This is a genomic window from Aurantiacibacter luteus, assembly GCF_001010945.1.
Lineage (GTDB): Bacteria > Pseudomonadota > Alphaproteobacteria > Sphingomonadales > Sphingomonadaceae > Alteraurantiacibacter > Alteraurantiacibacter luteus.
Genome location: NZ_LBHB01000002.1, coordinates 111,191 through 331,072 on the forward strand (window position 1 = coordinate 111,191; position 219,882 = coordinate 331,072).

Below are 219,882 nucleotides of genomic sequence, written 5' to 3' on the forward strand. Positions count from 1 at the left end.
GGTCCCAGTCGATCGAGGGGATGCAGTAGCCCTCGACCCCGCGCATGTGATCGGCGAGTTCGCTTGCCGAGGCCGCCTCGCGCCGCAGGTCCAGTTCGCGGTTGGTCCAGCGCTTGAAGTTGGCGATGGTGAGCGCGGGCCTGAGGCGCGCCGCCTCGCCGCCCATCGCCTCGACATGGGCGGCGGCCCATTCGTAGGTGGCGATGTCGGCGGCGAACTTCTCGCGGATGCCGGGGCGCTGCACCTTGATCGCGACCTCGCGGCCATCGGTGGTGACGCCCCGGTGCACCTGCGCGATGCTGGCAGCACCCACGGGCACGGGATCGACGCTGGCGAAGAGCTGGCCGACGGGTCGCTCGAAGCTGCGCTCGATTTGCTCCTCGATCGCCGCGAAGGGCACGGGCGGCAGGTTGTCCTGCAGGCTGAGCAGATTGCGCGCCGCATCCTCGCCGACGAGGTCGGGCCGCGTGGCGAGCGTCTGGCCGAGCTTGATCGCGGCGGGTCCGATGGCGCGGAAGGCACCGGCATAGTCGGGCTCGGCAGGGGGAAAGGTGCCGAAACGCGCCAGCCGCGCGATGCGCTTGACCGGCGGCGGGGTGTTGGGATCGCGCTCGACCCCCCTGAGCGCGCCGTGCCGCGCCAGCGTCCGGCCCCAGCTGAGGAGCCGCCAGATATGGGTCGCGGGGCGCGTCACCCTATATCTTCCATCCCGAGTGAATCGCGACGAGACCGCCCATTATCGGGTCCACCCTGGTGCGCGCGAAGCCCGCGTCGCGAATCATCGCCTCGAACTCGGGCATCGGCGGAAAGCGGCGTATGCTCTCGATCAGGTAGCGGTAACTGTCCTCGTCGCCCGCCACCGCCTTGCCGATCTTGGGCACCAGCTTGTGGCTGTAGAAATCGTAGGCCTCCTTCATGCCGGGAAAGGTCATGGTGGAGAACTCGAGGCAGAAGAAGCGCCCGCCGTATTTCAGCACGCGGTGCGCTTCTCGCAGCGCCCTGGGAATGTCGGTGACGTTTCGGATGCCGAAGGCGATGGTGTAGGCGTCGAACTGGCGGTCGGGATAGGTCAGGTCTTCCGCGTTCTGGCACGACCAGCTGAGACCATCGATCCCTCGTGCCATGGCCCGTTCAATGCCGACGTCGAGCATGTCCTGGTTGATGTCGGCGACAACCACCTCGGCCCCGCGCGCGGCCATGCGGAAGGCGATGTCGCCGGTGCCGCCCGCCATGTCGAGCACGGCCTCGCCCGGCTGCGTCTTCACCCGGCGCACGAACTGGTCCTTCCACAGCCGGTGCATGCCGCCCGACATGGCATCGTTCATCACGTCGTATTTCGACGCCACGCTGGAGAACACGCCGCCCACGCGCCGCGTCTTTTCCTCGGGCGCGACATCCTCGTAGCCGAAGCTGACCGTTTCGCTCATGCCTTGTCCCCTAGCGGCGCGCCGCCGGGTGCGCCACCGGCTTGTTGCCGCCTGAGGGCCAGCAATCCCAGCGCGATACCGGTGCCGATCAGCGCCATGCCCAACGCATGGAACCAGTGCAGCGCCTCGCCCAGCAGCAGGGCGGAAAGGAACGCGCCGAAGATCGGCAGCAAGGTGATCGACTGCCCGGCCCGCGCCGCACCCAGCCGCGCGGCGGCGGCGTTGTAGATGAAGTAGCTGACGAGCGAGGGGAAGACAGAGACGTAGGCGAGCGCCAGCACCGTGCCCGTGCTCCACACGATCCGCATCCCTTGCGCGAATTCCCTCGCCGCAAGCGGTGCCATCGAGACGACGCCCACGGCAAAGGTCGCGGCGACGAAGCTGACCGGCGAGACCTTGGGGCGCAGCGGCAGCAGCACGGTGTAAAGCGCCCAGACCACGACCGAGGCCAGGATCAGCGTGTCGCCCGCGCCAAGGTGCAGCGCCGCGAGCCGCGCCGGGTCGGCTTGGAACACCACCACCAGCACACCGAGCGTGGAGGCGATCGTGCCCGCGACCTGCCAGCCGCCGGGTCGCACGCCGTTCAGCGCCCGGTCGAAGACGAGCACCAGCGCCGGCACCGCCGCCTGCAACAGCAGCGCGTTGGTCGCCGTGGTGAATTGCAGCCCGCTGTAGAGCAGCGCGTTGAAGGCACCGATGCCGAGCAGGCCGAGCAGCAGCACCGGCCTCCAGCTCGCCCGGAGGGCCGGCAGGTCGCGGCGCAGGGGCCGCCAGGCGAAGGGCAGCAGCAACAGCGAGGCCCCGGTCCAGCGCACGAAGGCCAGCGTGAGTGGCGGAATGCTTCCCGCCACGGCGCGCCCGACGATGGAGTTCCCGGCCCAGAACACCATGACGAGGCCGAGGAGGGCGAGCGCGCGTGTGTCTGGCCGGATGGTCATGTCGGGTGCGCCCTATCCAACAGCCGCACGCTTGGCGATGACAGATTGCACGCGGCCCCCTACATGGCGGCCATGCCGGAGCTGCCCGAAGTCGAAACCACCGTGCGCGGCCTCGCGCGCTTCCTCGAGGGGCAGCGGATCGAGCGCGTCGTGCTGGGGCGGCCGGACATGCGCTTTCCCTTCCCCGCGAACCTGGTGCAGGCCCTGACCGGCGCGCGCGTCAGCGGGCTCGGACGGCGAGCCAAGTACGGCCTCGTCCACACCGACCGCGACACCACCATGATCTTCCACCTCGGTATGAGCGGGCGCTGGCGCATCGATCCCGAGGCCGAGGACAGGCACGATCATCTGCTGATCGAGACGGCCGCCAACCGCTTCGCGCTGAACGACCCGCGCCGCTTCGGCTACGTCGATCTCGTCGATACCCCCGCGCTGCCCGCATGGCCCGCCTTTGCCGCGATGGGGCCCGAGCCGCTGGGCGAGGAGCTGAGCGTGGCGCACCTGCGCGCCGCGATCCGCGGGCGGCGGCAGGCGATAAAGCTGCTGCTGCTCGACCAGCACGTAGTGGCGGGGCTCGGCAACATCTACGTGTGCGAGGCGCTGTTTCGCGCGGGGATTTATCCCAGGAAGCGCGGCGACAAGGTCTACCGTCCTGCGCTGGGGCGGCTCGTGCCCGCCATTCGCGAGGTCCTGCTGCAGTCGATCGAGGACGGCGGATCGACCTTGCGCGACTACGCCCGGCCCGACGGCGAGCTCGGCTATTTCGCCACCCGCTTCCAGGTCTACGGGCGCGAGGGCCAGCCGTGCCTGCGCGGGGATGGCGGGGTCATCCGGCGCATCGTGCAGGGCGGACGGAGCACCTGGTTCTGCCCCGTCTGCCAGACCTGAGTGCTTATCGCCCCACCTTAGCGGCTTCGCCCTCGCCAGACCCACTCCGCTCCGCTGCGGGCGGCCTTTCAACGGGCCGATGATGAGCTCGACCGTTCACTCTTGCTTTTTCGGCCAAGGACACCTAACTGGCGCGCTTTCCGGCGCTTCGGCGTCGTTTCATCGATTCTGACAGACTGCAAGGACCGGCCGTCACGGGCGGCCGAGACACGAGGAAAACATGGCCAACACGCCGCAAGCCAAGAAGCGCATTATCCGCAACGCCAACCGCGCCCGCATCAACGGCGCGCGCAAGAGCCGTATCCGCGGCTTCATCAAGAAGGTGGAGACCGCCGTCACCGCCGGCGACAAGCAGGCTGCGGCCGATGCGCTGAAGGTGGCCCAGCCGGAAATCGCCCGCGGCGTTGCCAAGGGCGTGCTCCACAAGAACACCGCCGCGCGCAAGATGAGCCGGCTGACCAAGCGCGTCGCCGCGCTCTGATTCGCTCTCCGCGCGCCGGCGATTCGGTGCGCGACCGGCCGTCGGGGCCGAGCGAGACCGGAACGAAATTCGAACGGGGGCCGGGGTCATCCTCGGCCCCCGTTTTCGCGTTCGTCATCCACCGGCCCTCGGACGCGCAACGCTTCCGCGAAAAGCCCGCTTTTTCCACGATTCGCGGGACTGTCATAAAACTCGTATCGGTTTTTCAACGAGTTAAATGAATTCCCGCGGGTTAGGACGAGTCAAGGCCGTATATTTTTTTAAATTTGATATCCCCCACTTGGCTTCGCCGCCGAGACGTTCATAACGATGCCAGATCGCCAAGCGGGAGCGAGGCGGTCGTTCACAAGCGAGCGCACACCAGCCACCTCCGGTGCCCGTTCAAGGGCAACGGAAGAGGAAGCCGTGTGTGCGGTAGACATCGCCGCGTGAATGTTTGGGATGGGGACACGAACGGGGTCGATAATGATTAGAATGACACCGCACGGCGGCCGCCTTGGCGGGGCTGCGCGCGTAACGACAGGCCAGCTCAACGGCCAGACCACAGGGGATTGCATGGAAGATACCGAAGCTGTCGATCTGGCCGCCGACTGGGCCGACATCAGCCAGGGTCTGCGCAAGGACCTGGGCCACCAGTTGTTCACGCAATGGATCAAGCCGATCCAGCTCGGCAAGATGTGCAAGGAAACCGGCACGCTCGAGCTATTCCTGCCGACCGAATTCTCCGCCAACTGGGTGCAGGACCGTTATCACGACCGGCTGTCGCTGGCGTGGAAGATCGCGCGCGGCGAAGTGCGCCAGGTGAAGATCGCCGTGCACCCCGGCCGCCGCAAGATCGCCGACTTCGATCTCGGCGGAACCCGGCGCGGGCACGACGGCTTCGGCCACCGCGCCGCCAACGATTCGACGATGGCGATGGAATCGATCGGCGACGACGGGTTCACCGCCTCGGTCGGCCTCGACCCCAGCCAGACCTTTGCCGCCTTCGTGACCGGTAGCACCAACGTGCTCGCCAAGAACGCCGCGGAACGCATGAGCAAGGCGGAAAAGCCGCAGTTCTCGCCGCTCTATCTCAAGGCCGCGACGGGCCAGGGCAAGACGCACCTGCTGCACGCCATCGGCCATTCGTATCTACAGACGCACCCGCGTGCCCGCATTTTCTACTGCAGCGCCGAGCGCTTCATGGTCGAGTTCGTGCAGGCGCTGAAGTCGAACGAGATGATCGAGTTCAAGGCGCGCCTGCGCGGTTTCGACCTGCTGCTGGTGGACGACATCCAGTTCATCATCGGCAAGGCCAGCGCGCAGGAAGAACTGCTCTACACGATTGACGCGCTGCTGGCCGAGGGCAAGCGGCTGGTCTTCGCCGCCGACCGCGCGCCGCAGGCACTGGACGGCGTGGAGCCGCGCCTGCTCAGCCGCCTGTCGATGGGTCTCGTCGCCGACATCCAGCCCGCCGACATCGAGCTGCGCCGGCAGATCCTGGAAAGCAAGCTCACTCGCTTCGCCCCGCTGGAAGTGCCCGCCGACGTCATCGAGTTCCTGGCGCGCACCATCAACCGCAACGTGCGCGAGCTGGTGGGAGGGCTGAACAAGCTGATCGCCTATGCCCAGCTCACCGGACAGGAAGTCTCGCTCCAGCTCGCTGAAGAGCAGCTGACCGACATCCTCTCGGCCAACCGCAAGCGCATCACCATCGACGAGATCCAGCGCACGGTCTGCCAGTTCTACCGCATCGACCGCGCCGAGATGTCGAGCAAGCGCCGTGCGCGCGCAGTGGTCCGCCCGCGGCAGGTGGCCATGTACCTGGCCAAGGTGCTGACCCCGCGCAGCTATCCTGAGATCGGTCGCAAGTTCGGTGGGCGCGATCATTCCACTGTGATCCACGCGGTGCGGCTGATCGAGGACCTGCGCCAGCGCGACGCCGACATGGATGGCGACGTGCGCAGCCTGCTCAGGCAGCTCGAGAGTTAGGGCAATCCCACCCCCGAGCCCTCCCGCCTGCGGGAGGGGAGCGAGACCTGCCGAGCAGTAGGCGAGGCATGGTCGCAGCGGGGTGGGCCATGCGCACTATCGACAGCCCGCCCACAGGCTGCCAACAGCCTTGCCCACATGGACGATCCGCCGCATCCGCTGACCGATGAGCGTCTCGAGCGCTTCGCACGGCATATCGTCCTGCCCGAGATCGGCGGCGCGGGACAGGTTCGGCTGGCGCGCAGCCATGTCGCGATCGCCGGGCTCGGCGGTATCGGCGCGCCGGTGCTGCAGTATCTCGCGGGCGCGGGAGTGGGGCGCTTCACGCTGGTCGACGACGGCGACGTTGAACTGTCGAACCTGCAGCGCCAGACGATCTACGCCGCGCGCGACGTGGGCCACGGCAAGGCCGTTTCCGCGCGGCGCTGGATGGCCAATTTCGATGCGGCGCTGGCCGTCGACATTTCCGACACCCGGATCATTCCCGCCAACGCATCCGACCTTGTGACGGGCGCGGACCTGGTGATCGACGGGACCGACAACTTCGCCACGCGTCTTGCCGTATCCGATGCCTGCGTGGCGGCGGGCGTGCCGCTGCTCTCCGCCGCCGTGGGCCGCTTCCAGGGGCAGGTCGGGGCCTTCTCCGGGCACCGCGCCCACCAGCCCTGCTACCGTTGCTTCGTGGGCGATGCCTTCGATGCCGAGGACTGCGACACCTGTGCCGAGGACGGGGTGCTCGGGGCCATGGTCGGTTGGGTCGGCACATTCGCCGCCATGCAGGCTGTGCGCGTGCTGGTGGCGCAGGGCGACCTTGGACCGATGGGCGAACCGCAATGGGGCGTCCTGCACCTGATGGACGGCCTCGAGCCCGGCATGCGGTCGATGCGGATAGCGCGCGATCCGCAGTGCTCCGCCTGCCACGGGCACGATTGATACCGAAAAGGCACAAGGGTTAATTTCCATTAGGAAAAGCGGGAACTTGCGCATCCGCAGGCGATTTTTCCCTGGCACACCATTGAGGACCGAGCCTGAAATGCGCGCACTGATTGTAGAGGACGAGTTGCTGACCGCGCTCCACCTCGAGGCCGAATTGCAGACGCTCGCCGTCCAGTCGGTGGGCATTGCCTGCGACCGGCGCGAGGCCTTGGCGCTCGCCACCAGCGCGCCGGACGTGGCCTTCGTCGACGTCAACCTGCGCGACGGGCCGACCGGCCCGGCGATCGCCCAGGCCCTTGCCGCGCTAAACGTGGAAGTCTTCTACGTCACCGCCAACCCCTCGCAGATTCCCGAGGAAGATCGCGCGCCGGGCCGCGTGGTGCCCAAGCCGTTTTCCGTAAGCGATCTCGTGGCGGCGCTGCGACAGGTCGAGGATCTGCGCGGAAGGGCCATGGCCAGTCTTCACTGACACCTTGCGCAAGGCGCCGCGTCAGGTCGACGAGCGGCCTTCGCGGTGGAGGTGGGCATCGGGCACGATAATCGAGACGGCTAGCCCTTCGGCCTTCCATTCGCGCCGCAATTCTCCGCCGAGCTGGCGATTGATGCTGAGGTCAGCGAGCTGGGTGCCGAAGCCGACGTGCCCGGGCTCCCCCTCCACCCGCGGTCCGCCGCTTTCCTGCCAGTCGACCCGCACGGTCCCCTCGTCCAGCCGGGTGACGATGGTCACCCGTCCCTCGTCGCGCGAGAGCGAGCCGTACTTGGCCGCGTTGGTGGCCAGTTCGTGGATCACTAGTGCCATAGGCGTCGCGCCGCGGTCGTCGATGGCTATGTCGTCGCCGGTGATCGTCACCCGCTCACCCGCGCCATCCTGGTAGGGCACCATGATCTGGGCGATCAGGCCCTTGAGGTCCCCGCCCCCCAGTTCGCCGCCGGAAATCTCGCTGTGCGGGCGAGCGAAGTTGTGCGCGCGGCCGAGCGCCGAAATGCGTCCCATCAACTCGCCCATGATCGGCCGCAATTCGGGCGTATCGCGCGCGGTGAGGTTCAGCAGCCCGCCGATGACGGCGAAGATGTTCTTGATGCGGTGGCTTAGCTCGCGGTTGAGCAGGTCGGCCTGCTCGGCATGGCGCTTGGCCTCGTGGATCTCGGTGCAGGTGCCGATCCAGCGCACGATCTCTCCCGCCTCGTCGCGTGCCGGCAGCGCGCGGCCCAGCACCCAGCGATATTCGCCGTCGTGGCGACGCAGGCGATATTCGACCTCGTAGGGCTCGCCGGTGGCAAGGCTATGGCGCCAGCGCTCCCATGCGGCGGGCTGGTCCTCGGGATGAAACATGCCCGCCCAGCCCTCGCCGTCGGTCGATCCGGCGGGCACGCCGGTGAAGCGATACCACTGCTCGTTATAATAGTCGTGAAAGCCGTCGGGCCGGGTCGACCAGACCATCTGCGGCATCGCGTCGGTCAGCACGGCGTATTTCGCCTCGCTCACCTCCAGCGCGCGTTCTGCCTTCTTCTGCTCGGTGATCTCGGTATTGGTGCCGAACCACCGCACGATCGTGCCCGAGGCATCTCGCACGGGCACGATGCGGGTGAGGAAAGGCCGATACTTCCCGTCCGCCCCGCGCAGGGGGAAGGTCATCTCGAACGGCTCGCCGCTCTCGATGCTGGCGGTCCAGTTCGCGATCACCTCGGGCAGGACTTCGGGATCGTGGACCGATTGCCAGCCCCATCCCTCCATGTCCTCCGGCGTGGTGCCGCAGTAGTCGTGCCAGCGCTTGTTGTACCATACGATGTAGCCGTCGCTGAGCGCGATCCACGCGAGCGTGGGCAGCAGATCGGCGAAATCGCGCCACTGGTCGAGCGACGACTCGTCGAAGGTGTCGGCCAGATCGGCGGGCCGGGTCCATTGCCAGTATTGCGATGCGTGCATGGAGGAGTCGGACCAGTCGGGAAGGTTCGCGGGGCAACTTACACGAGTTTGCTGCATTGCACGCAATTAATTGCGCTCAGGGCGCGCGCAGCAGGTCCACCACGAACGCCGGCACCAGCTCGCTGGCGGGGCCGAGCCGGGTCTCGTCGAACATCATGCTGCCGAGACTGCGCTCAAGGTTGAGTTCGAGCGTGCGCGCGCCGCTGCGCCGCGCCTGCTCGACGAAACCAGCCGCCGGATAGACCGCGCCGCTGGTGCCGATGGACACGAACAGGTCCGCCGCGGCGATGGCTGTGTAGATGCGCTCCATCTGGTAAGGCATTTCCCCGAACCAGACGATATCGGGGCGCAGCGCCTTCTCGCAGCAGGCCGGGCAGGCGGGGCCGTCGCGCAGCGTGCCCTCCCAGCGATGGCGCATGTCGCAGGCGGTGCACCAGGCGGAAAGCCCCTCTCCGTGCATGTGCAACACCCTCCGCGCGTGCCCACGCTCGTGCAGGTCGTCGATGTTCTGGGTGACGATCAACAGGTTGCCGCCCCACGCCTCGTCGAGCCGCCCCAGCGCCAGGTGCGCGGCATTGGGCCGCGCGGCGCGGATGTCGGCGCGGCGCTGGTCGTAGAAGCGCTGGACGAGGCCTGGATCGCGGGCGAACCCCTCGGGCGTGGCGACCTGTTCGACCGGATGATCTTCCCACAGGCCGTCGTCGGCGCGAAAGGTCCGGATGCCGCTCTCGGCGGAAATCCCCGCGCCGGTGAGGATGACGATGTTGCGGATGGCGCTCATGCGGGCCATGAAGCACGCGGGGCTCAGGAGCGCAAATGGCACGCATCGGCATCATCGGCAGCGAAGGGCGCATGGGGCAGGCGATCGCCGCCTTGCTGGACGGCGGCGAGCACGCCTGCGCGGGCGGAGTCGACCGGGGGCACGACCCTGCCGACCTTGCCGGGCACGCCGATGCGCTGGTCGATTTCTCCGCACCGGGCGCCCTGTCCGTCAACCTCGCCGCGGCGCGCGCGGCGGGCGTGCCTATCCTGATCGGCACCACGGGCCTCGGCGACGAACACCACGCGATGATCGACGAGGCGGCGCGCGACATACCCGTGCTCCAGACCGGCAACACCTCATTGGGCGTCACGCTGCTGGCGCACCTGGTGGAGGAGGCGGCCGCGCGGCTGGGCCCGGACTGGGACATCGAGGTGCTCGAGATGCACCACCGGATGAAGGTCGATGCGCCTTCGGGCACCGCGCTGCTGCTGGGCGAGGCGGCGGCAAGGGGCCGCGGCGTGGCGCTCGCCGACAACCGCGAGAGCGGACGCGGCCATGAGTTTGGGGGGCACACCGGCGCGCGGGCGACGGGCGCCATCGGCTTTGCCGCTCTTCGCGGCGGGACCGTGGCGGGCGAGCATTCGGTGATCTTCGCGGGCGAGGAGGAGCGCATCGTCCTCGCCCACTCGGCGGAGAACCGCGCCATCTTCGCGCGCGGGGCGATCAGGGGCGCGGCCTGGCTGATCGGCAGGCCGCCGGGCCGCTACACCATGCGCGACGTGCTCGGCCTGTGACCCCTGCCAGCGCAGAGCGATGCACCTGGCGTAGCGAGGGCGGCGGTGCGGAGACGGGTGCCCGATGCCTGGCTTTTCTCGCCGAGGCAGGTGTGTCCGTTCATCTTTGCGAAGATGGGGATGTGCAGGCGATCGAGGGGCTGTCCATCAGGCAAGGCGCAGTGCTGATCGATCCCGAAAAGGCGATCTGGCCAGGCGACCTGCTGCACGAGGCGGGGCATGTTGCGGTCACCGCTCCGGAGCGCCGTGCCGACCTGAACGAAGTCCCGCGTGTGCTGGCCGAGGAGATGATGGCTATCGCCTGGTCCTATGCCGCAGCGCGCCAATGCGGCGTGCCCTTGCGAGAGCTGTTCCACAGCGAGGGCTACAAAGGCCGCAGCGAATTCGCCGCGCAATGTTATGCCATGGGCGGATATGTTGGCGCCGACCTGCTCGCCGCGGAAGGCATGACCGAAATCGATCTCGGCCGGGCGTTGCGGCTGGGCCATCCCACCTATCCCAACATGCTTCGCTGGCTGCGATGACCCGTGACCAGATCTTCGAATTCTTCCGACGCCTCGCGGAGGACAACCCCGATCCGCAAACCGAACTGGAGTACGGCAACGCCTACCAGCTGGTCGTGGCCGTGGCCCTCTCCGCGCAGGCAACCGACGTGGGCGTGAACAAGGCGACCCGCGCCCTGTTCGCCAGGGTCGAGACGCCGCGGCAGATGCTCGACCTGGGCGAGGAAGGTCTGAAGGAACACATCAAGACCATCGGCCTGTTCAATTCCAAGGCGAAGAACGTCATCGCGCTCTCGCAGTTGCTGGTCGACGAATACGGCGGCGAGGTGCCCGACACGCGCGAGGATCTCGTCCGCCTGCCCGGCGTGGGCCGCAAGACGGCCAACGTGGTGCTCAACTGCTGGTTCGGGCAGGAGGCATTCGCGGTCGACACGCACATTTTTCGCGTCGGCAATCGCACCGGCCTCGCCAAGGGCAAGACCCCCGATCAGGTCGAAGCGAAGCTGGAAAAGCGCGTCCCCGCCCCGTTCCGCCTCGGCGCGCATCACTGGCTGATCCTGCACGGCCGATACGTGTGCAAGGCGCGCACGCCCGAATGCTGGCGCTGCCCGGTCGCGGACCTGTGCAGTTATCGCAAGAAGGTACTGGAGCCGCCCAACGGGCGCAAAGCCGGGGTCAGCTGAAGGCGCATCGCGCGGTGGAGGTGGTGACGACGGCCAGCGCCTCGAGGTCGTTCCATTCGCGCGCATGGGCGATAAGGCTGCGCGCCGTCAGCCGCCGCCCTTCCGCCCGCACTGCCTTGGCGAAGCGGGAGATGCCCTGGATCTGGGCGATCGAGAGATCGTCGGCCCAGATGTCGCCCATACACTCCGCCATGCCGGAAGGGACCCCGGCGTCGATCAGCGAATCCTCCACCCGCTCGCTAACCACCGTCTGACAACCGGTGAGCAACACGGCGCTGGCGATGATGGCAATTGCTTTCATCACACGTCGTCCGCCGAGATCATTTCCGCCCGGTCGATCTCGCCCGTGGTCGCGGCCACGCAGGTTGCAACCGCGGCGTCGCCGGAAACGTTGGTAGTGGTGCGCATCATGTCCATGATTCGGTCCACGCCGGCGACGAAGGCGATCGTTTCGAGCGGCACACCGACCGCGCCGAAGACCAGTGCCATCATGATCAGGCCCGCGCCCGGAATACCCGCCGCGCCGACCGCGCCGAGCGTGCCGAGTAGCGCGATCATGAAATAGTCGCCCCACGACAGGTCCACGCCGAATATCTGCGCGCCGAACAGCGTGGCGAGGCCGAGATACATCGCCGTACCGTTCATGTTCACGGTCGCGCCCAGGCTGATGACGAAGCTCGAGACCGAGTTGCTGATGCCCAGGTTGCGCTGGGCGCAGCGCAGGGTGACGGGCAGCGTAGCATTGGAGCTGGCGGTGGAATAACTGACCGCGATCGCGTCCACGATGCCGCGGAAGAAGTCGATCACCGGCAGGCGGGCGATGAACTTGATCATGGCCGAATACATGACGCCGATGATCAGCAGGCAACCGAGGTAGTTGAGGAAGACCAATTTCGACAGCGCGATCAGCGCCGGAATGCCGAGCGATCCCGCCACCCAGGCCATCAGCGCGAAGACGCCGAAGGGGGTGAGTTCCATCACCACCATCGTCACCTTCTGCATCACCACGCTGCCCGAATCGAAGATCTTGAGCACCGGCTGGCCGTCCTCGGCCGCCATCAGAATGCCGATGCCGAGCAGCAGGCTGAACACGATCAGCGGCAGCACGTTGACGTCGGCCATCACCTGCACCGGGCTTTGGGGCACCATGCCGAGCAGCATCTCGCGCCATGTGGTGGGGTTGGGTTCGGGCACCGCGCCCATGTCGATCATCGAGGTGTCGACGCCGATGCCGGGCTGCACCAGTGCGCCCAGCAGCAGGCCGAGCCAGACCGCGATCTGCCCCGTCACCACGAAAAGCAGCAGCGCTCGCCAGCCTACGCTGCCCAGTTTCCTGAGGTCGCCGATGCTGGCGACGCCGGAAACGAGGCTGAAGAAGATGAGCGGCACCACCAGCATCTTGATGAAGGCGACGAAGATATCGCCGATGATCTTGATGCTTTCCGCCTCCGGCCCCCAGAAATAGCCGACCACGATGCCCAGGATGAGCGCCGCGACAACGCGCTGCCACAGCGGAATGGCGAACCAGGTCTTCATGCTATTCCCCTCTCGGCGGCGAGTGCCGCCAGTGCGATCCGGCGATAGATTGCGGCAAGCGCATCGAGGTCGTCAAGCGCAACCGCCTCGTCGGTCTTGTGCATGGTGGCATTGACCAGGCCGAACTCGATCACCGGGGCGAGGTCCTTCAGGAACCGCGCGTCGCTGGTGCCGCCCGTGGTGGAGAGTTCGGGCGCGATGCCTGTCTCGATCTCGATGGCCTCGGCAACCATGGACGAGAACGCGCCGGGGGGCGTGAGGAAGCTCTCGCCGGAGATTACCGGGCGCGCCGAGCCGCCGTGTTTCTCGGCGATTGCGGCGACCTTCCGGCCCAGCTCGGCGCCCGTGTGCAAGTCGTTGAAGCGGATCGATAGACGGGCGCTCGCCCGGCCGGGAATGACGTTGTGCGCCCGGTTGGGCACGTCGATCTCGGTGATCTCGAGGTTCGAGGGCTGGAACCAGTCGTTGCCGTTGTCGAGATGGAGGGCATCCAGCTCGGCGAGGATCTTCACCAGCCGCGGCAGGGGATTGTCGGCGAGATGCGGATAGGCGACGTGGCCCTGGCTGCCCGCGACATCAATCCACACGTTGACCGACCCGCGCCGCCCGATCTTCATCATGTCGCCCAGCCGGTTCACGCTGGTCGGCTCGCCGACGAGGATGAGGTCGGGGATGTCGCCACGCTCGCGCATCAGGTCGATCAGCGCGCGGGTGCCGTGGAGCGCCGGGCCTTCCTCGTCGCCGGTGATGACGAAACTCAGCGTGCCGGCCTTGGCCGGAATGCGCTTCACCGCCGCCGCCATCGCCGCTACCGCGCCCTTCATGTCCACCGCCCCGCGGCCGTAGAGGAGTTCACCGCGCACCACCGGCTCGAACGCATCGGCGGACCAACCCTCGCCCGGCGGGACCACGTCGACGTGGCCAGCAAAGGCGAAATGGCGCGAACCCTCCGGCCCGCGGCGGATGGCGAAGAGGTTCTCGACCGCCTCCTCGTCGCTGCCCGGCGCGCCTTCACCGCGGGTGAAGCGGTGGATCTCGAAGCCCAGCGGCGCAAGGATCGCCTCGAGCACGTCGAACACCTCCCCGCGTGCGGGGGTGACGCTGGGCGCGGCCATCAGGCGCTTGGCGAAGTCTGCGGCTTGGCTCATCATGCGCCAGCTAGCAGGAGAGTGCGCCCATGCCCAAGCTCGATATCGAGGCCATCCCCCGGTCCAATGCCACGGGTTATCCCTCGCCTTTCGCCAAGGCGGTGGAGGGGCGCTGGTGGCGGCGGCTGGCACCGGCGGGCGGGCTGACGCAGATGGGCGCGAGCCACGTGGTGCTGAGGCCCGGCGCCTGGTCCTCGCAGCGCCATTTCCATCACGGCGTGGACGAGCTTGTCGTCATGCTGGCGGGCGAGGCGGTGCTGGTCGAGGACGCGGGCGAAACCTTGCTCCAAGCCGGCGACGTCGCCGCCTGGGCCCGGGGCGAGCGCAACGGCCATGTGCTGCAGAACCGCTCGGGCGAGGACTGCGTGTTCGTCGCCATCAGCGCCGGCGATGCCCACGGGGACAGCGGCGAATATCCCGACATCGATATGGTGTTCACCCCCGCGGGCTTTGCGCACAAGGACGGCACGCCCTGGTAGCTGCGCCCTGCTAGGCCTCCTGGCCGACCTCAAACTGCGAGATGGTCCACTCTTCGGCCAGCGCGCCGGCGATCCACGTCTGCATCCATTCGTGGTCCCAGATCGCCTCCATGTAGGCCTGCGCGAAACCGGGAACGCCGATACCGTAGGTGACGAAGCGGGCAACGACGGGGGCGTAGAAGATGTCCGCCGCGCTGAAGGTGCCGAACAGGTAGGGACCGCCCTTGCCGAAGCGCGCCCGCGCCTCCGCCCACAGGCCGAGAATGCGCACGATGTCGGCCTTCGTCGCGTCCTGCAACTCCACCGCGAGCCGGGCGCGGATGTTCATGGGGCAGTTGCGCCGCAACGGCAAAAACGAGGAATGCATTTCGGCCACCATGGCCCGGGCCATTCCGCGCGCCTCGTCGGCCTTGGGCCAGAACCGGTCGCGGCCCACCTTGTCGGCCAGGTATTCGAGCATGGCGAGGCTGTCCCACACCACTGTATCGCCATCCCACAGCACCGGCACCTTGCCCGCCGAGGGCTGGAATTCGCCCTGCTGCTGCTTCATCGCCTGCCAGTCGTCGCCGTCGATGTGGACCGTCAGCTCCTCGAACGAGAGCCCGCTCTGCTTGGCCGCCAGCCAGCCGCGCAGCGACCAGCTGGAATAGTTCTTGTTGCCGATGATCAGCTTCATGCGTGTGCCTGCCCCTGTTGGCGCGGGTGGGTAACGGTTCATGCTGGGCCTGTCGAGCCTGAACAAGAGGCAGCAAAGTCGCTGGTCGAACGGCGCGCGTTATCCTTCCGGTTTGTTAACCATCCTATGCGAAGACCCGATTTCTCGCACCGGGCGAGGGCGATATTTCGAGAAGGCGAGGCGTGGTCGACAGCGACCTTCAAACCCGCAGGAAAGGCATGCGCTACCAGCGCACCCGCCACGCATTGGCGGCGGGTGCGATCGCCTTGGTCGTATATCTACTGACGCTGATGCAGCCGGTCGACCAGCTGATTTGGATTGCCCAGTCGCGCGCTGGGCAGACCGCCGCTTCGGGAGACATTGTTTACGTCGGCTCCCGCCAGGACCTGGCCGATCCGCGCTATCCGGAGCGGCGGCGCGCGCTCGCAGAACTGGTAGGACGACTGGACAGTGCGGGCGCGAAAGCAATCTATGTCGATGCCGCTTTCGACCTGCCCTCGACCCCGGAAGCCGATGCTGCGCTCAATCGCGCCCTGCGGGCGGCACCGGGGCGCACCTTTCTCGTATCGAAAGTCGTTACTGCGCTCGACGGTACAGAGCAACTTGATCGCAGTATTCATGTCGTTGCCCAAGGGGTGCAAGAGGTCGGGACCAAGTCCCGGCAAAACTATCTCGGGTACGTTTGGTCGCAAACATTCTCGGTAACCGACGCGGGGATAAGGCTTCCCAGCACAAGTGCTTCGATGGCCGGAGTGCGCGGCAACTCGGCGGCCCAGTTCCCAATCAGTTACAATTTCGACCTGTCGACCATTCCCGCTCTCGAATTCGACGAGCTGGACTCGGGGAACGCCACCGATCTTGCCAGCTTGGCTGGAAAGACCGTGATCGTAGGCGACTTCGTGCAGAGCGGTGGGGCGAACATCCCGGGCCAGATCGCCATGCCCTGGTCCTATGTCGACATCTATGCCGCCGAGACCCTGATGGCCGGGCGGACGAAACTTGTCTACCCGCTGGTCTCGCTCGCCATCGTCCTGGTCGCGCTGCTGGGCGCGACCCTGCTTCCCCGCCGCCGCCGCACACTCGCCTACTTCGGTATCGTGGTCGCCATCCCCGTTGCCCTCAACATCGCGGCGCAGCTGGGCGTGCGGGTTTATGGGGCGGATGCGCTGGCGATGCTGGCGATCTTCGCCCTGTTCCGCCTGCGCGCCCGGTGGGCGGCCAAATTCCAGCTGGTCGATGCCGAGACCGGCCTGCCCACCCTGGCCGCGCTCGAGAACGACGGCGAGGTGGCCGAGACCGTCCCGGCCATCGTGGTGGCCCGTATCCATCGGTTCGAGGAAGTGCGCCGGTCGCTGCCGCGCGACCTGCACGCCGAATATCTGCTGCGCATCACCGGACGCCTGAAGGCCGCGACGCGGGATGCGCGCATCTACCTCGGCCAAGGGCACATGATGGTCTGGACGCTGGCGGAGAAGGACCCGGCCCTGCTGCGCGAACACCTCGAAGGTCTGCGCGCGCTGTTCTCCTCGCCGCTCATCGTCGGCGACCAGCAGGTGGATGTCGGCATTACCTTCGGTGTCGACATCAGCCCCAGCCCCAACGTCGCCCGGCGCGTGGCCTCGGCCGTGGCCGTGGCCGAAACCACCAACGAGACCTATGAGCCGATCGCGATTGCCGACACTGCGTCCGAAGAAGACCTGATCTGGAACATCTCGCTGCAGGCGCGTATCGACGCGGCTCTCGCGAGCAACGAAATCTACCTCGCCTTCCAGCCCAAGGTGCTGATCCAGTCGGGCGAGATCGTCGGCGTCGAGGCGCTGGTGCGCTGGAACGATCCGGAGCGCGGGCAGATACCTCCCGACAACTTCATCCGCCAGTGCGAGACCGCCGGCCGGATGAGCCAGCTGACCCGCTACGTCCTCGAGAAGGGGTGCCTGGCGGGCAATGCCTTCGACGAGGCCGGGCTGAGCATCCCCGTAGCGGTCAACATTTCGGCCACGCTTATCCACGAACGGCAGATCGTCGACATGGTGGCCGAGGTGCTCGACCAGACGGGCTTCGAGCCGCGCCACCTGACGCTGGAGATCACGGAGACCTATCGCATCTCCAATCTCGACCTCGCCGCCGGCGTGCTCCACGAACTCGCGGCGCTCGGCTGCAAGATATCGATGGACGATTTCGGCGTCGGGGCAGCCAGCCTCGAGGCGCTGCTGCGGCTGCCGTTCGACGAGCTCAAGATCGACCGGGCCTTCATCTCCCAGATGCTCGTCAACACCAAGGCCGAGGCGATCGTGAAATCGATCCTCGCCATGGGCAAAACGATGCGAATCGTGGTTATCGCCGAAGGTGTCGAGGACACGGGAACGTTAACGAAACTGCGCGAATCGGGCTGCATCGTGGCCCAAGGATTCGGGATCTCGCGCCCGGTGGACTTTGAAACAATTCTGAGAAATCATAACCTTGGCCACAGCGAAGCATTACGAAACATGGTTTAGGCTTTACAAACAAACCTGGTTAACGCACTCCTGTACCGTTGTAACAGGAGACTTGTTATGGGTGGCGGTAGCATTTGGGACTGGCTGTTCGGCGGCAAGAGCTGCTGATCGGGTCCGATCAGAAAACGGAAAAGGGCGCCATTGGCGCCCTTTTTTGTGCGTGCAACAGGCGAGCAGGTAGCTGGATCTAGGCGCGCACGTCCGCCAGAATCGCCGCACGCAGCTCTGAAATGCCCATGCCCTTCTCAGCGCTGGTGCGGTGAATTTCCGGATAGGCGGCGACGTGCTTGCGCGCCTCGGCCTCTACCTTGCCCGCAACCGCCTCCAGTTCGCTCGCCTTGATCTTGTCGGTCTTTGTCAGCACCACGCGGTAGCCGACTGCCGCCTCGTCGAGCATCTTCATCATCTCGCGGTCGCTGTCCTTCAGCCCGTGGCGGCTGTCGACCAGAACCAGCGTGCGCTTGAGCGGGGCACGTCCGCGCAGAAAGGTGCGCACCAGACCACGCCATTTCTCGACCACCTTGAGCGGCGCCTTGGCAAAGCCGTAGCCGGGCATGTCGACCAATCGGAACTGGGTCGGCTCACCGACCTCGAAGAAGTTTAGCTCTTGCGTGCGTCCCGGCGTCACCGATGCCCGCGCGATCGAGCGACGCCCCGTCACCGCGTTGATCAGCGAGCTCTTGCCCACGTTCGAGCGCCCGCAGAAGGCCACCTCCGGGAAATCGGGCTCGGGCAGGAATTTCAGCTGCGGGGCGGACAGCAGGAATTCGACCCTGCCCGAAAACAGGCGCGCGGCTTCCTCGGCCAGCTCGGCCTCCGTGGCGTCGTCGGCCTCGCTCATCCGGCTTCGGCCTTGGCGCGCTGCGCCTCACGCGCCTTTTCCTCTTTCTCCTTCAGCATCTGAGCCTTGAGCTGCGGATTGCGTGAATAGAGGAACCACTGCTGCGCCAACGTGAGGATGTTCGAGGTGATCCAGTAGATCAGCAGGCCGGCCGCGAACGGTGCCATCACGAACATCATCAGCCAAGGCATCAGCATGAAGATCTGCTGCTGCATCGGGTCCATCGCCGCCGGGTTCAGCTTGAACTGGAGCCACATGGTAACGCCCAGCAAGACGGCCAGGATGCCGATGCCGAGGAAGCCGGGAGGCGTAAAGTCGAGCAGGCCGAACAGGTTGAGGATATGCGCCGGGTCGGGTGCCGACAGGTCCTTGACGTATAGGAACGGCTGGTGCCGCATCTCGATGGCGAGGCGCAGCACTTTGTAGAGCGCGAAGAAGATCGGGATCTGCAGGAAGATCGGCAGGCAGCCCGCCAGCGGATTGACCTTTTCCTCCTTGTAGAGCTTGGCCATTTCCTGCTGCAACTGGACCCGGTCGTCCTTGTAGCGTTCCTGCAGTGCCTTCATCTTGGGCTGTACCGCGCGCATCTGCGCCATGCTGGTGAACTGCTTCTGCGCCACCGGGAACATCAGGAAGCGGATGATCAGCGTCAGGCAGATGATCGCCACGCCGAAGTTGCCGACGATGCCGAACAGGAAGATCAGGAGCTGCCACATCGGCCACACGATGATGCCGAACCAGCCCCAGTCGATGGCGTTGTTGAAGCCCGCGACCCCGGCATTCTGGTAATCCGACAGGACCGAGCTTTCCTTCGCCCCGGCAAACAGCCGCGTCGTGTTGCCGACGGTCGCACCGGCAGCCACGTTGACGGGATCGTAGAGCAGTTCGGCGCGGTAGAGCGAGGAGCCAAGGGGCCGCACCGAGCCCACGGCGTTCTCCCCGCCCCCGTCGATCATCGCGGACAGCCAGTAGATGTCGGTGAAGCCCACCCAGTCGGTGCCGTTACCGAAGCTGGCGCCACGCTCCTCGTCGACCTCGTCGTAATCCCAGTCGAAGTTCACGCCGTCGCCGTTCGCGGCGATGGGGCCGGAGTGGACGTTGAAGTTGCTGGGATCCGCGCTGAGGCTGGTGCGGGTGATGAAGCCGTAGGGCCGAAGGGCCACGGTGCCGTTGCCGCCGTTGTGCACGGCCTGCGCGACGGTGAGCATGTAGCGATCGTCGATGGAGAAGCGGGTGACGAAGCGCAGGCCCTGGCCGTTGTCCCATACCAGGGTGACGGGGGTATCCTGCGTCAGCCGCTCGCCTTCCAGCACGCGCCACACGGTCTGCGCGCCCGGCGTGGCAACCCCGTCTCCGGCCCATCCGAAGCGCGCGTAATGCTGTGCGGCGGTGCCGGCGGGCGAGAACAGGCGCACGGGGCCGCTGTCGCGCTCGACGCTCTGGCGATGGGTCTTGAGATCGATGTCGTCGATGCGCGCGCCCACGAGGTTGATCGAGCCGACGATTTCGGGCGCATCGATCGGCACGCGCTGGCCGCCGGCAAGCGCGGTCTCGACATCGACCAGCTCGGCCGGCGCGACCTCGTCGCCGGCGTCGATGGCATTCTCGGCGCGCTCTGCCGGGACGTCCTCGGCGCTCGCCGCCTCGGTAGGGGTCTCCACCTCGGGGTAGAAGGTGCGCATGGCGTAGTCCCAGCCGAACAGCAGGAGCGCGCTCAGCAGCACCGCGAGAATGAGGTTGCGATTGTTGTCCAAGGTATCGATCCGTCGAAATTATGCGGGGCGGGCAGCCGTCAGGGCACCGGGTCCGGCCCGTGTCCCCCCCAGGGATGGCAGCGCAGTATACGTTTGAGGGCCAGCCATCCACCCCTCATTGCGCCGTGCTTCTCCAGCGCCTCGATGGCGTAGGCGCTGCACGAGGGGCTGTAGCGGCACGATGGCGGCAGAACGCGGCTGGGCCCTAGTTGCCAGCCGCGCGCGACGAGGATGAGCACGCGCTTCACCGGCGCCTTCCGGGGCGCGGGCCGCGCCGGGGCGGATCGCCCTTGCCCGCCGCGGCGCGTTCGAGAGCGACACGCAGTTCCGCGCCCATCGCGGCGAAATCGCGCTCCACCCCGCCCTCGCGCCCGATCAGCACGTGATCGTGGTCGGCGAGACCCTGTTCGGGCAGCGCGGCGCGCAGCAGTTCGCGAAAGCGCCGCTTCATGCGGTTGCGGACGACCGCGTTGCCGATCTTCTTGGTGACCGTGACGCCGTAGCGCACGCCCTCGCCCCCGTTCGGCCGCGTCAACAGCACGAATCCCGGCCGCGCCACGCGCAGCCCCCGATTCGCCGACAGGAAATCGGCACGCCGGGTGAGGACGGAAATGGTCATACTGGCCATATAGACGCGAAAACGGGCTCCGGAAGGAGCCCGCAAGGCCGAACGGCCGCCCGCAGCGGGCGCAGCTTGCCTGCGCACCTAGCGAGGACGCTCACGCGGAGGCGTGAGCGCAATGCGAATCAGGCGCAGAGCTTCTTGCGACCGCGACGACGGCGGTTGGCAAGGACCTTGCGGCCACCCACGGTGGCCTTGCGGGCGAAGAAGCCGTGGCGGCGGGCACGCACGAGGTTGCTCGGCTGGAAAGTGCGCTTCATGTCGAATACCTTGGAATAGTCGAATAAAAAGGGCCGCCGAAGGGGGCGGCCGCAATGGTCTGGCGCGCGCTTACGCAAATGGGATTGACGAGTCAACCGCGCGCACTGGCCAATTGCGGGCGAAGCCGCGATAGTGAGCTCATGTCTCGCCTCTCAATCTCCGCCGCTACCTTGCTGCTCGCCGGCTGCAGTCAGCCCGAGGTCGAAGCACAGCTCATGCCTTCGTGCGGTCCGCTCGACGGCCCTGCGTTTGAAATTGCCGTGCCCGACGGCGAGCGCACGGTCCATCTCTACGGCCCGGGCTGGCCGGACGCGCAAAACGGGGCTTATGCTCTCGATGCGAGCGACCGATCGGAAGAGGTAACGATCGCACTGTGCGATGCCAGCCATCGCGATTGCGAGTGGGCGGACAGCGGCACCTTCGCCGTGGCGCAGCACGAGGACGGCGGCTTTGGCGGCACGCTGACAGCGACTTTCCCGAAGGCCGGATCGCGCCGAATAGCCTTCGTGGCGAACGAGGAAGAGGGGTTTGAACCGCCGATGTGCGGCTAAAGCGAGAGCACCGCGTAGGCCAGCGACGGCGCGCGTTCCGGCTCTGCCCCGCCGATCCATCCTTGCATCTCGCGCCCGGTCAGCCACAGCGCCTGCTCGAACGGCACCGAGTTGGTCATCGCGTAGAATGCACGTGCTTCCTCCTCCGCCATGCCCATCTCGACATAGTATTCGAGGTAGGCGCGGTGTTCGGGCGAGCCTGGCGCAAAGTCCTCCGCGCCGCGGCCCAGGTCGTCGAGCCAGCCGTGGACGGCGAACTCGCTGCCCTCGTCGATCTCGCGGGTGACGCCGGCGAGGAACAGCTCGACCGCGCCCGAGCGCACCGAGCCTCCGTCGGGCGCGCGCGTCACCAGCCCTTGTGCCCTAACCATCCGGCCAAGCGCCAGGTTGGCGCGGTCGTCGTGGGTGCCCGGCGCCTCGACGAAATCGAGCGTGTCGACCTCGGGATAGCGGGCGAGCAGCGCGGCAAACTCGGCGGGCGAGCGCTCGTCCGTCACGTCGACGATGGCGACGGTGTGTGCGTCCACCACGCGGAACGGGCCGAAGGCGGCGATGGCCGCGCGCTCGACCGCGGCCTGCTGCGGCGAGACGTAGCGCGAGGCAGAAACCTCGTCCTGCGCCGTCACGGGAACGGCGAACAGGGCCAGCAGGGGCGCGAGGGCGAGGATCGTGCGGCGCATCGTGACCTGATGCGCGCGCGCCTCCTGCCGAAATACCAAGGCAAAAGGTTGGCACCGGGTTAACGCCACCTTCGCGCTCGACAGGCGGGGCGAGGCCGCTATCACGGGCTTTCGCAAAGGGGGTTCAATCGTGGTCGCACTGGTGGGCACCGTCGCCTATCTCGGGCTGGAGGCGCGCAGGGTGGAGGTGCAGTGCCACCTCGCCGCGGGCCTGCCCAAGTTCCTCGTCGTCGGCCTGCCCGACAAGGCCGTCGGCGAGAGCCGCGAGCGGGTGCAGGCGGCCCTGTCGGCCATGGGCCTCTCCTTGCCGCCCAAGCGCATCACGGTGAACCTCTCGCCCGCGGACCTGCCCAAGGAAGGCTCGCACTACGACCTGCCGATCGCGCTGGCGCTGCTCGCGGCGATGGGGGTGGTCGATGCCGAGGCGACGGGCGAATGGCTGGCGGTGGGAGAGCTGGCGCTGGACGGCCGCATCGTCGCCTCGCCCGGCGTGCTGCTGGCCGCGCTCCACGCCAGCGAGAGCGGCGTGGGGCTGATCTGTCCCGCCGCGCAGGGCCCCGAGGCGCGCTGGGCTAGCGAGGTCAACGTCTGCGCCGCGCCCGACCTCACCAGCCTGCTCAACCACCTGCGCGGCGTCCAGCGCCTGCCCGAGCCCGCCGCGGGCGCGGTGGAGGAGGCGGGCCACGGGCCGGACCTCAGGCAGGTGAAAGGGCAGGAGACGGCGAAGCGCGCGCTGGAGATCGCTGCCGCCGGCGGGCACAACCTGCTGATGAACGGGCCGCCCGGCGCGGGCAAGTCGATGCTCGCGGCCTGCCTGCCGGGCATCCTGCCGCCGCTCTCGCCCGCCGAGGCGCTGGAGGTGAGCATGGTCGCCTCGGTCGCCGGGCTGCTCGAGGGCGGGCGGATCAGCCGCACCCGCCCCTTTCGCGCACCGCACCACTCGGCCAGCATGGCGGCGCTGACGGGCGGCGGGCTGCGCGTGAAGCCGGGCGAGGTCAGCCTCGCGCACCTAGGCGTCCTGTTCCTCGACGAGCTGCCCGAATTCCAGCGCACCGTGCTCGATTCGCTGCGCCAGCCGCTGGAAACCGGCAAGGTCGATGTCGCGCGCGCCAATGCCCACGTACAGTACCCGGCGCGGGTGCAGCTCGTGGCGGCGATGAACCCGTGCCGCTGCGGGCACCTGGGCGATCCGGCGCTCGCCTGCAGCCGCGCCCCGCGCTGCGCCGCCGACTACCAGAGCAAGATTTCCGGCCCCATGCTCGACCGCATCGACCTGCACGTGGAGGTCGAGGCCGTCAGCGCCGCCGACCTGCACCTGCCGCCCGCGGGTGAAGGCAGCGCAGAGGTCGCCGCACGGGTGACAGCGGCCCGGGCGCGGCAGGTGGCGCGCGGCGTGCGCTCCAATGCCGAGCTCGACGGCGAGGTGCTCGAACGCCACGCCACGCCCGACGAGCCGGGCCGCAAGCTGCTGATGCAGGCTGCCGAGGCCATGCGCCTGTCCGCGCGCGGCTACGTGCGGATGCTGCGCGTGGCGCGCACCATCGCCGATCTTGCCGGGGCCGAGCAAGTGGGCCGCATCCACGTGGCCGAGGCGCTCAGCTACCGGCGGCAGGCTCCGCGGGCATGATCGCCGTCATCGCCCTCGCGCTGGCACTGTCGGCGGATGCCTTTGCCGTCTCGCTGGTGCGCGGCGCGGCAGGCCCGCACCAGCTGCGACGGGCGCTGGAAACAGGAATCGCATTCGGCGTGGCGCAGGGGGCAATGGCACTGCTCGGCTGGGCGCTGGGCCGCGCGTTTTCCGGCTGGATCGAGTCGATCGATCACTGGATCGCCTTTGTCCTGCTCACCCTCCTCGGTGCACGCATGGTCTATCAGGGTATGGTCGGGGAGGAGGATGCGGCGGATGCGCCCGCACCTCCTTCCCGCAGCTACGCGGCACTGCTCGCCGCCGCGATCGCCACCTCGATCGACGCTGCGGCGGCGGGGCTGACGCTGGAGTTGTTCGATGTGCCGATCGGCCTCGCCTGTGCGATTATCGGGCTGGTCACGGCCATCGTGTGCGTGCCCGCCTATCTCTTTGCCGCGAGGATCGGCAAGGCCATCGGCGGCGCGGCGGAGATCGTGGGCGGGATCGTGCTGGTCGGGCTCGGCCTCAACATCCTCGTCGCGCACACCGGGATCGTGGCCTGACGGGCGGCGGGAGCGCACGTTGACTCGGCGGCTGGGAGGGTTCAGCCTGCCTGGCAGTTCTCGCGAAAAGGAGAAAGCCATGCGTCCCGTCCCCGCTTTTGCAGCCCTCGCCTGTCTCGCGCTCGCCGTTCCGGCCACCGCCCAGTCGCTGGCCGAGCCCGCAAATGCCGCGCGGCCCGTCAACGCCGCCGCATGGCAAGCCGCGATGGTACGCGAACTGCCCGCCGACCAGCGGTTTCGCGGCCTGCCTGAACTTCGCCTCGGGCTGATGGTCGATGCCGCGGGCGGCGTGCGGACCTGTCTCCCGCTCCCGGCAGACGCTCCCCAGCCGGTCTTCGCGCAGGATCTGTGCGACGCGCTCATCGCGACCGCCCGGTTCGAGCCCGCCACCGATGCTTCCGGCCAGCGGATCGACAGCGTCTTCGTGGCACAGTTCGCCGCGACGCGCCCGACGGTCGCCGCCGACTATGCGGGCGTGCCGATTCCTTAGGCGTGGGCAACCCGCCCGGCTGTCAGTCCGCCACCTTCGCCCACCACTGCGCATAGGGCGTATTCTTCGCCATGTGCCGATTGAGATCGGGCGCGCCGTCGGTCCACCAGACGGGGCCGCGTTCTCCCAAGCCCTCCTTGGCGGCCTGAACCCGCGCCCGCGCCTTGCGCATCGCCGCCTCGTCGCCCTTCGCATCGCGCACCGCGCGGCGGGCGTGCATCAGTTCGTCGACGAGGTGCTGGCGTTCGGTTTCGGGCAAAGCGGGATTGCTGGTGCGCCACAGTCGTCCGCGCACCACGATGTAGCGGCCGTCGGGCGTGCGCGGCGGCCCCCCGACGCTCACCCGCCGCGCTGGTCGGCCAGCTCCCCGGCGCGCTGCCACATGAGGTCGTCCCAACCGATCTCCCGCCCGTCGTGCGCGTGCATGGTGATGGGTGCGATGGGCAGGCCGTCCTGTTTGTCCACCAGCACGAGCTCGGGGCTCACGTTGTCGGTATAGCGCTCACCCCACTGGCGCAGCGCGAGCATGGCGGGCAGGAGCGCCGCGCCCTTTTCCGTCAGCCGGTATTCGACCTTGCGGCGGTCGTCCTCGCACGGAGTTCTCTCCATCACCCCGTGTTCGACCAGGTTGGCGAGGCGGCCGGAGAGGATGTTGCGGGCGATGCCGAGCTCGCTCGAGAATTCCTCGAAATGCACGAGACCGTTGAACGCGGCGCGCAGGATGAGGAACGACCATCGCTCGCCCATCACTTCGAGCGCGTGCGGCAGGCCGCAGCCCAGTTCGCGCAAGGGTTCTCGTATGCCCACGTCGATCTTTTATTCTAACCCACCAGGGGTTTTACAGACAACCGGCGCAATGCCCAGCGGTTTCGGAAAAACTGGTTGCAAATCAAAACTGGTGTAGATAGGTAGCGAATCAAGACCGGTCTCGTTTTGAAACCATTTTTGGAGTTGTCACGATGCGCAGTGCTTTTGCCGTAATAGCCGCCGTCTTGCCCTTGTCATCACTCGGCGCGCCCCTGCCCGCTGCTGCCGATGGCCCATACTTCCGCGCCGAACTCGCGGCTCCCACGCAACAGGCACGCGCGATCGCCGGCGGGGTGATGTTCCAGTGCCACGATACGACCTGCCTTGCGGGGCGCAGCGGACATCGACCCTTGCGCGTCTGTCGCCAGCTGGTGCGCGAGGTCGGTGCGGTGACCGCCTTTTCCGCCGATGGCGAGGCGTTTTCGGAAGACGAGATCGCACGCTGCAACGCCTGACGAGAGCTTGCCGCCCGCTCTCCATCCGGGTGGTATCGAAGTGCCCCGGCACCCGAGCGGTGCCGGGGCTTTTTTGTCAGATGGCCAGCAGTCCGCGCGCCGCGAGGTCCGTTTCCAGCCGGCCGGCATCGGTGAAGACATGGCCATGCCATCCGCGCGCCTCGGCAGCGGCGACATTCTCGGCCCGGTCGTCGACAAAGAGCAGCCGCTCCGGCGGCAGTCCGAAGCGCGCCTCGGCGATGGCGTAGATGCGCGGATCGGGCTTGGCGCATTTCTCCACGCCGGAGACCACGATATCCTCGAACAGGTCGAACAGCGGCTCGGTCGGACGGAACGCGTTCCAGAACTCGGCCCCGAAATTGGTCAGCGCGAACAGCGGTATGCCGCCCGCGTGGAGGCGGCGGACTAGCTCGTGCGAGCCGGGGACGGGGCCGGGGATTGTCTCGTTGAAGCGCGTGGCGTAGGCGGCGATCTGCCGCTCATAGGCGGGAAATTCGGCGATGCGTTCGGGCACCATCTCGGCGAGCGGGCGGCCCGCGTCGTGCTGGAAGTGCCATTCCTCGGTCACCACGTGGGTGACGAACCATTCGAGCTCGGCAGGGTCGTCGATCATCTTGGCGAAGAGGCAGCGCAGGTCCCACCGGATCAGCACCCGCCCGACGTCGAAAACGACCGCCATTTCCGCGCGGGCGTCAGACATGCAAAAAGCCCCCGTGGTGGCGGGGGCTTTTCGGAAGACCTGTGCCGCGACGCATGCGCGGCACGGCGCCTGTCATCAACCCTGGCGGGCCTTGAAGCGGCGGTTGGTCTTGTTGATCACGTAGGTGCGGCCGCGACGACGGATCACGCGGCAATCGCGGTGACGGTTCTTCAGCGACTTGAGGCTGTTGCGGACTTTCATCGGTCTTTCCCGTAAAAACAAGCGGCACCGGAGATGGCCTCCGATGCCGGAATTTCAAGCTGCGCCCCTAAGCACCGCGGGCAGCCAAGTCAACCGTTCCCGCGAATGTCCGAGAGCCTGCGCTCCCAGGCCAGCGCGTGTTGCACGATACGGTCGAGATCGGCGTGCTGCGGCTGCCACGGCAGCGTGGCCTTGATGCGCGAGGGATCGCTGATCAGCGAATCGGGGTCGCCCGGACGGCGTGGGCCGAACACGCGGTTTATCGTGCGGTTGGTCACGCGGTCGACGGCGTCGAGCACCTCGAGCACGCTGAAGCCCCCGCCGTAGCCGCAGTTCATCGTCATCGAAGCCTCCGGCGCGGCGATCAGCGCCTCCAGCGCCAGCACGTGCGCGGCGGCAAGGTCGCTCACGTGGATGTAGTCGCGCACGCCCGTGCCATCGGGCGTGGTGTAGTCGGTGCCGAACACGGCCACGCTCTCGCGCTTGCCCAGCGCCGCCTCCACCGCGACCTTGATGAGGTGCGTCGCGCCCGCCGTCGATTGCCCGCTGCGCGCCTGCGGATCGGCGCCCGCCACGTTGAAATACCTGAGCGCGCAGTAGTTCATCGCGTGCGCGGCGGCGGTGTCGGCCAGCATCTGCTCGGTCATCAGCTTGGACCAGCCGTAGGGATTGATCGGCGCTCTGGGCGTATCCTCGCGCACCGGCGATTCCTCCGGAATGCCGTAAGTCGCCGCAGTGCTGGAAAAGATGAAGTGCGGCACGCCGGCCCGCACCGCGGCATCGAGCAGCGCGCGGCTCTTGACCGTGTTGTTCTCGTAGTACTTGAGCGGGTTCTCCACGCTTTCGGGCACCACGATGCTGCCGGCGAAGTGCATGATCGCTCGCGTTCCCTGCTCGGCGAAAATGCGCGCCAGCAGGTCGGCATCGGCGATGTCGCCCTCGTAGAAAGCCACGCCCTCGGGCACGGCGAAGCGGAAGCCGGTGGTGAGGTTGTCGATCACCGCGACCGGCCAGCCGGCATCGATCAGCGCGAGGACGGCATGGCTGCCGATGTAGCCGGCCCCGCCGGTCACCAGAACGGGAAGTTTCGTCGTCATGGCCCGCCCCTAGCACGAGATGGTCAATCAAGCGCTAACCCTTGCGAGATGCGGAGCGCGGCACCGCTGGCCCGCTCGTGCGTTGACAACGCCATGAGAACCCGCATCCTCGCGCTCGCCCTTCCCGCCGCCGCCATCGCCCTGCTCGGTGGCTGCGCGACCCCTGCCTATGTCTCGCCGGTGGAGGTCACCCGCTTCGTCAGCCAGGCACCCACGATGCTGGGTCAGGGCACGATCCGGGTGACGGGCGCGCCGGGGATGGACACCGCCAGCGTGGAATATGGCATCTACGCCGATGCGGTGCGCGCCGAACTCGCGCAGCTGGGCTACCGCGTCACCACGCAGGAAGCCGACCAGGTCGCGCAGATCTCGCTCGAACAGATGGTCGCTGCCGCCGAGGGGCGGCGCGGTAGCGGCGTGGGCGTGGGCGGCGGTGCCTCCACCGGCACCTATGGCTCGGGCGTGGGCGTCGGCGTGGGCGTCGATCTCACGCGCCTCATCAACGGCCGCCCCGCCGAACGCATCGAGCGGCAGCTGGCCGTCTCCATCCGCTCCGCCACCGGCGTGCAGAACCTGTGGGAAGGCCGCGCGAGCATGACCGCGAGCGCCAACAGCGACTACGGCTCCTCGCCCGCCGCCGCCGCGCGCATGGCTGATGCGCTGTTTACGGGCTTCCCCGGAGAGTCGGGCGAGACTATCTCGGTCGAATGACCGCACCAGACATCAGCATCGACGCCGCTTTCGATAGCGGCAACATCCACGTCGTCTCCATCGACGGGGCAAGCGCCACCCTGCGCATCCCGAACGACCGCAACAGCGAGTTCGCGCAGTGGTTCCACTTCCGCGTCTCGGGCGTGGCGGGGCGCGAGCTGGTGCTCACGTTCGAAAACCTGAAGGCCACCGCCTACCCGCAGGGCTGGCCCGGCTACCGCGCCTGCGTTTCCGAAGACCGTGCCTACTGGGGCCGTGCCGATACGAGTTACGACGATGCCGCGGCGAACGGCACGATGACGGTGCGCTACACGCCCGCCTCCGACATGGCCTGGTTCGCCTATTTCGCGCCCTATTCGATGGAGCGGCACAACGATCTCGTTGCCGAGGCCGCCGCCGCCGAGGGCGTGACCTACCGCCGCCTCGGCCAGACGCTCGACGGGCGCACTATCGACTGCCTCGAGATGGGCGAAGGCGACAGGCAGGTGTGGTTCTACGCCCGCCAGCACCCCGGCGAGAGCATGGCGGAATGGTGGATGGAAGGCGCGCTTGAGGTGCTGACCGATCCCGCCGACCCGGTCGGCCGCGTCCTCCGCCAGAAGTGCCGCCTGCACGTGGTCTCCAACTGCAACCCCGACGGCAGCTTCCGCGGCCACCTGCGGACCAATGCCGATGGCGTGAACCTCAACCGCGAGTGGGAGAACCCCACGGCGGAGCGCAGCCCCGAGGTGCTCGCCATCCGCAACGCCATGGACGACAGCGGCGTGGACTTCGCCATGGACGTCCACGGCGACGAGGCCATCGCCGCCAACTTCATCGCCGGGTTCGAGGGCATCCCCTCGTGGAGCGACGAACACGGCGAGCGGATGTACGCCTACCAGCGCATCCTCGAGCGGCGCACGCCCGAATTCCAGACCGCCAAGGGCTATCCAAAGTCGAAGCCCGGCACCGCCAACATGACGATCAGTACCAACCAGGTGGCCGAACGCTACGGTGCGGTGGCGATGACGCTGGAGATGCCGTTCAAGGACAACGACGACCTGCCCGATACGGCGCAGGGCTGGAGCCCGGAACGCTGCAAGCTGCTGGCGCGCGACTGCCTTGCCGCGCTGGTCGAATGGCTGGAGGCGGACGGCAGCTGAACCGCGACGGCGTTCGTGGCCGGCGCACCGGCGGCGCCGGGCCACTCACGAATCGAGCAGGTTGATAACCCCGTCGTTGAACAGGCCCACGCCCACCTCGATGTCGTCGAGGCCCTGATCGCAATCGACGATGCGCGGCGTGGTCCAGGCCTGGCGCCCGGAACGATGAACGGTGTGCTCAGTGCAGGTATGCGTCATGATGACCCCCCATGTGACGCCTGCAATCTCGCGCAGCAGGGGGCTTCGTTCAATTCGTGTCGATGCCGGGGGTTAACGTTAACCCGGCGATAACGCGCCGGCCCGGTCGCGGCCCTAGTTCTGCACCACCACCCAGCGCATCGGCTGCCCGTTGGCGGGATTGATCGCGCGGCTGTTGGCCGTCCACAGCGTCCACGGCCGACCGGCATAGTCGGGTTCGACGAAATCGCTTTCCAGCCACAGGTTGCGCTCTATCCGCGTGGCGATGCGGGTGGCCTCCTCGAAGGCGGGCGAGACCTTCAGCACCACCGGTTGCCCGGCATGGCCCTCCACCTGGTTGATGAAGGTGGTGAGCTCGCTTTCCATCGCCGCCTCCAGCACCGGGTCGCCGCATTCGCTCGCCAGCTTGCCGAGCGCGATGGCAGGAGGCAGCAGGTCGGGATCGCGCGGCACGATGGTCACGAAGTTCGCCGCCTGGCGGTCGGCAGGGACGCAAGGATCGTAGACGTGCACCGCGCCGTGGCGGATGCCGCTTCCGGCCAGCGCGGCAAGGTTGCGCCCGAACACCGCGTCGCGCCCTTCCTCGCCCCGGCTCGCCTCGAGATAGACGAAGTCGGCGCGCGCGGTGCGCAGCGCGGACAGGTCGATTATCCCCTCTGCCTCGCCGGTCAGCACGCCCTGCACCGGGTATTCGGCGCGCGCGGGCTCCCACTGGCGCGATGCCCACCAAGCGTATGCCCCGGCGGCGATCACGCCCGCCAGCAGCAGCAGCGCGATCCAGACGCGAACCTTGCTTTTCGTCTTCCTGCCCATCCGTGTGTCCTGGACCGGTGCGACCCGCCCTTCGTGCTCCCTCGTCAGACCGTCACGCGCGGATATGCAGCACGCAAATCAGCGTGAACAGCCGCCTCGCGGTTTCGAAATCGGTTTCCACCTTGGCATCGAGCGCGTCGAGCAGCAGCCGTGTACCGCGATCGTGGATGGCCCGGCGCGCCATGTCGACCGTCTCCAGCTCCATCGTGGATGCCCGCCGCAGCGCCTTGTAGTAGCTGTCGCAGATGGCGAAATAGTCGCGCACCACGCGCCTCAGGCGAGCCAGGCCGAGGCCGATGGTGCCCGCCTGTTCGCCCGCGCCGTCCTTCAGGTGCAGCGCCAGCATCCCGTCGACGATGGCGAGGTGGACGTGCCAAGGCCCGCTGTGTCCCTCGCCGCCAGCGCGAACGGGGCGGAACAGGTTGTCCTCCACCAAGTCGCGCAGGGCGACCTCGCGTTCCTTCTCGATGTCCTCGCTGCGCGCGATGACGGTCGCCTCGTCGAGGGTGATCGTGTCGATCCGGTCGGTGGGGCTCGCGCTCATGGCCGCGCCGTCCTGCCCAGAGCAGGAGCCTTTTGCAATTGCGAAACGGCGCGCCGACCCTGTCGTCCCCGCTATCCACAGGGTGCGAAAAATATTTGCCCTTGCCGCCACCTTGCGATGGCCGCGCGCGCGCCGCATTAAGCGCATCGCCATGTCCGACGAAGCCCTGCTCACCCGCTCGCCCTCCGCCTTGGGCGCTCCCGACGCCGACGCCCCCGTCGGCGCGACCGGGCGCAGCCTGCCCACGAACCTGGAGGCCGAGGCCGCCTTCATCGGTGCGGTGCTGATCGACAACCGGGTGCTGGAGGAGCTGACCGTCCAGCTGCGGCCCGAGCATTTCTACGCTCCCGTCCACGCCCGCGTGTTCGAGCGGATCCTCGTCCTCATCGACCGGCAGATGGTCGTCACCCCCGTCACCCTGAAGCCCTATTTCGAGGGCGATGCGGCGCTGAAGGAGCTGGGCGGCACCGGCTATCTCGCGCAGCTGACCGCCGACGGGCAGGGCCTGCTCGCCCCGCGCGAACTGGCGCAGCAGATCTACGATCTCGCCTTGCTGCGCGAGCTCGTGACTGTGGGCCGCGACCTGGTCGAAAACGCGCTCGACACCTCGGAAGAGGTCGAGCCCATGCGGCAGATCGAGCTCGCCGAGGCGCGGCTCTACGAGGTGGCCGAGGGCGCGACCACCGGCAACGAGGCGCAGAGCTTCGGCAAGGCGGCGGCGGAAGCGCTGCACCTGGCGGAAATCGCCTTCAAGTCCGGCGGCCACGTATCCGGCAAGACCACCGGCCTCACCTCGATCAACGAGAAGTGCGGCGGCCTGCACAATTCCGACCTCATCATCCTCGCCGGGCGTCCGGGCATGGGCAAGAGCTCGCTCGCCATGAACATCGCCTTCAACGCCGCCGAGCGGCTGAAGAACGACCGGCGCGACGGGATCGAGGAATCGGTCGGCGCGGGCGTCGCGGTGTTCAGCCTGGAGATGAGCAAGGACCAGCTCGCCACCCGTATCCTGGCCGAACAGTCGGGCATCCCCAGCGAGCGGCTGCGCATGGGCAAGATCGGCAAGGGCGACCTGCAGGACCTGATGCTCGCCAGCCAGCGCCTGCACGACCTGCCGCTCTACATCGACGATACTCCCGCGCTGACGATCGGCGCGCTGCGCACCCGCGCGCGGCGGCTGAAGCGGCGGCACGATATCGGCCTGATCGTCGTCGACTACCTGCAGTTGCTGCAGGGATCGGGCCGCGCGACGGACAACCGCGTGAACGAGATTTCCGAGATCAGCCGCGGCCTGAAGACGCTGGCCAAGGAACTCAACGTCCCCGTCATCGCGCTCTCCCAGCTCAGCCGCGCGGTCGAGCAGCGCGACGACAAGCGCCCCATGCTCTCCGACCTGCGCGAATCGGGCTCGATCGAGCAGGACGCCGACATGGTCTGGTTCATCTTCCGCGAGGATTATTACATCGGCACGCGCGAGCCAAAGCGGCCCATCGAATCGGACGACGCCAAGGTCCACGATGCCCACGCCGCATGGGCCGCCGAGATGGAGCGCGTCTACGGCCTCGCCGAACTGATCGTCGCCAAGCAACGCCACGGCTCCACCGGCAAGGTGCGCCTGCGCTTCGAACCCAAGATCACCAAGTTCTCCGACCTCGCCGAGGGCGACTACGGCGGCGACTGGGACTGAGCTAGAGTCCCAGGTTGAGCTTGCGGCTGACGGTGTAGTCCACCACCGATACGAGGAACCAGCTCGCCCACCACTTCACGCGGCACCATGGCGTGGCGGCCTTCTCGTGCTCCTCGGCGGTGATCTCGTTGCTGGCATCGAGGTGCCTGTGGATGAAGGCGCGCATGGTTTCGGCCAGTGCGGCGTCCTCGACCTTCAGCACGATCTCCAGGTTCACGTAGAGCGAGCGCATGTCGAAGTTGGCGGACCCCATATAAACCGCGTCGTCGAGCACGATCAGCTTGGTGTGCAGCTTGCACGGCTGGAACTCGTAGATCTTCGCGCCCGCCTGCAACAGCCTGCGATAGAGCGCGCGGCTTGCCCCGATGGTGGCGTTGTTGTCGCTCTTGCCCGCCATCACCAGCGTCGTCCGCCCCTTCCTCGCTATCTTGCGGATACAATGGCGAAGGCGCTTGTTGGGGCTGAAGTAGGCCATCATCATGTCCAGTCGGTCGCCCTCGGCGAGGTCCTTCTTGATGCATTCGGCCCAGCTGGAAAGGCCCTTCGTGGGCCCGCCGATCAGCAGTTGCACCGGCGGCTCGCCCCCGTCCCACTGGCGCACGCGGCGGCGGATGTCCTTGAACTGCGCCTTGTCGTCGGCGGACCATTCCTTCAATTCGTCGAACCACTCGGAAACCCGGGCGACGACCGGCCCCTTCACGCTGAAGCCGATGTCGTTCCAGCCGTTGGCCTGTGGCGGGGCGAAGTAGTCGTCCTCCACGTTGAAGCCGCCGAGCATGGCAACCTCCTCGTCGGCGACCACGATCTTCTGGTGGTTGCGGATCAGCGCGCGGAAAGACCAGCGCGCCATGAACACGCAGAAGGTGCCGCCGGCCTCGGTCATCTCCTTGAAGAATGCGTCGTCGACATCTGAGCCGAAACCGTCGACGATAAGCGAGACGTCGACCCCGCGCTTGGCCGCCCGGCACAGCGCATCGCGCACGTCCTCCCCCACGCCTTCCTTGACGAAAATGTAAAAGGCGATCTTGAGGCTGGTCTGCGCCCCGTCGATGATCCGCAGCAGCTCCTCGCGGCGGTCCTTGCCCGCCGGAAAGAAGGCGAAGTCATGCCCCTGCGCCGAAATCTCGAAGGGCTCCGGGTCGTTATAACCGGCGGCGGCGGGCGAGGTCTTGGCTTGCGTCATGCGCCCCCCTTGTAGCACGCCTGCGCCGGTGGAAAACCTTGACTGTCGCGCCCTGCCCGACTATCTGGCGCGCTTCCCCGTCACACCGGACCAGTGGAGTGCCACATGGCGCGCGTTACCGTCGAAGATTGCGTAGACAAGATCCCCAACCGTTTCGACCTGGTGCTGCTTGCCGCCCAGCGTGCACGCGAGATCTCCGGCGGTGCCGAACTCACCATCGACCGCGACCGCGACAAGAACCCCGTCGTCGCCCTGCGCGAAGTGGCCGAGCAGACGGTGCGCCCCAAGGCTTTGCAGGAATCGCTCGTCCAGTCGCTGCAGACCATCCTCCCCGATGAAGAGGACGAGGCGGACGACATCGGCTCGCTGAGCCAGTCGGCCGAGGCCATGCGCCTTTCCGCTGCCGCACCTGCCCGTTCGACCTCGATCGGTGGCGACTACGACGGCTGACCAGCTGCGCTGGACGCGATGAAAAGGGGCTGCGCTGCGAGGCGCGGCCCTTTTTCGTTTCAGCGCCGGTGGAACGGGAAGCCGAGGCTCCAGCCGAGCTTGCGAGTGCTTTCGCCCCGCCACTCCTCCAGGCCGATCGGCATGGTGCGCGGCTCGTCCCGCGCTGCGCCGACGTAGGTGCCGAAGAGACGGTCCCAGGCCGACAGCACTGTGCCGTAGTTGCTGTTCGTCTCGCCGGGCCGGACCGAGTGGTGGATGCGGTGCATCCCGGGCGTCACTATGAGCGCGCGCACCAGCCGTTCCGCGCGCAGCGGCAGTTGCACGTTGGCGTGGGTCCACAGGGTGAACATGGCAAAGCCCGTCTCGAACACCGCCACCGCCAGCACCGGAGCACCGAGCGCGGCGAGGACGGCCATCTTCCACGCCATCGAAGCGACGATCTCCACCGGATGAAACCGCGCCGCCGTGGTCACGTCGAAATCGCGGTCAACATGGTGGACGCGGTGAAGCCGCCACAGCAGCGGAACGCGGTGGGTGGCGAGGTGCTGCAGCCACAGCGCGAGATCGAGCGCGAGCAGCGTTACGGCGAAAGCCAGCCAGCCGGGTACTGCGACCACGTTGAACAGCCCCCAGCCCCGCTCCGCCGCCAGGGCCGCGGTGCCGACCATGGCGAGCGGCAGCACAAGCCGCACGGCCAGCGTGTCGATGGCGAACAGCGCGAGGTTGGTCGCCCAGCGGTGCCCCCGCGTGCCCGCGGCGCGGCGGAACGGCACGGCCAGCTCGGCGAGCGCCAGCGCGGCGAACACGCCCGCCAGCATCGCCATGCCGATCCAGCCCTGCGATGCGCCCGCTTGGTCCATGGCCGGCCTTGTGCAGCGCGCCGGCCTTGCGGGCAAGGCGCGCTGGGCTCTCGACCCGTCCCCATGCCTCGCCTATGGCGACGGCGGGACAGCCGGACTAGCGAGGCGGGGGCATGAGCGACATATTCGATGGGCTGGGCACGGCGGCCGAGGGCGGTTTCTTCGCCCGCGCGCTCGAGCCGGATTCGGGCGCTCTTGCGCGCGGCGCGCATGATCCGGAGAACTGCCAGAACTGCGGCACCCCGCTCGTCGGCGCCTATTGCCATGCCTGCGGCCAGCGCGGGCACCTGCACAAGACCATCGGCGCTTTCATGCATGACCTGCTGCACGGCGCGCTGCATTTCGAAGGCAAGCTGTGGAACACGCTGCCCATGCTGGCGCTGCGCCCCGGCAAGCTGACCCGTCGCTACATCGACGGCGAGCGGGCGCGCTTCGTCAGCCCCATGGCGCTGTTCCTGTTTGGCGTCTTCGCCATGTTCGCGGCGTTCTCGGTCGCTGGGATAGCCGCGCCGAGTTCGTTCGACGGGGAGGACAACAGCTTCGTCGCGGGGGTGCGCGACGGGATGGAAGCGAACGACAGCGCGATCGGCGCTGCCGCAACGTCTCCTGCCGAAGGCCTTGCGGAGCTGCGAGACCAGCGCGGCAAACTGATCGATCGGCTGGAGGCGATGTCACCAGGCGACCCTGCGCGAGCCGGAGTGCAGGAGGAAATCGCCGGCATCGATCAGGCGATCGCCATCGTCGAGATCCCCGGACGTCTGAATGCGGGTGATGATGCCACGGCAAATGGCGAAGCGGTTGAAGAGCCCCGGCCGAACGACCTCGATCGCTTGGCGGACGCGGGCACCGGGATCGCGCTGGTCGACCGGCTGATGCACAAGTGGCAGGAAAACCCCGGCCTCATGCTCTACAAGCTGCAGTCGAGCGCCTACAAGTTCAGCTGGCTGCTGATCCCGATCTCCATCCCGTTCGTCTGGCTACTGTTCGCCTGGAGGCGGCGGTTCGGCGCATACGACCACGCGATCTTCGTGACCTACTCGCTGGGTTTCATGACGCTGATGTTCATCGTGCTGTCGCTGTTGGGCGTGGCGGGAATACCCGGCGGCGTGCTGGCGCTGGCGGCGATGATCGTCGCCCCCATTCACCTCTACAAGCAGCTGCGCGGTGCCTATGATTTGTCGCGCTTCAGCGCCTTCTGGCGGCTGCTTGTGCTGAGCGCGTTCATCTGGATCATCGTCGCGCTGTTCGCGCAGATCCTCTTGTTGCTCGGCGCATTCTGAGCGGTCAGTAACGCCGCAGCCAGCCTGTGATGGCGTAGCGGCGATAGGCGGCGGCGCGCGTGACTTCGGTCACCGAATGCAGGCGCGGCACGGCGAACAGGTTGAGCCGGTTGAACTGCGGCACCAGCGCGCGCGCCTCGGCCTCGCCGCTGCCGCCACCTTCGGGATGCAGCACCAGCAGCCCGCCCCATTCCAACCGCCACCCCGGCGTGAGGTTGAGTACGTAGGCCGCGAGGCGATTCTTGCCGTCGACGTCGTCGGTGTGCGCGGTGAGGAAATCGCCAGGCGCATAGGCAGTGGCCTGCGCGTCGGCGAAATCGAAGCCCGATATGCCCGTCAGTCTTGCCAGGAAGGCGCGCTGTTCGGGTGCTGACCACCAGCGGGCAAAGGCTGCCAGGGGATCGGCGCTCGCCTCGCGCTCCGCATCGGCATCGGGCACACGGATGGTCTCGTAACGGAACTGGAAGCCGGCCCGCGCCCCGGCATAAACGGCCTGGTCGAGCTGCGCCGCGGTCTCTGCGGGCATGGCCGCGCGGGTGGGACGATCGAATTCGACGATCCTGTCGCCGTTGGCGATCGATTGGCGCCAGTCCTGTCGCGAACGCAGCAAGGCGTGGAGACGGCGGGCGCATTCTTCCTCGAGCAGGTCCGGCACGGAGACGAACCCGTCGTAGGCGAACTGCTCCGCCAGCCGGTCCAGGTCCGGCCGCGGGGCAAGAGCAAAGGCGATGGGTTTGTCCGTCGAATTCAAGATATCCTCGCCTGCAGTGCCGCGTTCGCAAGCCCCGCTACCGCAAGACGTGTCGCAGCGCGAGGGGCGAGGTCAGGTGCCGCGCCCGGTTTCCTCCTGCAGCGCATCGATCGCCTTCGAGGCTTCGGCCTTGGTCAGCCCGGTATCGTAGGCCTCGGGCCTGTGCGCTTCCTCGCTCAGCGTCTTGAGATAGCTGGCCTGCGCGCCGGTCATCCGCTCGTCGCCGGTGGTCCAGTCGTCGGGATCCTTCTCAGCATTGGAAACGGGATCGGCTTTCGGGGCGTCGTTTGGCTGGGGGGCAGTCATGGGGCAAACTCCTTTGCCCAAACGACGCTGGAGTTCGCCTTTTGTTCCCATCGGACTCCCGCGCCGGGAGCCCGGCGCGGAGATCGCTTATTGCGGTGTCGGCTCGGGCGGAGGCGGCGGGCCGAGGTCGTCGCCGGTTATGGGCGCGGGACCGGCCTCCTCGTCGTCGCTGGCGCGGATATCGTCGCGCAAGTTCGCCGCGCCTTCGCTGATCTTGTCGGCCGCGACGACCGCGCCGTCCTGGATCATCTCGCCGGCGACATCGGCATTGGCGGCGGCATCGCGCGCGGCGCCCTCCGCGGCCAGCTCGGCACTGTCCTGCGTATCCTCGGAACAGGCGGCGAGTGCGAAGGAGGCGGTGCTGGCGAACAGCAAGGTCGATACGATGAGGCGTTTCATGGCGGGCTTCCCTGACGTGGCTTTCCCATTCAACCGCGCTTGACGCACCCGGGTTCCCGTCAGCGCCGGTCCGCCCACCAGATCCACTGGCGCAGGCCCACGGTGAGGAGCGACCAGAATAGGCACAGCGCAGCCCAAGCGAGCAGCCCCAGCGCAAGCTGGCGCGCGACCTCGCCGAGCCGCTCGGCATTCACGGCGAGAATCACGGGAGAGGCGAGGATAAGCAGCGCGCCAATCCAGCGCAGCAGCCGTCCGGTGGAGGCGAGGCCCGTGAGCAGGGTCGCGGCCAAGCGGCGTTGGCGGGGCGAGTGTTTGGGCGGCACAGCGCTGCCGTCGGCCGGGGGCTCAGGCCCCCTGGGGAGCCTCGCCGCCGCCGAAACGCTTGCCCGCCTGCGGGACGCCGGACCCCTGTGCCGGGCGCACCGGGATGGGACCGCTCGGCGCATCGGGCCTATCGATCTTGCCGGTTTCCAGCAGGGTCTTGATCTCCTCGCCGGTCAGCGTCTCATATTCGAGCATGGCCTGGGCGAGCAGGTGCAACTGGTCCTGGTGATCCGTCAGAAGCTGGGTGGCGCGAGCGTGTGCGCCCTCCACGAGGTTCTTGATCTCGGCATCGATCAGCTTGTTGGTTTCCGCGCCCGCCATCGTGCGCACGGTCTGGCCCATGCCGAGATAGCCTTCCTGGCTGCTCTCGTACTGCAACGGCCCGAGCTTGTCGCTCATGCCCCACTTGGTGACCATGTTGCGCGCCAGGTCGGTGGCGTACTGAATGTCGGACGAAGCGCCGCTCGACACCTTGTCGTGGCCGAAGATGATCTCCTCCGCCACGCGACCGCCCATGCTGACCGACAGGTTCGCGTGCATCTTGTCGCGGTGGTAGGAGTAGTTGTCGCGTTCCGGCAGGCGCATCACCATGCCCAGCGCACGGCCGCGCGGGATGATGGTTGCCTTGTGGATCGGATCGGACGCGGCCTCGTGCACCGAGACGATCGCGTGACCCGCCTCGTGATAGGCGGTCATCTTCTTCTCGTCGTCGGTCATCACCATCGAACGCCGTTCGGCACCCATCATGACCTTGTCCTTGGCGTCCTCGAATTCCTGCATGGCGACGAGGCGCTTGTTGCGCCGCGCGGCGAGCAGAGCCGCCTCGTTGACGAGGTTGGCGAGGTCCGCGCCCGAGAAACCGGGCGTACCACGGGCGATGGTGCGCGGGTTCACGTCGGGGGCGAGCGGCACCTTCTTCATGTGCACGGCGAGGATCTTCTCGCGGCCCTCGATGTCGGGGATCGGCACGACCACCTGACGGTCGAAGCGGCCCGGGCGCAGCAGCGCCGGATCGAGCACGTCGGGCCGGTTGGTCGCGGCGATGATGATGATGCCCTCGTTCGCCTCGAAGCCGTCCATCTCAACGAGCAGCTGGTTCAGCGTCTGCTCGCGCTCGTCGTTGGAATTGCCGATGCCGTTGCCACGGTGGCGGCCCACGGCATCGATCTCGTCGATGAAGACGATGCACGGCGCGTTCTTCTTGGCCTGTTCGAACATGTCGCGCACGCGGCTGGCGCCAACGCCCACGAACATCTCGACGAAGTCCGAACCGGAGATCGTGAAGAACGGCACGCGCGCCTCGCCCGCGATGGCGCGGGCCAGCAGCGTCTTGCCGGTGCCGGGCGAACCGACCAGCAGCGCGCCCTTGGGGATCTGGCCTCCGAGCTTGGAGAAGCGCGACGGGTCCTTCAGGAACTCGACGATTTCCTGCAATTCCTCGCGCGCCTCGTCGATGCCGGCGACGTCGTCGAAGGTGACGCGGCCCTGCTTCTCGGTCAGCAGCTTGGCCTTGGACTTGCCGAAGCCCATGGCCCCGCCGCCGCCGCCCTTCTGCACCTGGCGCAGCGCGAAGAACGCGATACCGAGGATCAGGATGAACGGCAACGCCTGCAGCAGCACGTAAAGCATGACGTTCATCTGCTCTGCCGGAGCGCCGGTCACCTCGACGTCGGCGGCCTCCAGCTGGGTCATAAGCTGCTCGTCGGGCACCACCCGGCGAGTGGCGAAGGTACCGCCGTTCTTGAGCGTGCCAGTGATCGTCTCGGGCGCGACGTGGACTTCGGCCACGTTGCCCTCGACCACGCGGTCCTTGAAGTCGGAATAGGAGATCGCGGTGCCGCTCTGCTGGCGGTCGCCGCCGAAGAGCGAGACGGCGAGCAGCAGGGCGAGGAAGATGCCGCCCCAGATGAAGAGGCTCTTCATCCACGGGTTGGGCTGCTGTTCGGGCTCCTGGTCGTCGTTCATGCTCTGGGGCATCCTTTCCGGGCCAATGTAGGCGGCGGGGGGTGAATGGCAAGATAACGCCTTTGGTCGGTGTGATCGCAAAGGTCGATGACAAGGTCGCTTGACATCGTGCAAATTTTGTCTAGGATCCTTTACATCAAAGCAAGGGAGCTTGACATGACAATCGACATTCCGTCCCTCGTCCTCGCCGGCGCGATCCTGGCCGTTTCCGCGCTCGCCAGCCTGGGCGGCATATCCGAAGAGGTCGCGCAGAACGCTTTCATACTCCTCCCGCTCGGCGCCTTCGTCTGGTCGCGCAGGCAGGTCTGCCGCGGCGAGTGCCGGGCATGAGCGTGACGGCAACTCCGCGCGCCCGCCCCGGCATCTGGGCCGGGCTGTTCGCGGCCAACATGGCGGTCATCGCCGTCTTTCATATCACCGGCGCGATCGAGCCGCCCGTGCCGTGGATCCTGCTGGCACTGAACTTCGTGCTGCTGATACCCTTCACCCGTGCCGCCCGCTTACGCCAGGAGCAGAAGGGCGCTATGAGCCCGGCGCTAGGCCGCTACAATCGCCGCGTGCTGATCGCGGGATTCGCCTACATGGTCGCCATGCTGGTCGCGGCGAACGTCGCCGACGCCATCGGCACCGGGGCGCCCATCCTCTGGGCGGTGGCCGTGCTGCCGATACTGCCCGTGCTCGCAATGATCGCGGCGATGGCGCGCTACCTCAAGGAAGAGGACGACGAGTACCTGCGGCTTCGCGCGGTCAACGGCGCGCTGGCGGGCCTCGCGCTGGTGCTGATCATCGGCACGGCCTGGGGCTTTCTCGAGATGTTCGGGTTGCTCCCGTCGATCTGGGCCTGGTGGGTCTTTCCCGCCTGGTCCATCGGGCTAGGCGCCGCCATGTGCTGGCCGCGCGGCGATGCCGGGCTGGAGGCGGGCGAGTGAACAACCGGCTGCGCGTGCTTCGCGCCGAGCGCAAGTGGAGCCAGCAGGACCTCGCCGACCGGCTCGAGGTCAGCCGCCAGAGCGTGAACGCCATCGAGACCGGCAAGTACGACCCCAGCCTGCCGCTCGCCTTTCGCATCGCCGACGTGTTCGGGATGCCGATCGAGGAGCTTTTCCAGCGCGACTAGAAAAGGTTTTGCGGCAGCGGCACAGCCAGGCCCGCCTGCCGGGCGATCATCTCGATCCACTGGCCGACCTGCTCGATCTCCTGCGCCAGCGCGGGCGAAGGCGCGGGCGGAGCTTCCATCGCGCCGCCAAGCTTGGCGTGACGGCGAAACAGCGGGCCGTCGACAACGGTCTCGATCTGGACCGGGTCGGAATCCAGCCCGGCCAGCGCCAGCACCGCCTCCACCGTGTCGGCGCGGTCGACGTCGAAGCGGTCGCCGTCGAGCGAGCGCAGCCGCGCGCCGTTCGGCCCAGCCAGCAAACCCGCGAAGTATCGTTGCGACAAAAACCACGCAAGACCTGCGGCCTGCAGGTCGGTCATCAGGAACTGCTCGCGCCCGTCCATTCCCAGATCCATCCCGGCATAGCCCATGGTCTCGAGATAGAGCTGCCGGCCCCAGCGCCGCCCCATCAGCGCGCGCCTCTCCACACTGGCGAGAAATGTCGGCAGGGGGTTGGTCATAAGCACCGCCGTCGCATGCGGTGCGGCGCCAAGCAGCGCGGGGATGAGCGCATTGGCATGGTTGGTCGGCTTGACGAAGACCGCCTCTCCCTCTCCCCACGGCCGCGAGAGCAGCGCGACCACCGGAGGCACCAGATCGCGCGCCGCCGCCCCCGCTCCGGCCAGCTGGGCGACGATGCCCGGCTCCGCCAGTCCGACCGAGACACGCGGCACGTTCAACGCACGCGCCAGCAGGGTCGAGCGGCAGAAGGCGGTGTGGAAGATGAAATGGATGGGCCCCGTCGCAGGCCGCATTGCGCGCACTCCGTCGAGCGACAGCCAGACCGCGCCCTCTGCCGCCTCCGGCTGCACGTCGGCCAGAAAGCCCGGCGAGGTCAGCACGTCGCGCCCGATGCGCACGAAGAGCATCCGCCCGCCCGCCATGTCCAGCGTGTGCGGCAGCCAGTGCGGATCGGCGGCAATTGTCGCGGCGTCGGTCATGCCTGCCGCCCTACCCGTTCGCCGCTCCGCGCAAAAGAGGCTGGAACCGCCCGCCGCCCCCGCGCATAGGCAGGGCATGATCCTTCCCATCCGCACCGTCGAGAAGCCTTGGGGCCGCGACATCCTGCCGCCCCCCTTCACCGCCCCTGACGGAAAGAGGATCGGCGAAATCTGGTTCGAGCCGCCCGAGGCATTGCCCGAGCTGCTGGTCAAATACCTCTTCACCTCAGAAAAGCTCTCGATCCAGAACCACCCCTCCGACGCGCAGACCGAGGCGCAGGGTCTCGGCAGGCAGGGCAAGGAGGAATGCTGGCTGGTCATCGAGGCCGAACCGGACGCGACGCTCGGAATCGGTTTTCGCGAGGCCGTCGACGCCGAGACCATGCGCGCCGCCGCGCTCGACGGGTCGATCGAGGACATGCTGGTCTGGCATCCGGTCGCGGCGGGCGATTTCTTCTACATTCCCGCCAACACCGTCCACGCCATCGGCCCGGGCTGCTCGATCGTGGAGATCCAGCAGAATTCCGACATCACCTATCGCCTCTACGACTACGGCCGCCCGCGCGAACTGCACCTCGACGAGGGTATCGCGGTCGCCGACGGGTCGCCCTACCCGGCGGACCTGCACCAGCGCCTGCCCTACCGCGGCCACGCGACGCTGGTGGAAGGACCATTCTTTCGCCTCGATTACGTCGACGGCGAAGCGCCGGACGGGCTCGACTATTGCTATCCCGACAAAGCCCTCGTCCTGCCGCTGGCGGGCGAGGTTCTGGTGGACGGCGAGCTTGTCGAGCCCGGCCAATGCGCGCTCGCGGCGGGCCTCGCCGACGTTACCTTCGCGCCCGAAGGCAAGGCGCTGGTGGCGGCGCCCGTCGCCGCTCAATAGTCGGTGATGATGGCCGAGAAATCCCGCGTGCCGTTGCCCGCCGCGTCGAAGGCCTCGTAGAGCTCGGCGGCCTTGGCGCCGATGCGCGGGGCCATGCCGGCGGTGCCCGCGGCCTCCATCGCCAGCTTCAGGTCCTTCAGCATGAGCGCCGTGGCGAAGCCGCCCTGGTAGTCGTTGTCTGCCGGGGTCTTCGGGCCGACGCGGGGCACCGGGCAGTAGCTCGTCATCGACCAGCACTGGCCGCTCGAAACGCTTGAGATATCGTAGAAGGTCTGCGGATCGAGACCCAGCTTCTGCGCCATCGCAAAGGCTTCCGCCGTGCCGATCATGTGGATGCCGAGCAGCATGTTGTTGCAGATCTTGGCCGCCTGCCCGTTGCCCGCATCGCCCGCATGGATCACCGCCTTGCCCATTGCGTGGAGAATCGGCTCGGCGCGGGCGAAGCCTTCCTCGCTACCGCCCACCATGAAGGTGAGCGTGCCCGCCTCCGCCGCGGCGATGCCGCCCGACACGGGCGCGTCGACCATGGCATAGCCCTCGCCATCGGCCAGCGCGGCGACCTCGCGCGCTGTCGCGACGTCGATGGTCGAACAATCGATCAGCACTGCGCCAGCGGGCGCATTGCCGAACACGCTGCCCTCGTACACAGCCTTCACGATGCCGCCGTTGGGCAACATGGAGACGACCGCGTCCACGCCTTCGCAGGCCTCGGCCGCGCTGCCGAACGTGGCGCTGCCCTTCTCGCGGGCCGCCGCGAGCGCGCCCTCGGACAGGTCGAAGGCGCGCACCTCGTGACCTGCCGCGACCAGGTTAGCGGCCATCCCGCCGCCCATGTTGCCGAGCCCGATGAATGCGATCTTCATGTCATTTCTCCTCGCCCGCCGACCTGTCAGCCTTGGCGCGGCGAGGCAAGAGGGCGCGCAAGGCAAAAGCATGCGTTCTGCGGTTCCTCGCTGCGGCACTGTATGAATAGCGCGGCAACCTGACTGGTCACCTCGTCGGCCACGATCAGGCTATTGGATCATCGGCAAGGTACTGGCGAGGCTAGAGTGCACGTCCTGGGCGAACGGATCTACATCGAAGCCGCCGCCCGCCGTTGCCGCAAGGTAGCGCTCGGCTATGCCCTTGGGACAGCTAGGCGGCTCCATCTCGAGGGGCAGGGCGGCGATCAAAAATTCTCGGGAAAGTAACCGCAACAGCCGCGAATACAAATTCCGGCAGAGTTCTGCGACTTTCGAGTCGCGCCACTCAAACCAAATCATAGCAGCAAATCGTTGCAAACACGTTGCGTAAACCGTCTATTTGACGATTTACTAAATGAGTTGGTGCCCAGAAGAGGAGAGCCGATGGCGCTGAGGTTCGAGTCCTCGATCTGATCGGCACTTTTCTGCTTATTCTCAGTGGAGGTCGGTTCGAGTCCAGAAGAGGACCATCATAAGGCTCACAAGTACCTGATTTATTTTATGAAATTGTGCACCCGTTTTTCCGGAGCCCCGCCAGTGGCCCCTTGGCCCTAAAGCCGAAACGGGTGCGAGTCCTTGTTGGGTTACTCCGACCTGACTGCACTCGTGAATCGGGCAAGCTTGCGCGGTGAGGTTGTGCTCGCCGCACCGCCATTTTGCTGCAAACCTCACATGATCCGTTTGTCGCCCTTCGCACCAACCCGCAACCGCTGCGGGCCAAGCTGATAACCGCGATTATGAAAGGCCTCAGCGGAATGTCCACTGCTCGGCGTTCTGTCTGTGCTGGAAACCCACTGCCGAGATCATCAGCATACGTATCGGCGACCCCGTTAGCAGGAAATAGCGGGACCCTATCTCTACATCATAGAAATTAAAGGAGCCCGTCACCGAGTATTGCCTCGCAAGTCCCGGCGGTGCCGCACAAAGCGAGAATGGATTTTGCTCGTGAAGAGCCCACATACAGATCCGAATGATAGTCTTCATCTGGCAGATGATCGATACCCCACAGGACCATTATTTCGGATTCGAGTCCCTTGAACCTGGCAACGGTTTCCACGACAACGCTCCTAGGGCTATCGTCGTCCAAACTTCCCCAATTTGCCCCAGCCGACAATGCGTGACGCTTCAATGCATCCTGATGAGTCCTCTTGTGTAGTCGATTGGCGATCAGAACAGTGATTGCTCCTGGTGCGACCTTTTCATACACGAGCAGGCGAGAAACGTAGTCTCGAATTTTCCGGGCTTGCGCGTCGATCCCGTTCGCAATTATCGTCTCGACCTGACGTCCTTCGATAATTGGGGCTTCTATCGGGTCACCCTTGTAGTGACGGTAAGCGACCTCATGAATGTTCTTCGTGTTTCTGCAGTTCGTGGTTAGCGGAAAAGGGGCCTCTGGAATAGGGAAGGTGCTGACTCGTTTGTAGAGATTCTGGTTCTCGTCTTCGAAGACATAGAGAGGGGACGAAGTGGCATCCTCGAGCATGCACTCGATGGGTAGCCAGAATTCCTCCTCGAAGTCCTGCCCTTCGTCGACGACGATCGCATCATAGCCTTTGTCTACGACGTCCAAGGCATAGGTGAGGGCTATTGGGAAATAGTGCTTCCAGAGGTCCTTCCCAGGATAGGTGGCTTTGGCCTCTGTGATCAGATCTCGTCCACTGATCCTGCCTGCTTCGTCGATCGTATCTTTGCACAGTTTGTGAAAATGCATCACATCCAAATTGGGCTGATCGGCGCACAGCTGGGCTAGATGCCGCCCAAGAGGTTTGTTGTAGCAGGTCAGCAAGGTCTTGAACCCTTCGCTGGCAAGCCGTCGCGCCTTTTCCGTCGCAAGCACCGTCTTGCCCGTTCCGGCTCCTCCCCCAATGGCAACCCGTCGTTTTCGAGCGAGATAATCCAGAAGCTTGACCTGTTGATCGGTGAGTTCGAGGCGCTTTCTTTCCTCCTGTTCGAGATGTGTCGCGATCAATGGACGCGCTTCGACCACCCGGGCGAACACTCTCGCCATCAATTGGATTCCCCCTGGCCCCAAAGGATCGGTGGTCGCCCCGCTTTGATGATCTGCCCAATAATCGAAGGCATGATTCAGCCAGGACTCGAGATTACCGAGGTCGTTGGCGTCGCCGATCAATTCAGGCGGCGCATTCGGGCCCTGCAGCCTTCGCCCATCGCTCACGTCGGGGAAGAAGGCGGCATGCCCCATTCCAACGCGTCGGACACCCAATCTGTCCCAACCCCTTTGTTCCTTGAGTTTGGTCAGAATGCCGAATTTGGCTTTGACGCCCTGCTGGAAGGGATCTTTGATCTGATGGCGCCGGTTGCGGCCATCGATGGAAGTCCAACGCCCGTTGGAGTAATCGGCTTCGATCCGTCCACCTTTGACTTCGATGACGAGAAATCCTCGATTGGGGTGGCAGACCAAAAAGTCTGCTTCTCCATCGCGAGCCTCCCCCTCGGAGCGTGAAATCCATGCGACGCTGTGAAAGATGTGAAAGTCACCTTTCAGCCTCTTGCAAGCCTCGTAAAGCTTGACCTCTGCCGAAGACGCGATGCCTGAGTAATCGCCACCATAGTCTGGGTAGAGCTTTGCCAAGCCTTCAGTCCTCCAAGAGCTCGAAAGTTTCAAAATTATAAGTCAACATCTTGGTCGCCAACATGAATTTGATCGTGAGTTGGATACCGATGCCCCGTCTGTCGACTTTGAGGATGGTGCCTCTGCCCCAGTTCTTGACTTCGATGCGACGGCCTGCCTTAAGAAGCATTCTCTGATCGCCGCTCTTTTCTTCGGCGATGTCTATCCAGCCTTGATCGAACCAAAACTCATCCGATTTTTCGAACGGATTGCGAATGGCGTGAACGTTCCGTTTCTTCGGATCCAATGCATGTTCCACGACGTAGAGCCAGAAATCGTCGCTCTTCTCGCGAGCAAACTGCATTTGCGTGCGCGACAATTTCACGCCGCGTTCGGTCCAGGCATCTGCCAGGCCCTTCACTTCAATGTATCTCGTCTCGCCCCCCTCTTTGGGTTCCGAGATTATGTCGAATCCGGGATTGTAGTGCGATTGCACTCGGGGATCGAAACCTCTCTTGCCTTCCCAATCGACGACTGCGGCCATTGCTGCCTTGTCGATTTCATCGATACGTTCCTTGTTGCTACCTCTCTGGTCGCTTGAGCTCCTTTCATCGCCCTTTGGCAGGACATAGGAGCGGAGTCGCTGGGTCCTAAGCGAAGGTTTCCGTTCCCTGGGTTCGCCGTTCTTTCCCTTTGACCGACCGTCATTGTTGCCAGACGTGGAGGTCTTTCCTTCCCCATTGGTCGGTTCATCCGCACCATCTGACGACCCCGATCGTTCGCTGCCACCATGTTCATTCCGATCTGCCCTGATGTGTTGGTCCGAAGCGTGCCCACCTAGCGGTGTCTTTCCGTCTGAAGGCGCTTTGCCGTCCCCAAGTCCTTGGCCTTCACCTTGCGGCTCATCGATACCATCGTGCTCGTCTGCGATCTCTATGCCTTCGTCATGAGAATCGTCGGCCGACTCTTCATCTTCTTGGACATCGTCGTCGCTATGCGGAGGCTGAGAAAGCTCGCCAAGGTCCTCGGTTTCGCCGTAGTCGATTGTCTCAGTTGTAGCCCAAGCCGGTTCCCGAAACCCTGCTTGTTGGAGAATGCTGCGAGCATCCTCTTCATCTCTCGCCGCAACGACGTTGAAGGCACACATCGCGAGATGGCCGACATCCACACCGAGCTCGCTGGCGGTCAATGAATCGAATACCGCGCGGAATGCGGGGATCCAAAATTTATCACCGAGGCTGGCTTGCACATACAAGACGCGATCATCCTCTTCGAACAAGGCGTCTTGAGCTTTGGGCTCACTTTCGATCGTTTGGTCTTGGAGCTCCAGCACCGACCGTACTGTCAGCTCATTGGTTCGCACGATCTTCGTCGATCGAAGCGAGGTGGCAATCTTATTGGCCGCCTGAGAGCCCAATGATGGCACCAGCCACATCAGGAGGCTCGATCGTTCGGACAGCAAGGTCGAAGCGGCTTCGTCGGGTTTCGTCCCATCGAGATCCACGGCCTCCCGATGGGTTCGTCGAGATAGCAGCATGAGACCCAAGTGATTACGAAGCTCTCTTTGGTCCAACCGCTCTTCGATCAGTAGGTGATCTATGGCGCCGTCGAATGAATCTGCCAAAGACGCGTTGTCACATACGATTACTTCGTCGACATAGCTCAAGGCGTTGCTTCGCGTTGGTAAGAAAGGCCGCTTTTCGAGCTTGCTCAGGAGCTCTAAGATGGTGTCGATCTTGTTCCTGATGGCACTGGAAATCTTTGCCAAACACTCTTCGAGAATGTTGCGTTCGACAGCTGGAAGATCATTGTCTTCATAGTTTTCGACGATTTCCAAGGCGACGTCGACGAACGCTTCCAGATCCGGGCTGTCTTCGACGCCGAGAAATTCGAATAATTCTTCGAGATCTCTCATCCATTTTGGGGCTGGATATAGATAATGCGGAAATGGCGGCTTGTTCCAAGAGACGCGTGAGAGTGACAGGAAACGCTTCGTTCGGGGGTCGTAGATTATGGGCTGACCCAACAGCCTCTCGAGCGCTGGTAGATCGTCTTCTTTCTTGAGCCGTTCAGATAGCAGCTCGTACGTCGTCTTGCTTGGCTCTCGCTCGCTCTCGAGGCAATCGAGAAGGTGATCTACGATGTCTGACGTTCCCGGCTCTGCAGGCATCTCCAAGAAGTCGAGAAACTTCTTGTTCGCCTTTGTCTTCTGTCCTGGTTGGATCGCGAGATATGGAACCTGGGAGCTAAATCCATCGGCTCGAAGGTGTTGGTACAATTCATGAGGCGCGTACCAGAACCTCGTGTCGACCGCGTCGGTACCTTCCCGGATCGCGGGTAGCCACTCCGTGGTCCGCAGCCAATCGATCTCTTCGGCGTATGCATCCTCCTTCTCGTATATCTTCCCCTTCTGAAAGATGTCGAAAACGACATCGAGCAGGCCCAAGACAGGCGTGCTTGAGGCTTCGCTGGGGTCTTCAGCGACGATCTCCTCGAGGCGTTCGATGACGTGCCGAAGTGTGGGCCAGTCCCGCATGCCCAGCCTTGGAAGGAAGGCTTTCTCGAAGTTGTCTCGGGTGGTTCGCTTCAACATCGAACTCTTCACCCAACGCGATTGATCGTCCCCGAGAATTTCTACGAGCTTGGTAGTCTTGACATAGCAATCTCTCGGAAGCCGGAACTCGTCAGCGTTCGTCCAGACTAGCGGCAAGTCTTGAAGGCGACGCCTCAATCGATCGTTTTCGAGTATCTTGGGGTGCGACGTCAGCTCATCTACCAATGCGGCATATTGCCGGTCCTCGAGCCCCCCCTCCAAGATCTCTTCGAGATGTTCCTCTACGTATTTTTCGAATGTCAGTGCTTCGATGTGCAATCGCTTCTTGAGGAGGTCCTCGACGCGTCCTTCGAAGAACGACATGTCGAGCGTATCGAAGCGGCCGACTGGGTCAGTGAAGTCGCTTGGGATCACTGCTTGTTTGGGGCTCAAGAAGGCCCCGTCGCTGCCAATCAGGAATGGTATGTCGTAGACGATTTCTGAATCTGGATCGTCATCTCCGGTCGGACAATCAGCGAGCAACTCATAGAAACTGCGCAATCTGCTTTTTGTGTTCCCAAGCCATTCGCTCACCGGGTCGTCTTGGTCTGCTTTGGCGCGAAGTGCGGCAAACAAGTCGTCGAGCGTCAAGCGCTCGATGTGCTCATTCAGATTCGGATACTTGCTGAAAGTGTCGACTACGAAGGAAAGGCCGGGGAAGAACTCACTTATTTGATCAATCTTCAACTTCTTGGGTAGGCGGAAGAGGCTACGGATGGGAAGCAGGCTCCCCTCTGATGATGGGGCAAATGGAAGCGAAGAGAGGCGATCAAGGGCGCGCTGCTCAGTCAGCGAAGCGGAGCCAATCTCGCCCACGAAGCGGTTAGCAATTCGCCACAATGGAGCCATGAAGGAATTGGTCTTGGCCGTCACCTTCGAGATGAGCTCGCTTTCTCGATGGTCTCCTAGCCAACGATCCCAAGCGTCGACAAAAGAATGGAAGGTGAGACTTCCACCTCCTAGGGCAAGCAACGACTGCCTATGATTAGAGAGCTCGGGATCGAGCACTTGCACGCCTATCTTGCTCAAGGAATCGTACTCGGGCTTTTCGAAATCTGCCGATCCGATCTTGCAGTCTGCCGGCCTCACCCATTCGCCCAAGGCCGTAATGGCAATCGGCTGTACCTTCGCCTGCCTTTCGATCTCGTTCCAGAACACCTTGAAGTGAGCGCTCGAACGATTGTCGTTCGCTTCGTCGATCAGATCCCAGAGACGCTTCGCGCCCAACACGTCTCTCAATTCAATCAAGTGTGATGCAACTTCTCGTGCAGCAGACTGCAGGAGCATTTCGTTCCAAAGTCGCTCGTGCTGTTGCCCTGACAGGACCAGTGCCCTGCGGGTTTGCTCAGGAAAGAAATCAGCGTTGATGTGGCAAGGGATCGGCGCATCTTGCTCGGTCGGGAGATAGGCATAGAGGCGCCCGACACGTTCCTCTAGGTCGCCGAGGCGGAAGGCGATTTGGCCGTTTGTTTGGCGGTCTAGCCTATCTATGACTGGATACTTGCGGCGTAGGGAAGCAGCAGCCTCGTGCGCATCGAAATGGATCACGTACCAATCTTCGTGATGGTCTGAACCGGCGTAAGCCAATCGTAAACGATTTTCGCCCAGGTCCGTCTTCTGAACTTTTGAAATCGTCACGCCGTTTCGGCGTATTTCGAGTGACCTGAGGTTGCGAAGAAACAAGAGGCAGTCTTCGGCTACGGACACGAGGTCACGCTCGAGGATGTCGAGCTCTTCCGGAAGTAACGGCGAAGCATTCAAAGTTTCGCGAACCGAGCTGCGACCGTCGAAGCACCATGGAAGCTCGAACACCGAGCCGTCTCGAAGCGCGATGTCCATTTCAGACGCTTGGCCAGCGAGAGGATCCAATTCCAGCTGTGTCTTACCGGATCGGATGATCGGCTTGTCCGTGACCTGGTAGACCGACACGAAACCGATCCCGAAGCGACCGATCAGTCCCTCTTCGCCGTATTTGTTGCCGCTTCCTACTGTGCTGATTGCATGAAAGTCGCATGCTCTCTTGGTGCCTGAATGCGGATTGCCCCTGACTTCCCATGGACAATGTCCGTCTTGCGTTTCGCAACTGGAGAACTTGCCGCTGTTCCAAATCCGGAGCGCGTCGCCATCGATATCGAAGACCATCTCTTCGGCCCGGGCATCGTCGGCGTTCTGGATCAGCTCTCGAGCCATGGCTTCGAAGCCTTGCAGTCCGGTGAGAATCGCGCGGATGTTGCCGATGAGAGAAGCCGTATAAGGCCTTGTACGACTTTGCTGCGAAGGCTCGCTCACATTCACCCCTATTCACTGGTCCGTCAAACAGTCAGCATCTTCTGCAGGCACCTGCATGAAATTGCTATGAAACTCTCTGATCCTTCTGATCAACAATCGAAATTTTTGAACTCTACGCAACACGAACTGATGCCTGCTCAAACCGCAGTTCATCCTGAAGCTGTAGAAAATTCAGCTACTGTAGATCCTGACGGCAGGGGTGCACCGGAAACATGATAAAGCCGAGCGGGAACGTCGCTCGGCACGGAGAAACTCAAGAAATTGGAAGAATTTTTGACACAAAGATAGCCGATCACGGCTCGAGCTTGATCTGCAATTCTTCTAGAGCTGCCACGTCGACACCTTCATCAACGAGACGGTCAAGATAGGCCAGCAGGTCGTCTTGCCGCGGTTGCCCAAATGCCAGCCGGTAGAGTGTCAAACTGCGTTTGAGCCAACGTAGCCGCGTGTTTTCTCGACTCATGGGTAGCATTGGGACGCGGCGCTCGACCTTCACCGGACCATCAAAAACCCAATACGGAACAAGTTCGGATTTGCTCGTCGTAGCGCGCTTGGCCGCGTTGAACATCGCCTCCCATGGGTCCGCAGGTGGCTTGGTAGAAGTGCGGATTGCATCGGCGTGTGCCCGGGCAACATTATGCCGGACCGCATGTCCTTTGAACCGGTGAACACGCCCTTCCCTTTGCTCAAGATCGACCGGGTTCCCTGGAAGATTCCAATGGTAGACTCGATAGCAATAGGGATGAAAATCCAAGCCTTCCTGACCAATCGATGTCGTGGCCAGCACGAACGGTCTGAAAGGCGAATTGAACGCATCTCGCACACTTCCGAGCCGCACGGTTCCGCCTTCATCATCCTTGTATTCAGCCAATCGCATAGCGAAGCGACCGCGCATCCTGATGGACGGATGAAAGACGACCTTGCCGTCCTCAACTCCCACATCATCGACATCAATCTGGGAGGGGCGGACTGACAGGGCGTGGGTCATAGCTGCGGCCACGCCGGCGACACGTTCACGCTCGGAGCTCCCGGCCAAACCCTCGCCTTCGACGAGATAATGGGCGTACTCGTCGAGCATTGATTGGAGGTTGTGCTCGACACCATGCGTCAATGCGCTGCGCCAGTAATGGTCATCGCGCTCTTGTCGTAGGAGAGCAACGGCGTCGTGCTGATTGAAGAGCGCCCGAAAACCCCAGGCGATTGATGCCGCGGCGTCCATCAAATGCGGGTCATCCCAAGCCAGTCCTGGCGCAATGCGATGGAGCGCGCGCAATGCACAGACAGCCGGACTTCCCAAGGCTACATCGATCAGCAGGTCCAGCGTGTCGTTGTCGAGCTCCCCGAGGGACGCCTCGGTTGCAGTCCTTCGCAACTCGGCGATGTGCTCTCGAAAGCCTTCCTCCTGGATCGTCCATCTGTAACCGAGATACTGCAGCCATCCGGAAGATTTGGTCTTCAACAATACGTCGATCGTTGCCGGTGTGGACCATTCTGCATCCCTGCTAGCTGCTTCTTCGCCATTTTCCTTGGCGAACAGGTGCCCCAGTGCAGTACGAATACGATCCGCAATCGCTGCGCGCATTTCTGCAACCGACAATTGTTCCGGAGCGCCAGAAAAGACGCTTAGCGGATCACAGATTCTGGCCAGTGTTGGTGACGGATAAATCAGGTGCAGCGCGCGCATAGCAGCCGGGCGACCATCGACCAGCTTGAACTGAAGCGGGCGGCTGCGCGTGGCTTCCGAGTAGGACCGAACCACCGACGCTGCTCCCATCCGCCGTTCGGCCTCGTAGGAAAGCAGTGCGGCAAGCGCATCCGGCACCATCTGCCATGCAGAAAAGACAAGGGCTTTCGTAGCCGGTGTGCCCTCAGATGCCGGGCCATAATATGTGACCGCCGGTGGGAGCCAGAGGTGCTGGTGGAGCCCTGAATCAAACAAGTCAGCCATCAATGCTCGAAGGCGCCCATTAGCCGGATCAATCGGTTGATAAGCTTCGACCTGTTCGCGACTGATGCCCAGCGCCTGCGCATCGCTCAACGCTGATATCAGGGCCGGGTTCGAATTTGCGGCTTTATCCTTCAGGCGATGCTTAAGCGTGTAATCACGCATAAAATTCAAGAGGTAAGGTGCGGACTTCCAATACTCGATGATTTCGCGCGCATCGACGGCTCGCGCTACGCGGGCAAACGCTTCGGCCTGATGGAGATCGGCAGGTGCGAGCGGCACGTCGATCGATGGCTCAGCCAGCATTGAATCTCGCTCAGCAGTACTGCCAACGCGCTCGGTGCGCGACATGACGCGCTTCAGTGTGCGCTGCACCTTGTTGCGCGCTCGCTTGGCGTCGGTTGCGCTCTTCGGCAGTTGCTGGAGTAGCTTACGAAAGCGGCGCATTTCGCGGTCAAGTTCGACCTTGATGGTCGCCCCCTTATCGCGGCCGTAGAGGAACTCGATTGTTTCGAGGAAGTCCTCGTAATGATCGCCATCATCGGGCTCATCGCCCGAGAGCGTGAGCATCTTGTAGGGAGTTGCGGAGAGTAGGAGGGTGCGTGCGCTGGCGGTATCGTCAGAATACTCAAACAGGGCCCGTGCGAGCTCGGCCGGCTCCCCCTCACCGCGCAGCAATTCCCGAAAACGTTGGAATTCGTCGAGGATGATAAGATCCGGCTTAAGCGCACTGACGCAAGCGTGCGATAGCTTGCTCCGTAGCGCCCCGATTACCTCGTTTCGTTTCCAACGCTTCTCGTCAGGGTATGTTGGCTGGCGTCGTGGAAATAGCGAGATCATCTCATCGATTGCCGACAACAGCGATGCATCTTGACGGACTGCCTCGTGGAAGTTCGAAACTATCGTCGGATCAATACCCTCAAGTGACATCCTACCGACACACCCATCCCAGCGGCCATTCCCGGCGTCCACTTGCAGCGCGTTTCTGAGCGGCGTGAACGACAAGCCCATGGCTTCAAGCAGGCGATGCAAGAGCGCCCGTTCTTCAACGACTCCGGTGGTGGATCGAAGATTGAACGTGGTTCCAGGCGTGAGGCTGATGAAATTGACCTTGTTTGCAGACAGATCTTGTTCGCCGCGAAGCTGCAATGGCACCAAGGTCATACGAGTGGGCAAGGCCATCGCACGTTTTCCCAATACATTGAGACGATTGAGATTTTGCGCGGCGATGGCCTGATTGGAGCAGATATAAAGAATGTCGATCCGCTCTGATCGATTCCACAACGCTTCGATGGTCTTGGCGATCACCCCGCGGGCAACCATGGTTTTGCCCAGACCCACTTCGTCTGCGACCAAGAACTGACGCACTGGATCGGGGCCATGCAAACGGTCGAACACATAGTCTACCGTGCGACGCTGAAAGCGCTTGAGTTGAGCGAGTGCGGCGCCCGCGTCGAACGGCTCATTCTCCATTGCCGGACTCCTCCAGCACGGCACGGAATGTCTGCCAGAGGATCCGAAACTCTTCGGGTATTGGATCGGCACCTTCTGTATTTGACTCTGTTAGTCTGGTCATCAGACGATCCACTGCATTCAACCGTCCATCCTTGGCGCAAAGGGCCCGGACGAGTTCTTCGAGCAACGGTTCATCATCGGCCACAGCAATGGCCCACCCTGCCCCACTGCCGCTTCCTCCGACCGCCAAAGCCGCCGCAAATGGATCACCGAGTGCGGTGAGCAAGAGTCTCAGATAGCGCAGGAATGTTTTGCGATCGTTGATCACCGATCGCATGATCGCTGCGTCTCGCTCGGCCGGTAGGCCCTCAATCGGCAAGCCAGTGCTAAAAAGGATGCTTTGACCGGTTGCCCGTTCCTTCATTTCAATCGCCAGAAAGCGTGTGACATCGGCGAGCGGAACCACACCCAAGTCCAAAGCCTCACCGGCTTCCAGTGATGCCTGAGCATCCCTGGCGTGCCCTTCGCCTCGGGTTATCGGCCAAACCCGCACGCGGTTGATGTCCGCAAGTGCAATGCCTCCAGCAGGTGGGACCAGCGACATGCGCCAATTGCCTGGGCCCCAGGTCGCGTCTGCTTCACAACGGATGCTGAGGCATCCGCGGGCAAGTGCCCGCCGAGCAATGAGGAGCACCCTTTCAGCAGCACGCTCGGAAGCGTCAGCAGCAGCCAATTCTCCTGGAATGAAAGCGCGAGTCAGTCGCCCGAACCCGCTTTCGCCGAGAATGGTCTCGATCGACCCCAGCTTTGACGTCTTCCCCGTAAATGTGATGAAGAACTCCACGTTTCGTCCTGAGATGAACGCGGGTGTGGTCGCATTTCCGGAGCCCAAGGTCAGACCGGTATCCCAGTTGTGCTCGGCAACGATTATCTTGGCGTGGAGCCCTTCCAGTGCTGACGAAACAGCTTCCTCGCCGTCTTCGCGCTCGGCCATTTCATCCATGACCGCGACATATTCGAAATCGTCGATTGTTTCGGCTGCTATGCAGGCAAGCTGATCAGACCGGCTTATCAAGACTTCCGCGGATCGACGTGCCTTTCCAGCCAACATCGATAACGCGGCATCGTCGCAAAATGGCGAGACTACACCGATGCGGGTGCATTCCGGTGGTTGCCAAGGCCGTCCTCCGAGCCCGTTGACTGCGAACTCAAATTTTTCACACGCATCAGGCAATGCCCACTCAGCAAAGCGCATGTCTTCGGCGAGTTCCATAGTGAGCGCCCGCTGCTCATCCGGGGCGGGGCTGACCGCAAGATCTGGGAGCGCGGAGAGCAATGCATACAGGGGACGATTGTGGGCCTTAGGCTGGCGAGTGCGGCGTCCGTCGAGACGCACGGCTATGTCCCATGACCTGTCGCGCGTGAGATTGCGCGACAATACGAGCACCCTCAGAAGATCATCGCCATCTTGGTCCAATGGCTTGAACCGCAGCGCCCAGATCTTCGGATGAAAGCTACCCTCTCCTGGCGCTTGGACTTCGACGATAACCTTCTCGAGTAACGAGCAAAGTCGAGATTGTTGGGCAAGCCCCGCGTGGATTTGACCTGCCTCAGCGAATACGGCCAAGCGCCCGGAAATCCGCTCTGCTCCCTCGAGCAGAGCAATAGGATGCTGCAGAATTTCCTCTCTATTGTCGGCGGCAAACAATGCCAGGCTGACCGGCACGGCTAGCGCCGTCTCAAAATCGAGTGAGAATGTCGTCGCTACACCGGCATCGAAGCGATACCCGGGGGGAGCCTGAAGGCTGTCGCCGTACAGAATCCGGTTTTCGGGATCGAGCGTCGCCCTGTTCAACGCTTGAGATCCTTCAGATAGCTCTGTGCGATTGACCAACGAAACTGAAGGCGTCCAGCTCCGGATGCTCCTTGCCAGCGGTCCCGGGCACTCTTGTTTGCAAACCGGGATTGGCCCTTTTTGAGCCTCCTTTCACGCGTCATGACGAGCGCGTTTGCTGCCTCGCGATTGCGGCCCAGACCTCCTTCCTTCCGCACCAAGGCCACCCATTCGGTAACAAACCGCTTGGCCGGATCGAGAACCGAATGTCCGGCATGGCGTGTCTCGTGCCAGAAATCGTCCAGCGACCAGGATGCCAATTCCTTGGTATCGAGTTCGTCGCTCCATTCGGTGAGTGCGGTCTGGTAGCGCTCAATCCAGTCCTCGTTTTCCCGCAGCTCGCTCAACAGCAGATTGTAGAGCAGCGCGGCGCCATGCATGACGCCCGAGAATATCCTGGCATGTTCGACTAGCACTCGTGCTTGAGGCGGGAAATCCGCCATATGCGGATGCAGCCATATTGCATCTGCCTTTGCCTGATCGCTCCGACTTGCCAAATAGGTCAAGAGGCTGTGGGGATGGCGATCAACAAGCCGATCGATAAGAAAGCTCGCCTCGTCCGGTTCAAGATCGAAATCGACAATGTCAGGCCATCCCTTCGGTGGCTGAGGCATGCGGTCGTGCCACAGATGTCTATGGCGCTGCGCACCGCTCATGTCGTCTTCGACGTGATCTTTACTCGTATCCTTGGGCCAGTGCGGCAAGGCGGCAAAGTAGGCCTCAATCGAACCTGGAAATTTTCGGATGCCCCAGCTTTCCAGTCCCGACCAATAGATACTACTCGACAGGCGCTTGAGCTTCTCGCCAGCGTCCTTGCCAATGATGCCAACGGCACCAGGCGCGCCAGCCATCAGCGCCTGGCCAAGTTCGATTTCCTTCTGACGTGCCTTGGCTGCAATGTCTCGCGGGCTGAGATGAGACGGCAGGGACTCAAAAATCCACGGAATGAACAGCATGTACCGCAGCCGCGTGTGAATGGTGCTCGTTCCGGGAAAAAGATGATCGGCTATAGAATCCCTGATCGCGCCAAGCCCAAGCTCGTCGCGGCTATCCTGCTCACGGAACAGGTCCATCAACCGCTGCGCACGATCGCGTTCTGTCTCGTCAAAATCGACCCAGCCAATCGCTGAACTCATTCCTAGCGCCAAGTGCCTGTGCCCCTCAGATTCCTCTGCCCAGCGTCAGTTCGCCGGTCTCTGCCCAAAATACGGCGACGCCATCGACGGACTTGCCACCCATTACCCCAAATGCATCAACATAGGCTGCCAGTTGCGGCCAGTAGCGTTCGAAGCGAAGCGCGTGATCTTCCACCGCCCCGCTCTTGTGATCGACGATCATGAAGCCATTGGGACCTTCAGCGATGAGATCCAGGATGATGCTCTGACCCCCACCATCTGAAAGAGGAACTTTGATCGGTTGCTCGACATGCAGCCGCGGATAGCCAAGGTCCGCGAGAGCCTGGCGTAGGGCATCTGCCTGCTGCGAGAGAAATTCGACCTCGGCGTCGAGAATGCGGCAATGCGCCTGAACCCTATGTCGCAGATCAGGGCGGCAAAGGAGAATGCGAAGCGCCTCGTGGATCGCCGTGCCCCTATCGGTCGCCCGCGCCAAGTCGGGTCCAGCCAGCTTAACTCCTGGTGCGATTGCACGCGTTTCGATTTGAGAAGGAAGCGACCGTGTCGTAGTGATTGCCTGCGAGGGGCTAACCACAGATGTCGGCGCGTCGATCAAACGTCGCTCCAGGGCAAATCGCAACTCTCGGTCGAACGCGTGGAGATGAACCTTGTTCTCAGCTTCGAACGAAGCCGGCAACTCCTTGCTGCAGATCGTCATGCGCGCAGGAAATTCTTCGGCGCCGACGCTGATCTGGTTACCCTGAAATCTGATGTCGCAGACGTCATTCAGAAGGCGGCGGGCAGTGATCGGCAGAGGCGGTTCCACCTTCTCATCGTCCTGTGGCCATTCGATAATCAAGCGATCCCGGGCACGGGTCAGTGCCACGTAAAGCAGCCGCCTCGCTGTTTCTTCGGACTCCGGATGGAGTTCATGAAGAAAGCGATCGGTCGCTTCAGGCGCGGCAAATTCGGGAGCATAGGCGAGCGCCGCTTCCTCGATTACATGATCGAGATCGTCGAACCCCGGAAATTTGGTGCTGAAGGTCCCGGCACGGGGGTCAAGCTTGTGGTCGAGCCCGCAGACAACGACGATTGGCCATTCACGTCCTTTGGATGCGTGCCAGGTGACGATTTCGACGCCGTCGGCCTCGCTGCCTGAAGGGTTAGGCCGCAGATCTTCCCCTTTGAGACCGACCTTGTTTTCAAGCCAGCCGAGAAAGACGTTGGCGCTCTGCCCATAAAAGCCGGACGCTTCCCGCATATCGCGGTGAGCATCCATGAATGCTGCCGCTTCTGCCTCGAACCGGAGCAGGTCTGCTCTCATCTGGGCTGGGTCATCGAGCGTGTCGCACCAGTCGCGAAGCCCCGACACCTCGATGACCTGATGGACCAGACGGTCTACCGGGGTCGCAAGCGAGTCGGGCCGAAGTTTCTGCAGCGCAGTCAATTCAGGCGTGTCGATCCGGCCTCGCTGGGCAAGCGCCCTGATCGCGTCCGGGAGCGCAGTGGCACCAGGACCAAGCGTGGCCGTACAAATCGCGGCATGGCTGTCTGCAGGATCAACGGCGAATCGCAGGGCAAAGCACGCGGCCTGGACGATCTTGCTCTGCCACCAGCCGCCTTCAGCCACGCGAACCGGCAGGCCAAGTGATCGCAGCGCGCTGGCATAGCTCGCGCAATGGCTATGGGTCGGGCACAGGACCGCGATGTCTCTGGGCTCCAGCGGTCGCAAATTCTTCGTATGCCTGTCGATGATCGTCACATGATCGTCGGACAGCAGGGAGAGCAGGCGATCCACGACGAAATGCTGGGGCTTCCCGCCGGAGCGCGCGCCGCGCTTGTTAGCCAGTTCTATGATCTCAAGCGCGGTGTCATGTCCGGTGGGGTTCTGCGCGGTGAGCGAAGTGTAATCATCGCCAAAAAGGCAAGGGCCGAGCGCGTTGACGAAATCCATGATCCGCGGATCGGAACGCCAGTTCCGGTTGAGCGGGCTAGTCTCAAACTGCTTCGTGAGCGCGACCGTCAGCCTTGGGTCTGCGCCCTGAAATCCCATGATCGCCTGCTTGGTATCGCCGACGACGAGAGAGCGCTTCGCTTGCCGCGCCAAGGCCCACAGGAAGGTGAACTGGATCGGGTTGGTATCCTGGAACTCGTCGACAATGACGCAGTCTACCTCGTCCATGATCGCAGCAAGCACGCCGGGCTTGTCATCGAGGATCCGCGCGGCGTTGGTGACCATGTCACTGAAGTCTATGACGCCGAGTTCCCGCTTGCGGGTCTCGTAGTCCGACATAGCTGATTGCGCCCCTTCCACGAGCGCGCGCGCATGGGAAACCGCATCTTCGAGCGGGCCCGGATGAAAGACCAGTGTGTCGGCCGCCGCCATGACCGCAGCGGCTAGGTCGTCGTAACCATCAGGCGTCGGACTGCCGCGCTTGGACTGGCGGAGATCACGCAGCCGCTGCCAGAGCTTCCAGTCCTTCCCGCCGGTCGAGAGAAGTTGTTCGGCTTGCTTCAACGCGCGGAAATTATCCCGAAACGCTGTCTTGGCCGCAGCACTTGCAGCGTCGTCCGCCAGCGATCTCGGAAATGCGACGAGCAGCGCATCGACGGCTTCTTTCAAGCCGGCCGCCAGGGCCTCTGGCGTCCCGACCGGCTGGCGATATCCCTGCCTGATCGACGCCTCGACGAAGTCGGCTATCGCCGGGTCGCTTCCGCGCGGTCCAAGCGTTCGCAGGAGTGCGATGACGCCGAGCAATGTCTTGCGGAAGCTGTCTTCAGCCGTGTCGTCCGAAGTGAAGCTACCCCGGTAGCCATAGGCCCCGAGGTTACGGGAGAGCTCGCTTAGCGCCTGGTTCTCCTCGATCGAACGGCGGATCAGCAAGTCCTGCTCGTCTTCCGCGATGAGACGTTGCTGCGGCGAAGAGCCTGCCGCAAAGGCGTGCTTAATCAGCAACCGGCGTCCAAGGCCATGGATCGTAGAGACATAGGCTCGCTCAACGGCCAAAGCCGCTTGCAAATTGCCGTCGGCAATCAGTGCTCCACGGATCCTCTGACGAAGTTCCCCAGCCGCGGCCTCCGTGAAAGTGACGGCTAATATCCGCTCGGGCCGAACTTTGCCGTCGCGCACCCACTGGGTGAGGGTTTCCTGGATATGATGGGTCTTGCCAGCCCCTGCACCGGCTGGAACGATCGAAATCTCAGTCATCTTCATTGTCCGTAAGCGCCACCGAGGGGTTGATGTCGTCGCGCATGAAAGCGGCGATCAACGGACTGTCCTCCAGCGCATAGGTGCCGAGCGCGGCGGAGCGCTGGAAGAACTTCTCATCCGCTGTAGTGTTGGTATCGAGGCGTCCTGCCTTGAGAGCATCGAACCGCGCCGAAATGAGCGCGAGCGCATGCTCGGCAATATCGCCCGCAACAAGCTCGACCTCAGCGCTATCGAACTCGTCGATCCCGTTGAGCAGGACATTCCCGTCGTTGAGCGTGTGATAGGCGACTGCCGGGAGCTTCGACCACCCGTTCAACGCCTCGGCAATACGGACCACGCCTTCGTTGCTGCGCTCGTCGAGCCGAACGCTCATGCGCCGGTAGAGATCGACCTGTAAATCCCATCCCTTCTGGAGGCGCTGGCGACGCGTGCCGGAACTGCTCTTCTTGTAATCCACGACAATCGGCTGCCCATCGGGAAGCCGCAGCAGGCAATCGGCCTTGCCGTGCACGGGATGACCGAACAGCTCTCCCGACAGCCAGAACTCATTGCCCACAACCTCGGCATCCAGGGATTTGAGGACCAACGACCAATGCTTCGCGGACTTGGTGATTTCTGCCTCAAGCGTGTTGCGCTCGACCGCCCAAGCCGACGTTTGAAGAAACGGCGCCAAGGCGCGTATGCGATCGAGCAGTAGGTCGGGCACCGCAGCTTCGATCTCCTCGCTGGACGGATGCGCCTTGCCGGGCACGAACAGGCATTCGAAAACCTCGTGCGCCAGGGATCCGCGAAGCATGACGTCAAGCGCCTCGGGCTGCCAGGAAACATGTTCGGCGCCCAACTCAGCGAGGAGCCAGGCCAGGGGACTGACGAGAAGCTTTTCAAGCCGGCTCGGGCTCTGCGCTCGCGCACTGCCGTCTTCTTTCTGGCGCAGCCCCAGAAGATTGAAGTCGAACGCATAGTGAGACGGCACCTCCGGAATCAGCGCCGGTTCAATCAATGGTCTGGGTTTCCACGCCACCAGCCTGTCCCAGATCGTCCCCTCGCTATGGCTCAAAGGCACGATCAGATCCTCCGGATCTTTGATACCTTGCACAAACCGCGAGATCAGCGGCAGGCTCGACGACACCGAGAGCGAGCTGCCGCTGCGATCACGCTCCGAGAGAATGAGGATAACCTGCTCGCTCGCTGCACCAATCTGGCGCGTGAAAAGCTCGAGCGCGGCAGCGAGTTGCTGCGCCTGCGATGGCAACTGGATGCCCGTCACATCGGCAATCGACGCAACCTCGCTGTCGAGAAAAAATGGATTGCCTGCCGGCGGTGACGGATAGGCACCGTCATTGAACCCCAAGACCAGCAATTTACGAAACGGCCGCTTCGGTGTTTCGTGGGCCATCATCACCGAGATGCCACCGAGGAAGTAAGCTCCTCTCGCCTGTGGCGCAGCCTGGTAGGCCGCTGCCATCTGGATGGCTTTCTCCAGTTCCACTTCTGCCGCGTCATTGGCATTGCCGAGGGCTGCGATCAGGCGCGATGCCTGCTGCTTCGCTTCAGCGACATCTTCAGCGAGTGCCTCGTTGTCGCTGAGCAGCCTCTGGAAAGATCGAATCTGCTCCTTGAGCTGGCCGTTAGTCGAAGGTGAGGCCGAGCGGATCAGGGCGAAGAGAGATGCCTGCCGGCCTGCAAGGTCTCGAGCCTCTCTTGGTTGAAAGTCGCCAGCCATAACGGCTGCCGCCAGAGCCGTTCCCACTTCATCGGGCCAGCACAGGACTGGTGAACAGTAAAGCGATGCGAGCGCCATGGCGGGCGCTGGCCGGCGTCGGCACTGAAGGAAATGCAGAAGAGCCTCACCGCCAATGTTCCTCCGCTGACCAACCCCAGGAAGCGATGAGGCAACCAAGCCAGCGTGGGCGAATGTCTCTGCCAGGTAATGACCATATTCCGCCCCCTGCGGGAAGATGATGCCGATGTCGCTGGTTGCCAGAGTTGCATCATCAGCCAGCCATCGCTGCACGATGGCCGCCGCGGCCTCGCATTCGGTCAGGGAGTCTCGGACGGACAGTATGGCCGGGCTGTCGTCGAGCGGCATAACCGGGACATCCGGATCCAGAAGATGGCGTTGTACATGGCCTGCCAGACACGATCCGGGCGCGCGCGCCAGCTTCCTGTCAGAAATCAGACGAACGACGTCATCATCTTCTTCGCTCAGCTGGCCATGATGGGTTTCGATGTGCTCGAGCACCGCGCGCTCGAGCGGGGTCAGCTGACCACAATCTCGATCCCAGACAACCTCGAACGGCTGCAGAGCATCGCCTGCCTCGCAAGCAAGGAACGCCTTGATGGTCACGAGGTCGGACGGAACAAGCGCATCGCTGCTGATCCAGAGCTGCCGCAGTGCGTCAAGATGAAGACGCGCCCTGCCCTCGCCCGGCAGCGCATCAATCGCGATCGACCTTGGATCGAGATCGCGCGTTGCCATCATCATGTGCCTCAGCATCGCCCCCACGGCACCAGTGGTCTGCTCTGGCGCTACCGCGAAGCTTTCCGCCCAAGGGACGTTGTCACCCAAGGCATCAAGGGCCTCGCGCAGCGGCTTCTCGGTGGACTGAGGTAAGGCATAAAGGCTCCCCAGGAGCTGCGCACTGAGGGGCATGCAACTCGTAAAGGGCGCTTCGCCGATCCGAAGATGGCAGTTTTCAAACATCGAATTCCCCCACTGCTCACCCCCGACCAAGTCGTTGGCGACTACTGAGAATTCTGCTTCCTATTTGCTTCCAAATCGAAACGCAAAAACCCCTCTGAAAACAGAAAGGCTCTTTTGCTCATTAATCAATGAGTAGATGGTTGCGGGGTTGGATTTGAACCAACGACCTTCAGGTTATGAGCCTGACGACGAAGTGGCTTTGAGATCGAGTCCTACTAACGTACTGCAGTTAATCCGACAAGCAACTGATTCTATTACCTAATTATCAAGCTCGACGGTATGCCCGCAATAAGCCCCAAATCCGAGGCTGCTGGACCGCACAACCCAGTCCTTAGATTACCGTGAAATCCCGAGAGACCGGAGGCTGGTCGGCAGGAATGGCGCAGTTCCGCGGCCTTTTCGTGTTCCAGCTTGATGAACTGCAGGCAGAGACTGGCCATTCCCGAGCAGCATTGCCGGAGATTTCGGCCGCCATCTTTAAGTTGCGAAAGTCTGGCTGCTTTTGGAAGTTTACGCGACATCTAACTCGTGCCGCTGCTCGTCCCATGACCGCGGGAGCGGCTTTGAATGTCGGAAAGGATCGAGTCGACTAGCATGATCTTTGCGGTCATCGCCCAAACTTCACGACGTTGAAAATCAGGCTGCAGTTCAAGCCGGCCTGCGGCGGCCCAATCGCGAATATCAGAGATTGGATGTGGACTAAGATTCCAATGAACCATCTTCGTTCGATACCCTGGGCTGCGAGTTTTGGCGAAATGCTAGCGATATACCATCTTACAAACAACGTGGTGCACTGTTTGCGGCGGATGCTGAGCGGCAAGGTGCGACTTCGAGTTAGTTCAGACGTTCCTAAGAAGTCGCCGCATGGTAAGATTGAGGCTTGAGGCTAGGACAATGCTCGCCCGCTCTGCCGCACCTGATCGCCGAGAGAATCGATGGCTCCTGCGATGATGTCGCTTGCTCGGGCGAGATCACTCTCGGTTGTCTGCCTGCCGATTGAGAACCTGATGCATTCACCCGCTTCTACATCGGAGAGCCCGATCGCCTTGAGGACGTGGGAAACCGAAAGGTGACCACTTGTGCAAGCGGATCCGGTGGAAGCAAATATGTGCGGCTGCAACCGCAGTAACAGGTCGTCACCAACGATCCCGATAAAACGGGCGTGCAAATTACCGGGGTGTCGGTGCGAACAAGTGCCGGTCAATTTGAATATAGGCACATTCTCCTCAAGGCACCGAACAAAGCTATTTCTGAGATGCTCAACTCGTTCGCGCTCGCCCGATCCTTCTTCAGCAATGAGCCGAAAAGCCTCGGCAAAACCGGCGCAAAGGTGCGTAGGCAGAGTGCCGGGCCGCAGACCCTGCTCTTGTCCACCGCCAAACATGAGAGGGCGCGGTCTCCAAGGGGAAGTGGCGGAAAGGTAGAGTGCGCCGACACCTTTAGGGCCATAGATCTTGTGGCTAGAGAAGCTTGCCGCATCCACACCTAGCTCTCGGACATCAACGTCAATCGCCGTCGGGGCCTGTGTCGCATCAGTATGAACGAATGCGCCTGCAGCGGCCGATAGCTCGACGAGCTCCTCAAGCGGTTGGATTGTGCCGATCTCATTGTTGACCAACATCACCGACACAACGGCGACGCTCTCATCGAGCCGGTTCTTCAATTCGGCCGGGTCGATCACTCCGGAGCCTTCGACCGGAAGGAGCTCGACCGTGTAACCAAAACGCTCTGCGGCGAGTGCGGCCTCGAGAACGGCTTTGTGCTCGGTTGCCCCAATCAGAATTCGCCGGCGGCCTTCAGGAGCTCCCAAAGCGGCGCCGAGGACCCCGATATTGTTGGCTTCTGTAGCCCCGGACGTGAAGATGATTTCATCGGGGTCACATTTGATCGCTTCTGCGATGGTTGCGCGGGCATCCTCCACCCGCTTGCCGGCCTGCCACCCCGCGCTGTGGCTTTCCGAGCTCGGATTGGCGAAATCGCGGTCCATCACCTCGAACATGATGGCCTTCACCCGTGGATCAACTGGAGTTGAGGCTTGATAGTCGAGATAGATCCCCATTAATCCCCGGCTTCCCCCTGGTTGTCGAGACCAGGCGGTTGACATAGCCGGGTCCGCGGAGGCAATCAACTGGAACAGTTCTCCAGTGAGGTGACATGCCGCGCAGTATCATCGACAGCTCCGACGAGAAGCTGCACTTCGCCGGGCATGAGACGTTCCCGCTTCGGTACGGTTGGCTGAAGAAAGCTTACGATGCTGTCCGTCGAGAAGAAAAAGTTGGCGATATTCCCGGCTCAATCTTCAACGATGAAAGATCAATTGCAGAATTCGGCGTCGGCAGGAACATGGTTTTTTCAATGAAGCACTGGTCGCTTGCGACTGGCGTACTTAACGCCGAGGATATCCCTGGGGAGCGCAACACCAAAATCTCCACGGGTCCAGTGGGTCACCTATTCTTCGGCGAAGGCCTAGACCCTTACCTTGAGCACCCCGGCTCGCTGTGGCTTCTGCACTGGATGTTGGCCTCAAAGCCTGGTCGGGCAACCGCGTGGCATTGGGCGTTCAACGAGTTCCATGAGCCAAGCTTCGACAGGGAGCTTCTGCGTCGCCGATTGGCGCAGCGGTGTGAGGAGTTGTCTGAATCAGGTCGGCTTGGGAAGGGGCGCGCTACAAGCGGCTCGACGATCAAGCGCGACATCGAGTGCCTTATTCGCACGTACTATTCCGGCTCAAAAGGTTCACGGCGCGCGCCTGAAGATAGCATTGAATGTCCACTCGCGGAGCTTGGGCTGGTCCAAATGGCGGGCCTGGGCGAGCTGTACCGCTTTCGCCGCGGTCCCAAGGCTTCGCTGCCCGATGAGATGTTTTTGTTTGCCGTTCTCGACTTCTGGGAAAGCTTTTATCCGGATCGTCGCTCCTTCTCGGTTGAATTTCTGACGTTCGAGAGAGGCTCACCTGGACAGGTTTTCCTGCTCGACGAGGAGGCCGTCGCCGACCGCTTGGCTCGGCTGGAGTCACTTTCCCACGAGAAGCTGCGGTGGGACGAGTCTTCCGGAATGCGGCAGCTCTACATGCACAGAGCGGAAGAACTTGAGCGATGGGATATCCTACGCGAGATGTACCGCCACGACATGCAGGCGATGGCCGCGTGAACGTTCCACTGTCCGATCTGGTCAAGGTCTCCCGGCGGTTCACGCGCTCGGTTCGGGTAGACACAGACATCGGCGATCCAGCAGCGCTTGAGGGGTATATCTGCCCCCACTCCGCCATCGAAGCTCTGCTTGCCATGGCTCGTCACCGCGAGGCCACCGGCCACAGTGCCTTCACATGGACTGGTCCCTACGGCAGCGGAAAGTCGAGTTTGGCGGTGGCGTTAGCCTCGCTCCTACAGGGCGATCGAGCCGACGTTGCGAAGGCGTTTGCGCATGCCTCTGCTACTGATGAGGTCGACGAGCTCGTCGAGCATTTCCGAAAGGATCCCGCGCCTTGGGATGTTTGCGCAGTAGTAGGCCAGCGCGGCCATGCCGAAGCGATAATCGGCGAAGCAATAAAGAATGCCGTCAAGCGGCCACCGAAGCGCTCGAAAGACGAGTCATTCGCTAGCTGGGTAGGCCGAGTGGCTGCTCAGGCGCGAGGGCCGGGCTTAGCCCTCATTATCGATGAGATGGGCAAGTTTCTCGAGCATGCAGCGCTTGAGCAGAGCGACATCCATGTTTTTCAGGAGCTCGCGGAAATCTCGTCGCGTAGCAACGGGAAGCTGCTCCTCGTGGGAATCCTGCACCAAGCGTTTGATGAGTACGCCCAGCGCTTGTCACGGGAAAGCAGGGACGAGTGGCTCAAGATCCAAGGGCGCTATCTCGACCTGCCGGTAAACCTGGCGGCCGACGAACAGATCGATCTCATTGCGCGAGCAGTTGAGACGTCACGCGAGCCCGAGATGGATGATGACATGCGCTTTGTAGCCGCTGTCATGCGCGGGGGACGCGAAAGCGACAGCGAGCGATTGGCCATGAAGCTTGCGGCCTGCTGGCCGCTCCATCCCTTAACCGCGAGCCTGTTGGGGCCGATCTCTCGTCGGCGGTTTGGGCAAAGCCAGCGGAGCATCTTCGGCTTTCTGACTTCAGCCGAGCCCTACGGGTTTCAGGAATTCTTGGCTGCAACGGAGACGGAGGCTGGGCGGTTTAAACCGGCCCAGCTGTGGGATTATTTGCGGGCAAATCTGGAATCCGCCATTCTGGCCTCGCCTGACGGTCACCGGTGGTCCACTGCCGTGGATGCGATCGAGCGCTGCGAGGTGCGCGGCGGATCGCGCGACCATCTGGCTGCGATCAAGACTATCGCGCTTTTGGACTTGTTCAAGGACAGATCGGGGCTCCAGCCGACCTCTGACGTTATCAAGCTCGGTATCGGCGCCAAGTCCGACAAACATTGGAAGCAAATTGCCGACGATCTGCTCAAGTGGTCGGTCGTCGTGTTCCGCAAGCACAGCGGCGCCTTTGCGATCTACGCAGGCAGCGATTTCGACATCGAATCGGCACTCGATGATGCCCGCTCCCGCGGCATCGGCACCGACTTCAAGCGCCTCGAAGAGCAGCCAGCGCTTAGGCCGGTACTCGCGAAGCGGCACTACGAAGAAAAGGGAGCGCTGCGCTGGTTTGAAGTGGGCATCGCGCCTCTCGAAGAAGCTGAAGAAAGAGTACGAACCTACGAGCCAGCGCCAGGTTCTGCCGGGCTGTTCCTTATTCTAGTCAGCACGAATGAAGAGAATAAGGCTGCGGCCAAACGCATCGCACGCGCTGCGGCTGAGGAAGCAGGCGATCGCCTCGTCGTGGTCGGCTGGACCCGGGACAGCTACCGCCTGCGAGAGCTGACGGCGGACCTTGCTGCACTTGAACATGTACGCGGGCACCGTGCCGAGCTCGAGGGCGATGCTGTGGCAAGGCGAGAGATAGATGCCCGGATCGCACGCCTCACTGCCGATCTTGATGATCAACTGAGGGATGCGATCAATCGCGTCGATTGGCATGGACCGGCTAACGATCAGATCGAAAACCTTGATACGTCGAGCCCTCCGGGGTTGAGCCTACTTGCTTCAAAGCTCGCGGACTGGCGTTTTCCTTATACGCCGAGGCTTCACAACGAGCTGATCAACCGCACCAGACCGTCTTCAAACGCTATAGCTGCCACTCGTCAGCTCCTTCACGCCATGGTCGAGAGCCGGGGTAAGGAGCGCCTCGGCTTTGAAGGCTTTCCGCCGGAGGCAGGGCTATTTTTTAGCCTACTTGTCTCGACGAAGCTCTACTCTGCCGACGAAACCGGCGTTCAAAGCTTCAGTCCGCCCTCGGCCGACGATGCGCACTGCTTGCACCCAATGTGGGAAGCGGCCGACGCGGCGCTCCAAGGCTCCGAGACCGGCATTTCCTTTGCAGAGCTCTATAACCTTTGGCGCGCGCCGCCGTTCGGCGTTCGCGATGGGCTCCTGCCCGTCCTTGCGTTGTCCTATGTCCTGACGCGCGTGGCGCGTACGTCGCTTTATCTCGATGGCGTTTTCCGGCCGCAGCTCGACACCTTCTTTGTCGATCGGCTGCTGCAAGATGCCGGTGCCGTACGTGCCCGAGACGTAGAGATTACGACGCAACATGTGGCTGTGGTTTCCGACCTCGCAATGCGTCTCGGCCGGGATGAGACGATCGCTCCCACCGCTCTTGAAGTTGCTAGAATACTCGTCGGCCGAGTCCGTTCGCTCCCGGGATGGACTCAGCGATCGGGCATGCCATCGAGCAATGCCATCGCTCTGCGCCAGCTAGGCCTCAAATCCCACGATCCGAATAAGCTTCTCTTCGAAGATCTGCCGAGCAAATTCGGGACAGACCTTGCGGCGGTCCCTTCAGCTACAGCTGAAGCGCTGGCAGAGCTGGAGGCTGCGTATCCGGAAATGCTACGCGACCTCGCCCAGACATTGTTCAAGGAGCTGCGCTACGATCCCATCAAAGACCAAGAGTACAGCCTCTTGCACCAGCGCTGTGAGACTGTGCGCGGACTTTCTGGGAATTTCCGGCTCGACGCACTTGCCACGAGGCTGGGTGTGTTCGCCGGTGAACTGGCGGACATTGAAGGGGTGGCTAGTCTGGCAGCCAACAAGCCTGCACGCGACTGGGTCGACCGGGATATCGATGCTGCAAAGATTGAGCTGGCTGCGCTTGCTCAGCAGTTTTTGCGCGCCGAAGGCTTCGCGCATCTCAAAGGGCGCGGCGATCGGCAAACGAGCCTCGCGGTTTACATCAGCGATCCTAGCTATCCCGCGCCGGCATCGCCGTTCGTCGAACTGAGCGGACAGGAGCGCGATCGCGCCAGTGCTTTAGCTGAGCAGATCCAGGAGCTGATCGACAAATCCGCTGTGTCGCCAGCCATCGCGATTGGCGCTATCGCCCAACTTGGGCTCTCATTGGCCGGTGACCTGGAAGAGGCAGAAGAGCAGCCTAAGGTGGCTGCCGCATGAGCCAGCGCCACGTTTTGGGAATATCCGGCGGCCGCGACAGCGCGGCCCTCGCTGTCTACATGCGCCAAACTGCTCCGGAGCTTGAGATCGAGTACTTTTTTACCGACACGGGGAAAGAGCTTCCGGAAGTCTACGAGTTTTTGGGCCGGCTCGAGGGGTTTTTGGGCAAGCCGATCCTGCGCTTGAACCCAGACAGGGATTTCGATTTTTGGCTGCAAGAGTACAACAACTTCTTGCCCTCACCGCAAACCCGGTGGTGCACAAGGCAGCTGAAAATAAAGCCGTTCGAGGCTTGGCTGCGTCCCGCGTTGGCCAATGGCGAGCAGATCAACAGCTACGTCGCAATTCGCTCGGACGAAGACTACCGTGAGGGGTACGTTTCGGGACAGGACAACCTTAAAGTTCATTTGCCTTTCCGGCAGGCGGGCATCGACAAGGCGGGAGTAATGGAGATCCTCGAGGCGGCTGGCCTGGGCCTCCCGGATTACTACCGCTGGCGCTCCCGGAGCGGCTGCACATTCTGCTTTTATCAGCAGAAAATCGAATGGGCGCGCCTGCTTGAAGAGCATCCGGACGCCTTTGAGGAAGCGAAGCGCTACGAGAAGAATGCTCTTGATCATGGTTCCCCATTTACCTGGAGTCACGGCGAGTCGCTGATCGAGTTGGAACAGCCCGCCCGTCTGGCTCAGATTAAGCGAGACCACGAAAAACGGATGGAACGGCTGCGTGCGCGCAGACTTGTGAACGCCCTTGCAAGCGATGAACTCATCGACAATGATGAAGTTTATGGTGCAGGAAAGCTCTGCATAACATGTCATAAATAGTCCGGCGCTACAGCGCTGAGCTTCCCAACACTTTGGGTTTAGCAGTTATACGGAGGGGGGACAGTGAGCAGAGCGCACAGCGCACTTCTTCGAGTGGAAAGCCGTTGTCGGTTTGCGCAACCCAGTCGAACACTCGATGCAATTTGACGCGTTCCTCACACGAGCGGACGATGAGGTTCTTCAGGAGCTTCTCGGTTACAAGGCTCTCCGATTGCTTCGCGCTCTCGACCCAAATGGATTTTCGCAAGCTAAGCAACGTGAGCTGCTGTTAGGCCAAACGAAGGCGCAAGAGCTCCTAGCAAGCGCCCCGTCGCGGAAGGCGTTACTCGAACTGCTTCGCCCCGATGAGGCGAGGCGCCTGTGCCAGTTGCTCGGGCTCGACGACGCCGATCCATACGAGCAGCTCACCCAGTCCAAATTTCGGGGGGAGCGATTTGCCGCGCTGCTCGAATTCTTCGAACTCCCGCTTCACCAGCAAGAAGCTCCAGTCGAAGTAGAGGCGGCGCGCCAGGCGCGGCCTCTATACCCGCTCTTCAGCCATCAGGCGAAGGCCGCTCGGCGCACGATCCAGAAGCTGCGATCAGGCGCTAGACGTGTGCTCCTCCACATGCCTACCGGGGCCGGCAAGACACGCACAGCGATGAACGTCATTGCCGAGCAGCTGCGGGAGTTCCCTGATCGCGCGGTGATTTGGCTCGCACATAGCGAAGAGCTTTGCGAACAAGCTGCGAGTGAGTTTGAAAAAGCTTGGGGCAATCTGGGCAGCCACGAAGTCAACGTTCGGCGCTTCTGGGGAAGCCGTTCCCTCGAACCAGATGATATCGCAGGCGACTTCATCGTTGCCGGGCTTCCCAAAATGAATGCCCTCGTGCGCAGTAATCTCTCGGCGATAGGCAAATTGGGTAAGTACTCAGGCCTCGTGATCATGGATGAGGCGCATCAGGCGATTGCGCAAACATACCAGCTCATCTTGGACGCGCTGGTTGAGCCATACCCCCAAGCCTCATTGTTGGGCCTTAGCGCTACGCCGGGGCGAACTTGGAACGACATCGACCAAGATGAGAAGGTGGCCCGCTTCTTTGCGCGGCAGAAGGTGGTCCTAGAGATCGAGGGCTATGATAATCCGGTCGAATATCTTGTTGACCAAGGTTACCTCGCCAACGCAACATTTCGTCCGGTCCTTCACGATTCAGGGTTTGCGCTGAGCGATCAAGACCAACAGCGAATCGAACAAGATCTGGAGGTCCCCAGACAGATTTTGGAGCGTTTGGCCGAGGACGAAATCCGTAACCTGGTGATCCTTTCCGAGATCAGGGATCTAGTGAAGCGCCACCGCCGGGTTATCGTGTTCGCAACAACTGTCGAGCACTCCGATCTTCTTGCTTATGTGCTCCGCGCGCAGGGGCTCTGGGCGAGATCAGTTACCGGCGCCACTCCCGGATCCGAGAGGCAGGTCATATTGGACGAGTTCAAAGATCAAGCTGCAGAGCCAAAAGTCGTCTGTAATTTTGGTGTGCTCACGACCGGCTTCGATGCGCCGCAGACCAGTGCAGCTGTCATTGCGCGCCCGACGACTTCGCTTGTTCTCTATAGCCAGATGGTGGGTCGTGCCATCCGCGGGCCGCAGGCGGGGGGCAACGCCACCGCCGAGATTGTCACCGTGGTGGACAGTGCCCTCCCTGGATTTGGCGACGTCGGTGATGCATTCTTGAATTGGGAAGATGTTTGGGGGTCACAATGAGCTTTTCTATCGTACCGACGCATCTGGCTGTGAAAGCTATGCGTGACAATGGCTATAAAAACGCGGCCTATGCTCTTGCAGAGTTGATGGACAACTCCATTCAAGCAGGAGCGAAACACGTGGAGTTGCTCTGTGCAGAGCGGACCACCCAGCTCGCGCAGAGGCAGCGTCGTCGGATGCACCAGATCGCTGTTCTCGACGATGCTCAAGGAATGGATGCCGAGACATTGCGGATGGCGCTCCAATTCGGCAACGGAACTCGCCTCGATCCAGCCATGCAAAACGGCATCGGCCGGTTCGGCATGGGGCTTCCAGCCTCCTCCATTTCGCAGTGTCAGCGCGTCGAAGTTTGGACCTGGCAGGATGGCATCGAGAACGCACTCTACTCCTACCTCGATCTCGATGAGATTGCGGCGCAGACGATGATCGATGTTCCGGAGCCCACCCACGCGAAGGTGCCTGATTTGTGGAGGCAGGTCGGAAAGGCGTGGAGTGAGAGCGGCACGCTTGTCGTCTGGTCCGAGCTCGATCGGATGATGTGGCGTACGGCCACGGCCCTCTTCGGAAACAGCGAACTTGTGATCGGCCGGATGTACCGCCGATTTTTGGCCGATGGACGCGTCAGCATTCGGTTTGTCGCCTTCGACGAGGCGAATCCGCGGTCGATCGCCACCGAGCAGTACGTGAAGCCCAATGATCCCGGATATCTAATGACTGGCACTTCGACGCCGGCCCCCTGGCACGACGAAGCCATGTTCGCTCTCTGGGGAGAAGAAGAAGTGACCCACATGGTCAGCTTCCGCGGTCAAGAACACGAAGTGAAGATCAGGTATTCTCTCGCAAAAGAAGAGGCGCGCAAGGGCCATAGTCCAGGTAGCCGTGACTACGGCAGGCATGCGGCTCGCAATACCGGACTGTCCATTGTGCGGGCCGATCGAGAGCTGGAGCTGGACGAGGCTTGGTCGGACGCATCTGAACCCCGCGATCGGTGGTGGGGCATCGAAGTTGAATTCCCCCCCGCGCTGGATGAGATCTTCGGAGTGACAAACAACAAGCAGCACGCCCACAATTTCTCCGAGTTCGCGAATTTGGATCTGGACGAACTACTTGGCGGCCGGAGTCTAGCTGAGCTTCGGGAGGAACTAGAAGAAGAAGATGATCCCCGCGCGCCGCTTCTCGAAATCGCCAACCAGATCAAAAAAACCAAGAGCGTGCTTCAGCGTCTCCTGAGGGCGCAAACAGCGACCGAGGACCGCCGCACGCGTAAGCGGCATGCGGATCCCAACTCGCCAGAGAGCCGGGCGACCGACGTCACTAACCAGCGTAAGGACGAAGGCCACTACGGCCAGAGCGATGACGACGAAAATCTTCCTCAGGATCAGAGGAAGGACGAAATCGAGCATGAGCTCGAGAGCCAAGGAATGTCGGAAGACGCTGCGAAGGAACTAGCTGCGCGCACTATTTCCGATGGCTTAAAATACGTTTTTGCAGAAGCCGACTTAGAGTCTCCAGCCTTTTTCTCTGTGAAGCAGAAAGGGGGCTCCATCATCATCACCTTGAACACCTCCCATCCAGCGTACGACTCATTGGTCGAGGTCCTAGAGCGCGAAGATCCCGACGAAACAGCAGAGGGGCTCCGGGCACGTCTACATTCTGCGGAAGACGGCCTAAAGCTGCTACTGATGGCCTGGGCTCGGTATGAGGACGAACAGCCAGATGGGATGCGGCGCGAGCGGGCGCAGGAAACCCGCCTCGATTGGGGCCGTCTCGCCCGGCAGTTCCTTCGTAGCGAAGGATAACTAAAATGAACTCGCTCGGCGATGAACTCGTCGAGATCGTAAGAGGAGCTCGCCAAGAATGTCTTCTGGCGGCTCCTTACATCAAGCGCGATACATTGGACCGGCTTCTTGCCGCGATCCCGGTGTCTTGCGTCGTTCGCGTTGTGACCCGATGGCGCATTGATGAGATCGCCATGGGCGTAAGCGATCTCGAAGTTTGGAACAGCGTCGTAGAGCGTGGGAATGCCGAGCTCTGGCTCCAGCCGACGTTGCACGCCAAATACTATCGCGCCGACGACCGCGTCGCGATTGGCTCAGCCAATCTCACGAACTCGGCCCTTGGCTGGCGTCCAAACGCCAACTTGGAAATTCTCCACGATATGGGTGAATGTTACTCGCCGCGCGAAGCATTCGAAGGGGCGCTGTTCGATCGGAGTACGAAGGTCGATTCAGCTCTGCACGAGAGCTTTGTCGCAGCGCTAGAGGCATTCCCTCGGGCGCCGCGCCCTCCCTCATCTGACGAGATCGATCTTTTCGAAGATCGGGGAGATTGGCGGCCGGTTCTCCGCTTTCCGGAGAATCTCTTCATGCTTTATGCCGGTGACGATCAGGATCTTTCAACGGCGGCCCGTGACGCAGCGGCGTTGGATCTCGCAGCCCTAGATCCGCCCGCGGGCTTATTCGAGGAACAGTTCAAGAGGTGGGTCGGCCTCGCTCTGCTCCAGCACCCGGAATTTCGAGCCATCGACAAGTTTGTGATCACCTCGCGTCGCTTCGGAGAGATGCGGGATTTACTCTCCGAACGAGGCGCTGCAGACGCAAATAGGGCGTGGCAAACCTGGATGCGCTGGATCCTTCATTTCGTCCCAGAAAGGCTGAGCTTTCACACCGCCAACTACTCGGAAATCGTTTCGCGCAGTTCTACATCCGTGCAATCTCAAGGAGGTCGTTGATGCCATGCAGAAGCACGATGGCCGCCGGTCTCTTTCGCCATCGATGCCAATGAAGAGGGAAACGAATGAGCGCTGACAAGAGTGCCGGTCTACACGCATTTGTGACGCGCGGCCCTCGGGCCGGAACGCTGCTCTTTCCGCACAAGCACCGAGACGGCAGCTACGTCGTCTCGATGACACGATTCGAAAAGGACTATGTTTACATCACCGATCCCACCGACCTGCTCGGTTGGTTGGAGAAGGGATATCGACTGCGCATGTCGAATAGGGACGGCGGCGTCGCTTCGCCCAGCCTGATCGAACCGGGCAAGATCTATCGGCCAGTGCAGTTATGATCCCCCGGTGAGTTAAAGGTGGTCAGGCAGCCCGATCCTCCAAAGAACCCGTTCGCGAAGCTGCTCGAACTCGAAGTCACGCGACTTGGAGTCACGCGCCCTTCACCCGTCCGCCAGGAAGCTAGATCTCGTAAGGCTGAGCCAGCGAAACCAGCTCCGGACAAGACCATGCCCAGGCAAAGTGGAAAGGGTTCCAAGAAGCCGAAGAAGGCTAAGACCTCTACATCAAGTCAGAGCTTTAGGAGTTCGCTTCCCAAAGCCCAGAACCTCACCGCTGCTGGAACAAAAAGACCCCCACCCTATCGAGATGTAAGGCCAAGAAGGCCTGATCCGAGCAAGCCGAGCGCGCCTAAGCCATCTCAGAAACCTGAACCTCCCAAGCTGGTCATCCGGGTCGATGCCCTGGTCGAGGCATTACCCCAGCGCACGATGCAAGAACTTCAAGGGCAATGGCTCAACTGCCTCCGCCTGCTAGGAGATGCGAGCAAAGGAAAACGACAAGCCGCGCGTAAATTTCGTGCTGCGGTCCTTTTTGAATGGGAGCGCCGCTGCAAATTAGCCCTCTCAGACCCTGACTATTTCGATTGGCCAAGCACACAGGCCGATCTCGGAGACCGTTCTCAGCGCTTCGATACGTGGAACCAGGAAGGCGTGCTCAAATACATGGGGTACGAGGTAGGAAGGACCAAAGGGCTGGCAGATCATTCACGGCGGGAGATTCTCGATGCCGTATTCAGCTCGGTGCTCCCGCCAGTGAATAGCCCCGACTACGTGAAGAAATGGGGACTGCCAGGCAGTGCACCACGGCTCGAGCGCCTTGCCAATGAGCTGGCGCGGTTCGCACGAAACGCGAAGCGCAACAGGACGGCAGATTACTCTGCGGCAGTGGCTGACTGGGAAGCCGATCTGAAGTACCTGCACCGCATGTACTATATCGGAAAATTTCGGTTCGGCTGGCCATCCATCGGATAAGATGTTTGCCAGTTGCGGCTGGCTCTTTCCATTCACCCCCCTCAGGCTCGAACCTGGTTTAACATGATATCACTTGGCGTCCTGTTGAGGGACCGGCGCTCGCGACCGAAAAGTCTCGTGGATGCCGAGAGGGGCCCCCACCAGAGCCCCTCATCGCCTTCGGAATTCCCGTTAGTTCGCCTTCGGGGCGTGGCGCGCAGAGTAATAGCGGGTCTGCAGCTCGCCGGTCTCCGCGTTGACCTCTTGAACCGCGGTAAGCTTGCCCTCTTCCACCAGCTCATCCATCACGGCCTTGATTTCGTCCTTCGTCGGCGGGCAGTCGGCTTCCACGTCATCGGGACGGGTGAGTTCGGAAAGCTCATCAACCCGGTCGTGGATCTTGCCTGAAATCAAGTAAGGCAAGGCTGCGTTGTAGCGCTCGATTTGCTGGGCCAACTTGTCGATGTTGGCCTGGTACTGGGAGATCGCCTGGCTCATTTGGCCGAATGCTTCGCCCTCGGAGCATCCAGGAAAGCGCCCTGTAACGGTCAGGCTATCCTTGGTGACGCCTTTTTCGAAATAGACCGGTTCGGCAATGTCGGGCGGGTTGATCAATGACGCGAGGCTGTCGGGATCGTCGAGGGGCACGTCGATGATGACGATGTGTCCGCCCAGATGATCCAAGACCTTCTCGGAAGAACGCTCGGCGATCATTCGGGGAGCCTGCAAGTGGAGCTCCGCGCCGAGGGACGAAACGAGTGCTGCACACGAGGAACAGACTTCCGACATGCTGAGATCGGCCACAACTTCTGCGATCAAGTCTTCTGCCAGGCGCTTCAGGCCATCGGCGTCAAAGGGAGGAATCCGGTGGACGAGATTGGGTTCAATCGGCATGTTTACTTCTCCTTGTTTATTGCGTTGATGAAGGCTTGGATGCCCGGCTTGCTGAGCATTTCCTCAAACTGGCGGAGATCCGATGTTTCGTCCGCGGGCGGATCAGCCTTGAGCCGGGCGAGAATGTCCGCCTGCTGCTGCAGCGGCACTGCGCCGTAGCCGAAGGTCGTCATCAACTCGTCGTGGCCGAGGTTTTGCGACCACGCTTTCAGCTCTTCGGGCGTCCGGCATACCCGCTCGCCCAGTCGGGCAAGGGTCCGCCTGAGCGAATGCGGCGTGTGGTACGGAACTCCGGCGGCCTCGAACGTCCGCTTGAAGATCTGGCGCACGGGGTGCGACGTCTTCCAGTGTTCTTTCGACAAGCCGACCGGCTTCAGGGAGCGCTGCTCGTCAAGCGCCTGTCGGGTGCTCGGGAAGAGCGGATCGTCCTCTCCCCACAACAGGTTCGTCCGTAGGTGGCTGACATAGGCCTCGAAAATCTCCCGAATGTCGGTGCCGACTGGGAAAAAGTAGGTCGTCTGCATCTTAGCGAACTTGGTCCTGACCTCGTTTGCGTCTTGGAAAATGCTGTCATCGGGGCGGACATGCTTAAGCTTGAGCGTAATCGCTGCCGTGACCCTGATGCCGGTCAAAAGAATCAGGGCGATGAGCGCGCGGTTGCGCAACTCGATGTCCGTGCCGGACGGTGTCGACAAAACTACGTGGCGCACCTGTTCGGGCGTCGGGGCCGGCTTGAGCGGTCGTTGAGCGGCGATCCGCTTGTCACGATTCGAGAGGTTGAAGTACTTCGGGTCCGCGTAGCTGATCCGCGATTTGAAGCCGGGCTGCTTCGACAGCCATGTGAAGAACTTCTGCACCTGCACGAGCTTGGTACGGACGGTGGAGCGGTTGCTCAGCTGGCTCTTGCGCTTGCCACCTGCTGCCAACAAGTGCTTGCGATAGCCGCTAGCGTCGCTCGCGCGGAAGCGCTTGAAGTCGGCCCAGTCGGTGAAACGCTCAAAATCTGCAATCGCTCGGGCAGCGTGATCAATGGTGACCTCCGCCAGGCCGTTTGCTTCGCGAAGCTCGTGGAAGTATCGGCGCTTGATGCGCTCGTTGTCGGGATTGACGCGCATCACGACCCCTCCTCGTCAGAAGGCTCGGTACGAAGAGGCTCAGCTTCAGCGCATACAGGTACGTCGGCGTCTTCGTAGCGAACCGTGAGGTTGCTAAACTTGCGGGCAATCTCGTTTTTGCGAATTCGCTGGAAGATGCGCCGCGAGCACTTCGGGCAACGGCCAACGATGTTGCCGTTGGTCGGGCTGAGAGGAAAAAAATCGGCCACGGCCCCGGCAGGCTCGGTCGGCCGCTTGCAGGCAACGCAGAAGATCTCGCCAAAGCCTGTGGGCTGGCGGGGCTTGTTATGGTCCTTCAGGAATTTGCGGACGTCACCACCCGCGAACAGGTAGGGCCGTCGCTCGTCGATCGGCCGCAGGCCTTTCTTCATCCACGACCAAATGGTCGTAAGAGCGACATCAAATGTCTCAGCAAGCTGCTCCCGAGTGTAGCTCAGGTGTGGCAGTGCACGGCGAGGATCGTATCGACGGGTCATGGCAACGAGCGCCCGCCGATCACGACGGGCCAGCTATGTGCGCTGATTAGTCGGCAGCGGCGATCAGGGCGCGGATCGAGTCCGCCAGCACAAGCGTGCGGCGTCCGATGCGCTTCACCTTCAGGTCGCCGGAATTGCAGAGTTCGTAGACCCGGGTTTTTCCGAGGCCTAAGAGGTTGCAGGTTTCCTTGATGGAGTAGGCCAAGCGGCCGGTGTCGTGCATGGTGGGATGCTCCCGTTCGTGGTGGACCGGGAAGTTTATGTGTGCGCAAAAGCGACGATGCTCAAAGGGTATTCCGCGCCTTTCTGAGGGCGCTCAGAAAGTCACTTTCGCCTCGCTCTCTGTTCAAGATACTTGGTCAGATCAGCGAAACGCTGGTCCTTTCGATGCGGTCGCACCAACTTCTCGACCGTTTTTCCCGACATTTTGGGCGATTGGTTCTGGCCAACCTCGTGGCATACTCGCGCATACATGCCACGGCGAAATCCACCTTTGCGCGCGACCTCCTTGGCCAATTCATAGTCGCGCTTAACTGTCTCGCGCAGGGGCATCTGCTTAGGGTTCAGCTTCGGGCTGCGTCTCCATTTTAATCGGTGCGTTCGATGGGTGCCGTCGAGTAACTGCAAGATTGTCTCCCCTGCGACCGGATGGACCCAACCCTCGTTCCTGCGAATATACTCCGCGAGACCCTCGACATTGCCCATCTGGATGTCGAAATCGACCTGCACCGCCTCTTCGAGACCGTCACCCCAGAAGTCTACTATGGACCTGTGCCACATTGGCATGCGCTTCTCTGCTCCTCTCGGGGCCTCTCTTCAGCGCATCGAGGTAATCGCTCCACCACTGCGCCATCTGCACGCGCTCTTCCCAGTGCTGGCCCCGATGGTAGATGCCGCGGACCACGTTAGAGTCCTGGTGGGCCAATGCGCGTTCGATCGCGTCGTGGCTCCATAGCCCTGACTCGTTAAGCAAAGTCGAAGCGGTGGCTCGCAAGCCGTGCGCGGTCATCTCGTCCCCCGTGTAACCCATGCGCCTAAGCGCACCGTTGACCGTGTTCTCGCTCATCGGGCGGCCGCGGGCATGGAGCGAGCGGAAGATATACCGAGACCCGCCGTTGATCCCTCGCGCCTCCTCGAGAATGGCAACTACTTGCCGCGATAGTGGCACAGCGTGCGGACGACGCGACTTCATCTTGCCAGCTGGGATGCGCCATACCGCGGCCTCCCAATCCACTTCGTCCCATTCTGCGTGTCGCAGCTCACCCGGGCGCACGAACACGTGGGGCGAGATTTGGAGCGCGAAGCGGGTTGATGGATAGCCCTCGTACACGTCGATAGCCCGCAGCAATCCACCAAGTTCGACCGGGTCGGTGATGGCCGCGTAGTGTTTGGCCTTGGGTGAGATCAGCGCTCCCCTGAGCGGTGAGCAGGGGTCGTGCTCAGCGCGCAGCGTGGAGACGGCGTAGCGGAACACGCGGGAGGCGAAGCTACGTAGGCGCTTCGCCTTCTCGTAGGTGCCATCGCGCTCGTACTTCTTCAGCACGGCGAGCATCTCGTGCGGCGTGATCTCGGCGATAGGCCGATGGCCGATCGACTTGCACAGCACGCTCGCGAGCCAATTCGACTTGACCAGCGTCGCCATCGCCAGGCCCTCAGCCTCACGCTTAGCGATAAATTCGAAGGCAACGGATTCGAACGTGTCACCCGCGCGGATATAGGCGGCTATCCTTTCCTCGCGTTTGCGCCGTGCTGGATCGCCGCCGCGGCCGATCTCCACGCGGGCCTCGTCGCGTCGCAAGCGCGCTTCTTTGAGCCCGACCTCGGGATAGCTCCCGAACGACAACTTCTTTTCCTTGCCGAAGTGGCGATACTTCATCCGCCACAGCTTCGAGCCGTTTGGCCGCACCAAGAGGTATAGGCCGCCGCCATCGGAAATTTTCCAGTCACGCTCGCGCGGGCTCGCTTGCTTCACCTGTAGGTCAGATAGCGCCATGGGGCCTCACCTCCAAAAGTGGCGAGTAAAGATCCGTTTTCGAAGGGGGCCTCGGGGAAAGAAAGGCCCCCGAGGCCCCCAGGCCGAAAACGATCTTCAGCGATCGCCAGCGGTCAACACTGGCGATTTTATACGCTATTTCAGTAGGTTTGAAAATCTCCCGCGAGCCTTGGCGGAAGAACAAATGGTGCCCAGAAGAGGACTCGAACCTCCACGCCCTTGCGAGCGCCGCCACCTGAAGACGGTGCGTCTACCAATTCCGCCATCTGGGCACCGGAGCGCGCCGGTCTTCGAAGTCCGGCGCGGGGTAGGGGCGCGCGATTAGGACAGGCTTGGGCGCGAGTCAACGCGGGTTGTGGCCATGGCGGAAGGAAAATCGCGCCCTTGGCTTGTGCGCGGCATTGCCGGGGACGCGCGGGTTGTGCCAAGGCGACGGGAAAGACCCGCCCCACCACGACGCCAAGGACCTCGCCGATGACCAAGCCCTCTCCGCTCGCCGACAAGCTCGTCGTCCTCGTCGGGGGCAGCGGGTTCATCGGCTCGCACTTGGCGCAGGAATTGCTGGCGCGCGGGGCGCGGGTGCGAATTGCCGCGCGCGAGCCGGAAAAGGCCTTTCGCCTGAAGCCGCTCGCCAACCTCGGCCAGTTGCAGTTCGCCCGCTGCAACGCGAAGGACGCGCGCAGCATCGCGGCCTGCGTCGCCGGGGCGGACGCGGTGGTCTGGCTAGTCGGCACCTTCGGCGCGGACCAAAAGGCGCTGCAGGCGATCGGCCCCGGCATCGCGGCAGAGGCAGCGCGCGAGACCGGCGCGCGGGGCTTTGTCTACCTCTCGGCCATCGGCGCCGATGCGAGCAAGGAGACGGGCTACTATCGCACCAAGGGCGAAGGCGAGGCGCTGGTGCGCGAGGCCTTTCCGCAGGCCACGATCGTCCGGCCCTCGGCGGTGTTCGGCGAGGAAGACGGCTTCGTGCCGATGTTCGCCGACCTCGTCGCCAAGCTGCCCGTGCTGCCGGTATTCGGCGCGCAGTCGAAGTTGCAGCCGGTGTGGGTGGACGACCTTGCCGAGGCCGTCGCCAACGCCTTGGAGAACCCCGGCGCGCATGGCGGCAAGACCTACGAGGCCGCGGGGCCCGAGGCGCTGACGATGATCGAGATCAACGAGATGATCGGCGCGGCACAGGGGCGCGAGCGCAGCTTCTTCGCGATGCCCGATCCGCTCGCCAAGCTGGTCGCCGCAATGCCGCTGACACCCATCAATTCCGACCAGTACGCCATGCTGGAACAGGGCAGCACGGCCACGCCCGGCATGCCGCAGATCGACGAGCTCGGCGTCACCCCTCGCCCGCTTTCGCTGTTCATCGACAAGTGGATGGTGCGCTACCGCAAGCACGGCCGGTTCAGCGAGAAGCGGGCGGTCTAGATTTTTTCGGAGCCCGCCCTCGCGGGCTCATCTCGCTAGACGCACCCCGCTGCGGGCGGACGGTTGCCTTTGCGAACCCGCGTTTCGGATGCGCGGCCACGACGAATGGCTCATCATCAATCGGCACGCCGTTTGATTAGGGTGATGACATCCGCTCCACCAGCAGGATCGCGCCATCGCTGCCGGTCACGCGCACGCGATCGCCCGGCGCGCAGTCGGGGCCGCGGGCCAGCCATTCGCTGTCGCCCAGCCTGATGCGGCCCTCTCCGCCGGAAAAGGCGACGACGGCGGTGCCGACCTCGCCCACCAACCGCGCGCCACGGCGGTTGAGCATGGGGTCGGGCTCGGCGATGGGGTTGGCGCGCACGTAATTGCGCCCGATGTAGACCGCCACCACCGACAGCACGGCAAAGGCCAGCACCTGCATCGGCACGCCGATGGGCAGCACCCAAGCAACCACGCCGGTGACGAGCGCAGCCACGCCGAGCCAGATGAGGAAGACGCCGGGCGCGACGATCTCCGCCGCAGCGAGAAGCAGCCCGAGCGCCAGCCACAACCAGTGCGGGGCGATGCCGGAAAGCCAGTCCACCAGCCTAGCCCTGCCGCTCGCCGCGCGCGGCCGCTTCGCCGGCGGGGCCGATGGCCTCGCGCACCAGTTCGCCCACGCCGCCCAGCGAGCCGATGAGCTGCGTCGCCTCGACCGGGAACAGGATGGTCTTGGCGTTGGGGCTGGTGGCGAACTTGCCCACGGCCTCGGTGTATTTCTGCGCCACGAAGTAGTTGAGCGCCTGCGTGCCCGAGGCTGCGATGGCATCGGAGACGACGCGCGTTGCCTCGGCCTCGGCCTGGGCCTCGCGCTCGCGCGCCTCGGCATCGCGGAAGGCGGCCTCGCGCCGGCCCTCGGCCTCGAGGATGGCACTCTGCTTTTCGCCCTCGGCGCGCAGGATGGCGCTGGCGCGCGCACCCTCGGCATCGAGGATCTCGGCGCGCTTCAATCGTTCGGCCTTCATCTGCCGCGCCATGGCCTCGGAAATGTCGAGCGGCGGGCGGATGTCCTTGATCTCGACACGGGTGATCTTCACCCCCCACGGGCTGGTGGCGTGGTCGACCACGCTGAGCAGCCGCGCATTGATCTCGTCGCGCTTGGACAGAGTCTCGTCGAGGTCCATGCTGCCCATCACCGTCCTCAGGTTGGTCGTCGTCAGCGCCATGATCGCGGCATAAAGGTTGGAGACCTCGTAGGCCGCCTTGCCCGCGTCCAGCACCTGGAAGAACACAACCGCATCCACGCCAACCATGGCGTTGTCCTTGGTGATGATTTCCTGCCCGGGGATGTCGAGCACCTGCTCCATCATGTTCACCTTCTGCCCGATGCGGTCGAAAAAGGGCATGATGACGAGGAGGCCCGGATCGGCGGCCTTGGTGTATTTGCCGAAGCGTTCGACGGTATAGACATAGCCTTGGCGCACGGTCTTCACCGCCATCACCACGAACACCACTACCAGCACCACTATCGCCAGCAGGACAGGACCCATCGCGAAACTCCCCCTTGTTGCTTCACTGGCCAGCCTAGCGCGCAGGGCTGGCGGGGCAAGGCGAAAGGGGTCACGGAGCGGCGTCCTCACCCCCATCGGTGCGCGAACAATGCTGCAAGCCCGCGCCTTCTCCACCGCTGGCGGCCCCGACGTGCGCAACATTTGACTCGGGCCGCTGCTCCCTGCGAAGGCATCGGGACACCCGAATCCAGCAGGAAGACCCATGACCAAGAACGTGCTCGAGAAGCTCCAAGACACCAATCCCGATTGCGAGATCTGGTGGGACAGCTCGCCGCTGGTCTATCCCAGCTGGAAGGACGAGACGCTGGCCGCCGCGCCGGAGGGCGAGCGCGCCGAGTGGAAAGCGCAGTTCATCCGGCTGTACGATCCGGCCGACCCCGCCAATATGGGCTTTCGCGGGGTGACCACCAATCCGCCGCTGTCCTTGCAGGCGGTGCAGCTCGATCCGCAGGGCTGGACGCAGCTCGTCAGGGACGTGGCCGCGCGCGACCGGCATCTCGATGTCGAGGGCGTCTACTGGCAGATGTATCTCGAGCTGGTGAGGCGCGGAGCCGATGCCATCCGCCCGCTGTGGCAAGCCTCGGGCCACCGCTACGGCCTGCTCTCGGGCCAGGTCGATCCGCGCTTCGTGACCGACGGCGAGGCCATGCTGGAACAGGGCCTGTCGATCGCCGCCATGGGCGAGAATGTCATGGTCAAGCTGCCGGGCTCCAAGGAAGGCTACGAGGTGCTGGAGGAGCTGACCGCGCGCGGCATCGCCACCAACAACACCAGCAGTTTCACCGTGGCCCAGTACCAGCGTTGCCGCGCCGCGGTGAGCGCGGGCCTCCTGCGCGCCGAGGCGGCGGGCGTGGACCTGTCGAGATGGCGCAGCGTCATCACCCACATGGCGAGCCGGCTGGGCGAGAAGAGCGATTGGAAAGCCGAAGCCAAGCTGCGCGGCATCGAGCTGTCGCTGGGCGAGATCCGCGACGGCGAGGAAGCCGTTCTGAAGCGCGCCTACTGGCAGGGAAAGAACACCGGCCATCCGTCCAAGATGCTGCAATGCTCGCTGCGCATCGAACAGAACGCGGCCGGCAATACCGTCACGCGCCAGCTGCAGGATTTTGCCGGCAGCGACATGGTCTACACCCTGCCGCCGGCTTATATCCGCCAGCTGATGGAGAAGGAGCACGAGCTCGCCCCCTTCGACCCGCACGCCATCGAGCGCGAGCCGAACCCTGCCAGCGTGGAAAAGCTGTTGAAGCTGCCGAGCTTCCGCCAGGCCTACGAGTTCGAGGGGATGAAGCCGCACGAGTTCGTGCAGTTCGGCAGTTTCCAGGCGACGTCGTTCGAATTCGCCACCGCCACCCGCGCGACGGTGGATTTCGTGCGGAGCGTGATGGAGGGCTAGGTCTGGATCCAGCCGCGCGTGCCGAGATAGCGGCAACTTTCGGCTGCCACGATCGCGGCGCCCTGCAGGGCATCTTCGGGTGCGCGGCCGCGCTCGAGGAAATGGCAGTAGGCGCCGTGGAACACGTCGCCCGCGCCCAGCGTGTCGATGGCTTCGATGCGCGGCGGTTCGATCTGGCCGCCCGCGCCATCCCCCTGCCAGGCAATCGGGCCCGGCCCGCGCGTGATGGCCGCCACCGACGGGCCGAGCGCGCGGACCGCCTCGAGAATGTCCGGGCCTTTCGCACCCGGCACGGCAAACCGCTCCGACACGATGGCGTGATCGACATGGGCGATCAGCTCGGCGGTCCACGGCTTCCACGATCCGCCGTCGAGCACCACCGGTATGCCCCGAGCCCGCGCCGACCTCGCCAGAGGCACCGCGAGTTCGGGCAGGAAACCATCGCAGTAGAGCACGCTCACGCCGTCCAGCGCCTCATCGCCGGGTAGGTTGCTGGCGACCGACTGCGCGGGCTGCTGGTCGACGATCGTGCGCGTACCTTGGCCCGGCACGACGACGATGCTGGAGACCGGCAGCAGGTCATGCTCCGGATCGGCGAAGTCCTCGAAGGGCACGTCGAAGCGGGCCAGTTCGCCCCGCACCGCCTGTGCGAAATGGCCTGCGCCCAGCAGCGTGAAGAGCCGCACCTCGCTCCCCAGCGCGCGGGCCGTCACCGCGCCGTTCAGCGCCGATCCGCCCGCGCCCGACCAGAAATGCCGGGCCGTAGTCTTGCCGTCCTCCGCGGGAAACGCGTCGCAGGCGTAGCCGAGGTCGAATGTCGCGCGGCCGACGCAGAGGATTGTCATCGCGGCCCTTCCCGCCCACACTGCGCACCCATGCAGACCGTCATCGAGTTCCTCGTCAGCTTCATGATCGCGCTCACCGGCGCGCTCGGGGTGGCGACGGTGTGGGTGGGCGGTATGGTCTTCCTCGGCGGCTGCGGCGTGCTGGGCAGCCATTGGTGCTGGCGGGCCTGGCGACGGAGCATCCGCGACAGGCTGCGCTAGTTGGCGGGGCTCCAGCCTTCTACCAGCTTGAATTTCTGGATCTTGCCCGATCCGGTCAGCGGCCATTCGGTAACCTGCTGCCAGTGTGCCGGGCATTTCTGCGGCGCAATTTCGCTGCGGACGTGCGCGCGCAGGGCATCGGGGTCGAAGCTCTCGCCCTCGGCCACGCGGACCCATGCCGCCACCGCCTCGCCCAGCACCGGATCGGGCACGCCCGCCACTGCGCACTCGGCGACGCTCGGATGCTCGAGCAGCACGTTCTCGATCTCGGCGGGAAACAGGTTCTCGCCGCCGCGGATGATCATGTCGCGCACGCGGCCGGTGATGCGGACGTAGCCCTCGGCGTCCATCGTGCCGAGGTCGCCGGTGCACAGCCAGCCGTCGGAGGTAACGGCCTCCGCCGTCGCCTCGGGGTTCTCATGATAACCGAGCATGGTCGAAGCCGAGCGCGAGCGAATTTCGCCTACGGTACCCACGGGCACGACCTCGCCGCTCGCCGGGTCGACGATCGCCACCTCGCAGCCCGCCGCGGGCTGGCCGATGGTGGTGGTGATGCGCTCCACGCTGTCGCCGGGGCGGCCGGTGGTGATAAGCGGCGAGCTCTCGGTCTGACCGTAGGCGACGAGTGCCTGCGCGCCCAGCACCGCCTCCACGTTGCGCGCCAGTTCGGGCGCGACCATTGCCCCGCCCATGCCGATGCGCTTCAGGGACGAGAGATCACGCGGCTTCGCCTTCTGCGCCGCCACCATGGCGACCGCCATTGTCGGCACGCAGATGGTCCAGGTCACCTTCTCGCGCTCGATCAGGTCGAGCGCGGCATTGGGATCGAAGGCCACGAGCGGGCAGTAGGCCGTCGCGCTCTGCAAGGCGCCCAGCACGCCCATCGAGCAGCCCATGGTGTGGAACAGCGGGGTGAGGCCCAGCGTCACTTGCTTGTCGCCCATCTCGCCCACCTGGATAAACAGGCGCGCGTTGTTGGTGAGGTTGCGGTGCGAGAGGACCACGCCCTTGGGAAAGCCGGTGGTGCCGCTGGTGTACTGAATCTGCGCCGCATCGTTGGTGCCGACATCGGGCAAGGTGCCGGTGGGATCGGTGAACAGCGCGGCCTCGTCCTGCAGGTCGACCACTTCGCGTAAAGTATCGATGCCCTCCGCCACGCCGGCGGCAATCTCGGCCATCGGGTTGCCGCGGAACTCCTTGACGATAAACAGCCCGGCGCTGCCGGACTGGCGCAGCACGTAGTCCAGCTCGCGCTTCTGGTAGGCGGGGTTAACCGTCACCAGCACCAGGCCCGCCAGCGCGGCGGCGTGTTCGAGCAGTACCCATTCGGGAATGTTCGGCCCCCAGGCGGCAATCCGCTCGCCCGGCTGGAAGCGCGTGGCAAGCCCCTTGGCCAGCCGCTCGGCATCGGCGAGCAGCTCGCCATAGGTCCAGCGGCGGCCGCTGGTACCGTCGGCCAGCCCCTCGATCAGGGCTTCCGCATCGCCGTTGTCGCGCGCCTGTGCGCGCAGCAGCCCGCCGATCGTGGTATCGAGCACCTCAACGTCCGCAAACCAGTCGCAATAGGACTTTTCGAGCCGTCGCTCGGTCATCTCCATCTCCCACCGCGGCGCTCCTCCGTGGCGGGAGCGCCTGTCAGTCGGCCCAGTATAACCGGTTCGGGTTTTCGACCAAGAGCTTGTGGCGCAATTTCGAACTCGGCGCGATGCGCGGGATCATGTCGACCAGGTGGCCGTCATCGGGCACCTCGTCGTCCATGTTGGGATGCGGCCAGTCGGTGCCCCAGATGCAGCGATCCGGGTAATCGGCCACGAGCGGGGCAACGGCGGCGGCGAAGTTGTCCCACGGATCGCCCGCGCCGCCCTCTTTCACCGCGTCGAGCCGGTCGGGGCAGGTGGGCTTGAACCAGATGTCCTCGCGCGAATCCAACAGGGCGCGAAAGGCGCGCATGTCCGGCCCGTCCGGCCCCTGGCTCACGTCGGGACGGCCCATGTGATCGACCACGACGGGCACGGGAATGGCCTCGATGAAGGGACGCAGTTCTTCGAGAATGTCGGCTTCGAAATAGATGACGACGTGCCAGCCCTTCGGCAGCCGGCCGGCGAGGTCGAGAAACCGGTCCTTGGGCGCGTTGTCGACGAGGCGCTTGAGGAAGTTGAACCGCACCCCGCGCATCCCGCCCTCGTGCAACGCATCGAGCTCGGCGGCGGAGATGGCCGGATCGACCACCGCCACCCCGCGCGCCTTATCGCCGGATTTCGCGATGGCATCGAGCGTGGCCGAATTGTCCGTGCCGTGGCAGCTCGCCTGCACGATGACATTCTTCGAAAAGCCGAGGTGATCGCGCAGGGCGAAGAGCATGTCCGGCCCGGCGTCGGCGGGCAGGTACTTGGCCTTGGGGCTGAACGGATGCAGCGCCTGCGGGCCGAAAACATGGCAATGGGCATCCACCGCGCCCGGCGGCGGGGTGTAGCGCGACGCGCTGGGGGCGGGGTGCCAGGAAGTTATGCGGTCGGTCATTCTTTTTCACGTCCCCCACCCGCTCACCCTGAGCTTGTCGAAGGGTCGTCCTTTCTTTTGCTGGCAGCGACGAGGCGAAAGCGATCCTTCGACAGGCTCAGGATGAGCGGTGGAGGGGGTGGCGGGTGCTACGCAAAGACGATACCATCCATCAACTTGCGCGCGGTCCTCAACAGGGCCGCGCTGACGACCTCTCCCGCTGCGTCCACCTTGAGCACGCAGGTCGTCTCGCCGCTCGGATGTTCGATGCTCAGCGTCTTTTCCGCGCCTTCGGGCACATGGGCCACCGCGGCGGCGGTAGAGCCTTCGACCAGCGCCGCGGTCGCCGCGGTCACCGCGCCGAGCACGCCGATGGAGGCATGGGCGCGGTGGGGAATGAACACGCGCGTGGTCAGCGCGCCGCCATTCTTCGGCGGGGCGACGAGCGTCATCTTCGGCACCGACTTTTCCCCCACGTCGCCAAGGTTCATCAGCGGCCCGGCCTTCAGGCGGATGGCTTCGATCTTCGCGCGGATGGGGGCATAGGCCTCGCTCTCCAGCTCCTCGCGGCTCTCGTACCCGGTCGCGCCCACGGCATCGGCGGCAAAGACCACGCAGGGCATGCCGTTGTCGATCAGCGTGCAGGGGATACCCTCGATCTCGTCGGAGGCATTGCCCGTCGGCAGCAGCGCGCCGCAGCTGGAGCCGGCGGTGTCGCGGAATTCAAGCGGCACGGGCGCGTGGCTGCCGGGCACGCCGTCGATCCTTGCATCACCCGCGTAGTTTACCACTCTGCCGGGCGTCTCCACCGTGGCGACGGCGATCTGGCCGGTGTTCTCCATGAAGATGGTTACATCGGTGCGCTCGCCCGAAGTCGTGACAAGCCCGCGCTCGATGGCGAAGGGGCCCACGCCTGCAAGGATGTTGCCGCAGTTCTGCGCGTCGGAAACCAGCGCCTGGTCGACGAAGACCTGCAGGAAAAGGTAGTCGACATCGACCCCCTCGCGCGCCGACTTGCGCACCACCGCGACCTTGCTGGTCAGCGGATCGGCACCGCCCATGCCGTCGATCTGGCGCGGGTCGGGGCTGCCCATCGCGGCGAGCAGGAATGCGTCACGCTCCTCCAAGCTGTCCGGCAGGTCGTCGGCGAGAAAGTAGCCGCCCTTCGACGTGCCGCCGCGCATCCACATGACAGGAGCGCTCTTCAAACCCACTTCAGCCCCATGTCGGTCAGCTTCTGGCGGAAGCCGTACATGTCTAGGCCCAGCTCGCCACTCGCCAGCCGCTTGCGCTTGTCCTCCTCGTTCGCCTCGCGCGCCTGCGCCTTTTCGAGCACGCTCGCCGCGTCCTCGCGCCGGACCACGCAGACCCCGTCGTCGTCCGCCACGATCACGTCGCCCGCGCGAATGAAGGCGCCCGCGCACACCACATCGACGTTCACGCTGCCGAGGCTCGCCTTGATCGTCCCTTGCGCGAAGACGCGCTTCGCCCAGACGGGGAAGTCCATCTCGGTCAGGTCGCGCACGTCGCGGATGCCCGCATCGATTATCAGCCCGCGCACCCCGCGTGCCTGCGCGCTGGTGGCGAGGAGGTCGCCGAAGTAGCCGTCCTCGCACGGGCTCGTCGGCGCGATCACCAGCACGTCGCCTTCTTGGCACTGCTCGATCGCGGCGTGGACCATGTAGTTGTCGCCCGGCGGCACGCTGATCGTGATCGCAGAGGCACCGATGCGCGCGCCGGGATAGATCGGGCGCATGTAGCTGGCGAGCAGGCCCGTGCGCCCCTGCGCCTCGTGCACGGTGGCGACCCCGCACTTGCCGAGCGTCTCGACCACCTGCGGGTCGGCCCGTTCGATGTTCTGGACGACGACGCCCATCGGCTGTTCTCCTCTCTTGCGTCACCCGCGTGACTCGCCGCGCGGACGCGGTCAAGCGACTGCGGCAAACTTGTAAGCACTACTTACAATTGGTAGAAGCCTTCGTCGAGAGCGATGGCTGTGTCAGATTCGAAAACTTCCGGCCCCCGGGTGGCACTGATCGGCTTCGGCGAGGCGGGCGAGAGCTTCGCGCGCGCTGCGGCATGGACAGGCCGTGCGCGCGGCTGGGACCTGCTCGAACGTCGCCGCGCGGCGATGGCGGATTGCGGCGTGCAGGCCGGATGCGACGCCGCCTACGCGCTCGCCGGGGCCGATGCCGCGCTCAGCCTTGTAACCGCCGACCAGGCACTGGCCGCTGCGCGCGACTACGCGGCCTTGGTCGCGCCGGGCGCGCTGTGGCTGGACATGAACTCCGTCGCCCCCGCCACCAAGCGCACTGCCGCCGGGGCGGTGAATGCGGCGGGCGCGCGCTATGTCGATGTCGCGGTCATGGCCCCGGTCGAACAGCGGCTCGGCGTGCCGCTGCTGGTTTCCGGCCCGGATGCCGAGGAGGGGGCCGCGTTACTCCAGTCGATCGGCTTCACCAAAGTCCGCGTCGTCGGCGACGCCGTCGGCCGGGCGAGCGCGATCAAGCTGTGCCGCTCGGTCATGGTGAAAGGTCTCGAAGCCCTCTCCGCCGAATGCGCCGCCGCCGCCGAGGCCGAGGGCGTGCTGGACGAGGTCATGGCCTCGCTCGACGCCAGCGAGAAACCCGCGCCATGGATGGCGCGGATCGCCTACAATCGTGAGCGCATGGCCACCCACGGAACCAGAAGGGCCGCCGAAATGGACGAGGCCTGCGCCATGCTTGAAAGCCTCGGCGTGGAACCCGTCATGAGCCGGGGCACTGTCCAATTACAGCGCGCCGCCGCCAGCAAGGAACCTGCATGTCTCTGATCATCGACTGCCACGGCCACTACACGGTGCTCCCCAAGGGGCACGATGCCTGGCGCGAGGAGCAGAAGGCGGCCTTTAAGGCAGGCACCCAGCCGCCGCCCTACCCCGACATCTCCGACGACGAGATCCGCCAGACGATCGAGGACAACCAGCTGAAGCTGGTGCAGGAACGCGGCGCCGACTTCACCATCTTTTCCCCCCGCGCCAGCGCCATGGCCCCGCACGTGGGCGACCAGGCGGTGGCAAGCGAATGGGCGCGGCGGTGCAACGACCTCATCTACCGCGTCACCCAGCTCTTCCCCGACACCTTCATCGGCGGCTGCATGCTGCCGCAGAGCCCGAAGGCGGACCTCAGCGAAAGCGTCAAAGAACTGCGCCGATGCGTCGAGGAGCTAGATTTCGTCGTCTGCAACCTCAACCCCGATCCGGGCGGCGGGCATTTCGAGCATCCGCCGCTGACCGACGAATACTGGTTCCCTATCTACGAGGCGATGTGCGAACTGCAGGTGCCGGCGATGATCCACGTGTCGGGCAGCTGCAACCCGGCCATGCACGCGACGGGCGGATACTACCTCGCGGCGGATACGGTCGCCTTCATGCAGCTCTTGGAGGGCGACCTTTTCAGCCGCTTCCCGGACCTCAAACTCATCATCCCCCACGGCGGCGGGGCGGTGCCCTACCACTGGGGCCGCTACCGGGGGCTCGCCGACATGCTCAAGCAGCCGGACATCGAGCAGCACCTGATGAACAACGTGTTCTTCGACACCTGCGTCTATCATCAGCCCGGCATCGACCTGCTCGCCGACGTCATCGCCAACAAGAACATCCTGTTCGGCAGCGAGATGGTGGGCGCGGTGCGCGGCATCGATCCGCAGACCGGCCATTATTTCGACGACACCAAACGCTACGTCGACGCGCTCGATATCTCGGACGAGGAGCGGCACATGATCTTCGAGGGCAATGCCCGCCGCGTCTATCCGCGCCTCGACGCCATCCTGAAGGCGCGCGGGCTGTGACCGACACGCCCGTCATCGCCCACGGCCTCGCACGGTGCGAGAAGCCGGAGAAGTACATCCAGCAACTCGTCAAGCACTGGGGTCACAAGATGGCCACCGCCTACGACGAGGGAGATGGCATGGGCACCTTTCCTTTTTCCGACACGACAAGCGCGGTGATGACCGCCCGCCCGGAAGGTATCGCCATCACCCTCACCACCGCGGATGCAGAGAGCAATGTCCACATGCGCGGCGTGATCGAGCGCCACATCGACCGCTTCGCCTTTCGCGAAGCCCCGCTGACATACGAATGGAGCGAACAATGACCGAGCCGAAGAAGGAGCGGATCGACATCCACGCCTACCTGGCGGAGATGGAGGACATCCCCGGCACCCGCGTGTTCACTGCGCAACGTGCGCGCAAGGGATACCACCTCAACCAGTTCGCCATGAGCCTGATGAAGGCCGAGAACCGCGAACGCTTCCTCGCCGACGAGGACGCCTACATGGCCGACTGGAAGCTGACCGACGCAGCGAAGAAGGCGATCAGGGCGCGCGACTACAACGGCATGATCGACGAGGGCGGCAACATCTACTTCCTCGCCAAGCTGTTCAGCACCGACAGGAAGAGCTTTCAGTTCGCCGCCGGGTCGATGACCGGCATGACGCAGGAAGAATATGCCGAGATGATGCTGAAGGGCGGCCGCTCGCCCGAAGGTCAGCGCTCGCACCGCGAAAACGAGGCGGCTCGCTCCGCCAAGGAAGGGAACTGACGAATGGCGCGCATTACCACCGGCATCACCTCCAGCCATATCCCCGCGCTCGGCGCGGCGGTGGAGACGGGTAAGTCCGGCGACGACTATTGGGGCCCGGTCTTCCGCGGCTACGAACCGATCCGCGAATGGATCAAACGGCCCGGCAACATGCCCGACGTCGTGGTGCTGGTGTATAATGATCACGCCAGCGCCTTCGACATGAACATCATCCCCACCTTCGCCATCGGCTGCGGGGAAACCTTTAAGCCCGCCGACGAGGGCTGGGGCCCGCGCCCGGTGCCCGAGGTGGTCGGCCACCCCGACCTCGCCTGGCACATGGCGCAAAGCCTGATCCTCGACGATTTCGACATGTGCATCATGAACGACATGGAAGTGGATCACGGCTGCACCATCCCGCTCTCCATGATCTTCGGCGAGCCCGAGGAATGGCCGTGCAAGGTCATCCCGCTGCCGGTCAACGTCGTCACCTATCCGCCGCCGTCGGGCGCGCGCTGCTTTGCGCTCGGCGACAGCATCAAGGCCGCGGTCGAGAGCTTCCCCGAGGATCTCAACGTCCACGTCTGGGGCACGGGCGGCATGAGCCACCAGCTCCAGGGTCCGCGCGCCGGGCTCATCAACAAGGACTTCGACCTCGACTTCATCGAGCGGTTGAAGAATGATCCCGTCGGCCTCTCCAAGATGCCGCACATCGACTACCTGCGTGAAGCGGGCAGCGAGGGGATCGAGCTGGTCATGTGGCTGATCATGCGCGGCGCGCTGGGCGACAAGGTCACCGACCTCTACAATTTCTACCACATCCCCGCCTCGAACACGGCGCTCGGCGCGCTGATCCTCCAGCCGGAGGAGACGGCGGGCGAGCCGCTCGATCCGCGCGTGGTGATGAGCGGCGGGACCTTCGAGCCGGCGGAGTAAGCATCTCCCCTCCCGCCTGCGGGAGGGGCCGGGGGTGGGCCCAAGCAGGTGCCACCCTATGACAAACCCACCCCTAGCCCCTCCCGCAAGCGGGAGGGGGACTGACTGGAGCACACAATGAAGATCGCACTCGCCGGTGGCGGCGCATTCGGAGAAAAGCACCTCGACGGGCTGAAGAACATCGACGGGGTGGAAGTCACCGCGCTCGTCGGGCGGCAGCAGGAGCCGACGCAGGCCATGGCCGACAAGTACGGCATCGGCTTTGCCACCACCGACTACGAAGCGATGCTGGAGCGCGACGATGTCGACGCCGTGATCCTGTGCACGCCCACGCAGATGCACGCCGACCAGGCGATCAAGGCGATGGATGCGGGCAAGCACGTCGAGGTGGAAATCCCGCTCGCCGACAGCCTCGCCGATGCCGAGGCGGTGCTGGCCAAGAGCCAAGAGACCGGCCTCGTCTGCATGGCCGGGCACACGCGCCGCTTCAATCCCAGCCACCAGTGGGTGAAGCAGCAGATCGACGCCGGGAACCTCAATATCCTCGCGATGGACGTGGAGACCTATTTCTTCCGCCGCGAGAACAAGAACGCCAAGGGCGAGCCGCGTTCATGGACCGACCACCTGCTCTGGCACCACAGCGCGCACACCATCGACATCTTCCAGTACATGACCGGCGCCAAGGTGGTGAAGGCAAACATCCTGCAGGGGCCGAAGCACCCGCAGCTGGGCATCGCCATGGACCAGTCGATCCAGATGAAAACCGACAAGGGCCAGATCCTGACCCTGTCGCTCAGCTTCAACAACGAAGGGCCGTTCGGCACCTTCTTCCGCTACATCGGCGACACCGGCACCTATCTCGCGCGGTACGACGACCTCTTCAACGGCAAGGACGAGCCCATCGACCTGTCGGGCATGGACGTACCCTCGACCAACGGCATCGAGCTGCAGGACCGCGAATTCATCGCCGCCATCCGAGAAGGGCGCGAGCCGAACAGCTCGGTCGCCGACACCATCGAATGCTATCGCACCATCGGCGCGCTGGCGGCGAGCCTGGAAGATCAGGACGGCTGGTCCTGATGGCTATCGGCAAGCGGACGATCGCCGGGCGCGCGCTGCACCCGGTGGGGCTCGGCTGCATGAACCTGTCGTGGGCCTACGCCGCCCCGCCCCCGCGCGAGGAGGCACTGCGGCTGCTCAACAGTGCGCTGGATCTCGGCTACGACCACTTCGACACCGCCAACATCTACGGCCTCGGCAAGAACGAGGAGCTGCTGGCGGAGGTGCTGCGCTATCGCCGCGGCGAGGTATTCCTCGCCAGCAAGTGCGGCATCGTGGTCGAGGGGCCGGATCGCGGCGTGAACTGCCGGCCAGAGGCCATCGCCGCCAATCTCGATGCCAGCCTGCAGCGGCTCGGCGTGGATCACCTCGACCTCTATTACATGCACCGCTTCGATCCCAAGGTGCCCATCGCCGACAGCGTGGGGGCGATGGCGCGGGCGATCGAGGCGGGCAAGATCGGGGCATACGGCGTTTCCGAATGGAGCGCGGCGCACATCCGCGAGGCGTACGCCGTCCATCCGCTCGGCGCGGTGCAGACCGAATATTCGCTGTGGACCCGCAACGTGGAACTGGGCGTGCTCGAGACCACGCGCGAGCTCGGCGTGGCGCTGGTCGCCTTCAGCAGCACCGGGCGCGGGGCCTTCGGCGGCGTGCTGCGCGATCCTTCGACGCTCGAGGAAAGCGATCTCAGGCGCAAGATGCCGCGCTTCGATGCGGAAAACTGGCCGAAGAACCTCGCCGTGATCGAGCGGTTCGAAGCGCTGGCGGCGGAGGCTGGCGTGACCCCCGCCCAGCTCGCCAATCGCTGGGTGCTTGAACAGGGCGAGCACCTGCACGTCATCCCCGGCACCACCAGCATGGCGCACATGCAGGACAACTTCGCCGCCGCCACACTCGACATTCCGGCCGAGGTAATTGCCCGCGCGGGCGATTTGGTGAACCACGCGAACGTCCACGGCCACCGCTACCACGACGCCATCAGGCCGACGATCGACACCGAGGAGCTCGCCTGAAGCCGACGCGATAAGGGCTCCGGCAACTTTCGCCACCGGAGCCCGTCGTGCCGGGCGTTGGGGCGCCCGGTTGTCCTGAGATCAGCTGTTGTCGTTATTTCCGGCAGCCTGCGCCCGCGCGCCGAGCGCCAGCTGCACGCGCTGCGCCACGGCCGGGTCAGCCTGCATGGCCGTGCCGATGGCATTGTAGGTCTCGGCCTCGATCCCGGCCTCGGCCAGCACCTCGAGCGCCTTCGCCTGCCGCGCCTCTGCGGTCACGGTAGTATCCGCCGCAATCTCCGCCTGGGCCGCGCGCATCGCGATGGCCGCCTCGACGAAGCTGGCGATCTGCTCGTCGGTAAAGGCCGTAGACGTCGCCTCGGCGGTGACGGCATCCTCGGTCTGAGCCGGCAGTTCCTGCGCCATGGCGGCACCGGCCAGCAGCAGCGAACCCGCCGCGCCCAGCACTGCAAAAGTCTTCATTCGTCCAACTCCGTATCCAATCGTGGACCCCCGTGGCCGCGCTGATGCGGGCCTGCGGGCGGACGGACAATCCGCCATGAGACGAACCGCACCCTTTGCAGGGACGAGATTGCGGCACCCGTGCCCCAGCCGCGACGGGCGGAGAGGAAAGAATACCGGTCCCTCCGACTGCTCGGTTTATTGGATGACACGAAACCGCGACTCTGCACGGCTGCGATGTCGGGAGTCTATTTTTCGCGTCGCCCGTCACCATGCCACAGGCGTTTGATCAGCCCCGCCATTAGCCAAGAAGCGGCCACAAAGGCAGCCAGCAGCCCGATCGCAAGAAGCGTGCCCCCGGCTATGCCGAAAAGCTTGCTGTCATCGACCAGCAACAGGAGCATCGCGAGTCCGAGAAAAAGCGAAGCACAGTTGGCCAACAATTTCCCGTCGCGTTGAAGCAATTGCCGACGACCGGTCCGCAGGTTCGGCCGCGTCAGCCTCACAGTTTCTCGCGGTAGAGATCGAGCATGGCCGCCCGGGCGCGCTCGGCCTCCGCCTGGTTGTAGACCGGGCTGTCGAGCACGGTCCAGCCGTGGTCGCCAGCGTAGACTTCCACCTCGATGTCCGCCTGTGCTGCCTCGGCGGCGGCGCGCAGGGCGACCTTGTCGTTGGGGGCGGAGGCATCGTCGTTTTGCGCGATGGCGATCAGAGCGCCTGCATCGGCGGCCATGCGCGAGAGCTGGTTTACCGGGGCCAGCGGATTTTCCCCCACCAGCCCGCCGCCGTGGAAGCTGGCCGCAGCCTTGATGCGGCCCGGCACAGCGGCGGCCGACAGGATCGTCCAGCTGCCCGTCATGCAGTAGCCCTGATTGCCGATGCCCTTGCCCGTATCAACCGCGGCCTGCGCGTCGAGCCAGCCGACAACGCTGCGCGCCGTCGCCATCACCGCCTCGGGCGTGTTGCGTTCCCGCCAAGGCTGGGTCGCCTGCATGCCGCCGTTTCGCCAGGCGTCGAAGTCGGCGAACTGCTGCCCGGCGACCGAACGATAGTAGGGATTGGCGACGAGGACGGCATAGCCTTCAGCCGCCAGCCGCCGTCCCATCTCGACCTTGGCGGGGCGCAGGCCGGCGATGTCGGGCCACAGGATCACGCCCGGGTGCCGCCCGCTCGCCGGGTGGATGAACACGCCGTCCATCGTCCCCCCGTCGGCGGCGAAGCTGACGTTCGACTGCGTCAGCCCGCCCGCGGTGCCCGAGCCCTCCATCGAAGTGCAGGCGGCGAGCGCGCCCATTCCCGCCAGCGCGCCGAAGCTGCGGCGGCTCAACGCGGGCATGGTGCTGAGGTGGTCGGTTTCGCACATGGTCGTCGGTCCTCTCGTATTGTCTGGACCCAAGACTAGCAGGATCGGCGCGGCGCGAAAGTGGGCCTTGGCCCTATGCCGACCCTACCAACGGCGCGAGCGGCGACGGCCGAAGCGCATTCGGCGATCTTTAGCCCGGCGGCGCAACCATACAGCCATGCCCAATCCGACGACGATGACCGCGATCACTATAATCACATAGGCCAATTCGGTTCGCAGTGTCATCGTTATCTCCGGCGGCCGCGGACGCGCTTCATGTTGCAATGCAGCACGATGACAGATTTTTGCATAATTCCAAGCAAAACACGCAAATTACATTATTTTTCAAACGACCTGCCCATATCGTCCGGGGCCGGCACGGACCGGAGCATACGCTTTTGCCCATGAAGAGCCTAGAGCGAGGAGCACCGACCTAGTCCGCCAGCGCGCGCCCGCGCGCCATGGCCCAGTCGACCTCCTCCAGCAGCGCCGCGTTCTCCAGCGGGTTGCCGTCCAGCGCGATCATGTCCGCCGAGTAACCGGGCGCGAGGCGGCCGATCTCGTTTTCCATGTGCAGCACCCGCGCGGCGACCGTGGTGGCGCTCGCCACCGCCTCGCGGTCGCTCATGCCCGCCTGCACCAGCAGCGCGAACTCGCCGGCGTTGCGGCCATGCTCGAACACGCCTGCATCGGTGCCGAAGGCGATGGTGATGCCGCGCCGGTGCGCCTCGCGCACCTGCTGGCCGACGATCTCGGCCACCTGGCGGATCTTGGCCTCGACGGTAGGGGTGTAGACCCCGGTGCCCAGGCGCTCGATCACGCCCTGGAAGGCCATCAGCGTGGGGACGAGCACGGTGTCGTGCGCCTGCATGGCGTCGAGCGCGCCGCGATCGAGGTAGGTGCCGTGCTCGATGGTGCGGATGCCGGCATTGGCCGCCGCCTCGATCCCGCGCGCGCCGTGGGCGTGGGCGGCGACCTCGAGGCCGAGCGCGCTGGCCGCCTCGACGATGGCTTCCATCTCGGGCCGGGTAAAGTGCGCCTCGAGCCCTCGGCCCTGCTGGCTGAGCACGCCGCCGGTCGCGGTGATCTTGATCCAGTCCGACCCGTTCTGCGCCGCCTGCCGCACACGCGCGGCGCACTCGGCGGGGCCGGTACAGGTGAATCCGGTGTCGAGCGCGTCGTTCACCTCGGGCCGGAAGCCGGAGACGTCGCCGTGCCCGCCGATGATGGCGAGCGGCGGGCCGGAGGCGAGGATGCGCGGTCCGGGAAAGGCGGCCTCTGCCACGGCGCGGCGCACGGCGAACATCGACTGCGGATAGCTGCCCACGTCGCGCACCGTGGTGAAGCCCGCCGCCAGCGTGGTGCGCGCATTGACCGCGCCGGTCAGCGTCGCCCACTCGTCGCTCTCCACCGCCGCGTCGCGGAAGTCGCCGCCGGGGTTGCCGTCGAGATGGACGTGGAGGTCAATGAGGCCGGGCATGACGGTCTTGCCCGACAGGTCGATAAGCTCGGCCCCGGCGGGCACCGGCTGCCACCCGTCTTCGATGGCGACGATACGGCCGTTCTCCACGGTGATCGTCGCCGGTCCGTCGAACCCGGAATCCACGTCGCGGATTACGTGCCCGGCATGGATGACCTGACGGACCTCCTGCGCCAGCGAGGGAACGGCGAGCACCAGCGTGGACACGGCGGCGAGAATGGCGGCGATTTTCATGGCTTTCGGGCTCCCCTTGTTCGTTGCGCCCTGTGTGTCGCCGAATGCCGCCACGCGCAAATGCAAAAAGGGCGGCAGGATCGCTCCCGCCGCCCCCTTGTTCGTATCTGCCGGGAAATCAGCCCCAGACTTCCTCGGCCACCTCCACGCACAGGCGGATCTTGGCGGCCTGCTGCTGGGTGGTGATGTCGTTGCCGTGGACGGTGCTGGCAAAGCCGCACTGCGGGCTCAGCGCCAGCTGGTCGAGGTCGGCATACTGCGCCGCCTGGTCGATGCGGCGCTTGATGTCGTCCTTCGTCTCCATCTCGCCGAGCTTGGTCGATACCAGGCCGAGCACCACGGTCTTGCCCTTGGGCAGGTGCGCCAGCGGCGAGAAGTCGCCCGAGCGGGCATCGTCGTATTCGAGGAAGAAGGCGTCGATGTCGCACTCGTTGAACATCACCTCTGCCACCGGCTCGTAACCGCCCTCGGCCGCCCAGCTCGACCGGAAGTTGCCGCGGCACAGGTGCATGGCCTTGACCATGTCGGCCGGCGCATCGCGGAAGCTGGCGTTGATGAGGCGGGCATATTCATGCGTGACCGAATCGGGGTCCATCCCGCGCTTCTGCGCGTCCTCGCGGTGGCCGGTGTCGCACAGGTAGGCGAGGTTGGTGTCGTCGATCTGGATATACCGGCAGCCCGCGTCGGCGAGGTCGGCGATCTCGGCGCGGTAGGCCGCGGCGACATCGTCGTAGAAGCCCTGCATGTCGGGATAGGCATCCTCGGGAATGCCCTCGCGCCCGGCGCGAAAGTGCAGCATGGTGGGGCTGGGAATGGAGACCTTGGGCGTCTGGGTGACGACCTTCTTCAGCGCCTCGAAATCGGCGCGCTGGATCGGCTTCTCGTGCGCGACCTTGCCGGTGATGATCATCTTGGGCGGCGCGAATTCCACGTCGACGCCCTTGTCGTTCTTGAACGCCTTCTTGATGCCGCCTGTCTCCTCGACGCCCGAGAGCTGGAGCAGGAAGTCGGTGTGGAAGAACTTGCGGCGATATTCGCCGTCGGTGATGGCTTTCAGGCCCAGGCTCTCCTCCCAGCGGGCGAGCTCGGCGATGGCCTCGTCCTCGATCTGGCGCAGGGCGGCGGCATCGATGTCGCCCGCGGCGAACCGCTCGCGCGCCTCGATCACGGAGCGCGGACGCAGGAAGGAGCCGACGTGGTCGGCGCGCGAAGGTAGCTTGAATGTCATGGCATGGGTCCAATCGGCTAGGTTAGCGGCTGCTGTTCCAGCGTCACTGCGCGGGCTCGCGCTCGACTGACGATGCGCGCCTAAGCACCGATTCCGGACATTCGCAACACACATCTGGCGCGCGAATTGAGTCGCGCACGGGCGGACCGAATGTTATCGCCTAAAACAATTGCCAATTCATCGGGACAGGAGCACCAGGCCATGAACGAACAGACCGCCATCGATCGCACCCAGCGTGACTACTCCGCCGCCGTGAAGAAGGCGCTGGAACGCAAGCCCCAGCTCTACATCGACGGCGCTTGGGTGGATTCCTCGGGCGGCGAGACCATCGAGGTGGAGGACCCCTCCTCGGGCAAGATCGTGTCGCGTTTCGTGGAGGCCACCGACAAGGACATCGACCGCGCCGTCGCCGCCGCGCGCACTGCCTTCGACGATGGCCGGTGGCGCAACATGCCCCCGGTCATGCGCGAGAAGATCATGCACAAGCTCGCCGACCTCATCGAGGAGCACGCGGATGAGCTGGCCGAACTCGAAGCCATCGACGTGGGCAAGCCCAAGGGCATGGCCGCCGCGGTCGACGTGCCGGGCGCGGCCAGCCACATCCGCTTCTGCGCCAGCTGGGCGAGCAAGATCACCGGCGAGACCGTCGCCCCCTACACCATGCCCGGCGGCATGCTGTTCGCCTACACGCTGAAGGAGCCCGTCGGCGTCTGCGCGCAGATCGTGCCGTGGAACTTCCCCCTGCTGATGGCCTGTCTCAAGATCGGCCCGGCACTGGGCGCGGGTTGCACCACGATCCTGAAGCCCGCCGAGCAGACCAGCCTCACCGCGCTGCGCCTGGCGGACCTCGTGCACGAGGCGGGCGTGCCTGCGGGCGTGTTCAACCTCGTCACCGGCTACGGCCACACCGGCGGCGACCGGCTGGTGAAGCACCCCGACGTCGACAAGGTGGCCTTCACCGGCTCGACCGAGATCGGCAAGCTCATCAACAAGAACGCCACCGACACGCTCAAGCACGTGACGCTGGAACTGGGCGGCAAGAGCCCGGTCGTGGTCATGCCCGACGTCGACGTCGCTTCCACCGGACCGGGCGTGGCGGGCGCGATCTTCTTCAACTCCGGGCAGGTCTGCGTCGCGGGCAGCCGCCTTTACGCGCACAAGAGCGTGTTCGACGACGTGATCGAGGGGATGCACCAGACAAAGGACTTCTGGGCCCCGCGCCCCAGCCTCGACCCCGACGCGCACATGGGCCCGCTCGTCAGCAAGGAACAGCACGAGCGGGTGATGAACTACATCGAAGCCGGCAAGCGTGACGGCGCCGCCGTGCTGATGGGCGGCGATGCGCCCTCCAGCGATGGCGGCTACTACGTCAACCCGACCATCCTCACCGACGTAAACCCGCAGATGAGCGTGGTGCGCGAGGAGATCTTCGGCCCCGTCGTGGTCGCCCAGCGCTTCGAGGACCTCGACGACGTCGTGCGCGATGCCAACGACACGCAATACGGCCTCGCTGCGGGCGTGTGGACCAAGAACCTCGCCGCCGCCCACCAGATCGCCGCGAAGCTGCAGGCGGGCACGGTGTGGGTCAACACCCACGCCATGATCGACGTCGCCATCCCCTTCGGCGGCTACAAGGAAAGCGGCGTGGGCCGCGAACAGGGGCGCGAGGGGATCGAGGCCTACCTGCAGACCAAGTCGGTCGTGATGAAGATGGATTGATTGGATGCGGGGGAGGAGCTCGGTCTTCTTCCCCCCTTCCCTTCGGGAGACACGCACATTCCCATAGACCTGAACAAAGTCCGCGCCATCGACGTGCACGTGCACGCCGAGGTGTCCTGCCACGACCCGGAAGACCCGGTGATGGGCAAGTTCTTCGATGCCGCCAGCGCCTATTTCAAGGCGCCGCGCGAGCGTCCGAAGATGCCCGAGATCATCGAGCTCTACCGCGAGACGAACATCGCCTTCTGCCTGTTCACCGTCGATGCCGAGAGCGGCATGGGGGCCAAGCGCGTCTCCAACTACGAAGTCGCCGAGCTGGCGAACAGGAACGACGACATCTGCATCCCCTTCGCCAGCATCGATCCGCACAAGGGGAAGTACGGCGCACGCGAGGCGCTGGACCTCATCGAGAACCACGGGGTCAGGGGCTTCAAGTTTCACGGCATCGCGCAGAACGCCCACCCGGCGGACCCGGTCGGCTACCCGATCTACGAGGTCATCAACGAATACAAGCTGCCCGCCATCTTCCACACCGGCCATTCGGGCATGGGCACGGGGATGCGCGGCGGCGGGGGTCTGAGGCTCAAGTACGGCGAGCCCATGCTGGTGGACGATGTCGCGGTGGACTTTCCCGACATGAAGATCATCCTCGCCCACCCCAGCTGGCCGTGGGTGGACCAGAGCCTGTCGATGGCGCTGCACAAGGACAACGTCTTCATCGACCTGTCGGGCTGGTCGCCCAAGTATTTCCCGGAAGCGGTCATTCGCTACGCAAACACCCAGCTCAAGCACAAGGTGCTGTTCGGCAGCGACTTCCCCCTGATCCATCCCGACAAGTGGATCGCCGCCGCGAAGGAGGTCGGCTTCCGCGACGAGGTGATGCCCGGGATCATGAAGGACAACGCCGCGCGGGTGCTGGGGCTGGCCTAGGTCCTGCTCAAAGGAGCGAGGGGCTTTTGACGTTCGAAGACACGACGTCATCGTCACCGGCGCATCCACCGGCATCGGCGGCGACACCGTGTGTACGAACACCGCGCTCGCCATCCAGCACCTCTCCCAAAACCTACCGCTGCATGCTCCGTCCCCAGCGCGTCCACAGGAGCGCGCGCAATAGCGTCGCGACACGGAGCCTGCGGCGCAAGGGCTGGGCCGTCAGCTTCGGCGACCCGGCCAAGCACGAGCAGAGCATGGTCTGCCTGTGGGACAATGCCGCCACCATGCACCTCGGACCCAACGACTACGACGGGTTCCGGCGCGAGATGTACCGGACCACCACGGCGGGCGGGGTGCCGGTTTGATGCAGCGGTCAATCCCGGGCATTTGCAAGCTGTCTGCCGGATGTGGCATCATGGATCGGCGGGACCTCCCGCGGAGGCACCTGCAATGACGACACCCACCGAAGCCAAGCTGAAGCATGAACTGGGCAATGCCCAACAGAAGGCACAGGCGCTCGAGGGCATGGTCAAGCGCGCCGCCGACCAGCTCGATGCCCTGGCCGATGCCGACTGCGAGGCCTCCGCCAAGGACAAGGCGCATCAGCAGGCCGAACGAATGCGCAAGATCATCGAGAGCTGACCGCCCTCACCCGGCGAAGAAATTCAGTTCCAGCAGGACATTGTTGGGGTCTGCGGTAAAGATCTGCCGCAGGTTTATCGCCGCCACCAGGTTCTCCTGATAGTCGGCCCCCGCGGCATCCAGCCGTGCCTTCATCTCTTCGTAGCCGGTCATCTTCAGCGCCACGTGGTGCAGGGCGCCGGTCAGCGCGCCGGGCTGGACCTCGCGGTCGTAGGTACGCGCGCAGTCGGCGGAGTTGATGTGGACGATGGCCCGTCCGTCAGCGTCGTGCATCCACTGCGCCGTCTGCGGCGTCAGCGGCGGCGGGCCGTCGCGCCGCGCCAGACCGAGTATGGCCGCGTACCATTGCGCCGTTTCCTCCAGCCGGTCGGTGATGATGTTCACGTGATCGAGAGCTTCGACTTTCATGCGTCACCTCCTGCTGCGCCACACGGTATGGGCCTTGCCTCCCTAGCCGAAACTTGTATGCGTTACATACAATTTCGCATACGTGATTCTTTCACAAGCATGGAGAGGAGCCAAGAATGGCCGACAATCTGCAACAGGTACTCGACAAGGCGAACGGCGACATCGTCGGCCAGCTGCGCAACAACAAGATCGGCGCCTACGTCTACCCGGTGGTCGCGCCCGAGTTCTCCAACTGGCGTGACGAGCAGTGGGCCTGGCAGCACGGCGCCGTGCTGTTCGACCAGTCGCATCACATGTTCGATGTCTACATCAACGGGCCGGACGCGCTGAAGCTGCTCAGCGACACCATGATCAACTCGCCCGCCGGGTTCGAGGTGAACAAGGCCAAGCAGTACGTCCCCACAACCCCCTACGGCCACGTCATCGGCGATGGCATCATCTTCCGCCTGGCCGAGGAGGAATTCGTCTACGTCGGCCGCGCGCCTGCCGCGAACTGGCTGATGTTCCATGCCGAGACCGGCGGCTATAACGTGGAGATCATCAACGATCCGCGCTCGCCCAGCCGCCCGATGGGCAAGCCCGTCAAGCGAATCAGCTGGCGCTTCCAGATCCAGGGGCCGCGTGCCTGGGACGTGATCGAGAAGCTGAACGGCGAGACGTTGGAGAAGCTCAAGTTCTTCAACATGAGCTCGATGAAGATCGGCGACAAGACGATCCGCACCCTGCGCCACGGCATGGCGGGTTCGCCCGGCCTCGAGATCTGGGGCTCCTACGAGGAACAGGAGTATGTGCGCGACGAGATCCTGAAGGCGGGCGAGGAGTTCGGCCTGATCCCGGTCGGCAGCCGCGCCTACCCCTCGAACACGCTCGAATCCGGCTGGATCCCCTCGCCGCTGCCCGCGATCTACACCGGCGAGAAGCTGGCCGACTATCGCAAGTGGCTGGGTGCCGACAGCTACGAGGCGACCGGCTCCATCGGCGGCAGCTTCGTGGGCAAGACAATCGAGGACTATTACCTCAACCCTTGGGAGCTGGGCTACGGCCCCTTCGTCAAGTTCGACCACGATTTCCACGGCGCCGACGCGCTGAAGCAGGTGGCCGAGAACAAGGACGAGCAGCGCAAGAAGGTGACGCTCGAATGGAGCGCTGACGACATGAAGAAGATCGTCGGCTCGATGTTCGATCCCGAGGGCGAGCAGTACAAGTTCTTCGACCTGCCGCTGGCGAACTATGCCAACTCGAACTACGACAAGGTGGTCGACGCGGCCGGCAACACCGTCGGCCTGTCGATGTTCACCGGATATTCGTGGAACGAGAAGAAGGCGCTTTCGCTCGCCACCATCGACCACGAAATCCCGCTCGGCACCGAGTTGGAAGTGGTCTGGGGCGAGGAGAACGGCGGCACCGAGAAGACCACCGTGGAGCCCCACAAGCAGCTCAACGTCAAGGCCATCGTCAGCCCCGTGCCCTATTCCAAGATGGCGGGCGAAACCTACCAGGCCGGCTGGCGCTCGGGCCGCAAGGGCTGAGTCTTTTCGCTTTGGCATTGACGGAAGGGGCTGCCGCAAGGCGGCCCCTTTCGCGTTGCGGGCTAGCGCTCCACCAACACCAGTGTACCGTCTGCGCCGCGGCTCAGGATCCGGTCGAAGGCTCGCCAGTGCAACGCGCCGCCGGCCATCGGCGTAAGATAGAACGACCAGTAGGCGGCCCGCTCGGGAAAGGTCAGCCGCATTCCCCGACCGCTTGCATCGAGCCTGATGGCGATGCGGCCGAAGCCCTCGGCCATGTGCTCTCCTGCCAGCGAGCGGTGCTCCGCGCCGAGCGGCACGTCGGCCGGACGCATGGCGGGAACGGGCGGCCCCTCGCCCGCCACTAGCGCGCGCAAAGTCCGGCCCATGTCGAGCACGGGAAAGCTGAAAAGGTTGCCGGCATAGGCCACCGCCGGCCCGCCGCGCCAGGCGATGGCATTGGCCGAATAGCCCGGCAGCGTGCCCTGGATGGAAACATACTCGCCGCCCGCGTCGGTGCCCCGGTCGATGGAGCCGAACGGATCGTCCGGGGCGAACAATTCCGGCCAGGCCCCGTCCGCCAGCGCCCGGGCCCAGCGGATCAGGTCACTTGCCGTAGTGACGAGGCCCGACGAGCCGAACTCCAGCGGCGCGGGGACGGGCGTTTCCACCAGTTGCGGCGCGGGGCCCGCGGTGTAGGGCAAGGCGCCTCCGACCGCGTCCGCCGCGATACCGGGCAGCACGGCGCTGGCCGTCATGCCCGCTGGAGCCACGACCAGTTCTCCCACCACGTCGGCGAAGGCGCGTCCCGTGGATGCCGCGATAACCTCGGCCAGCAGCCCATAGCCGACATTGGAATAACTTTCCTCCCCCACCGGCCCGACCCCCGCGCGGTTGGCGGCGAGCCAGGCGGAGGCACTGGCGCGCACCGGGTCGTAATCGTCCGGAAAGTCGCGCGGCAGACCGGCGCGGTGCGAGAGCACAGCCTCGAGCGACATCGCCGGGAAAGCGGCGAGCGCGGGCATCCAGCGCGATACGGGATCGGTCAGCATCATGTTGCCTGCGCGCACTAGCGCCACCAACGCGGCGGCTGTCACGCCCTTCGTCACGGAAGCGGCGCTGAAGCGGGTCTCGCCGGTGTGGCGGAAGCGACCTTGCCAGTCGGCGTAGCCCCAGCTGCGCTCGAGAGGCGGCTTACCCGGCCGCTCCACCCGCAGCACGCCTGAAACATCGCGCGTCGCCGCAAGCGGGGCGAAGTGTGCATCGATGCGTGCGCCGAGGGGATCGGGCGCGGAGGGCGGAAGGCTGGTGCATCCGGCTAGCGCCACCGCGCCGGTGCCGAACATGGCCTGTCGGCGCGTGGTATTCGTTGCAAGGGTCATGCTGTCACGCGTGCCAGCTTCGGCCTCGCTGCACCAATCCGCGATTGGCGAGCGGTGCACGCGGCGCTACCAACGACTTCACCGCTGCCACAGGAGCGCTGCAATGACCGACTACGTCCTCGTCCACGGCGCATGGGGCGGCGCGCACACCTGGGGCGAGGTGCCCGCCATGCTGGAGGCGCTGGGCCACCGCGTCCTCGTCGCCACCCTGCCCGGCCTCGGCTCGCGGCAGGACGAGCTTCACCCCGGCATGACGCTGACCGACCACGTCGCCGACGTGGAGCGGCAGGTGGCGGATAGCGGCTTCGACCGCTTCGTGCTGGCGGGCCACAGCTACGGCGGCATGGTCGTGACCGGCCTCGCCGCGCGGCTCGGCAGCCGGATCGATGCGCTCGCCTACATCGACGCCTTCGTGCCGCAGCCGGGCGAGAGCCTGTGGGACATCACCGGCGAGGCCGAGCACGACTGGTATATCGACACCCAGAAACACAAGCCGGGCATGGTCGACCCCATCGGCGCGCTCGATTTCAAGCTGGTGCCGGGCGTGGTCGGCTACCAGCCGTTGCTGACCCTGCTGGAAGCGGTCGAGGGGCCGGGCGAGGCCGAGGCGATCCCCCGCCGCGCCTACCTCTACGCCACCGGCTGGAACCCCACCCCCTTCACCCGCTTCGCCGAGAAAGCCCGCGCCGACGGCTGGGACTACCACGAGGTCGCCACCGATCACTTCGTGATGACCGGCGATGCGGAAGGGACGGTGCGGGTGCTGGCGGGGTTGGGGGGTTAGAACCGGACCAAGCTTTTGCGGAAGGCGAAATTTGTGTCCTCGCCAGCAGCCAGCGCACGCTTTTCCAAGGCCGCCAATTCTGCCTCGTATTCGGGTCGGTCGATCCAGATTTCCGGTGGACTGCGTAGCAGATCGGAAAGCACATCGCCCGGGTAGTAGCCGCCGTCGAACAGCGGGTCAGCACGAAGCTTGGGCATCACTAGATCGAGGACGATGGGAAAGCCGTCGCGCTGCACAACGAGCTTTCCCAACTCCTCGGGCGTGAGGTCGGAAATGGGCTTCTTCCACGACCGCCAGATGTCCCCGATCATTGAAGTTGGAGCATCTTCGGGATCGCCGACTTCGTACCCGAACAACTGCTCGAGCGTACGATCCAATTTTTGCTTACTGAGAGGCATTCACCGCCGCGCCAGCGCATCCTCGCACTGCCGCATCAGCGCGGCGATGATGTCCGCGGCGGGCTCCTCCTGCGTCACCATTCCCACGCTTTGCCCGGCCATCAGGCTGCCGTTCTCGACATCGCCATCGATCACCGCGCGGCGCAGGGCGCCGGCCCAGTAGTGCTCGATCTGCAATTGCGCCTCGAGCATCTCGATCGAGCCGGTATCGAGAATGCCCGCTACTTCGCGCTGCTTGGCGGTAAAGGCGTCGGTGCCCTTGTTCTTGAGCGCGCGGACCGGGATCACCGGCAGGCGCGGGTCGACCTGCACGCTCGCCTCGGCATCGCGGGCCTTGGCGCGGAAGAAGGCCTTCTTGAAATCCGGGTGTGCGATGCTCTCGGTGGCGCAGGCGAAGCGGGTGCCGAGTTGCACGCCGCTCGCGCCCATTTCGAGGTATCCGGCGATTGCTTCGCCTCTGCCGATGCCGCCGGCGACGAAGACGACGTAATCCTCGGCCAGTTCCGGCAGGAACTCCTGCGCCAGCACACTGGTGGAAACCGGCCCGATATGGCCACCCGCCTCCATCCCCTCGATCACCAGCGCATCCGCCCCGCTCCGCAGCAGCTTTTTCGCCAGCGCCAGCGTCGGCGCGAAGACGATGACCTTGGCATCGAAGGCCTTGATCGCCTCGACGCTGCCCTTGGGCGGGATGCCGCCCGCCAGCACGACGTGGCCGACGCCGTGCCGCCCGCAGACCTTGATCAGGTCGAACAGCTGGGGGTGCATGGTGATGAGGTTCACGCCGAAGGGCTTGTCTGTCATCGCCTTGGTCGCGGCGATCTCGGCATCGAGCAGTTCGGGCGTCATGGCCCCGCAGGCGATAACGCCGAAGCCGCCGGCATTGCTGATGGCGGAGACGAGGTTGCGCTCCGACACCCAGCTCATCGCGCCGCACAGTATGGCGTGATCGGTGCCGAGGAAGTCGCGGCCGCGCGCCATCAGCGCGTCTGTCTTGGGATAGCTGGTCATGCGCCCGCCCTTAGGCAGGCGGCCCGCGCTCGACAAGAAAAACGGCTTTCGATGCCGGCGTGCATCCAGAAGGCAACCGGGTCCGTAGCTTCCCTGACACACGGCCGGCTTCCTCCCCTCCCCGGGCCGGGCGTCACGCGTACGGGCTCGCCTTCAGGGGGAAGGCGGGCCCGTATTGCTTCCGGGAATCAGGCCGGAGCCAGTTCGCTGTCGAGCCCGTAGGCGGTGTGCAGCACGCGCACGGCGAGCTCGGTCTCGTCCTCGTCGATCAGCACGCTGACCTTGATCTCGCTGGTCGAGATCGCCTGCACGTTGATGCCGCGGTCCGCCAGCGACTTGAACATCGTGGCGGCGACGCCCGCGTGGCTCTTCATGCCCATGCCCACGACGCTGATCTTGGCGACGCGCGCATCGGTGATCAGGCGGTTGAAGCCGATGGCCTCCCGCTTGTCCTCCAGCAGCGCCTGCGCGCGGGCGAGCTCGGCCTGCGGCACGGTGAAGGTCACGTCGGTCTCGCCCTTGTCGCGGCCCACGTTCTGGATGATCATGTCCACGTTGATGCCGGCATCGCCCAGCGGGGTGAAGATCTGCGCGACGGCGCCCGGCTTGTCGGGCACACGGGTGAGCACCACGCGCGCCTCGTTCTTGTCGTGCGCGATGCCGGTGACGGTCTGGCGTTCCACTTGGCCTTCCTCCAGAAGTTTCTGCATCTCCGCCTCGGAGACGATCATGGTGCCGGGCAGGCTGTCGGCGGGCGGCGCGCCGTCGTCGACGAAGCTGCTCAGCACCTGCACCCGCACGTCGTGCTTCATGGCGAGGCTGACGCTGCGGGTTTGCAGCACCTTGGCCCCGACGCTGGCGAGTTCCAGCATCTCCTCGAACGCGATGTGCTTGATCTTGCGCGCGCGCGCCACGATGCGCGGGTCGGTGGTGTAGACCCCGTCGACGTCGGTGTAGATGTCGCAGCGGTCCGCCTTCAGCGCCGCCGCGATGGCGACGGCCGAGGTGTCGGACCCGCCGCGGCCCATGGTGGTGATGCGCTGCTCGTCGCTGACGCCCTGGAAGCCGGGGATGACGGCGATCTCGCCCTCGGCCATGGCGGCGAGCAGGCGCTCGGCCTCGATATCGCCCACACGGGCATTGGCATGGGCCGAGAACGTGCGGACGGGCAGCTGCCAGCCGAGCCAGCTGCGCGCCCGGCAGCCCATGGCCTGGAGGGTCAGCGCGAGGAGGCCCGCGGTCACCTGCTCGCCGCTTGCCACCACCACGTCGTATTCGGCCGGATCGTAGAGCGGATTGGCCTCGCGGCAGAAGTTCACCAGCCGGTCGGTCTCGCCCGCCATGGCGCTGACGACCACGGCGACCTGGTTGCCGCCCGCGGCCTGCGCCCTCACGATGTTGGCGACGCGGCGAATGCGCTCAGTGCCTGCCACCGAGGTGCCGCCGAATTTCATCACGATGCGCGCCACTGCCGTCTTCCGCCCGTCCGTATCTCTGGCTGATTGCCCCGGCGGCTGTTAGGGGGGCGGCATGAGCGATGCAACTGTCACATCCGTAACTATCCGGCCCGAGGAGGCCGCCCATTTCGGCAAGCTGGCGCGCGACTGGTGGGACCCGAAGGGATCGTCCGCCATGCTGCACAAGCTGAACCCGGTGCGGCTGAAGTTCGTGCGCGAGGCGGTGGACATGCACTGGGCCGGCGATATCGAAAGCGTGCGTCCGCTGGCGGGCAAGACCGCGCTCGATGTCGGCTGCGGCGCGGGGCTGCTGTGCGAGCCGCTGGCGCGGCTGGGGGCCGAGGTGACGGGCGTGGACGCCGCGTTCGAAAACGTCGCCGCCGCGCGCACCCATGCCGAGGGCGCAGGGCTCGCCATCGACTATCGCGCGGGCGAACTGGGCTCGCTGGGGCTCGGCCGCTTCGATCTCGTCACCAGCATGGAGGTACTGGAGCACGTGTCCGACAAGCAGGGCTTCGTCGTGCAGCTGGCGGCGCATCTGGCCGATGGCGGGCTGATGGTTTTGTCGACCCCCAATCGCACTCCGATGAGCCGCGCGCTGCTGGTGGAGGGCGCGGAAATGCTCGGAATGGTCCCGCGCGGCACGCACCACTGGGACGACTTCGTGACACCCGATGAACTGCGCGATCTGCTGCAGCATGCGGGGCTGGAGATGGGAGAGCCCAAGGGGATCGCTTTCTCTCCGATGAAGGGATTGCACCTGTCGAGCGACCTGTCGCTCAACTTCATAGTGACGGCGCGCGCTGCGTAATCGTGCTGCACCCATGCTGCGCGGTAAACCGCTGCAATTACTTAGAAAACTCTAGGTAAGCGCGTTTTCCCACTCGCTCTGCGCGAAGCCCACCAACACCCGCTCGCTATCCTCCTGCGTGACGACCGGGCGCTTTATCATGCTGGGGTATTTCACCATCAGTGAGATCGCCTTCTCGCGGTCGAGATCCCGCTTGTCCGCATCGTCCAGCTTGCGGAACGTGGTGCCGGAACGGTTGAGCAGGACCTGCCATCCTACCGCGTCCGCCCAAGCGCCGAGCAGGCCGGCATCGGCCCCCTCCTTCTTGTAGTCGTGGAAGGTGTAGTCGAGTCCCTGCCCGTCCAGCCAGCGCCGCGCCTTCTTCACCGTGTCGCAGTTGGGAATGCCGTAGAGGTGGATCATGCGCTCAACCTTTCGCGGTAAAACTGTGGATGCGGGCGACGTCCGCCATGGCGATGGAATATTCGGCGTACCAGCGCGCGCGCCCGTCGGCCTGCGCCTCGCGGTGTTCGGCCATGCGGCCCCAGGCGCGGGCGTGCGCCTCGCTTTCCCATTCGGAGATCGCGACGACTTCGCCGTCGTCGGCGGAGAAGCTCTTGAAGGCGAGGAAGCCAGGCTGCGCGCGCGCCGTGGCCTCCATCGCCTCGGCCTGCGCTTCGTAGGCGGCGCGGTCGATGTCGGCGCGCTTGCGGTTGCGGAAGACCACAATGAACATGGCCGCCGGAGTTACCCCCGGCGGCCACGCTGTCAATCGGCCCTTGTCGGTCGCCAGGCGCCGGCGATCAGCCGGTACGGAAGTCGACGATGCGACCGTCGCTGCGGAAGGTGCAGGTGAATTCGTCGTTGCGCGTGTCGCGCGTGTTGATCCGGCCCTGGACGCGCACCGTGTCGCGCGTATCCTGCTGGACCGCGGTGATCTCGACACCGCCGTAGCGCTGCGCCTCGCGGCCGCAGGCTTCGAGCGCGGCGCGTTCGAACTGCGAGAGGTTGTTGTTGTTGTTGTAGCCGCCGCCGTAGCCGCCGCCACCCAGGATGCCGCCCAGGATGCCGCCGAGAGGGTCGCCGCCGTAGGCCGTGCAGCCGCCGAGCAGGATGGAACCGGCCGCCATGGCCGCAACGATTGTCTTGCGCATTTCAGGTCTCCTTCATGGCCCGACACGCCCTGCCGCGTCGCGATGGGAGAACTACGCTGCAAGCAAGACCTTGTTCCGATTCACCTAATATCGCGGCCGAGATGCGCGTCGGCGATGGCCACGGCAAGCGCGTCGGCGGCATCCGCGCCCTCGACCCGCACGCCGGGCAGCAGCACCTTGAGCATGGCCTGCACCTGCGCCTTTTCCGCCGCGCCCGTGCCCACCAACGCCTTCTTCACCAGCCGCGCGGCGTGCTCGTGCACGTCCAGCCCGGCAGAGCCGCAAGCGGCCAGCACCGCCCCGCGAGCCTGCGCGAGCTTGAGCGTGGACTGCGGGTTCTTGTTGGCGAAGACTTCCTCACACGCAGCCCGGTCCGGCCCGTGCGCGCCGATTACCGCGGCGACGGCGGCGTGGAGGTGATCGAGCCGCGCTGCCATCGGGGCGGCGGGATCGGTCTTCACCTGTCCGTTGGCGACGTGGACGATGCGGCTGCCCTCGGCCCGGATCACGCCCCAGCCGGTACAGCTCAGCGAGGGGTCGAGGCCGAGGATCAGCAAGCGCGGGGCCTCAGCCCAGCTTCTCCATCACCTCGTCCGGGATATCGTAGTTGCCCCACACGGTCTGCACGTCGTCGTCGTCGTCGAGCGCGTCGATCAGCTTCATCAGGGTGCCCGCGCTCCCCTCGTCCATGGCGACGGTGATGTTAGGCTTCCACGCGAGCTTGACGCTCTCGGCCTCGCCCAGCGCGTTTTCCATCGCGCCTGCAACCTCGTGCAGGGCGGTGGGATCGGTCCAGATGGTGTGCCCGTCATCGGAGCTTTCGATGTCGTCGGCGCCGGCTTCCATCGCGGCCATCAGCACCGTCTCCTCGTCACCCGCGCCTGCCGGATACTCGATCAGCCCCTTGCGCTCGAACCCGTGGGCGACGCTGCCCTCGGTGCCCATGTTGCCGCCGTTCTTGGCGAAGCAGTTGCGCACGTTGGTGGCGGTGCGGTTGCGATTGTCGGTCAGCGCCTCCACGATGATCGCGCTGCCGCCCGGGCCATAGCCCTCGTAGCGGACCTCCTGGTAATCCTCGGCATCGCCGCCGCTCGCCTTTTCGATGGCGCGCTGGATGTTGTCCTTGGGCATGGACTGCGCCTTGGCCGCGTTGACGGCGAGGCGCAGTCGCGGGTTCATGTCGGGATCGGGCATGCCCATCTTGGCCGCCACGGTGATCTCGCGCGAAAGCTTGGAGAAGAGGTTGGAGCGCTTCTTGTCCTGCGCACCCTTGCGGTGCATGATGTTCTTGAATTTGGAATGGCCTGCCATGGGTTACGCTTTTCTGGTGGGAAGCGGCCTCGCTGCGAGGCCGCCGGGAATGGCGTGACGCTAAGCCACATCCGGCGGCTTTTCTCAAGTGGTGCAGCCGTAACCGGACGGGGCGCGACTTGTGAAACCGGTTTCCCATTACGTGGCGATGCACCGTGCGGACTGCGCAACGCTTACCTGCGCGCCCGAATTTTCCGAATGGCTCTCGCTGCTGATTTTCGCGAGCTATCCGATCGCGATCGGCGCTGCCTTCGCACTTTTCCATGTCACCGGGCTTTCGCGGCGATTGTCGGGCCGGCTGGAAGCGACTGGCTGGCGCGGCTTCGTACAGGACGGTCTCTATGGCGCCGCGCTGGCGGCGTTCGTCTGGCTGGCCTGCTTGCCCGTCGGCTACTGGCGGCGGTTCGTGCTCGACAATCCCGGTATAAAGGTCACCTTCAATGGCCCAATGCCCGAGGGAAATCGCGAGCCTTCGCTGGCTGAGAGGCATTGGTACTGGATTACAGAACAGCTCGCAGACGTGCCGATGTTCGTGATCGGCGCCGCTATTGCCGCGCCGATCCTGCTGGCCATCATGCGCCGCGTGCCGCGCCATTACTGGCTGCTGCCCGCGCTGGGTCTTGCAGCGGCGGTGGCCGTCGACAGTTACAGCCACGTTTTCGACACGGTGCGCCCCCTGCCCGAAGGCCCGCTGGCGCAGGACATTGCCGACATCGCCGAGGCCGCCGGCCTCGCAGCGGACCGCGTGTATCTCGGTGAAGCGCAACCGATGCTCGGCCTCGACATCGCGCAGGCACGCTGGCTGGGTGGGAGGCAGGTGGCGATAATCGGCGAACCTTTCTTCAACACCCTCAGGATTTCGCCCGAAGCCTATTCGCCGCGCTACCGGCCGGTGACGGCAGCCGAAGTCCGCGCCGTTGCCGCGCACGAGATCGCGCATGTGAAGCACGACCACGCCGTGCTGTTGCCGCTACTTCTCACGCTTGCCGCGATCCTGTTTGCCTGGCTGGCGGCACTGCTGCTGCGGCGGGGCGGGATCGACGTGGCGAAACGGGCGAACCTGCCCCTGGTAGCGCTTGCCTTCGGTGCCATGGCCTGCGCGCTGCTGCCGGTGCGCGCCAACCTGTGGCGCGTGGCAGAGAACCAGGCCGATGCGACGGGGCTGGACATCGGGCGCGATCCCGAGGGCTTCGCGCTTCTCGCCGTGCGTCTGGCGCGCGGCGGCCAGCTCGACTGGCAGCCCGTCACCCATGCCTTGCTCGCGACCCACCCGGACCCGCTCGACCGGATCGAGCGCGCCGCCGCATGGAGCCGCGACAACGCGGCGGCAGACTGGCGCGCGGAGGGCCTTGCCGGACCGGTACGGATGCGCGTCAGACAGGGCGATTTCACATACTACGACTGGCCGGACGAACCGTGATGCGGGGCCTGGCTGGCGAGTCACGCCGTGCTCTCCGCCAGCCGCCGATGCGGTTCCGGACCCGCCGCTTCGAAAGCGATGCGATCGACCGAGCCCGTGCCTGAAGTGCGCAGCGCCTCGTCGAAGCCTTCGTCACGCAGGCTGCTGCTGCACCCCGCACGGCGCGAGCGCGAGCAGCGAGAGAGCGAGCGGGAAAGCGCCGCCCGCCATGGCCTCACGCCATCCCGAGCGCGGCCTTGTAGGTGTCAAGAATCATTTCCATCTCGCTGCGGTCGTTCTTGTCCATCTTTCTGAGACGGATGATCTGGCGCATGATCTTGGTGTCGTAACCGACGGCCTTGGCCTCGGAATAGACGTCGCGGATGTCGTCGGCGATGCCCTTCTTCTCTTCTTCGAGGCGTTCGATGCGCTCGATCAGAAGGCGCAGGCGGTCGTCGGTGGCATCGGCCATTTCAGGGTAACTCCGGTGAATGCGAGAATCGGTTCGGCGGCTGGTTAGCGGCGCGTGAGCCGACGGTGAAGGGCCGTTTCCACAGGTCGGGAAAAGTCAGCGCAGGTCGGGTGCGTTCTTCGCCACGCTGGCCTGCATTCGCTCGAGCTGCTCTGCCGTCGCCTCGCTCTGCCGGGTAGCCTTCCACTGGTCCATCGGCATGCCGTGTATCAGTTCGCGCGCGGCGCCCTTGTCGCCGTCGTAGCCGGCATCCAAGATCCAGTCGGCGAGGCAATTGCGGCAGAAGCCGGCGAGGCCCATCAGCTCGATGTTCTGCGCGTCGTGGCGATGGCGCAGGTGGCGCACCAGGCGGCGGAAGGCGGCAGCCGCCACCGCGTCGGGCAGCATGTCGAGCGGGTCGGCCCGGTCGGATCGAGGTTCGGTCATGGCAAATGGGTCCTTGTCTTGTCACCCGCGCCTGCCATAGGCCGCGTCCTATGGCAAAGCTCGAACAATCCAGACTCCAGCCTCGCGGCCGCAAGGTCAAGATCCTCGCCACCACCGGCCCCGCCACCGCCGATCCGGAAGTGCTGCGCGCCCTGTTCCTGGCAGGCGCTGACGCCTTTCGCGTCAATATGAGCCACGGCGAGCACGCGGTCCATGCGCAGACCATCGCCAACATCCGCGCGCTGGAAAAGGAATTTGGCAGGCCCATCGCGATCCTGGCGGACTTGCAGGGCCCGAAGCTGCGCGTGGGCAAGTTCGCCGACGGACGCGCCACTATCGCCCACGGGGCCGCCTTCACCTTCGATCGCTCGCCCGAGCCGGGCGATGCCAATCGCGTCGAGCTGCCGCACCCGGAAATCTTCGACGTCATCGAGCAGGGCCAGCGCCTGCTGGTGAACGACGGCAAGATGCGCTTCCGCGTCACCGAGGTCACTGCCGACAGCATCCGCTGCAAGGCCGAGGTCGGCGGGGTCATTTCCGACCGCAAGGGCGTGAACGTGCCCGATGCGGAAATCCCCATCCCCGCGCTGACCGACAAGGACCGCCGCGACCTCGCGTTCGCGCTGGAGCAGGGTGCCGACTGGATCGGTTTGAGCTTCGTCCAGCGGCCCGACGACCTGGCCGAGGCGCGCAAGCTGATGGGCGGGAAAGGCTCGCTCTGCGCCAAGATCGAGAAGCCGAGCGCCGTGCGTCGCCTGGCCGAGATCATCGAGATGGCCGACGGCATCATGGTCGCGCGCGGCGACCTGGGGGTGGAACTGAACCCCGAGGAAGTTCCGCCGCTGCAGAAGAAGATCGTCAACATGACACGCCTCACCGGCAAGCCCGTCATCGTGGCGACGCAGATGCTGGAATCGATGATCGAGAGCCCCGCGCCCACCCGCGCCGAGGTCTCCGACGTCGCCAACGCGGTCTACGACGGGGCCGACGCGGTCATGCTCAGCGCCGAGACCGCCGCCGGATCGTGGCCCGAGGAAGCCGTGCTGATGATGGCCGCCATCGCCCGGCAGGTGGAGCAGGACGAGGACTACAAGAGCCGCGTGCGCATGCTCGACACGCCGAGCGAGGCGACCACCGCGGACGCGCTGGCCCACGCGTGCATGACCATTGCCGACACCGTGCGCCTGTCGGCCATCGCAGTATTCACCTTTTCCGGCAGCAGCGCCCGGCGCGTTGCGCGCGAGCGGCCCGCGGTGCCCGTCATGGTGCTGACCCCGAACATGGAAGTCGCCCGCCGCGTGGCCCTGCTGTGGGGTGCCCACCCCGTCGCCACGCGCGACATCGGCAGCTTCGAGGAGATGGTCGCCAAGTGCAAGCGCATGGCCCTGCGCCACGGTTTCGGCGACAAGGGCAGCCGCCTCGCGGTGATGGCCGGCGTGCCCTTCGGCCAGTCGGGCGCGACCAACCTCGTCCACGTCGTGACCGTGCAGGGTGACGAGCTGGTCGGCTATTCGACCGAGAGCTGACGCGACAGATTGGCAATCGATGGCAGTTCAATCCAACGCTTTTTCCAAGGCCTCGACGCCTAACCGTGGTCGTATCGATTGGCTTGATGGCTGGCGTACGATCGCACTCCTATTCGTAATCGTCGAGCACTGGTATCTTCTCTACCATCCGGAACAGTCGCTGTACGGCAAGGCCGGCGTCTTTATCTTTTTTTCCATTAGCGGCTACATCGTAACCCGTTTGCTCATTCGTGAGAAAAGTCGGCAAGGCACGGTAGACTTCAGAGCTTTTTACATTCGCAGGGCAGCGCGCATTCTGCCGCCCTTGCTAATGTATCTCGGGGGCTGCTTGATTGTGCTGGGATGGGATAATGATCTCGTTGCCAAGTTAGCTCGAGCGGCACTGTTTACGTGCAACATCAAATTGGGCGCATCGGATTGCACGTGGATTGTAGGCCACACTTGGTCGCTCGGATTCGAGGAACAATTCTACCTGATACTCCCTTTCGCGTTCGCCTCTTTCGCTGCCAAACGAACGTGGTTGTTGCTGCTGCCGGCTCTGACGTTGGCCTTGCTGCCAGTTCTATTTCCTCTGCACTGGATCGGTATGGTTGGCTGGGTGCAGATCTATATGCTGTTAGGTGGCGGCGCTCTGTTGGCGTGGCACGAGGAGCGCCTCATACCCTTTCTCGAACGCATCCCTTGGTACGTTGCGCTTTCTTCCCTAGCACTCGGTATCGCAATGACTCGCGTTCCAGTCGGGATTGCACAGAAGCTGACTCTTCCCATCGTGCCCCTCACCATTCTGATAGGAGTGTTTGCTCTGCCAAGTGCTAGTGACAGGGCTCGTCGCTTTCTCGCTTGGAAACCCATGGCGACCTTGGGACTATATTCCTACACTTTGTACCTTTGGCAGCAACTGGTGCTCATGGACGGCATGTTCGTTCTTTGGTGGAGCCAGACGCTCGCCCTGCTTGCAGCGCTGGCGTTTTCTGCCTTCTCTTTTCGCTTTATCGAAACGCCGTTTCGCGATCTGGGTCGGCGGCTGAGCGGGCCCCGCGCCAGCGCCCAGCCCGCTACCTGAATCAGCCTGACTTTTCTCACTGCGGCGATAGATTATCAGCCGCATCGCCGACGGATAGATTGTGCAGCGGCTCCTGCGCCGACCAGCACGGCGCGAGAATCGCCAGGCTTCCCTCCACCCAGTTGGCGAGCGGCGTATTGACGTTGGATTCGAACACCATGTCGTGCCCGACATAGCTGTCGTAGTGCGAGCTGGCGCGGATGGCATAGCGCACGCCGTCCATCGACAGGATCACCGACCCGTCCGGCCGCACCGGGATGCCGGGCACGTGGATGGCGGGCGGCTCGATCTGCGTTGCGGCCACCACCGCGTCGCGCGCGGCGGGGCAGCGGCGGGTGTCGGTCCAGCTGATTTCGGGAGGGGTTTCGCTGCCGTCCTCGGCGCGCCTGGGCACGGTGCGGCGGAACCAGAACTGCAACCGCCCCTCGCCGCGCAGCACGCCGATGGCGACGATCTCCGGCTCGCCCACCTGCGAGGGGCTGCGCGAGAATGTCATGAACGGCTCGAAATCCTGGATCGCGAGGTCCTGGGCGGCCGGATAGGGGGGCGCGAGCATGGCGGCGGCGATGGCGGTGAGGAGCATGGCCGCCGCTGTAGCGCGGATGGGTGAACCGCGCGAGAACGGCGGCGGCCCGAAGGCCTTTATCACGACTGACCGGCTGGAAAATGGAGCGGGCGAGGCGATTCGAACGCCCGACCCTCACCTTGGCAAGGTGATGCTCTACCCCTGAGCTACGCCCGCTCACTGGCGCTATCCGAACGGCTGTCCGGATGGGGAGCGGGGCGGTTAGCACCGGGTCCGGATGCCCGCAAGAGGGAATCTTGGCCCTTCACAAATCCCCCCGGCACGCCACATTGACTGGCCAGACGTTACCACCGCAGCAGGAGCAGACATTGGCAAGCATGGGCCTCAATCTCGACGAACAGAAGGCCGTCGAGCGTTTCCGCACCAATGTGGTGGAGCCGAGCCAGACCAAGCTCGTCATCCTCGATTTCTGGGCCGAATGGTGCGGGCCGTGCAAGGCGCTGGGCCCGGTGCTCGACAAGGTCGCCGCCGACTATGCCGACAAGGGCGTGGTGCTGGCCAAGATCGACGTAGACAAGGAACAGTTCATCGCCGCGCAGTTCCAGGTGCAGTCGATCCCCACGGTTTATGCCATGTTCCAGGGTCAGCCGGTGGCCGACCTCACGCCGATGCGCAGCGAATCGCAGCTGAAGCAGGCACTCGACCAGCTATTGTCGCAATTGCCGGTGCAGGCGGGCGCGGGAGGGACCACGGAGGGGCAGCAAGGGCCCGATCTGGATCAGCTGATCGGCATGGGCGAACAGATCCTGGCCGAGGGCGACGGGGCGCGTGCCGCCAACGTTTTCGCCCAGATCGCCGAGATGGCACCCGGCAACGCGCAGGTGCAGGCGGGCCTCGTGCGCGCGCTGCTCGCCGCGGGGCAGGCCGAGGAGGCGCAGGCCGCCATCGACGCGCTTTCGCCGGAGATGCAGGCCGATCCGCAGGTGGCGCAGGCCGCCGCCGCGCTCCAGCTCGCCGCGCCGCAGGTGGACGAAGGCGAGCTGCAGGCGCTGCGTGCCGCCGCCGCCGAGCGTCCCGCCGATACTCAGGCTCAAATCGCTTTTGCCGAGGCCGCCTTTGCTGCCGGCCAGCGCGACGAGGCCGCCGATACCCTGCTGCGCGCCATCGAGGGCGGCGGCGAGGAAGGCAATGCGGAGGCAAAGGCCAAGCTGCTGACCATCTTCGAGGCGGTCGGACTAGAAGACCCGTGGGTATCGGCCACCCGCCGCCGCCTCAGCCTGATCCTGTTCGGATGACGATCTCGCGCCTCTCGATCTTCCCGCTGACGGGCGCTCTGCTGTTTCCCGGCCTGCAACTGCCGCTGCACATTTTCGAGCCGCGCTACCGGGCGATGGTCGGCGATGCGCTGGCGCGAGAGCGGCTGATCGGCATGATCCAGCCGGTCGACCAGTCCGACGGCACGGAGCTTTATACCGTCGGCTGCGTGGGCAAGATCGAGGACGTGGAAACCAGCGAGGACGGGCGCTACAACATCGTGCTCACCGGCCAGTCGCGCTTTCGCGTGCTGCGCGAACTGGAGGTCGCCACACCCTTCCGGCAGGTCGAGGCCGAGCTGTTCGACGAGCCGACGAGCGAATACCTGACCCTGGGCGAGCGCGCGGGCTTCGAGCACGAGGCGCGCAAGTTCGCCGACAGCCAGGGATATGCCATCGACTGGGATTCGGTCGCCCAGCTCGACGACGAGATGCTGATCAATGGCGTCAGCCAGATCGCCCCCTTCGACAGCGCCGCCAAGCAGGCGCTGCTCGAGGCACGCACCCTGCGCGAGCGATGCGACCTTCTGGTGAGCCTGCTGGAGTTCTTCGGCAAGAGCGATCCAGAGGAAGGGACGGTTACGCTTCAGTAGTTTGTTTTTCGAAGCCGCCTCCGCGGCTTCGTCCTCGCTAGACGCACTCCGCTACGCTACGTGCCCGCTGCGGGCGGCCGTTCGGCCTTGCGGTCCTGCGGATCGTTCTCAAAAGTCCTTGTCAGCCCGGACTTGTTCCGGGCCAAGGCTGCTTTTCCATTGGCGCGAAGCAAGCACCACCCCGGAACAGGTCCGGGGTGACACCACATTTCAAACCCCGAACGAGTTTCTGAGTCCGTCGATGACGTATTGCGCGGCCAGCGCCGCCAGCAGCACGCCGAGCAGGCGGGTGATGACCGCTTCCACCCGCGCGCCGAACAGGCGCATCAGCGGGCTCGCGGCTATAAGCGCCAGCAGGGTGAGCACCATGACGGCGGCGAGCGCGCCCAGCACGACGAGCGTTTCCGGCGTCCCCTCGGCCTCGTTCTGCAGCAGCATGACCGCCGCGATGGCCCCGGGGCCGGCGAGCATGGGCATGGCCATGGGGAAGACCGAGACATCCTCCACCTCCGGGGTGGCGGCGACCTTTTCGGCGCGCTCCTCGCGGCGCTGGGTGCGCTTTTCGAACACCATGTCGAGCGCGATCAGGAACAGCATGATGCCGCCCGCGATGCGAAAGCTGTCGAGCTCGATGTGCAGGGCGCCGAGCAACTGCTGGCCGAACAGCGCGAAGATCAGCAGGATCACGCTGGCGATCAGGCAGGCGCGCACCGCCATGCTCGTGCGCTGGGCGGCGGTGGCACCCTTGGTCAGCCCGGCGTAGATCGGCGCGCAGCCGGGCGGGTCGATCACCACGAACAGGGTGATGAAGGCGGAAAGGAACAGCTCGATCATTGCGCTGCCGGGGCGGGCAGCCGCAGCCGCGTGGCTTCTTGCCACTCGCCTTCGCGCAGCCACTCGACGATGACCTCGCGCGAGCGGTCGGCGGCGACCAGCCGGGTGTAGCGCAGCGTGCCGTCGGAGGAAACCTCGGAAACGCCCCTCACCCCCATCCCGAACGTCGTCTGCGGCGGCGGCGGAACGCTCTCGCCCGCGCGCGGGCAATCGGCGACGGAGCCCTGCAAGGCCGTCATCCCCGGCACCACGATGGCATCGTCGGGAATGTCCTCGCGCGGCACCGGCGCGGGTTGCGGATCGTCGGGCGTGCCGGTGTCGTAGCTCCAGCGGTATTCGTTGTCCGGCTGCAATTCCCAGATCGTGATGTAGGTGCCGACCACGCCGTTGGGCCGACGCGAGCGGCCCTCGGAGACGGCCAACCGCCCGTCGCAGCTCGACCACACACGGGTGGGGGCCCACAGGATCGGCTCGGCCGGGTCGGGCAGAACTTGCAGCTGGCCCAGCACGCTCGACCAGCCGGAGGGATCATCGTCGTCGTCGAACAGCGCGCCGGGCGCGGCATAGGCGCGGAAGGCGGTCCAGTTGCCCTCCTCACGCGCCATGCGGGCAAAGGCGAAGTCGGCGGCGGCGACGCGGCCCGGATCGCCGACGCTGCCCTGCCGTTCGAGGAACGCACTCGCCGCACGCGCCTGCCGCGCCTGCTGCTGCGCCTGCGGACTGGCGCAGGCGGCCAGGGCCAGCGTGGCGAGGCCTAGCGGAAGGAAACGCCGCACGCCGTTCACAAGCTCGACAGGATGATGATCAGCGCGTTCAGCACCAGGATCAGCACCAGCGGCGAGAAGTCGATCGCGCCCGTGCGTGGCAGCAAGTTGCGGATCGGCCGCAGCAGCGGCTCGAGCAGCGCGTTGATCGAGTTGTAGACCTGCTGCAGGAAATCGTTGCGCGGGCTGACGACGTTGAAGGCGAACAGCAGGCCGATCACGAACTGGATGATCACGAGGAACACGATCGCCTGCACGATCATGCCGAGTATGGCGATAAGGGCGGTCAACGACGATCTCCAAAGGTCCCGGCAGCTATCTAGGCGGCCAGCGCCTCCCGCTCAAGCCGCGTGTCAGCCGGCGTGGGCCCCAGCGCCGCCACCGGTGCTCACGAGCGTGCCGGCGCCCCGGCTGGTGAAGAATTCCAGCAGCATCGCGTGCGGCACCCGGCCGTCGAGCACAACCGCCGCCTCGCATCCCGCCTCGACCGCGTCGACGCAGGTCTGCAGCTTGGGGATCATGCCGCCGCTGATCGTGCCGTCCGCGCGCAGGGCGGCGATGTCGGCGGGGCTGAGGTCGGTCAGCAGGTTGCCGTCCTTGTCCAGCACGCCCGCCACGTCGGTCAGCAGGAACAGCCGCGCCGCGCCCAGCGCCGCGGCCAGGGCGCCCGCCATGGTGTCGGCGTTGATGTTGTAGGTGTGACCCTCTCCGTCAGCGGCGATGGGGGCGATCACCGGGATCATGCCCGCTGCGCTCACCGTCTCGATCACGCTGGTGTCGACCGCCACCGGCTCGCCCACGAAGCCGAGGTCGACGACCTGCTCGATCTGGCTGTCGGGATCCTTGCGCGTGCGGGTGACCTTCTGCGCGCGCACGAGCCGCCCGTCCTTGCCGGAAATTCCGATGGCATTGCCCCCGGCCCGGGCGATCCAGCCGACCAGTTCCTTGTTGATCGCTCCCGACAGCACCATCTCGGCGACCTCGGCGGTCTGCTTGTCGGTCACGCGCAGGCCGTCGACGAAGGTGCTTTCGACCCCCATGTTCTTCAGCATCGCGCCGATCTGCGGCCCGCCGCCGTGGACCACCACGGGATTGATGCCGACCGCCTTCAGCAGCACCACGTCCTCGGCAAAGTCCTGCGCCAGTTCCGGATCGCCCATGGCGTGGCCGCCGTATTTCACCACGAAGCTGCGCCCCGCGTACCGCTGGAGATAGGGCAGCGCATCGATCAGCGTTTCCGCCTTGGCGAGCATTCGGGGATCGTCGGACCGGATCATGGTGCCATCGCATAAGGCGTGCGCGGCCCGCTTGCCAGCTTTTCCGCCCGCCGTGGCGCTCTGCGTGCAGTTCCAAGGACTTGGCCCAAGGCTTAACCCGATAGCAACTATTGATAGCGATAACTATCGTAAATGGGCCTTTACCTTGAGGCATATGATGGGGGTTTTCGACATGGCCGAAGGTAACGATCTGCACGAAAAAGACCACGGCGGGCGGCGCTTGGCCGACCGGCGCGTGGGACAGGCAAATATCGCCCACCCGGATCGGCGCGAGGGCGAGCGTCGCAATGGCGAAGATCGACGGACCACGCCGCGCCAATACGCCCGCTAAGAGACGCACGAGGCTGAGACCGCGATGACCGACGACGATCGATCCGCCGAGCGGGGGCACGGCGAGCGCCGCAAGGGCGAGCGCCGGCAGGCGCAGATGCCCTTCGAGGGGCCCGACCGGCGGCAGACCGGCGACCGGCGCAGCGGCACCGATCGCCGCGCCAACCCGCGGCTGCAGGTGCGTCGCGGCGAGGACGACGCCTAGCTCTCTGCTCGCTGGCAATCGCCGCGCATCTGCGGCATCCTGGTGGGCAATGAAGGGCAAGACCTACGAAAAGCTGATGGCTCCGCTGGAGCTCGAACTCGTGGCGATGGCGCGCTGGGCCAAGGCGACGGGGGAGCGCGTGTGCGTGCTGCTCGAGGGGCGCGACACCGCGGGCAAGGGCGGCACGATCAACGCATTGTCCGCCCCGCTCAATCCGCGCCAGTGCCGCGTGGTGGCGCTCGCCAAGCCGACCGAGGCCGAACGCACGCAGTGGTATTTCCAGCGCTATGTCCAGCACCTGCCCGCCGCGGGCGAGATCGTGCTGTTCGACCGCAGCTGGTACAACCGCGCAGGAGTGGAGCGGGTGATGGGCTTTGCGTCCGAAAGCCAGGTCGCGGCCTTTTTCGAACAGGTGCCGGTATTCGAGAAAATGCTGGTGGACGACGGCATCCGCCTGTTCAAGTACTGGCTCAGCGCCGACCAGCAGCACCAGGAGGAACGCTTTGCCGAGCGGCTTTCCGATCCGCTGAAGCGCTGGAAGCTCTCGCCCATCGACGTTGCCAGCCGCACGAAGTTCGCCGAGTATACCGCGGCGCGGGAGGCCATGTTCGCCGCCACGCACACGCCCCACGCCCCGTGGACAGTGGTGGATTTCAACGACCAGAAGCACGGGCGCCTCACGCTGATCCGCGACCTGCTGGACCGCCTGCCCGATACCGCCGTGCCCGACGAACCGCTCGACTGGCCCGCGCTCGGCCACGCTCCGCTGGCAGAAGATTTCGGCGTGCTGCAACCGATCGCGCCGTTTCCTCTGCCCGACGTCTGACACGTGCCGCGCAAACCTTATCGAAAGTCACCGCTGAAGCTCGTCTCCAGCCGTCCGGCGCCCCGTTTCGACGCGAAATGGCAGCGCCGGAAACGCCGCCATGCGGCTTGGCGAAGATGGCGTGCGCGTCTGGCGGTCGCGCTCATCGTCGCAGCGGCCCTGGCGACGTACCTGTGGCCGCATCCCGGCGAGTGGAGCCCGATGGCCGCGCCTGCCACCATTTGCGCCATCGAGCGCTCCGCCGTCTGCGTCGTCGACGGCGACACGCTGCGCATCGGCGAACGGCGCGTGCGTCTGACGGGATTCGACACACCGGAGATCGAGGGTGCCTGCCCGGCGGAGCGTGTGAAGGCGGTGGAGGCGAGGGAGGAACTGCTGCGCTGGCTCAATGCCGGCCCCTTCGAGCTGGACGGCGGTGCGGACCCGGAGCGCGACAAGTACGGCCGCGAACTGCGCGCGGCGCGGCGCGGCAGCGATCTGCTCGCCGACCACATGCTCGCTGCCGGGCTGGCACATGGCGGGGGCTGGGCCGATTGGGGCGAAATCGACTGGTGCGCGGGCACTTGAGGTGCTCCACGCGTTGACCTGTGCGGACGGGGCGACACGGAGACAAACGATGGCCGAGAAGAAGGGAAAAGGCAGCGAGGCGGCGCAGCGGGCAAATGCCAAGGCCGCGAAGGAAGGCGAGAAGAATCCCCGCAAGTCCAGCGCCGCGCAGGCGGAACTGGGCAAGAAGGGCGGCAAGAAAAGCCACTGATCAGCAGGGATTTGCCAAGGCGTGCGTCATCCGCCTAGTCTCCCTGACCGCGACAGGGAGGCTAGGCGATGGACGACAGCGCAACCGGGCAGAACCGCGACCCCGGCCCCGCGCCCGGCAACACCACGGGCATCACGCTGAGCCGCGCCATGATCGTGGCGCTGTTGTTCGTCGCGAGCGTTGCCATCAGCGTGACGAGCCTGATCGGCGTGGTTCTGGCCTACGTCTGGCGCGGCGATGCGGGCACGCAGGACTGGGAGCGCACGCACTTCACCTATCTCATCCGCACGTTCTGGATCGGCCTGGCGGCAATGGGCCTGATCGTGCTGCTGCTTGTTGGCGGAGTGGCGAGCAATTCCTCCGGAATGCTACTGCTGGGCGCCCTGCCCGCCATCGCCATAGGCATCTGGGGGCTCGTCCGCTCGGTCGTCTCGCTGGTCAGGGCGAGCAACCGGCAGCCCATGCCCGATCCGCAGACCCTGTGGATCTGAATTAGCGCCCCGGCGAAAAGATCACTCGCTCGGCAGCGGATCGACCGCAGGTGCGGGGGGCAGGTCCGAAGGTTCGACCGGGTCCGCATTGCTCGCCTCGCTCAGGCTGTCTCCTTCGGCGACGTCCTCCAGCGCGGTGTCGGCGGTCGGCTGGCCACCGGCCGGCACGGCGATCGGATCGTCCACGTCGCCATCGCGGTCTCCCGACGGGCTGACCAGGACGAACACCAGCAGCACCCCGAGCAGGATCACCACCAGCAGCCACAGCCACTTGGTTTTCGAGCCGGAGGGTGCGGGGTCTGCCATGATCGTGTCCTTCGTTATCTTGGGTCGGACAGTTAACGACCAGGGCGCAGCCGCGTTCCTTCGCCGGGGCGAGACCCGCTAGTCGAAGATCTCCTCGGAGACGCTCGCCTTGCGCCTGTGCGGCCTTCCGTGTCCGCGACCACGGGCGGAACGACACTGTCCGCCGTGCCGGGATTGGTCGTGCCGCGCACGAGCCGCCACGCTTGCGGGAGGCTCACGGCGCGTGCAGACCGGCGCGATGCCCGCCCTGCCCCGCCTCCTCGCCGCCCTTCTGCCCGCCGCGCTTGCCGGATGCGCCACCACCGCACCCGCCCTCGCGCCGCCGCAGGAGGTCTTCTGGCAGGCGCTGTCCAGCCATTGCGGGCATGCCTACGAGGGCGCGCTCGTCAGCACGCAGGCGGCGGATGCCGACATGGCGGGCCGGCCGATGGCGATGCACGTGCGCACCTGTTCCGACACGCGGATCGAGGTGCCCTTCCACGTGGCGCAAGCGGACGGCGCGTGGGACCGCAGCCGCACCTGGATTTTCACCCGCACGCCTGCGGGCCTCAGGCTGAAGCACGATCACCGCCATGCCGACGGATCGGCGGACGTGCTGACCATGTACGGCGGCGACACCGCCGCGCCGGGCACGTCGCGGGCGCAGGATTTCCCGGTCGACGGCGAGAGCGTGGCGCTGTTCCTGCGCGAGGAGCGGGCCGTCTCCGTCACCAACGTCTGGCGAGTGGAGGTGGACGCGGCGGGCACGCCGGGCGCGCGCTTCGCCTACCAGCTCTCCCGCCCCGCGCCTGATGGCAGGCTGTTCCGCGTGGAATTCGACGCGGCGCGCCCGGTGCTCCCGCCCCCCGCCCCGTGGGGCTGGTGAGCGCCTGCGCGCGTCGATTCGCGGGGCGCCCGCGAAGTTGACAGTGTCAAGCAGCCGCCTTGCGAGAAATCCCGGAATTGCGCGGTTTTCGCGCCCTGGCGAAGTTGACACTTGCGCGTGTGGAGCGCGAAAACCGCCGGAAGGATCGCTCGGGCTGAACACGCACCCCGCTGCACCGGGGGCCAGGCTGTAGGAAAGCGCGAAAGGTCGCTCGCTGCGCTCAGGGCCTCGGCTCGCAGGCCACGCCGTCGCCATCGCCGTCCATGTGCGGGCCGTAGCCCGGCTCTCCGGCGTAGATCGGATCGCGACCGAGCGCGCGCACCTCGTTGCACCCTGCAAAGGTGACGCTGGTCTCGATGGCGTGGCGCTCTTCGGGCGACAGCATGGCGACCTCCACCCGGTCTGCCAGCCACCAGGTGCCGCCAACGGCCATGGCGGCGTAGACCGCGATCTCGGTGAGGCCTAGCGACCCGGAATTTCGATAACGCGCCATCGATCGCAGGCGTAGCGCGAAGAGACTTTCGCAGCGGTAAACAGCGGGATGAGGGCCGGATGCGGGGGCGAGCGCGAGTTGCTCAGGCCGGAAACCAGAAGACCACGGCGAAGGCCAGCAACAGGCCCTGCACCACGGCGATGCGGTGGAGCCGGCTCGAGAAGGGCTGCTTGCGGGTCTTGTGCCGGAACAGGCGGCGCCCGGCATAGGCGCCCGGCGTGCCGCCGATCAGCGCCCAGCCGAGCAGCCGCCCCTCGCTCACCCGCCGCCGGCCATTCTCGGCCAGCGCCTTGTCGATGCCGAAAGCGCAGAAGGCGACGAGGTTGATGGCGATGAGGTAATAGGCGAGGAGTTCGGGCAGGCGCATCAGCGGCGGGGTTCGAGCTCGTCCGCGTTCACGCACGAGTCGAGCTCGGTCGTGCCGGCGAGCGACTGGCCGTCCTCGCCCTCCATCACCGCCACCGCGCAGCCGACCTCGGTTGCGGCTTGGGCGTTCGCCATGGCATCGGCAGAGGCGCCCACCTCGGCTGACAAGAGATCGTCCTCCATCATCTCGTGCAAGGGGCGGTTCGGCCCTGCGCGCTGGCGGGCTATGTCGGCGGCCATCAGGCGCGCGACGGGATCGTTGGCGAGCGCGGCGTAGCGGGCTTCCTCGGCCCGGAGCATGGCATCGCGCTCGCCCTCGGGCGCGGCGACGACCTCGGCGTAGAAGCGCACCAGCCGCAGCCAGGGTGCATCGGACGTCAGCACGTCCTCGGACGAGCGGGCGAAGGGCGCGCCGAGCGGACGCAATCCGTCGCCCTCGCGCTCGAGGAAGAACAGGACCGTGCTGCCCGCCGGAAAGGTGTAGCGGGTGCAACTGCCGCTGCCGGCCTCGGGATGGGCGTGCTGCACCTCGTAGGGATTGCTGAGGGTGACGAAATCATCTGCGGCGATCGTCATCTCCGCCAGCAGCAATGGGCTTTCCGGCAGCTCGCCCTGCAGCGCCTCGATCGGCTCGACGATGAGGGCGACGTCCCACGGCTGCTCCCCCGTCACCCGCTGCCCGTCCACCCGCCCGAGCACGATGACATCCGCCTGCTCCACCAGCTCGAGATTGGTCGGCACGCGGTAGGTCGACACGACCGAGCAGGCGGAGGCTGGCGAGGCCGCGAGGCCGAGCAAGAGGGCGCAGGCGGCGGGGAGGGGGTGGGGTTTCATGAAGGAGAGGTGAGGCCAGGGGGGTGGTTGGGGGAAGGGGTTGGTGGGAACGTGGCGGCAAAACTCGGCGAAACCCGAGAGATTGCAGGCCCACCCCCGGCCCCTCCCGCAAGCGGGAGGGGAGAGCAATAGCGCGGCCGAATCCCCCTCCCGCTTGCGGGAGGGGTTAGGGGTGGGCATGAACTCAGCACAATGCCTGAATTCAAACCCCGCAACACCCCCCGCGCCCGCAGCCTCCGCAACACCGCCACCCCGGCCGAGCGCCTGCTCTGGCAACACCTTGCCCGCAGCCAGCAAGGCGCGAAGTTCAGCCGCCAGATGCCGCTCGGCCCGTTCTACGCCGACTTCCTCTGCCGCAGCCTGAAACTGGTGATCGAATGCGACGGCATCAGCCACGACCGCACCCCCGAAGCCGACGCGCGGCGCGATGCGTGGATGCGGGGCGAGGGCTACACCGTGCTGCGCTTCACCAACGCCGATGTGCTGGGGAATACGGAGGGCGTGGTCGCCACGATCCGCGCAGAGGTGGAGCGGTTGCAGAGTCACCCCTTACCCCTCCCGGAAGCGGAAGTTCAAAGCGGAAATAACGATTAGATAACAAGAGCAAAGAATTTGATTGCCAGAATTTTTAAAAGACGCGAAAGGCGTCACTTCATAGGTTTTTCATTTTCGACAAATATGTAAATGGGCTTTTTGTTGCGTTCATCTTCGTCTCTCTTTTCATTTTCACAAATTCAATGCCGATCTGACTCCCTAGTAATAACAGGCCCCCTATCGCCAATGGTATTGGTCCGCCAACCGCGAATCCCAACGCTCCTCCAATTGCCGTAGAAGCGATGCCTTCTTTTGTTGATAATAAAGAAAAAGATCGATCAGCGAATTCAAGCCCCCATGAATTGGCTGCTTTCTCATGCTCATACAAATCAGAGAGTAGACGATCCTCAATCTCGGCCTGGGATTGCCCTCCGAAATTCTCGGAGAACGATAGCCTGAACTTGCGCAAGGCGTGTCGCGAATCTTCGTCTTTGCGAAACTCAACAAGCTGTTCCCAACTCACGGCACGAGGATCCACGAGCTTCAGATTTTTTAATGTTAGTGCATAATCGATATCGTTTACATCATCGCTTTTGGAAGCCGGCTTGAAGCTCAGAGCTTGATCCCAAATTGGTGCGGTTTCGAACCCTGCATCTTCGACAATTTTTCCAATAAGATCGGCTTGTGCATCTGAATACTTTCGCGGGTCAAATTCGCCTTGATCGATTAAAGTGCGAAGCTGCTTGTAGGTTATCCCACCCGGTGCAAGGAGGTCATCCAATTGCCCATCAGTGAATTTGCTTGCCAATCTATCGCTGTCGGTAGCACCAAGTTTAGAAATTGAAATTGAAGTTAACAACCAATTAGCCGTGCGCCATTGCCGCCAATAGTAATCCAGCGCATCATCGTGATTCGGCAAAAGGGATCGAAGCACCTCGACCAATTCATCCATATTGTCAATCGGTAGGTGCAAAGATGGATCAAATATTTCGTTTTTATCTCCAGAGTAAAATTGAGCGTATAAAGAGGTCGAAAAGTCCATAGGCAATACTTCATCGAAGTACAACGCAGCCTCCTTGGGAGGCCCCACCGCCACTACGCTCTTGGCCATTCAATTCGCCTCCATGAATCGGAGTAGCTTTACTCCGCCGCCACACCCCGCGCACCAGCACCGGAGGTGTCGCCAAACATATCCGGCCCCTCGTCCTCACCCGCCTCGTTCGCCGCCACGGCCTTGGCCTTCTGGCGCGAGTCGAAGCTCGACCAGACGTCGTTCCAGTTGCCCTTCGTCGCGGCCTTGGAATACTCGGTGGCGCGGGTTTCGAAGAAGTTGGCGTGCTCCACGCCGTTCAGCAGCGGGGCGAGCCAGGGCAGGGGGTGGTCCTCGACCATGTAGATCGAGGGCAGGCCGAGCTGGCCCAGGCGCCAGTCGGCGATGTAGCGGATGTACTTCTTGATCTCCTTCGCCGTCATGCCGGGCACCGGGCCCATCTCGAAGGCGAGGTCGATGAAGGCATCCTCCAGCCGCACGGTCTTCTGGCACATGTCCATGATGTCTTCCTTCACCGACTTGGTGAGGCAGCCGCGCTCCTGGCAGAAGGCGTGGAACAGGCGGGTGATGCCCTCGCAGTGCAGGCTCTCGTCGCGCACCGACCAGCTGACGATCTGGCCCATGCCCTTCATCTTGTTGAAGCGCGGGAAGTTCATCAGCATGGCGAAGCTGGCGAACAGCTGCAGCCCCTCGGTAAAGCCGCCAAACATGGCGAGCGTGCGGGCGATGTCCTCGTCGGTGTCGACGCCGAAGTCCTGCAGGTAGTCGTGCTTGTCCTTCATCTCCTGGTATTCCAGGAACATGCCGTATTCGCTTTCGGGCATGCCGATGGTGTCGAGCAGGTGCGAGTAGGCGGCGATGTGGACCGTTTCCATGTTGCTGAACGCGGCCAGCATCATCTTGACCTCGGTCGGCTTGAACACGCGGCCGTATTTCTCGTGGTAGCAGTCCTGCACCTCGACGTCGGCCTGGGTGAAGAAGCGGAAGATCTGCGTCAGCAGGTTGCGCTCGTGCTCGGTCAGGTTCTGCGCCCAGTCGCGGCAATCCTCGCCCAGCGGCACTTCCTCGGGCATCCAGTGCACCTGCTGCTGGCGCTTCCAGAACTCGTAGGCCCACGGATATTCGAACGGCTTGTAGGTCTTGCGGGCTTCGAGAAGGGACATTCGAGGTTCCTCGTTTGGTACTGGGCGTGGTGTTCGGGCGGGAAGTCTAGTGGGTCTTGCGGGCTACGGGCAACCACATCTTGTGGTCCCCCGGTTTGAATGCGAACGACTCATATAGTGAATCATGGCGCGCTTTTGGAGACAAGCTTTCCGATTGCGTGGGGATAAGCGCGTGGACAGGCGTGGCTTTCGTGGAACGATCTTTCGCGGAACAGGGCGGGCGCGGCGCGCGTTCGATGAGGCAGTACCCCTCTGTATTTGAAGGAGCCTCGTCATGGGCGAATACGAACCCGAAGATTCCCGCGCCGTCACCCACTCGGCCAAGCCCGATGCCGCCGGCCTCGTTGCCACGGGCGCGAAGGAAGATGCTGCGCGCGACGAGGCGTTGAAGCGCAAGGAGAAGCTGACCGAGGACGAGCAGCCCGCCGTCGGCTACGGCGACCGGGCAAAGGAAGCCGGTAAGGACTGATTGCCCGCCATCGACGGGTGCGATCGGCGCAAGCGCGCCTCGCCCCGTCGAATTGCCGTCCAAGGCGCGGGAACCGGCGAGCGTTCGCAAGTTTTCTTTGCCATGCAAATCAAGCGCATGGGAGAGATGTGCGATGTCCGTTTTCGACGATGAATTTATCGCCGCGCGCCAGGTTCCGTTGCGCGACCAGCAGCCCGCGCCGCTCGGCTATGTCGGAGAGGTCATGGAGCAGAGGCAGCAACGCGGCGTGCAGACGCAGGGCCAATCTCAGGACCAGTCGTCGCAGGGTCCCGAACAGCGCGGCGAGGATCTCACCCCCGGTCCCGAACCGGTGCAGGCGGGAGAAGGCCCGCTCGCCGACGACCGCGACGCCGGTTCGCCCCGCCCCGTCTACGACCAGTACGAGGTCAACACACCGCAGACCATGCACCAGGACGAGGCGACAGAGGCCATGAAGCGCGAACAGGCCGGATCGAATGACGGCGCGGCGGGCGGCGATGCTCGCGGCAAGCCGGAGGACAACCCCGATGGCAAGGCCCGCAACGCCGACGGCTCACAGGGCTTGGGTTACGGTGCCGAGGACGGCGAGGAAATGGCCGATGCGCCCGATGTCACTCGCCCCAAGCCGGGTGACGAAGCGTCGGAGTAGGCGGTCAGGGCGCGTCCTTGCCCATGCGGCGCGACACTTCGAGCGCGACCAGGATCGGCGTCGCCCACAGCCAGGTCAGCAGCGATGCCTCGCGCCAGCCGCCGTTCTCGGGCAGGCGCATCGAACAGCCGTAGATCTCGATGAGGTTGGCAGGCGTGCAGGTCGAGGGCCAGTAGGCGTGCATGTAGAGATAGGCACCCAATCCCAGCCACGCCGCCTGCGCCAGATACAGCGCAAAAAAGCGCGACAGACCGAGCTCGCCGTAGCCGTGGTGCGTCGGAAAACGATTTCTGGCCTTGCTACCCATGCGCACGTCCTAGGCCGGCGATGGTAAAGATTGTCTGACCGCAGGGGTCGATTTCGCCTCGGCTAGCGCCAGAAGGCGCCGCCCTTGAGGCCTTTGGCGCGGCGGTTGCGCCACATGGCGACGTACATCCACAGGCCGGAAACCGAGAAGAACACCAGGGCGAGGCCGGACAGCATCACCACGATTGCGCCCCACAGGCCGCCTTCCTCGCCGCTGTGCAGGTGGTGGATGAGACCGAGGCTCGAGCGCAGGCCGTCTTCGGCTCGCGGCGGAGTGCAGCGCCAGCCCTCCGGGCAGACGAAATCCGCCGGCGGCGTCTGTGCGGCCAGGGCCTCGGCGCTCGGCGGGGCGGACGGCCACCATACGGCGACGTAGTGCAGCAGGCCCGTGACCGCGACGAACAGGAGGACGACGGCGAAGAAAACGGACAGCCAGCGATGCCATTTGCGCATTGATCGAACCCCTAAATGCTGTTGCAAATCATTCGCGATAAACGCCTAGCCCGAAGCCTCCGCGATGCAAGTCGCAAGTTGTTGCAAATGACATTGAACACGGGCGCGCGATGCGCCAATTCTCGAGTCGATGACCCGGCTCGACGCCTATCTCAATCGCATCGGGATCGCCCGCCCGTCCGAGCTCGACGCCGCAGGTCTGCTTGCCGTGCAGGCGGCGCACCGGCAGGCGATCCCGTTCGAGAATATCGACGTTCGCCTGCGCCAGGCCATCCCCACCGAATCGCAGGCCGTGTTCGACAAGCTCGTCACGCAGCGGCGCGGGGGCTTCTGCTTCGAGCACAACCGGCTGCTTTCCGACATGCTGGCTGCGATGGGCATGGCGAATCGTGTGCTGCTGGCGCGCGTCACGTTCGGCGATCCGCCCGCGCTTCCCCCGCTCACCCATTGCCTGCTTCTCGTCACCCTGCCCGATGGCCAGCGGATGATCGCCGACGGCGGTTTCGGCGGCACCTACTGCCCGCCCTTGCCGCTGGCAGACGGGGCCGAGGCGACGAGCGGCGACGGCGCGCGCCATCGGCTCACCCAAATCGGCGCACCCGGCACGCTGCCGGGCGAATGGCTGCTCGAACGCATGGGCCCGCCCGAGACCAGCGACGGGCGCGGGCGCGACCATGCCGCGTGGGAACAGCAATACGCCTTCGAACTTGCCGACACCGCACCCGCCGATCTTGTGATGGGCAGCCATTTCGCCAGCACCCACCCGAGCGCGCGGCACGTCAACTGCCACGTCGCCAGCCGTGTGCTGCCCGATGGCTTCGTCAGCCTGCTGGAAAGGCAGTTCAGCCGCTACCGCGCCGGGCACCCGGTCGAGCGGCGCGAGGTGGCGGACGTGGCCGAATACCGCGACCTGCTCGCGCGCGAGATCGGCGTCGATCTGCCGGTCGAAACGCTCGACCGCCTGCCGCTCTGGGCCGGGGCGGACTAGGACGGCTCCGACCGGCGCGGGCGCGGCGCGCCCTGCCTCCCCGGCCCGCTTCGCTACGAACCGTTCCGGCTTTCGTGCGTTGAGGGGACAAGCGAAACCAACAGAGGAGAAATTCGCATGTCCCACCACGACCAGATCAAGGAACACATGGAAGTCATCGGCGCCGATGGCGTGCACGTCGGCACCGTCGACGGCATCGAGGGCGACCGCATCAAGCTGACGAAGAAGGACTCGAGCGCGCAGGTCGAAGGCGGCCATGGCGAGCACGAAGGCCACCACCATTTCATCTCGCTGGGCCTCGTCGCCGGCGTCGAAGGCGACAAGGTGCGCCTCAGCACCACCGGCGCGAACGCGCAGACCTTCGAGGAAGAGGAGTAAGTTTCGGCGATCACCTGATCCTACGCAGCCGCTTAAGAGCTGCTATAATAGAATTAAGTAAATCTACAGTAAAAGAGCGAGGTGTAATTTTACACCTCGCTCTTTATATCCTTAACAGATTTTATGGGTTAAGTTTAAGGGTGGCTGATGAGCCAAGATAAGATCTCGCTCTATGCTGTCGGCTTCTTGATCATTTGCACAGGCCAATTGACCAAGCGTGGTCATCCCCTGCTTCAGCGCGGGGTTAAATTTCTCGTGACGGATCGTTAGTCGATCACGTAGCCTCGAAGCACGACCGATATAAAGGACATCATAAAACCCGTCCGGACGTATCCTGCTGAAAAGATAGACCCCGCAACAATCATTTGCTGCAGTCGGCAAGTGGTTCATCCCGAACTGGTACCAGCGGCCGCTAAATCCTTGAAATTTATGTGGTATCGAAAACATATTGCACTCTCCAAGAATCTCAGAGAGCTTGACTGGCGCACAGAGCCGAAGCAATGTGAGCTTGCATTGGCAGTCGACCTCCGAGGTTGACGTCACGAGGCCCGGATCCAGCGCAAACTGGTCCGGGCCTCATCTTTTCCGCCCGGATGAGACGGAAACTCTGCAATTTGTTGCCTACTGACAAGCCAGACACTCGTCGTAGTCCGTCGTCGGCAGTTCGTACTTCGCCGCCTCGGCCGTGTTGTCGGCCTCCACGCCGCCGGCGAACCCCGCGCGCTGCACGCTCTTGGACCGCAGGTAGTAGAGCGACTTGATGCCCTTCTCCCACGCCTGGAAGTGCAGCATGGCGAGGTCCCACTTGTCGACATCGGCGGGGATGAAAAGGTTGAGGCTCTGCGCCTGGTCGATGAAGGGCGCGCGGTCGGCGGCGAATTCGAGCAGCCAGCGCTGGTCGATCTCGAAGCTGGTCTTGTAGGCGGCCTTTTCCTCCGGCGTCAGGAAGTCGAGGTGCTGGACGCTGCCGCCCTTCTCCAGGATCGAGTTCCACACCGCGGTCGAGTTCTTGCTCTTCGCGTCGAGGATCTTTTCCAGGTACGGGTTCTTCACCACGAAGCTGCCCGAGAGCGTCTTGTGGGTGTAGATGTTGGCCGGGATCGGCTCGATGCAGGCGCTGGTGCCGCCGCAGATGATGCTGATCGAGGCGGTCGGGGCGATCGCCATCTTGCAGCTGAACCGCTCCATCGCGCCCATGTCGGCCGCGTCGGGGCAGGGTCCGCGCTCCTCGGCCAGCAGCATGCTCGCCTCGTCCGCCTTGGCGCTGATGTGCTTGAACATCTTGAGGTTCCACACCTTGGCCATGGGGCTTTCGAAGCCGATGCCCTTGGCCTGCAGGAAGGAGTGGAAGCCCATGACGCCCATGCCGACCGAACGCTCGCGGCTGGCCGAGTATTTGGCGCGCGCCATTTCCGGCGGGGCGCGGTCGATGTAGTCCTGCAGCACGTTGTCGAGAAAGCGCATCACGTCCTCGATGAAACGCTTGTCGCCGTTCCACTCTTCCCAGGTTTCGAGGTTGAGCGAGGACAGGCAGCACACCGCCGTGCGATCGTTGCCGAGGTGGTCGATGCCGGTCGGCAGGGTAATCTCGCTGCACAGGTTCGAGGTCGAGACCTTGAGGCCGAGATCGCGGTGATGCTTGGGCATCATGCGGTTCACCGTGTCGGCAAAGACGATGTAGGGCTCGCCCGTGGCCAGCCGCGTCTCTACCAGCTTCTGGAACAGGCTGCGGGCGTTGACCTTGCCGCGCACGGAGCCGTCCTTGGGGCTCTTGAGTTCGAAATCCTCGCCGGCGCGCACGGCTTCCATGAAGGCATCAGTGACGAGCACGCCGTGGTGCAGGTTCAGCGCCTTGCGGTTGAAGTCGCCCGAAGGTTTGCGGATTTCGAGGAACTCCTCGATCTCCGGGTGGTGGATGTCGATGTAGCAGGCGGCGCTGCCGCGGCGCAGGCTACCCTGGCTGATGGCCAACGTCAGGCTGTCCATGACCCGCACGAAGGGGATAATGCCGCTGGTCTTGCCGTTCAGGCCCACCGGCTCGCCGATGCCGCGCACGTTGCCCCAGTAGGTGCCGATGCCGCCGCCCTTGCTGGCGAGCCAGACGTTCTCGTTCCAGGTGCCGACGATGCCGTCGAGGCTGTCGGAAACCGAGTTGAGATAGCACGAGATCGGCAGGCCGCGCGTGGTGCCGCCGTTCGACAGCACCGGGGTCGCGGGCATGAACCACAGCTTCGAGATGTAGTCGTAGAGGCGCTGGGCGTGGTCTTGGTCGTCGGCGTAGGCATCGGCCACGCGCGCGAACAGGTCCTGGTAGACCTCGCCCGGCAGCAGGTAGCGATCCTTCAGCGTTTCCTTGCCGAAGTCGGTGAGCAGGGCATCGCGCGAGGTATCGGTTTCGATGGTGAAGCGGCGCGCCATGATGGTCTTCGAATCGCTCGCATCGACCGTCGCCGCGCTGGCGACGGCCTTTGCCGCCTCGGCCAGCGCGCCTGCCGTGGCCTCGGCCACCAGCTCGTCGGTTCCAGCGTCTTTCCTGTCCATGCTCACTGCCTTCGTCTTCGTGTTCGTGCCGGTAGGCGCAAGGTGGGGAGCCGGGCCAGTCACCGTGGCGTCATCGCCGCTGTTCATACCCATCGCCGCGTCATCTCCGCTTCGAAATTCCATCGCCCCAATCCCCGTCCTCGTTTCGCCGGGGCTGGACGACAATGCCCGCTCCCGGTCTCGTGTTCCACATCTGTTCGAGCAGCGCGGCATCGCCTGCCTACGCCCTCGCCCAACGATTCTCGACCGGCGCGGGAGGGTTATGAGGGGATATTTTTATCCCCCGCCCGTCCCGCCGACGATCCACAGGCCTGTCCACACCCCGACCCGCCTCGAGCCCGCTCCCGCCCGCATCTACCCAGATGGTACCGGGCAGGCGAGAAACTAGGTCTAGTGGGTCCCCCCGGGTGTGCGACCACAACCAATAGTGAATCAGGCGGGACTCGCGCGCAAGAGGGTTAAGCGCCGTTTACCGCGCCAGCGCCGCCGCGGGGCCGGTGTGCGGCCCCGACAACACGCCGCGACGCGCGGGAATCCCACGGCCCGCGAGCCGCGCAAGGGTCAAAATCAAACTGCGGAAAAAAAGCCGCGCGGCCTGGGCTGCGCGACACGATCGCGATCTCGCGCGAATCAATAGAATCCGGCTGCGCAAATTGCTTTCGCCGGTAGCATCCCGGGCGGGCCGCAGCGAGCATGGCCGCGCGTTATGATTCGGGAAACCATGCGCTGCTATGACACGGGCACCATGATCGCTTTCGCCAAGTCGCTGCCCTTCGGGGCCTTCCTCACCGTCCTCGTCGCCCTGTTCATGGGATCGGGCGGGGCGACCGGCGGGATGCTGCACATCTTCCCGGTCGACGTGGTCTTTCCCGAGTACGGCGTGGATTTCGGCTTCTACTGGAGCTGGATGTTGTTCCTGGCCGGCACCTTTCTCGCCTTCATCTTCATCCTGATGATGGGCGACTGAGGACGGCGACTGAGGACGGCGACTGAGGACGGGGCTTCAGCGCCAGGCGGGGCCTGCCGGATCGAAGCCGCGCTCCGCCAGCCGGTCCAGCACGCCTTCGTCCTGGGCCAGCAGTCGCAGCGGCACCACGGCCAACGTCACCCCGTCGGCGCGCGCGGCGGCCTCGATCGCCTCGAACCATTGGGTGCGCAGCGCCGGGCCAAGCGCTTCGTCGGCCCAGGGCCAGCACCGCCCGAGCGCGATCTCGAGCGGGTTGGTCATGACCGCCGGCACGTCAAAGGCGCGCCAGTCCGCGCCTCGTTGCTCGACCAGGCGGGGGCCGATCTCGGTCGCGGTCATCGCAGCGTCGAGGCAGCCGAGATGCGAGCGCGGATCGGCCGCCGCTAGGCTGTCGAGCATGTCTTCCCCGCGCACCGTGCCCACCGGCGTCGCGGCCACGTCCGCCCGCCGCGCAGCCCGGCGCACGACGTCTGAAGCGTCGCGGGTGGTGTCGCGGTTGAACCGCAGGCGGCGCGACAGCAGGTCGAACGAGGTGAGCAGCAGGCTCTTGCGTGAATAGTCCTGGTCGTAGGCATCCTCGAGCGCCGCCAGCCGCGCCTGCCCGGCGGCATCGAGATAATCGGCGGCCACGTGATCGCCCGGCAGGCGGGTGATGCTGCCCCCGGCAAAGACCAGCCGCAGGATGTCGCCGGGCGAGACATTGGGCTTCAGGCCGAGGATCACCCGGTCCGCCTCGCGCGTCGCCTCTTCCAGGCGCTCGGGCTGCCAGGGCGTCGATTCGGGAACGGCAGCGATTTCGCCCACCAGGATCACCGCGCCGCGCGGGGTATCGATCGTCCACATCGGCGCGCCCGACCGCTGCGCGCTGACGATGATGGCCTCGGTCCCGGCATCGCGGTCCTGCGCCGCGACGGGAGCGGACAAAACGGCGAGAAGGATAGCGAGGGCGGCCGGGATACGGTTCATGGCCGACGCCCCTGCCCGTGCCCGGCTGAACCGCGCGTTTAGGGAACCAGCACGGTATCCACCGGCACCGCGTCGGTTTCGGGGTAATCGAGCGTGAAATGCAGGCCGCGGCTCTCGTGCCGCTTGAGAGCGCTTTCCACGATCAGCCCGGCGCACTGGTGCAGGTTGCGCAGCTCGATGAGGTCGGTCGTCACGCGGAAATGGCCGTAATAGTCGGCGATCTCGCTCGCCAGCAGGTCGATGCGGTGCTTGGCGCGCTCCAGACGCTTGGTGGTCCGCACGATGCCGACGTAGTTCCACATCATGCGCCGGATCTCGGTCCAGTTCTGCTTGATGACCACCTCCTCGTCCGAATCGGTGACGCGGCTTTCGTCCCATTCGCGGATGGCGGGGGGCGCATCGAAGCTGTCCCAGCGGGCGAGGATGTCCTGCGCCGCCGCCTCGCCGAAAACGAAGCATTCGAGCAGCGAGTTGCTGGCCAGCCGGTTCGCGCCGTGAAGCCCGCTTTCGGTGCATTCGCCCGCCGCATAGAGGCCCGGCAGGTCGGTGCGCCCGGCAAGGTCGATCATCACCCCGCCGCAGGTATAGTGCTGCGCGGGCACCACCGGGATCGGCTGCCTCGTCATGTCGATGCCGAGGCCCAGCAGCTTTTCATGGATGGTCGGGAAGTGGCCCTTCACGAACTCGGGCGGCTGGTGGCTGATGTCGAGGTGGACGTAGTCGAGGCCGAAGCGCTTGATCTGGTCGTCGTTGGCGCGGGCCACCACGTCGCGCGGGGCGAGTTCCATGCGCTCGGGGTCGTACTGGCTCATGAACCGCTCGCCGGTGCGCGGATTGATCAGATGCCCGCCCTCGCCGCGCACGGCCTCGGTGATGAGGAAGTTCTTGACCTCGAGATTGTAGAGGCAGGTCGGGTGGAACTGCATCATCTCCATGTTGGAGACCCGCGCCCCCGCCCGCCAGGCCATGGCGATCCCGTCGCCGGTCGCGCCGCGCGGGCTGGTGGAGAACTGGTAGACGCGCCCCGCCCCGCCCGCGGCCATCACCGTGGCGCGCGCGGTATGGAGGCGCACCTTGCCGCTCGCCTCGTCCAGCGCATAGGCGCCCCAGACCCGGCCCGAGCCCGAGTAGCGCTCCTCGTTGCGGCCGGTGACGAGGTCGACGCAGCTCTGGCCCGGCAGCAGGGTGATGTTGGGGTTCTCCTCCGCCGCCTTCAGCAGCGCGGCCTGCACCGCCCAGCCGGTGGCATCGTCGACGTGGACGATGCGGCGGTGCGAATGCCCGCCCTCGCGGGTGAGATGGAGGTCGCCGCTCTCCCTGTTGAAGGGCACGCCCAGTTCGCATAGCCGGTCGATGGCGGCGGGCGCACGCTCGATGACGAAGCGCACAACCTCCTCGTCGTTCAGCCCCGCGCCCGCAATCATCGTGTCGCGCACGTGGTCCTCGAACGTGTCGCCCGCGTCGAGCACGGCGGCGATGCCGCCCTGCGCCCAGGCGGTCGAGCCGCTGGTGAGGTCGCCCTTGGCCAGCACCAGCACTTTCAGCTTCGTGGCGAGCGAGAGCGCGGCGGTCAGCCCGGCGGCGCCGGAGCCGATGATGAGGACGTCGTGGTGGGTCGCGGTCATGTTTCGCTTGAACACGCGTGCGTTGCGGTGTGCAAGGGGGCATGGACTCCGAGCGCAGACGAGAGCTGGAAGCCCGGCGCGACGCCGCGCGCCATTCGCCGCGAACGTCCATCGGGCCGGACATTCGCGGCGATGTGATCCCCGCCCTGCGCAAACTGGATATACCGCACCGCGCGGCGCCCTTCGGCATCTGGACGCCGCCATGGCTGGTGACGGGCGCGAACGATATCGTGTGGGAGGCCTCGCCGCCTGCGGCTGTCGTCGAGCAGTACCGCCATCCCGATTACCGCCGCTATCCTCCGCTGCCGGGCGAGGCCGAGAGCGACCGCGCCCGTCGTGCCGAGCAGGTGGCCGAGATGCTCTGGCTGGTGGCCGAAGGCGATGACGAATTGACCTTCGGCTACGACACGCAGGATACCGGCGTGATCATCCGCATGGCCGATGCCCTGCCGGCGCTGGAGGCGCTGCTGCCCGATCATGTCTCGGTCTACATCTGGGGACTGCCGAACCTGTGGTTCATCGAGAGCGATGCCGAGACCTGGACCTTCCTCAGCTTTCCCCCAAAGCCGGACCGCGAGGCCATCGACAAACGGCAGCTGCGCGAGGAAGCCTTTGTCGTGCCGTTGGCCAGTGCCGTGGGCGCGGGCGGCGGGCACCTGCGGCTGATCAGCCGCGAGGACGCGCCCACGCCTCACCAACGCCGGCCGCTGGCCCTCCACGGCTGGAAGGAGCGCGAAAAGTCGCTCAAGGCGCTGGTCGAGCGCGGCGACGTGGCCGGGCTGGAAGACGAGGTGCGCCCATGGCTCGCGGCCCGAGCGCCCGGCGACACCCCCGTCTTCGTGGACCTGCGCCATCCGGACGCGCCACTGGTGGAGATCGCCGCCGACTGCCTGCTGGAAAACTTCGCCGGACTGACCGCGCAGCTCGCCTACATCGACGACGCTCCCGATGGCCGGATGATCCGCACCGACGAAGCCGTCATCTACCGCGACGATGCGCCGTGGCGGCTGAAACTCTACGCCACTGGACCTTACTGGCGGGCCGAGGGGGCGGACTGAAGGGCCAGCGGTCGCCGAGCGAGGTCGCACGCAAACGGCTGAAACCGAATTGCTTGCGGACCCGCTTTGCCCTTGCAGCGTTAGGGGCCCATGCCTTCCGATGCGACCATGACCGACCACGGTCCCGCCCAATCCTTTCTTGATGCCGTCGCCGACCCAGCCTTTCCCTGCGTCGGCGCGAAGTCCGCAGCGGCGACGGGAAGGCTCGAGATCGTTCGCGCGCGCGACATCACCAGCGCCTGGAACGACGTGGCGATCCACGGCGCCTTGCTCGAATGGGCCTGGCGCTACCGCGACGATGCCGAGGGGCTGCGGAGCCTTGCGGTCCTGTTCGATGGACCAGCCGATCTCGACGAACGGGCGTTCGAGGCGGCGCTGTGGGAGCGGCTGCAATCGCTTGCCGACAAGGACGTCTGGCGCGGCCAGCGCTACGACAAGCGGGTGAGCGCAGACGCGGACAACCCCAAGTTCTCGCTCAGCTTCGGCGGCCAGGCCTTCTTCGTCGTCGGGCTGCATCCGCAGGCCAGCCGCCCGGCCCGCCGGTTCGCGAGGCCGGCCATGGTCTTCAACCTGCACGACCAGTTCGTCCGCCTGCGCGACGAAGGCCGGTACGAGCGGATGCGCGAGGCCATCCTGCAGCGCGATGTGGCGCTAGCCGGCAGCGTCAACCCGATGCTCGCGCGCCACGGCGAGACGAGCGAGGCACGCCAATATTCGGGACGCGCGGTGGACGAGGACTGGACCTGTCCGTTCCGGGACAAGCGCGCTTGAGCGGCATCGTGGAAATTCCGCCCCGCAGCGGCACCGCCTTCGAACTGGCGGCGGGAGAGCTGCTGGCCGTGATCGACCCGCAAGGGACGCAGGTGGCCGACCTGCTGGCCTATGCACGCGCTGACGTGCGCGAGGCGATCTCCAACGGGCGTACCTTCGATTACGAGGAGACCGTACGGCTAACCGCCGGAAACCGCCTGTGGTCGAACCGCTCGAACCCGATGCTGACCATTGTCGAGGATGACGTGGGCAGCCACGATTTCCTGCTGACCCCGTGCAGCGAGGCGACCTTCCGCCATTTCTATCCGGAGCACCCTGTCCATCGGGGCTGCTTCGGCAACTTGGCGGAGGCACTGGCGCCGTGGGGGGTGGAGCCCGACATGATCCCCTGCGCCTTTAACGTCTTCATGAACGTGCCGGTCGACGCGAATACGGGCAAGGTGAGCGTGCTGCCGCCGCTCAGCAAGCCCGGCGACCGGCTGGTGCTGCGCGCCGAGATGGACCTCGTCATCGGCCTTACCGCCTGTTCGGCCTACGCTTCCAACGGCGGCAGTTTCAAGCCGATCCACTACCGAGTCGGCTGATGCTCGAGCTGCTTGCCGAAATGGAGGCACTGGTCGCCGCGCCGGGGGACTGGCTGGCGACGATAAGGGTGATGCTGTGCTACGCGGCGTGCCAGCATCGGCTGCCCGATCTCGGCCATCCCCGCCGCTTCACCGACTGGGTGCAATGGCGCAAGCTCAACGAGCGCGACCCGCTGCAAACGGTGCTGATGGACAAGCTGGCGAGCAAAGCCATGGCCGGCCGCCGGTTGGGGCCAGACTGGACCGTGCCCACCTTGTGGAGCGGCCCGCAACTGCCCGATGCGCCGCCTTTCGCTGCGCCCGCCATCCTCAAGGCCCGGCACGGGTGCAACCAGTACCGCGTGCTGCGCGATTTGCCGGACGCGCGGGAGTGGCGCGGATTGCAGGCGCTGACGCAGCAGTGGACGCGCGCACCCTATGGCGGGTGGCTCGACGAGTGGGGCTATGCCGGCGTCCCGCGCGGTCTCATCGCCGAGCCGCTGCTTCCCGGCGAGGACGGCGGCCTGCCGCGCGACTACAAGATCTACGTTTTCGGCGGGCAGGCGACTCACGTGCAGGTGCACCTGGGGCGCGGCCGCCGGCATCGCTGGGTTCTCCACGATCGCGATTATCGCCAGCTGGTACCGCAGGCGGACAGGCCGCCGCCGCCGCGATCGCTGGGCGCCATGCTCGCGGCGGCCGAGGAACTGGCGGCGGGGTGGGATTTCCTGCGCGTCGATTTCTACGAGGTGGCGGGCCGCCCGCTGTTCGGCGAATTCTGTCTCTATCCCGGCTCCGGGCTCGATCCGTTCGCCGCCGACTGGATCGACCGTGAACTGGGCCGCCTGTGGGCAGAGGCGCGTCAGCCGCTACCCTCTGCGGGCGCGGTCAGCTGGACGAACACGTCCTCGAGGTCCGCCTCGCGCGTGGTGACGTCCTCGATGGCATAGCCGTGGCCCTGTACCAGCGCCATGACCTGCCCGGCGCTGGTGACGGACTTGTCATAGGTGACCTCGAGCACGCGCGGCTCGGTCACCTCGGCGCGCAGGAAGGCGGGCTCCATGATCGGGCCGGCGAGATCCTTGTCGACGGCGAGGCGCACGATCTTCTCGCCCATCATGCCCACCAGCTCACGCGTGGGCTTGTTGGCGATCAACTCGCCGTGGTTGATGATGGCGATGCGTTCGCACAGCTCCTCGGCTTCCTCGAGGTAGTGCGTGGTCAGCACCACGGTCACGCCGTCGGCGTTGAGTTCCTGCACCAGTTCCCACAGCTGCCGCCGCAGTTCGACGTCGACGCCCGCGGTCGGCTCGTCCAGCACGAGGATCGGCGGCGCATGGACCATCGCCTTGGCGATCAGCAGCCGCCGCTTCATCCCGCCCGACAGCGTGCGGGCATAGGCATCGCGCTTGTCGGCCAGCCGCACCGCCTCGAGCAGCTTCTCGCTGCGCCTGAGGTGCTTGGCGATGCCGTACATGCCGCCCTGATTCTCCAGCACCTCGAACGGGGTGAAGAAGGGATCGAACACGATTTCCTGCGGGACGATGCCGATGGAGAGCTTTGCATTGCGGTGGTCGCGGTCGATGTCGTGACCCCAGATCTTCACAGTGCCGCCGGTCTTGTTGACGAGGCCCGCCATGATGTTGATCAAAGTGGACTTGCCCGCCCCATTGGGACCGAGCAGGCCGAACACCTCGCCCTGCGGCACGTCGAAGCTGACGCCCTTCAGTGCGTGCTTGGGCGGCGCCTTCTTCGTCCCGGCGTAGGTCTTCTGAAGGTCGCGGATCTCGATGGCGGCATCGCTCATGGCCGCAGCCCTTAGGGGCTTTTCGCCCTTCGCGTAAAGCGATAGAGGCAGCGTCCATGACACCCGCGCCGCACGAAGCCCCTGAAACCTCCATCGTCACCACCACCCGCGTCTGGTGCGACGGCGCCGGCGATATCCGCGGCGGCGAGAATTACCTGCCGGCAAGCCTGGGCCATCCGCGCGTGTGGATGGAGATCGACGAGAAAGGCTATGTCGACTGCGGCTACTGCGACCGCCACTTCGTGCTGGCGGGCGGCCCTGCGGACGACGGTTCCGCCGCACGCTGACGCCCTTGACGGAGCCTTTGCGGTCAGCCTGCGTTCAGTGGTAATATGCCATTCGTCAGGCATAGGAGAATCACGATGAAGCCGTTCGTCGCCGCCATCACCGCCGCCGCCGCGCTTGCCCTCGCCGCCCCTGCCGCCGCGCAGAGCGAGCGCCAGATGCAGCGTTCGCAAGAAGCCTTTGCCGAATTGACCGAGGGCTGGGAGGTCGCGGGCCAGCCCGAGGCCTGCATCTATACCCCCAACACCAACCGTCTGCGCGTGGTCGAGAACGTGGGCCTCGCCTATCGCCAAGGCGACACGATGTGGGTCGCCCGCGCACGCAACCCGCAGAACCTCGGCGCGTGGGACGTACCGATCATCGACCGCTTCGGCTCCAACCTGTGCCGCCACGATGCCATGCGCACCATCGACCGCAGCTCGGGCATGTTCAGCGGCGTGCTGTTCCTCGACGATTTCGTCCCTTACCGCCGCGTTTCGGAAGGCTGACACCGCGTGAGCCTGGCGCCGAGGCGCTGGGCCGCCGAACTGCTGCATGTCTGGTTCCACCGCCTCCGCCCTGCCGACTGGTGGGGCGGCTCTGCCCGCGTCGATGCCATGCTGGAGCGTCGCTTTTCCGCGGAGTGGCACGCGTTGCAGACCTGCCCTCCCGACAGCTTCCTCGCGGACCCGCGGTCGGCGCTCGCCGCCGTGCTGCTGTTCGACCAGGTGCCGCGCAACCTGTTTCGCGACGATCCCCGCGCCTACGCCACCGACCCGCTCGCCCGGGTGATCTGCCACGGCGCGCTGGACCGGGGGTACCTGCATCGGCTGGAGCGGCGGCAGCAGGCGTTCCTCGTCATGCCGCTGATGCATAGCGAGGACATCGCCGACCAGCGCCTGTCGCTGGCACTGTTCGTGCGCATCAACGGCGGCGCGAACCTTGCCTTCGCGCGCAGCCATCACCGCATGATCGCCCGCTTCGGCCGCTTCCCGCATCGCAACGCGGTGCTCGGGCGCACGAGCAGTGCTGCCGAGAAGCGGGCGGTGGCGGCGGGGTTCGCCTGGTAGACGACGTGCGCCTCCCCGCCGCCCGATAAATTCAAGCCGGGCGTTCGATCAGAACTCCACGGCGATGCGACCGTAGACGAACCGCCCGCTGAACCCGAAGGGCGAGAGCGACGAGTACGGCAGGAAGGCGTTGTTGAGCCCATAGTTCACACCGTCGACGGTGCCGAAGGGCAGGCGGTCGGGATATTCGTCGAGCAGGTTGTTCGCGCCGACCGCCAGCTGCACCGCTTCGACGATGTTGTAGCGCAGTTCGAGGTCGAGGACCCACTTGGGCGTCAGCTCGAAATCGCCCGGCGCATCGCCCGGCGCCACGTTGATGTCGTTCCTGATCTGCGGATTCGCGTCGCTGGAGGCTGCGCCGTTCACGGTGGCGGTGGTGACGCCGTCGGGGATCAGCACGCTGCCGAAGCGGTTGGCGTTGAGCGTGAAGCCGAACGGATCGCGGTCGTAGGTCATGCCGAGGTTCAGCTTGTTGCTCGGCTGTCCGTCGGTCAGGCGCAGGCTTTCCTGCCGGGCGAACAGGCGGTTGGCGGTAAAGCCGCTGAACTCGCGCCGGTCGGTGATGGTGGTGTCGTTGACGTTGAAGCCCGCGGTCAGCGACAGTGAGCCGCCCAGCACGTCGGGCACGCGGTAGTTGGCGACCACGTCGAGGCCCTCGGTGCGGGTGTCGATGCCGTTGATGAAGAAACGTGCGGACGAACCCGCCACGCCCGCTGCCCTCAGCAAGGCCACCACGTCGGCGCCCTGCAGGTTTTCGGTCAGCACGATACGGTCGTCGATCTTGATGTTGTAGTAGTCGACCGTGACGTTGAGGCGGGGGACCATGGTGAAGACCACGCCCGCACCCAGGTTGACAGATTCCTCGGGCTCGAGCGGCTGCGCGCCCAGCGCCACCGCGATGGGCGAACCCACCGGGAAGGTGCCGATCTCGATCAGCTGGCCGCCCACGTTGTTGGTCGAGGTGGTGGAGAAGAACTGCTGCGCCATACCCGGCGCGCGGAACCCGGTGGAGGCCGAACCGCGCAGGGCGATGCCCTCCACCGGCTCGAACCGCGCGGCGACCTTGCCGTTCAGCGTACTGCCGAAATCGGAGAACCGCTCGAACCGGCCGGCGACCTGCACGTTGAGGGTATCGGTGAAATCGTTGTCGATCTCGGCATAGACGGCGACCGAGTTGCGCGATTCGTCGACCGCGGTCGTCGGCGAGAAGCCCGGGAAGACCTGCGCCCCCGGAGGGGCCCCGTTGCTGAAGAAGAACGGTCCGGCGACGTAGCTGCCGACCTCTCCCGGGACGATGCGGTAGTTCTCGTTGCGCCACTCCGCGCCCATGGCGAAGGACGTGTCGCCGAGGCCGAGCGCGAGGTCGCGCCGGGCATCGAAGTTGACCGATGTCTGGCCCGAGCGCAGGCCGCCGGCCTCGAATTCGGTCGGGCTGACGTTGCCGCCGAGCGAGGTGTTGAAGGTGTTGGTGATGCGGTAGTCGAGGCGGTTGGTGCCGTAGCCCGCCGACAGATCGAGGCTCCATGCGCCCGATTCGCCGCGGATGCCGGCAAAGGCGGCAATGTCTTCGATCGAGCTGTTGATGAGCGGCAGGAAGCCGTCGGGGTAGAACGGGCGGCCGCCGTTGGCGAAGTCGGCGTTGCGGCTGTCGAGCGAGCGGCGGTAGAAGCCCGCGCCGTTGCCCTCGCGGTTGCCGTAGCTGCCGAAGGCGTAGAACTCGATGGCGTTGCCGAGGTCGAGACCGGCGTTGGCGAAGAGGTTCAGATCCTCGGATTCGCCGTCGCCGAAGCGGTGACTGTAGCGGTCGAAGGTCGTCTCACGCGGGTCGCCGAGGCCCGAATACTGGCGGCGGATGTCGGGGCCGGAGCGGTTGGTGGGATCGCGGTCCTTGTATTCCACGGTCAGGTTGAGGAATCCCGCGTCGCCCACCGGCAGGCCGAAGTTCGATGCCAAAGTGTAGGTATCGCCGTCGCGCCGGGTGCGATCCTCGCCGGTGTAGGTGATGACCGGCAATTCGTTCGCGCTGGTGGTGACGGTCGGCGAGACCGAGGCGACCTGGTCCACCCCGTCGAGGGTGGTGATGTAGCGGCCGTAGGTGGCCTGCGCCCGGCCGCCCTCGCTGCTGCGCAGGCGAATGTTGATGACCCCCGCGATGGCGTCCGAGCCGTACTGCGACGAGGCCCCGTCACGCAGCACCTCGATCCGGTCGATGGCGAGCGGCGGGATCGTGTTCATGTCCACCGCTGCCGAACCGCGTCCGATGGACCCGTTGAGGTTGAGCAGCGAGGACATGTGCCGCCGCTTGCCGTTGACCAGCACCAGCACCTGGTCGGGCGCAAGGCCGCGCAGGGTGGCGGGGCGCAGGGAGTCCGTGCCGTCGGTCAGCGAGGGCTGCGGGAAGTTGAACGAGGGGACGAGGTTGTTGAGCAGCCGGTTGGTTTCCGTCGCGCCCTGGTTGGTCAGCGCTTCCGATCCGATCACGTCGACGGGTACCGTGCTTTCGGCCACGGTCCGGTCGGTCCGGCGGGTGCCGGTCACAATGATCTGTGACGCATCATCGGCGGCGATGTCCTGCGTGTCGGAACTTTGTGCATAGGCGGCTTGCGACAGGCCGGCGACAGCGAGTGCGACAAGGGCGCAGCCTGCGCGAATGGACGAACGTACCGACATGATGATCTACCCTCCTGCATGACGACTGAAGGTCATTTTGTTACAAGGGCCCAGCGGCGACGGGAAGATTCACCAAGCGATTGCGCAAGCGGTGATACTATTGTGCCACAATTAATGCGTTGCGCGGCCGCACGCGCACCGATGCGGGAGAGGGGCGTGGCGGCGGGGTTTCGCCTGATCGTCAGCGCGCCGGCAAGGCGCCGCTCAGCGGCGCCAGAGCCAGTACAACAGACCTGCGTTGATCAGCGGTGCGAGCACCATGATGGTCGCCCCCTCGAGCCCCAGCCTGTCGGCGATGAGGTTCCACGGCAGGCCGAGCGGCAAGAGGAACACGGCAGAGAGCGGATCCCGCTCCTGCCCGAACCAGCCGAAAGTGCCCACGGCAAGCAGGAACAGCGCGACGATATAAAGCGCCACGAACACCAGCAGCAGCCACTTGAAGGCCGTCCGCCTCGGCGCTCCTTCTACATCCCTCAACTCGAAAAATTGTCCGGGAAAACGCCGCCGTCACCGATGTTGCCGAAGCCCGACGCCGCATCCTCGATGGATTTATCAAGGTCGATCACAAGGGGAGAGGTCCATACCTTGCCGGCTTCTTTCCGGGTGCCATCGTTCATCGTGATACCTTTGAATTGAGTACTGTTTGACTGCGAGACTTGAGGGTTGACGTCTTGGTCAACCACCCGTGATTACAGCGTCGGGGACCACGTAGGTTTCGGGCCCGAAGACGATCGTGACGGTATCGCCGTCGCGCGTCGCGTCGAAATCCCATCCGGCGGAGCCGTCGGCCTCGGCGCTGTCCGCGCCGGTGGGGGTCGTGCCGTCGTAGAAGATCGCGCGCTTCGTGCCGTCGGGCTTGGTCACCTCGACCAGATGCTTGCCGTCCTCGCCCCAGTTCCGAACGACGCCGGCGTTGCAACCTTCGCCGACGGCCACCCCGTCGAAGCTGCAATCGAGGATGGTCGTGGCGTTGTACTCGGTGCCGGGGACGAGCGCATCCTCGCTCTGGGCGGCGGGTGCGGCATCGGCTGCGGCCGTGCCTGCCGTACCGGCAGCCGTGACTGCCTCTGCGTCCGGCTGATCGGCTGTCGTCCCGTCGCCGCAGGCTGCAAGGGCGCAGGCGAGCGAGGTGGCGAGCAATGCGGCCAGGTCTGCTTTTTCATCATTCGTCTCCCGTCAGGACACAGGCGCGTCAGAGCGCGCCCTCGTCGCCGGTGAACATCACTTCGCTTATGCTGCCGTCGCGGTTCGCAAGGCAGCGCCAGGGCGCGCTGGCTCCATCGACATTGACGTAGATCGCGATGGCCGCCTCGGATTCTTCGATGCGGTTGGTCCCCGCGACACTTGCCCCGGTTTCGGCCGCCACGCGGTCGGCACAGCGGGTTTCGAGGCTATTGGCTCCGCGCACGGGAATGGTGGTTGCAGCGGACGTCGCACCGCCTGTGGGTCCGTTCTCGCCCATGCCGACATTGGCATCGCCCATCGGCACGGAGACGATCCGTACACCCTCTACGTTGCCCACGATGCGCCCGCCGAGCGCTTCGGCCGAGGCCTCGTCGGGGCAGCCGACGAGCACGGCGCTGTCGTCGAGGTAGTTCGACGTGGCCGGGGATTCGCCGAGGTTGCGACAGGCATCGCCGGGATCGGGATACCCGCTGCCGAACGGGGCGAGGCTTTCCGGGATGGCCATCGCCGCGACCGCGCCGCCATCGTCGTCCGTCGTGTCGGCGGCCATGTCCGCATCGTCAGATTGCGCGCCGCAGGCGCCGAGGGAGAACGCAGCCATTGCGCCTGCCAGCAGGATTGTACGCATCGTCAGCTCTCCTCAACGGCAGTTCGGGTTGGTGCCGATATCCCTGACGTCGTAAAAGTGTCCGTCGGCCACGGTCACCTGCACGCACTGGCGGGTCTGCGCGTTCCACTGGATGGAGTAGCGCGCATTGCCGCTGGTGAAGTTGTCCACCTGGCGGAACCCGCGCCTCTCGAGCTCCTCCATGCCGCCCGCCGCGCGCGCACCGTTGAGGTCGTCGAGCCGCGCCGCCGCGACATATCCGCCGCGCCCCGAATGGTGCGAGAGGTTGGCGCTGCGCTCGTCCACCCCCGCGGTATAGCCGGAGGAATAGGCCTCCGACCGGCCGGGGTTGTGATAGGCGGCATTGTGCAGCCCGTCGGTGTAGCCGATCTCGTAATCGCGCTCCGCCGAAGCGTCGGCGGAATGCTGGTTGTCGTCGTGGTGATGGCTGCGATGCGACAGTACGGCGCCAAGGATGGCAGCCCCGGCGATGGCCGCGACCGCCGCACCCGCATTGCCGCCGGTGTGATGGCCGCAATCCTGGTCGCTCGCATCGGAGATCGATTCGATCACGCCCCGGTATGCCTCGACCTGCACGCAGTCGTCGTCGCCCTCGTCCCACCAGTAGCTGTAGACGTAGCCCATCGAATTGGTGTTGTTGGAGACATAGCTGAAGCCTCGCTGCTCCAGTGCGTTCTGCGCGCTCGATGCGTTCATCCCGTTGATGTCGCTGAGCTGCGAGGCAGTATCCGCCTGCGCTGCGATGGGCATGAGGACGAGGCCGGTGGATGCCAAGAGGGCGGACGCGGTCTTGATGCTGAGCATGATTGATCCCCTTTTCGCTGTGCGCTTCGCCGGTCGTTTCGACGACTCGGTGCGGCACGCGGGGGATGCTGCGACCATCCAGTCCCAGGGTCAACGGCGTTAACCCATTGCACGACCGGGCCGTCGACGGGCGAAGATGCGCCTTGGCAAGCTGCTCGGCTTCTCCCGCCTACTGCATCGCTTCGATCTGGCGGATGGTCTCCACGCCTTCCTCGATATGGATCTTCAGCTTGGCGAGGGCATTGCTGCCGGCCATCATCAACATCTCGCTCTCGTGCTTGCGTTCTCGCGCGGTCATGCCGGGGTCCATCTCGGCGAGCATGGTCAGGGTGACGTGCGTCTGGCCTTCATGCTCGCTCATGTCGTAGCGTTCGACCGACTTGACCAGCCGCCCGACCTTGGGCTCGATCGTGCATTCGTAGGCGTATGCTTCTTCCGGCACCGCCTCGAGCACGGTGATCGGAAATTGCAGGTCGGGCGCCATGTCCACGCGCATGAGAAAGGTGCCCTCGCCCGTGCGCTCGACGCTGCCGACGGCCTTTTTCCAGCAGCGCTCGTCGCCGAAATCGACCGTGCGATAGAGATGCTCCGGATGGCAGTCGATCAGCGTGGAATGGCTGACGATGATCGGCCCGTCGCCGGCCGGCCCCTTCTTTCCAAACAGTCCGAACATGACGGTCCCTCCCTTCGCGCCATGATGTTGGCACGCGAAACGTAAAGACCGGGCTAAGAACCCGCAAGCTGCGCCTGTTCGCACACGCGCACAGTCAGGTTGCGCTCGACGAAGCTGCCTTGCGAGGACACCACCAGCGGTTCGCCCGCGTCGAGACAGATGCCCAGCCGCGCGGCCTGCTCGGGGTCGATCACCACCTCGTATTCGCCGGGCATGACCTGTTCGTAGAAATAGTATCCACCGCGCTCGGTGCGGGTCCAGTATTCGGCGCCCTCGCGCGCGCCGCGCAGCAAAAGGCGCAGGCCCGAGACGCCGCGCTCGTTGGCGCCGTCGACGAAGGTGACCGTGCCCTCGACCTCGCTCACCTCGACGACGGGGAAGTCGAGCACGTGGAAGCGTCCGGGCCGGGGCACGATCTCCACCCCGCGATTGACCGGCGCCATGGCGATGTCGGGCAGGCTGGAGGGATCGACCTGCACCGCGACGGGCGTGCCGTCGCCCAGTTCGCCCAGCCGCGCGAAGCCGCGTTCGTCGGTGCTGGCGGTATTGTTGAAAGCGGTGAAGGTCACCTCCGGCAAGGCCGTGTCGCCGGGGCCGTAGAGGAGGTCGCCGTCGCGGTCCTGGAAGGCCCGCAGCGCCACCGCGCCCGAGCTCGCCTTGCCGGGCGAGGTGATGAAGAACCTGTCCTGCAGCGGGTCGCGGCCGAAGCTGAAGCCCAGCCGCAGCGCCACCGCGTAGGTGCGCTGTTGCAGCGCGTACTGCCCGTCGAGCGCGAGGGTGAAGCGTTCGAACTCGCGCACCGCGGAGACGCCCACCGTGAACTCGCGGCTTTCCAGCGCGTAGGCGGCCGAGGCGTTGACGACGGTGCGATCGTCGAGTGCGTGGTGCACGTCGGCCGAGACCTGAACCAGCGCGGGGTCGGGCAGGATGCGGTAGCCCAGCGATCCGCGAACCTGCGTGCGCGAGCGGTTGAAGGTGGCGAGGTTGAAATCGCCGGCCAGCTGCGTGAATGTGGGGCCGCCGGGGTTGGTCGAACGGCTGAATTCCAGGGTGTTCGATGCGAGCAGGCCGGAAAACCGCGCCGAGGCCCGCAGCGCCGCGTTCATCTGGCTGCGGCCATCGGCGAATTCCAGCCGCCGGGCACGCAGGTTGAGCGGGAGCGAGACGCCGTCCACGGCGCTCGCGAGGCCGATGGTGGTGTTGAAATCCAGCTCGGTCGCGCGCCGCAGCGACTGGCTGGTGAAGCTGCGCACCTCATCTACGAAGCCGCCGCCGTATTCGAAGTGCGAGAGGGTGAAGGCGCCGCCCAGCGCCGGCCCGCCCAGGCCCACGCCCAGCGCGTGGCCGCCACCGTCCGAGGTGCCGATATCGGCGCGCAGGGCCAGCGGGCCGAGCCCCGTACGCACCCCCGCCGTTGCCAGCCAGCGCTGGCGGCCCTCGTCCTCGAAGAAGGCGGCGCTGGCGACGCCGGTGAGCGCGGGACTGAAACCGTAGGCCATCTCGCCCACCGTCTGCCACTGGCCATAGCGCAGGCCGGGCCGGAACTCCGGCCCCTGAACGCCGAGCAGGTTGGTGCCGTTCTGCACCGCGCCGAAGGAGTATTCGAGCTCGCCGGGCGACAGCCGCCCGTCGCCCACGCTCAGCCGCCGCACCTCCTCGCGCCGCTGCCCCTGCGGTCCGTAGAACACGAGGCGGAAGACGTTGAGCCCGTAGTCGACCGGCACTTCGAGGAATTCGTACTGTCCGTTCACCGCCTGCGCGGTGGAGCCAAGCAGAACGTCGTTGCGATAGAGTTCCACCTCGTAGCCGTCGGGCAGCAGGCCGCGCAGGTCGATGCGGTCAAACACCGAATAGGATTCGAAGCGGTGGTTGGTGACGTAACCGCCGCGCCCCGTCGCGCCGCGCAGGCCCATCGGCATGGGCAGGGTGGCTACATCGCCGACGCGGAACTCGGTCGCATTCAGCGGTCCCAGCAGTTCTGCATCGATATCCCGCCGCCCCAGCGAGACGAGCGAGGAGACGAGCCCGTCGCTGGTGGTCGCGCCGAGATAGACCTCCGCCGTCATCCACGCGAGGTCGCCGGCGAGGCGCAGGTCCACCTCGCCGCGGGTCCCCCGCGGGCTGTCGGAAACGGCGCGCAGTTCGACGTCGCCGATGGGCATCGAAAAGGGCAACCAGGGCGTTTCCTCGCGCGGCCAGGTCTCGCGCGGGCGGGTATCGCCGCCGCGCTGCGACAGCCGCGCGCGATCCGCCTCGCGGCGCATCCGCTCCTCGAACGGGAAGGGCTCCAGCGTGGTCAGCAGCACCGCCTGCGAGCGCAGGTTGGGCGCGAATTCGAGCGGCAGCAGCGAGGACAGGAGGTCGCTGCGCACGTAGAGCTCGCCCTCGAAGGCCTGCGCCAGGTTGCGCGCCAGCGGGGCGGAGCCGTCGGCGGTCTCGACCAGGCCCTGCCGCAGGTCGAGGGTAAGGGTGCGATCCTCCGACAGGAACCAGCCGCTGGCGTAGTTGCCCCCGTCGCTCACGCGGATGGCGAGGTCGAGGATCAGCGACAGTTCGCCCAGCGGCAGGAATACCCCGTCTCGCGTGCCGAAGGCGACGATGGTGTCGGTCGCGTCGAAGCCGCTGACCTTGACCTGCAGGATCAGCTCGTCGTCGATGGTGAAGGCGGGCGCATCGGCGCTGGTGGTGGGAAAGGTCTGCCGCCCCGGCGTGAGATCCGTGGTGCGCGACTGGGGTGGCGGCTCGGGCGCGGCTTCGGGCGCGATCGTGGCGGCGGGTGGATCGTCCGCGGCTTCGGGCGGCGCGGGTTCGGCGATTTCGTCCGCGACCTCCTCGGACGGTGAAGCGGGCGCCGGGGTCAGCACGGCTTCGGGGGCGAGCGCGGCTTCGGTCAGCACCGGCGAGGACAGGCGCGCGAGATCTTCGGCACCCGGCATGATCGGCGCGAATTGTCCGGCACTGCCTTCCAGGCGCAGTAGCAGACTGTCGAGGTCGGGCGATGCCGATACGGTGCCTGCCGGCGGCGGCGGTGGCGGTGGCAACGCCGGGTCCGCCGCAGCCCGCGCCTCCGGACCGAAGCTGGGCTCGGGAAAGAACGTCGCCTTCCCGTCTTCCGCCGGCAGGGGGTCGGCCGTCTCCCGCGCGGGGGCGAGCTCCGTCACGGGGCCGGGTACTGCCAGCAACGGGACGCTCGTCAGGCCGATTTGCGGGGCGGTGGGCAGGTCAAGACGGACCGATGGCGGGTCAAGGGCATCGAGACGGGCGAAGCCGAGCTTGGCAGGCGGCTCGCCTGCCGGACGCGACGGACCGCTCGCATCCAGCGCCGGCAGCGGCCTTGCCGGCGGCGCCCCGAAGCGGGGCTTGGGCAGCGCCCCGCGCCGCTTGGCCGCGGCTTCCCCCTGCCCGTCGACGGCGATCGTTGGTACCCACCCGTCGGGCAAGACGGGCAGCGCGAAGCGGGATGCCAGCGCGGGCGAGGCCTCTACGAGACCGTCTGCACCGGAACCGGGGCCGCCATCGCCTGAAGTGCTCCCTGCGGCACTCGTCCAGGCCAGCGTGGTGCCGAGAGTGGCCGGCGCCAACAAGCCGATGGCGCGCAGGCGTTTCACGGCACGACGAAACTACTGCTCGCCAAGGTTTCGCCGGGCGCGAAATCGTCGTCGGTATAGGTGACCGTCAGCACGGTGCCCGGTCGCAGCAACGTGGTGTCGAACTGCGGGCTGAGGCCGAGGATCACCTCGCGGGAATCGATCTCGGGATAGACGCCGATGCCGCGCGCGATCGCGACGGGTTCGGAACTGCCGGCGGCGGTCACGGTGATGTCGCCGAAGGCGGAGCGGCTCCCTTGCCGGGTGATCGTCATGCCGATGGCGCGGCCTTCGGGCGTGTCGACGAAGCCGAGGCGTTCCAGCCCCACGTCGAGCGTGGTCTCGCCCACGCGCACGATGATCGGGATCGAGATGCCGAAACGCGGGCGGATCAGCACGCCGATATCAGGCGCGGAGCCATCGGCCCCGCCGACGGCATCGTCGATTGTCAGGCCCTGGTCGACGTCCTGCGGCACCGAGACCGCCATGAAGTGCGCGCGGTATTCGCCGTCGGGCAGGTCGGCAGAGGGGCGCGCCATGATGCGCACGGTCTGCGCCTCGCTGCCGAGCAGGCGCACGCGGCGCGGGGACCAGCGGAGGAACCCGCTGGCGGGCCGCAGCCGCTCGGTCGAGACGCCGGGCGGCAGGTTGTCGACCGGATAGACGTCGCCCTCCGGCGTCATCACCATGTCGACGACCGAGATCTCGTACTCGCCGGGGTCGATGGTGCGGTTGTAGAGGCCGATCGAGGCGATCCGCGAACGGGCGTCCATCGTCACCCGCTTGGGATAGAGATTGATGTCGCCCATGCCGCCGACCGATCCTTCCGGAACGGCCCCGGCCTCGACATCGGGCAGCGGCGGTGCCTCGTCCTCGATATCCTGCGCCTGCGCGGTGCAGGCCAGCGATGCGGCAAGTGCTGTGAGCAGTGCGGTGCGAAGCGTGCGCTTCACCCTGGTGGCGACCCAAAACATGACGATGCTCCCTCGCGGGCGTAAGCCCTCGTCCCGTGCTATGTAAAACTACGGAATCCTTGGCAAGGGCGGTTTACAGGAAGAGCACCGTCAAGGTGTATTCGCCGCGGTAACTGCCGGGCGCCTGGTTGGCCGGCACGTTGAGGCGGCCGCCCACGGTGTAGATGAACTTGCCGTCCAGATCGAGCCGGACGTTGCCGAACACATTGCTGCGCATCCGGTCGACCAGCATCGAGTTGGTGCCGCTGGTGATGGTCACGCGGCTGGGCAGGAATGCCACGAAGGCCCGGTTGTTGGTGCCCTGGATGCGGAACCGCCCCGGTCCGCGACCGTCGGCCGTGGTGAACAGGTTCATCGTGGTCGCGAGCTGCCCCGTGGCGGCGACGCTGCCGTCGGGGTTGACCGTCATCGTGGCCGCCGCGGTGGGCGACGGAAAGGCGCCGAAGCGCAGGTCGGCCAGGCGATGGACCGAGCCCATGGCGACGACCTGCGCCGCCGCGACACCGCTCTCGGTCTCGCTGTCGCCCGGTTCGGCGTGGGCCGCGATCGGGACGAGGGCACCAGCCAGCAAGGCGGCACCGGACAGGAATGTCGCTGGGCGCACGAAGCGGGGCTCCGATACAATTCGGGCGCGCATTGCCGAAGGCCCTGCGCGCCCGAGCGTGTCTTAGTTGTAGGCCACGGTGACGGCGTACGAACCGGTGTAGGTACCGGCCGGCTCGCCGCCGAGGACGGTCAGCGTGCCGCCGACCGAGAACGATGCCGCACCCGCGGTGTCGAGCGTGTGGTTGGCACGCGCGTCGGTGGTGAAGGCCATCGTGGTGGGCGTGGCGGCACCGTTCGAGACGCTGCCCCCGCCGGTGGTGATGGAGAAGCGACGGCCGGCGTCGCCCGAGACGGTGAACTGGTCGGCCGCTTCGAGCGAACCCTGCAGCAGGGCGACTTCGCCCGAAGCCGTGCCGGCACCCCCGCGCGTCACGACGATCGTGCCGCCGGTGTCGCCGGTGGTGAAGGTGCCGAAGTCGAGCACGGCGCCCGCAACGTGGGTCAAAGTGATCGGCGAAACGATCTGCGCGGTGGCGGCGCCGTCGGCGCTGTCGCTGTCGCCGGGAGCGGCGAAGGCCGGGGTGGCGAGCGCGGTCAGAGCGACCGCCGAGAGAACTGCAAACTTTTTCATCGTTGGTATCCCCAATCTAAAGATCTCACCCACGAACGGGTGCCCGGCGCCCAAGGAACTGGTTAATTCCTGTCGAGCACGAGGCAGGGGATAGCGCGTAATAGTTAACAACCCTTTCAGGCCTTAGGGTGTTTTACGTAGCAGGGCGAGCGCGGGCTCGCGACCTTCACGCTCAGTCGTAGGCGACGAACACGGCCAGCTCAGCGCGGAAATGATCGGCGGGCGTTGCCGCGGGTACGCGCAAGGTGCCGCCGATTTCCAGCGTGTCGCGCCCCTGCGGATCGAGCCTGCCCCGCCGGTCGGCCAGCGGGCGTTCGCGGCTGCGCACCACGAGATCCTCGACCGCGAGCTGGCGTCCCGTCGCCCGCCCCGAGGCCATGACGCTCGCCGGCAGGTCCACCCGGTACGAGCGACCGGGTTCGCCGCGCACGGCGATCTGCGCGGCGTATGGTGCGCAGTCCGCGCCCGTTCCCCCGCTGCACAGCGGCGCGGCGCTTCCGGTGTAGCGCGGCGCGGCCCCGGCAGGCGCGGGCGAGACCGTGACCGCGCCCTCGCCCGCCGTGCCCACGGTCAGGCTGCCGAATGCGAGGTCGCGCAGGTATTCGATGCGCAGCGGATCGACCACCGCGGCCGTGGCCCCGCCCCGGGCCGAGGCTGCGGCCTCCTGCGCATGGACATTGGCGGGAAGGAGCAGCGCCAGCAGGAGAAGTGCCGCCGCGCGCATGGCCTAGCGCGTCTGCCGGATGACCGAGACCACAGCCGCGTCGACGGGGATGGGGATGACCAGGTCCGCGCCGCCATAGCTGCGGGTAACGTCGAGCCGCGCGCCCACGCTGAAGCTCTGCGAGCATACGCGGTTGCGGCAGTTGCGCAGGCGCACGCGGATCGGGCGCCCGGGCACGATGGCTCCCGCCCCCGACAGATCGGTCTGGAAGGCCGACAGCCGTCCTTCCACCCCGCCCAGCACCGTGCGGTCGACCGGCGAGACGACCACGTCGAGCTCGATGTCGAGGATGTGATTGCTCTCGTTGCCGCGATCGTAGCTGACGGTGAAGCGCGCCGGGCCGGTGGGATTGCCCTCCAGCGCGACGATCGAATTGTCCGTCACCAGCCCCGTGGCGCTGACCGTGCGCGAGCCGCTGCCGAAGACCATGAAGGTGCCGAAGCGCAGATCGCTTTCGGGAACGATGCGCACGCTCGGCACCGCGGCGCCGAGCGGGCTGGTCCACGCGAGGCTCGCGGCCGTCAGCGCGGCGAGAGTGGCGGAAAGGCGGCGGCGCGGGCTCACGCGGGGAGCATTATCACGGCGGGTGGCCCGTGAAAACGCCCGCGCTTTCCCCTAGGGTGCACGCTAGCCCTTGCCGCGCGTCCTGGTGCGTCCGGCCTTGGCATGGGTGGCGATGAAATCGACAATCATGCCGGCAATATCCTTGCCGGTGGCCTTTTCGATCCCCTCAAGCCCGGGCGAGGAGTTGACCTCCATGATCACCGGGCCGTGGTTAGACCTCAGCATGTCCACACCGCACACGTTAAGCCCCATCCACTTGGCCGCGCGCACCGCCGTGCTGCGCTCTTCCGGCGTGATCTTGATGAGCTCGGCGCTGCCGCCGCGGTGCAGGTTGCTGCGGAAATCGTCGGGCGCGCCGGTACGCTTCATCGAGGCGACGACCTTGCCGCCCACCACGAGCGCGCGAATATCCGTGCCCCCGGCCTCCTTGATGAACTCCTGCACCAGGATGTTGACGTTTGCTCCGCGGAAGGCCTCGATGACGGACTTGGCGCTCTTCATCGTCTCGGCCAGCACCACGCCGATGCCCTGCGTGCCCTCGAGCAGCTTGATGACGACCGGCGGGCCGTTGACCGCCTTGATGATCGCCTCGGCCTCCTTGGGATCGTTGGCATAGGCGGTCAGCGGCAGGCCGAGGCCGTGCTTGGCGAGGATCTGCATCGAGCGCAGCTTGTCGCGGCTGCGGCCGATGGCGACGCTCTCGTTCAGCGTCCACACGCCCTGCATCTCGAACTGGCGCAGCACGGCAAGACCGTATTGCGTGATCGAGGCACCGATGCGCGGGACGACCGCATCGTAGCCGGTCACGTTCCAGCCGTGGTACATGACCGTGGGCCGGTGACTGGCGATATTCACGCTGCAGCGCGTGGTGTTGAGGATATCCATCGTGTGCCCGCGCTCGAACGCCGCCTCCACCAGCCGGCGGTGCGAATAGAGCCGCGGATTGCGCGCGAGCATGGCGATTTTCATCGACGTGACGACTTTCAGGCAGGTTGTGAGCGAATTAACGCCGATGGGTCAGGGTTTGTGCCCCGCGACCGGCGTCTCCCCCCGCGTTTGCAACCACGAGTGGCCCGAGTCCACAAGGAACCTGCGCCTGAGCGAGGAACGCCCGATCAGCATGGGGAAACGCATGTCGCTGCGGTCGGCGAGGCTGATCTCGACGCGAAAGGTGAGGCCGCCGAGCCTGAGCGGCGTCTTGATGATCATGCGCCGCTGCGTCTCTCCGTTGGAGCTGGTGATGCCGCGAATGTCGATGTGCACCGCCTCGCAGATCTGGCGCACGTGCTGCTGGCCGTAATCGACCGCGAAGCGCACGTATCGCTCCCCGTCGCGGGTAAACTCGCCCAGGATGGTGGCGTGGAGCGAACTGGTGCGCGCGCCGCTATCAATCTTCGCCGGCACCCCGCGCAGGCCGAGCTCCGGCAGGTCCACCTTTTCCCGCCAGCCCACGATGCGCATCTCGCGCGGTTTGTTGCCCGGTCCCTCCATGCGGTGGGTTTAGAGCAAATCGGGTGCGGCGGGGCTAGAAGAGATTGGTTAGCATGAAGCAAAGCACAACTCGTCGGCGCTTGTCATGGTCCGAAATCTTCGAAGGGCGCAACAGGCGTAGTGATTATTGCGATAGAGCCGCATCGGCTAACTTTGTCGGCAACATTTTGCGGGGCGAAGTGATGCCGCACTTCAAGGGTCGACGCATCTCGCCATTTGAGCTCGATCTCTGCCCGCCCATGACCCCAGAAAGCGCGGCAGCTCAACCGTGGTGTGTCGCTCGGATTCCAAGGTCGTTTTACGAAGACAACGCGTTCGAACCCACTCAACGCGCCGGCATCGTCGAACTGAACCCTCGCTTCATACGAGCCATCGGGCGAAGCGACTCTATCGAAAATCGTTCGTTCCGACATCGTGATGAGCATAGCAACGAAAAGCAGACCCGGGCTGAAGATGAGAAAGGCAACGAATAAAATCGCACAACCGATTTTCGCGGCGATTTTGCCGATGGAATGCGCCTCATCTGTCATGATCTAATTCTTCCCGCGATCGCTTCGGTCAGGCGTTATCAACGGGCAGCATGGGCGCGTCATGAGCAAAAGATGAGCAAGGCTGGTTGCGTCCTTACAGGCCACATTTCTGCGGGCAGGAAGTGGTCTACAACGGATTCCCGTCCCGATCCCGATAGATCTCTCGCCGCCCGACGTGGTTCGCCGGGCCGACGATGCCGTCTTCCTCCATCCGCTCGATCAGCTTGGCGGCGGTGTTGTAGCCCACGCCCAACTGGCGTTGCAGCCACGAACCGCTGGCCTTCTGGTTCTCGACGACGATCTGGATCGCCTGGTGGTACTTGCGCTCCTCCGGGTTATCGGACGCGGTGAACTCGTCCTCGAAGCCGAAGGCGCCGCCGTCCTCGGGTTCCTCGGTGACCGAGGTGACGTAGGCGGGTTCGCCCTGCGCGCGCCAGTGGTCGGCCACGCGCTCGACCTCCTCGTCGCTGACGAAGGGGCCGTGGACGCGCTTCAGCGCGCCGGTGTTGGGCTTGTAGAGCATGTCGCCCTTGCCCAGCAGCTGCTCCGCGCCCTGCTCGCCCAGGATCGTGCGGCTGTCGATGCGGCTCGTCACGTTGAAGCTGATGCGGGTGGGCAGGTTCGCCTTGATGACGCCGGTGATGACGTCGACGCTCGGGCGCTGGGTCGCCATGATGAGGTGGATGCCCGCGGCGCGGCTCTTCTGACTGAGGCGCTGGATCAGCACCTCGATCTCCTTGCCGACGGTGACCATGAGGTCCGCCAGCTCGTCCACGATCAGCACGATCTGCGGCAGGACGGCGTAGTCGAGCTCCTTTTCCTCGACCATCGCCTCACCCGTGTCGGGGTCGTAGCCGGTCTGCACGGTGCGCTTCAGGGGCTTGCCCTTGGCGGCGGCGGCGCTGACGCGCTCGTTGAAGCCGGCGAGGTTCCTCGCGCCGATCTCGCTCATCATGCGGTAGCGGCGCTCCATCTCCTCCACCGCCCACTTGAGGCTGCGGACCGACTTGTGCGGCTCCGTCACCACGGGGGCGAGGAGGTGGGGGATGTCGTCGTAGCTCTTGAGCTCCAACACCTTGGGATCGATCAGGATCAGGCGACACTGGGTCGGCGTGAAGCGGTAGAGCAGGCTCAGCAGGATGGCATTGAGGCCCACCGACTTGCCCGATCCGGTGGTGCCCGCCACCAGCAGGTGCGGCATGGCGGCAAGGTCCGCCACGATGGGCGCGCCGCCGATGTCCTTGCCCAGGATGATCGGCAGCCCGCCCTTGTTCTCGGCAAAGGCCTCGGACGCGATCAGTTCGCGGAAGCTCACCATCTGGCGGTCGGCATTGGGCAGTTCGATACCCATCACCGTCTTGCCGGGGATGGAGGCGACGCGGGCGCTGATGGCGCTCATGTTGCGGGCGATGTCTTCGGCGAGGCCGATCACGCGGCTGGCCTTGATGCCGGGGGCGGGCTCGAGCTCGTACATGGTGACGACGGGGCCGGTGTTGACCGCGGTGATCTCGCCCTTGACGTTGAAGTCGTCGAGCACGGTTTCGAGCAGGCGCGCGTTGCGCTCCAGCGCCAGCTTGTCGAGCGGCGGGGCAGCGTTGGCGGGCGCTTCGGCGAGCAGTTCGATGCCGGGGAGCTCGTACTCGGCGAACATGTCCTTTTGCGAGGCCGGGGTGGCGGCGGGCTTGGCGGGCCGCGCGGCGCTGGCCGCATCGGTAATGCGCGGGGCGCGGCGGTCGGCGAGTGGCACGACCGCGCCGTCCTCGTCCTCGCCCTCGCTTGCCTCGGCGCGTTCGGCGCGCTTCCTCTCACTGCGCTTGGCCTTGGCCTCGAACGGGTTGGAAGGGGTGCGCAGGCTGCGCGGCTCGGTCAGCCACCGCGGGGCGACGAGCAGGCGAGCCCAGTCGACCGCGAAGACCCTGCCCGCCAGCACCGCGCCCGCCACAAGCACGGTCAGCCCGCCCGCCAGCGTCGCGACGAAGCGGAAGCCTTCGGGCAGCAGGCCGGCGGCGGCGCGGATGCCGCTTTCGCCCAGGAGACCGGCGAGCCCGCCGAATCCCGCGGGCCAGGTGTGCTCGCGCGGGTCGGTCGCCAGCGCCATCGCTGTCGCCAGCAGCACCATCGCGACGAGCAGCAGCGCGACCGCGCGCCACCACTTGCCGTCCCAGTGTTCCTCCGCCTCGGCGTCGTGCCACAGCTTGCGCGCGAAGACATAGGTCAGCGGCAGGAACAGCACCGCCACCCAGCCGAACAGGAACAGCGCGGCATCGGCGACATAGGCGCCGGGCGTGCCCATCCAGTTGCGCACCGTGTCGCCCGCGGCGGTGGAGAACGAGGGGTCGGTCTGGTGGTAACTGACCAGCGCCAGCGCGAGGAACAGCGTAAAGGCATAGAGCAGCGCCGCACCCGTCAGTTGCGCGGAGCGCGCGAGCGAGCGGCGAAAGGCGGCTTTCCAGTCCGCTTTAGGTCTGGCGGCCCGGCTGGCCATGATCGAATTCCCCGAGGTTACGTCCCGCACCGGAGAATCCCACAGCGGGACTCGGGGGTCAAATACTTGTTTTGCGAACCCGCCTCCGCGGGCTCGTCCTCGCTAGACGCACTTCGCTGCGCTGCGCGCCCGCTGCGGGCGCGCGGTCGCGCTTGCGGACCTGCAGTCCGTTATTGTGCTCCCGTCAGGCCGTCGATGGCAGCCCAGCGTGGCCAGCCGAGGCGGCGGGCGGTTTCGGCGTTCATGCCGCCGAGCGCGATGACTGGCATCGCCGCGTGCTGGGCAAGGGTGCGGAAGCGCCTGGGGCCCAGCGTCGGCGCGCCGGGGTGCGAGCGGGTGGGAAAGACCGGCGAGAGCATCACCGCGTCCGCGCCCACGCGGTTCGCCTGCGCGATCCCGCGCATGTCGTGCGCGGTCGCGACCGTCACGAGGTCGCGGCGGCGCGGGGCGAGCGCGAGGGGCGCGCCGTAGATGCCGTCCGCCCCCCACTCGAGCGCGGTCTGCGCACTGTCGGCGAGCACGACGAGATGACCCCCGGCCCGGGCCAAGCGGGCGAGGCGCTCGAACTCGTCGCGGCGCTCCGGGTCCGGCAGGTGATAGTGGCGATAGACGAAGGCGAGCGGCACCCGGACCGTGCGCAGCGTGCGCTCCAGCAGGTGCGCGTTGCGCTTGTCCGAGAGCAACCAGAGGGCAGGCAGAGACTGTTCACGCGCCATGGTCCCGCTATAGCGCGCGCATGAGCGACAATGCCACCGAGAGACTGTCCGCCGTCGAGGGCGAAATCGCCCGCGCTTGCAAGATCGCCCGCCGCGAGCCCGGCGAGGTCACGCTGATCGCCGTCAGCAAGACCCATCCTGCCGAGGCCGTCGCCCCGCTGATCGCCGCCGGCCAGCGCGTGTTCGGCGAGAACCGGGTGCAGGAGGCCGCCGACAAGTGGCCGGCCCTGCGCGAGGCGCACGAGGGCATCGCAGTCCACCTCGTCGGCCAGCTGCAATCGAACAAGGCGGAGGACGCGACACGCCTGTTCGACTGCATCCACTCGCTCGACCGGCCGAGCCTCGTCACCGCGCTCGCCAGGGCTTTCGACAAGGCGGGGCGGCAGGTGCCCTGCTTCGTGCAGGTCGACATCGGCGAGGAAGAGCAGAAGGGCGGCTGCGCGATTGCCGACCTGCCTGCCTTGCTGACGCAGGCGCGCAGCGCGCACATTCCGCTCGCCGGCCTCATGTGCGTGCCGCCGCACGGCATCGAGCCCGCCCCCTATTTCGCGCTGCTGGCCAAGCTCGCGGACGACCATGGCCTGCCCGGGCGCAGCATGGGCATGAGCGGGGACTTCGCCACCGCCGTGATGCTGGGCGCCACGCACGTGCGCGTCGGCACGGCGCTGTTCGGCGCGCGCTGATGTTCGGCGCGTAATATGTTGACGCAGGCATCCATCGCGCGTTGATTGCGTGCCTACAGCCAATACCAAAGGGATCGCACTCATGTTTCGCCCGATTGCCGTTGCCGCCGCATCCATCGCCCTGCTGGCCGCGCCTGCGCTGGCGCAGGAAGAGGATCCCTATGCCCGCTGCGCCGGGATGAGCGACGATGCCCAGAGGCTTGCCTGTTTCGATGCGACCTACCAGACGCAGCGCGTGGTGATCGCCGAGCGCGCCGAGGAGCGCGCGGCGGAAATCGCCGAGAACTTCGGACACCGCGACCGCGACGAGGGGATCGAGCGCGAGGATGTCACCGTCACCTCCGCCGTGGTCGAGGTGTTCAGCGACGGCGGTCGTCGTCCCGTGGTCCAGCTCGCCAACGGGCAGATCTGGCGCGAAATCAGCGGTTCCTCTACCCGGATGCGCCCCCGCAGCGGGTGGATCGCGGTCATCACCCGCCACTGGAGCGGCGCCTACGAAATGCGCTTCGAGGGTCGCAGCGGCTATCTGCGCGTCGCGCGCATAGGGTGATGTGCCGGCTTTCGCGGCGGCAGCGGACCCGGTATGGTTACCTGAGATCGCCCTCGCGTTAACCGCTCTGCAACTGGCGGGCGTGCAGGGACAGATCGACGGGGGGCGCAACGAAAATTGAGCGGGCGCTGCTTATGGAACACGAACATGGAGGCCATCGCCGGGAGGGCGACCGAGCTCCTGTCGATTTCGAATGCGAAATTCGTGTGGGCACGCGCGCCTGGCGCAAGGCACGGCTGGCCGACCTGACGCCGGGCGGGTTCCAGGTCCGCATCCTCGACATGCCGCCGCGCGGCACGTCCATCTTCATCCGCATTCCCGGCCTGCAGATGCTCCATGCCGAGGTGCGCTGGACCCGTGTCGAGACCGCCGGGTGCGAGTTCGACACGCCGCTTTCGCCCTACATTTACGACCACATCGTCGCCCGCGCGCGCTGCTGAGCACCGTCAGGCCGCCGCCTCGGCCGCCTGCGGTTCGCCCGCGGCAATGGCCGCCAGCAGCGCTGCCTCCAGCTTCTCCAGCCGGGCTTCCGAGTGGATCTTCGTGCCGAGCAGGTCGGTGACGTAAAAGGTATCCACGGCCCGCTCGCCGTACTGGGCGATGTGGGCGGAATTGATCAGCAGGCTCTGTTCGAACATCGCCCGCGTCAGCCGGTTGAGCAGCGCCGGCCGGTCGGTCGCCATCACCTCGACCACGGTGAAGCGGTTGGAGGCGGCGTTGTCGAAGCTGACGCGCGGGCGCACGGGAAAGTTCTCCGCCCGCATGGCCTTCAGCGGCCGCCGGGCGAGACTTGGCACCATGTCGATGCGATCCGCCAGCGCATCCTCGATGCTGCGCTCCAGCCGGGCGAGCTGCTGCGCCTCGCTGAACGGCTTGCCAAGCGGATCCTGCACCAGGAAATTGTCGACGGCCTTGCCCACCCGGTTGGTGTGAATGCGCGCGTCGATGATGTTGCCGCCGGCCAGGTTGATCGCACCGGCGATGCGGAAGAACAGGCCCGGGTGGTCGGCGCCGATCACCGTCACCAGGGTAGCGCCGAACTCGGGATAGTAGGTCGCCTTGATCGACAACGGGCTCTGCGAATCGCGCGCTTCGGCATATTGCGGCAGGTTGAGCGCGATGACGTCTTCGGGCTCGGCGATCCAGTAGGTGTCGTCGAAGCGGTCGTCGAGCTCCGCGACGAGGTGGCCCCGATCGCCCAGCAGGTCGGTCACCCGTTCCTTTTTCGCCGCTACCCGCTCGGCCCGGCCGTGAGTCTTGTGGCCCAGCCGCAGGCGTTCCTGCGCGGCCTCGTAGAGATCGGATAGCAGCTGGCGCTTCCAGCTGTTCCAGATGCCCGGCCCCACCGCGCGAATGTCGACGATGGTGAGGACGGTCAGCAACCGCAGCCGCTCCAGGCTCTGCACCTCGCCGACGAAATCGATGATGGTCTTGTGGTCGGAAAGGTCGCGCTTGAAGGCGGTGGCGCTCATCAGCAGGTGATAGCGCACCAGCCAGGCGACGAGCTCGGTCTCCTCCTCGTCCAGCCCCAGTCGCGGACACAGCCGCTGCGCCACCTCCGCGCCCAGCACAGAATGATCGCCCCCGCGGCCCTTGGCGATGTCATGCAGCAGGGTTGCGACATAAAGCACGCGGCGATGGGCGAGACGCGGGATGATGTCGGTGGCCAGCGGATGGTCGCCCGCCAGCGTCCCGCGCTCGATCTGAGAGAGCAGGCCGATGGCGCGGATGGTGTGCTCGTCGACGGTGTAGTGGTGATACATGTCCCACTGCATCTGCGCGTTGACCTTGCCGAAATCGGGCACGAAGCGGCCGAACACGCCCGCCTCGTTCATCCAGCGCAGCACGCTTTCGGGATCGTTCCGGCCCGCCAGCACCTCCATGAACAGCGCGTTGGCGCGCGGATCGCGGCGAACGTCCACGGTGATGCGGGAGGCATCGCGGCGGGCCATGCGCATGGTGTTGGGGTGGATCTCCAGCCCCTCGCGCTCGGCGATGGCGAAGATGCCGATGAGACGCAGTGGGTCCTGCCGGAACCAGTCGTCCGACGGCGCGGCGATCTGCCCGCCGTGCACCACAAAGCCGTCGACGGTCCGCGCCCGGCCCTTGCGCACGGTATCGACGAAACCGGCGAGTACCCCGCGCTTCGTGGTCTCGTCCTCCAAGTGGGCGAGGAAGACGCCGGTCAGGTGGCCGACGTGCCGGGCCTGCAGGAAGTACATCTGCATGAACCGCTCGACCGCGCTTTTGCCCGGCCTGTCGGCGTAGTTCATTCGCGCCGCGACCTCGCGCTGCAGGTCGAAGGTCAGGCGGTCCTCGCCGCGCCGGGCAATGGTGTGCAGGTGCGCGCGCACGGCCAGCAGGAAACCCTCGGCGCGGCGAAAGGTGCGGTATTCGGCCTGCGTGAATAGGCCCTTCTCCACCAGTTCGGCGGCGCTGCCGACGCGGTAGAGATACTTGCCGATCCAGTAGAGCGTCTGCAGATCCCTGAGGCCGCCCTTGCCGTCCTTCACGTTGGGTTCGACGACGTAGCGCGAATCGCCCATGCGCCTGTGCCGGGCGTTGCGCTCCTCCAGCTTCTCCTGCACGAATGTCGCCTGTGAGCCGGGCACCACCTCGGCGCGGTAGCGGCGACCGGCCTCGGCGTTGATCGCCTGGTCGCCCCACAGGAAGCGCGCCTCCAGCAGCGCGGTGCGGATCGTCAGGTCTTCCTTCGCCATGCGCACCATCTCGTCGAGCGAGCGCGAGGAGTGGCCGACCGTCAGGCCCAGGTCCCACAGGTAATAGAGGATCGCCTCGATCACCTGCTCGCACCAGCTCGTGGGCTTGCCCGGCGTGATGAAGGCGAGGTCGACGTCCGAATAGGGCGCCATCTCGCCGCGCCCGTAGCCGCCCACGGCGACCAGCGCGATGCGCTCTCCGCTGGAGCGGTTGGCGGCGGGATAGATGTGCAGGATCACGTGGTCGTGGATGACGCGGATCAGCTGGTCGATCAGGAATGCCTGCCCGTGCGCGTGCTCGTGCCCGGCGCCGGGGCGCTTCAGCAGGCGGCGCTGCAATTCGGCGCGCCCGTCGGCCAGCGCAGCGCGCAGCAGCTCCACCACCGCCTGGCGGCCCTTGTCCGCGCCCTTGTCGGCCACGACCGCATCGATCGCGGAGGCGAGCGCGCGGCGGTCGACGATCTTGCGTTGCCGGGGGACCTTGGGGAGCGTCATGCCAAGTCAAAATAGGCGCGCGGGGCGGCTTTGGCAAAGCCTCGCCTCTTCCAAGCGGGCGCGCCCTGTGCCAAGGCTCGCGCCCCGACGGGCCGCACGGGCCCCATAGAAGCTGACGAGGCCCCTTTTCCATGCTCGACCTGCTGGCCCAGGCCGCCACCACCGCGGGCGATCCGATCTACTGGCGCGATCTCGGCCTGAAGCCGGGGATCGAGCTTGGCTTCTTCACCCTGCGCTACTACTCGCTCGCCTACCTCATCGGACTGATCTTCGCCTACTGGCACACCAGCCGCATGATCAAGGCGCCCGGCGCGCCGATGGCGCAGGTCCATGTCGACGACCTGTTCTTCTACTGCATGCTGGGCGTGATCCTGGGCGGACGGCTGGGCTACCTGACCTTTTACGAACCGAGCCTGTGGACCGACTTTTCCGGCGACGGCTTCGTCAAGTGGCGCGCGCTCAGGCTGTGGGACGGCGGCATGAGCTTCCACGGCGGCCTGATCGGCGTCGTCGTCGCCATCGCATACGTCTGCTGGCGGAATCGGTTGCCGTTCATGCGGGTGGCGGATTACATCAGCGTGAGCGTCGGCATGGGGATGCTGCTCGGGCGGCTGGCGAACTTCGTCAACGGCGAGCTGTGGGGCCGCCCCGCCGGCCCGGATGCGCCCTTCGCCATGGTCTTTCCCGGCGACCCGCTGGGCCTGCCGCGCCACCCCAGCCAGCTCTACCAGGCGCTGGGCGAGGGGCTGATCGTGCTGGTGGTGATGCTGAGCCTGTTCTGGCTCACCCGCGCGCGCTTTCGCACCGGGCTGCTGGTGGGCGTCTTCACTGTGCTCATCTCGCTCGCGCGTTTTGTGGTCGAGTTCTTCCGCAATCCCGACCAGCAGCTGACCTGGGTGGTGGAGGACACGGGGCTCAGCATGGGCCAGTGGCTGACCATCCCGATGATCGTGATCGGCCTTGCGGTGGTGGTCTGGGCGCTGCGCCGGCCGCCGGTCGCCAGCGGCGCGCGTGCTGCCGCCGTCAACGGAGACGGGCCGGCTTGAGCCTCTTCGACGAAAAGCGCGATCTGGGCGACATATTCCGGCGGCTGATCGCCTCGACCGGGCCGATCAGCCTGATGCACTACATGGGCGAGAGCAACGCCCGCTACTACGCCGACCGCGACCCGCTGGGCAGCGCGGGCGACTTCGTGACCGCGCCAGAGATCAGCCAGATGTTCGGCGAGCTGATCGGCCTGTGGCTGGCCGACATGTGGATCCGTGCCGGTCGCACCGAGCCGGTCCACTACGTCGAGCTCGGCCCCGGTCGCGGCACCCTTGCACGCGACGCGCAGCGGGCCATGCGCCGCTACGGGCTGGAGCCGCGGATGCACCTCGTCGAGGGCAGCATGAAACTGCGCGACCTCCAGCTGGAAGCCGTTCCCGAGGCCGTCCACCACGACGACCTCTCGCGCATTCCGCTCGAAGGCCCGGTGCTGTTGGTCGCGAACGAGTTTCTCGACGCGCTGGCCGTGCGCCAGCTGGTGAAGACCGAGGCGGGCTGGCGCGAGGTGATGGTGAGCTGCGACGAGGGGGGCAACTTCATCGAGGTGCCCGCGCGCCAGCCGATGGATTCCGCCGTGCCCGAAACGCGCCGCGATGCGCCCGCCGGCACGGTGATCGAAACCTCCCCCGCCGCCGCCTCCATCCTGTTCGAGGTCGCCGGGCGGCTGGCGAACCAGGGCGGCGCGGCGCTGTTCATCGACTATGGCTACACCGATGCGAAGAGCGGCTCGAGCGTGCAGGCCGTGCGCGGGCACGAAAAGCTCGGCCTGTTCGACGCGCCGGGCGAAGCGGACATTTCCGCCCACGTCGATTTCGCGCAGATGGAGCTCATCGCCGCATCGCGCGGGGCCCGCGTGCTCGGCACGGTGACGCAGGGCGAATGGCTCCACCGCCTCGGCATCGCCAACCGCGCCGACGCGCTCGCCGACTTCGCCCCGCAGCATCGCGACGCGTTGCACCGCGCCGTCCACCGCCTGACCGCGCCGGAAGAGATGGGCGAGCTGTTCAAGGTGATGGGCCTTGCCGGACAGGACTGGCCCGATGCGGTAGGCTTCTAACGTAGCTGTTCGAGCAGCCAGCGCGCCGCTTCGTCGGGCGTGCGCTTGTCCTGATCGCGGTCGACCATGTAGTTCGCCTCTCGCATCGTTTCGACGTCGATGGCCCCCACCAGCGGCCGCAGCGCCGCGGCCACTTTCGCGTCACCCGCGAGGCGCGGGGCGGCGAGCAGCACGGCATCGTAGGACGGCAGCGCCCCCAGCGGATCGCCGAGCACCACCAGCCCATCGGCGGCGATGCGCCCGTCCGAGGTGTAGGCGCTGATGACGTCGGCCTCCCCCGATTGCAACGCGGAGTACATGAATGTCGGCGCGAAGGTGCGCTGGCGGGCAAAACGCAGGCCATAGGCCTGCCGCACCGCCGCCCATTCGGGCCGCTCGAACCACTCGGGATCGCCGCCCACCGTCAGGCGCGGGGCGACGCGCGCGAGGTCGGCGATAGTGGCGAGGCCTTGCGCCCTCGCAGTGTCGCCGCGCACGGCGAGACCATAGGCGTTCTCGAACCCCAGCCCTCCTAGCACGCCGACCCCGTTCGCCTCGCGCTCCCATGCGACGATCTTGGCAAACATCGCCTCGCGCCCCGGATTGTCGCTGCGGCCCAGTTCGTTCGCCCAGATCGTGCCGGTGTAGTCGACGTAGAGGTCGATGCCGCCATCGACGAGCGCCTCATGGATGACCGCCGAACCCAGCCCCTCGCGGTAGGTCACGCGGTAGCCCGCCTCCTCCAGCGTCAGGCCGATGGCGCGGGCGAGGATGTACTGCTCGCTGAAGGTCTTGGCGCCGATCACCACGCTTTCGCGCCCGTCGTCGCCGCGCCAGTCCGCCGCCGAGAGCGCCGCGCCCGCCACGCCCAGCAGCGCCAGCACCGCGCCCGCCAGCGCCAGCGCCGGGCGGCGCAGGGCGAGACCGCGCTCGATCAGGGCGAACAACGCATCGGCCACCAGCGCGAGGCCCGCGCTCGCCACGCAGCCCGCCAGCACCAGCGCCCAGTTCTGCGTCTGCAAGCCGGCGAAGATCGGATCGCCGAGGCTCGGCTGGCCGATCGTGGTGGCGAGCGTCGCCGCGCCGATGGTCCAGACGCTGGCGGTGCGGATGCCCGCCATCACGTAGGGCGCGGCGAGCGGCGCCTCGACCAGCCGCAGTTTCTGCCACGCCGTCATGCCGAGCCCGTCCGCGGCCTCGCGCGCCTGCGGGTCGATATTGACGAGCGCGGTGACGGCGTTGCGCAGGATCGGCAGTAGCGCATAGAGCGACAGCGCGAGCCATGCGGGCAGGAAGCCCAATGTCGGCAAACCTTCACCCAGCACCGCCCGCGCGGCGAGCAGCACAGGGAAGAACAGCGCCAGCAGCGCCAGCGCCGGGATCGTCTGCACGAGGCTGGCGAAGCCGAGCGCCAAGCGCGCCACCGGCGGAGAACGGCTCGCCCAGACCGCCAGCGGGAGGGCCAGGACGATGGCAAAGGCGACCGCCGCCGCGCTCAGCAGCACGTGCTGCGCCAGCTGCGGCCCGAGATTGCCGAGAGCATCCAGCAGCGCGTTCACCGCGCGAGCCGTCCGGCCAGCTTGCGGGCCTGCGCGCGCGGCACGGCCACAAGCGCCTGCGCCACCTCCCCGCCCGCGCCGCCGAGCAATGCTTGCGGAGCCTCGTCAGCGACCACCCGGCCCTTGTCCATCACCAGCACCCGGTCGGCCAGCAGCAGCGCCTCGGCCATGTCGTGGGTGACCATCACCGTGGTGAGGCCGAGTTCGCCGTGCAGCGCGCGCACCCGCTCCCCCAGCCCCGCGCGGGTGACGGGATCGAGCGCGCCGAACGGCTCGTCCATCAGCAGCAGCCGCGGATTGCCCGCCAGCGCGCGGGCCACGCCGACCCGCTGGCGCTGTCCGCCCGAGAGTTCGTCGGGGTAGCGCCCGGCCAGCGACGGATCGAGCTCGACCAGCGCCATCAGTTCGGCCAGCCGCTCTGCCGAGAGCCGCCCGCCCGCAAGGCGCGGCCCCATGCCGATGTTCTCGGCGACGCGCATGTGGGCGAACAGGCCGATGCCCTGGAAGACGTAGCCGATGCCCTGGCGCAGGCGCGGCGGCGGCAGGCCGGCGACGTCCTCACCTTCGATCAGCACGCGGCCCTGGCTCGGCGCGATTAGCCGGTTGACCGTCTTGAGCAGCGTGGACTTGCCCGATCCCGAAGCGCCGACCAGCGCCACGAACTGCCCTGCCGGAATGGCGAGCGAGACGCCGTCCACCGCCACCACGTCGCCATAGCGACGGGAGACATCGTCAAATTGCAGGAAGGGCAGGGCGGCAGGCTCCATGGCCGCCGAGCCTAACGGGCGATGGCGGCCTTGGATACCATGAGGTCGACCACCAGGCCCTCGGGCGCGAAGGTGCGCTCCCACGTGCCGCCGAGCTGGCCCTTGACGCTCATCTCCACCAGCCGCGAGCCGAAGCCTTCCGCGCCCGCTTCGCTCACCGGCGGCCCGCCGTGCTCCTGCCAGCGCAGGCGCACCATGTCGCCCTCGTCGCTCACTACGAGCGTCACGTGCCCGTCGTCGGTGGAGAGCGCCCCGTACTTGGCCGAGTTGGTCGCCAATTCGTGGAACACGAGCGCCAGCGGGGTCGCCGAGGCGGCGCTGACGGGAACGTGGTCGCCGCTCACCCGCACCCGGTGCTCGTCCGCCTCGCGCGCATAGGGCTCGAATAGCGCCTCGAGCAGACCGTACAGGTCCTCGTGGCTGGAGGCGGCGTGGCCGACGCGCACGAATTCGTGCGCCCGGCCGAGCGCGCGCAGGGTGTCGGTCAGCTCGGTGACGAAGGACTGCACTTCGGGCTGGCGGCGCGCCTTGAGCGAAGCAAGGCCGATGACCACGGCGAACAGGTTCTTGATCCGGTGCGAGAGTTCGTGCGCCAGCAGGTCGCGCTCCTCCAGCGCCCGGCGCGTCTCGTCGATGTCGGTCACGGTGCCGAACCAGCGCGCCGGCTCGTTCGCGCGCTCGGCCACCGGCACGGCGAGCGCCAGCATCCAGGCGTAGGAGCCGTCGGCCAGCTTCAGCCGATATTCGGCCCCGTACTCCTCGCCGCTGGCGAAGCAGCGCCCCCACTCGTCGTAGGCTTCCTGCCAGTCGTCGGGATGGATGAATTCGCGCCAGTCGTCGGCCGTCGCCGGCGGGGTATCGCCGACGGTCTCGCGCCAGTGGGCGTTGAAATAGTCGAAGCGCCCCGTCGCATCGGCGGACCAGGCGATCTGCGGCAGGCCCTCGATGATGCGGCGCATGCGCTCCTCGCGCTCGTCGATCTGCTTGCGCGCCTGCAGGGTGTCGCGGCGGAACTGCAGCCGGCGCATCACCGCCTGGCCGAGCACGGCGAGACCCTCGCGCTGGAAATCGTTCAGCCCCTCGGCATGGGGCTTGGCATCGATGACGCACAGCGCGCCAAGCGGTGCCCCTTCTTCGGAAATCAGCGGCTGGCCAGCGTAATAGCGGATGCGCGGCGGCGTGGTGACGAGGCCGTTGTTGGCAAACCGCTCGTCCTTGGTGGCGTCGCGTACCTCCATCAGCCGGTTGCTGCGCATCGCATGGTCGCAGAAGCTGACGTCGCGCGGGGTTTCCTTCACGTCGAGGCCTTCGCCGGCGAGGAACCGCTGCCGCTCTTCCTCGACCAGCGTTACCTGCGCGATCGGCATGCCGGTCAGCTTGGCGGCAAAGGCGGTGATGGCGGAAAGTTCGGGATCGTCCTCAAGCGCGTCGGGCGCGAAGCTCTCGAGCACATCCAGACGTGCGGCGTCATCCTCCAGATAGAGGACATCCGGCGGCGGCAAAATCGTTTCCGCGGTCGAGGTCTCGTGAAATTTCAATGATTTGACCCTATTATTCAGGTGTTTATACGCAAATTCGTGATTTGCCTAGAGGCATGCGCCATCGGTTTCCCCTGCAACCTGTTTGCCTCTGCCAGCGCGGTTGCTATTGCCACGCCAACGCTGCGAACAGGAGATGGCATGCGCGCGACCCCCGATTTCGATTTCGGCCTGACCGAGGAAGCCCAGATGATCCGGGAAAGCGTCGCCCGCTTCGCCGACGAGCGCATCGCGCCGCTCGCCGCAAAGGTCGATGCCGAGGACTGGTTCCCGATCGAGCTTTGGCCCGAAATGGGCGAGCTGGGCCTCCACGGCATGACCGTGAGCGAGGCGGATGGCGGCACCGGGCTCGGCTATCTCGAGCACCTGATCGCGGTCGAGGAGGTCAGCCGGGCGAGCGCCAGCGTGGGCCTCAGCTACGGCGCGCACTCCAACCTCTGCGTCAACCAGATCGCGCGCTGGGGCAATGCCGAACAGAAGGCGAAATACCTGCCGGGACTTATCAGCGGCGAGCACGTCGGCAGTCTCGCGATGAGCGAGCCGGGGGCTGGCAGCGACGTGGTCTCCATGAAACTGAAGGCCGACAGCGTGCAGGGCGGATACCTGCTCAACGGCACCAAGTTCTGGATCACCAACGGCCACGCCGCCGAAACGCTGGTGGTCTATGCGAAGACCGATGCGGGCGGCGGCAGCAAGGGCATCACCGCCTTCCTGATCGAGCGCGGCATGCAGGGCTTCAAGCCGGGCCAGAAGATCGAGAAGATGGGCATGAAGGGCTCCATCACCAGCGAATTGGTGTTCGAGGACTGCCACGTGCCCGAGGAGAACGTGCTGGGCGAGGTCGGCAAGGGCGTGCAGGTGCTGATGAGCGGCCTCGACTACGAGCGCGTCGTGCTCTCGGGCGTGCAGCTCGGCATCATGCAGGCCTGCCTCGATACCGTGATCCCCTACGTTCGCGAGCGCACCCAGTTCGGCAAGCCCATCGGCGCCTTCCAGCTGATGCAGGCCAAGGTGGCGGACATGTACGTCGCCCTGCAATCGGCGCGCGCCTATGCCTATGCGGTGGCCAAGGCCTGCGACAAGGGCCAGACCACCCGCTTCGACGCCGCGGGCTGCATCCTGCTCTCGAGCGAGAACGCCTTTCGTGTCGCGGGCGAGGCGGTTCAGGCGCTGGGCGGCGCGGGCTATACCACCGACTGGCCGGTTGAGCGCTACCTGCGCGATGCCAAGCTGCTCGACATCGGCGCGGGGACCAACGAGATCCGGCGGATGCTGATCGGGCGCGAGCTGATCGGGGCGGCGGGATGAGCGACGAAGACTACGCATACGACGAGGAGAGCGGCGACTGGCTGCCCGCCTCCGAGCTGGCAGCGAAGCAGGCGGCAGTCGATACCGTGGAGGTGCGCGATGCGGTCGGCAACCTGCTGGCCGACGGCGACCAGGTCACGCTGATCAGGGATCTAGAGGTCAAGGGCGCCGGGCAGACGCTGAAACAGGGCACGCTGATCAAGTCGATTTGGCTTACCGGCGACGCGCAGGAGATCGACTGCAAGTATCCCGGCATCAAGGGCCTCGTCCTGCGGGCCGAATTCGTGAAGAAGCGCTGACATGACCGCACCCGTCCTCACCAGCAAGCTCGACCGCGAGAGCGCCGAGGCCAAGGCCCGCTTCGCTCACAACAAGGCGCTCGCCGCAGAGCTGCGAGAGCGTGTCGCCGAGGCGGCGCTCGGCGGCAGCGAGAAGCATCGCGAGCGGCACGTTGCCCGCGGCAAGCTGCTGCCGCGCGAGCGGGTGGAACGGTTGCTCGATCCAGGCTCGCCGTTCCTCGAGATCGGCCAGCTTGCGGCGAACGGGATGTATGGCGGGGACGTCAGCGGCGCGAGCATGATTGCCGGGATCGGGCGGGTCAGCGGGCGGCAGGTGATGATCGCCGCTAACGATCCCACCGTCAAGGGCGGCTCCTACTACCCGATGACAGTGAAGAAGCATTTGCGCGCGCAGGAGATCGCCGAGGCGAACCGCCTGCCATGCGTCTACCTCGTCGACAGCGGAGGCGCGAACCTGCCGTTCCAGGCCGAGGTCTTCCCCGACCGCGACCACTTCGGGCGCATCTTCTACAATCAGGCGCAGATGTCGGCCAAGGGCATCCCGCAGATCGCCTGCGTCATGGGCAGCTGCACCGCGGGCGGCGCCTACGTCCCGGCCATGAGCGACGAGAGCGTGATCGTGCGCGAGCAGGGCACCATCTTCCTCGCCGGCCCACCATTGGTAAAGGCGGCGACGGGAGAGGAAATCAGCGCCGAGGATCTGGGCGGCGGCGCGCTGCACGCAAAGAAGTCGGGCGTGGTCGATCACCTTGCCGAGAACGACGAGCACGCGCTGACGATCGTGCGCGATATCGTCAGCCATCTGGGTCATTCCACAAAAGCTCAAGTGGACTTGAGGGAGCCCCGCGCACCCCGTTTCGATGCCGAGGATCTCTACGCTCTGATCCCCGAAGACGTACGCGCGCCTTACGATGTACACGAGGTCATCGCGCGGCTGGTGGACGGCAGCGAATTCCACGAATTCAAGCGTGACTACGGCGCCACGCTGGTCTGCGGCTTCGCCCACGTATGGGGCATGCCCGTCGCCATCCTCGCCAACAACGGCGTGCTGTTTTCGGAAAGCGCGCAGAAGGGCGCGCACTTCATCGAACTCGCCTGCCAGCGCGGCATTCCGCTGCTGTTCCTGCAGAACATCTCCGGCTTCATGGTCGGCGGAAAGTACGAGGCCGAGGGCATCGCCAAGCACGGCGCCAAGCTGGTGACCGCGGTCGCCACGGCGCAGGTCCCCAAGCTGACCGTGGTGATCGGCGGCAGCTTCGGCGCGGGCAACTACGGCATGTGCGGCCGCGCCTATTCCCCGCTCTTCCTGTTCACCTGGCCCAACGCGCGCATCTCGGTGATGGGCGGCGAACAGGCCGCCAGCGTCCTCGCCACGGTCCACCGCGACGCCGACACTTGGAGCGACGAGGAAGCCGAGGCCTTCAAGGCCCCGATCCGCCAAAAGTACGAGGACGAGGGCAACCCTTACTACGCCACCGCCCGCCTGTGGGACGACGGCGTGATCGATCCCGTGCAGACCCGCGACGTGCTCGGCCTCGCGCTCTCCGCCTGCCTCGAGGCTCCGTGGCCCGAGCGCCCGCAATTCGGCGTGTTCCGGATGTGATGCCGCAAGTGCAAAAGGATACGCTCTTCCTCCTCCACGACTATGCCGACCCCGCGCATGGCGGCGAAACCTTTTACTGCGAGGCGTGCATGACGGTAGAGGGCGTGCTGGCGACCTATCCCGACCTCGCGGCCCGGCTGAAGATCGTCCGTGTGCCCTGGCCGCGTCCGCGCGAGGCCCTTGTCGCGGCGGTGGGCGAGGCCAACCAGAACTGCCCGACGCTGGTTCTTGCCGAGGGCGGCTTCGTGAACGACCTGCCCGGCCTGCTCGAGGCGCTGCACGCGCGCCACGGCGTCCCGCGCCCGCACCCGTAAGCCGAGCATCTCGTCACATTTTCGCCAAATTTGCGGAAACTTCGCCCGGTTTCTTCGTTGCCAGCCCATCGAAGGAGAACCACGACATGCGTAAATACCTGATCCTCACCGCCGCTGCTCCGCTCGCCCTGCTGGCGGCCTGCGGCGACAGCGATGCCGACGAAACGGCGATGGCCGACGACACCGCCGCCGCCGACACGATGGCGAACGACAACGCGATGGCCGCCGACACCACCGCCGAGGCCGGCCCGGCCACCACGCTGGCCGACGCCGGTGACTACTCGGGTGTCTACAGCTACACCGGCGCCGACGGAGACACCGCCGTGCGCATCAACTCCGCCGACATGACCTACGATTACGTCGGCCCGGACAACCAGGTGCAGACCGGCAAGTACACCACCACGCCCGACGGCTACCGCTTCAAGATCGACAACTGGTACGGCTCGCCGACCTGGTTCACGGTCTCGAACGGCCAGCTCGTCCGCTTGAACGAGGACATGGAGCTCAACACCGAGAACTCCATGACCGTCACCGGCGATCGCTACACCCGCGCCACCGAAGGCGACGCGGTGTTCTCGCGCTTCCCCGAGCCGGGCAGCCCGGTTGCGCCCGAATAATCGACACTTGTCCTGCCGCTCTAGTGGCAAAGCTCCCCTCGGCTGCTACGGCATCCGGGGGGAGTTTGCATTGTGAGAGACAAATCGCCCAGCCTGCTTTCGCGCCTCGTCTGGCGCATTCTCGTGTGGCTGTGGTCGACGCGCGGGATGCGGCTAGAGGGCGAGGCGCCGCGCGTCCCCAAGTTCGTCTTCATCGGCGCGCCGCACACCTCCAACTGGGATTTCATCGCCTTTGCCGGCGTGGTGCACCACTTCGGCATAGAGCCGAGCTTTCTCGGCAAACATACGCTGTTCCGCTGGCCGATGACGCGATTCATGCACGACATGGGCGGCATCCCGGTCGTGCGCACGCGCAGCGGGCGCTACGTGGATACGGTGATCGATGCGTTTCGCAGGGCCGACAAACTCGCCCTTGTGGTCGCGCCTGAGGGATCGCGCACGTCCAACGGAGAATGGCGTACAGGCTTTTACCACATCGCGCATGGTGCGGGCGTGCCCATAGTCCCGGCCTATGTCGATTACCGGCGCAAGGTGTGCGGGATCGGCGAGCCGATCATGCCGACGGGCGATTACCGCGCGGACCTCGCCCGTGTCGCCGCGTTCTACCGGCATGCCATGCCCGATTGCGAACGCTTCGTGGCGCTGGAAGCGATGACGAAGACACTCGACCAGATGCACGGTGAGTGAGGCCCTGCTCGCCAACGCCGCGCTGATCCCGGGGGTGACGGAGCGCGGAATGCATTAGCCGCTACGGCCGAGGCTTTTGCCGACTACGTCCGCCGCACACCCGACTTCATGCCGTGGCTTTTCGCGCAAGTGAATGCGCCTTCGCCGGAACGCGTTGACTTTCAGGCCGTTGGCGAAGTGATCGGACGGGGATCGTACAGGAGAGCATCCTCATGGACCAGAACGTCCTGATCGGCATCGTCATTGTTATCGCACTCTTGGTGGTCGCGGGGCTATGGTTGTCGATGCGCCGCCGCCGCACCGAAACCCTCCGCGAGAAATTCGGCCAGGACGAATACGACCGGACGCTGGAAGGCGCAGGCGATCGCAGCGCCGCCGAGGCCGCCCTCGCCGAACGCGAGAAGCGGGTCGAAGCGCTCGAAATCCGCCGCCTTAGCGCCGACGAGCAGGCCCGGTTCGCGGGCGAATGGCGCGAGGTGAAGGCGGTCTTCGTCGACAGCCCGATCGAGGCCGTGCTGCACGCCGACCGGATGCTGGCGACGATGATGAAGACCGTCGGCTATCCCATGGCCGATTTCGACCGCCGGTTCGAGGATCTGACCGTGAACCACGGCGATGTCGCCCGTCACTACCGCGCCGCGCACGAGATCGCCGCGCGCCACAACACCGGCACGCCGGCCTCCACCGAGGACCTGCGCCAGGCGATGAAGCATTACGAGGCGCTCTACGACCACCTCGGCACCGGGGCGGAAGCTGCTGCGCCCGCCGCATCGACCGCGCGCTCGGTCGGCGGCACGGACATGGACGGCGACGGCCACCGCGATACCCTGCGCCCAGGTGACGACGGCCATGTCACGACAAGCGGAACCGACATGGACCGTGATGGCCACCCCGATACGCTCAGGCCCGGCGACGACGGCCATGTCACCACGACCGGCACCGATCTCGACCGCGACGGGCATCCCGACACGCTGCGACCGAACGACGACGGCTCGGTGCTGCGCCAGGACGACGACCGCTACCGGCTCTAGGCCGGCAGCGGGCGCGTTCTAGACATCGAGATTGGCGACGTTTAGCGCGTTGTCCTGGATGAACTCGCGGCGCGGCTCGACGACGTCGCCCATCAGGCGGGTAAAGATCTCGTCCGTCACGTCGGCGTCCTCGACCTTCACCTGCAACAGCTCGCGATTGTCAGGGTCGAGCGTGGTCTCCCACAGCTGCTCGGCGTTCATCTCGCCCAGCCCCTTGTAGCGGTTGATGGTCAGGCCCTTGCGCCCCGCGACCAGGACGGCATTGAGCAACTGGGTAGGCCGGGTAATGGCGCTGTCCGGATCGAAGGACAGCATATCCTCGCCCTCTGCGTCGTCAGCCGTGTCGGGTTCGGGAGCGGGCGCGCCGCCCTTCACAAGCCGCGCGGGCGCAGCGTAGGTTTCCGCCTGCTCGACGCCGCGCTTGTGCAGTTTCCGCGCCTCGGCGCTGTCGAGGAACTTGCCCTCGATCAAATGGACATCGGCCACCCCGCGCCACACCCGGTCGAAGCGCACGTCGCCCGCATCGGTGAGGCGCGCGGACCATTCGGCCTCGCCATCGCCCAGCTGCAACTGCGCCGCCGCGCGCGCCAGCGCCGTCTCGCGGTCGGCCCGCGACAGGTCCGGCGCCAGCGCGCCCGCCATGGCCATCGCCTCGATCACCGCGGCATCGTACTTGCGCGGCGCAAAGGCGATGAGGTTCTTGAGCAGCAGCGCCTGTTCGACGAGGTCGGCCAGGTCCGCGCCCGAGCGCGCCCCGCCCGCCGTCTCCAGCACGCGGTCCTGCAAGCCGTTCGCCACCAGGTGCCGGTCGAGCGCGGCCTGGTCCTTCACGTAGACCTCGCTCTTGCCCTTGGCGATCTTGAACAGCGGCGGCTGGGCGATGAACAGGTGCCCGGCCTTGATGATCTCGGGCATCTGACGATGGAAGAACGTCAGCAGCAAGGTGCGGATATGCGCGCCGTCCACGTCGGCGTCGGTCATGATGACGACCTTGTGGTAGCGCAGCTTCTCGAGGTTGAACTCGTCGCGCAGCCCCGTGCCCATGGCCTGGATCAGCGTGCCGACCTCCTTGGACGAGATAATCCGGTCGAACCGGGCGCGCTCCACGTTCAGGATCTTGCCGCGCAGGGGCAGGATGGCCTGGTACTTGGAATCGCGCCCCGACTTGGCCGAGCCGCCGGCGCTGTCGCCCTCGACCAGGAACAGCTCGGAAAGCGCCGGGTCGCGTTCGCGGCAGTCGGAGAGCTTGCCCGGCAGGCTGGCGACGCTCATCGCGCCCTTGCGGCTCATCTCGCGCGCCCGGCGCGCCGCCTCGCGCGCGGCGGCGGCGTCGATGATCTTCTGCACGATGGTCTTGGCATCGGCCGGGTTCTCTTCCAGCCACTCGGTCATCTTTTCGCCGATAAGGCTTTCCAGCGGCGAGCGGACCTCGGACGAGACCAGCTTGTCCTTGGTCTGGCTGGAGAACTTGGGATCGGGCAGCTTGACGGAAACGATGGCCGTCAGCCCCTCGCGCATGTCCTCGCCCGACAGGCTGATCTTGCCACCCTTCAGCAGGCCCGAGGCGCTGGCGTAGTTGTTCAGCGTGCGCGTCAGCGCGGCGCGGAAGGCGGCGAGGTGGGTGCCGCCGTCGCGCTGCGGGATGTTGTTGGTGAAGGTGAGGACGTTCTCGTAATAGCTGTCGTTCCACTCCAGCGCGACGTCGATGCCGATGCCGTCCTTCTCCGCGCTGACGGAGATCGGCTCGGGCACCAGCGGCTGCTTGTTGCGGTCGAGGTACTTCACGAAAGCGGCGATCCCGCCCTCGTAGAACAGGTCGTGCTCCAGCGGCTCCTCGTGCCGCTTGTCGCGCAGCTTGATGCGGACGCCCGAATTGAGGAAGGCGAGCTCGCGGTAGCGGTGCTCCAGCTTCTCGAAATCGAACTCGGTGACGTTCTTGAACGTGTCCTCGCTCGCCTTGAAGGTGACGCGGGTGCCCTTCTTGAGGCCGTTCGCATCGCCGTTGCTTTCGACCGGCGGGGCATCGCCTGTGACGCGTAAGGATTCCACCGCGTCGCCGTGCTCGAAGCGCATCCAGTGCTCCTTGCCCTCACGCCAGACGACGAGCTCGAGCCACTCGGACAAGGCGTTGACGACCGACACGCCCACGCCGTGCAGGCCGCCCGAGACCTTGTAGGCGTTGTCGTCGCTCGTGTTCTCGAACTTTCCGCCCGCGTGCAGCTGAGTCATGATGACCTCGGCGGCGGAGACGCCTTCCTCCTTGTGGATGTCCACCGGGATGCCGCGTCCGTTGTCTTCCACGCTGACGCTGCCGTCGGGGTTCAGTTCGATAAGCACCAGGTCGCAATGCCCGGCCAGCGCCTCGTCGATGGCGTTGTCGCTCACTTCGAAGACCATGTGGTGCAGGCCCGATCCGTCGTCGGTATCGCCGATGTACATGCCCGGCCGCTTGCGGACCGCATCGAGGCCCTTCAGGACCTTGATGCTCTCGGCACCGTACTCGCCGTTCTGGCGCGGCTTCGCGGGCGGGGAAGCGGGGGTATCGTTCGTGTTCTCGTCCATCGGACGGATATAGGCGCTGCAAGGCGGTATCGGAAGGTTTCGCGGGCCAGCGCGTGCCCTTTGTCCACGGGTCCGGGGCCACTTTCGTCGCTGGTGCGTTGCGATGGGCGATGCGGTGCTCGTCCATCATCGTCGCGGCGCTGGGCGCGGCGCTTCTCGCCGGTTGCGGAATGCCGCGCGATCCCGACGGTACGAGCGAGCGGGTGCGGGCGAGCCGGGTCATAAGGCTGGGCGAAATCGTCGGAGCAGAGCCCGACGCGCAGGCGAGCGCGGCGCTGGCGCGCGTGGCGCGGCTGACGGGCGCGCAGGTCGAGCGCCGCCAGGGGCACGGCGAGGAAATGCTCGAAGCGTTGCAGGCCGGCGAGCTGGACCTCGTCTACGGCCGCTTCGCCGACGATTCGCCGTGGGCGGCGGAGGTCTATTTCGGCGAACAGCCGGGCCGTATCGGCAATCCGGGCAAATCCGAACGCGTACCCCGCTTCGCCTTTCGCAACGGCGAGAACGGCTGGATCGCCACAGTGGAGAACGAGGTGGCGCGATGAGCGGCATCCCGGCCGCGATCGAGGTCGACTTCGCCTACGGCCGGCGGCTGGAGTGGTGGACGCTTGCCTGGATGAGCACGATCATCGCCGTGATGTATTTCACGATGGGCGCCAGCAAGGCCATGCAGAGCGCGCTGATCGAGGATTTCCTCAGCCTCGTCCCGGCGATGACATTTCTCGTCGCCGGTCATTTCGAACCCAAAAAGCCCACGTCGAGATTTCCCTTCGGCTTCGCCCGCGTGAACAGCCTCGCCTTTCTGGTGGCGGCAGTGGCGCTGACGCTAGTCGGCCTGTTCGTCGCCTGGGAGGCGGCGAGCGCGCTGCTGGCGCAGGAGCACCCGACCGTCCCGCCGATCGAGATCTTCGGCCAGCGCGTATGGCTCGGCTGGCTGATGATCGCCGCGCTCGTCTATTCGATCGTGCCCCCTGTCATCCTCGGTCACCGCAAGCTGCCGGTCGCGAGACGGCTACGCGACAAGGTTCTTCACACCGACGCACTGATGCAGAAGGCGGACTGGCAGACCGGATTGACCGGCATCGTCGGTATCGTGGGCATCGGCATGGGATATTGGTGGGCCGACAGCGCGGCGGGGCTGCTGATCGCCCTGTCGATCCTGAAGGACGGCATTTCGAACATCCGCACCGCATCGGCCGAGCTGCTGGATGGCGCTCCGCGCGAGATGGACAGCGCGGCGATCTCGCACGAGGCCGAGACGGTCATAGCCAAGGCGCAGGAGTGCTGGCCCGGCAGCACGGTGCGGCTGCGTGAATCCGGGCGCTACATGATTGCCGTGGTCGAGGGCGTGGAGCCGCCCGCGCAGATTCCTCCGCACGGCGAACTGACCGGCAAAGTCCCCGACTGGCGCCTCGCCCGCCTCACCTTCGAGCCTCCCCAATCCGATGAGGCCTGACGGCAGATCATTTCTTACCGGCAACAAAAAAGGCCGCTCCGGGGTCGGGAGCGGCCTTTCTGGAGTGGCCCGGAGCTCGGGAAGGGGGGGAGGAAGAGCTTCCGGGCCTTGGGGTCCCGTAATGCCTTAGGCGACGTAACCGGCCAGCAACGTGGTGCTGATCGAGATCGACGCGATGAAGGCGAGAACCGAAGTCATGATGTTGCGCATTGCCCTGTCTTTCTTGTTCTGACGGGACCGATTCGTTCTCGGCCCCGGCTGTGGCGCGCAGATGCCCTTTGAAACATTATTGTGCAAATGCGAAAAGATCGACAAGTGTTGCGTCTAACGCAACATTGCCTTGCCGGATTGGAGAACGGGCCCGCGCTGGACAGCCGCGCAGCTTTTCAGGCAATGGCCGCCCATGCAGAGCGACCTCCTCCCCGATTCCATCCTCATCGTCGATTTCGGCAGCCAGGTGACCCAGCTGATCGCCCGCCGCGTTCGCGAGGCCGGCGTCTATTCCGAGATCGCCCCCTTCACCATGGCCGAGGAAGCCTTCGCCCGGATGCGGCCCAAGGGCATCATCCTGTCCGGCAGCCCCGCCAGCGTGCCCGACGAGGGCAGCCCCCGCGCGCCGCAGATGCTGTTCGAGGCGGGCGTGCCCATTCTCGGCATCTGCTACGGCCAGCAGGTGATGAGCCACCAGCTCGGCGGGGAGGTTCGCCCCGGGCACGAAACAGGTGAAGGCGGCGAGTTCGGGCGAGCGTTCCTTACCGTGACGAAGGACTGCGCTCTCTTCGACGGCCTCTGGGCCGAGGGCGAGCGGCACCAGGTGTGGATGAGCCACGGCGACAAAGTCACCCGCTTCGCCCACGACTTCGAGATCGTCGCAACCAGCGACGGCGCGCCCTTCGCCGTCATCGCCGACGAGGCGCGCCGCTTCTACGGCACCCAGTTCCACCCCGAAGTCGTCCACACCCCCGACGGCGGCAAGCTGCTCGCCAACTTCGTGCACAAGGTCTGTGGCCTCGCCGGTGACTGGACCATGGCCGCTTACCGGGAGACCAAGGTCGCCGAAATTCGCGAGCAAGTGGGCGACGGAAAGGTGATCTGCGGCCTGTCGGGCGGGGTCGACAGCTCGGTCGCTGCGATCCTTATCCACGAGGCGGTCGGCGACCAGCTGACCTGCGTCTTCGTCGATCACGGCCTGCTGCGGCTCGGCGAGCGCGAGCAGGTCGAGACCATGTTCCGCGACCACTACAACATCCCGCTGGTGGTGGTGGATGCCGAGGCGCGCTTCATGGGCGGTCTCGAAGGCGTCACCGATCCCGAAAAGAAGCGCAAGTTCATCGGCGCCGAGTTCATCGCCGTTTTCGAGGAGGAGGCGGCCAAGCTCGGCGGTGCGGATTTCCTCGCGCAGGGCACGCTCTATCCCGACGTGATCGAGAGCGTCAGCTTCACCGGTGGGCCGAGCGTCACGATCAAGAGCCACCACAACGTGGGTGGCCTGCCCGAGCGTATGAACATGAAGCTGGTCGAGCCCTTGCGCGAACTGTTCAAGGACGAGGTGCGCGAACTGGGCCGCGAGCTGGGTCTGCCCGACGTGTTCGTGGGCCGCCACCCCTTCCCCGGCCCCGGCCTCGCCATCCGCATCCCCGGCGAGGTGACGAAAGAGCGCTGCGATATCCTGAGGAAGGCCGATGCCGTTTACCTCGACGAGATCCGCACCGCCGGGCTTTACGATGCGATCTGGCAGGCCTTTGCCGTGCTGCTGCCCGTGCGCACCGTGGGTGTCATGGGCGACCACCGTACCTACGACAGCGTCTGCGGCCTTCGCGCGGTGACCAGCACCGACGGCATGACGGCGGACGTCTATCCCTTCGACGCCGCCTTCCTCACCCGCTGTGCCACGCGCATCGTGAACGAAGTGCAGGGCGTGAACCGCGTGGTCTACGATTACACCAGCAAGCCGCCCGGCACGATCGAGTGGGAGTGAGACATAATGCAGAAACCCAATTCGCTGCGGCGATCTTTGAAGATGATCGTCAACGGTATCGGCCTATATCCAGGCCGCGTCCGCGCCGTAAAAAACTATACCAAGTATCGCGCCCAGCGTGACGAATTCCTGCGTCAGGGCGGAACGATCACCGAGAACTCGATGATTTTGTACGATTTCGCCGACAATGCGGGCACCGCAAGCGGAGACTATTTTCATCAGGACCTGCTGGTGGCCAAATTGATCTTCGAGGCACAACCGCGGCGGCATATCGACGTTGCTTCGCGCGTCGATGGGTTCGTGGCTCACCTCGCCTGCTTTCGCGAGGTGGAGGTCGTCGACGTTCGCCCCCTCCCAGCCTCTGTTCACAGCAATATCAAGTTCGTCCAGGCAGACCTCACCCAGCCCCAACAGCTCGGAGAGGCAGACTCAGTCTCATGCTTGCACGCTATCGAACACTTCGGGCTGGGCCGTTATTCGGACCCCATTGACGTCGATGGTCATAACAAGGGCGTGTACAACCTCATTGACCTGACGGAAGTGGGTGGGCGTCTCTATCTAAGCTTCCCGATCAGCCGCGCCAATGAGGTGCAATTCAACGAGCAGCGCGTGTTCCATCCTAACTGGATCTTGGCGCACCCGGGAATTGTGGAAAGAATGCAGCTCGTGCGCTTTGACTATGTCGACGACCAAGGAGACCTGCATCTTGATTGCGCGATCGAAGGAAAGGCTCTCGACCTCGATTATGGTTGCGGGATCTTCACATTTCAGAAGGTTCGTTGAGGCGACAACGGAATTTCTTCTGCCGCACCTTTTTCTTCTAGTGGCGTATGCCGCGCTCAGACGATCGGCGTAACGACCGGGTCGGGGACGCTGATATAAGGGGTAGTCAAGGCGGGGACGAAAGCGCCTGTCTCGGTCAGCAGCGCCAGCGCTTCTTGCACGCGCTCTCCGGAAACCATGCCGAGGCCAAGCCTAGTCGTCCTGCCTGGCTTTCTCGCGCGGGTCGTCAAGCACTGAAGTAAGCACGAATTCCCCGCCCGACGAGCCGAGCCTTTCCTTGGCAAGATTGACGACGGCTCGTTTCACGCGGGGTGTCCTTCATTAGGGTGCAGGGCAGATGCCCGCGCCCTTCGGCCTTGTCAAACGTCGCCTGTCGCCGCCGCTTCGGAACACCGGCGGATTTCAGGGGTTTGACGAACCATGAAGCCGCGCCGGGGACTGGTGCGGCGCAAAAGGAACGCACATCATGACACTGTCGAAGTTTGCCCTGCTGGGCACTGCCACCGCCGCAGCCATCGTGCTCGCGGGTTGCGCCACGTTGGAAGAAGAGGTGGTCGATGCCACCAGCGTCACCTACCACGCCCGGCTGATGGGCTCGAACGAGGTCGGTGGCGGCGATCCGCAGGGCATGGGCGAGGCCGAGATCTCGGTTTCCGACGCGCTCGACCAGGTCTGCTACGAGGTGAAGGACGTGCGCGGCATCGGGCCCATCACCGCAGCGCACATCCACCAGGGTGCGGCCGGCACCAACGGCAGCCCGGTCTTCACCATGCGCGTGTCGAACGAGGGCGAACTGCAGGGCTGCGACCCCGCGCCCGAGGGCCTGCAGAACATGCTGCAGGCGAACCCCGGCAACTTCTACGTCAACGTGCACACCGCCGAATTCCCGAACGGCGCGATCCGCGGACAGCTGATGCGCTGATCCGCGCCGCGAGGCGAGCGAAGGGGCGCGCGGGCACATCGCCCGTGCGCCCTTCTTCGTTGGGCGGACGCTCCCCATCTCTTGGGTTACCATGGAATTCGATTTCGGCCCGGATGCGCGCAGCCTCGAAAGTACCGGGCGCCTCGCGCGCATCCACGCCGCGCTGATCGCCGAGTTCGGCCGGATCGAGCGGCCCGACGAACGGCGCAAGGACCCGGTCTGGACGCTGGTGCAGGGCGTGATCGGGGCGCAGACCAAGACGCCCGTGTCCAACGCCTCGACCGATGCGCTGCGCGCGGCATTCGGCACCTGGCAGGGGGTCGCCGATGCCGAGCTGCCGGACATCGAGCGGGTATTGGCGAACCAGACCTTTCCCGCTGTAGCGGCAGAGCGCATCCGCGCCTGTTTCCGCGCTATCATCGCGCAACGCGGGGCGGTGGACCTCAGGCACCTCTCCAACCTGCCCGACGATCTCGCCATGGACTGGCTGCAGAAGCTGCCGGGCGTCGGGCGCAAGATCGCCGCGGGCGTGATGAACACCAGCGTCTTCGCCCGCCGCGCGCTGGTGATCGACGGGCATCATCGGCGGGTGATGCAGCGCGCCGGCCTCGTCCCGCAGCGTGCCGACACGCAGCGGGCCTACGACGTCCTCATGCCGCTGTTGCCGTCCGAATGGAGCGCCGCCGACATCGACGAGCATCACCTGCTGGTGAAGCGGCTGGGGCAGGTCCACTGCCGCCCGAGCGTCGCCCACTGCCACCGCTGCCCCATCGCCGCCCAATGCGATACCGGACGGGTGCGAACGGGGAACGGCCACGCGGGCAGATGAGTTGCCAGACAAAACCGAACCGACCGGAGTATCCATGACCCAGATCAAGCCCAGCAATCCCGACCTCGCACCGCTGTTCGAGGGGACCAGCTTTGGCGCCATCGAGGCGAAGAACCGCATCGTCATGGCCCCGCTCACCCGCGCCCGCTCGGAGCGGCTGGCGAACACGCAGACGGGGCTGCACGCGCTTTATTATGCCCAGCGCGCCGGGGCGGGCCTCATCGTCTCGGAAGCGACGCAGATCAGCAAGCAGGGGCAGGGCTACGCTTGGACGCCCGGCATCTTCACCGACGAGCAGGTCGAGAGCTGGAAGCCGGTGACCGACGCGGTCCACAATGCCGGCGGGCGCATCGTGTGCCAGCTCTGGCACGTGGGCGCGGTCAGCCACCCGGTGTTCCAGCCGGACGAGGGCGCGCCGGTCTCCTCCAGCGCCTGGACGCCCGAGGGCAAGGCCTTCGTGGGCGACCGCCATCCCGACGGGCCCGAGGTGCCTTTCACGCAGGCGCGTGCCATTACGACCGACGAGATCAAGCAGGTGCTGGAAGACTACCACAACGCCGCGCGCTGCGCCGCGCGCGCCGGGTTCGACGGGGTGGAGCTGCACGCGGCCAACGGCTACCTCATCGACCAGTTCATGCGCACCGGCGTCAACCGGCGCGAGGACGAATACGGCGGCAGCCTCGACAACCGCCTGCGCCTGCTGGGCGAGGCGATCGAGGCGATCACCGCCGAGCTTCCGGCAGACCGCGTGGGCGTGCGCCTGACCCCCATCGGCGGCGCGGGCGGCAGCGCGGACGAGTATCCGGAAGAGACCTATCCCGCCGCCGCGAAGCTGCTCGCCGGACGCGGCCTCGCCTACCTCCACACCGTGCGCGCCACCGACCATGGCGGCGCCGACGGGGAGAAGAGCGAGGGCGACAAAATCATCCACGCCATGCGCGAGGCTTTCGACGGCAAGTTCATCGCCAACGGCAATTTCACGCCCGAAAAGGCCTCGCAGTGGATCGCCGAGGGGCATGCCGACGCCGTCGCCTTCGGCCGCCTGTTCATCGCCAACCCCGACCTGCCCGCGCGCATCGCCGCCGATGGTCCCTACAACGATCCCGATCCCAAGACCTTCTACGGCGGGGGCATGGAAGGCTACACCGACTACCCGAGCCTGGAAAAGGTGGACGACCCGCTGCCGTGCTGAGCGAGAGCGCGGTCGAGGAGGTCTATCGCCGCATATCGCGCGCCATGCCGGGGCGCACGAAAGGCGCGAAGGGGCCCAAGGGCCAGCCCGACGCGTTCCGCTCGTGCATCTCGTGCATGCTCTCGGCCCAGTCGCTCGACCGCAACACGGCGGCCGCCGCCAAGGCGCTGTTCGCGCTCGCCCACACGCCCCGCACCATGCTGGCGCTGAGCGACGAGCGGATCGCGGCGGCCATCAAGCCCTGCGGCCTCTACAACATGAAGACGCGCAACATCCGCCGCTTCTGCGAGGCACTGCTGGCCGAGCACGGCGGCAAGGTGCCGAGCACGCGCGAGGGCCTGCTGTCGCTGCCCGGCATCGGCCGCAAATGCGCCGACATCGTGATGAGCTTCACCTTCGGCGCGGACGTGATCGCGGTCGACACCCACGTCCACCGCGTATGCAACCGCATCGGCCTGACCGAGGCAAAAACCGCCGACCGCACCGCCGAGCAACTCGAGGCGCGCAGTCCCGCCTGGGCCTTGCGCGACGGGCATTTCTGGTTGATCCAGCTCGGCAAGCGCATCTGCCGCGCCCGCTCGCCCCGCTGCGACGTGTGCCCGGTCAGCGACCTGTGCGAATTCTACGCCGCGAGGGATCAGGCATGAGCTGGGACGACTATTTCGCCGAGGACGCCGGCGCCGCCGAGGCCGAGACGCGCGGCAAGGGACGCACGGTAACCGTCGGCTGGACGGTCAGGTGGCCGGGCAACGGCGGCGCGATCTGGGCGCCGCCGAAGGCCTTCAGCCGCGCCGACCGCAAGGCCGCCAGCGCCAAGTCCATCCAGGCCTGCCCCGCCGCCATCGACTTCGACCGGCGGCATTTCGTCATCCCCTGCCCCGTCGACCTGACGCTGGAGTTCCGCCGCAACGCCCAGGGGCAGATCCAGCTCGTCGATGCGGACGGCGAGCAGTCGGCCATGCGGCCGCAGGGGCGCGCCAACCTGTTCATCGTCCAGCCGCCGGGCGAATGGCGCGATCCCGACCGCCCGATCATCCAGTTCACCGCGCCTTACGTCTTCGTGGCGGACGAGCCGTGCTACGTGGTGCAGGCCGCGCCCTATCTCCACTGGTTTCCCACCCCGCGCCCCGGCGTGCAGATGGGCGGGCGCTTCCCCGTGCACATCTGGCCGCGCCCGCTGGCCTGGGCTTTCGAATGGTACGATATTTCCAAGCCGCTGGTGCTGAAGCGCGGCGAGCCGTGGTTCTACGTCAGCTTCGAGACCGAGAACCCGTCCGCCCGCGTGCGGCTGGTGGAGCAGGAGATGACGCCCGAGCTGGAAGGCTACCTCGCCTCTATCACCGACGTCTCGAACTACGTGAACCGCACCTATGGCCTGTTCGCCGAGGCGCAGCGGGCGCGGCCGGCAAAGCTCGTCAGGCCGAAATAGCGCGGACGGTCGCCGTCGGCGTCCATTGAATAGCGTTGCGGGCAACAGGTTTCGCCTGTAACGAACAGACCCGTTCCACCGGAGAGAAAATTCCATGCGCATCGGCTGCCCCAAGGAAATCAAGAACCGCGAATACCGCGTCGGCCTGACGCCGGAGAGCGCGGGCGAGCTGGTCGCGCACGGGCACGAAGTCTTCATCGAAACGGGCGCGGGCGGAGGCATCGGCGCTTTCGATTCGCACTACACCGATCGCGGGGCAAAGGTCGTCCCCACGGCGGACGAGGTCTTCGAACAGGCCGAGATGGTGGTCAAGGTCAAGGAACCGCAGCCCGAGGAAATCGCCCGCCTGCGCGAAGGACAGGTGCTCTACACCTATCTGCACCTCGCCCCCGATCCGGAGCAGACAAGAGGCCTCGTCGAATCCGGGGCGACGGCGATCGCCTACGAAACGGTCACGAGCCCGCACGGCGGTCTGCCGCTGCTCAAGCCCATGAGCCAGGTGGCCGGGCGTATGAGCATCCAGGCGGGTGCGACGGCGCTTGAAAAGGCCCACGGCGGGCGCGGCGTGCTGCTGGGCGGCGTGCCGGGCGTTATGCCGGGCAAGGTCGTGATCATCGGCGGCGGCGTGGTCGGCTTCAACGCCGCGCAGATGGCCGCGGGCCTCGGCGCCGACACCGTCATCATGGATCTCAATCCCGAGGTGCTGGAAAAGGTCGGCACCCATTTCGAGGCGCGCGCCAGCACCCGCTTCGCCAGCCGCGCCAACATCGAGGAAGCCGTGGCCGAGGCGGACATGGTGGTGGGCGCGGTGCTGGTGCCCGGGGCCGCCGCACCCAAGCTCGTGACCCGCGCCATGCTGAAGACCATGAAGCCCGGCGCCGTGCTGGTGGACGTCGCCATCGACCAGGGCGGCTGCTTCGAGACGAGCCACGCCACTACCCACGACGAGCCGACCTACGTGGTCGACGACATCGTCCACTACTGCGTCGCCAACATGCCGGGCGCCGTCAGCCGCACCAGCACCTATGCGCTCAACAACGTGACCCTGCCGCACGCCCTGCGCATTGCCGACATGGGCTGGAAGCAGGCCATGCGTGCCGATCCGCACCTGGCGCAGGGTCTCAACGTCCACGCTGGCCGCGTGACCTATCCCGCCGTGGCGCAGGAACTGGGCTACGAGGCGCTGTCCATCGAGGATGCGATCGCCGGGTGATCGATCCGGAACGGATGGATTTTCGGCCGAGAGTTTAACGGACCACTAAGGCTAATGCGCTAACCCCGGACCGTTCCGGGGGAAACATTCTTGCAAATTGCGCGGAAAATTCTGGCGATCATGTGCCTCTTGGCGCTCCTCGCCGTGCCCGCCGCGCAGTCCGCAAGCGCCGCGGACCTTTCCCTTGCCGATCCCGCCGGCCGCTGGGCCACGCCCGGCTCGATCTGCCATGCCGAGCTGCGCGCGGGCGAAAGCGAAGCCGCCGTGGCCGCGACCGCTTCGCGCTGGACCTGCGATCAAGGCGACTGGCAGGCCGATGCCGAAACCATGCTGCTGCGCTTCGACATGCGCGGGCAATCGGTCGCCGATCCCGTCCTCACGCTCTCGAACAGGTTGTTCGACAGCCTGTCGATCACGGCGGCCAGCGAGAATGGCAATCTGCGCCGCGAAAATATGAGCGCGGACGACCTTTCTGTATCCAGCCCGGTCTGGCGCTTCACCCACGCGGTCGCCGTCCCGTCCGGCAGGCTCTCGGCGATCATCGTTCGCTTCGACGGGGTGCAGATCGCGCCCCGTCTCGCTCCCACGCGTATTTCGGACGGACAGCCCAGCGTGCCCATCGCCACGCTCGACCAGATCGTGGCCGCCCTTCTCGCCGGGCTCCTGCTCGCGCCGATCCTGTTCGACCTCGGCTTCCAACGCGTGCTGCGCAAGAGCTTCCCGCTCTATCACGCGCTGTTCTGCGCGATGGCTGTCGTGCAGACCCTGGCGGTCAGCGGACTGCTGACGTTGCTTCTCGGCGTCGGACAGGGCACGCAGCACGTCGTGGCGCAGCTCAGCTTCGACATGACCGTGGCAGCGGGCACCCTGTTTGCCGCCAGTTTCATCGAACGCGAGCAGCTGGGCGATCGTGGCCGCACGATCCTGCGGGCCATCGCCGTGCTCGCCGTTTCGCTCGGCATCGCGCGCCTGCTGCTGGCAGACGCCCTGGGCGTGGCAGTGATGCAGATCTACTACGGCGGATACGCGATCTTCATCGTGGGCCTGTGCGCGGCGCTGGCGCGGCCGCTGCGCGGGGCGAGCCGGGCCTTGCGGTTCGTGCTGCTTTCCTACCTGCCGCTGCTGGCCATCGGCATCGCCCGCATCGGTTCGGCCCTGACGACGAACATGGCCGATACCCTGCCGATGGTGCAGGCGCAGCACCTCGCACTCGCCTGGCAGATCACCGTCAGCGCCTTTGCCGTCGCCGACCGGTTCATGACTCTCAAGCGCGAGCGCGACAGGGCGCGCACCGCGGCCGAGGTGGCGGAGCGCGCGTCCGAACGAGATCCGCTGACGGGTCTGCTCAACCGGCGCGCGTTGCAGCGCAAGTACGCTGCACTGCGGGAGGAAGGGTTCACTACCCTGGCGGTGCTCGATCTCGACCACTTCAAGCGTGTAAACGACCGTCACGGCCATACCGTGGGCGACCAGGTGCTGAAATGCGTTGCCGAGGCTATCACCCCGTCGCACGGCGATACGATGGCCTTTCGCATGGGCGGCGAGGAATTCGTATTGCTGCTGCGCGGCGAGGATGCGCTATGCCGGGCCGAGGCCAAGCGCCGCTCCATCGCCGAGCGCATCGCCGAAAGCGGCCTGGTGGACACAGCCGTTACCGCCAGCATGGGGCTTGTCGAAGTGCCGCCCGGGACGCTGGCCGACACCGGGTTCGACGCGCTGTACGAACGCGCCGACCGATTGCTTTACGAGGCAAAGGCCGCCGGGCGCGACCGCACGATGTCCGAACGCCTGCGCGTGTTCCATCCGCGCCGGGGCGAGGACCGGCGCATCGCCGCCTGACGCGCGTTCAGGCCGGCATCCAGCCGCCCGCCGGCATGAACGGTGCCGCGACCTCGCTCGGCACACGCAGCAGCTTGCCGCTGGCCTTGTCCACCATCGCCCAGGTCGTCACCGCGCGCACCAGCTCGCGGCCCTTCTCGTCGGTGGCGGTGAAATAGCGGTCGAAGCGCGCCCCGCGCGGGCCTTGGCGGATTTCCGTGGTGGCGGTGACTGTCGCGCCCTCGGTCACATTGGCGCGGTAGTCGATCTCGTGCCGGGTCACGACCCAGGCATAGGCCTCGATGTCCTCGGGCCGGGCAATGGCCATCCAGTGGGCGACGGCGACCTCCTCCATCCAGCGCACATAGACGCCGTTGTTGACGTGGCCGTTGGCATCGATGTGCTCCGGCCCGGCGAGGAAGGTGAGTGTATGGGTGTTGCTCATCGAATGCGCTCCGTAAGCTGAATTTCCACCAGCACCCATCCCAGCCCATCGCGCCGGAAACGGTAGCGGTTGCCTCCGGGGCGGTCCGCCGGGATGGCGGTAAAGGAATCGAGGCCGCCGCGCTCGACCGACCAGTTCTCGGTAGTTTCGAGCGCGCGCGGCATGAAGCCTGCGGGATCGTCCTCGATTAGACCGTCCGGCAATCCCTCGCCCGCAGCGAATTGCCATTGGCCATAGGGTTCGAGCACCAGCAAGCGAACACTGCGCGGATGGGATAGGGCATCGAGCAAGACCTCGCGCGTGATCGGCGGGGGCAGGCCATGCGTGCTCGGCTCGGTCTGCCGCGCAAAGGCTGCGCGCAGCGCGAGGCGATCGTAGAGGGCGGCTATGTCGGCGGGATCGGCGTCAGGTTCGCTGAGCGCGGCGAGCGCGAGCCGCGGGGAAAGGACGTACCACGTCCCGGCCACCATGCTCGCGATTGCGGCCAGGACAACAATGACCCGGCCAGGTTTCAATCCTCGACCCCCAGCTGCCAGAGGATGAAGGCCACCTCTTCTGCCGTCTCGCGCAGGCCTTCCCAGCGGCCCGACTTGCCGCCGTGGCCGGCGCCCATGTTGGTCTTCAAGAGCATCACGTTGTCGTCGGTCTTCAGTTCGCGCAGCTTCGCGACCCACTTGGCGGGCTCCCAGTAGGTGACGCGCGGATCGGCGAGGCCGGCGGTCACCAGCATCGGCGGATAGGTCTGCGGGCTCACGTTGTCGTAGGGGCTGTAGCTGGCGATGTGCTCGAAGGCGGCCTTGTCCTCGATGGGATTGCCCCATTCCGGCCATTCGCCCGGCGTCAGCGGCAAGGTCTCGTCGAGCATGGTGTTGAGCACGTCCACGAACGGCACGTGCGCGACCACCGCCCCCCACAGCTCGGGTGCCTGGTTGACCACCGCGCCCATCAGCTCGCCCCCTGCCGAACCGCCGCTGGCCGAGATCCGTCCCTCGCTGGTGTAGCCCAGTTCGATCAGCCCGCGCGCCACGTCGACGAAATCATTGAAGGTGTTGGTCCGCGCCGCCAGCTTGCCACCGAGATACCACTCGCGCCCCAGGTCGTCCCCGCCGCGGATGTGCGCGATGGCGTAGGCGAAGCCGCGATCCACCAGGCTGAGGCGCGAGGTGGAAAAGCCCGGCGGCACGGCATAGCCGTAGGCGCCGTAGGCGTAGAGGTGCAGCGGCCCCGGCTTCTGGCGATCCTTCCGGTAAACCACGCTGACCGGCACCTTGGCCCCGTCCCGCGCTTCGATTTCAACCCGGTCCACCGCGTAGAGCGAGGCGTCGAAGCCGCTGGGGATCTCCTGCACCTTGCGCACCGTCAACTGCCGGCTGGCCACGTCATAGTCGTAGACGGTGTCGGGCGTCACCATCGACTGGTAGCCGAGGCGCAGCGTGTCCGTCGCCCACTCGGCATTGCTGCCGAGTCCGGCAGTGAAGCTCGCTTCGGGAAATTCGATGGTCTCGATGCGCGCCGGATCGTCGTAATAGCGCACCTCGGTCCGGTCGAGCCCAGCCAGCCGCCCGTCGACGACGTAGAAATCCTGGAACAGGTCGAAGCCGGTGATGTAGAACGCGTCCGATCCCTCGATCAGCGTCGTCCAGTCGGCTGGCGCAGCCAGCGGCGCGGTGGCGAGGCGGAAGTTGACGTGGGTGTCGTTGGCAAGGACGAACAGCGTCTCGCCGTGAATGTCGACGTCGTATTCGACGCCCTTCTCGCGCGCCCGCACCAGCAGCGGCTCGGCGAAAGGATCGGCGATGGGCAGCAGGCGCACCTCGCTCGTCTCGTTGTCGCCGGCGGAAAGGACCAGCCACTCGCGGTTCGACGAAAGGCCGAGCGAGGCGGTGAAGCCCAGCTGCGGCTCGTGGTAGATCTCCACGTCCTCGCTCTCGTCGGTGACGAGGCGGTGGACGAACAAGCGGTCCACCCGCCATTGCTCGTTGGCGCGGCCGTAGACGAGCATGGTGTCGTCCGCCGCCCAGATCAGCGAGGTGTTGGTCCTGGCGATGGTGTCGGGCAGGTATGCGCCGGTCTCGAGATCGACGATCCGCACGTCGTAGTATTCGCCGCCGGTGGTATCGACCGAATAGGCGAGCAGCCGCCCGCTCTCGCTGACCGATATGTCGCGCAGGGAGAAATACTCGTGCCCCTCGGCCAGCGCGGGGGCGTCGAGGATAAGCCGGCGCTCGTCGGTGCCGACCGGTCGGCGGTAGAACTTGCGGTACTGCCCGCCTTCCTCGAATTCGGACCAGTATTCCCACTCGCCATCCTTGTAGGGGACCGTGGAATCGTCCTCCTTGATGCGCGCCCGCATCTCGGCGAACAGCGCGTCGACCAGCCCCTTGTGGGGCGCCATCTCGGCCTCGAAATAGGCGTTCTCCGCCTTGACGTAGGCCAGCACCTCCTCGTCCGTCACCTCGGGATAGCCGGGATCGCGCAACCAGGCGTAATCGTCGGTGATTGTGATGCCGTGATGGGTGGTCGAGACGGGCCGTTTCGCAGCCACGGGGGGACGGGTGGAATGAGTCATCGAAGGGGCCTATGTAGGGCGAACGAAAGGACCGCAAGACATGCTGATGCAGACCCACGAAGCCCGCCTCTCCGCTCTCAGGGAGGAGCTCGCCCGCCGCGAACTCGATGGTTTCGTGGTGCCGATCAGCGACGAGCACCTGAGCGAGTACGTCGGCGCCTATGCCCAGCGCCTTAGCTGGCTGACGGGCTTCGGCGGATCGGCGGGCAGCGGGGTCGTGCTGCGCGAGCCGAGGGAAGGTCTCGGCGCGGCGATGTTCGTCGACGGGCGCTATACCATCCAGGTGCGCGACCAGGTCGACGGCAACCTTTTCGAATACAAGTCCGTCCCCGCCGATTCGATGGGCGACTGGGTGGCGGCCAGCGCCCGCGAGGGCGGACGCATCGGCTTCGACCCGTGGCTGCACACCCGCGGCTGGGCGCGCGCGATGGAAGCGCGGCTGAAGAAGGCGGGCATGGAGCTCGTCGCGGTCGAGAGCAATCCGATCGACGCCGTCTGGGCCGACCAACCCGAACCGAGCGCCGCCCCCGCCTTCGTCCATGACGACGAGCATGCGGGTCGCTCCAGCGCTGACAAGCGAGGGCAGATCGCCGACTGGCTGAAGGCCGAGAAGCTCGACGCGGTCGTCATCAGCGCGCTCGATTCGGTCGCCTGGACGCTCAACGTGCGGGGCAAGGACGTCGACCACACGCCCGTGGCGCTGAGCTACCTCATGGTGCAGGCCGACGGCACCGCCGACTGGTTCATCGCGCCCGAAAAGGTGACCGACGAGGTTGCGGCGAAACTCGGCAATGCTGTCCGCATCCGTCCGCGCGATGAATTTTCTGCCGCCTTCGCAGAGCTTGCCGGCAAGCGCGTCGCCGCCGATCCGGAGCGCAGCGTTTATGCCATTTTCGACCGGCTCGACGAGGTCGGAGCCGAGATCGTGACCGAGACCGATCCCGCCGTCCTGCCCAAGGCGATCAAGAACGAGGCCGAACAGCGCGGCCACCGCAGCGCGCAGGCGAGGGACGGTGCGGCCGTGGCGCGCTTCCTCCACTGGCTGGAGGGCGAGGCACCCAAGGGCATGCTGGACGAGCTGTCCGTCGCGGCGAAGCTGCACGACTATCGCAACGGCACGGGTGAGCTGCTCGACCTCTCGTTCGACACCATCAGCGGCGCGGGCTCCAACGGGGCCATCTGCCATTACCGCGTGAGTGAGGAGACGTGCCTGCCGCTCGCGCCGAACAGCGTCTACCTCGTCGATTCGGGTGGGCAGTACAAGGACGGCACCACCGACATCACGCGCACCGTGTGGGTCGGCCCCGATGCCCCGCCCGCCGAGGTGAAGGACCGCTTCACCCGCGTGCTGAAGGGCCACATTGCGCTCGACACGCAGGTCTTCCCCACCGGCACGCCGGGCAGCGCGCTCGACACGCTGGCGCGGCAGTTCCTGTGGATGGCGGGCCTCGACTACGCCCACGGCACCGGCCACGGCGTGGGCAGCTTTCTCGCCGTGCACGAAGGACCGCAGCGCATCGCCAAGGGGCGCGGCGCGCAGGCGGGGACCGACCAGCCGCTGATGGCGGGCATGATCCTCTCCAACGAGCCCGGCTACTACAAGACCGGCGAATACGGCATCCGCATCGAGAACCTGGTGCTGGTCGAGGAACGCCATATCGACGGGCAGGAAGGCGACTGGCTCGGCTTCGAGACGCTGACGCTGGTGCCGATCGACCGCACGCTGGTGGATCGCGACCTGCTTTCGCCCTTCGAGATCGATTGGTGGAACACCTACCACGCCAAGGTGCGCGATACGCTCGCTCCGCAGCTGGAGGGCGAGGATCTCACCTGGCTGGAGGCCGCCTGCGCGCCGCTGTAGTTCCGGCAGCAACGCGGGATGAATGACCCGGCCGGACCGCGACACAATGCGACAAAATTCCCCGTTACCGGCATAAAGCTGCGACAGGGCGGACGTAGAACGGATGGTGAGAGCAGCGGGGCGTTCCGCTCCCTCCCCTCCCCCCACGGACGCCCCGTTGCTCGAATTCTTTTGCCTCTCAGGAGACTTCGCATGAACCGCACAATTGCATTTGCCATCGCCGCCGCCACGCTCGCCGTCGGCGGCACGGCCGTTGCCCAGGATCGCGCCGCGCGCCCCGAGCGTGCCGAGCGCATGGCTGACATGACCCGCGCCCAGGCCGAGGCGCGCGCCGCCACTGCCTTTGCCCGCATGGATGCCAATTCCGACGGCACCTTAAATGCCGCCGACCGGGAGGCGCGGGCCCGCGCGCGCTTTGCCGAAATGGACACGAGCGGCGACGGGCTCCTCAGCTTCGAGGAAATGCAGGCCCACCGTTCCGAGGCGCGTGAGGATCGCGCCGAGCGCATGGGTGAGCGCCGGATGCGGCGCGGTGCCCGTGGCGGTGCTCATCACGCGATGATGGGCGGCCGCATGGGCGAAAACGCCTCGATGACCTCGGCCCAGTTCACCGCCGCCGCGCTCGCCCGCTTCGATGCCGCGGACGCGAACAACGACGGCACCGTCACCGCCGCCGAACGCCGCGCGCAGATGCAGGAGCGCCGAGGCCAGCGCGTGCAGCGTTCCGGGCAATAGGTGACGGAAACCCCCGTCAAGCTTCTCCTCGTCGACGACGAGGCCAGCCTCAGGCAGCCCTTGGCCGAGTATCTCTCGCGCCAGGGGTTCGCCGTTATCCAGGCTGAGGACGCCTCCAGGGCGCGCAGCGCGTTGCTGGAAGACGTCCCCGACCTCGTACTGCTGGACGTGATGATGCCGGGCGAGGGCGGGCTGTCGCTGTGCCGCCACTTGGTGGAAACGCGCGATCTGCCGGTCATCTTGCTGACGGCCAAGGGCGAGGCGACCGACCGCATCGTCGGGCTGGAGATCGGCGCCGACGATTACGTCGTCAAACCCTTCGAGCCGCGCGAGCTCGTCGCGCGCATTCGCTCGGTCCTGCGCCGGGCGAGCCGCGCCGTTCCCGCCGCCGCGGACGAGGATGCCGGTTATGCCTTCGATGGCTGGCAGCTCGATCCGCTTAAGCGACGCCTAACCGATCCCGATGGCACGGTGGTGCCGATCTCGACCGCCGAATTCCGCCTGCTCGTCGCCTTTCTCGACCATCCCCGGCAGGTGATGGACCGCGACCGCTTGCTCGACATGGTGCAGGGGCGCGAGGCGCACCTGTTCGACCGGGCGGTGGACAACCAGGTCAGCCGCCTTCGCCGCAAGATCGAGGCCGACAGCCGCGATCCCAAGCTCATCCAGACCGTCTGGGGCGGCGGCTACCGCCTCGCCTGCGACGTGACGCGCACCGCGCCGGCCGACTGACGCGATGCGGCTCTCCCCGCGCTCCTTGCAAGGTCAGATGCTGCTGGCGGTGGCGCTGGCGCTGCTGGCGGCGCAGGTCATTGCCGGCGTCTTCCTCTACCGCGCCGCCGCCGCGCGGGCCGAGGCCGAGGTGGTCAACGCGCTCGCATTCCAGATGATCGGCGACGTCCGCGATCCGCGGGCCCGCTGGCGCGAGCGCGGGGACGAACGGCGCGGCGGCTTTGCCCAGAGACGCAGGGCGCTGGCGCTATCGCTGATCGAGGATGGGCTGCAAGGACGCCGAGTGCGCGAGAGGGACCGCGAGCAAGCGCTGGCGGACGTGTTGCAATCGCAAGGTGTGGATACCGAGGACCTGATCGTCCTCGCCCCGATCGGTCCCGAAGAACGGCAGCGATTGCGCGGCGGGCGGCCGGGCAACGGCACCGCCATCGTTATCGCGGGGCTACGGGAAACCGGCGGCGAAAGCTGGCGCATCGCTGCGCACGAGTTGCCGCGCTTCACCGGCAATCCCCTGCGCGGTGTGCTGATCCAGACGCTGATCCTCTACGTCGTGCTGGTCGGCGGGCTGGCGCTGCTGCTGCGGCGCATCACCCGCCCGCTCGCGGCGCTCACCGCGCGGGTTGAGAACTTCGGCGGCAGCACCGTCGACGGCCCGCCGCTCGAGCCCTCCGGTCCCGACGATACCCGTCGCCTGATCGAGGCGCACGGGCGCATGGAGGCGCGCATCGCGGCCCTGCTCGACGAGAAGGACGTGATGCTGGGCGCCATCGGGCACGATCTCAAGACCCCGCTCGCCGCCCTGCGCGTGCGGATCGAGAGCGTGGAGGACGAGACGGAGCGCGCGCGCATGGCCGCGACCATCGAGGACATCACCCGATCGCTCGACGACATCCTCTCGCTCGCCCGCGTGGGGCGCCCGTCCGACCCACTCGAGCGGACGGATCTCGCCGCGCTGGTTGCCGGCGTGGTCGAGGAGTTCGAGGACATGGGCGAGCCTGTGGAGCTTGTCGCCAGCGAACGCATCGCGGCGCCGGTGCGCGCCACCTGGCTGCGGCGCGCGGTGCGTAACCTTGCCGGCAACGCGCTGCGCTATGGCGGCGCGGCGCGCATCGTCCTCGCGCGCGAGGGCAAGCAGGCCGTGATCCGCATCGAGGACGACGGACCCGGCATTCCCGAGGGCCAGATCGCCGCCATGCTGGAACCCTTCCAGCGCGGCGAGGCGAGCCGCAACCGCGAAACCGGCGGCGCGGGCCTCGGCCTCACGCTGGCCCGCGCCATCGCCGACCAGCACGGCGGCACGCTGACGCTGAGGAACCGCGAGGGCGGTGCGAGCGGTCTGGTGGCGGAGCTGCGGTTGCCGATTTGAACCAATTGTCAGCCCGGACGTGCTCCGGGCCCGTGCTGGTTTCTGCGAACTCGCCGAAGCAGCCTTGGCCCGGAACAGGTCCGGGCTGACATCTGGTTACCGCATCAAACCGCCCACGATGTTGCGCACGAATGCGTTGAGTCCGGTCCGCACGGGATCCGCGCTCGATCGGCGGCCCAGCGCCTTGGCCACCGCGATCGTCGTCAGCGAGCCGGCGGCCGCGCGCATCGCGCCCTTGCCCGCGGTCTCCCACATCGAAGGCGACTTGCGCTCTTGCTTGCCGACTTCCTCGCGGCCCTTTTCCTCGACCTCGACGGCAGTCTTCGCCGCGTCTGCGGCCTTCTGCGCCAGCACCTCGGCGGCGCTCTCGCGATCGACGCGCTCGTCGTACTTGCCCTGGAACGGGCTGGCCGACTGGATGATCGCCCGCTCGCGCGCATCGACCGGGCCGAGGCGACTGCGCGGCGGCTTGATCAGCGTGCGCTGGACGATAGTGGGCGCGCCCTCCTCGTCGAGCGTGGAGACCAGCGCCTCGCCCACCTTCAGCTCGGTGATCGCGGTCGCGACATCGAGCTCGGGGTTGATGCGAAAGGTCTCCGCCGCGGCGCGAATGGCGCGCTGGTCCTTCGGCGTGAAGGCGCGCAGGGCATGCTGCACGCGGTTGCCGAGCTGGCCGGCGACCTCCTCGGGAATGTCGATGGGGTTCTGCGTCACGAAATAGACGCCGACGCCCTTCGACCGGATCAGCCGCACGACCCGCTCGATCGTCTCCTGCAGCGCCTTGGGCGCGTCGTCGAACAAGAGGTGCGCCTCGTCGAAGAAGAAGACCAGCTTGGGCTTTTCCGGGTCGCCCACCTCGGGCAGCGTCTCGAACAGTTCGGCAAGCAGCCACAGCAGGAAGGTGGCGTAGAGCTTGGGGCTGCGCATCAGCTTGTCGGCGGCGAGCACGTTGACCATGCCGCGCCCGCGCTCGTCCATGCGCAGGAAATCCTCGATCTCCAGTGCCGGCTCGCCAAAGAAATGGTCCGCGCCCTGGCTCTCGAAGCTCAGCAGCTGGCGCTGGATCGCGCCGATGCTGGGCTTGGAGACGTTGCCGTAACTACCCGACAGTTCCTTGGTATTTTCATAGGACCACGCGAGCATGTCGCGCAGGTCCGCGAAATCGAGCAGCAGCAGCTGCCGCTCGTCGGCGGCGCGGAAGACGATCTGCAATACGCCCTCCTGCGTCTCGTTGAGGTCGAGCAGGCGGGCGAGGAGCAGCGGCCCCATCTCGCTGACCGTGGTGCGGATGGGATGGCCCTGCTCGCCGTAGAGGTCCCAGAACACCACCGGGTTGTCGGAATAGGCGTAGTCGGTCATGCCCAGCTCGGCGGCGCGCGCCTCCAGCTTGTCGGCGTGCTTGAACGCGGGCGAGCCCGGCATGGCTATGCCGGAGAGGTCGCCCTTCACGTCGGCCAGGAACACCGGCACGCCGGCGGCGGAAAAGCTCTCGGCCATGCCCTGCAAGGTCACCGTCTTGCCGGTGCCGGTCGCGCCCGCCACCAGCCCGTGCCGGTTGGCGCGGGCGAGGTCTAGCGCCTGCCGGTTGCCGTGAAGGTCGTTGCCGAGGAAGATATCCGCCATTGGTCTCTCGCGCCTATTCGATTGTTGCCCGATCCGGCGGCGAACCGTAGAGCCACGCCGATGGATGGCAAGACCCCCTTCGTCCTGCTCGACGATGCGCGTGCCCAGGGCGCGAGCGACGCGCACTTCTTCACCGCCCCGCGCGAGATCTTCGTGGCGCGCCAGCCGGACGAGGTCGAGCGGGTGTTGGCAGCAGCGGACGCGGCGCGGGTCGCGAGCGGCGGGCATCTGGCGGGCTATCTCGCCTACGAAGCGGGGCTGGCGCTGGAGGGCAGGCTGGCGCCGCTGGCCGCGGCGCGTGCCGGGGCTACGGGGCCGCTCGTCTGGCTCGGCCTGTTCGACGCGCCCGAGACCATTCCCGCCGTCGATATGCCGGGCTGGCTTGCCACCCGCGCCGATGGGTCGGCAGGGGGCGACATGGCGAGCATCGGCCCGCTCGATCCGCAGGTCTCGACCGGGGCCTATCTCGACGCCTTCGATGCGCTGCAGGAGGCGATCCGCGCGGGCGACATCTACCAGGCCAACCTGACCTTTCCCCTCGCCGGACCCGCTCGCGGCGATCCGCTGGCGCTCTACGCCGCGATCCGGCCCGCGGCGGCGGCGGGCTATGGCGGGATGGTCTTCGACGGGTCGCACTACCTGCTCAGCTTCAGCCCGGAGCTGTTCTTCGCGCTGCGTGGAGGGCAGGCCAAGGTGAAGCCGATGAAGGGCACCCGCCCGCGCGGGGGCGACAAGGCCGCCGACCTTGCCATGGCCGAGGACCTCAGCGCGTCGGTCAAGGACAAGGCCGAGAACCTGATGATCGTCGACCTGATGCGCAACGACCTGTCGCGGGTTGCGAAAGCGGGGACTGTGCGCGTCGAGCATCCCTTCGCGGTCGAGACCTATCCCACGCTCCACACCATGACGACGACCGTACTCGCCGAGCTGGAGGAAGGGCGCGGGGCGGTGGACATGCTGCGGGCGCTGTTCCCCTGTGGCTCGATCACCGGCGCGCCGAAGATCCGCGCGATGGAGCTGATCGAGGAAGCCGAGCGCGACGCGCGCGGGCCCTATTGCGGGGCCATCGGCCGGATCGCGCCCAGCGGCGATGCGGCCTTCAACGTCGCCATTCGCACCGTGCGCCTGACGCCGGGCGAGAACCAGCGGCACAAGGCGGTGCTGGGCGTGGGCGGCGCCATCGTCGCCGACAGCGACGGCATGGAGGAATGGCGCGAATGCCTCGTCAAGGGCGCCTTCGTGCGCGGCGCGGCGGGCGGGCATGACCTGATCGAGACCATGCGCTTCGATGCCGAAGCGGGCATCCCGTTGCTCGAACTGCATCTCGAACGGCTCAAGGCGAGCGCGGCGGAGCTCGGCTTTACCTTCGACCGGCACGAGACGCGCAACCGCATCCAGGCGCTGTGCTTCGAGCTGGAGCGCGATGCGAAAGTGCGGCTGGTGCTGGCGCGCAGCGGCGCGGTGACGCTGGAGAGCGCAGCGCTGCCGGAGCCGCTGGCCGAGCCGCTCGCATGCCTCGCCTTGCCGCATCCCACGGTGCCGGGCGACTGGCGGCTTCGGCACAAAAGCAGCGACCGCGGTTTTTACGAGGCCGCGCTCGAGGCGGCGCGCGAAGCCGGTTCCGGCGAGGCGATACTCGTGCGCGCCGACGGGCTCGTGACCGAGGGCAGCTGGACCAATGTTTTCGTGCGCGGCGCGGACGACGTCCTGCTCACCCCGCCCGCCGGTCTCGGCCTGTTGCCGGGCGTTTTGCGGAGTTCGCTGCTCGAAAGCGGCGAGGCGCGCGAAGCCGAGCTGACCCTGGACGATCTCGCCGGCGGGTTCCTCCTCGGCAACGCTCTTCGCGGGCTTATGGAGGCCCGCCTTTCCTGAACCGACTGCCCTGAGCTTGTCGAAGGGCTGCTTTTTCTTCATGCGCCGTGCTGACAAGCGAAGGACACCCCTTCGACAAGCTCAGGGTAATCGGACGTGAACATCCCCATCCTCTTCGAAGACGGCGAGGCGCTGATTATCGACAAGCCCGCAGGGCTGCCGATCGAACGCCCGCGCAGGGGCGGGGCGAGCCTCGAGGACCATCTCGAAAGTCTCAAGCTCGGCTTCCAGCGCGCCCCGCAGGCGGTCCACCGGCTCGACACCGATACCTCGGGCTGCCTTCTGCTGGCGCGCAATTCCAAGGCGTTGAAGCGCTTCAACGCCGCCTTCGAGGAGAAGCTGGTCGCCAAGACCTACCTCGGCATCGTAGCGGGGCCGGTGGCGGAGGACGAGGGCACCATCGATCTCGCGCTGAGCAAGATCAGCAGCGAGGCCAAGGGCTGGCGCATGATCGTGGCGAAGAAGGGCAAGCCTTCCGTCACCCACTGGACCAAGCGGGCCGAGCTTCCCGGCGGCCTGACGCTGGTCGAGTTTCGCCCCGAGACCGGTCGCACCCACCAGATTCGCGTCCATGCCGAGCACGCCTTCGGCCGCAGCCTGCTGGGCGATCCGGTCTATGGCCACAAGGACGCGCGCGTCACCCGCACCATGCTCCACGCCAGTGCGCTGAGCGTGCCGCGCGAAGGCAAGCCGCCAGTCGAGGCGAGCGCGCCGCTGCCCGCCGACTTCCTGGCGCTGGGGGCGGAGTAATGGGCGCGATCCTCGACCGGGCGCAGGCGCTGGCCGAGGAGAGCTTCGTCACTGCCTCCGGACCCGGAGGGCAGAACGTCAACAAGGTGGCGACCGCGGTGCAGCTGCGCGTCAACATCTACGCCTTGCGCCTGCCGCCCGCCGTGTTCCACCGGCTGACTGCGCTCGCCGGCAGCCGGCTCAACCAGGCGGGCGAGATCGTAATCGACGCGCGCAGCCACCGCACGCAGGAAGCCAACCGACGCGACGCGCGCGAGCGCTTGGCGGCGATGATCGGCGAGGCGCTGGTCGAACCCAAGAAACGCGCCAAGAGCCGCGTCAATCGCGTTGGCAAGGCGAAGCGGCTCGCGGGCAAGAAGGCGCACGGCGAAAAGAAGGCGTTGCGGGGCAAACTCGACCTCTAGGCCCGGCTTGACTTTTCCCCGATTCTCCACCATTGGCCCGGCACAAGAGGGCGGCGCCGTGCGTCGCCCCATGTTTTTTCGGGCAGCTACGCCCTTTTCAGATCGACGAGACGAACAATGGCGAAGCCCGCAACCATCAAGATCCGCCTGAACTCCACCGCGGACACCGGCCACTTCTACGTGACCAAGAAGAACCCGCGCAACCACACCGAGAAGTTCACCTTCCGCAAGTACGATCCGATCGCGAAGAAGCACGTCGAGTACAAGGAAGGCAAGATCAAGTGAGCCCACGCGGGCTGCGCCTGATCGCGCTCTCATCCTGAACCCCGGGAACAACCCGGGTTCAGAGGCGGTTCAACGCTCCAACGCCAGAAACCGGAGCATGAACATCTTGCCTAGCATCGTTGCCAGACTTGGCCGAATCCGCCCCGCCGCCGCGCTTTTCGCCGGCGTCGCCACCCTTGCCGTGCCCGCCTCGCTGGCGCTGCCGACCACGCCCGCTGTGGCGCAGAGCAGCCGGTCGCAGGCGAGCCAGCTCGACCGCGCGGTCGCCGCGCTCCGGGCGATCACCACCCTGCGCGCCGATTTCACCCAGACCGACCGTTCGGGCCGGAGCTATTCGGGCACGCTGACCCTGCGCAATCCGGGCCGCATCCGCTTCGAGTATTCGGGCGACGCCAACATGCTCGTCGTCTCCGACGGCCGTGCGCTCACCTTCGTCGATTACGAGGTCAACCAGGTCGAACGTTATCCGATCGGCGAATCGCCGCTGGGTGCGCTGCTCGACCCGAACCGCGACATGCGCCGTTATGGCGAGGTCCAGTCGGGCACGACCGATGGCGTGATCAGCGTGATGGTGCGCGATCCCAGCCACCCTGAATACGGTGTGTTCAACTTCATCTTCGTGCCGGATTCAGGGGCACCGGGCGGCCTGCGCCTTGCCAGCTGGGTCGCGCTCGATGCGCAGAACAACCGCACCACCGTGCGCCTGCGCAACCATCGCTACGGCATGAGCGTGCCCAACAGCACCTTCACCTATCGCGACCCGCGCCGCAGTTCGCGTCGTCCGGGCTGACGCGCCACGAACGACGGATTCGCGAAGCCCTGCGAGGGCATGATTTCGCTCCGTCGGCACAAACCCTCATCGCGGCGGCGACTCGTTGTAAGTTTGCGACAAGTCGCCGCCGTTATTCGTTGGCCCGACAGCTCGAATTCCCTATTTTCAACCCTTCAGGACGAGCGGTGAGGCGGGTTTCCCCCCTGTTGCCCTAGCTTCGTTATTCCGCCGCCTGATGGAAGCGTGACGAACGCTCGAAAAGGAAACCCCCGTCGCAATGCCCCCGCGACGGGGGTTTTTTTATCCGCGCCGCACCTCTAGGTGCAGGCCATGGTCTCCGTCGCTACCTGGAACATCAATTCAGTCCGCCTGCGGATGCCGCTGGTCGAGCGCTTTCTCGCCGAGCAGGCACCCGACGTGCTGTGCCTGCAGGAGATCAAGTGCCAGGAGCACCAGTTTCCGGCCAAGGCATTCGCCGACCTCGGATACGTCCACCAGGCCATTCACGGGCAGAAGGGCTACCACGGCGTCGCCACGGTCAGCCGCCTGCCGTTTCGCGAATTCTCCCGCCACGACTGGCAGGACAACGGCGAGGCGCGGCACGTGGGGGTCGAGCTGCCCGATCACGACGGCCTGATCGTCGAGAACGTCTACATCCCCGCAGGCGGCGACGAGCCCGACCGCGAGAAGAACCCCAAGTTCGGCCAGAAACTCGACTTCCTCGAACGCATGACGCGCTGGGCCGAGGCGATCGACCGGCCCACGCTGCTGGTCGGCGACTTCAACGTCGCCCCGCTCGACTGCGACGTCTACGACCACAAGGCGCTTCTGAAGGTCGTCAGCCATACGCCCATCGAGGTCGAGACGCTGGGCCTGCTGCAGGGCGCGCACGGGTGGGTGGACTTGGGCCGCAAGCATATCCCCGCGCCCGAGCGCAACTACTCCTGGTGGTCCTACCGCACCTACTGGCAGGGCAAGGACCGCGGACGACGCCTCGACCACATGTGGGCCAGCCCCGATCTCGCGGCGCAGAGCCGGGTGCACACCATCGCCGAGCATACCCGCAACTGGGAGCAGCCCAGCGACCACGTACCGCTCGTGACCGAGTTCGACCTCTGACCACGCCCTCCCCCACCCGGCGCGTGGCGCAGGCCATCGACGCGCTGCGGCACGGCTGGCCGATCCGGGTGGGAGAGGCGCCGGTGCTGCTGCCGGTCGAGACCGCGCCGCTGCCCGAAGCGCGCGCCACGCGCCTCCTCATCTCCGCCGCGCGGGCCGAAACGCTGCGCCTCACCAACCAGCGCGCCGCCGCGGATGGACACTCGCCCGTGCTGATCCGCGCCGCCGAGCCGCTAGGCCTCGCCGAGGCATTTCCAGTGGCCGATCCGGCGCGCGATCTCGACAATCCGCTCAAGGGCCCGTTCGCTGCCGAGGCGCTGGCCTGGCGCGAGGCCGCCGTCGTCGCGCTGCAGCTGGCGCGCATAGCCGGGGTGCTGCCCGCCTTTCTCGTCGATGCCGCGGGCGCGGGCGAGGCGGTCACGCTGGAGCCGGGCGACCTCGCGACGTGGAGCGATTCTGCAAACCTGCGCGTCGCCACCCGCGCGCGCCTGCCGATAGCGGCGGATGAGGAGGCAGAGATTGTCGCCTTTCGCGCCATCGATGACATGCGCGAGCACGTCGCGCTGATCCTCGGCCAACAGACCTCGGATCGCGCTCCGTTGGTGCGCCTGCATTCCGAATGCCTGACGGGCGATGTCTTCTCCAGCCTCAAGTGCGATTGCGGCCCGCAGCTCGATGCCGCGCTGGCGGCCATGAGCGCGGAGGCGGCGGCGGGCGGCTGGGGGATACTGCTGTATTTGCGGCAGGAAGGGCGCGGCATCGGCCTCGTCAACAAGCTGCGCGCCTACCGCTTGCAGGACGAGGGGCTCGACACGCTCGAGGCCAATCGCAGTCTCGGCCTGCCGGAGGAAGCGCGCGACTTCCCGCTGGCGGCGCGGATGCTCGATCTGCTGGGCGTGCGCGCGATCCGGCTGATGACTAACAATCCGGCCAAGGTCGAGGCGCTTCAGAAGGCGGGGGTGACCGTCGCCGAGCGCGTGCCGCACCAGCTCCCCGCCAATCCGCACAACCACCGCTACCTCGAAACCAAGCGCGACCGCGCCGGGCATTTGCTGACCTAGAGCCAGCGACCGATCGCCTGTCCCATGCGGACGGTATCGCCAGCGGCTAGACCCTCGTCCCATTCCACGCGTCCCGGCTCGAACAGCAGGACCACGGTGGAGCCGAGAAAAAAGCGGCCCATTTCGTCGCCCGCGGCAAACTCGTGCTCGCCGTCGGCGTAGGTGCGGTGGCGCAGGGTGCGGGCGTGGGCCTCTTCGCGCCCACCCCAGACGGTCTCGATACCGGCGACGATCATCGCACCCACCATGACGCTGGCGAACATGCCATGCGGCCCGTCGAACAGGCAGGCGAGCCGCTCGTTGCGGGCGAAGAGGTCGTCGACGTTCTCGGCGTTCACCTGGTTCACGCTGAAGAGGTCGCCGGGGACGTAGATGCTGCCCAGCAGCTCGCCCGCGGCAGGCATGTGGACCCGGTGGTAGTCCTTCGGGCTCAGGTAGATCGTGGCGAAGCTGCCACCCTCGAACCTGCGCGCGAGGTCCTCGTCGCCGCCGAGCAGTTGCGCGGCGGTGAAGTGACGGCCCTTGGCCTGGAATATGCGTCCCTCGGTGACGGTGCCGATCTGGCTGACCGCGCCGTCGGCTGGGCTCAAGACGTGGGTCGCGGCATCTGCCAGCGGGCGCGCGCCGGGTTTGAGTTCGCGGGTGAAGAAGTCGTTGAAGCTGGCGTATTCGCCGAGCGGCCGCGCGGCCTCGCTCATGTCGACGTCGTAGGCATCGACGAAGAGGCGGATCAGGCGGTCGCGCAACCACGGCGTCTCGCTGCCGGCAAAGCGCCCGGCGAGGCGGGAGACGGCATGGTGCGGGGCGAGGTGCTGGAAGGCGATGAAGGGCCTGCTCATCAGCGCAGCTGACTGTCCTTGGAGCCGCGCCGGTTGATCGCCGAGTGGCGCACCGCGGCATCGCGGCCGGACTTGCACGCGACGCAGGTGCGGACACCGGGCACAGCCACGCGGCGTGCCTCGGGAATGTCCTCCCCGCACACGTCGCACCACTTCGCGCTCTCGCCGCGCGGCATGCGCGCCCGAGCCGCAGCCACGGCATCGTTCACGCTATCGTCGATCTGGTCCTGCACCGCGCCATCGCGCGACCATCCACCTGCCATGAAAAGCTCCTTCGCCCTTGGTAACCCACGGGCGCGCTCTGGCGTTCCTGCCTAACGGATGCGCTCGTAGCGGGTCAGCCGGCGATCCAGCGTATTCTCGCCCACGCCCGCGACCTCGCCCGACCAGTCGGCCACGAAGATCGAGTTGCGGTCGACGCCGGTGGCGAAGCGCGCGTCGTTGCCCACCACGGTCAGGTCGCGGCTCGGATGGTCGCGGCCCTCGGCGGCGACGGCGATGAAGGCGGAGTAATTCTCCTTGTCCGCGCCCTGCACGAACCAGTTGTTGCTGATCTGCCCCTCGGCCCCGCCGGGCAGGTCGATCATGTAGTTGGTGGCGCGGCCCGCGGCATCGTCGAAGCTGTTGGCCGCCACCTCCACCCGCGCCGCGCGCGATTTGAGGTAATGCCCGCCGCGCCCCTGCTCGAAGCGGCTGCGGGTGACGCGCAGATGGCCGATGTCGCCGGTGTAGATGGAATGCGCGCAGCCGCCCGGCCCCTCGCAGGTGCCGAGGCGGGTGAAGGTGGAGCGATCGACCACCATCGTCGCCGTGTCGTCCTGCGCTGTGAGGATGCCCTGCTGGCTGTCGCGGAACCAGCTTTCGGCCACGGTCAGGTCGCCCTGTTCCAACCGGATGCCGGCGCCGTTGAAATCGGGGACGCGCATGTTCTCGAACACCAGCCCCGCGACCTCGGCCCCGCGCCCGCGCAGCACGAGCGCGGCCTTGCCCTCGCAGGTCACGCCGTCGAAAACGGCCGAGCCGGGCTCGGTCGCGAGATAGGAGACGATGCCGCGCTCCTGCACCGCGCACTGCTGGTGGCGGCCGGGCGCGATGGCCACGGTGCCCCGGTTGTCCCCGATGGCATCGACCGCATCCTGCAGCCGGTCATAGCCGCGGCCGGTCTCCACGACCGTATAGGGCGATGCGGCCCCTTGCGCGAACAGGGCGGCGGCGGGAATGGCGGCGACCGCCAGAACGGCCAGCGCCAGGGTCGCCTTCATGCGCAGCGCGGCGTGGTTCGAGCGGATAACCTTGGTCACCATGCCCGCAGGCGTAGCGCAACAGGGTTAACAAGCCGTCAAGCGGGATCCGAGGGCGGGCGGCCGCGGCGCGGAGGATCGGTGCGCTCCACCCGGATGCCGCGCCGCTCCAGCGCCTCGCGCAGCAGCACCTCGATCTCGGCGTTGACCGAGCGGAATTCGGACGCGGCGAGGCGCTCCACGCAGGCATGGAGCGCCGGATCGAGCCGCAGCGCGAACGCCTTTTTCTGCGGTCCCTTCGCCATGGTGCGCCTACTGGTAGAGCGATCCCGCGTTTACGACCGGGTTCACCTCGCGCTCGCCGCACAGCACCACCATCAGGTTGCTGACCATGGCGGCGCGCCGCTCGTCGTCGAGGTGGACGATGTCGTCCTCGCTGAGCTTGGAGAGCGCCATCTCCACCATGCTCACCGCACCCATCACCAGCTTGGCCCTCGCGGCGATCACCGCCTCGGCCTGTTGGCGGCGCAGCATGGCCCCGGCAATCTCGCTGGCGTAGGCGAGGTGGGTGAGGCTGGCCTCGTCCACCACCACGCCGGCCACGCTCAGCCGCTCGTTGAGCTCGGCCTGCAATTCGGCGTTGATCACGTCGGGGCTGCCGCGCAGGGTCGTCTCGTTCTCCTCGAAATCGTCGTAGGGATGGCGCGCGCCGACCGTGCGCAGCCCGGCCTCGATCTGGATGTTCACGAACTCCTTGTAATCGTCCACGTCGAAGACCGCCTGCGCCGTGTCGCGCACGCGCCAGACGACGTTGCAGGCGACGTCGATGGGATTGCCGCGCTTGTCGTTGATTTTGATGCGTTCGGAATGGACGTTGTGCGCGCGCACGTTGACCTTCTGCTTGGCCATCCACGGCCAGACCCAGCGCAGGCCCTCGGTGCGGTCGGTGCCGCGATACTCGCCGAACAGCGTGATGACCGCGCCCTGGTTGGGCTGGATCATGTAGAACCCGGCCCAGGCAAAAAGTGCGACCACCAGCAAGCCTCCGCCCCCCAGCAATGCGCCCAGCGGCGATCCGCCTGCCTTGGCCGAGCCGATGCCGGAAATGATGAGCCACCCGCCAAGCACTGTAAGAGCCAGTGCCACGGCAAGCATGAGATAGCCGTTGAAGCCGCCGCTGAGCCGCTCCTGGCTGCGAATCATCGAATGGTTCTGGACGGTCACAAATTCCTCCTGCCTGATATAATTATGATATCATCATAATGCGGCATGGGCAATCGCGCAAGCACTGTTGCAACGCTGCGCGCGCACCCCTATGTGCTCCATGCGGACCGGGCCCCTCTGGCGCGGCGCTTTTGCCTTCGGGCCCTAGCGCTGCGTGATGTCGGACCGCATCGGATGTTGCCGATGCCGGGCCCGGGTCTCCTCCCCAACCCTCCCCTGCCCAGGCATTCGGTGTCGGTGGCATCCGATCGAACTTCACACCTCGTTCGATAGGGAGATTATCGATGTCCAAGCGATTGTTCCGCCTGATGGAGCATTACCAGAAGCTCGACGCCATGATCGCCGCAGCGCAGCGACGCCGCGGCAGCGACGGGTGCGAGCTATTGCGGCTGAAGACGCTCAAGCTCGCGATCAAGGAGCGCATCGCGCGCGCCATGAAGAGCCGCACCTTCGCCGGCTAAGGCCAAAGCACGCTTTCACGGAGCGACAATCATGGAATTCCTGTTCACCGACTGGCTCGGTACGCCGACCTGGTTCTGGCTGGTCTTCGTCGGCATCGTCCTCGCCCTCACCGCCTTCGATCTCGGCGTCCTGCACAAGGAAGACCGCGAGATGGGTATCGGCGAATCGCTCAGGCTCAGCGCCTTTTACATCGGCGTGGCGCTCGCCTTCGGCGCGTGGATCTGGGCCGAGCGCGGGGCCGAGCTGGGGATGCAGTACTACACTGGCTTCTTCATCGAGAAGGCGCTGTCGATCGACAACGTCTTCGTCATCAGCCTGATCTTCACCTACTTCGCCATTCCGCCAAAGTACCAGTACCGCGCCCTGCTATGGGGCATCCTGGCGGTGATCGTGCTGCGCGGCCTGATGATCGCGGGCGGCGCGGCGCTGGTGGCGGAGGCCTACTGGGTGCTCTACGTCTTTGCCGCCTTTCTGGTGTTCACCGGCATCAAGATGTTCTTCGCCGGCGACCACGCGCCCGACATCGCCAACAACGCGGCGGTCAAGTGGATTTCCACCCACATGCGGGTGACGCCGCAGCTGCACGACCAGCACTTCTTCGTGAAGGTGCCCGACGGCAAGACCGGCAAGCTGGTGACCGCGGCGACGCCGCTGTTCCTGGCGCTGGTGGTGATCAACCTGGCGGACCTTGTCTTCGCCATCGACAGCGTACCCGCGATCTTTGCCATCACCACCGACACCTTCATCGTCTATACCAGCAACATCATGGCGATCCTGGGCCTTAGGGCGCTGTATTTCGCGCTCGCGGCGATGGTGCACCGTTTCTACTATCTCAAGTATGCGCTGGCCGCGGTGCTGGTCTTCATCGGCTCGAAGATCTTCGTCACCGATTTCGTGCTGGGCGGGGCGAAGTTCCCGCCGCTGCTCAGCCTCGGCGTCACCGCGGCGCTGATCGCGGGCGGCGTGCTCTATTCGCTGTGGAAGACCCGCCACGGCGAGGATGCGGCGCCGCAGCTGCCGCATGACGAGCTCAGTTCTCGCGGATGACCTTGAGGAAGGCCTCGCCGTAGGCGGCCCGCTTCTTCTCGCCGACGCCGGGGATCCCGGATAGGTCGGCGAGAGAAGCGGGCCGTCTCGCGGCCATGTCTCGCAGTACCGAATCGTGGAAAACGACGTATGGCGGCACCTGCGCCTCTGCCGCCAGCGTGCGCCTGAGTTCGCGCAGGGCATCGAACAGCGGGTCGCCGACGGGATTGGGCGCGGCCTCGCCGCGCCGCCTGCGAGCACGACCCTTCTCCGGCGGCTGGACGATGGCGACCTCGGCCTCGCCCGTCAGGATGGCGCGTGCATCGCCCGCCAGCATCAGCCCGCCGTGGTCGGTCGCCGCCAGCGCGCCGCGGGCCTGCAGGGCGCGGGCGAGCGGAGGGAGCAGCCGCGCCTCCTCGCCCTCGACTATGCCGAAGACGCTGAGCTTGTCGTGCCCGCGCTGCACCACCCGCTCGTCGGAAGCGCCGGTCAGCACCTTTTGCAGGTGGCCGAGGCCGAAGCTCTGCCCGGTGCGATAGGCGGCGCTGAGCAGTTTGCGCGCCAGCTCGGTCGCATCGACCACCTTGGGCGGGTCGAGGCAGTTGTCGCAGTTGCCGCAGGTGGCGGGCGGGTCCTCGCCGAAATGGCGCAGCAACACCGCCCGCCGGCAGCCCGGCGTTTCCACCAGCCCGGCAAGCGCGTCGAGCCGCGCCCGCTCGCCCGCCTGACGCGCTTCGTCGAGTTCGCCCACCCGCTGGCGCGCGGTGACGAAATCGCCCGCGCCCCACAGCATCACCGCCACCGAGGGATCGCCGTCGCGCCCGGCGCGGCCGGTCTCCTGGTAATAGGCCTCGATCGACTTGGGCACGCCGGCATGGGCGACGAAGCGCACGTCGGGCTTGTCGATGCCCATACCAAAAGCGATCGTGGCGCAGATCACCATGTCCTCGCTGGCGACGAAGGCGGCCTGGTTGGCGGCGCGCACCTCGGGCGCAAGGCCCGCGTGATAGGGCCGCACCTCTCTCCCTGTCTCGCGCGCCAGCGTTTCGGCCAGCTGCTCGACCTGTCGGCGGGTCTGGGCATAGACGATACCCGGCCCCGGCTGCTCGGCCATCAGCCGGGCTATCTGGCGCGCGCCGCTCTCGCGCGGGCGGATGGCGTAGCGAATATTGGGCCGATCGAAACCCGCGACCACCAGCCCCTCTGCCGGAATGCCGAGCTGGGCGAGAACGTCGGCGCGTGTATGGGCATCGGCGGTGGCGGTCAGCGCCAGGCGGGGCACGGCGGGGAAGCGGTCCATCAGCGGGCGCAGCTGGCGGTAGTCGGGGCGGAAATCGTGGCCCCACTCGGAAACGCAATGCGCCTCGTCCACCGCGAAGAGGCTCAGCCTCCCGCCCGCCAGCAGATCCGCGAAACCCGGCTGGCTGGCACGTTCCGGCGCGACGTAGAGCAGGTCGAGCGCACCGCCGCGAAAGGCTTCGATCGTCTCGCGCCAGTCGGCATCGACGCTGGTCAGCGTGGCGGCGCGGATGCCGTTGGCGCGGGCGCTGCGCAGCTGGTCGTGCATCAGCGCGATCAGCGGGCTGACGACGACGCAGGTCCCCTCCAGCATGGTCGCAGGCAGCTGGTAGGTCAGCGACTTGCCCGCGCCCGTGGGCATCACCGCCAGCGTCGA

General features: G+C 65.8%; 232 protein-coding genes and 2 tRNA genes (2 of these 234 only partly in view). 111 read left to right on the forward strand and 123 right to left on the reverse strand.

The features are described from left to right. The 3 genes in view from ubiB to AAW00_RS06910 are tightly spaced (at most 1 nt apart) and all read right to left on the reverse strand, a layout consistent with a single transcriptional unit that may run on beyond the window. Positions 1-694, reverse strand: partial view of a 2-polyprenylphenol 6-hydroxylase gene (ubiB, locus tag AAW00_RS06900; protein WP_047003672.1) — the 5' end (the start) only. It extends 863 nt beyond the left edge of the window; the window shows 694 of its 1,557 coding nt (coding positions 1-694); the start codon lies at positions 692-694; its stop codon lies beyond the left edge, outside the window. A 1-nt stretch (position 695) separates the two neighbouring features. Further along, the gene (locus AAW00_RS06905) at positions 696-1,427 is read right to left on the reverse strand and encodes a class I SAM-dependent methyltransferase (protein ID WP_047003673.1); all 732 of its coding nucleotides are present in this window, start codon (positions 1,425-1,427) and stop codon (positions 696-698) included. After that, entirely contained in the window at positions 1,424-2,365 is a 942-nt protein-coding gene (locus AAW00_RS06910) for a DMT family transporter (RefSeq protein WP_047003674.1), read from the reverse strand. The genes AAW00_RS06905 and AAW00_RS06910 overlap by 4 nt, the downstream gene beginning before the upstream one ends. A gap of 72 nt (positions 2,366-2,437) precedes the next feature. Here AAW00_RS06910 and mutM point away from each other — a divergent pair, with 72 nt between their 5' ends. The 5 genes from mutM to AAW00_RS06935 all read left to right on the forward strand — a co-directional run bounded on the left by mutM (position 2,438) and on the right by AAW00_RS06935 (position 7,110). Next, positions 2,438-3,253 carry a bifunctional DNA-formamidopyrimidine glycosylase/DNA-(apurinic or apyrimidinic site) lyase gene (gene mutM, locus AAW00_RS06915; RefSeq protein ID WP_047004465.1) on the forward strand — a complete coding sequence of 272 codons (816 nt, stop codon included), beginning with the start codon at positions 2,438-2,440 and terminating at the stop codon, positions 3,251-3,253. Positions 3,254-3,473: 220 nt separating this feature from the next. After that, entirely contained in the window at positions 3,474-3,734 is a 261-nt protein-coding gene (gene rpsT, locus AAW00_RS06920) for a 30S ribosomal protein S20 (RefSeq protein ID WP_047003675.1), read from the forward strand. Positions 3,735-4,289: 555 nt separating this feature from the next. Then, a complete protein-coding gene (gene dnaA / locus AAW00_RS06925) occupies positions 4,290-5,705 on the forward strand; it encodes a chromosomal replication initiator protein DnaA (RefSeq protein ID WP_047003676.1) in 1,416 nt (471 codons plus the stop codon). Positions 5,706-5,843: 138 nt separating this feature from the next. Then, positions 5,844-6,638 carry a HesA/MoeB/ThiF family protein gene (locus tag AAW00_RS06930; RefSeq protein ID WP_047003677.1) on the forward strand — a complete coding sequence of 265 codons (795 nt, stop codon included), beginning with the start codon at positions 5,844-5,846 and terminating at the stop codon, positions 6,636-6,638. A 100-nt stretch (positions 6,639-6,738) separates the two neighbouring features. Next, a complete protein-coding gene (locus AAW00_RS06935; protein ID WP_047003678.1) occupies positions 6,739-7,110 on the forward strand; it encodes a response regulator in 372 nt (123 codons plus the stop codon). A 21-nt stretch (positions 7,111-7,131) separates the two neighbouring features. On the opposite strand, the gene AAW00_RS06940 is transcribed toward AAW00_RS06935, so the two are convergent. Further along, positions 7,132-8,568: a sensor histidine kinase gene (locus AAW00_RS06940; protein WP_052761820.1), complete on the reverse strand. Its 1,437-nt coding sequence runs from the start codon at positions 8,566-8,568 to the stop codon at positions 7,132-7,134. Positions 8,569-8,644: 76 nt separating this feature from the next. Continuing rightward, on the reverse strand, positions 8,645-9,349 hold the full coding sequence (locus tag AAW00_RS06945; RefSeq protein WP_047004467.1) for an NAD-dependent deacylase: 705 nt from the start codon (positions 9,347-9,349) through the stop codon (positions 8,645-8,647). A 35-nt stretch (positions 9,350-9,384) separates the two neighbouring features. Here AAW00_RS06945 and dapB point away from each other — a divergent pair, with 35 nt between their 5' ends. The 3 genes from dapB to nth all read left to right on the forward strand — a co-directional run bounded on the left by dapB (position 9,385) and on the right by nth (position 11,311). Beyond that, on the forward strand, positions 9,385-10,125 hold the full coding sequence (gene dapB / locus AAW00_RS06950) for a 4-hydroxy-tetrahydrodipicolinate reductase (RefSeq protein WP_047003679.1): 741 nt from the start codon (positions 9,385-9,387) through the stop codon (positions 10,123-10,125). Positions 10,126-10,247: 122 nt separating this feature from the next. Beyond that, positions 10,248-10,649, forward strand: coding sequence for a hypothetical protein (locus tag AAW00_RS06955; RefSeq protein WP_052761821.1), 402 nt, complete (start codon positions 10,248-10,250; stop codon positions 10,647-10,649). Then, entirely contained in the window at positions 10,646-11,311 is a 666-nt protein-coding gene (nth, locus tag AAW00_RS06960; protein WP_047003680.1) for an endonuclease III, read from the forward strand. Before AAW00_RS06955 ends, nth begins: the two co-directional genes overlap by 4 nt. Here the strand turns inward: nth and AAW00_RS06965 are convergent. From AAW00_RS06965 to dapE, 3 genes are read right to left on the reverse strand one after another with little or no spacing between them, the layout of a single operon-like run. Next, complete coding sequence (locus tag AAW00_RS06965) at positions 11,304-11,612, reverse strand: hypothetical protein (RefSeq protein WP_047003681.1); 309 nt, start codon at positions 11,610-11,612, stop codon at positions 11,304-11,306. The two genes, nth and AAW00_RS06965, sit on opposite strands and share 8 nt — an antisense overlap. Beyond that, positions 11,612-12,847, reverse strand: a complete 1,236-nt coding sequence (locus AAW00_RS06970) for a dicarboxylate/amino acid:cation symporter (protein ID WP_047003682.1) — start codon at positions 12,845-12,847, stop codon at positions 11,612-11,614. Before AAW00_RS06970 ends, AAW00_RS06965 begins: the two co-directional genes overlap by 1 nt. Then, complete coding sequence (gene dapE, locus AAW00_RS06975) at positions 12,844-13,995, reverse strand: succinyl-diaminopimelate desuccinylase (RefSeq protein WP_047004469.1); 1,152 nt, start codon at positions 13,993-13,995, stop codon at positions 12,844-12,846. Before dapE ends, AAW00_RS06970 begins: the two co-directional genes overlap by 4 nt. 29 nt (positions 13,996-14,024) lie before the next feature. Between dapE and AAW00_RS06980 the strand changes: the two genes are divergently transcribed. Then, entirely contained in the window at positions 14,025-14,474 is a 450-nt protein-coding gene (locus AAW00_RS06980) for a cupin domain-containing protein (protein ID WP_047003683.1), read from the forward strand. A 10-nt stretch (positions 14,475-14,484) separates the two neighbouring features. On the opposite strand, the gene AAW00_RS06985 is transcribed toward AAW00_RS06980, so the two are convergent. After that, positions 14,485-15,150, reverse strand: coding sequence for a glutathione S-transferase family protein (locus AAW00_RS06985; protein ID WP_047003684.1), 666 nt, complete (start codon positions 15,148-15,150; stop codon positions 14,485-14,487). A gap of 218 nt (positions 15,151-15,368) precedes the next feature. On the opposite strand from AAW00_RS06985, the gene AAW00_RS06995 reads away from it, so the two are divergent. Continuing rightward, positions 15,369-17,645 (forward strand): EAL domain-containing protein, encoded by a 2,277-nt coding sequence (locus tag AAW00_RS06995; RefSeq protein ID WP_156169990.1) that lies wholly within the window; start codon positions 15,369-15,371, stop codon positions 17,643-17,645. 187 nt (positions 17,646-17,832) lie between these two features. On the opposite strand, the gene yihA is transcribed toward AAW00_RS06995, so the two are convergent. From yihA to rpmH, 5 genes are all read right to left on the reverse strand, one after another. After that, complete coding sequence (gene yihA, locus AAW00_RS07000; protein ID WP_047003687.1) at positions 17,833-18,486, reverse strand: ribosome biogenesis GTP-binding protein YihA/YsxC; 654 nt, start codon at positions 18,484-18,486, stop codon at positions 17,833-17,835. Further along, entirely contained in the window at positions 18,483-20,240 is a 1,758-nt protein-coding gene (gene yidC / locus AAW00_RS07005) for a membrane protein insertase YidC (protein WP_047003688.1), read from the reverse strand. The genes yihA and yidC overlap by 4 nt, the downstream gene beginning before the upstream one ends. Positions 20,241-20,278: 38 nt before the next feature. Then, positions 20,279-20,488, reverse strand: a complete 210-nt coding sequence (gene yidD, locus AAW00_RS14610) for a membrane protein insertion efficiency factor YidD (RefSeq protein ID WP_082124977.1) — start codon at positions 20,486-20,488, stop codon at positions 20,279-20,281. Further along, a complete protein-coding gene (rnpA, locus tag AAW00_RS07010; protein WP_047003689.1) occupies positions 20,485-20,868 on the reverse strand; it encodes a ribonuclease P protein component in 384 nt (127 codons plus the stop codon). The genes yidD and rnpA overlap by 4 nt, the downstream gene beginning before the upstream one ends. Before the next feature lie 119 nt (positions 20,869-20,987). Then, on the reverse strand, positions 20,988-21,122 hold the full coding sequence (rpmH, locus tag AAW00_RS07015; protein ID WP_047003690.1) for a 50S ribosomal protein L34: 135 nt from the start codon (positions 21,120-21,122) through the stop codon (positions 20,988-20,990). A gap of 141 nt (positions 21,123-21,263) precedes the next feature. Between rpmH and AAW00_RS07020 the strand changes: the two genes are divergently transcribed. Beyond that, complete coding sequence (locus AAW00_RS07020; RefSeq protein ID WP_047003691.1) at positions 21,264-21,674, forward strand: hypothetical protein; 411 nt, start codon at positions 21,264-21,266, stop codon at positions 21,672-21,674. On the opposite strand, the gene AAW00_RS07025 is transcribed toward AAW00_RS07020, so the two are convergent. Then, a complete protein-coding gene (locus AAW00_RS07025) occupies positions 21,671-22,354 on the reverse strand; it encodes a hypothetical protein (protein WP_047004470.1) in 684 nt (227 codons plus the stop codon). The genes AAW00_RS07020 and AAW00_RS07025 overlap by 4 nt on opposite strands. 130 nt (positions 22,355-22,484) lie before the next feature. Between AAW00_RS07025 and AAW00_RS07030 the strand changes: the two genes are divergently transcribed. The 3 genes from AAW00_RS07030 (at position 22,485) to AAW00_RS07040 (ending at position 25,034) form a co-directional block, all read left to right on the forward strand. Beyond that, on the forward strand, positions 22,485-23,981 hold the full coding sequence (locus AAW00_RS07030; protein ID WP_047003692.1) for a YifB family Mg chelatase-like AAA ATPase: 1,497 nt from the start codon (positions 22,485-22,487) through the stop codon (positions 23,979-23,981). Beyond that, entirely contained in the window at positions 23,978-24,544 is a 567-nt protein-coding gene (locus AAW00_RS07035; protein WP_047003693.1) for a manganese efflux pump MntP, read from the forward strand. Before AAW00_RS07030 ends, AAW00_RS07035 begins: the two co-directional genes overlap by 4 nt. 79 nt (positions 24,545-24,623) lie before the next feature. Then, positions 24,624-25,034 (forward strand): hypothetical protein, encoded by a 411-nt coding sequence (locus tag AAW00_RS07040; RefSeq protein WP_047003694.1) that lies wholly within the window; start codon positions 24,624-24,626, stop codon positions 25,032-25,034. 22 nt (positions 25,035-25,056) lie between these two features. Here the strand turns inward: AAW00_RS07040 and AAW00_RS07045 are convergent, their stop codons facing one another. Continuing rightward, the gene (locus AAW00_RS07045; RefSeq protein WP_047003695.1) at positions 25,057-25,377 is read right to left on the reverse strand and encodes a hypothetical protein; all 321 of its coding nucleotides are present in this window, start codon (positions 25,375-25,377) and stop codon (positions 25,057-25,059) included. Further along, positions 25,374-25,847 carry a winged helix-turn-helix transcriptional regulator gene (locus AAW00_RS07050; RefSeq protein WP_420911630.1) on the reverse strand — a complete coding sequence of 158 codons (474 nt, stop codon included), beginning with the start codon at positions 25,845-25,847 and terminating at the stop codon, positions 25,374-25,376. The genes AAW00_RS07045 and AAW00_RS07050 overlap by 4 nt, the downstream gene beginning before the upstream one ends. Positions 25,848-26,032: 185 nt before the next feature. On the opposite strand from AAW00_RS07050, the gene AAW00_RS14930 reads away from it, so the two are divergent. Further along, a complete protein-coding gene (locus AAW00_RS14930) occupies positions 26,033-26,296 on the forward strand; it encodes a DUF8200 family protein (protein WP_156169991.1) in 264 nt (87 codons plus the stop codon). A gap of 76 nt (positions 26,297-26,372) precedes the next feature. On the opposite strand, the gene AAW00_RS07060 is transcribed toward AAW00_RS14930, so the two are convergent. The 3 genes from AAW00_RS07060 to galE form a co-directional block, all read right to left on the reverse strand. After that, the gene (locus AAW00_RS07060; RefSeq protein WP_047003698.1) at positions 26,373-26,996 is read right to left on the reverse strand and encodes an HAD family hydrolase; all 624 of its coding nucleotides are present in this window, start codon (positions 26,994-26,996) and stop codon (positions 26,373-26,375) included. 75 nt (positions 26,997-27,071) lie between these two features. After that, entirely contained in the window at positions 27,072-27,197 is a 126-nt protein-coding gene (gene ykgO, locus AAW00_RS07065) for a type B 50S ribosomal protein L36 (RefSeq protein ID WP_011415100.1), read from the reverse strand. Positions 27,198-27,286: 89 nt separating this feature from the next. Further along, on the reverse strand, positions 27,287-28,294 hold the full coding sequence (galE, locus tag AAW00_RS07070; protein ID WP_047003699.1) for a UDP-glucose 4-epimerase GalE: 1,008 nt from the start codon (positions 28,292-28,294) through the stop codon (positions 27,287-27,289). A 93-nt stretch (positions 28,295-28,387) separates the two neighbouring features. Between galE and AAW00_RS07075 the strand changes: the two genes are divergently transcribed. Together AAW00_RS07075 and AAW00_RS07080 are read left to right on the forward strand one after the other, a co-directional pair. Then, on the forward strand, positions 28,388-29,005 hold the full coding sequence (locus AAW00_RS07075; protein WP_047004471.1) for a DUF4136 domain-containing protein: 618 nt from the start codon (positions 28,388-28,390) through the stop codon (positions 29,003-29,005). Continuing rightward, the gene (locus AAW00_RS07080) at positions 29,002-30,147 is read left to right on the forward strand and encodes a M14 family metallopeptidase (protein WP_047003700.1); all 1,146 of its coding nucleotides are present in this window, start codon (positions 29,002-29,004) and stop codon (positions 30,145-30,147) included. Before AAW00_RS07075 ends, AAW00_RS07080 begins: the two co-directional genes overlap by 4 nt. Before the next feature lie 45 nt (positions 30,148-30,192). Here AAW00_RS07080 and AAW00_RS14935 read toward each other — a convergent pair whose 3' ends face one another. From AAW00_RS14935 to AAW00_RS07090, 3 genes are all read right to left on the reverse strand, one after another. Next, positions 30,193-30,345 carry a hypothetical protein gene (locus AAW00_RS14935; RefSeq protein ID WP_156169993.1) on the reverse strand — a complete coding sequence of 51 codons (153 nt, stop codon included), beginning with the start codon at positions 30,343-30,345 and terminating at the stop codon, positions 30,193-30,195. 114 nt (positions 30,346-30,459) lie between these two features. Then, on the reverse strand, positions 30,460-31,158 hold the full coding sequence (locus AAW00_RS07085; protein ID WP_047003701.1) for a glycoside hydrolase family 25 protein: 699 nt from the start codon (positions 31,156-31,158) through the stop codon (positions 30,460-30,462). Between the two features lie 52 nt (positions 31,159-31,210). Beyond that, positions 31,211-31,702 carry a UPF0262 family protein gene (locus AAW00_RS07090; protein WP_047003702.1) on the reverse strand — a complete coding sequence of 164 codons (492 nt, stop codon included), beginning with the start codon at positions 31,700-31,702 and terminating at the stop codon, positions 31,211-31,213. 151 nt (positions 31,703-31,853) lie between these two features. Here AAW00_RS07090 and AAW00_RS07095 point away from each other — a divergent pair, with 151 nt between their 5' ends. Continuing rightward, positions 31,854-33,389: a replicative DNA helicase gene (locus AAW00_RS07095; protein WP_082125042.1), complete on the forward strand. Its 1,536-nt coding sequence runs from the start codon at positions 31,854-31,856 to the stop codon at positions 33,387-33,389. Between the two features lies 1 nt (position 33,390). Here AAW00_RS07095 and AAW00_RS07100 read toward each other — a convergent pair whose 3' ends face one another. Next, complete coding sequence (locus AAW00_RS07100; RefSeq protein WP_052761823.1) at positions 33,391-34,572, reverse strand: phospholipase D-like domain-containing protein; 1,182 nt, start codon at positions 34,570-34,572, stop codon at positions 33,391-33,393. A gap of 105 nt (positions 34,573-34,677) precedes the next feature. Here AAW00_RS07100 and rpoZ point away from each other — a divergent pair, with 105 nt between their 5' ends. Beyond that, the gene (gene rpoZ, locus AAW00_RS07105) at positions 34,678-35,022 is read left to right on the forward strand and encodes a DNA-directed RNA polymerase subunit omega (RefSeq protein ID WP_047003703.1); all 345 of its coding nucleotides are present in this window, start codon (positions 34,678-34,680) and stop codon (positions 35,020-35,022) included. A 59-nt stretch (positions 35,023-35,081) separates the two neighbouring features. Here the strand turns inward: rpoZ and AAW00_RS07110 are convergent, their stop codons facing one another. Next, positions 35,082-35,882 carry a sterol desaturase family protein gene (locus AAW00_RS07110; RefSeq protein WP_047003704.1) on the reverse strand — a complete coding sequence of 267 codons (801 nt, stop codon included), beginning with the start codon at positions 35,880-35,882 and terminating at the stop codon, positions 35,082-35,084. A 113-nt stretch (positions 35,883-35,995) separates the two neighbouring features. Between AAW00_RS07110 and AAW00_RS07115 the strand changes: the two genes are divergently transcribed. After that, complete coding sequence (locus AAW00_RS07115) at positions 35,996-37,162, forward strand: DUF3667 domain-containing protein (protein WP_047003705.1); 1,167 nt, start codon at positions 35,996-35,998, stop codon at positions 37,160-37,162. 4 nt (positions 37,163-37,166) lie between these two features. Here AAW00_RS07115 and AAW00_RS07120 read toward each other — a convergent pair whose 3' ends face one another. The 5 genes from AAW00_RS07120 to ftsH form a co-directional block, all read right to left on the reverse strand. Next, positions 37,167-37,913, reverse strand: a complete 747-nt coding sequence (locus tag AAW00_RS07120) for a 2OG-Fe(II) oxygenase (protein WP_052761824.1) — start codon at positions 37,911-37,913, stop codon at positions 37,167-37,169. Positions 37,914-37,985: 72 nt separating this feature from the next. Next, the gene (locus tag AAW00_RS07125; RefSeq protein ID WP_047003706.1) at positions 37,986-38,219 is read right to left on the reverse strand and encodes a DUF3072 domain-containing protein; all 234 of its coding nucleotides are present in this window, start codon (positions 38,217-38,219) and stop codon (positions 37,986-37,988) included. A gap of 87 nt (positions 38,220-38,306) precedes the next feature. Beyond that, positions 38,307-38,618 carry a hypothetical protein gene (locus tag AAW00_RS07130; RefSeq protein WP_063359812.1) on the reverse strand — a complete coding sequence of 104 codons (312 nt, stop codon included), beginning with the start codon at positions 38,616-38,618 and terminating at the stop codon, positions 38,307-38,309. A 59-nt stretch (positions 38,619-38,677) separates the two neighbouring features. After that, positions 38,678-38,908, reverse strand: coding sequence for a hypothetical protein (locus tag AAW00_RS07135; protein ID WP_047003707.1), 231 nt, complete (start codon positions 38,906-38,908; stop codon positions 38,678-38,680). A gap of 55 nt (positions 38,909-38,963) precedes the next feature. After that, positions 38,964-40,907 (reverse strand): ATP-dependent zinc metalloprotease FtsH, encoded by a 1,944-nt coding sequence (gene ftsH / locus AAW00_RS07140; protein WP_047004476.1) that lies wholly within the window; start codon positions 40,905-40,907, stop codon positions 38,964-38,966. A gap of 156 nt (positions 40,908-41,063) precedes the next feature. Between ftsH and AAW00_RS07145 the strand changes: the two genes are divergently transcribed. From AAW00_RS07145 to AAW00_RS07155, 3 genes are read left to right on the forward strand one after another with little or no spacing between them, the layout of a single operon-like run. Continuing rightward, on the forward strand, positions 41,064-41,237 hold the full coding sequence (locus tag AAW00_RS07145) for a hypothetical protein (RefSeq protein ID WP_156169994.1): 174 nt from the start codon (positions 41,064-41,066) through the stop codon (positions 41,235-41,237). After that, positions 41,234-41,836, forward strand: a complete 603-nt coding sequence (locus tag AAW00_RS07150; RefSeq protein ID WP_052761825.1) for a hypothetical protein — start codon at positions 41,234-41,236, stop codon at positions 41,834-41,836. The genes AAW00_RS07145 and AAW00_RS07150 overlap by 4 nt, the downstream gene beginning before the upstream one ends. Next, on the forward strand, positions 41,833-42,024 hold the full coding sequence (locus AAW00_RS07155; RefSeq protein ID WP_047003709.1) for a helix-turn-helix transcriptional regulator: 192 nt from the start codon (positions 41,833-41,835) through the stop codon (positions 42,022-42,024). Before AAW00_RS07150 ends, AAW00_RS07155 begins: the two co-directional genes overlap by 4 nt. On the opposite strand, the gene AAW00_RS07160 is transcribed toward AAW00_RS07155, so the two are convergent. Beyond that, the gene (locus tag AAW00_RS07160) at positions 42,021-43,004 is read right to left on the reverse strand and encodes a hypothetical protein (protein ID WP_047003710.1); all 984 of its coding nucleotides are present in this window, start codon (positions 43,002-43,004) and stop codon (positions 42,021-42,023) included. The genes AAW00_RS07155 and AAW00_RS07160 overlap by 4 nt on opposite strands. Positions 43,005-43,080: 76 nt before the next feature. On the opposite strand from AAW00_RS07160, the gene AAW00_RS07165 reads away from it, so the two are divergent. After that, complete coding sequence (locus tag AAW00_RS07165; protein ID WP_047003711.1) at positions 43,081-43,890, forward strand: class I mannose-6-phosphate isomerase; 810 nt, start codon at positions 43,081-43,083, stop codon at positions 43,888-43,890. On the opposite strand, the gene mmsB is transcribed toward AAW00_RS07165, so the two are convergent. From mmsB to AAW00_RS07185, 3 genes are all read right to left on the reverse strand, one after another. Continuing rightward, complete coding sequence (mmsB, locus tag AAW00_RS07170) at positions 43,884-44,753, reverse strand: 3-hydroxyisobutyrate dehydrogenase (RefSeq protein WP_047003712.1); 870 nt, start codon at positions 44,751-44,753, stop codon at positions 43,884-43,886. The two genes, AAW00_RS07165 and mmsB, sit on opposite strands and share 7 nt — an antisense overlap. 970 nt (positions 44,754-45,723) lie before the next feature. Continuing rightward, a complete protein-coding gene (locus AAW00_RS07180) occupies positions 45,724-47,445 on the reverse strand; it encodes a nuclease-related domain-containing DEAD/DEAH box helicase (protein ID WP_206539324.1) in 1,722 nt (573 codons plus the stop codon). 4 nt (positions 47,446-47,449) lie between these two features. Then, positions 47,450-52,306 (reverse strand): protein NO VEIN domain-containing protein, encoded by a 4,857-nt coding sequence (locus AAW00_RS07185; RefSeq protein WP_156169995.1) that lies wholly within the window; start codon positions 52,304-52,306, stop codon positions 47,450-47,452. A gap of 66 nt (positions 52,307-52,372) precedes the next feature. On the opposite strand from AAW00_RS07185, the gene AAW00_RS14940 reads away from it, so the two are divergent. After that, a complete protein-coding gene (locus AAW00_RS14940; RefSeq protein ID WP_156169996.1) occupies positions 52,373-52,522 on the forward strand; it encodes a hypothetical protein in 150 nt (49 codons plus the stop codon). A gap of 76 nt (positions 52,523-52,598) precedes the next feature. Here the strand turns inward: AAW00_RS14940 and AAW00_RS07190 are convergent, their stop codons facing one another. From AAW00_RS07190 to AAW00_RS07215, 6 genes are all read right to left on the reverse strand, one after another. Next, positions 52,599-55,724 (reverse strand): helicase C-terminal domain-containing protein, encoded by a 3,126-nt coding sequence (locus AAW00_RS07190; protein WP_047003715.1) that lies wholly within the window; start codon positions 55,722-55,724, stop codon positions 52,599-52,601. Next, positions 55,714-57,561, reverse strand: coding sequence for a phospholipase D family protein (locus AAW00_RS07195; protein ID WP_047003716.1), 1,848 nt, complete (start codon positions 57,559-57,561; stop codon positions 55,714-55,716). Before AAW00_RS07195 ends, AAW00_RS07190 begins: the two co-directional genes overlap by 11 nt. Then, positions 57,558-58,736: a DUF6361 family protein gene (locus AAW00_RS07200; RefSeq protein WP_047003717.1), complete on the reverse strand. Its 1,179-nt coding sequence runs from the start codon at positions 58,734-58,736 to the stop codon at positions 57,558-57,560. Before AAW00_RS07200 ends, AAW00_RS07195 begins: the two co-directional genes overlap by 4 nt. A 25-nt stretch (positions 58,737-58,761) precedes the next feature. After that, the gene (locus tag AAW00_RS07205) at positions 58,762-61,923 is read right to left on the reverse strand and encodes a UvrD-helicase domain-containing protein (protein ID WP_047003718.1); all 3,162 of its coding nucleotides are present in this window, start codon (positions 61,921-61,923) and stop codon (positions 58,762-58,764) included. Further along, on the reverse strand, positions 61,916-64,630 hold the full coding sequence (locus AAW00_RS07210) for a PD-(D/E)XK nuclease family protein (protein WP_082124980.1): 2,715 nt from the start codon (positions 64,628-64,630) through the stop codon (positions 61,916-61,918). The genes AAW00_RS07205 and AAW00_RS07210 overlap by 8 nt, the downstream gene beginning before the upstream one ends. Before the next feature lie 886 nt (positions 64,631-65,516). Next, positions 65,517-66,689: a cysteine desulfurase family protein gene (locus AAW00_RS07215; RefSeq protein WP_063359813.1), complete on the reverse strand. Its 1,173-nt coding sequence runs from the start codon at positions 66,687-66,689 to the stop codon at positions 65,517-65,519. Between the two features lie 95 nt (positions 66,690-66,784). Here AAW00_RS07215 and AAW00_RS07220 point away from each other — a divergent pair, with 95 nt between their 5' ends. The 8 genes from AAW00_RS07220 (at position 66,785) to AAW00_RS14945 (ending at position 77,730) form a co-directional block, all read left to right on the forward strand. Beyond that, positions 66,785-67,780: a DUF4007 family protein gene (locus AAW00_RS07220; protein WP_047003721.1), complete on the forward strand. Its 996-nt coding sequence runs from the start codon at positions 66,785-66,787 to the stop codon at positions 67,778-67,780. Next, positions 67,777-71,127, forward strand: a complete 3,351-nt coding sequence (locus tag AAW00_RS07225) for an ATP-binding protein (RefSeq protein ID WP_156169997.1) — start codon at positions 67,777-67,779, stop codon at positions 71,125-71,127. Before AAW00_RS07220 ends, AAW00_RS07225 begins: the two co-directional genes overlap by 4 nt. Then, positions 71,124-71,951: a phosphoadenosine phosphosulfate reductase domain-containing protein gene (locus tag AAW00_RS07230; protein ID WP_047003723.1), complete on the forward strand. Its 828-nt coding sequence runs from the start codon at positions 71,124-71,126 to the stop codon at positions 71,949-71,951. Before AAW00_RS07225 ends, AAW00_RS07230 begins: the two co-directional genes overlap by 4 nt. Before the next feature lie 136 nt (positions 71,952-72,087). Then, positions 72,088-73,692 carry a DEAD/DEAH box helicase gene (locus AAW00_RS07235; RefSeq protein ID WP_047003724.1) on the forward strand — a complete coding sequence of 535 codons (1,605 nt, stop codon included), beginning with the start codon at positions 72,088-72,090 and terminating at the stop codon, positions 73,690-73,692. Beyond that, complete coding sequence (locus AAW00_RS07240) at positions 73,689-75,491, forward strand: ATP-binding protein (protein ID WP_047003725.1); 1,803 nt, start codon at positions 73,689-73,691, stop codon at positions 75,489-75,491. Before AAW00_RS07235 ends, AAW00_RS07240 begins: the two co-directional genes overlap by 4 nt. A 5-nt stretch (positions 75,492-75,496) precedes the next feature. Then, the gene (locus AAW00_RS14250) at positions 75,497-76,423 is read left to right on the forward strand and encodes a phospholipase D family protein (protein ID WP_052761828.1); all 927 of its coding nucleotides are present in this window, start codon (positions 75,497-75,499) and stop codon (positions 76,421-76,423) included. 65 nt (positions 76,424-76,488) lie between these two features. Beyond that, the gene (locus AAW00_RS07250; RefSeq protein WP_047003726.1) at positions 76,489-76,758 is read left to right on the forward strand and encodes a hypothetical protein; all 270 of its coding nucleotides are present in this window, start codon (positions 76,489-76,491) and stop codon (positions 76,756-76,758) included. Positions 76,759-77,187: 429 nt separating this feature from the next. After that, complete coding sequence (locus AAW00_RS14945; RefSeq protein WP_156169998.1) at positions 77,188-77,730, forward strand: hypothetical protein; 543 nt, start codon at positions 77,188-77,190, stop codon at positions 77,728-77,730. A gap of 171 nt (positions 77,731-77,901) precedes the next feature. Here the strand turns inward: AAW00_RS14945 and AAW00_RS07255 are convergent, their stop codons facing one another. The 7 genes from AAW00_RS07255 to AAW00_RS07275 all read right to left on the reverse strand — a co-directional run bounded on the left by AAW00_RS07255 (position 77,902) and on the right by AAW00_RS07275 (position 82,459). After that, positions 77,902-78,603 (reverse strand): SDR family oxidoreductase, encoded by a 702-nt coding sequence (locus tag AAW00_RS07255; RefSeq protein ID WP_156169999.1) that lies wholly within the window; start codon positions 78,601-78,603, stop codon positions 77,902-77,904. Positions 78,604-78,605: 2 nt separating this feature from the next. Next, a complete protein-coding gene (locus tag AAW00_RS07260) occupies positions 78,606-79,718 on the reverse strand; it encodes a tyrosine-type recombinase/integrase (RefSeq protein ID WP_047003728.1) in 1,113 nt (370 codons plus the stop codon). Next, positions 79,718-80,194 carry a hypothetical protein gene (locus tag AAW00_RS07265; protein WP_156170000.1) on the reverse strand — a complete coding sequence of 159 codons (477 nt, stop codon included), beginning with the start codon at positions 80,192-80,194 and terminating at the stop codon, positions 79,718-79,720. The genes AAW00_RS07260 and AAW00_RS07265 overlap by 1 nt, the downstream gene beginning before the upstream one ends. 46 nt (positions 80,195-80,240) lie before the next feature. Continuing rightward, positions 80,241-80,417 carry a helix-turn-helix domain-containing protein gene (locus tag AAW00_RS14620; protein ID WP_082124982.1) on the reverse strand — a complete coding sequence of 59 codons (177 nt, stop codon included), beginning with the start codon at positions 80,415-80,417 and terminating at the stop codon, positions 80,241-80,243. A 101-nt stretch (positions 80,418-80,518) separates the two neighbouring features. Next, positions 80,519-80,923 carry a hypothetical protein gene (locus AAW00_RS14950; protein ID WP_206539325.1) on the reverse strand — a complete coding sequence of 135 codons (405 nt, stop codon included), beginning with the start codon at positions 80,921-80,923 and terminating at the stop codon, positions 80,519-80,521. Between the two features lie 16 nt (positions 80,924-80,939). Continuing rightward, positions 80,940-82,187, reverse strand: coding sequence for a tyrosine-type recombinase/integrase (locus AAW00_RS07270; protein ID WP_047003730.1), 1,248 nt, complete (start codon positions 82,185-82,187; stop codon positions 80,940-80,942). Positions 82,188-82,372: 185 nt separating this feature from the next. Next, positions 82,373-82,459: transfer RNA gene (locus AAW00_RS07275), tRNA-Leu, on the reverse strand. 202 nt (positions 82,460-82,661) lie between these two features. On the opposite strand from AAW00_RS07275, the gene AAW00_RS07280 reads away from it, so the two are divergent. Beyond that, on the forward strand, positions 82,662-83,606 hold the full coding sequence (locus AAW00_RS07280) for a complex I NDUFA9 subunit family protein (protein WP_047003731.1): 945 nt from the start codon (positions 82,662-82,664) through the stop codon (positions 83,604-83,606). Positions 83,607-83,742: 136 nt separating this feature from the next. On the opposite strand, the gene AAW00_RS07285 is transcribed toward AAW00_RS07280, so the two are convergent. Both AAW00_RS07285 and AAW00_RS07290 read right to left on the reverse strand, forming a co-directional pair. Beyond that, a complete protein-coding gene (locus tag AAW00_RS07285; RefSeq protein ID WP_338151456.1) occupies positions 83,743-84,195 on the reverse strand; it encodes an NfeD family protein in 453 nt (150 codons plus the stop codon). 4 nt (positions 84,196-84,199) lie between these two features. Continuing rightward, on the reverse strand, positions 84,200-85,141 hold the full coding sequence (locus AAW00_RS07290) for an SPFH domain-containing protein (protein WP_047003732.1): 942 nt from the start codon (positions 85,139-85,141) through the stop codon (positions 84,200-84,202). Between the two features lie 223 nt (positions 85,142-85,364). Here AAW00_RS07290 and AAW00_RS07295 point away from each other — a divergent pair, with 223 nt between their 5' ends. Beyond that, positions 85,365-86,555, forward strand: coding sequence for a transaldolase family protein (locus AAW00_RS07295; protein WP_047003733.1), 1,191 nt, complete (start codon positions 85,365-85,367; stop codon positions 86,553-86,555). On the opposite strand, the gene AAW00_RS07300 is transcribed toward AAW00_RS07295, so the two are convergent. Then, positions 86,552-87,400 carry a PfkB family carbohydrate kinase gene (locus tag AAW00_RS07300; protein WP_047003734.1) on the reverse strand — a complete coding sequence of 283 codons (849 nt, stop codon included), beginning with the start codon at positions 87,398-87,400 and terminating at the stop codon, positions 86,552-86,554. The two genes, AAW00_RS07295 and AAW00_RS07300, sit on opposite strands and share 4 nt — an antisense overlap. 30 nt (positions 87,401-87,430) lie before the next feature. Here AAW00_RS07300 and AAW00_RS15165 point away from each other — a divergent pair, with 30 nt between their 5' ends. Next, positions 87,431-87,601, forward strand: coding sequence for a hypothetical protein (locus AAW00_RS15165; protein ID WP_162199419.1), 171 nt, complete (start codon positions 87,431-87,433; stop codon positions 87,599-87,601). Here AAW00_RS15165 and AAW00_RS07305 read toward each other — a convergent pair. The 4 genes from AAW00_RS07305 to AAW00_RS07320 form a co-directional block, all read right to left on the reverse strand. Beyond that, a complete protein-coding gene (locus AAW00_RS07305; RefSeq protein WP_047004481.1) occupies positions 87,598-89,193 on the reverse strand; it encodes an AMP-binding protein in 1,596 nt (531 codons plus the stop codon). The genes AAW00_RS15165 and AAW00_RS07305 overlap by 4 nt on opposite strands. A 43-nt stretch (positions 89,194-89,236) precedes the next feature. Continuing rightward, positions 89,237-90,121, reverse strand: a complete 885-nt coding sequence (locus AAW00_RS07310) for an amidohydrolase family protein (RefSeq protein ID WP_047003735.1) — start codon at positions 90,119-90,121, stop codon at positions 89,237-89,239. Between the two features lie 128 nt (positions 90,122-90,249). Beyond that, the gene (locus AAW00_RS07315) at positions 90,250-91,290 is read right to left on the reverse strand and encodes a 4-oxalomesaconate tautomerase (protein ID WP_047003736.1); all 1,041 of its coding nucleotides are present in this window, start codon (positions 91,288-91,290) and stop codon (positions 90,250-90,252) included. Positions 91,291-91,304: 14 nt separating this feature from the next. Next, the gene (locus tag AAW00_RS07320) at positions 91,305-91,976 is read right to left on the reverse strand and encodes a 4-carboxy-4-hydroxy-2-oxoadipate aldolase/oxaloacetate decarboxylase (protein ID WP_047003737.1); all 672 of its coding nucleotides are present in this window, start codon (positions 91,974-91,976) and stop codon (positions 91,305-91,307) included. Positions 91,977-92,126: 150 nt separating this feature from the next. On the opposite strand from AAW00_RS07320, the gene AAW00_RS07325 reads away from it, so the two are divergent. From AAW00_RS07325 to AAW00_RS07355, 7 genes are all read left to right on the forward strand, one after another. Beyond that, a complete protein-coding gene (locus tag AAW00_RS07325) occupies positions 92,127-92,912 on the forward strand; it encodes an NAD(P)-dependent oxidoreductase (protein WP_241461666.1) in 786 nt (261 codons plus the stop codon). Beyond that, positions 92,903-93,928, forward strand: coding sequence for an amidohydrolase family protein (locus AAW00_RS07330; RefSeq protein ID WP_047003739.1), 1,026 nt, complete (start codon positions 92,903-92,905; stop codon positions 93,926-93,928). The genes AAW00_RS07325 and AAW00_RS07330 overlap by 10 nt, the downstream gene beginning before the upstream one ends. Next, positions 93,925-94,233, forward strand: a complete 309-nt coding sequence (locus tag AAW00_RS07335; protein WP_047003740.1) for a DUF2218 domain-containing protein — start codon at positions 93,925-93,927, stop codon at positions 94,231-94,233. Before AAW00_RS07330 ends, AAW00_RS07335 begins: the two co-directional genes overlap by 4 nt. Next, the gene (ligA, locus tag AAW00_RS07340; protein WP_047003741.1) at positions 94,230-94,679 is read left to right on the forward strand and encodes a protocatechuate 4,5-dioxygenase subunit alpha; all 450 of its coding nucleotides are present in this window, start codon (positions 94,230-94,232) and stop codon (positions 94,677-94,679) included. Before AAW00_RS07335 ends, ligA begins: the two co-directional genes overlap by 4 nt. Positions 94,680-94,682: 3 nt before the next feature. After that, positions 94,683-95,594 (forward strand): class III extradiol dioxygenase subunit beta, encoded by a 912-nt coding sequence (locus tag AAW00_RS07345; protein ID WP_047003742.1) that lies wholly within the window; start codon positions 94,683-94,685, stop codon positions 95,592-95,594. Between the two features lie 117 nt (positions 95,595-95,711). After that, the gene (locus AAW00_RS07350) at positions 95,712-96,674 is read left to right on the forward strand and encodes a Gfo/Idh/MocA family oxidoreductase (protein WP_047003743.1); all 963 of its coding nucleotides are present in this window, start codon (positions 95,712-95,714) and stop codon (positions 96,672-96,674) included. After that, entirely contained in the window at positions 96,674-97,669 is a 996-nt protein-coding gene (locus tag AAW00_RS07355) for an aldo/keto reductase (protein ID WP_047003744.1), read from the forward strand. Before AAW00_RS07350 ends, AAW00_RS07355 begins: the two co-directional genes overlap by 1 nt. Before the next feature lie 81 nt (positions 97,670-97,750). Here AAW00_RS07355 and AAW00_RS14255 read toward each other — a convergent pair whose 3' ends face one another. The 5 genes from AAW00_RS14255 to AAW00_RS07380 form a co-directional block, all read right to left on the reverse strand. Further along, positions 97,751-98,131: a DUF4168 domain-containing protein gene (locus tag AAW00_RS14255; RefSeq protein WP_052761829.1), complete on the reverse strand. Its 381-nt coding sequence runs from the start codon at positions 98,129-98,131 to the stop codon at positions 97,751-97,753. 227 nt (positions 98,132-98,358) lie between these two features. Beyond that, a complete protein-coding gene (locus AAW00_RS07365; RefSeq protein ID WP_156170002.1) occupies positions 98,359-98,514 on the reverse strand; it encodes a hypothetical protein in 156 nt (51 codons plus the stop codon). Positions 98,515-98,612: 98 nt separating this feature from the next. Next, the gene (locus AAW00_RS07370; RefSeq protein ID WP_047003746.1) at positions 98,613-99,473 is read right to left on the reverse strand and encodes a dienelactone hydrolase family protein; all 861 of its coding nucleotides are present in this window, start codon (positions 99,471-99,473) and stop codon (positions 98,613-98,615) included. 412 nt (positions 99,474-99,885) lie between these two features. After that, on the reverse strand, positions 99,886-101,166 hold the full coding sequence (locus AAW00_RS07375; RefSeq protein WP_047004483.1) for a metal-dependent hydrolase family protein: 1,281 nt from the start codon (positions 101,164-101,166) through the stop codon (positions 99,886-99,888). A gap of 118 nt (positions 101,167-101,284) precedes the next feature. Beyond that, complete coding sequence (locus tag AAW00_RS07380) at positions 101,285-102,394, reverse strand: 5-methyltetrahydropteroyltriglutamate--homocysteine S-methyltransferase (RefSeq protein ID WP_047003747.1); 1,110 nt, start codon at positions 102,392-102,394, stop codon at positions 101,285-101,287. Positions 102,395-102,595: 201 nt separating this feature from the next. Here AAW00_RS07380 and AAW00_RS07385 point away from each other — a divergent pair, with 201 nt between their 5' ends. From AAW00_RS07385 to AAW00_RS07400, 4 genes are all read left to right on the forward strand, one after another. Further along, complete coding sequence (locus AAW00_RS07385; protein ID WP_047003748.1) at positions 102,596-104,113, forward strand: aldehyde dehydrogenase family protein; 1,518 nt, start codon at positions 102,596-102,598, stop codon at positions 104,111-104,113. A gap of 93 nt (positions 104,114-104,206) precedes the next feature. Next, positions 104,207-105,043, forward strand: a complete 837-nt coding sequence (locus AAW00_RS07390) for an amidohydrolase family protein (RefSeq protein ID WP_479370965.1) — start codon at positions 104,207-104,209, stop codon at positions 105,041-105,043. A gap of 143 nt (positions 105,044-105,186) precedes the next feature. Next, complete coding sequence (locus tag AAW00_RS07395) at positions 105,187-105,411, forward strand: hypothetical protein (RefSeq protein WP_047003749.1); 225 nt, start codon at positions 105,187-105,189, stop codon at positions 105,409-105,411. Between the two features lie 85 nt (positions 105,412-105,496). Next, complete coding sequence (locus AAW00_RS07400) at positions 105,497-105,688, forward strand: hypothetical protein (RefSeq protein ID WP_047003750.1); 192 nt, start codon at positions 105,497-105,499, stop codon at positions 105,686-105,688. A gap of 6 nt (positions 105,689-105,694) precedes the next feature. Here the strand turns inward: AAW00_RS07400 and AAW00_RS07405 are convergent, their stop codons facing one another. Beyond that, complete coding sequence (locus tag AAW00_RS07405) at positions 105,695-106,096, reverse strand: VOC family protein (protein ID WP_047003751.1); 402 nt, start codon at positions 106,094-106,096, stop codon at positions 105,695-105,697. A 116-nt stretch (positions 106,097-106,212) separates the two neighbouring features. Here AAW00_RS07405 and ligM point away from each other — a divergent pair, with 116 nt between their 5' ends. Then, positions 106,213-107,625, forward strand: a complete 1,413-nt coding sequence (ligM, locus tag AAW00_RS07410; RefSeq protein ID WP_047003752.1) for a vanillate/3-O-methylgallate O-demethylase — start codon at positions 106,213-106,215, stop codon at positions 107,623-107,625. Between the two features lie 62 nt (positions 107,626-107,687). Here ligM and AAW00_RS07415 read toward each other — a convergent pair whose 3' ends face one another. Continuing rightward, complete coding sequence (locus tag AAW00_RS07415; protein WP_082124984.1) at positions 107,688-108,986, reverse strand: serine hydrolase domain-containing protein; 1,299 nt, start codon at positions 108,984-108,986, stop codon at positions 107,688-107,690. 103 nt (positions 108,987-109,089) lie between these two features. Between AAW00_RS07415 and AAW00_RS14260 the strand changes: the two genes are divergently transcribed. After that, a complete protein-coding gene (locus AAW00_RS14260) occupies positions 109,090-109,770 on the forward strand; it encodes an alpha/beta fold hydrolase (protein ID WP_052761830.1) in 681 nt (226 codons plus the stop codon). On the opposite strand, the gene AAW00_RS07425 is transcribed toward AAW00_RS14260, so the two are convergent. From AAW00_RS07425 to AAW00_RS07435, 3 genes are all read right to left on the reverse strand, one after another. Next, complete coding sequence (locus AAW00_RS07425; protein ID WP_162199420.1) at positions 109,767-110,147, reverse strand: contact-dependent growth inhibition system immunity protein; 381 nt, start codon at positions 110,145-110,147, stop codon at positions 109,767-109,769. The genes AAW00_RS14260 and AAW00_RS07425 overlap by 4 nt on opposite strands. A 21-nt stretch (positions 110,148-110,168) precedes the next feature. Then, a complete protein-coding gene (locus AAW00_RS07430; RefSeq protein WP_047003754.1) occupies positions 110,169-111,179 on the reverse strand; it encodes an NAD(P)H-dependent flavin oxidoreductase in 1,011 nt (336 codons plus the stop codon). Positions 111,180-111,367: 188 nt separating this feature from the next. Beyond that, positions 111,368-112,648: an aspartate kinase gene (locus AAW00_RS07435; RefSeq protein WP_047003755.1), complete on the reverse strand. Its 1,281-nt coding sequence runs from the start codon at positions 112,646-112,648 to the stop codon at positions 111,368-111,370. Positions 112,649-112,709: 61 nt separating this feature from the next. Here AAW00_RS07435 and ubiG point away from each other — a divergent pair, with 61 nt between their 5' ends. Beyond that, positions 112,710-113,447: a bifunctional 2-polyprenyl-6-hydroxyphenol methylase/3-demethylubiquinol 3-O-methyltransferase UbiG gene (gene ubiG, locus AAW00_RS07440; protein ID WP_047003756.1), complete on the forward strand. Its 738-nt coding sequence runs from the start codon at positions 112,710-112,712 to the stop codon at positions 113,445-113,447. Between the two features lie 51 nt (positions 113,448-113,498). Here the strand turns inward: ubiG and AAW00_RS07445 are convergent, their stop codons facing one another. The 5 genes from AAW00_RS07445 to AAW00_RS07465 form a co-directional block, all read right to left on the reverse strand. Next, on the reverse strand, positions 113,499-113,849 hold the full coding sequence (locus AAW00_RS07445) for an ArsC family reductase (protein WP_047003757.1): 351 nt from the start codon (positions 113,847-113,849) through the stop codon (positions 113,499-113,501). 4 nt (positions 113,850-113,853) lie between these two features. Beyond that, positions 113,854-114,162 carry an antibiotic biosynthesis monooxygenase family protein gene (locus AAW00_RS07450; RefSeq protein WP_047003758.1) on the reverse strand — a complete coding sequence of 103 codons (309 nt, stop codon included), beginning with the start codon at positions 114,160-114,162 and terminating at the stop codon, positions 113,854-113,856. 67 nt (positions 114,163-114,229) lie between these two features. Beyond that, positions 114,230-114,580 (reverse strand): hypothetical protein, encoded by a 351-nt coding sequence (locus AAW00_RS07455; RefSeq protein ID WP_241461667.1) that lies wholly within the window; start codon positions 114,578-114,580, stop codon positions 114,230-114,232. 80 nt (positions 114,581-114,660) lie between these two features. After that, positions 114,661-115,137, reverse strand: a complete 477-nt coding sequence (gene ruvC, locus AAW00_RS07460) for a crossover junction endodeoxyribonuclease RuvC (protein ID WP_047003759.1) — start codon at positions 115,135-115,137, stop codon at positions 114,661-114,663. A 10-nt stretch (positions 115,138-115,147) separates the two neighbouring features. Beyond that, positions 115,148-115,891 (reverse strand): YebC/PmpR family DNA-binding transcriptional regulator, encoded by a 744-nt coding sequence (locus AAW00_RS07465; protein WP_047003760.1) that lies wholly within the window; start codon positions 115,889-115,891, stop codon positions 115,148-115,150. Between the two features lie 148 nt (positions 115,892-116,039). On the opposite strand from AAW00_RS07465, the gene AAW00_RS07470 reads away from it, so the two are divergent. Then, positions 116,040-117,311 carry a M48 family metallopeptidase gene (locus tag AAW00_RS07470; RefSeq protein ID WP_047003761.1) on the forward strand — a complete coding sequence of 424 codons (1,272 nt, stop codon included), beginning with the start codon at positions 116,040-116,042 and terminating at the stop codon, positions 117,309-117,311. Between the two features lie 20 nt (positions 117,312-117,331). Here AAW00_RS07470 and AAW00_RS14955 read toward each other — a convergent pair whose 3' ends face one another. The 3 genes from AAW00_RS14955 to AAW00_RS07480 all read right to left on the reverse strand — a co-directional run bounded on the left by AAW00_RS14955 (position 117,332) and on the right by AAW00_RS07480 (position 118,188). Beyond that, positions 117,332-117,529, reverse strand: coding sequence for a hypothetical protein (locus AAW00_RS14955; RefSeq protein WP_156170005.1), 198 nt, complete (start codon positions 117,527-117,529; stop codon positions 117,332-117,334). Continuing rightward, complete coding sequence (locus AAW00_RS07475; protein ID WP_047003762.1) at positions 117,526-117,762, reverse strand: DUF2312 domain-containing protein; 237 nt, start codon at positions 117,760-117,762, stop codon at positions 117,526-117,528. Before AAW00_RS07475 ends, AAW00_RS14955 begins: the two co-directional genes overlap by 4 nt. Positions 117,763-117,858: 96 nt before the next feature. Beyond that, the gene (locus tag AAW00_RS07480) at positions 117,859-118,188 is read right to left on the reverse strand and encodes a DUF1244 domain-containing protein (RefSeq protein ID WP_047003763.1); all 330 of its coding nucleotides are present in this window, start codon (positions 118,186-118,188) and stop codon (positions 117,859-117,861) included. Positions 118,189-118,238: 50 nt separating this feature from the next. On the opposite strand from AAW00_RS07480, the gene pyk reads away from it, so the two are divergent. Together pyk and AAW00_RS07490 are read left to right on the forward strand one after the other, a co-directional pair. Further along, entirely contained in the window at positions 118,239-119,714 is a 1,476-nt protein-coding gene (gene pyk, locus AAW00_RS07485; RefSeq protein ID WP_047003764.1) for a pyruvate kinase, read from the forward strand. Between the two features lie 19 nt (positions 119,715-119,733). Continuing rightward, positions 119,734-120,777 (forward strand): acyltransferase family protein, encoded by a 1,044-nt coding sequence (locus AAW00_RS07490; protein WP_047003765.1) that lies wholly within the window; start codon positions 119,734-119,736, stop codon positions 120,775-120,777. A 16-nt stretch (positions 120,778-120,793) separates the two neighbouring features. On the opposite strand, the gene AAW00_RS14265 is transcribed toward AAW00_RS07490, so the two are convergent. Continuing rightward, on the reverse strand, positions 120,794-121,360 hold the full coding sequence (locus tag AAW00_RS14265) for a hypothetical protein (protein WP_052761832.1): 567 nt from the start codon (positions 121,358-121,360) through the stop codon (positions 120,794-120,796). An 84-nt stretch (positions 121,361-121,444) separates the two neighbouring features. Further along, positions 121,445-121,519, reverse strand: a tRNA-Gly gene (locus AAW00_RS07500). Between the two features lie 161 nt (positions 121,520-121,680). Here AAW00_RS07500 and AAW00_RS07505 point away from each other — a divergent pair. After that, positions 121,681-122,598, forward strand: a complete 918-nt coding sequence (locus tag AAW00_RS07505; RefSeq protein ID WP_047003766.1) for a tetratricopeptide repeat protein — start codon at positions 121,681-121,683, stop codon at positions 122,596-122,598. Further along, positions 122,595-123,209, forward strand: a complete 615-nt coding sequence (locus AAW00_RS07510) for an LON peptidase substrate-binding domain-containing protein (RefSeq protein WP_047003767.1) — start codon at positions 122,595-122,597, stop codon at positions 123,207-123,209. Before AAW00_RS07505 ends, AAW00_RS07510 begins: the two co-directional genes overlap by 4 nt. Before the next feature lie 210 nt (positions 123,210-123,419). Here AAW00_RS07510 and AAW00_RS07515 read toward each other — a convergent pair whose 3' ends face one another. The 4 genes from AAW00_RS07515 to argB form a co-directional block, all read right to left on the reverse strand. After that, a complete protein-coding gene (locus tag AAW00_RS07515) occupies positions 123,420-124,043 on the reverse strand; it encodes a MarC family protein (RefSeq protein ID WP_047003768.1) in 624 nt (207 codons plus the stop codon). After that, positions 124,040-124,819, reverse strand: coding sequence for a hypothetical protein (locus AAW00_RS07520; protein WP_156170006.1), 780 nt, complete (start codon positions 124,817-124,819; stop codon positions 124,040-124,042). Before AAW00_RS07520 ends, AAW00_RS07515 begins: the two co-directional genes overlap by 4 nt. A gap of 5 nt (positions 124,820-124,824) precedes the next feature. Then, positions 124,825-125,070 carry a YggT family protein gene (locus tag AAW00_RS07525; protein WP_047003769.1) on the reverse strand — a complete coding sequence of 82 codons (246 nt, stop codon included), beginning with the start codon at positions 125,068-125,070 and terminating at the stop codon, positions 124,825-124,827. Positions 125,071-125,160: 90 nt separating this feature from the next. Continuing rightward, positions 125,161-126,084, reverse strand: a complete 924-nt coding sequence (gene argB / locus AAW00_RS07530; RefSeq protein WP_047003770.1) for an acetylglutamate kinase — start codon at positions 126,082-126,084, stop codon at positions 125,161-125,163. A gap of 52 nt (positions 126,085-126,136) precedes the next feature. Between argB and AAW00_RS14960 the strand changes: the two genes are divergently transcribed. From AAW00_RS14960 to AAW00_RS07550, 6 genes are all read left to right on the forward strand, one after another. Further along, positions 126,137-126,415, forward strand: coding sequence for a hypothetical protein (locus AAW00_RS14960; protein ID WP_156170007.1), 279 nt, complete (start codon positions 126,137-126,139; stop codon positions 126,413-126,415). 24 nt (positions 126,416-126,439) lie between these two features. Next, positions 126,440-126,619: a hypothetical protein gene (locus AAW00_RS07535; protein ID WP_047003771.1), complete on the forward strand. Its 180-nt coding sequence runs from the start codon at positions 126,440-126,442 to the stop codon at positions 126,617-126,619. 49 nt (positions 126,620-126,668) lie between these two features. Then, positions 126,669-127,445 (forward strand): polyphosphate kinase 2, encoded by a 777-nt coding sequence (gene ppk2 / locus AAW00_RS07540; RefSeq protein ID WP_047003772.1) that lies wholly within the window; start codon positions 126,669-126,671, stop codon positions 127,443-127,445. A gap of 201 nt (positions 127,446-127,646) precedes the next feature. Then, a complete protein-coding gene (locus AAW00_RS07545; RefSeq protein WP_047003773.1) occupies positions 127,647-128,012 on the forward strand; it encodes a thermonuclease family protein in 366 nt (121 codons plus the stop codon). A gap of 49 nt (positions 128,013-128,061) precedes the next feature. Then, entirely contained in the window at positions 128,062-128,202 is a 141-nt protein-coding gene (locus AAW00_RS15235; protein ID WP_169747305.1) for a hypothetical protein, read from the forward strand. A 68-nt stretch (positions 128,203-128,270) separates the two neighbouring features. Next, positions 128,271-128,693: a DUF4870 family protein gene (locus AAW00_RS07550; protein WP_047003774.1), complete on the forward strand. Its 423-nt coding sequence runs from the start codon at positions 128,271-128,273 to the stop codon at positions 128,691-128,693. A gap of 21 nt (positions 128,694-128,714) precedes the next feature. Here AAW00_RS07550 and AAW00_RS07555 read toward each other — a convergent pair whose 3' ends face one another. After that, positions 128,715-128,999: a hypothetical protein gene (locus tag AAW00_RS07555; RefSeq protein WP_047003775.1), complete on the reverse strand. Its 285-nt coding sequence runs from the start codon at positions 128,997-128,999 to the stop codon at positions 128,715-128,717. 238 nt (positions 129,000-129,237) lie between these two features. Here AAW00_RS07555 and AAW00_RS07560 point away from each other — a divergent pair, with 238 nt between their 5' ends. Beyond that, complete coding sequence (locus AAW00_RS07560; RefSeq protein ID WP_047004490.1) at positions 129,238-129,864, forward strand: hypothetical protein; 627 nt, start codon at positions 129,238-129,240, stop codon at positions 129,862-129,864. Between the two features lie 220 nt (positions 129,865-130,084). Here AAW00_RS07560 and AAW00_RS07565 read toward each other — a convergent pair whose 3' ends face one another. The 3 genes from AAW00_RS07565 to AAW00_RS07575 all read right to left on the reverse strand — a co-directional run bounded on the left by AAW00_RS07565 (position 130,085) and on the right by AAW00_RS07575 (position 131,557). Further along, positions 130,085-130,357 (reverse strand): excalibur calcium-binding domain-containing protein, encoded by a 273-nt coding sequence (locus AAW00_RS07565; protein WP_047003776.1) that lies wholly within the window; start codon positions 130,355-130,357, stop codon positions 130,085-130,087. A gap of 82 nt (positions 130,358-130,439) precedes the next feature. Next, the gene (locus AAW00_RS07570) at positions 130,440-130,724 is read right to left on the reverse strand and encodes a DUF1294 domain-containing protein (protein ID WP_047003777.1); all 285 of its coding nucleotides are present in this window, start codon (positions 130,722-130,724) and stop codon (positions 130,440-130,442) included. Next, positions 130,724-131,557 (reverse strand): hypothetical protein, encoded by an 834-nt coding sequence (locus AAW00_RS07575; protein WP_047003778.1) that lies wholly within the window; start codon positions 131,555-131,557, stop codon positions 130,724-130,726. The genes AAW00_RS07570 and AAW00_RS07575 overlap by 1 nt, the downstream gene beginning before the upstream one ends. Positions 131,558-131,749: 192 nt before the next feature. Here AAW00_RS07575 and AAW00_RS07580 point away from each other — a divergent pair, with 192 nt between their 5' ends. Further along, the gene (locus AAW00_RS07580) at positions 131,750-132,151 is read left to right on the forward strand and encodes an endonuclease domain-containing protein (RefSeq protein ID WP_047003779.1); all 402 of its coding nucleotides are present in this window, start codon (positions 131,750-131,752) and stop codon (positions 132,149-132,151) included. A gap of 58 nt (positions 132,152-132,209) precedes the next feature. Here AAW00_RS07580 and AAW00_RS14965 read toward each other — a convergent pair whose 3' ends face one another. Continuing rightward, the gene (locus tag AAW00_RS14965) at positions 132,210-133,202 is read right to left on the reverse strand and encodes a hypothetical protein (RefSeq protein WP_156170008.1); all 993 of its coding nucleotides are present in this window, start codon (positions 133,200-133,202) and stop codon (positions 132,210-132,212) included. Between the two features lie 29 nt (positions 133,203-133,231). Then, a complete protein-coding gene (locus tag AAW00_RS07585) occupies positions 133,232-134,305 on the reverse strand; it encodes a ribonucleotide-diphosphate reductase subunit beta (RefSeq protein ID WP_047003780.1) in 1,074 nt (357 codons plus the stop codon). Between the two features lie 274 nt (positions 134,306-134,579). Here AAW00_RS07585 and AAW00_RS07590 point away from each other — a divergent pair, with 274 nt between their 5' ends. Continuing rightward, positions 134,580-134,774, forward strand: coding sequence for a hypothetical protein (locus AAW00_RS07590; protein ID WP_047003781.1), 195 nt, complete (start codon positions 134,580-134,582; stop codon positions 134,772-134,774). A 133-nt stretch (positions 134,775-134,907) separates the two neighbouring features. Further along, complete coding sequence (locus AAW00_RS07595; protein WP_047003782.1) at positions 134,908-135,423, forward strand: hypothetical protein; 516 nt, start codon at positions 134,908-134,910, stop codon at positions 135,421-135,423. Positions 135,424-135,427: 4 nt separating this feature from the next. Here the strand turns inward: AAW00_RS07595 and AAW00_RS07600 are convergent, their stop codons facing one another. Then, positions 135,428-135,730: a hypothetical protein gene (locus AAW00_RS07600; RefSeq protein ID WP_047003783.1), complete on the reverse strand. Its 303-nt coding sequence runs from the start codon at positions 135,728-135,730 to the stop codon at positions 135,428-135,430. Between the two features lie 62 nt (positions 135,731-135,792). Continuing rightward, positions 135,793-136,182 carry a PepSY domain-containing protein gene (locus tag AAW00_RS07605; protein WP_047003784.1) on the reverse strand — a complete coding sequence of 130 codons (390 nt, stop codon included), beginning with the start codon at positions 136,180-136,182 and terminating at the stop codon, positions 135,793-135,795. 130 nt (positions 136,183-136,312) lie between these two features. On the opposite strand from AAW00_RS07605, the gene AAW00_RS07610 reads away from it, so the two are divergent. Next, a complete protein-coding gene (locus tag AAW00_RS07610) occupies positions 136,313-137,170 on the forward strand; it encodes an arylamine N-acetyltransferase family protein (protein WP_047003785.1) in 858 nt (285 codons plus the stop codon). Between the two features lie 117 nt (positions 137,171-137,287). Beyond that, the gene (locus tag AAW00_RS07615) at positions 137,288-137,548 is read left to right on the forward strand and encodes a DUF2171 domain-containing protein (protein WP_047003786.1); all 261 of its coding nucleotides are present in this window, start codon (positions 137,288-137,290) and stop codon (positions 137,546-137,548) included. A 621-nt stretch (positions 137,549-138,169) separates the two neighbouring features. On the opposite strand, the gene AAW00_RS07620 is transcribed toward AAW00_RS07615, so the two are convergent. Further along, the gene (locus AAW00_RS07620; RefSeq protein WP_047003787.1) at positions 138,170-140,212 is read right to left on the reverse strand and encodes a ribonucleoside-diphosphate reductase subunit alpha; all 2,043 of its coding nucleotides are present in this window, start codon (positions 140,210-140,212) and stop codon (positions 138,170-138,172) included. 583 nt (positions 140,213-140,795) lie between these two features. On the opposite strand from AAW00_RS07620, the gene AAW00_RS07625 reads away from it, so the two are divergent. Then, entirely contained in the window at positions 140,796-141,056 is a 261-nt protein-coding gene (locus tag AAW00_RS07625; RefSeq protein WP_052761834.1) for a hypothetical protein, read from the forward strand. Positions 141,057-141,092: 36 nt separating this feature from the next. On the opposite strand, the gene AAW00_RS07630 is transcribed toward AAW00_RS07625, so the two are convergent. Both AAW00_RS07630 and nadB read right to left on the reverse strand, forming a co-directional pair. Then, positions 141,093-142,022, reverse strand: a complete 930-nt coding sequence (locus AAW00_RS07630) for a TraB/GumN family protein (RefSeq protein ID WP_047003788.1) — start codon at positions 142,020-142,022, stop codon at positions 141,093-141,095. Between the two features lie 38 nt (positions 142,023-142,060). Next, positions 142,061-143,647 carry an L-aspartate oxidase gene (gene nadB / locus AAW00_RS07635; RefSeq protein ID WP_047003789.1) on the reverse strand — a complete coding sequence of 529 codons (1,587 nt, stop codon included), beginning with the start codon at positions 143,645-143,647 and terminating at the stop codon, positions 142,061-142,063. 41 nt (positions 143,648-143,688) lie between these two features. Here nadB and AAW00_RS07640 point away from each other — a divergent pair, with 41 nt between their 5' ends. From AAW00_RS07640 to AAW00_RS07655, 4 genes are all read left to right on the forward strand, one after another. Continuing rightward, entirely contained in the window at positions 143,689-144,705 is a 1,017-nt protein-coding gene (locus tag AAW00_RS07640) for a hypothetical protein (protein WP_047003790.1), read from the forward strand. Between the two features lie 90 nt (positions 144,706-144,795). Then, complete coding sequence (gntA, locus tag AAW00_RS15410; RefSeq protein ID WP_047003791.1) at positions 144,796-145,476, forward strand: guanitoxin biosynthesis heme-dependent pre-guanitoxin N-hydroxylase GntA; 681 nt, start codon at positions 144,796-144,798, stop codon at positions 145,474-145,476. Beyond that, positions 145,473-146,060: a DUF1989 domain-containing protein gene (locus AAW00_RS15415; RefSeq protein WP_047003792.1), complete on the forward strand. Its 588-nt coding sequence runs from the start codon at positions 145,473-145,475 to the stop codon at positions 146,058-146,060. Before gntA ends, AAW00_RS15415 begins: the two co-directional genes overlap by 4 nt. Beyond that, on the forward strand, positions 146,060-146,989 hold the full coding sequence (locus AAW00_RS07655; protein WP_241461669.1) for an ATP-grasp fold amidoligase family protein: 930 nt from the start codon (positions 146,060-146,062) through the stop codon (positions 146,987-146,989). Before AAW00_RS15415 ends, AAW00_RS07655 begins: the two co-directional genes overlap by 1 nt. On the opposite strand, the gene AAW00_RS07660 is transcribed toward AAW00_RS07655, so the two are convergent. After that, a complete protein-coding gene (locus AAW00_RS07660; protein WP_047003793.1) occupies positions 146,902-147,846 on the reverse strand; it encodes an ABC transporter ATP-binding protein in 945 nt (314 codons plus the stop codon). The genes AAW00_RS07655 and AAW00_RS07660 overlap by 88 nt on opposite strands. Before the next feature lie 56 nt (positions 147,847-147,902). On the opposite strand from AAW00_RS07660, the gene AAW00_RS07665 reads away from it, so the two are divergent. From AAW00_RS07665 to AAW00_RS07675, 3 genes are all read left to right on the forward strand, one after another. Then, positions 147,903-148,133, forward strand: coding sequence for a zinc-finger domain-containing protein (locus AAW00_RS07665; RefSeq protein WP_047003794.1), 231 nt, complete (start codon positions 147,903-147,905; stop codon positions 148,131-148,133). Positions 148,134-148,208: 75 nt separating this feature from the next. Beyond that, on the forward strand, positions 148,209-148,619 hold the full coding sequence (locus AAW00_RS07670) for a hypothetical protein (protein ID WP_047003795.1): 411 nt from the start codon (positions 148,209-148,211) through the stop codon (positions 148,617-148,619). 6 nt (positions 148,620-148,625) lie between these two features. Beyond that, the gene (locus tag AAW00_RS07675) at positions 148,626-149,180 is read left to right on the forward strand and encodes a DUF924 family protein (protein ID WP_047003796.1); all 555 of its coding nucleotides are present in this window, start codon (positions 148,626-148,628) and stop codon (positions 149,178-149,180) included. Between the two features lie 48 nt (positions 149,181-149,228). Here the strand turns inward: AAW00_RS07675 and AAW00_RS07680 are convergent, their stop codons facing one another. The 18 genes from AAW00_RS07680 to AAW00_RS07755 all read right to left on the reverse strand — a co-directional run bounded on the left by AAW00_RS07680 (position 149,229) and on the right by AAW00_RS07755 (position 167,388). Next, positions 149,229-151,850, reverse strand: coding sequence for a TonB-dependent receptor plug domain-containing protein (locus AAW00_RS07680; RefSeq protein WP_047003797.1), 2,622 nt, complete (start codon positions 151,848-151,850; stop codon positions 149,229-149,231). Positions 151,851-152,054: 204 nt separating this feature from the next. Further along, positions 152,055-152,327, reverse strand: a complete 273-nt coding sequence (locus AAW00_RS07685) for a hypothetical protein (protein WP_047003798.1) — start codon at positions 152,325-152,327, stop codon at positions 152,055-152,057. Then, positions 152,324-152,467 (reverse strand): hypothetical protein, encoded by a 144-nt coding sequence (locus AAW00_RS14970; protein WP_156170009.1) that lies wholly within the window; start codon positions 152,465-152,467, stop codon positions 152,324-152,326. Before AAW00_RS14970 ends, AAW00_RS07685 begins: the two co-directional genes overlap by 4 nt. Positions 152,468-152,525: 58 nt before the next feature. Further along, positions 152,526-152,990, reverse strand: a complete 465-nt coding sequence (locus AAW00_RS07690) for a hypothetical protein (protein ID WP_052761835.1) — start codon at positions 152,988-152,990, stop codon at positions 152,526-152,528. A gap of 52 nt (positions 152,991-153,042) precedes the next feature. Next, positions 153,043-153,663, reverse strand: coding sequence for a hypothetical protein (locus AAW00_RS15280; RefSeq protein WP_047003799.1), 621 nt, complete (start codon positions 153,661-153,663; stop codon positions 153,043-153,045). 12 nt (positions 153,664-153,675) lie between these two features. Continuing rightward, complete coding sequence (locus AAW00_RS07700) at positions 153,676-154,467, reverse strand: hypothetical protein (protein ID WP_047003800.1); 792 nt, start codon at positions 154,465-154,467, stop codon at positions 153,676-153,678. A 169-nt stretch (positions 154,468-154,636) separates the two neighbouring features. Beyond that, positions 154,637-155,140 (reverse strand): SRPBCC family protein, encoded by a 504-nt coding sequence (locus tag AAW00_RS07705; protein ID WP_047003801.1) that lies wholly within the window; start codon positions 155,138-155,140, stop codon positions 154,637-154,639. 53 nt (positions 155,141-155,193) lie between these two features. After that, entirely contained in the window at positions 155,194-158,748 is a 3,555-nt protein-coding gene (locus AAW00_RS07710) for a carboxypeptidase-like regulatory domain-containing protein (protein WP_052761837.1), read from the reverse strand. Then, positions 158,745-159,701: a hypothetical protein gene (locus AAW00_RS07715; protein WP_052761838.1), complete on the reverse strand. Its 957-nt coding sequence runs from the start codon at positions 159,699-159,701 to the stop codon at positions 158,745-158,747. Before AAW00_RS07715 ends, AAW00_RS07710 begins: the two co-directional genes overlap by 4 nt. 73 nt (positions 159,702-159,774) lie before the next feature. Next, positions 159,775-160,305, reverse strand: a complete 531-nt coding sequence (locus tag AAW00_RS07720) for a DUF4402 domain-containing protein (RefSeq protein WP_162199421.1) — start codon at positions 160,303-160,305, stop codon at positions 159,775-159,777. A gap of 63 nt (positions 160,306-160,368) precedes the next feature. Next, positions 160,369-160,878: a DUF4402 domain-containing protein gene (locus AAW00_RS07725; protein ID WP_052761839.1), complete on the reverse strand. Its 510-nt coding sequence runs from the start codon at positions 160,876-160,878 to the stop codon at positions 160,369-160,371. Positions 160,879-161,050: 172 nt separating this feature from the next. Continuing rightward, positions 161,051-161,602 (reverse strand): DUF4402 domain-containing protein, encoded by a 552-nt coding sequence (locus AAW00_RS07730; RefSeq protein ID WP_047003803.1) that lies wholly within the window; start codon positions 161,600-161,602, stop codon positions 161,051-161,053. Between the two features lie 3 nt (positions 161,603-161,605). Then, positions 161,606-162,166, reverse strand: a complete 561-nt coding sequence (locus AAW00_RS07735; protein WP_047003804.1) for a DUF4402 domain-containing protein — start codon at positions 162,164-162,166, stop codon at positions 161,606-161,608. Between the two features lie 63 nt (positions 162,167-162,229). Further along, entirely contained in the window at positions 162,230-163,135 is a 906-nt protein-coding gene (gene rimK / locus AAW00_RS07740; protein WP_047003805.1) for a 30S ribosomal protein S6--L-glutamate ligase, read from the reverse strand. Positions 163,136-163,183: 48 nt separating this feature from the next. Beyond that, on the reverse strand, positions 163,184-163,657 hold the full coding sequence (locus AAW00_RS07745) for an ATP-dependent zinc protease family protein (protein WP_047003806.1): 474 nt from the start codon (positions 163,655-163,657) through the stop codon (positions 163,184-163,186). Between the two features lie 83 nt (positions 163,658-163,740). Continuing rightward, entirely contained in the window at positions 163,741-164,187 is a 447-nt protein-coding gene (locus AAW00_RS14980) for a hypothetical protein (protein ID WP_156170010.1), read from the reverse strand. Between the two features lie 127 nt (positions 164,188-164,314). Beyond that, positions 164,315-166,672: an FtsK/SpoIIIE family DNA translocase gene (locus tag AAW00_RS07750; RefSeq protein WP_047003807.1), complete on the reverse strand. Its 2,358-nt coding sequence runs from the start codon at positions 166,670-166,672 to the stop codon at positions 164,315-164,317. Between the two features lie 170 nt (positions 166,673-166,842). Continuing rightward, entirely contained in the window at positions 166,843-167,388 is a 546-nt protein-coding gene (locus AAW00_RS07755) for a thiamine phosphate synthase (RefSeq protein ID WP_047003808.1), read from the reverse strand. Between the two features lie 20 nt (positions 167,389-167,408). Here AAW00_RS07755 and AAW00_RS07760 point away from each other — a divergent pair, with 20 nt between their 5' ends. The 3 genes from AAW00_RS07760 (at position 167,409) to AAW00_RS07770 (ending at position 169,061) form a co-directional block, all read left to right on the forward strand. Further along, positions 167,409-168,071 carry a YggS family pyridoxal phosphate-dependent enzyme gene (locus AAW00_RS07760; protein WP_047003809.1) on the forward strand — a complete coding sequence of 221 codons (663 nt, stop codon included), beginning with the start codon at positions 167,409-167,411 and terminating at the stop codon, positions 168,069-168,071. An 82-nt stretch (positions 168,072-168,153) separates the two neighbouring features. Beyond that, complete coding sequence (locus tag AAW00_RS07765; protein WP_047003810.1) at positions 168,154-168,621, forward strand: hypothetical protein; 468 nt, start codon at positions 168,154-168,156, stop codon at positions 168,619-168,621. A gap of 134 nt (positions 168,622-168,755) precedes the next feature. Then, complete coding sequence (locus tag AAW00_RS07770; protein ID WP_047003811.1) at positions 168,756-169,061, forward strand: PilZ domain-containing protein; 306 nt, start codon at positions 168,756-168,758, stop codon at positions 169,059-169,061. Positions 169,062-169,067: 6 nt separating this feature from the next. Here the strand turns inward: AAW00_RS07770 and AAW00_RS07775 are convergent, their stop codons facing one another. Beyond that, on the reverse strand, positions 169,068-171,836 hold the full coding sequence (locus AAW00_RS07775) for a [protein-PII] uridylyltransferase (protein WP_047003812.1): 2,769 nt from the start codon (positions 171,834-171,836) through the stop codon (positions 169,068-169,070). A gap of 131 nt (positions 171,837-171,967) precedes the next feature. Here AAW00_RS07775 and lgt point away from each other — a divergent pair, with 131 nt between their 5' ends. Together lgt and AAW00_RS07785 are read left to right on the forward strand one after the other, a co-directional pair. Beyond that, complete coding sequence (lgt, locus tag AAW00_RS07780; protein ID WP_047003813.1) at positions 171,968-172,882, forward strand: prolipoprotein diacylglyceryl transferase; 915 nt, start codon at positions 171,968-171,970, stop codon at positions 172,880-172,882. Next, on the forward strand, positions 172,879-173,940 hold the full coding sequence (locus AAW00_RS07785; RefSeq protein WP_047003814.1) for a class I SAM-dependent methyltransferase: 1,062 nt from the start codon (positions 172,879-172,881) through the stop codon (positions 173,938-173,940). The genes lgt and AAW00_RS07785 overlap by 4 nt, the downstream gene beginning before the upstream one ends. On the opposite strand, the gene AAW00_RS07790 is transcribed toward AAW00_RS07785, so the two are convergent. The 3 genes from AAW00_RS07790 to AAW00_RS07800 are packed head-to-tail and all read right to left on the reverse strand — an operon-like array spanning position 173,937 to position 177,783. Further along, positions 173,937-175,478 carry an ABC transporter permease/substrate-binding protein gene (locus tag AAW00_RS07790; RefSeq protein WP_047003815.1) on the reverse strand — a complete coding sequence of 514 codons (1,542 nt, stop codon included), beginning with the start codon at positions 175,476-175,478 and terminating at the stop codon, positions 173,937-173,939. The genes AAW00_RS07785 and AAW00_RS07790 overlap by 4 nt on opposite strands. Continuing rightward, a complete protein-coding gene (locus AAW00_RS07795) occupies positions 175,475-176,245 on the reverse strand; it encodes an ATP-binding cassette domain-containing protein (RefSeq protein WP_047003816.1) in 771 nt (256 codons plus the stop codon). The genes AAW00_RS07790 and AAW00_RS07795 overlap by 4 nt, the downstream gene beginning before the upstream one ends. 11 nt (positions 176,246-176,256) lie before the next feature. Next, positions 176,257-177,783, reverse strand: a complete 1,527-nt coding sequence (locus tag AAW00_RS07800) for a PAS domain-containing protein (protein WP_052761840.1) — start codon at positions 177,781-177,783, stop codon at positions 176,257-176,259. 141 nt (positions 177,784-177,924) lie between these two features. Between AAW00_RS07800 and AAW00_RS07805 the strand changes: the two genes are divergently transcribed. From AAW00_RS07805 to AAW00_RS15285, 7 genes are all read left to right on the forward strand, one after another. Beyond that, positions 177,925-179,091: an acyl-CoA dehydrogenase family protein gene (locus AAW00_RS07805; RefSeq protein WP_047003817.1), complete on the forward strand. Its 1,167-nt coding sequence runs from the start codon at positions 177,925-177,927 to the stop codon at positions 179,089-179,091. Then, on the forward strand, positions 179,088-179,390 hold the full coding sequence (locus tag AAW00_RS07810; RefSeq protein WP_047003818.1) for an alkylphosphonate utilization protein: 303 nt from the start codon (positions 179,088-179,090) through the stop codon (positions 179,388-179,390). Before AAW00_RS07805 ends, AAW00_RS07810 begins: the two co-directional genes overlap by 4 nt. A 1-nt stretch (position 179,391) precedes the next feature. Continuing rightward, positions 179,392-180,993, forward strand: a complete 1,602-nt coding sequence (locus tag AAW00_RS07815) for a carboxyl transferase domain-containing protein (RefSeq protein ID WP_047003819.1) — start codon at positions 179,392-179,394, stop codon at positions 180,991-180,993. Further along, complete coding sequence (locus tag AAW00_RS07820; RefSeq protein ID WP_052761841.1) at positions 180,993-181,307, forward strand: DUF3088 family protein; 315 nt, start codon at positions 180,993-180,995, stop codon at positions 181,305-181,307. The genes AAW00_RS07815 and AAW00_RS07820 overlap by 1 nt, the downstream gene beginning before the upstream one ends. Positions 181,308-181,393: 86 nt before the next feature. Further along, the gene (locus tag AAW00_RS07825) at positions 181,394-181,924 is read left to right on the forward strand and encodes a hypothetical protein (RefSeq protein ID WP_047003820.1); all 531 of its coding nucleotides are present in this window, start codon (positions 181,394-181,396) and stop codon (positions 181,922-181,924) included. A gap of 72 nt (positions 181,925-181,996) precedes the next feature. Then, positions 181,997-182,611 (forward strand): lysophospholipid acyltransferase family protein, encoded by a 615-nt coding sequence (locus AAW00_RS07830; protein ID WP_241461671.1) that lies wholly within the window; start codon positions 181,997-181,999, stop codon positions 182,609-182,611. A 212-nt stretch (positions 182,612-182,823) separates the two neighbouring features. After that, a complete protein-coding gene (locus AAW00_RS15285) occupies positions 182,824-183,642 on the forward strand; it encodes a hypothetical protein (RefSeq protein WP_052761843.1) in 819 nt (272 codons plus the stop codon). Positions 183,643-183,660: 18 nt separating this feature from the next. Here the strand turns inward: AAW00_RS15285 and gyrB are convergent, their stop codons facing one another. Then, positions 183,661-186,204 (reverse strand): DNA topoisomerase (ATP-hydrolyzing) subunit B, encoded by a 2,544-nt coding sequence (gyrB, locus tag AAW00_RS07840; protein ID WP_082124987.1) that lies wholly within the window; start codon positions 186,202-186,204, stop codon positions 183,661-183,663. Between the two features lie 110 nt (positions 186,205-186,314). Between gyrB and AAW00_RS07845 the strand changes: the two genes are divergently transcribed. From AAW00_RS07845 to AAW00_RS07895, 11 genes are all read left to right on the forward strand, one after another. After that, the gene (locus tag AAW00_RS07845) at positions 186,315-186,746 is read left to right on the forward strand and encodes a hypothetical protein (protein WP_052761844.1); all 432 of its coding nucleotides are present in this window, start codon (positions 186,315-186,317) and stop codon (positions 186,744-186,746) included. Continuing rightward, entirely contained in the window at positions 186,743-187,657 is a 915-nt protein-coding gene (locus tag AAW00_RS07850; RefSeq protein ID WP_047003821.1) for a cation diffusion facilitator family transporter, read from the forward strand. The genes AAW00_RS07845 and AAW00_RS07850 overlap by 4 nt, the downstream gene beginning before the upstream one ends. A 403-nt stretch (positions 187,658-188,060) precedes the next feature. Next, entirely contained in the window at positions 188,061-189,635 is a 1,575-nt protein-coding gene (gene guaA, locus AAW00_RS07855; RefSeq protein ID WP_047003822.1) for a glutamine-hydrolyzing GMP synthase, read from the forward strand. 6 nt (positions 189,636-189,641) lie between these two features. Further along, a complete protein-coding gene (locus AAW00_RS07860; RefSeq protein WP_047003823.1) occupies positions 189,642-190,418 on the forward strand; it encodes a DUF268 domain-containing protein in 777 nt (258 codons plus the stop codon). 466 nt (positions 190,419-190,884) lie between these two features. Beyond that, positions 190,885-191,340 (forward strand): CHRD domain-containing protein, encoded by a 456-nt coding sequence (locus tag AAW00_RS07865; RefSeq protein ID WP_047003824.1) that lies wholly within the window; start codon positions 190,885-190,887, stop codon positions 191,338-191,340. Between the two features lie 91 nt (positions 191,341-191,431). Next, positions 191,432-192,169, forward strand: a complete 738-nt coding sequence (locus tag AAW00_RS07870; protein ID WP_047003825.1) for an endonuclease III domain-containing protein — start codon at positions 191,432-191,434, stop codon at positions 192,167-192,169. Positions 192,170-192,203: 34 nt separating this feature from the next. Continuing rightward, on the forward strand, positions 192,204-193,361 hold the full coding sequence (locus AAW00_RS07875; RefSeq protein ID WP_052761845.1) for an alkene reductase: 1,158 nt from the start codon (positions 192,204-192,206) through the stop codon (positions 193,359-193,361). Further along, positions 193,355-194,008: an endonuclease III domain-containing protein gene (locus AAW00_RS07880; RefSeq protein WP_047003826.1), complete on the forward strand. Its 654-nt coding sequence runs from the start codon at positions 193,355-193,357 to the stop codon at positions 194,006-194,008. The genes AAW00_RS07875 and AAW00_RS07880 overlap by 7 nt, the downstream gene beginning before the upstream one ends. After that, positions 194,005-194,790, forward strand: a complete 786-nt coding sequence (locus tag AAW00_RS07885; protein WP_047003827.1) for a hypothetical protein — start codon at positions 194,005-194,007, stop codon at positions 194,788-194,790. Before AAW00_RS07880 ends, AAW00_RS07885 begins: the two co-directional genes overlap by 4 nt. Positions 194,791-194,884: 94 nt before the next feature. Beyond that, a complete protein-coding gene (gene ald, locus AAW00_RS07890) occupies positions 194,885-196,003 on the forward strand; it encodes an alanine dehydrogenase (RefSeq protein WP_047003828.1) in 1,119 nt (372 codons plus the stop codon). Between the two features lie 129 nt (positions 196,004-196,132). Beyond that, entirely contained in the window at positions 196,133-197,842 is a 1,710-nt protein-coding gene (locus tag AAW00_RS07895; RefSeq protein ID WP_162199422.1) for a GGDEF domain-containing protein, read from the forward strand. A 7-nt stretch (positions 197,843-197,849) separates the two neighbouring features. Here the strand turns inward: AAW00_RS07895 and AAW00_RS07900 are convergent, their stop codons facing one another. Genes AAW00_RS07900 through AAW00_RS07910 form a run of 3 tightly spaced genes read right to left on the reverse strand, consistent with a single transcriptional unit; the run spans position 197,850 to position 200,835 of the window. Then, on the reverse strand, positions 197,850-198,266 hold the full coding sequence (locus AAW00_RS07900) for an acyl-CoA thioesterase (protein WP_047003830.1): 417 nt from the start codon (positions 198,264-198,266) through the stop codon (positions 197,850-197,852). Next, positions 198,263-198,736, reverse strand: coding sequence for a hypothetical protein (locus AAW00_RS07905; RefSeq protein WP_047003831.1), 474 nt, complete (start codon positions 198,734-198,736; stop codon positions 198,263-198,265). The genes AAW00_RS07900 and AAW00_RS07905 overlap by 4 nt, the downstream gene beginning before the upstream one ends. A gap of 41 nt (positions 198,737-198,777) precedes the next feature. Further along, positions 198,778-200,835 (reverse strand): S9 family peptidase, encoded by a 2,058-nt coding sequence (locus tag AAW00_RS07910; RefSeq protein ID WP_047003832.1) that lies wholly within the window; start codon positions 200,833-200,835, stop codon positions 198,778-198,780. Between the two features lie 40 nt (positions 200,836-200,875). On the opposite strand from AAW00_RS07910, the gene AAW00_RS07915 reads away from it, so the two are divergent. From AAW00_RS07915 to AAW00_RS07930, 4 genes are all read left to right on the forward strand, one after another. Continuing rightward, entirely contained in the window at positions 200,876-202,696 is a 1,821-nt protein-coding gene (locus tag AAW00_RS07915; protein ID WP_047003833.1) for an aminopeptidase P family protein, read from the forward strand. A 192-nt stretch (positions 202,697-202,888) separates the two neighbouring features. Further along, complete coding sequence (locus AAW00_RS07920) at positions 202,889-203,431, forward strand: hypothetical protein (RefSeq protein WP_052761846.1); 543 nt, start codon at positions 202,889-202,891, stop codon at positions 203,429-203,431. Further along, positions 203,432-204,163: a response regulator gene (locus tag AAW00_RS07925; protein ID WP_047003834.1), complete on the forward strand. Its 732-nt coding sequence runs from the start codon at positions 203,432-203,434 to the stop codon at positions 204,161-204,163. A gap of 4 nt (positions 204,164-204,167) precedes the next feature. Beyond that, the gene (locus tag AAW00_RS07930; protein ID WP_047003835.1) at positions 204,168-205,529 is read left to right on the forward strand and encodes a sensor histidine kinase; all 1,362 of its coding nucleotides are present in this window, start codon (positions 204,168-204,170) and stop codon (positions 205,527-205,529) included. A 96-nt stretch (positions 205,530-205,625) separates the two neighbouring features. Here the strand turns inward: AAW00_RS07930 and AAW00_RS07935 are convergent, their stop codons facing one another. Next, a complete protein-coding gene (locus AAW00_RS07935) occupies positions 205,626-207,278 on the reverse strand; it encodes a helicase HerA-like domain-containing protein (RefSeq protein ID WP_277619338.1) in 1,653 nt (550 codons plus the stop codon). Here AAW00_RS07935 and pabB point away from each other — a divergent pair. From pabB to ribA, 7 genes are all read left to right on the forward strand, one after another. Next, entirely contained in the window at positions 207,213-209,024 is a 1,812-nt protein-coding gene (gene pabB / locus AAW00_RS07940) for an aminodeoxychorismate synthase component I (RefSeq protein ID WP_047003837.1), read from the forward strand. The two genes, AAW00_RS07935 and pabB, sit on opposite strands and share 66 nt — an antisense overlap. Before the next feature lie 96 nt (positions 209,025-209,120). Next, positions 209,121-209,774: an RluA family pseudouridine synthase gene (locus AAW00_RS07945; protein WP_047003838.1), complete on the forward strand. Its 654-nt coding sequence runs from the start codon at positions 209,121-209,123 to the stop codon at positions 209,772-209,774. After that, positions 209,774-210,178 (forward strand): alternative ribosome rescue aminoacyl-tRNA hydrolase ArfB, encoded by a 405-nt coding sequence (gene arfB, locus AAW00_RS07950; RefSeq protein ID WP_047003839.1) that lies wholly within the window; start codon positions 209,774-209,776, stop codon positions 210,176-210,178. The genes AAW00_RS07945 and arfB overlap by 1 nt, the downstream gene beginning before the upstream one ends. A 117-nt stretch (positions 210,179-210,295) precedes the next feature. Beyond that, complete coding sequence (rpmG, locus tag AAW00_RS07955; RefSeq protein WP_047003840.1) at positions 210,296-210,463, forward strand: 50S ribosomal protein L33; 168 nt, start codon at positions 210,296-210,298, stop codon at positions 210,461-210,463. Positions 210,464-210,560: 97 nt separating this feature from the next. Continuing rightward, positions 210,561-211,253: a LolA family protein gene (locus AAW00_RS07960; protein ID WP_082124988.1), complete on the forward strand. Its 693-nt coding sequence runs from the start codon at positions 210,561-210,563 to the stop codon at positions 211,251-211,253. A gap of 312 nt (positions 211,254-211,565) precedes the next feature. After that, complete coding sequence (locus tag AAW00_RS07965) at positions 211,566-212,354, forward strand: exodeoxyribonuclease III (protein WP_047003841.1); 789 nt, start codon at positions 211,566-211,568, stop codon at positions 212,352-212,354. A gap of 23 nt (positions 212,355-212,377) precedes the next feature. Beyond that, positions 212,378-213,415, forward strand: a complete 1,038-nt coding sequence (gene ribA / locus AAW00_RS07970) for a GTP cyclohydrolase II (RefSeq protein ID WP_047003842.1) — start codon at positions 212,378-212,380, stop codon at positions 213,413-213,415. On the opposite strand, the gene asd is transcribed toward ribA, so the two are convergent. From asd to AAW00_RS07995, 5 genes are read right to left on the reverse strand one after another with little or no spacing between them, the layout of a single operon-like run. Then, positions 213,412-214,254 (reverse strand): archaetidylserine decarboxylase, encoded by an 843-nt coding sequence (gene asd / locus AAW00_RS07975; protein ID WP_047003843.1) that lies wholly within the window; start codon positions 214,252-214,254, stop codon positions 213,412-213,414. The genes ribA and asd overlap by 4 nt on opposite strands. Next, positions 214,254-214,517 carry a DksA/TraR family C4-type zinc finger protein gene (locus AAW00_RS07980; protein WP_047003844.1) on the reverse strand — a complete coding sequence of 88 codons (264 nt, stop codon included), beginning with the start codon at positions 214,515-214,517 and terminating at the stop codon, positions 214,254-214,256. Before AAW00_RS07980 ends, asd begins: the two co-directional genes overlap by 1 nt. Positions 214,518-214,568: 51 nt before the next feature. Beyond that, positions 214,569-215,558: a hypothetical protein gene (locus tag AAW00_RS07985; RefSeq protein ID WP_047003845.1), complete on the reverse strand. Its 990-nt coding sequence runs from the start codon at positions 215,556-215,558 to the stop codon at positions 214,569-214,571. Positions 215,559-215,593: 35 nt separating this feature from the next. Continuing rightward, positions 215,594-215,800 carry a type II toxin-antitoxin system antitoxin gene (locus tag AAW00_RS07990; RefSeq protein WP_047003846.1) on the reverse strand — a complete coding sequence of 69 codons (207 nt, stop codon included), beginning with the start codon at positions 215,798-215,800 and terminating at the stop codon, positions 215,594-215,596. A gap of 7 nt (positions 215,801-215,807) precedes the next feature. Then, positions 215,808-216,719 carry an SPFH domain-containing protein gene (locus AAW00_RS07995; protein WP_420911622.1) on the reverse strand — a complete coding sequence of 304 codons (912 nt, stop codon included), beginning with the start codon at positions 216,717-216,719 and terminating at the stop codon, positions 215,808-215,810. A gap of 284 nt (positions 216,720-217,003) precedes the next feature. Here AAW00_RS07995 and AAW00_RS14635 point away from each other — a divergent pair, with 284 nt between their 5' ends. Both AAW00_RS14635 and AAW00_RS08000 read left to right on the forward strand, forming a co-directional pair. Next, on the forward strand, positions 217,004-217,180 hold the full coding sequence (locus AAW00_RS14635; protein ID WP_082124989.1) for an HP1242/YdcH family protein: 177 nt from the start codon (positions 217,004-217,006) through the stop codon (positions 217,178-217,180). A gap of 31 nt (positions 217,181-217,211) precedes the next feature. Beyond that, on the forward strand, positions 217,212-218,228 hold the full coding sequence (locus AAW00_RS08000) for a TerC family protein (protein WP_047003848.1): 1,017 nt from the start codon (positions 217,212-217,214) through the stop codon (positions 218,226-218,228). Here AAW00_RS08000 and recQ read toward each other — a convergent pair. Continuing rightward, a protein-coding gene (gene recQ, locus AAW00_RS08005) for a DNA helicase RecQ (protein ID WP_047003849.1) crosses the window boundary here: on the reverse strand, positions 218,212-219,882 show its 3' portion. 108 nt of this gene lie beyond the right edge of the window; only the last 1,671 of its 1,779 coding nucleotides appear in the window; the start codon falls outside the window, past its right edge — the gene reads right to left on this strand; its stop codon occupies positions 218,212-218,214. The genes AAW00_RS08000 and recQ overlap by 17 nt on opposite strands.

Excerpts from the sequence above, each read along its gene's own strand:
- AAW00_RS06905 (WP_047003673.1), bottom strand. The coding sequence starts at position 1,427 with ATGAGCGAAACGGTCAGCTTCGGCTACGAGGATGTCGCGCCCGAGGAA.
- AAW00_RS06910 (WP_047003674.1), bottom strand. The coding sequence starts at position 2,365 with ATGACCATCCGGCCAGACACACGCGCGCTCGCCCTCCTCGGCCTCGTC.
- mutM (WP_047004465.1), top strand. The coding sequence starts at position 2,438 with ATGCCGGAGCTGCCCGAAGTCGAAACCACCGTGCGCGGCCTCGCGCGC.
- rpsT (WP_047003675.1), top strand. The coding sequence starts at position 3,474 with ATGGCCAACACGCCGCAAGCCAAGAAGCGCATTATCCGCAACGCCAAC.
- dnaA (WP_047003676.1), top strand. The coding sequence starts at position 4,290 with ATGGAAGATACCGAAGCTGTCGATCTGGCCGCCGACTGGGCCGACATC.
- AAW00_RS06930 (WP_047003677.1), top strand. The coding sequence starts at position 5,844 with ATGGACGATCCGCCGCATCCGCTGACCGATGAGCGTCTCGAGCGCTTC.
- AAW00_RS06935 (WP_047003678.1), top strand. The coding sequence starts at position 6,739 with ATGCGCGCACTGATTGTAGAGGACGAGTTGCTGACCGCGCTCCACCTC.
- AAW00_RS06940 (WP_052761820.1), bottom strand. The coding sequence starts at position 8,568 with ATGCACGCATCGCAATACTGGCAATGGACCCGGCCCGCCGATCTGGCC.
- AAW00_RS06945 (WP_047004467.1), bottom strand. The coding sequence starts at position 9,349 with ATGAGCGCCATCCGCAACATCGTCATCCTCACCGGCGCGGGGATTTCC.
- dapB (WP_047003679.1), top strand. The coding sequence starts at position 9,385 with ATGGCACGCATCGGCATCATCGGCAGCGAAGGGCGCATGGGGCAGGCG.
- nth (WP_047003680.1), top strand. The coding sequence starts at position 10,646 with ATGACCCGTGACCAGATCTTCGAATTCTTCCGACGCCTCGCGGAGGAC.
- AAW00_RS06965 (WP_047003681.1), bottom strand. The coding sequence starts at position 11,612 with ATGAAAGCAATTGCCATCATCGCCAGCGCCGTGTTGCTCACCGGTTGT.
- AAW00_RS06970 (WP_047003682.1), bottom strand. The coding sequence starts at position 12,847 with ATGAAGACCTGGTTCGCCATTCCGCTGTGGCAGCGCGTTGTCGCGGCG.
- dapE (WP_047004469.1), bottom strand. The coding sequence starts at position 13,995 with ATGAGCCAAGCCGCAGACTTCGCCAAGCGCCTGATGGCCGCGCCCAGC.
- AAW00_RS06980 (WP_047003683.1), top strand. The coding sequence starts at position 14,025 with ATGCCCAAGCTCGATATCGAGGCCATCCCCCGGTCCAATGCCACGGGT.
- AAW00_RS06985 (WP_047003684.1), bottom strand. The coding sequence starts at position 15,150 with ATGAAGCTGATCATCGGCAACAAGAACTATTCCAGCTGGTCGCTGCGC.
- AAW00_RS06995 (WP_156169990.1), top strand. The coding sequence starts at position 15,369 with ATGCGCTACCAGCGCACCCGCCACGCATTGGCGGCGGGTGCGATCGCC.
- yihA (WP_047003687.1), bottom strand. The coding sequence starts at position 18,486 with ATGAGCGAGGCCGACGACGCCACGGAGGCCGAGCTGGCCGAGGAAGCC.
- rnpA (WP_047003689.1), bottom strand. The coding sequence starts at position 20,868 with ATGGCCAGTATGACCATTTCCGTCCTCACCCGGCGTGCCGATTTCCTG.
- rpmH (WP_047003690.1), bottom strand. The coding sequence starts at position 21,122 with ATGAAGCGCACTTTCCAGCCGAGCAACCTCGTGCGTGCCCGCCGCCAC.
- AAW00_RS07020 (WP_047003691.1), top strand. The coding sequence starts at position 21,264 with ATGTCTCGCCTCTCAATCTCCGCCGCTACCTTGCTGCTCGCCGGCTGC.
- AAW00_RS07025 (WP_047004470.1), bottom strand. The coding sequence starts at position 22,354 with ATGCGCCGCACGATCCTCGCCCTCGCGCCCCTGCTGGCCCTGTTCGCC.
- AAW00_RS07035 (WP_047003693.1), top strand. The coding sequence starts at position 23,978 with ATGATCGCCGTCATCGCCCTCGCGCTGGCACTGTCGGCGGATGCCTTT.
- AAW00_RS07040 (WP_047003694.1), top strand. The coding sequence starts at position 24,624 with ATGCGTCCCGTCCCCGCTTTTGCAGCCCTCGCCTGTCTCGCGCTCGCC.
- AAW00_RS07060 (WP_047003698.1), bottom strand. The coding sequence starts at position 26,996 with ATGTCTGACGCCCGCGCGGAAATGGCGGTCGTTTTCGACGTCGGGCGG.
- ykgO (WP_011415100.1), bottom strand. The coding sequence starts at position 27,197 with ATGAAAGTCCGCAACAGCCTCAAGTCGCTGAAGAACCGTCACCGCGAT.
- galE (WP_047003699.1), bottom strand. The coding sequence starts at position 28,294 with ATGACGACGAAACTTCCCGTTCTGGTGACCGGCGGGGCCGGCTACATC.
- AAW00_RS07075 (WP_047004471.1), top strand. The coding sequence starts at position 28,388 with ATGAGAACCCGCATCCTCGCGCTCGCCCTTCCCGCCGCCGCCATCGCC.
- AAW00_RS07080 (WP_047003700.1), top strand. The coding sequence starts at position 29,002 with ATGACCGCACCAGACATCAGCATCGACGCCGCTTTCGATAGCGGCAAC.
- AAW00_RS14935 (WP_156169993.1), bottom strand. The coding sequence starts at position 30,345 with ATGACGCATACCTGCACTGAGCACACCGTTCATCGTTCCGGGCGCCAG.
- AAW00_RS07085 (WP_047003701.1), bottom strand. The coding sequence starts at position 31,158 with ATGGGCAGGAAGACGAAAAGCAAGGTTCGCGTCTGGATCGCGCTGCTG.
- AAW00_RS07090 (WP_047003702.1), bottom strand. The coding sequence starts at position 31,702 with ATGAGCGCGAGCCCCACCGACCGGATCGACACGATCACCCTCGACGAG.
- AAW00_RS07095 (WP_082125042.1), top strand. The coding sequence starts at position 31,854 with ATGTCCGACGAAGCCCTGCTCACCCGCTCGCCCTCCGCCTTGGGCGCT.
- AAW00_RS07100 (WP_052761823.1), bottom strand. The coding sequence starts at position 34,572 with ATGACGCAAGCCAAGACCTCGCCCGCCGCCGCCGGTTATAACGACCCG.
- rpoZ (WP_047003703.1), top strand. The coding sequence starts at position 34,678 with ATGGCGCGCGTTACCGTCGAAGATTGCGTAGACAAGATCCCCAACCGT.
- AAW00_RS07110 (WP_047003704.1), bottom strand. The coding sequence starts at position 35,882 with ATGGACCAAGCGGGCGCATCGCAGGGCTGGATCGGCATGGCGATGCTG.
- AAW00_RS07115 (WP_047003705.1), top strand. The coding sequence starts at position 35,996 with ATGAGCGACATATTCGATGGGCTGGGCACGGCGGCCGAGGGCGGTTTC.
- AAW00_RS07125 (WP_047003706.1), bottom strand. The coding sequence starts at position 38,219 with ATGACTGCCCCCCAGCCAAACGACGCCCCGAAAGCCGATCCCGTTTCC.
- AAW00_RS07130 (WP_063359812.1), bottom strand. The coding sequence starts at position 38,618 with ATGAAACGCCTCATCGTATCGACCTTGCTGTTCGCCAGCACCGCCTCC.
- ftsH (WP_047004476.1), bottom strand. The coding sequence starts at position 40,907 with ATGAACGACGACCAGGAGCCCGAACAGCAGCCCAACCCGTGGATGAAG.
- AAW00_RS07145 (WP_156169994.1), top strand. The coding sequence starts at position 41,064 with ATGACAATCGACATTCCGTCCCTCGTCCTCGCCGGCGCGATCCTGGCC.
- AAW00_RS07150 (WP_052761825.1), top strand. The coding sequence starts at position 41,234 with ATGAGCGTGACGGCAACTCCGCGCGCCCGCCCCGGCATCTGGGCCGGG.
- AAW00_RS07160 (WP_047003710.1), bottom strand. The coding sequence starts at position 43,004 with ATGACCGACGCCGCGACAATTGCCGCCGATCCGCACTGGCTGCCGCAC.
- AAW00_RS07165 (WP_047003711.1), top strand. The coding sequence starts at position 43,081 with ATGATCCTTCCCATCCGCACCGTCGAGAAGCCTTGGGGCCGCGACATC.
- mmsB (WP_047003712.1), bottom strand. The coding sequence starts at position 44,753 with ATGAAGATCGCATTCATCGGGCTCGGCAACATGGGCGGCGGGATGGCC.
- AAW00_RS14940 (WP_156169996.1), top strand. The coding sequence starts at position 52,373 with ATGAAACTCTCTGATCCTTCTGATCAACAATCGAAATTTTTGAACTCT.
- AAW00_RS07190 (WP_047003715.1), bottom strand. The coding sequence starts at position 55,724 with ATGGAGAATGAGCCGTTCGACGCGGGCGCCGCACTCGCTCAACTCAAG.
- AAW00_RS07200 (WP_047003717.1), bottom strand. The coding sequence starts at position 58,736 with ATGAGTTCAGCGATTGGCTGGGTCGATTTTGACGAGACAGAACGCGAT.
- AAW00_RS07205 (WP_047003718.1), bottom strand. The coding sequence starts at position 61,923 with ATGACTGAGATTTCGATCGTTCCAGCCGGTGCAGGGGCTGGCAAGACC.
- AAW00_RS07210 (WP_082124980.1), bottom strand. The coding sequence starts at position 64,630 with ATGTTTGAAAACTGCCATCTTCGGATCGGCGAAGCGCCCTTTACGAGT.
- AAW00_RS07215 (WP_063359813.1), bottom strand. The coding sequence starts at position 66,689 with ATGGGGATCTATCTCGACTATCAAGCCTCAACTCCAGTTGATCCACGG.
- AAW00_RS07220 (WP_047003721.1), top strand. The coding sequence starts at position 66,785 with ATGCCGCGCAGTATCATCGACAGCTCCGACGAGAAGCTGCACTTCGCC.
- AAW00_RS07230 (WP_047003723.1), top strand. The coding sequence starts at position 71,124 with ATGAGCCAGCGCCACGTTTTGGGAATATCCGGCGGCCGCGACAGCGCG.
- AAW00_RS07235 (WP_047003724.1), top strand. The coding sequence starts at position 72,088 with ATGCAATTTGACGCGTTCCTCACACGAGCGGACGATGAGGTTCTTCAG.
- AAW00_RS07240 (WP_047003725.1), top strand. The coding sequence starts at position 73,689 with ATGAGCTTTTCTATCGTACCGACGCATCTGGCTGTGAAAGCTATGCGT.
- AAW00_RS14250 (WP_052761828.1), top strand. The coding sequence starts at position 75,497 with ATGAACTCGCTCGGCGATGAACTCGTCGAGATCGTAAGAGGAGCTCGC.
- AAW00_RS07250 (WP_047003726.1), top strand. The coding sequence starts at position 76,489 with ATGAGCGCTGACAAGAGTGCCGGTCTACACGCATTTGTGACGCGCGGC.
- AAW00_RS14945 (WP_156169998.1), top strand. The coding sequence starts at position 77,188 with ATGCAAGAACTTCAAGGGCAATGGCTCAACTGCCTCCGCCTGCTAGGA.
- AAW00_RS07255 (WP_156169999.1), bottom strand. The coding sequence starts at position 78,603 with ATGCCGATTGAACCCAATCTCGTCCACCGGATTCCTCCCTTTGACGCC.
- AAW00_RS07260 (WP_047003728.1), bottom strand. The coding sequence starts at position 79,718 with ATGCGCGTCAATCCCGACAACGAGCGCATCAAGCGCCGATACTTCCAC.
- AAW00_RS07265 (WP_156170000.1), bottom strand. The coding sequence starts at position 80,194 with ATGACCCGTCGATACGATCCTCGCCGTGCACTGCCACACCTGAGCTAC.
- AAW00_RS14620 (WP_082124982.1), bottom strand. The coding sequence starts at position 80,417 with ATGCACGACACCGGCCGCTTGGCCTACTCCATCAAGGAAACCTGCAAC.
- AAW00_RS07270 (WP_047003730.1), bottom strand. The coding sequence starts at position 82,187 with ATGGCGCTATCTGACCTACAGGTGAAGCAAGCGAGCCCGCGCGAGCGT.
- AAW00_RS07280 (WP_047003731.1), top strand. The coding sequence starts at position 82,662 with ATGACCAAGCCCTCTCCGCTCGCCGACAAGCTCGTCGTCCTCGTCGGG.
- AAW00_RS07290 (WP_047003732.1), bottom strand. The coding sequence starts at position 85,141 with ATGGGTCCTGTCCTGCTGGCGATAGTGGTGCTGGTAGTGGTGTTCGTG.
- AAW00_RS07295 (WP_047003733.1), top strand. The coding sequence starts at position 85,365 with ATGACCAAGAACGTGCTCGAGAAGCTCCAAGACACCAATCCCGATTGC.
- AAW00_RS07300 (WP_047003734.1), bottom strand. The coding sequence starts at position 87,400 with ATGACAATCCTCTGCGTCGGCCGCGCGACATTCGACCTCGGCTACGCC.
- AAW00_RS15165 (WP_162199419.1), top strand. The coding sequence starts at position 87,431 with ATGCAGACCGTCATCGAGTTCCTCGTCAGCTTCATGATCGCGCTCACC.
- AAW00_RS07305 (WP_047004481.1), bottom strand. The coding sequence starts at position 89,193 with ATGACCGAGCGACGGCTCGAAAAGTCCTATTGCGACTGGTTTGCGGAC.
- AAW00_RS07310 (WP_047003735.1), bottom strand. The coding sequence starts at position 90,121 with ATGACCGACCGCATAACTTCCTGGCACCCCGCCCCCAGCGCGTCGCGC.
- AAW00_RS07315 (WP_047003736.1), bottom strand. The coding sequence starts at position 91,290 with ATGTGGATGCGCGGCGGCACGTCGAAGGGCGGCTACTTTCTCGCCGAC.
- AAW00_RS07320 (WP_047003737.1), bottom strand. The coding sequence starts at position 91,976 with ATGGGCGTCGTCGTCCAGAACATCGAACGGGCCGACCCGCAGGTGGTC.
- AAW00_RS07330 (WP_047003739.1), top strand. The coding sequence starts at position 92,903 with ATGTCTCTGATCATCGACTGCCACGGCCACTACACGGTGCTCCCCAAG.
- ligA (WP_047003741.1), top strand. The coding sequence starts at position 94,230 with ATGACCGAGCCGAAGAAGGAGCGGATCGACATCCACGCCTACCTGGCG.
- AAW00_RS07345 (WP_047003742.1), top strand. The coding sequence starts at position 94,683 with ATGGCGCGCATTACCACCGGCATCACCTCCAGCCATATCCCCGCGCTC.
- AAW00_RS07350 (WP_047003743.1), top strand. The coding sequence starts at position 95,712 with ATGAAGATCGCACTCGCCGGTGGCGGCGCATTCGGAGAAAAGCACCTC.
- AAW00_RS07355 (WP_047003744.1), top strand. The coding sequence starts at position 96,674 with ATGGCTATCGGCAAGCGGACGATCGCCGGGCGCGCGCTGCACCCGGTG.
- AAW00_RS14255 (WP_052761829.1), bottom strand. The coding sequence starts at position 98,131 with ATGAAGACTTTTGCAGTGCTGGGCGCGGCGGGTTCGCTGCTGCTGGCC.
- AAW00_RS07365 (WP_156170002.1), bottom strand. The coding sequence starts at position 98,514 with ATGCTCCTGTTGCTGGTCGATGACAGCAAGCTTTTCGGCATAGCCGGG.
- AAW00_RS07370 (WP_047003746.1), bottom strand. The coding sequence starts at position 99,473 with ATGTGCGAAACCGACCACCTCAGCACCATGCCCGCGTTGAGCCGCCGC.
- AAW00_RS07375 (WP_047004483.1), bottom strand. The coding sequence starts at position 101,166 with ATGAAAATCGCCGCCATTCTCGCCGCCGTGTCCACGCTGGTGCTCGCC.
- AAW00_RS07380 (WP_047003747.1), bottom strand. The coding sequence starts at position 102,394 with ATGACATTCAAGCTACCTTCGCGCGCCGACCACGTCGGCTCCTTCCTG.
- AAW00_RS07385 (WP_047003748.1), top strand. The coding sequence starts at position 102,596 with ATGAACGAACAGACCGCCATCGATCGCACCCAGCGTGACTACTCCGCC.
- AAW00_RS07395 (WP_047003749.1), top strand. The coding sequence starts at position 105,187 with ATGCTCCGTCCCCAGCGCGTCCACAGGAGCGCGCGCAATAGCGTCGCG.
- AAW00_RS07400 (WP_047003750.1), top strand. The coding sequence starts at position 105,497 with ATGACGACACCCACCGAAGCCAAGCTGAAGCATGAACTGGGCAATGCC.
- AAW00_RS07405 (WP_047003751.1), bottom strand. The coding sequence starts at position 106,096 with ATGAAAGTCGAAGCTCTCGATCACGTGAACATCATCACCGACCGGCTG.
- ligM (WP_047003752.1), top strand. The coding sequence starts at position 106,213 with ATGGCCGACAATCTGCAACAGGTACTCGACAAGGCGAACGGCGACATC.
- AAW00_RS07415 (WP_082124984.1), bottom strand. The coding sequence starts at position 108,986 with ATGACCCTTGCAACGAATACCACGCGCCGACAGGCCATGTTCGGCACC.
- AAW00_RS14260 (WP_052761830.1), top strand. The coding sequence starts at position 109,090 with ATGACCGACTACGTCCTCGTCCACGGCGCATGGGGCGGCGCGCACACC.
- AAW00_RS07430 (WP_047003754.1), bottom strand. The coding sequence starts at position 111,179 with ATGACCAGCTATCCCAAGACAGACGCGCTGATGGCGCGCGGCCGCGAC.
- ubiG (WP_047003756.1), top strand. The coding sequence starts at position 112,710 with ATGAGCGATGCAACTGTCACATCCGTAACTATCCGGCCCGAGGAGGCC.
- AAW00_RS07445 (WP_047003757.1), bottom strand. The coding sequence starts at position 113,849 with ATGATCCACCTCTACGGCATTCCCAACTGCGACACGGTGAAGAAGGCG.
- AAW00_RS07450 (WP_047003758.1), bottom strand. The coding sequence starts at position 114,162 with ATGTTCATTGTGGTCTTCCGCAACCGCAAGCGCGCCGACATCGACCGC.
- AAW00_RS07455 (WP_241461667.1), bottom strand. The coding sequence starts at position 114,580 with ATGCGCAAGACAATCGTTGCGGCCATGGCGGCCGGTTCCATCCTGCTC.
- AAW00_RS07465 (WP_047003760.1), bottom strand. The coding sequence starts at position 115,891 with ATGGCAGGCCATTCCAAATTCAAGAACATCATGCACCGCAAGGGTGCG.
- AAW00_RS07470 (WP_047003761.1), top strand. The coding sequence starts at position 116,040 with ATGCACCGTGCGGACTGCGCAACGCTTACCTGCGCGCCCGAATTTTCC.
- AAW00_RS07475 (WP_047003762.1), bottom strand. The coding sequence starts at position 117,762 with ATGGCCGATGCCACCGACGACCGCCTGCGCCTTCTGATCGAGCGCATC.
- AAW00_RS07480 (WP_047003763.1), bottom strand. The coding sequence starts at position 118,188 with ATGACCGAACCTCGATCCGACCGGGCCGACCCGCTCGACATGCTGCCC.
- pyk (WP_047003764.1), top strand. The coding sequence starts at position 118,239 with ATGGCAAAGCTCGAACAATCCAGACTCCAGCCTCGCGGCCGCAAGGTC.
- AAW00_RS07490 (WP_047003765.1), top strand. The coding sequence starts at position 119,734 with ATGGCAGTTCAATCCAACGCTTTTTCCAAGGCCTCGACGCCTAACCGT.
- AAW00_RS14265 (WP_052761832.1), bottom strand. The coding sequence starts at position 121,360 with ATGCTCCTCACCGCCATCGCCGCCGCCATGCTCGCGCCCCCCTATCCG.
- AAW00_RS07505 (WP_047003766.1), top strand. The coding sequence starts at position 121,681 with ATGGGCCTCAATCTCGACGAACAGAAGGCCGTCGAGCGTTTCCGCACC.
- AAW00_RS07510 (WP_047003767.1), top strand. The coding sequence starts at position 122,595 with ATGACGATCTCGCGCCTCTCGATCTTCCCGCTGACGGGCGCTCTGCTG.
- AAW00_RS07515 (WP_047003768.1), bottom strand. The coding sequence starts at position 124,043 with ATGATCGAGCTGTTCCTTTCCGCCTTCATCACCCTGTTCGTGGTGATC.
- AAW00_RS07525 (WP_047003769.1), bottom strand. The coding sequence starts at position 125,070 with ATGATCGTGCAGGCGATCGTGTTCCTCGTGATCATCCAGTTCGTGATC.
- argB (WP_047003770.1), bottom strand. The coding sequence starts at position 126,084 with ATGATCCGGTCCGACGATCCCCGAATGCTCGCCAAGGCGGAAACGCTG.
- AAW00_RS07535 (WP_047003771.1), top strand. The coding sequence starts at position 126,440 with ATGACCGACGACGATCGATCCGCCGAGCGGGGGCACGGCGAGCGCCGC.
- ppk2 (WP_047003772.1), top strand. The coding sequence starts at position 126,669 with ATGAAGGGCAAGACCTACGAAAAGCTGATGGCTCCGCTGGAGCTCGAA.
- AAW00_RS07545 (WP_047003773.1), top strand. The coding sequence starts at position 127,647 with ATGGCCGCGCCTGCCACCATTTGCGCCATCGAGCGCTCCGCCGTCTGC.
- AAW00_RS15235 (WP_169747305.1), top strand. The coding sequence starts at position 128,062 with ATGGCCGAGAAGAAGGGAAAAGGCAGCGAGGCGGCGCAGCGGGCAAAT.
- AAW00_RS07550 (WP_047003774.1), top strand. The coding sequence starts at position 128,271 with ATGGACGACAGCGCAACCGGGCAGAACCGCGACCCCGGCCCCGCGCCC.
- AAW00_RS07555 (WP_047003775.1), bottom strand. The coding sequence starts at position 128,999 with ATGGCAGACCCCGCACCCTCCGGCTCGAAAACCAAGTGGCTGTGGCTG.
- AAW00_RS07560 (WP_047004490.1), top strand. The coding sequence starts at position 129,238 with ATGCCCGCCCTGCCCCGCCTCCTCGCCGCCCTTCTGCCCGCCGCGCTT.
- AAW00_RS07565 (WP_047003776.1), bottom strand. The coding sequence starts at position 130,357 with ATGGCGCGTTATCGAAATTCCGGGTCGCTAGGCCTCACCGAGATCGCG.
- AAW00_RS07570 (WP_047003777.1), bottom strand. The coding sequence starts at position 130,724 with ATGCGCCTGCCCGAACTCCTCGCCTATTACCTCATCGCCATCAACCTC.
- AAW00_RS07575 (WP_047003778.1), bottom strand. The coding sequence starts at position 131,557 with ATGAAACCCCACCCCCTCCCCGCCGCCTGCGCCCTCTTGCTCGGCCTC.
- AAW00_RS07580 (WP_047003779.1), top strand. The coding sequence starts at position 131,750 with ATGCCTGAATTCAAACCCCGCAACACCCCCCGCGCCCGCAGCCTCCGC.
- AAW00_RS14965 (WP_156170008.1), bottom strand. The coding sequence starts at position 133,202 with ATGGCCAAGAGCGTAGTGGCGGTGGGGCCTCCCAAGGAGGCTGCGTTG.
- AAW00_RS07585 (WP_047003780.1), bottom strand. The coding sequence starts at position 134,305 with ATGTCCCTTCTCGAAGCCCGCAAGACCTACAAGCCGTTCGAATATCCG.
- AAW00_RS07590 (WP_047003781.1), top strand. The coding sequence starts at position 134,580 with ATGGGCGAATACGAACCCGAAGATTCCCGCGCCGTCACCCACTCGGCC.
- AAW00_RS07595 (WP_047003782.1), top strand. The coding sequence starts at position 134,908 with ATGTCCGTTTTCGACGATGAATTTATCGCCGCGCGCCAGGTTCCGTTG.
- AAW00_RS07600 (WP_047003783.1), bottom strand. The coding sequence starts at position 135,730 with ATGGGTAGCAAGGCCAGAAATCGTTTTCCGACGCACCACGGCTACGGC.
- AAW00_RS07605 (WP_047003784.1), bottom strand. The coding sequence starts at position 136,182 with ATGCGCAAATGGCATCGCTGGCTGTCCGTTTTCTTCGCCGTCGTCCTC.
- AAW00_RS07610 (WP_047003785.1), top strand. The coding sequence starts at position 136,313 with ATGACCCGGCTCGACGCCTATCTCAATCGCATCGGGATCGCCCGCCCG.
- AAW00_RS07615 (WP_047003786.1), top strand. The coding sequence starts at position 137,288 with ATGTCCCACCACGACCAGATCAAGGAACACATGGAAGTCATCGGCGCC.
- AAW00_RS07620 (WP_047003787.1), bottom strand. The coding sequence starts at position 140,212 with ATGGAATTTCGAAGCGGAGATGACGCGGCGATGGGTATGAACAGCGGC.
- AAW00_RS07625 (WP_052761834.1), top strand. The coding sequence starts at position 140,796 with ATGATTCGGGAAACCATGCGCTGCTATGACACGGGCACCATGATCGCT.
- AAW00_RS07630 (WP_047003788.1), bottom strand. The coding sequence starts at position 142,022 with ATGAACCGTATCCCGGCCGCCCTCGCTATCCTTCTCGCCGTTTTGTCC.
- nadB (WP_047003789.1), bottom strand. The coding sequence starts at position 143,647 with ATGACCGCGACCCACCACGACGTCCTCATCATCGGCTCCGGCGCCGCC.
- AAW00_RS07640 (WP_047003790.1), top strand. The coding sequence starts at position 143,689 with ATGGACTCCGAGCGCAGACGAGAGCTGGAAGCCCGGCGCGACGCCGCG.
- gntA (WP_047003791.1), top strand. The coding sequence starts at position 144,796 with ATGCCTTCCGATGCGACCATGACCGACCACGGTCCCGCCCAATCCTTT.
- AAW00_RS07655 (WP_241461669.1), top strand. The coding sequence starts at position 146,060 with ATGCTCGAGCTGCTTGCCGAAATGGAGGCACTGGTCGCCGCGCCGGGG.
- AAW00_RS07660 (WP_047003793.1), bottom strand. The coding sequence starts at position 147,846 with ATGAGCGATGCCGCCATCGAGATCCGCGACCTTCAGAAGACCTACGCC.
- AAW00_RS07665 (WP_047003794.1), top strand. The coding sequence starts at position 147,903 with ATGACACCCGCGCCGCACGAAGCCCCTGAAACCTCCATCGTCACCACC.
- AAW00_RS07670 (WP_047003795.1), top strand. The coding sequence starts at position 148,209 with ATGAAGCCGTTCGTCGCCGCCATCACCGCCGCCGCCGCGCTTGCCCTC.
- AAW00_RS07680 (WP_047003797.1), bottom strand. The coding sequence starts at position 151,850 with ATGTCGGTACGTTCGTCCATTCGCGCAGGCTGCGCCCTTGTCGCACTC.
- AAW00_RS14970 (WP_156170009.1), bottom strand. The coding sequence starts at position 152,467 with ATGAACGATGGCACCCGGAAAGAAGCCGGCAAGGTATGGACCTCTCCC.
- AAW00_RS15280 (WP_047003799.1), bottom strand. The coding sequence starts at position 153,663 with ATGCGTACAATCCTGCTGGCAGGCGCAATGGCTGCGTTCTCCCTCGGC.
- AAW00_RS07700 (WP_047003800.1), bottom strand. The coding sequence starts at position 154,467 with ATGCTCAGCATCAAGACCGCGTCCGCCCTCTTGGCATCCACCGGCCTC.
- AAW00_RS07705 (WP_047003801.1), bottom strand. The coding sequence starts at position 155,140 with ATGTTCGGACTGTTTGGAAAGAAGGGGCCGGCCGGCGACGGGCCGATC.
- AAW00_RS07715 (WP_052761838.1), bottom strand. The coding sequence starts at position 159,701 with ATGTTTTGGGTCGCCACCAGGGTGAAGCGCACGCTTCGCACCGCACTG.
- AAW00_RS07725 (WP_052761839.1), bottom strand. The coding sequence starts at position 160,878 with ATGAAAAAGTTTGCAGTTCTCTCGGCGGTCGCTCTGACCGCGCTCGCC.
- AAW00_RS07730 (WP_047003803.1), bottom strand. The coding sequence starts at position 161,602 with ATGCGCGCGGCGGCACTTCTCCTGCTGGCGCTGCTCCTTCCCGCCAAT.
- rimK (WP_047003805.1), bottom strand. The coding sequence starts at position 163,135 with ATGAAAATCGCCATGCTCGCGCGCAATCCGCGGCTCTATTCGCACCGC.
- AAW00_RS07745 (WP_047003806.1), bottom strand. The coding sequence starts at position 163,657 with ATGGAGGGACCGGGCAACAAACCGCGCGAGATGCGCATCGTGGGCTGG.
- AAW00_RS14980 (WP_156170010.1), bottom strand. The coding sequence starts at position 164,187 with ATGACAGATGAGGCGCATTCCATCGGCAAAATCGCCGCGAAAATCGGT.
- AAW00_RS07750 (WP_047003807.1), bottom strand. The coding sequence starts at position 166,672 with ATGGCCAGCCGGGCCGCCAGACCTAAAGCGGACTGGAAAGCCGCCTTT.
- AAW00_RS07755 (WP_047003808.1), bottom strand. The coding sequence starts at position 167,388 with ATGGCGCGTGAACAGTCTCTGCCTGCCCTCTGGTTGCTCTCGGACAAG.
- AAW00_RS07760 (WP_047003809.1), top strand. The coding sequence starts at position 167,409 with ATGAGCGACAATGCCACCGAGAGACTGTCCGCCGTCGAGGGCGAAATC.
- AAW00_RS07765 (WP_047003810.1), top strand. The coding sequence starts at position 168,154 with ATGTTTCGCCCGATTGCCGTTGCCGCCGCATCCATCGCCCTGCTGGCC.
- AAW00_RS07770 (WP_047003811.1), top strand. The coding sequence starts at position 168,756 with ATGGAACACGAACATGGAGGCCATCGCCGGGAGGGCGACCGAGCTCCT.
- AAW00_RS07775 (WP_047003812.1), bottom strand. The coding sequence starts at position 171,836 with ATGACGCTCCCCAAGGTCCCCCGGCAACGCAAGATCGTCGACCGCCGC.
- lgt (WP_047003813.1), top strand. The coding sequence starts at position 171,968 with ATGCTCGACCTGCTGGCCCAGGCCGCCACCACCGCGGGCGATCCGATC.
- AAW00_RS07795 (WP_047003816.1), bottom strand. The coding sequence starts at position 176,245 with ATGGAGCCTGCCGCCCTGCCCTTCCTGCAATTTGACGATGTCTCCCGT.
- AAW00_RS07805 (WP_047003817.1), top strand. The coding sequence starts at position 177,925 with ATGCGCGCGACCCCCGATTTCGATTTCGGCCTGACCGAGGAAGCCCAG.
- AAW00_RS07810 (WP_047003818.1), top strand. The coding sequence starts at position 179,088 with ATGAGCGACGAAGACTACGCATACGACGAGGAGAGCGGCGACTGGCTG.
- AAW00_RS07815 (WP_047003819.1), top strand. The coding sequence starts at position 179,392 with ATGACCGCACCCGTCCTCACCAGCAAGCTCGACCGCGAGAGCGCCGAG.
- AAW00_RS07820 (WP_052761841.1), top strand. The coding sequence starts at position 180,993 with ATGCCGCAAGTGCAAAAGGATACGCTCTTCCTCCTCCACGACTATGCC.
- AAW00_RS07825 (WP_047003820.1), top strand. The coding sequence starts at position 181,394 with ATGCGTAAATACCTGATCCTCACCGCCGCTGCTCCGCTCGCCCTGCTG.
- AAW00_RS15285 (WP_052761843.1), top strand. The coding sequence starts at position 182,824 with ATGGACCAGAACGTCCTGATCGGCATCGTCATTGTTATCGCACTCTTG.
- gyrB (WP_082124987.1), bottom strand. The coding sequence starts at position 186,204 with ATGGACGAGAACACGAACGATACCCCCGCTTCCCCGCCCGCGAAGCCG.
- AAW00_RS07845 (WP_052761844.1), top strand. The coding sequence starts at position 186,315 with ATGCGGTGCTCGTCCATCATCGTCGCGGCGCTGGGCGCGGCGCTTCTC.
- AAW00_RS07850 (WP_047003821.1), top strand. The coding sequence starts at position 186,743 with ATGAGCGGCATCCCGGCCGCGATCGAGGTCGACTTCGCCTACGGCCGG.
- guaA (WP_047003822.1), top strand. The coding sequence starts at position 188,061 with ATGCAGAGCGACCTCCTCCCCGATTCCATCCTCATCGTCGATTTCGGC.
- AAW00_RS07860 (WP_047003823.1), top strand. The coding sequence starts at position 189,642 with ATGCAGAAACCCAATTCGCTGCGGCGATCTTTGAAGATGATCGTCAAC.
- AAW00_RS07865 (WP_047003824.1), top strand. The coding sequence starts at position 190,885 with ATGACACTGTCGAAGTTTGCCCTGCTGGGCACTGCCACCGCCGCAGCC.
- AAW00_RS07870 (WP_047003825.1), top strand. The coding sequence starts at position 191,432 with ATGGAATTCGATTTCGGCCCGGATGCGCGCAGCCTCGAAAGTACCGGG.
- AAW00_RS07875 (WP_052761845.1), top strand. The coding sequence starts at position 192,204 with ATGACCCAGATCAAGCCCAGCAATCCCGACCTCGCACCGCTGTTCGAG.
- AAW00_RS07885 (WP_047003827.1), top strand. The coding sequence starts at position 194,005 with ATGAGCTGGGACGACTATTTCGCCGAGGACGCCGGCGCCGCCGAGGCC.
- ald (WP_047003828.1), top strand. The coding sequence starts at position 194,885 with ATGCGCATCGGCTGCCCCAAGGAAATCAAGAACCGCGAATACCGCGTC.
- AAW00_RS07900 (WP_047003830.1), bottom strand. The coding sequence starts at position 198,266 with ATGAGCAACACCCATACACTCACCTTCCTCGCCGGGCCGGAGCACATC.
- AAW00_RS07905 (WP_047003831.1), bottom strand. The coding sequence starts at position 198,736 with ATGGTGGCCGGGACGTGGTACGTCCTTTCCCCGCGGCTCGCGCTCGCC.
- AAW00_RS07910 (WP_047003832.1), bottom strand. The coding sequence starts at position 200,835 with ATGACTCATTCCACCCGTCCCCCCGTGGCTGCGAAACGGCCCGTCTCG.
- AAW00_RS07915 (WP_047003833.1), top strand. The coding sequence starts at position 200,876 with ATGCTGATGCAGACCCACGAAGCCCGCCTCTCCGCTCTCAGGGAGGAG.
- AAW00_RS07920 (WP_052761846.1), top strand. The coding sequence starts at position 202,889 with ATGAACCGCACAATTGCATTTGCCATCGCCGCCGCCACGCTCGCCGTC.
- AAW00_RS07930 (WP_047003835.1), top strand. The coding sequence starts at position 204,168 with ATGCGGCTCTCCCCGCGCTCCTTGCAAGGTCAGATGCTGCTGGCGGTG.
- pabB (WP_047003837.1), top strand. The coding sequence starts at position 207,213 with ATGGATGGCAAGACCCCCTTCGTCCTGCTCGACGATGCGCGTGCCCAG.
- arfB (WP_047003839.1), top strand. The coding sequence starts at position 209,774 with ATGGGCGCGATCCTCGACCGGGCGCAGGCGCTGGCCGAGGAGAGCTTC.
- rpmG (WP_047003840.1), top strand. The coding sequence starts at position 210,296 with ATGGCGAAGCCCGCAACCATCAAGATCCGCCTGAACTCCACCGCGGAC.
- AAW00_RS07960 (WP_082124988.1), top strand. The coding sequence starts at position 210,561 with ATGAACATCTTGCCTAGCATCGTTGCCAGACTTGGCCGAATCCGCCCC.
- AAW00_RS07965 (WP_047003841.1), top strand. The coding sequence starts at position 211,566 with ATGGTCTCCGTCGCTACCTGGAACATCAATTCAGTCCGCCTGCGGATG.
- asd (WP_047003843.1), bottom strand. The coding sequence starts at position 214,254 with ATGAGCAGGCCCTTCATCGCCTTCCAGCACCTCGCCCCGCACCATGCC.
- AAW00_RS07980 (WP_047003844.1), bottom strand. The coding sequence starts at position 214,517 with ATGGCAGGTGGATGGTCGCGCGATGGCGCGGTGCAGGACCAGATCGAC.
- AAW00_RS07985 (WP_047003845.1), bottom strand. The coding sequence starts at position 215,558 with ATGGTGACCAAGGTTATCCGCTCGAACCACGCCGCGCTGCGCATGAAG.
- AAW00_RS07990 (WP_047003846.1), bottom strand. The coding sequence starts at position 215,800 with ATGGCGAAGGGACCGCAGAAAAAGGCGTTCGCGCTGCGGCTCGATCCG.
- AAW00_RS14635 (WP_082124989.1), top strand. The coding sequence starts at position 217,004 with ATGTCCAAGCGATTGTTCCGCCTGATGGAGCATTACCAGAAGCTCGAC.
- AAW00_RS08000 (WP_047003848.1), top strand. The coding sequence starts at position 217,212 with ATGGAATTCCTGTTCACCGACTGGCTCGGTACGCCGACCTGGTTCTGG.